General features: G+C 66.3%; 215 protein-coding genes, 4 tRNA genes and 2 pseudogenes (1 of these 221 only partly in view). 104 read left to right on the top strand and 117 right to left on the bottom strand.

The window, feature by feature from the left end:
• A protein-coding gene (gene clpB / locus ACFO0J_RS14735) for an ATP-dependent chaperone ClpB (protein ID WP_376813841.1) crosses the window boundary here: on the bottom strand, positions 1 to 200 show its 5' end (the start). It extends 2,392 nt beyond the left edge of the window; 200 of the gene's 2,592 nt are visible here — the first part of the coding sequence; the start codon lies at positions 198 to 200; its stop codon lies beyond the left edge, outside the window.
• Between the two features lie 318 nt (positions 201 to 518).
• Here clpB and ACFO0J_RS14730 point away from each other — a divergent pair, with 318 nt between their 5' ends.
• The 4 genes from ACFO0J_RS14730 to ACFO0J_RS14715 all read left to right on the top strand — a co-directional run bounded on the left by ACFO0J_RS14730 (position 519) and on the right by ACFO0J_RS14715 (position 3,415).
• Positions 519 to 1,673: a cytochrome P450 gene (locus ACFO0J_RS14730; protein ID WP_376813840.1), complete on the top strand. Its 1,155-nt coding sequence runs from the start codon at positions 519 to 521 to the stop codon at positions 1,671 to 1,673.
• 207 nt (positions 1,674 to 1,880) lie between these two features.
• Positions 1,881 to 2,711 (top strand): class II glutamine amidotransferase, encoded by an 831-nt coding sequence (locus ACFO0J_RS14725; RefSeq protein WP_376813839.1) that lies wholly within the window; start codon positions 1,881 to 1,883, stop codon positions 2,709 to 2,711.
• A gap of 8 nt (positions 2,712 to 2,719) precedes the next feature.
• Entirely contained in the window at positions 2,720 to 2,899 is a 180-nt protein-coding gene (locus ACFO0J_RS14720) for an oxidoreductase-like domain-containing protein (protein ID WP_376813838.1), read from the top strand.
• Between the two features lie 276 nt (positions 2,900 to 3,175).
• Entirely contained in the window at positions 3,176 to 3,415 is a 240-nt protein-coding gene (locus tag ACFO0J_RS14715) for a DUF2249 domain-containing protein (RefSeq protein WP_043681763.1), read from the top strand.
• Between the two features lie 19 nt (positions 3,416 to 3,434).
• Here the strand turns inward: ACFO0J_RS14715 and ACFO0J_RS14710 are convergent, their stop codons facing one another.
• Entirely contained in the window at positions 3,435 to 4,121 is a 687-nt protein-coding gene (locus ACFO0J_RS14710) for a hypothetical protein (protein ID WP_376813837.1), read from the bottom strand.
• A 185-nt stretch (positions 4,122 to 4,306) separates the two neighbouring features.
• On the opposite strand from ACFO0J_RS14710, the gene ACFO0J_RS14705 reads away from it, so the two are divergent.
• From ACFO0J_RS14705 to ACFO0J_RS14645, 13 genes are all read left to right on the top strand, one after another.
• Positions 4,307 to 4,927 (top strand): FMN-binding negative transcriptional regulator, encoded by a 621-nt coding sequence (locus ACFO0J_RS14705; protein ID WP_376814168.1) that lies wholly within the window; start codon positions 4,307 to 4,309, stop codon positions 4,925 to 4,927.
• Positions 4,928 to 5,047: 120 nt separating this feature from the next.
• Positions 5,048 to 5,749, top strand: coding sequence for a GntR family transcriptional regulator (locus ACFO0J_RS14700; RefSeq protein ID WP_376813836.1), 702 nt, complete (start codon positions 5,048 to 5,050; stop codon positions 5,747 to 5,749).
• 222 nt (positions 5,750 to 5,971) lie between these two features.
• Positions 5,972 to 6,721, top strand: a complete 750-nt coding sequence (locus ACFO0J_RS14695; RefSeq protein ID WP_376813835.1) for a GntR family transcriptional regulator — start codon at positions 5,972 to 5,974, stop codon at positions 6,719 to 6,721.
• A 10-nt stretch (positions 6,722 to 6,731) separates the two neighbouring features.
• Positions 6,732 to 7,631 (top strand): dihydrodipicolinate synthase family protein, encoded by a 900-nt coding sequence (locus ACFO0J_RS14690; protein ID WP_376813834.1) that lies wholly within the window; start codon positions 6,732 to 6,734, stop codon positions 7,629 to 7,631.
• 72 nt (positions 7,632 to 7,703) lie between these two features.
• Positions 7,704 to 9,032: an NAD(P)/FAD-dependent oxidoreductase gene (locus ACFO0J_RS14685; protein ID WP_376813833.1), complete on the top strand. Its 1,329-nt coding sequence runs from the start codon at positions 7,704 to 7,706 to the stop codon at positions 9,030 to 9,032.
• 84 nt (positions 9,033 to 9,116) lie between these two features.
• Entirely contained in the window at positions 9,117 to 9,968 is an 852-nt protein-coding gene (locus ACFO0J_RS14680) for a glycine betaine ABC transporter substrate-binding protein (protein WP_376813832.1), read from the top strand.
• 96 nt (positions 9,969 to 10,064) lie between these two features.
• Positions 10,065 to 11,150 (top strand): quaternary amine ABC transporter ATP-binding protein, encoded by a 1,086-nt coding sequence (locus ACFO0J_RS14675; RefSeq protein ID WP_376813831.1) that lies wholly within the window; start codon positions 10,065 to 10,067, stop codon positions 11,148 to 11,150.
• Positions 11,151 to 11,171: 21 nt separating this feature from the next.
• The gene (locus ACFO0J_RS14670; RefSeq protein WP_376813830.1) at positions 11,172 to 12,023 is read left to right on the top strand and encodes an ABC transporter permease; all 852 of its coding nucleotides are present in this window, start codon (positions 11,172 to 11,174) and stop codon (positions 12,021 to 12,023) included.
• On the top strand, positions 12,020 to 12,868 hold the full coding sequence (locus ACFO0J_RS14665; protein ID WP_376813829.1) for an ABC transporter permease: 849 nt from the start codon (positions 12,020 to 12,022) through the stop codon (positions 12,866 to 12,868). The genes ACFO0J_RS14670 and ACFO0J_RS14665 overlap by 4 nt, the downstream gene beginning before the upstream one ends.
• Positions 12,869 to 12,917: 49 nt before the next feature.
• The gene (locus ACFO0J_RS14660; RefSeq protein WP_376813828.1) at positions 12,918 to 14,399 is read left to right on the top strand and encodes an aldehyde dehydrogenase; all 1,482 of its coding nucleotides are present in this window, start codon (positions 12,918 to 12,920) and stop codon (positions 14,397 to 14,399) included.
• A 152-nt stretch (positions 14,400 to 14,551) separates the two neighbouring features.
• The gene (locus ACFO0J_RS14655) at positions 14,552 to 16,333 is read left to right on the top strand and encodes a ribonucleoside triphosphate reductase (protein WP_376813827.1); all 1,782 of its coding nucleotides are present in this window, start codon (positions 14,552 to 14,554) and stop codon (positions 16,331 to 16,333) included.
• Positions 16,334 to 16,368: 35 nt separating this feature from the next.
• The gene (nrdD, locus tag ACFO0J_RS14650; RefSeq protein WP_376813826.1) at positions 16,369 to 16,551 is read left to right on the top strand and encodes an anaerobic ribonucleoside-triphosphate reductase; all 183 of its coding nucleotides are present in this window, start codon (positions 16,369 to 16,371) and stop codon (positions 16,549 to 16,551) included.
• A 6-nt stretch (positions 16,552 to 16,557) separates the two neighbouring features.
• The gene (locus ACFO0J_RS14645; protein ID WP_376813825.1) at positions 16,558 to 17,328 is read left to right on the top strand and encodes an anaerobic ribonucleoside-triphosphate reductase activating protein; all 771 of its coding nucleotides are present in this window, start codon (positions 16,558 to 16,560) and stop codon (positions 17,326 to 17,328) included.
• A gap of 58 nt (positions 17,329 to 17,386) precedes the next feature.
• On the opposite strand, the gene ACFO0J_RS14640 is transcribed toward ACFO0J_RS14645, so the two are convergent.
• The 7 genes from ACFO0J_RS14640 to ACFO0J_RS14610 form a co-directional block, all read right to left on the bottom strand.
• Positions 17,387 to 17,977 carry a sarcosine oxidase subunit gamma gene (locus ACFO0J_RS14640; protein ID WP_376813824.1) on the bottom strand — a complete coding sequence of 197 codons (591 nt, stop codon included), beginning with the start codon at positions 17,975 to 17,977 and terminating at the stop codon, positions 17,387 to 17,389.
• Entirely contained in the window at positions 17,967 to 20,966 is a 3,000-nt protein-coding gene (locus ACFO0J_RS14635) for a sarcosine oxidase subunit alpha family protein (RefSeq protein ID WP_376813823.1), read from the bottom strand. The genes ACFO0J_RS14640 and ACFO0J_RS14635 overlap by 11 nt, the downstream gene beginning before the upstream one ends.
• Positions 20,963 to 21,238: a sarcosine oxidase subunit delta gene (locus tag ACFO0J_RS14630; RefSeq protein WP_376813822.1), complete on the bottom strand. Its 276-nt coding sequence runs from the start codon at positions 21,236 to 21,238 to the stop codon at positions 20,963 to 20,965. The genes ACFO0J_RS14635 and ACFO0J_RS14630 overlap by 4 nt, the downstream gene beginning before the upstream one ends.
• Before the next feature lie 9 nt (positions 21,239 to 21,247).
• Positions 21,248 to 22,495 (bottom strand): sarcosine oxidase subunit beta family protein, encoded by a 1,248-nt coding sequence (locus ACFO0J_RS14625; RefSeq protein WP_376813821.1) that lies wholly within the window; start codon positions 22,493 to 22,495, stop codon positions 21,248 to 21,250.
• A gap of 144 nt (positions 22,496 to 22,639) precedes the next feature.
• Positions 22,640 to 23,524, bottom strand: coding sequence for a hypothetical protein (locus tag ACFO0J_RS14620; RefSeq protein ID WP_376813820.1), 885 nt, complete (start codon positions 23,522 to 23,524; stop codon positions 22,640 to 22,642).
• Complete coding sequence (locus ACFO0J_RS14615) at positions 23,503 to 24,579, bottom strand: type IV toxin-antitoxin system AbiEi family antitoxin (protein WP_376813819.1); 1,077 nt, start codon at positions 24,577 to 24,579, stop codon at positions 23,503 to 23,505. Before ACFO0J_RS14615 ends, ACFO0J_RS14620 begins: the two co-directional genes overlap by 22 nt.
• Positions 24,580 to 24,747: 168 nt before the next feature.
• Complete coding sequence (locus tag ACFO0J_RS14610; RefSeq protein ID WP_376813818.1) at positions 24,748 to 25,800, bottom strand: GlxA family transcriptional regulator; 1,053 nt, start codon at positions 25,798 to 25,800, stop codon at positions 24,748 to 24,750.
• 151 nt (positions 25,801 to 25,951) lie between these two features.
• Here ACFO0J_RS14610 and purU point away from each other — a divergent pair, with 151 nt between their 5' ends.
• Complete coding sequence (purU, locus tag ACFO0J_RS14605; protein ID WP_376813817.1) at positions 25,952 to 26,839, top strand: formyltetrahydrofolate deformylase; 888 nt, start codon at positions 25,952 to 25,954, stop codon at positions 26,837 to 26,839.
• 55 nt (positions 26,840 to 26,894) lie between these two features.
• Here purU and ACFO0J_RS14600 read toward each other — a convergent pair whose 3' ends face one another.
• The 6 genes from ACFO0J_RS14600 to ACFO0J_RS14575 all read right to left on the bottom strand — a co-directional run bounded on the left by ACFO0J_RS14600 (position 26,895) and on the right by ACFO0J_RS14575 (position 34,575).
• Positions 26,895 to 27,662 carry a creatininase gene (locus tag ACFO0J_RS14600; protein ID WP_376813816.1) on the bottom strand — a complete coding sequence of 256 codons (768 nt, stop codon included), beginning with the start codon at positions 27,660 to 27,662 and terminating at the stop codon, positions 26,895 to 26,897.
• Between the two features lie 66 nt (positions 27,663 to 27,728).
• Positions 27,729 to 29,099: a purine-cytosine permease family protein gene (locus ACFO0J_RS14595; protein WP_376813815.1), complete on the bottom strand. Its 1,371-nt coding sequence runs from the start codon at positions 29,097 to 29,099 to the stop codon at positions 27,729 to 27,731.
• Between the two features lie 167 nt (positions 29,100 to 29,266).
• Positions 29,267 to 30,394: an alanine racemase gene (gene alr / locus ACFO0J_RS14590; RefSeq protein WP_376813814.1), complete on the bottom strand. Its 1,128-nt coding sequence runs from the start codon at positions 30,392 to 30,394 to the stop codon at positions 29,267 to 29,269.
• Between the two features lie 15 nt (positions 30,395 to 30,409).
• Positions 30,410 to 31,720, bottom strand: a complete 1,311-nt coding sequence (locus ACFO0J_RS14585) for a D-serine ammonia-lyase (protein ID WP_376813813.1) — start codon at positions 31,718 to 31,720, stop codon at positions 30,410 to 30,412.
• Between the two features lie 136 nt (positions 31,721 to 31,856).
• Positions 31,857 to 33,170 carry an MFS transporter gene (locus ACFO0J_RS14580; protein WP_376813812.1) on the bottom strand — a complete coding sequence of 438 codons (1,314 nt, stop codon included), beginning with the start codon at positions 33,168 to 33,170 and terminating at the stop codon, positions 31,857 to 31,859.
• 148 nt (positions 33,171 to 33,318) lie between these two features.
• Positions 33,319 to 34,575, bottom strand: coding sequence for a M24 family metallopeptidase (locus ACFO0J_RS14575; RefSeq protein WP_465251288.1), 1,257 nt, complete (start codon positions 34,573 to 34,575; stop codon positions 33,319 to 33,321).
• A 216-nt stretch (positions 34,576 to 34,791) separates the two neighbouring features.
• Here ACFO0J_RS14575 and ACFO0J_RS14570 point away from each other — a divergent pair, with 216 nt between their 5' ends.
• The 3 genes from ACFO0J_RS14570 to ACFO0J_RS14560 all read left to right on the top strand — a co-directional run bounded on the left by ACFO0J_RS14570 (position 34,792) and on the right by ACFO0J_RS14560 (position 38,560).
• Positions 34,792 to 35,835: a GlxA family transcriptional regulator gene (locus tag ACFO0J_RS14570; RefSeq protein ID WP_376813811.1), complete on the top strand. Its 1,044-nt coding sequence runs from the start codon at positions 34,792 to 34,794 to the stop codon at positions 35,833 to 35,835.
• 183 nt (positions 35,836 to 36,018) lie between these two features.
• Positions 36,019 to 37,293: a serine hydroxymethyltransferase gene (glyA, locus tag ACFO0J_RS14565; RefSeq protein ID WP_376813810.1), complete on the top strand. Its 1,275-nt coding sequence runs from the start codon at positions 36,019 to 36,021 to the stop codon at positions 37,291 to 37,293.
• A gap of 10 nt (positions 37,294 to 37,303) precedes the next feature.
• Complete coding sequence (locus tag ACFO0J_RS14560) at positions 37,304 to 38,560, top strand: MFS transporter (RefSeq protein ID WP_376813809.1); 1,257 nt, start codon at positions 37,304 to 37,306, stop codon at positions 38,558 to 38,560.
• Here ACFO0J_RS14560 and ubiT read toward each other — a convergent pair.
• The 3 genes from ubiT to ubiU form a co-directional block, all read right to left on the bottom strand.
• Entirely contained in the window at positions 38,549 to 39,070 is a 522-nt protein-coding gene (gene ubiT, locus ACFO0J_RS14555) for a ubiquinone anaerobic biosynthesis accessory factor UbiT (RefSeq protein WP_376813808.1), read from the bottom strand. The genes ACFO0J_RS14560 and ubiT overlap by 12 nt on opposite strands.
• A gap of 38 nt (positions 39,071 to 39,108) precedes the next feature.
• The gene (gene ubiV / locus ACFO0J_RS14550; RefSeq protein ID WP_376813807.1) at positions 39,109 to 40,059 is read right to left on the bottom strand and encodes a ubiquinone anaerobic biosynthesis protein UbiV; all 951 of its coding nucleotides are present in this window, start codon (positions 40,057 to 40,059) and stop codon (positions 39,109 to 39,111) included.
• 80 nt (positions 40,060 to 40,139) lie between these two features.
• Positions 40,140 to 41,195, bottom strand: coding sequence for a ubiquinone anaerobic biosynthesis protein UbiU (gene ubiU, locus ACFO0J_RS14545; protein ID WP_376813806.1), 1,056 nt, complete (start codon positions 41,193 to 41,195; stop codon positions 40,140 to 40,142).
• A 255-nt stretch (positions 41,196 to 41,450) separates the two neighbouring features.
• Between ubiU and ACFO0J_RS14540 the strand changes: the two genes are divergently transcribed.
• A complete protein-coding gene (locus ACFO0J_RS14540) occupies positions 41,451 to 41,678 on the top strand; it encodes a DUF2249 domain-containing protein (RefSeq protein WP_376813805.1) in 228 nt (75 codons plus the stop codon).
• Positions 41,679 to 41,680: 2 nt separating this feature from the next.
• Positions 41,681 to 43,024 (top strand): hypothetical protein, encoded by a 1,344-nt coding sequence (locus ACFO0J_RS14535; protein ID WP_376813804.1) that lies wholly within the window; start codon positions 41,681 to 41,683, stop codon positions 43,022 to 43,024.
• 83 nt (positions 43,025 to 43,107) lie between these two features.
• On the opposite strand, the gene ACFO0J_RS14530 is transcribed toward ACFO0J_RS14535, so the two are convergent.
• Positions 43,108 to 43,767, bottom strand: a complete 660-nt coding sequence (locus ACFO0J_RS14530; RefSeq protein WP_376813803.1) for a Crp/Fnr family transcriptional regulator — start codon at positions 43,765 to 43,767, stop codon at positions 43,108 to 43,110.
• A gap of 69 nt (positions 43,768 to 43,836) precedes the next feature.
• Between ACFO0J_RS14530 and ACFO0J_RS14525 the strand changes: the two genes are divergently transcribed.
• Positions 43,837 to 44,268, top strand: coding sequence for a YbaN family protein (locus tag ACFO0J_RS14525; protein ID WP_376813802.1), 432 nt, complete (start codon positions 43,837 to 43,839; stop codon positions 44,266 to 44,268).
• Here the strand turns inward: ACFO0J_RS14525 and hemN are convergent.
• Positions 44,250 to 45,680 (bottom strand): oxygen-independent coproporphyrinogen III oxidase, encoded by a 1,431-nt coding sequence (gene hemN / locus ACFO0J_RS14520; RefSeq protein ID WP_376813801.1) that lies wholly within the window; start codon positions 45,678 to 45,680, stop codon positions 44,250 to 44,252. The genes ACFO0J_RS14525 and hemN overlap by 19 nt on opposite strands.
• Before the next feature lie 246 nt (positions 45,681 to 45,926).
• Here hemN and ACFO0J_RS14515 point away from each other — a divergent pair, with 246 nt between their 5' ends.
• The 7 genes from ACFO0J_RS14515 (at position 45,927) to ACFO0J_RS14485 (ending at position 52,468) form a co-directional block, all read left to right on the top strand.
• A complete protein-coding gene (locus ACFO0J_RS14515) occupies positions 45,927 to 48,824 on the top strand; it encodes a monovalent cation/H+ antiporter subunit A (protein WP_376814166.1) in 2,898 nt (965 codons plus the stop codon).
• A 2-nt stretch (positions 48,825 to 48,826) separates the two neighbouring features.
• On the top strand, positions 48,827 to 49,168 hold the full coding sequence (locus ACFO0J_RS14510) for a Na+/H+ antiporter subunit C (protein WP_376813800.1): 342 nt from the start codon (positions 48,827 to 48,829) through the stop codon (positions 49,166 to 49,168).
• On the top strand, positions 49,165 to 50,814 hold the full coding sequence (locus ACFO0J_RS14505; RefSeq protein WP_376813799.1) for a monovalent cation/H+ antiporter subunit D: 1,650 nt from the start codon (positions 49,165 to 49,167) through the stop codon (positions 50,812 to 50,814). The genes ACFO0J_RS14510 and ACFO0J_RS14505 overlap by 4 nt, the downstream gene beginning before the upstream one ends.
• Positions 50,811 to 51,299, top strand: coding sequence for a Na+/H+ antiporter subunit E (locus ACFO0J_RS14500; RefSeq protein ID WP_376813798.1), 489 nt, complete (start codon positions 50,811 to 50,813; stop codon positions 51,297 to 51,299). The genes ACFO0J_RS14505 and ACFO0J_RS14500 overlap by 4 nt, the downstream gene beginning before the upstream one ends.
• Positions 51,296 to 51,580, top strand: a complete 285-nt coding sequence (locus ACFO0J_RS14495; RefSeq protein ID WP_376813797.1) for a K+/H+ antiporter subunit F — start codon at positions 51,296 to 51,298, stop codon at positions 51,578 to 51,580. Before ACFO0J_RS14500 ends, ACFO0J_RS14495 begins: the two co-directional genes overlap by 4 nt.
• A complete protein-coding gene (gene mnhG / locus ACFO0J_RS14490) occupies positions 51,577 to 51,927 on the top strand; it encodes a monovalent cation/H(+) antiporter subunit G (protein ID WP_376813796.1) in 351 nt (116 codons plus the stop codon). The genes ACFO0J_RS14495 and mnhG overlap by 4 nt, the downstream gene beginning before the upstream one ends.
• Positions 51,928 to 52,072: 145 nt before the next feature.
• A complete protein-coding gene (locus ACFO0J_RS14485) occupies positions 52,073 to 52,468 on the top strand; it encodes a hypothetical protein (RefSeq protein WP_376813795.1) in 396 nt (131 codons plus the stop codon).
• Between the two features lie 94 nt (positions 52,469 to 52,562).
• Here ACFO0J_RS14485 and ACFO0J_RS14480 read toward each other — a convergent pair whose 3' ends face one another.
• The 6 genes from ACFO0J_RS14480 to ACFO0J_RS14455 all read right to left on the bottom strand — a co-directional run bounded on the left by ACFO0J_RS14480 (position 52,563) and on the right by ACFO0J_RS14455 (position 58,624).
• Positions 52,563 to 54,449, bottom strand: coding sequence for a potassium transporter Kup (locus tag ACFO0J_RS14480; RefSeq protein ID WP_376813794.1), 1,887 nt, complete (start codon positions 54,447 to 54,449; stop codon positions 52,563 to 52,565).
• Between the two features lie 8 nt (positions 54,450 to 54,457).
• Positions 54,458 to 55,519 (bottom strand): sensor histidine kinase, encoded by a 1,062-nt coding sequence (locus tag ACFO0J_RS14475; protein ID WP_376814165.1) that lies wholly within the window; start codon positions 55,517 to 55,519, stop codon positions 54,458 to 54,460.
• A gap of 52 nt (positions 55,520 to 55,571) precedes the next feature.
• On the bottom strand, positions 55,572 to 56,246 hold the full coding sequence (locus tag ACFO0J_RS14470; protein ID WP_376813793.1) for a response regulator: 675 nt from the start codon (positions 56,244 to 56,246) through the stop codon (positions 55,572 to 55,574).
• Positions 56,247 to 56,355: 109 nt separating this feature from the next.
• Complete coding sequence (locus ACFO0J_RS14465) at positions 56,356 to 56,865, bottom strand: ExbD/TolR family protein (protein WP_376813792.1); 510 nt, start codon at positions 56,863 to 56,865, stop codon at positions 56,356 to 56,358.
• A 1-nt stretch (position 56,866) separates the two neighbouring features.
• The gene (locus ACFO0J_RS14460) at positions 56,867 to 57,781 is read right to left on the bottom strand and encodes a MotA/TolQ/ExbB proton channel family protein (protein WP_376814164.1); all 915 of its coding nucleotides are present in this window, start codon (positions 57,779 to 57,781) and stop codon (positions 56,867 to 56,869) included.
• Positions 57,782 to 57,793: 12 nt separating this feature from the next.
• On the bottom strand, positions 57,794 to 58,624 hold the full coding sequence (locus ACFO0J_RS14455; protein ID WP_376813791.1) for an energy transducer TonB: 831 nt from the start codon (positions 58,622 to 58,624) through the stop codon (positions 57,794 to 57,796).
• 109 nt (positions 58,625 to 58,733) lie between these two features.
• Between ACFO0J_RS14455 and ACFO0J_RS14450 the strand changes: the two genes are divergently transcribed.
• Positions 58,734 to 60,524: a uracil-xanthine permease family protein gene (locus ACFO0J_RS14450; RefSeq protein ID WP_376813790.1), complete on the top strand. Its 1,791-nt coding sequence runs from the start codon at positions 58,734 to 58,736 to the stop codon at positions 60,522 to 60,524.
• A gap of 110 nt (positions 60,525 to 60,634) precedes the next feature.
• Here the strand turns inward: ACFO0J_RS14450 and ACFO0J_RS14445 are convergent, their stop codons facing one another.
• The 3 genes from ACFO0J_RS14445 to ACFO0J_RS14435 form a co-directional block, all read right to left on the bottom strand.
• On the bottom strand, positions 60,635 to 61,405 hold the full coding sequence (locus ACFO0J_RS14445) for an SDR family NAD(P)-dependent oxidoreductase (RefSeq protein WP_376813789.1): 771 nt from the start codon (positions 61,403 to 61,405) through the stop codon (positions 60,635 to 60,637).
• A gap of 191 nt (positions 61,406 to 61,596) precedes the next feature.
• A complete protein-coding gene (locus ACFO0J_RS14440; protein WP_376813788.1) occupies positions 61,597 to 61,917 on the bottom strand; it encodes a hypothetical protein in 321 nt (106 codons plus the stop codon).
• Positions 61,918 to 62,145: 228 nt separating this feature from the next.
• A tRNA-Leu gene (locus tag ACFO0J_RS14435) sits at positions 62,146 to 62,230 on the bottom strand.
• A 108-nt stretch (positions 62,231 to 62,338) separates the two neighbouring features.
• Here ACFO0J_RS14435 and rnr point away from each other — a divergent pair.
• From rnr to ACFO0J_RS14365, 14 genes are all read left to right on the top strand, one after another.
• On the top strand, positions 62,339 to 64,777 hold the full coding sequence (rnr, locus tag ACFO0J_RS14430; RefSeq protein WP_376813787.1) for a ribonuclease R: 2,439 nt from the start codon (positions 62,339 to 62,341) through the stop codon (positions 64,775 to 64,777).
• A gap of 76 nt (positions 64,778 to 64,853) precedes the next feature.
• Positions 64,854 to 65,606: a 23S rRNA (guanosine(2251)-2'-O)-methyltransferase RlmB gene (gene rlmB, locus ACFO0J_RS14425; protein WP_376813786.1), complete on the top strand. Its 753-nt coding sequence runs from the start codon at positions 64,854 to 64,856 to the stop codon at positions 65,604 to 65,606.
• A 166-nt stretch (positions 65,607 to 65,772) separates the two neighbouring features.
• The gene (locus ACFO0J_RS14420; protein WP_376813785.1) at positions 65,773 to 67,008 is read left to right on the top strand and encodes a cystathionine gamma-synthase family protein; all 1,236 of its coding nucleotides are present in this window, start codon (positions 65,773 to 65,775) and stop codon (positions 67,006 to 67,008) included.
• 274 nt (positions 67,009 to 67,282) lie between these two features.
• Entirely contained in the window at positions 67,283 to 67,561 is a 279-nt protein-coding gene (locus ACFO0J_RS14415) for an HU family DNA-binding protein (protein WP_376813784.1), read from the top strand.
• Positions 67,562 to 67,663: 102 nt separating this feature from the next.
• Positions 67,664 to 69,472, top strand: coding sequence for a monovalent cation:proton antiporter-2 (CPA2) family protein (locus ACFO0J_RS14410; protein ID WP_376813783.1), 1,809 nt, complete (start codon positions 67,664 to 67,666; stop codon positions 69,470 to 69,472).
• Between the two features lie 127 nt (positions 69,473 to 69,599).
• Positions 69,600 to 69,675: transfer RNA gene (locus ACFO0J_RS14405), tRNA-Val, on the top strand.
• A gap of 109 nt (positions 69,676 to 69,784) precedes the next feature.
• Positions 69,785 to 70,432, top strand: coding sequence for a DsbA family oxidoreductase (locus tag ACFO0J_RS14400; protein WP_376813782.1), 648 nt, complete (start codon positions 69,785 to 69,787; stop codon positions 70,430 to 70,432).
• A gap of 436 nt (positions 70,433 to 70,868) precedes the next feature.
• Positions 70,869 to 71,537 (top strand): dihydrofolate reductase family protein, encoded by a 669-nt coding sequence (locus ACFO0J_RS14395; RefSeq protein WP_376813781.1) that lies wholly within the window; start codon positions 70,869 to 70,871, stop codon positions 71,535 to 71,537.
• Between the two features lie 87 nt (positions 71,538 to 71,624).
• Entirely contained in the window at positions 71,625 to 72,701 is a 1,077-nt protein-coding gene (gene mnmH, locus ACFO0J_RS14390; RefSeq protein WP_376813780.1) for a tRNA 2-selenouridine(34) synthase MnmH, read from the top strand.
• A gap of 33 nt (positions 72,702 to 72,734) precedes the next feature.
• On the top strand, positions 72,735 to 73,790 hold the full coding sequence (gene selD, locus ACFO0J_RS14385) for a selenide, water dikinase SelD (protein ID WP_376813779.1): 1,056 nt from the start codon (positions 72,735 to 72,737) through the stop codon (positions 73,788 to 73,790).
• Positions 73,791 to 73,816: 26 nt separating this feature from the next.
• Positions 73,817 to 75,322, top strand: coding sequence for a helicase HerA-like C-terminal domain-containing protein (locus ACFO0J_RS14380; RefSeq protein ID WP_376813778.1), 1,506 nt, complete (start codon positions 73,817 to 73,819; stop codon positions 75,320 to 75,322).
• Positions 75,323 to 75,325: 3 nt separating this feature from the next.
• A complete protein-coding gene (locus ACFO0J_RS14375; protein ID WP_376813777.1) occupies positions 75,326 to 75,895 on the top strand; it encodes a DNA-3-methyladenine glycosylase I in 570 nt (189 codons plus the stop codon).
• A gap of 6 nt (positions 75,896 to 75,901) precedes the next feature.
• Positions 75,902 to 76,339, top strand: a complete 438-nt coding sequence (locus ACFO0J_RS14370) for a DUF3293 domain-containing protein (RefSeq protein ID WP_376813776.1) — start codon at positions 75,902 to 75,904, stop codon at positions 76,337 to 76,339.
• A 35-nt stretch (positions 76,340 to 76,374) separates the two neighbouring features.
• Positions 76,375 to 78,069, top strand: coding sequence for an FMN-binding glutamate synthase family protein (locus ACFO0J_RS14365; RefSeq protein ID WP_376813775.1), 1,695 nt, complete (start codon positions 76,375 to 76,377; stop codon positions 78,067 to 78,069).
• A 210-nt stretch (positions 78,070 to 78,279) separates the two neighbouring features.
• Here ACFO0J_RS14365 and ACFO0J_RS14360 read toward each other — a convergent pair whose 3' ends face one another.
• Positions 78,280 to 79,842, bottom strand: coding sequence for a GGDEF domain-containing protein (locus tag ACFO0J_RS14360; protein WP_376813774.1), 1,563 nt, complete (start codon positions 79,840 to 79,842; stop codon positions 78,280 to 78,282).
• A 151-nt stretch (positions 79,843 to 79,993) separates the two neighbouring features.
• On the opposite strand from ACFO0J_RS14360, the gene ACFO0J_RS14355 reads away from it, so the two are divergent.
• From ACFO0J_RS14355 to ACFO0J_RS14300, 12 genes are all read left to right on the top strand, one after another.
• Positions 79,994 to 80,070 (top strand) — tRNA-Met (locus tag ACFO0J_RS14355).
• 65 nt (positions 80,071 to 80,135) lie between these two features.
• Positions 80,136 to 80,951, top strand: a complete 816-nt coding sequence (locus ACFO0J_RS14350) for an aminoglycoside adenylyltransferase family protein (protein ID WP_376813773.1) — start codon at positions 80,136 to 80,138, stop codon at positions 80,949 to 80,951.
• A gap of 116 nt (positions 80,952 to 81,067) precedes the next feature.
• On the top strand, positions 81,068 to 81,955 hold the full coding sequence (locus ACFO0J_RS14345; RefSeq protein WP_376813772.1) for a DMT family transporter: 888 nt from the start codon (positions 81,068 to 81,070) through the stop codon (positions 81,953 to 81,955).
• 228 nt (positions 81,956 to 82,183) lie between these two features.
• A complete protein-coding gene (gene kdpA / locus ACFO0J_RS14340; RefSeq protein WP_376813771.1) occupies positions 82,184 to 83,899 on the top strand; it encodes a potassium-transporting ATPase subunit KdpA in 1,716 nt (571 codons plus the stop codon).
• 21 nt (positions 83,900 to 83,920) lie between these two features.
• Positions 83,921 to 85,957 (top strand): potassium-transporting ATPase subunit KdpB, encoded by a 2,037-nt coding sequence (gene kdpB / locus ACFO0J_RS14335; protein ID WP_376814163.1) that lies wholly within the window; start codon positions 83,921 to 83,923, stop codon positions 85,955 to 85,957.
• A gap of 9 nt (positions 85,958 to 85,966) precedes the next feature.
• Entirely contained in the window at positions 85,967 to 86,641 is a 675-nt protein-coding gene (kdpC, locus tag ACFO0J_RS14330) for a potassium-transporting ATPase subunit KdpC (RefSeq protein WP_376813770.1), read from the top strand.
• A gap of 72 nt (positions 86,642 to 86,713) precedes the next feature.
• The gene (locus tag ACFO0J_RS14325) at positions 86,714 to 89,455 is read left to right on the top strand and encodes an ATP-binding protein (protein WP_376813769.1); all 2,742 of its coding nucleotides are present in this window, start codon (positions 86,714 to 86,716) and stop codon (positions 89,453 to 89,455) included.
• Positions 89,439 to 90,152, top strand: coding sequence for a response regulator (locus tag ACFO0J_RS14320; RefSeq protein ID WP_376813768.1), 714 nt, complete (start codon positions 89,439 to 89,441; stop codon positions 90,150 to 90,152). Before ACFO0J_RS14325 ends, ACFO0J_RS14320 begins: the two co-directional genes overlap by 17 nt.
• A gap of 92 nt (positions 90,153 to 90,244) precedes the next feature.
• Positions 90,245 to 90,571, top strand: coding sequence for a BON domain-containing protein (locus ACFO0J_RS14315; RefSeq protein WP_376813767.1), 327 nt, complete (start codon positions 90,245 to 90,247; stop codon positions 90,569 to 90,571).
• 23 nt (positions 90,572 to 90,594) lie between these two features.
• Positions 90,595 to 91,344 carry a hypothetical protein gene (locus ACFO0J_RS14310; RefSeq protein WP_376813766.1) on the top strand — a complete coding sequence of 250 codons (750 nt, stop codon included), beginning with the start codon at positions 90,595 to 90,597 and terminating at the stop codon, positions 91,342 to 91,344.
• Positions 91,345 to 91,518: 174 nt separating this feature from the next.
• A complete protein-coding gene (locus ACFO0J_RS14305) occupies positions 91,519 to 92,979 on the top strand; it encodes a GGDEF domain-containing protein (RefSeq protein WP_376813765.1) in 1,461 nt (486 codons plus the stop codon).
• Positions 92,940 to 94,019, top strand: coding sequence for an ADP-ribosylglycohydrolase family protein (locus tag ACFO0J_RS14300; protein WP_376813764.1), 1,080 nt, complete (start codon positions 92,940 to 92,942; stop codon positions 94,017 to 94,019). The genes ACFO0J_RS14305 and ACFO0J_RS14300 overlap by 40 nt, the downstream gene beginning before the upstream one ends.
• Here ACFO0J_RS14300 and ACFO0J_RS14295 read toward each other — a convergent pair.
• From ACFO0J_RS14295 to ACFO0J_RS14260, 8 genes are all read right to left on the bottom strand, one after another.
• Positions 94,016 to 94,750, bottom strand: a complete 735-nt coding sequence (locus ACFO0J_RS14295; RefSeq protein ID WP_376813763.1) for a hypothetical protein — start codon at positions 94,748 to 94,750, stop codon at positions 94,016 to 94,018. The two genes, ACFO0J_RS14300 and ACFO0J_RS14295, sit on opposite strands and share 4 nt — an antisense overlap.
• Positions 94,750 to 95,682: a 2-hydroxyacid dehydrogenase gene (locus ACFO0J_RS14290; protein WP_376814162.1), complete on the bottom strand. Its 933-nt coding sequence runs from the start codon at positions 95,680 to 95,682 to the stop codon at positions 94,750 to 94,752. The genes ACFO0J_RS14295 and ACFO0J_RS14290 overlap by 1 nt, the downstream gene beginning before the upstream one ends.
• Before the next feature lie 16 nt (positions 95,683 to 95,698).
• A complete protein-coding gene (locus tag ACFO0J_RS14285) occupies positions 95,699 to 96,613 on the bottom strand; it encodes a M14 family metallopeptidase (protein WP_376813762.1) in 915 nt (304 codons plus the stop codon).
• Between the two features lie 95 nt (positions 96,614 to 96,708).
• The gene (locus ACFO0J_RS14280; RefSeq protein WP_376813761.1) at positions 96,709 to 97,395 is read right to left on the bottom strand and encodes a methyltransferase family protein; all 687 of its coding nucleotides are present in this window, start codon (positions 97,393 to 97,395) and stop codon (positions 96,709 to 96,711) included.
• A gap of 52 nt (positions 97,396 to 97,447) precedes the next feature.
• Entirely contained in the window at positions 97,448 to 98,770 is a 1,323-nt protein-coding gene (locus tag ACFO0J_RS14275) for a sensor histidine kinase (RefSeq protein ID WP_376813760.1), read from the bottom strand.
• Positions 98,767 to 99,450 carry a response regulator transcription factor gene (locus ACFO0J_RS14270; RefSeq protein WP_376813759.1) on the bottom strand — a complete coding sequence of 228 codons (684 nt, stop codon included), beginning with the start codon at positions 99,448 to 99,450 and terminating at the stop codon, positions 98,767 to 98,769. The genes ACFO0J_RS14275 and ACFO0J_RS14270 overlap by 4 nt, the downstream gene beginning before the upstream one ends.
• 78 nt (positions 99,451 to 99,528) lie before the next feature.
• Complete coding sequence (locus tag ACFO0J_RS14265; protein ID WP_376813758.1) at positions 99,529 to 100,218, bottom strand: carbonic anhydrase; 690 nt, start codon at positions 100,216 to 100,218, stop codon at positions 99,529 to 99,531.
• 146 nt (positions 100,219 to 100,364) lie between these two features.
• Positions 100,365 to 100,568, bottom strand: coding sequence for a hypothetical protein (locus ACFO0J_RS14260; protein ID WP_376813757.1), 204 nt, complete (start codon positions 100,566 to 100,568; stop codon positions 100,365 to 100,367).
• 213 nt (positions 100,569 to 100,781) lie between these two features.
• Here ACFO0J_RS14260 and ACFO0J_RS14255 point away from each other — a divergent pair.
• The 4 genes and pseudogenes from ACFO0J_RS14255 to ACFO0J_RS14240 form a co-directional block, all read left to right on the top strand.
• A pseudogene (locus ACFO0J_RS14255) lies at positions 100,782 to 102,200 on the top strand (GGDEF domain-containing protein); the annotation flags it as partial.
• Positions 102,201 to 102,332: 132 nt separating this feature from the next.
• A complete protein-coding gene (locus ACFO0J_RS14250; RefSeq protein WP_376814161.1) occupies positions 102,333 to 103,061 on the top strand; it encodes a response regulator transcription factor in 729 nt (242 codons plus the stop codon).
• Positions 103,058 to 104,173, top strand: coding sequence for a FecR domain-containing protein (locus ACFO0J_RS14245; protein WP_376813756.1), 1,116 nt, complete (start codon positions 103,058 to 103,060; stop codon positions 104,171 to 104,173). The genes ACFO0J_RS14250 and ACFO0J_RS14245 overlap by 4 nt, the downstream gene beginning before the upstream one ends.
• 15 nt (positions 104,174 to 104,188) lie before the next feature.
• Positions 104,189 to 106,129, top strand: a complete 1,941-nt coding sequence (locus tag ACFO0J_RS14240) for a CHASE2 domain-containing protein (protein WP_376813755.1) — start codon at positions 104,189 to 104,191, stop codon at positions 106,127 to 106,129.
• Between the two features lie 12 nt (positions 106,130 to 106,141).
• Here the strand turns inward: ACFO0J_RS14240 and ACFO0J_RS14235 are convergent, their stop codons facing one another.
• Positions 106,142 to 106,378, bottom strand: a complete 237-nt coding sequence (locus tag ACFO0J_RS14235) for a hypothetical protein (RefSeq protein WP_376813754.1) — start codon at positions 106,376 to 106,378, stop codon at positions 106,142 to 106,144.
• A 399-nt stretch (positions 106,379 to 106,777) separates the two neighbouring features.
• Between ACFO0J_RS14235 and ACFO0J_RS14230 the strand changes: the two genes are divergently transcribed.
• Positions 106,778 to 107,191: a hypothetical protein gene (locus tag ACFO0J_RS14230; RefSeq protein ID WP_376813753.1), complete on the top strand. Its 414-nt coding sequence runs from the start codon at positions 106,778 to 106,780 to the stop codon at positions 107,189 to 107,191.
• Positions 107,192 to 107,261: 70 nt separating this feature from the next.
• Positions 107,262 to 107,337, top strand: a tRNA-Lys gene (locus tag ACFO0J_RS14225).
• Between the two features lie 126 nt (positions 107,338 to 107,463).
• Here the strand turns inward: ACFO0J_RS14225 and ACFO0J_RS14220 are convergent.
• The gene (locus ACFO0J_RS14220) at positions 107,464 to 108,714 is read right to left on the bottom strand and encodes a benzoate/H(+) symporter BenE family transporter (protein WP_376813752.1); all 1,251 of its coding nucleotides are present in this window, start codon (positions 108,712 to 108,714) and stop codon (positions 107,464 to 107,466) included.
• Positions 108,715 to 108,818: 104 nt separating this feature from the next.
• Between ACFO0J_RS14220 and pdxR the strand changes: the two genes are divergently transcribed.
• The 3 genes from pdxR to ACFO0J_RS14205 all read left to right on the top strand — a co-directional run bounded on the left by pdxR (position 108,819) and on the right by ACFO0J_RS14205 (position 112,137).
• On the top strand, positions 108,819 to 110,300 hold the full coding sequence (gene pdxR / locus ACFO0J_RS14215) for a MocR-like pyridoxine biosynthesis transcription factor PdxR (protein WP_376813751.1): 1,482 nt from the start codon (positions 108,819 to 108,821) through the stop codon (positions 110,298 to 110,300).
• An 89-nt stretch (positions 110,301 to 110,389) separates the two neighbouring features.
• The gene (locus ACFO0J_RS14210) at positions 110,390 to 110,854 is read left to right on the top strand and encodes a hypothetical protein (RefSeq protein WP_376813750.1); all 465 of its coding nucleotides are present in this window, start codon (positions 110,390 to 110,392) and stop codon (positions 110,852 to 110,854) included.
• A 152-nt stretch (positions 110,855 to 111,006) separates the two neighbouring features.
• Positions 111,007 to 112,137: an acyltransferase family protein gene (locus ACFO0J_RS14205; protein ID WP_376813749.1), complete on the top strand. Its 1,131-nt coding sequence runs from the start codon at positions 111,007 to 111,009 to the stop codon at positions 112,135 to 112,137.
• Here the strand turns inward: ACFO0J_RS14205 and ACFO0J_RS14200 are convergent.
• Positions 112,134 to 112,547: a winged helix-turn-helix transcriptional regulator gene (locus ACFO0J_RS14200; RefSeq protein WP_376813748.1), complete on the bottom strand. Its 414-nt coding sequence runs from the start codon at positions 112,545 to 112,547 to the stop codon at positions 112,134 to 112,136. The genes ACFO0J_RS14205 and ACFO0J_RS14200 overlap by 4 nt on opposite strands.
• Positions 112,548 to 112,647: 100 nt before the next feature.
• Between ACFO0J_RS14200 and ACFO0J_RS14195 the strand changes: the two genes are divergently transcribed.
• Positions 112,648 to 113,625, top strand: a complete 978-nt coding sequence (locus tag ACFO0J_RS14195; RefSeq protein ID WP_376813747.1) for a quinone oxidoreductase family protein — start codon at positions 112,648 to 112,650, stop codon at positions 113,623 to 113,625.
• Positions 113,626 to 113,640: 15 nt separating this feature from the next.
• Here the strand turns inward: ACFO0J_RS14195 and purB are convergent, their stop codons facing one another.
• Positions 113,641 to 115,017: an adenylosuccinate lyase gene (gene purB, locus ACFO0J_RS14190; protein ID WP_376813746.1), complete on the bottom strand. Its 1,377-nt coding sequence runs from the start codon at positions 115,015 to 115,017 to the stop codon at positions 113,641 to 113,643.
• Positions 115,018 to 115,179: 162 nt separating this feature from the next.
• Here purB and ACFO0J_RS14185 point away from each other — a divergent pair, with 162 nt between their 5' ends.
• A complete protein-coding gene (locus ACFO0J_RS14185; RefSeq protein WP_376813745.1) occupies positions 115,180 to 115,794 on the top strand; it encodes a glutathione S-transferase in 615 nt (204 codons plus the stop codon).
• A 158-nt stretch (positions 115,795 to 115,952) separates the two neighbouring features.
• On the opposite strand, the gene mnmA is transcribed toward ACFO0J_RS14185, so the two are convergent.
• From mnmA to aroG, 6 genes are read right to left on the bottom strand one after another with little or no spacing between them, the layout of a single operon-like run.
• Positions 115,953 to 117,074 (bottom strand): tRNA 2-thiouridine(34) synthase MnmA, encoded by a 1,122-nt coding sequence (gene mnmA / locus ACFO0J_RS14180; protein WP_376813744.1) that lies wholly within the window; start codon positions 117,072 to 117,074, stop codon positions 115,953 to 115,955.
• On the bottom strand, positions 117,067 to 118,296 hold the full coding sequence (gene glcF, locus ACFO0J_RS14175; protein ID WP_376813743.1) for a glycolate oxidase subunit GlcF: 1,230 nt from the start codon (positions 118,294 to 118,296) through the stop codon (positions 117,067 to 117,069). Before glcF ends, mnmA begins: the two co-directional genes overlap by 8 nt.
• 8 nt (positions 118,297 to 118,304) lie before the next feature.
• On the bottom strand, positions 118,305 to 119,399 hold the full coding sequence (gene glcE, locus ACFO0J_RS14170) for a glycolate oxidase subunit GlcE (protein ID WP_376813742.1): 1,095 nt from the start codon (positions 119,397 to 119,399) through the stop codon (positions 118,305 to 118,307).
• 34 nt (positions 119,400 to 119,433) lie between these two features.
• Positions 119,434 to 120,930, bottom strand: a complete 1,497-nt coding sequence (locus ACFO0J_RS14165) for an FAD-linked oxidase C-terminal domain-containing protein (protein WP_376813741.1) — start codon at positions 120,928 to 120,930, stop codon at positions 119,434 to 119,436.
• A 20-nt stretch (positions 120,931 to 120,950) separates the two neighbouring features.
• A complete protein-coding gene (locus tag ACFO0J_RS14160; protein WP_376813740.1) occupies positions 120,951 to 122,363 on the bottom strand; it encodes an FAD-binding oxidoreductase in 1,413 nt (470 codons plus the stop codon).
• 60 nt (positions 122,364 to 122,423) lie between these two features.
• On the bottom strand, positions 122,424 to 123,515 hold the full coding sequence (gene aroG, locus ACFO0J_RS14155) for a 3-deoxy-7-phosphoheptulonate synthase AroG (RefSeq protein ID WP_376814160.1): 1,092 nt from the start codon (positions 123,513 to 123,515) through the stop codon (positions 122,424 to 122,426).
• A gap of 369 nt (positions 123,516 to 123,884) precedes the next feature.
• Here aroG and ehuB point away from each other — a divergent pair, with 369 nt between their 5' ends.
• The 4 genes from ehuB to ehuA all read left to right on the top strand — a co-directional run bounded on the left by ehuB (position 123,885) and on the right by ehuA (position 127,004).
• Complete coding sequence (ehuB, locus tag ACFO0J_RS14150) at positions 123,885 to 124,742, top strand: ectoine/hydroxyectoine ABC transporter substrate-binding protein EhuB (protein WP_376813739.1); 858 nt, start codon at positions 123,885 to 123,887, stop codon at positions 124,740 to 124,742.
• A gap of 12 nt (positions 124,743 to 124,754) precedes the next feature.
• A complete protein-coding gene (gene ehuC / locus ACFO0J_RS14145; protein ID WP_376813738.1) occupies positions 124,755 to 125,426 on the top strand; it encodes an ectoine/hydroxyectoine ABC transporter permease subunit EhuC in 672 nt (223 codons plus the stop codon).
• 2 nt (positions 125,427 to 125,428) lie between these two features.
• The gene (gene ehuD, locus ACFO0J_RS14140) at positions 125,429 to 126,121 is read left to right on the top strand and encodes an ectoine/hydroxyectoine ABC transporter permease subunit EhuD (RefSeq protein ID WP_376813737.1); all 693 of its coding nucleotides are present in this window, start codon (positions 125,429 to 125,431) and stop codon (positions 126,119 to 126,121) included.
• 64 nt (positions 126,122 to 126,185) lie between these two features.
• Positions 126,186 to 127,004, top strand: a complete 819-nt coding sequence (ehuA, locus tag ACFO0J_RS14135; RefSeq protein WP_376813736.1) for an ectoine/hydroxyectoine ABC transporter ATP-binding protein EhuA — start codon at positions 126,186 to 126,188, stop codon at positions 127,002 to 127,004.
• A gap of 44 nt (positions 127,005 to 127,048) precedes the next feature.
• Here the strand turns inward: ehuA and thpD are convergent, their stop codons facing one another.
• The 6 genes and pseudogenes from thpD to ACFO0J_RS14105 all read right to left on the bottom strand — a co-directional run bounded on the left by thpD (position 127,049) and on the right by ACFO0J_RS14105 (position 131,062).
• Positions 127,049 to 127,951 (bottom strand): ectoine hydroxylase, encoded by a 903-nt coding sequence (thpD, locus tag ACFO0J_RS14130; RefSeq protein WP_376813735.1) that lies wholly within the window; start codon positions 127,949 to 127,951, stop codon positions 127,049 to 127,051.
• Between the two features lie 32 nt (positions 127,952 to 127,983).
• Positions 127,984 to 128,388, bottom strand: a complete 405-nt coding sequence (locus ACFO0J_RS14125; protein ID WP_376813734.1) for an ectoine synthase — start codon at positions 128,386 to 128,388, stop codon at positions 127,984 to 127,986.
• A complete protein-coding gene (gene ectB, locus ACFO0J_RS14120; RefSeq protein WP_376814159.1) occupies positions 128,388 to 129,692 on the bottom strand; it encodes a diaminobutyrate--2-oxoglutarate transaminase in 1,305 nt (434 codons plus the stop codon). Before ectB ends, ACFO0J_RS14125 begins: the two co-directional genes overlap by 1 nt.
• A 75-nt stretch (positions 129,693 to 129,767) precedes the next feature.
• Positions 129,768 to 130,262 (bottom strand): annotated as a pseudogene (gene ectA, locus ACFO0J_RS14115) (diaminobutyrate acetyltransferase); the annotation flags it as partial.
• Positions 130,262 to 130,798, bottom strand: a complete 537-nt coding sequence (locus ACFO0J_RS14110; protein WP_376813733.1) for a MarR family winged helix-turn-helix transcriptional regulator — start codon at positions 130,796 to 130,798, stop codon at positions 130,262 to 130,264. The pseudogene ectA and the gene ACFO0J_RS14110, both read right to left, overlap by 1 nt.
• Positions 130,799 to 130,813: 15 nt before the next feature.
• Entirely contained in the window at positions 130,814 to 131,062 is a 249-nt protein-coding gene (locus ACFO0J_RS14105) for a hypothetical protein (RefSeq protein WP_376813732.1), read from the bottom strand.
• A gap of 27 nt (positions 131,063 to 131,089) precedes the next feature.
• Here ACFO0J_RS14105 and ACFO0J_RS14100 point away from each other — a divergent pair, with 27 nt between their 5' ends.
• Together ACFO0J_RS14100 and ACFO0J_RS14095 are read left to right on the top strand one after the other, a co-directional pair.
• Entirely contained in the window at positions 131,090 to 132,472 is a 1,383-nt protein-coding gene (locus ACFO0J_RS14100; protein ID WP_376813731.1) for an aminotransferase, read from the top strand.
• A gap of 51 nt (positions 132,473 to 132,523) precedes the next feature.
• A complete protein-coding gene (locus ACFO0J_RS14095) occupies positions 132,524 to 133,564 on the top strand; it encodes a threonine aldolase family protein (RefSeq protein WP_376813730.1) in 1,041 nt (346 codons plus the stop codon).
• Here the strand turns inward: ACFO0J_RS14095 and ACFO0J_RS14090 are convergent, their stop codons facing one another.
• The 3 genes from ACFO0J_RS14090 to doeA are packed head-to-tail and all read right to left on the bottom strand — an operon-like array spanning position 133,565 to position 136,325.
• Positions 133,565 to 134,053: an Lrp/AsnC family transcriptional regulator gene (locus ACFO0J_RS14090; protein ID WP_376813729.1), complete on the bottom strand. Its 489-nt coding sequence runs from the start codon at positions 134,051 to 134,053 to the stop codon at positions 133,565 to 133,567.
• 4 nt (positions 134,054 to 134,057) lie between these two features.
• On the bottom strand, positions 134,058 to 135,086 hold the full coding sequence (doeB, locus tag ACFO0J_RS14085) for a N(2)-acetyl-L-2,4-diaminobutanoate deacetylase DoeB (RefSeq protein ID WP_376813728.1): 1,029 nt from the start codon (positions 135,084 to 135,086) through the stop codon (positions 134,058 to 134,060).
• Positions 135,087 to 135,104: 18 nt separating this feature from the next.
• On the bottom strand, positions 135,105 to 136,325 hold the full coding sequence (gene doeA / locus ACFO0J_RS14080) for an ectoine hydrolase DoeA (protein WP_376813727.1): 1,221 nt from the start codon (positions 136,323 to 136,325) through the stop codon (positions 135,105 to 135,107).
• Positions 136,326 to 136,731: 406 nt separating this feature from the next.
• Between doeA and ACFO0J_RS14075 the strand changes: the two genes are divergently transcribed.
• Positions 136,732 to 139,011, top strand: a complete 2,280-nt coding sequence (locus ACFO0J_RS14075; RefSeq protein WP_376813726.1) for a putative bifunctional diguanylate cyclase/phosphodiesterase — start codon at positions 136,732 to 136,734, stop codon at positions 139,009 to 139,011.
• Here the strand turns inward: ACFO0J_RS14075 and nirK are convergent.
• Positions 138,960 to 140,345, bottom strand: a complete 1,386-nt coding sequence (gene nirK, locus ACFO0J_RS14070; RefSeq protein WP_376813725.1) for a copper-containing nitrite reductase — start codon at positions 140,343 to 140,345, stop codon at positions 138,960 to 138,962. The two genes, ACFO0J_RS14075 and nirK, sit on opposite strands and share 52 nt — an antisense overlap.
• A 374-nt stretch (positions 140,346 to 140,719) precedes the next feature.
• On the opposite strand from nirK, the gene ACFO0J_RS14065 reads away from it, so the two are divergent.
• Positions 140,720 to 141,397, top strand: coding sequence for a helix-turn-helix domain-containing protein (locus ACFO0J_RS14065; RefSeq protein ID WP_376813724.1), 678 nt, complete (start codon positions 140,720 to 140,722; stop codon positions 141,395 to 141,397).
• A gap of 147 nt (positions 141,398 to 141,544) precedes the next feature.
• On the opposite strand, the gene ACFO0J_RS14060 is transcribed toward ACFO0J_RS14065, so the two are convergent.
• The 10 genes from ACFO0J_RS14060 to aceA form a co-directional block, all read right to left on the bottom strand.
• Positions 141,545 to 141,778, bottom strand: a complete 234-nt coding sequence (locus tag ACFO0J_RS14060; protein ID WP_376814158.1) for a hypothetical protein — start codon at positions 141,776 to 141,778, stop codon at positions 141,545 to 141,547.
• A gap of 49 nt (positions 141,779 to 141,827) precedes the next feature.
• Positions 141,828 to 142,052 carry a hypothetical protein gene (locus tag ACFO0J_RS14055; RefSeq protein ID WP_376813723.1) on the bottom strand — a complete coding sequence of 75 codons (225 nt, stop codon included), beginning with the start codon at positions 142,050 to 142,052 and terminating at the stop codon, positions 141,828 to 141,830.
• A 12-nt stretch (positions 142,053 to 142,064) separates the two neighbouring features.
• A complete protein-coding gene (gene ccoG / locus ACFO0J_RS14050) occupies positions 142,065 to 143,570 on the bottom strand; it encodes a cytochrome c oxidase accessory protein CcoG (RefSeq protein ID WP_376813722.1) in 1,506 nt (501 codons plus the stop codon).
• Between the two features lie 98 nt (positions 143,571 to 143,668).
• Entirely contained in the window at positions 143,669 to 144,571 is a 903-nt protein-coding gene (gene ccoP, locus ACFO0J_RS14045) for a cytochrome-c oxidase, cbb3-type subunit III (RefSeq protein WP_376813721.1), read from the bottom strand.
• Positions 144,564 to 144,740, bottom strand: coding sequence for a cbb3-type cytochrome oxidase subunit 3 (locus ACFO0J_RS14040; RefSeq protein ID WP_376813720.1), 177 nt, complete (start codon positions 144,738 to 144,740; stop codon positions 144,564 to 144,566). Before ACFO0J_RS14040 ends, ccoP begins: the two co-directional genes overlap by 8 nt.
• Before the next feature lies 1 nt (position 144,741).
• A complete protein-coding gene (gene ccoO / locus ACFO0J_RS14035) occupies positions 144,742 to 145,395 on the bottom strand; it encodes a cytochrome-c oxidase, cbb3-type subunit II (protein ID WP_376813719.1) in 654 nt (217 codons plus the stop codon).
• A 10-nt stretch (positions 145,396 to 145,405) separates the two neighbouring features.
• Positions 145,406 to 146,887 carry a cytochrome-c oxidase, cbb3-type subunit I gene (ccoN, locus tag ACFO0J_RS14030; RefSeq protein WP_376813718.1) on the bottom strand — a complete coding sequence of 494 codons (1,482 nt, stop codon included), beginning with the start codon at positions 146,885 to 146,887 and terminating at the stop codon, positions 145,406 to 145,408.
• A gap of 87 nt (positions 146,888 to 146,974) precedes the next feature.
• A complete protein-coding gene (gene ccoS, locus ACFO0J_RS14025; protein WP_376813717.1) occupies positions 146,975 to 147,136 on the bottom strand; it encodes a cbb3-type cytochrome oxidase assembly protein CcoS in 162 nt (53 codons plus the stop codon).
• Positions 147,137 to 147,140: 4 nt separating this feature from the next.
• Positions 147,141 to 148,103: a P-type ATPase actuator domain-containing protein gene (locus tag ACFO0J_RS14020; RefSeq protein WP_376813716.1), complete on the bottom strand. Its 963-nt coding sequence runs from the start codon at positions 148,101 to 148,103 to the stop codon at positions 147,141 to 147,143.
• Between the two features lie 264 nt (positions 148,104 to 148,367).
• Positions 148,368 to 149,687, bottom strand: a complete 1,320-nt coding sequence (gene aceA / locus ACFO0J_RS14015) for an isocitrate lyase (protein ID WP_376813715.1) — start codon at positions 149,685 to 149,687, stop codon at positions 148,368 to 148,370.
• A gap of 361 nt (positions 149,688 to 150,048) precedes the next feature.
• Between aceA and queF the strand changes: the two genes are divergently transcribed.
• A complete protein-coding gene (gene queF / locus ACFO0J_RS14010) occupies positions 150,049 to 150,879 on the top strand; it encodes an NADPH-dependent 7-cyano-7-deazaguanine reductase QueF (protein ID WP_376813714.1) in 831 nt (276 codons plus the stop codon).
• A gap of 50 nt (positions 150,880 to 150,929) precedes the next feature.
• Here queF and pgsA read toward each other — a convergent pair whose 3' ends face one another.
• From pgsA to orn, 5 genes are all read right to left on the bottom strand, one after another.
• A complete protein-coding gene (gene pgsA / locus ACFO0J_RS14005; protein ID WP_376813713.1) occupies positions 150,930 to 151,496 on the bottom strand; it encodes a CDP-diacylglycerol--glycerol-3-phosphate 3-phosphatidyltransferase in 567 nt (188 codons plus the stop codon).
• A gap of 18 nt (positions 151,497 to 151,514) precedes the next feature.
• Positions 151,515 to 153,338, bottom strand: coding sequence for an excinuclease ABC subunit UvrC (uvrC, locus tag ACFO0J_RS14000; RefSeq protein ID WP_376813712.1), 1,824 nt, complete (start codon positions 153,336 to 153,338; stop codon positions 151,515 to 151,517).
• Positions 153,301 to 154,377, bottom strand: coding sequence for a beta-N-acetylhexosaminidase (gene nagZ / locus ACFO0J_RS13995; protein WP_376813711.1), 1,077 nt, complete (start codon positions 154,375 to 154,377; stop codon positions 153,301 to 153,303). Before nagZ ends, uvrC begins: the two co-directional genes overlap by 38 nt.
• Positions 154,374 to 154,811 (bottom strand): holo-ACP synthase, encoded by a 438-nt coding sequence (gene acpS / locus ACFO0J_RS13990; RefSeq protein WP_376813710.1) that lies wholly within the window; start codon positions 154,809 to 154,811, stop codon positions 154,374 to 154,376. Before acpS ends, nagZ begins: the two co-directional genes overlap by 4 nt.
• A gap of 75 nt (positions 154,812 to 154,886) precedes the next feature.
• Positions 154,887 to 155,432 (bottom strand): oligoribonuclease, encoded by a 546-nt coding sequence (gene orn, locus ACFO0J_RS13985; protein WP_376813709.1) that lies wholly within the window; start codon positions 155,430 to 155,432, stop codon positions 154,887 to 154,889.
• Positions 155,433 to 155,487: 55 nt separating this feature from the next.
• Between orn and ACFO0J_RS13980 the strand changes: the two genes are divergently transcribed.
• From ACFO0J_RS13980 to ACFO0J_RS13950, 7 genes are all read left to right on the top strand, one after another.
• Complete coding sequence (locus ACFO0J_RS13980; RefSeq protein WP_376813708.1) at positions 155,488 to 156,732, top strand: M48 family metallopeptidase; 1,245 nt, start codon at positions 155,488 to 155,490, stop codon at positions 156,730 to 156,732.
• A complete protein-coding gene (rsgA, locus tag ACFO0J_RS13975; protein ID WP_376813707.1) occupies positions 156,725 to 157,624 on the top strand; it encodes a ribosome small subunit-dependent GTPase A in 900 nt (299 codons plus the stop codon). The genes ACFO0J_RS13980 and rsgA overlap by 8 nt, the downstream gene beginning before the upstream one ends.
• A 1-nt stretch (position 157,625) precedes the next feature.
• On the top strand, positions 157,626 to 158,531 hold the full coding sequence (locus ACFO0J_RS13970) for an RNA polymerase sigma-70 factor (protein ID WP_376813706.1): 906 nt from the start codon (positions 157,626 to 157,628) through the stop codon (positions 158,529 to 158,531).
• 116 nt (positions 158,532 to 158,647) lie between these two features.
• Entirely contained in the window at positions 158,648 to 159,109 is a 462-nt protein-coding gene (locus tag ACFO0J_RS13965; protein ID WP_376813705.1) for a carboxymuconolactone decarboxylase family protein, read from the top strand.
• Positions 159,110 to 159,179: 70 nt separating this feature from the next.
• Positions 159,180 to 159,935 (top strand): SDR family oxidoreductase, encoded by a 756-nt coding sequence (locus tag ACFO0J_RS13960; RefSeq protein ID WP_376813704.1) that lies wholly within the window; start codon positions 159,180 to 159,182, stop codon positions 159,933 to 159,935.
• An 11-nt stretch (positions 159,936 to 159,946) separates the two neighbouring features.
• Complete coding sequence (locus ACFO0J_RS13955; RefSeq protein ID WP_376813703.1) at positions 159,947 to 160,699, top strand: SDR family NAD(P)-dependent oxidoreductase; 753 nt, start codon at positions 159,947 to 159,949, stop codon at positions 160,697 to 160,699.
• A 33-nt stretch (positions 160,700 to 160,732) separates the two neighbouring features.
• Positions 160,733 to 161,143: a cupin domain-containing protein gene (locus tag ACFO0J_RS13950; protein ID WP_376813702.1), complete on the top strand. Its 411-nt coding sequence runs from the start codon at positions 160,733 to 160,735 to the stop codon at positions 161,141 to 161,143.
• Here the strand turns inward: ACFO0J_RS13950 and ACFO0J_RS13945 are convergent.
• The 3 genes from ACFO0J_RS13945 to ACFO0J_RS13935 all read right to left on the bottom strand — a co-directional run bounded on the left by ACFO0J_RS13945 (position 161,103) and on the right by ACFO0J_RS13935 (position 162,740).
• Complete coding sequence (locus tag ACFO0J_RS13945; RefSeq protein WP_376813701.1) at positions 161,103 to 161,900, bottom strand: CoA pyrophosphatase; 798 nt, start codon at positions 161,898 to 161,900, stop codon at positions 161,103 to 161,105. The two genes, ACFO0J_RS13950 and ACFO0J_RS13945, sit on opposite strands and share 41 nt — an antisense overlap.
• Before the next feature lie 127 nt (positions 161,901 to 162,027).
• Positions 162,028 to 162,399 carry a 50S ribosomal protein L19 gene (rplS, locus tag ACFO0J_RS13940; RefSeq protein ID WP_376813700.1) on the bottom strand — a complete coding sequence of 124 codons (372 nt, stop codon included), beginning with the start codon at positions 162,397 to 162,399 and terminating at the stop codon, positions 162,028 to 162,030.
• 80 nt (positions 162,400 to 162,479) lie between these two features.
• Positions 162,480 to 162,740 carry a hypothetical protein gene (locus ACFO0J_RS13935; protein ID WP_376813699.1) on the bottom strand — a complete coding sequence of 87 codons (261 nt, stop codon included), beginning with the start codon at positions 162,738 to 162,740 and terminating at the stop codon, positions 162,480 to 162,482.
• Between the two features lie 340 nt (positions 162,741 to 163,080).
• Between ACFO0J_RS13935 and ACFO0J_RS13930 the strand changes: the two genes are divergently transcribed.
• Positions 163,081 to 163,716 (top strand): VOC family protein, encoded by a 636-nt coding sequence (locus tag ACFO0J_RS13930; protein WP_376813698.1) that lies wholly within the window; start codon positions 163,081 to 163,083, stop codon positions 163,714 to 163,716.
• A 78-nt stretch (positions 163,717 to 163,794) separates the two neighbouring features.
• Here ACFO0J_RS13930 and argE read toward each other — a convergent pair whose 3' ends face one another.
• The 6 genes from argE to ACFO0J_RS13900 all read right to left on the bottom strand — a co-directional run bounded on the left by argE (position 163,795) and on the right by ACFO0J_RS13900 (position 170,673).
• The gene (gene argE, locus ACFO0J_RS13925) at positions 163,795 to 164,955 is read right to left on the bottom strand and encodes an acetylornithine deacetylase (protein WP_376813697.1); all 1,161 of its coding nucleotides are present in this window, start codon (positions 164,953 to 164,955) and stop codon (positions 163,795 to 163,797) included.
• Positions 164,956 to 165,246: 291 nt separating this feature from the next.
• Positions 165,247 to 165,888, bottom strand: coding sequence for a peroxiredoxin (locus ACFO0J_RS13920; RefSeq protein WP_376813696.1), 642 nt, complete (start codon positions 165,886 to 165,888; stop codon positions 165,247 to 165,249).
• 135 nt (positions 165,889 to 166,023) lie between these two features.
• On the bottom strand, positions 166,024 to 167,838 hold the full coding sequence (locus tag ACFO0J_RS13915) for an acyl-CoA dehydrogenase (RefSeq protein ID WP_376813695.1): 1,815 nt from the start codon (positions 167,836 to 167,838) through the stop codon (positions 166,024 to 166,026).
• 159 nt (positions 167,839 to 167,997) lie between these two features.
• The gene (locus ACFO0J_RS13910) at positions 167,998 to 168,927 is read right to left on the bottom strand and encodes an electron transfer flavoprotein subunit alpha/FixB family protein (protein WP_376813694.1); all 930 of its coding nucleotides are present in this window, start codon (positions 168,925 to 168,927) and stop codon (positions 167,998 to 168,000) included.
• Positions 168,928 to 169,677, bottom strand: a complete 750-nt coding sequence (locus ACFO0J_RS13905; RefSeq protein ID WP_376813693.1) for an electron transfer flavoprotein subunit beta/FixA family protein — start codon at positions 169,675 to 169,677, stop codon at positions 168,928 to 168,930.
• A gap of 72 nt (positions 169,678 to 169,749) precedes the next feature.
• Entirely contained in the window at positions 169,750 to 170,673 is a 924-nt protein-coding gene (locus tag ACFO0J_RS13900; RefSeq protein ID WP_376813692.1) for a histone deacetylase family protein, read from the bottom strand.
• A 10-nt stretch (positions 170,674 to 170,683) separates the two neighbouring features.
• Here ACFO0J_RS13900 and mltB point away from each other — a divergent pair, with 10 nt between their 5' ends.
• Positions 170,684 to 171,877 carry a lytic murein transglycosylase B gene (mltB, locus tag ACFO0J_RS13895; RefSeq protein WP_376813691.1) on the top strand — a complete coding sequence of 398 codons (1,194 nt, stop codon included), beginning with the start codon at positions 170,684 to 170,686 and terminating at the stop codon, positions 171,875 to 171,877.
• A 56-nt stretch (positions 171,878 to 171,933) separates the two neighbouring features.
• Here the strand turns inward: mltB and cysM are convergent, their stop codons facing one another.
• The 14 genes from cysM to gyrA form a co-directional block, all read right to left on the bottom strand.
• A complete protein-coding gene (cysM, locus tag ACFO0J_RS13890; RefSeq protein WP_376813690.1) occupies positions 171,934 to 172,839 on the bottom strand; it encodes a cysteine synthase CysM in 906 nt (301 codons plus the stop codon).
• A 108-nt stretch (positions 172,840 to 172,947) separates the two neighbouring features.
• Complete coding sequence (locus tag ACFO0J_RS13885; RefSeq protein WP_376813689.1) at positions 172,948 to 173,451, bottom strand: ComEA family DNA-binding protein; 504 nt, start codon at positions 173,449 to 173,451, stop codon at positions 172,948 to 172,950.
• Between the two features lie 94 nt (positions 173,452 to 173,545).
• The gene (rfaD, locus tag ACFO0J_RS13880; RefSeq protein WP_376813688.1) at positions 173,546 to 174,550 is read right to left on the bottom strand and encodes an ADP-glyceromanno-heptose 6-epimerase; all 1,005 of its coding nucleotides are present in this window, start codon (positions 174,548 to 174,550) and stop codon (positions 173,546 to 173,548) included.
• Positions 174,547 to 175,482, bottom strand: a complete 936-nt coding sequence (rfaE1, locus tag ACFO0J_RS13875; RefSeq protein WP_376813687.1) for a D-glycero-beta-D-manno-heptose-7-phosphate kinase — start codon at positions 175,480 to 175,482, stop codon at positions 174,547 to 174,549. Before rfaE1 ends, rfaD begins: the two co-directional genes overlap by 4 nt.
• The gene (gene lapB, locus ACFO0J_RS13870; protein ID WP_376813686.1) at positions 175,479 to 176,717 is read right to left on the bottom strand and encodes a lipopolysaccharide assembly protein LapB; all 1,239 of its coding nucleotides are present in this window, start codon (positions 176,715 to 176,717) and stop codon (positions 175,479 to 175,481) included. Before lapB ends, rfaE1 begins: the two co-directional genes overlap by 4 nt.
• A 16-nt stretch (positions 176,718 to 176,733) precedes the next feature.
• On the bottom strand, positions 176,734 to 177,057 hold the full coding sequence (locus tag ACFO0J_RS13865) for a LapA family protein (RefSeq protein ID WP_376813685.1): 324 nt from the start codon (positions 177,055 to 177,057) through the stop codon (positions 176,734 to 176,736).
• Between the two features lie 226 nt (positions 177,058 to 177,283).
• Positions 177,284 to 177,628, bottom strand: coding sequence for an integration host factor subunit beta (locus ACFO0J_RS13860; RefSeq protein WP_376814157.1), 345 nt, complete (start codon positions 177,626 to 177,628; stop codon positions 177,284 to 177,286).
• Between the two features lie 8 nt (positions 177,629 to 177,636).
• Positions 177,637 to 179,349: a 30S ribosomal protein S1 gene (gene rpsA / locus ACFO0J_RS13855; RefSeq protein ID WP_376813684.1), complete on the bottom strand. Its 1,713-nt coding sequence runs from the start codon at positions 179,347 to 179,349 to the stop codon at positions 177,637 to 177,639.
• 107 nt (positions 179,350 to 179,456) lie between these two features.
• On the bottom strand, positions 179,457 to 181,484 hold the full coding sequence (locus ACFO0J_RS13850; protein WP_376813683.1) for a bifunctional 3-phosphoshikimate 1-carboxyvinyltransferase/cytidylate kinase: 2,028 nt from the start codon (positions 181,482 to 181,484) through the stop codon (positions 179,457 to 179,459).
• Positions 181,484 to 182,425 (bottom strand): prephenate dehydrogenase, encoded by a 942-nt coding sequence (locus tag ACFO0J_RS13845; RefSeq protein WP_376813682.1) that lies wholly within the window; start codon positions 182,423 to 182,425, stop codon positions 181,484 to 181,486. Before ACFO0J_RS13845 ends, ACFO0J_RS13850 begins: the two co-directional genes overlap by 1 nt.
• Positions 182,422 to 183,534, bottom strand: coding sequence for a histidinol-phosphate transaminase (gene hisC, locus ACFO0J_RS13840; RefSeq protein ID WP_376813681.1), 1,113 nt, complete (start codon positions 183,532 to 183,534; stop codon positions 182,422 to 182,424). The genes ACFO0J_RS13845 and hisC overlap by 4 nt, the downstream gene beginning before the upstream one ends.
• Positions 183,535 to 183,544: 10 nt before the next feature.
• Positions 183,545 to 184,633, bottom strand: coding sequence for a prephenate dehydratase (gene pheA, locus ACFO0J_RS13835; RefSeq protein ID WP_376813680.1), 1,089 nt, complete (start codon positions 184,631 to 184,633; stop codon positions 183,545 to 183,547).
• Complete coding sequence (gene serC / locus ACFO0J_RS13830) at positions 184,623 to 185,756, bottom strand: 3-phosphoserine/phosphohydroxythreonine transaminase (protein ID WP_376813679.1); 1,134 nt, start codon at positions 185,754 to 185,756, stop codon at positions 184,623 to 184,625. The genes pheA and serC overlap by 11 nt, the downstream gene beginning before the upstream one ends.
• Entirely contained in the window at positions 185,753 to 188,446 is a 2,694-nt protein-coding gene (gene gyrA / locus ACFO0J_RS13825) for a DNA gyrase subunit A (RefSeq protein ID WP_376813678.1), read from the bottom strand. The genes serC and gyrA overlap by 4 nt, the downstream gene beginning before the upstream one ends.
• A 383-nt stretch (positions 188,447 to 188,829) precedes the next feature.
• On the opposite strand from gyrA, the gene ompA reads away from it, so the two are divergent.
• The 4 genes from ompA to ACFO0J_RS13805 all read left to right on the top strand — a co-directional run bounded on the left by ompA (position 188,830) and on the right by ACFO0J_RS13805 (position 191,887).
• A complete protein-coding gene (ompA, locus tag ACFO0J_RS13820; RefSeq protein ID WP_376813677.1) occupies positions 188,830 to 189,396 on the top strand; it encodes an outer membrane protein OmpA in 567 nt (188 codons plus the stop codon).
• 106 nt (positions 189,397 to 189,502) lie between these two features.
• Entirely contained in the window at positions 189,503 to 190,210 is a 708-nt protein-coding gene (gene ubiG, locus ACFO0J_RS13815) for a bifunctional 2-polyprenyl-6-hydroxyphenol methylase/3-demethylubiquinol 3-O-methyltransferase UbiG (RefSeq protein ID WP_376813676.1), read from the top strand.
• 2 nt (positions 190,211 to 190,212) lie between these two features.
• Positions 190,213 to 190,884 carry an HAD family hydrolase gene (locus tag ACFO0J_RS13810; protein ID WP_376813675.1) on the top strand — a complete coding sequence of 224 codons (672 nt, stop codon included), beginning with the start codon at positions 190,213 to 190,215 and terminating at the stop codon, positions 190,882 to 190,884.
• Between the two features lie 13 nt (positions 190,885 to 190,897).
• Complete coding sequence (locus ACFO0J_RS13805) at positions 190,898 to 191,887, top strand: diaminopimelate dehydrogenase (protein WP_376813674.1); 990 nt, start codon at positions 190,898 to 190,900, stop codon at positions 191,885 to 191,887.
• Between the two features lie 28 nt (positions 191,888 to 191,915).
• Here ACFO0J_RS13805 and ACFO0J_RS13800 read toward each other — a convergent pair whose 3' ends face one another.
• The gene (locus ACFO0J_RS13800) at positions 191,916 to 192,764 is read right to left on the bottom strand and encodes an aldo/keto reductase (RefSeq protein WP_376813673.1); all 849 of its coding nucleotides are present in this window, start codon (positions 192,762 to 192,764) and stop codon (positions 191,916 to 191,918) included.
• A gap of 183 nt (positions 192,765 to 192,947) precedes the next feature.
• Between ACFO0J_RS13800 and ACFO0J_RS13795 the strand changes: the two genes are divergently transcribed.
• Genes ACFO0J_RS13795 through ACFO0J_RS13785 form a run of 3 tightly spaced genes read left to right on the top strand, consistent with a single transcriptional unit; the run spans position 192,948 to position 196,763 of the window.
• The gene (locus ACFO0J_RS13795; protein ID WP_376813672.1) at positions 192,948 to 193,964 is read left to right on the top strand and encodes an ABC transporter substrate-binding protein; all 1,017 of its coding nucleotides are present in this window, start codon (positions 192,948 to 192,950) and stop codon (positions 193,962 to 193,964) included.
• A 13-nt stretch (positions 193,965 to 193,977) separates the two neighbouring features.
• Positions 193,978 to 195,063 carry an ABC transporter ATP-binding protein gene (locus ACFO0J_RS13790; protein WP_376813671.1) on the top strand — a complete coding sequence of 362 codons (1,086 nt, stop codon included), beginning with the start codon at positions 193,978 to 193,980 and terminating at the stop codon, positions 195,061 to 195,063.
• 11 nt (positions 195,064 to 195,074) lie between these two features.
• Positions 195,075 to 196,763 (top strand): ABC transporter permease, encoded by a 1,689-nt coding sequence (locus ACFO0J_RS13785; RefSeq protein ID WP_376813670.1) that lies wholly within the window; start codon positions 195,075 to 195,077, stop codon positions 196,761 to 196,763.
• A 55-nt stretch (positions 196,764 to 196,818) separates the two neighbouring features.
• Here ACFO0J_RS13785 and ypfH read toward each other — a convergent pair whose 3' ends face one another.
• Entirely contained in the window at positions 196,819 to 197,565 is a 747-nt protein-coding gene (ypfH, locus tag ACFO0J_RS13780) for an esterase (protein ID WP_376813669.1), read from the bottom strand.
• 12 nt (positions 197,566 to 197,577) lie between these two features.
• Complete coding sequence (locus tag ACFO0J_RS13775; RefSeq protein ID WP_376813668.1) at positions 197,578 to 198,144, bottom strand: DUF924 family protein; 567 nt, start codon at positions 198,142 to 198,144, stop codon at positions 197,578 to 197,580.
• Between the two features lie 99 nt (positions 198,145 to 198,243).
• Here ACFO0J_RS13775 and ACFO0J_RS13770 point away from each other — a divergent pair, with 99 nt between their 5' ends.
• Complete coding sequence (locus tag ACFO0J_RS13770) at positions 198,244 to 198,960, top strand: ABC transporter substrate-binding protein (protein WP_376813667.1); 717 nt, start codon at positions 198,244 to 198,246, stop codon at positions 198,958 to 198,960.
• Positions 198,961 to 198,974: 14 nt separating this feature from the next.
• On the opposite strand, the gene ACFO0J_RS13765 is transcribed toward ACFO0J_RS13770, so the two are convergent.
• Positions 198,975 to 199,898 carry a DMT family transporter gene (locus ACFO0J_RS13765; RefSeq protein WP_376813666.1) on the bottom strand — a complete coding sequence of 308 codons (924 nt, stop codon included), beginning with the start codon at positions 199,896 to 199,898 and terminating at the stop codon, positions 198,975 to 198,977.
• Positions 199,899 to 200,034: 136 nt separating this feature from the next.
• Between ACFO0J_RS13765 and ACFO0J_RS13760 the strand changes: the two genes are divergently transcribed.
• Entirely contained in the window at positions 200,035 to 200,376 is a 342-nt protein-coding gene (locus ACFO0J_RS13760) for a carboxymuconolactone decarboxylase family protein (RefSeq protein WP_376813665.1), read from the top strand.
• Positions 200,377 to 200,448: 72 nt separating this feature from the next.
• Positions 200,449 to 201,162, top strand: a complete 714-nt coding sequence (locus tag ACFO0J_RS13755) for an RNA polymerase sigma factor (RefSeq protein ID WP_376813664.1) — start codon at positions 200,449 to 200,451, stop codon at positions 201,160 to 201,162.
• Here ACFO0J_RS13755 and ACFO0J_RS13750 read toward each other — a convergent pair.
• The 4 genes from ACFO0J_RS13750 to ACFO0J_RS13735 form a co-directional block, all read right to left on the bottom strand.
• On the bottom strand, positions 201,134 to 201,655 hold the full coding sequence (locus ACFO0J_RS13750) for a cupredoxin domain-containing protein (protein ID WP_376813663.1): 522 nt from the start codon (positions 201,653 to 201,655) through the stop codon (positions 201,134 to 201,136). The genes ACFO0J_RS13755 and ACFO0J_RS13750 overlap by 29 nt on opposite strands.
• On the bottom strand, positions 201,652 to 202,086 hold the full coding sequence (locus tag ACFO0J_RS13745) for a DUF5602 domain-containing protein (protein WP_376813662.1): 435 nt from the start codon (positions 202,084 to 202,086) through the stop codon (positions 201,652 to 201,654). The genes ACFO0J_RS13750 and ACFO0J_RS13745 overlap by 4 nt, the downstream gene beginning before the upstream one ends.
• 99 nt (positions 202,087 to 202,185) lie before the next feature.
• Positions 202,186 to 202,551, bottom strand: a complete 366-nt coding sequence (locus tag ACFO0J_RS13740; RefSeq protein WP_376813661.1) for a ribbon-helix-helix domain-containing protein — start codon at positions 202,549 to 202,551, stop codon at positions 202,186 to 202,188.
• 146 nt (positions 202,552 to 202,697) lie between these two features.
• Positions 202,698 to 203,276: a DJ-1/PfpI family protein gene (locus ACFO0J_RS13735; protein WP_376813660.1), complete on the bottom strand. Its 579-nt coding sequence runs from the start codon at positions 203,274 to 203,276 to the stop codon at positions 202,698 to 202,700.
• 218 nt (positions 203,277 to 203,494) lie between these two features.
• Between ACFO0J_RS13735 and ACFO0J_RS13730 the strand changes: the two genes are divergently transcribed.
• The 4 genes from ACFO0J_RS13730 to ACFO0J_RS13715 all read left to right on the top strand — a co-directional run bounded on the left by ACFO0J_RS13730 (position 203,495) and on the right by ACFO0J_RS13715 (position 206,078).
• Positions 203,495 to 204,565 carry an alkene reductase gene (locus tag ACFO0J_RS13730; protein WP_376813659.1) on the top strand — a complete coding sequence of 357 codons (1,071 nt, stop codon included), beginning with the start codon at positions 203,495 to 203,497 and terminating at the stop codon, positions 204,563 to 204,565.
• A gap of 228 nt (positions 204,566 to 204,793) precedes the next feature.
• Positions 204,794 to 205,114 (top strand): DMT family transporter, encoded by a 321-nt coding sequence (locus tag ACFO0J_RS13725; RefSeq protein WP_376813658.1) that lies wholly within the window; start codon positions 204,794 to 204,796, stop codon positions 205,112 to 205,114.
• Positions 205,115 to 205,159: 45 nt separating this feature from the next.
• Positions 205,160 to 205,546, top strand: a complete 387-nt coding sequence (locus ACFO0J_RS13720; protein WP_376813657.1) for a DMT family transporter — start codon at positions 205,160 to 205,162, stop codon at positions 205,544 to 205,546.
• Positions 205,547 to 205,664: 118 nt separating this feature from the next.
• Positions 205,665 to 206,078: a MarR family winged helix-turn-helix transcriptional regulator gene (locus ACFO0J_RS13715; protein WP_376813656.1), complete on the top strand. Its 414-nt coding sequence runs from the start codon at positions 205,665 to 205,667 to the stop codon at positions 206,076 to 206,078.
• Between the two features lie 14 nt (positions 206,079 to 206,092).
• On the opposite strand, the gene ACFO0J_RS13710 is transcribed toward ACFO0J_RS13715, so the two are convergent.
• The gene (locus ACFO0J_RS13710) at positions 206,093 to 206,353 is read right to left on the bottom strand and encodes a DUF2798 domain-containing protein (RefSeq protein WP_376813655.1); all 261 of its coding nucleotides are present in this window, start codon (positions 206,351 to 206,353) and stop codon (positions 206,093 to 206,095) included.
• Positions 206,354 to 206,463: 110 nt separating this feature from the next.
• On the opposite strand from ACFO0J_RS13710, the gene ACFO0J_RS13705 reads away from it, so the two are divergent.
• The gene (locus tag ACFO0J_RS13705) at positions 206,464 to 207,381 is read left to right on the top strand and encodes a LysR family transcriptional regulator (protein ID WP_376813654.1); all 918 of its coding nucleotides are present in this window, start codon (positions 206,464 to 206,466) and stop codon (positions 207,379 to 207,381) included.
• An 8-nt stretch (positions 207,382 to 207,389) separates the two neighbouring features.
• Here the strand turns inward: ACFO0J_RS13705 and ACFO0J_RS13700 are convergent, their stop codons facing one another.
• Complete coding sequence (locus tag ACFO0J_RS13700; RefSeq protein ID WP_376813653.1) at positions 207,390 to 208,010, bottom strand: TetR/AcrR family transcriptional regulator; 621 nt, start codon at positions 208,008 to 208,010, stop codon at positions 207,390 to 207,392.
• A gap of 190 nt (positions 208,011 to 208,200) precedes the next feature.
• Between ACFO0J_RS13700 and ACFO0J_RS13695 the strand changes: the two genes are divergently transcribed.
• Complete coding sequence (locus ACFO0J_RS13695; RefSeq protein ID WP_376814156.1) at positions 208,201 to 209,454, top strand: MFS transporter; 1,254 nt, start codon at positions 208,201 to 208,203, stop codon at positions 209,452 to 209,454.
• A gap of 33 nt (positions 209,455 to 209,487) precedes the next feature.
• Here ACFO0J_RS13695 and ACFO0J_RS13690 read toward each other — a convergent pair whose 3' ends face one another.
• Genes ACFO0J_RS13690 through ACFO0J_RS13660 form a run of 7 tightly spaced genes read right to left on the bottom strand, consistent with a single transcriptional unit; the run spans position 209,488 to position 217,208 of the window.
• Positions 209,488 to 210,774, bottom strand: coding sequence for a TRAP transporter large permease (locus tag ACFO0J_RS13690; RefSeq protein ID WP_376813652.1), 1,287 nt, complete (start codon positions 210,772 to 210,774; stop codon positions 209,488 to 209,490).
• Positions 210,775 to 210,784: 10 nt separating this feature from the next.
• Positions 210,785 to 211,252, bottom strand: a complete 468-nt coding sequence (locus tag ACFO0J_RS13685) for a TRAP transporter small permease (RefSeq protein WP_376813651.1) — start codon at positions 211,250 to 211,252, stop codon at positions 210,785 to 210,787.
• Between the two features lie 23 nt (positions 211,253 to 211,275).
• A complete protein-coding gene (locus ACFO0J_RS13680) occupies positions 211,276 to 212,265 on the bottom strand; it encodes a TRAP transporter substrate-binding protein (RefSeq protein ID WP_376813650.1) in 990 nt (329 codons plus the stop codon).
• A 49-nt stretch (positions 212,266 to 212,314) separates the two neighbouring features.
• Positions 212,315 to 213,400, bottom strand: coding sequence for a glycerol dehydrogenase (locus ACFO0J_RS13675; RefSeq protein WP_376813649.1), 1,086 nt, complete (start codon positions 213,398 to 213,400; stop codon positions 212,315 to 212,317).
• A 3-nt stretch (positions 213,401 to 213,403) separates the two neighbouring features.
• Entirely contained in the window at positions 213,404 to 214,918 is a 1,515-nt protein-coding gene (gene xylB, locus ACFO0J_RS13670; RefSeq protein WP_376813648.1) for a xylulokinase, read from the bottom strand.
• 22 nt (positions 214,919 to 214,940) lie between these two features.
• Positions 214,941 to 215,708, bottom strand: coding sequence for an SDR family NAD(P)-dependent oxidoreductase (locus ACFO0J_RS13665; protein WP_376813647.1), 768 nt, complete (start codon positions 215,706 to 215,708; stop codon positions 214,941 to 214,943).
• Positions 215,709 to 215,759: 51 nt separating this feature from the next.
• Positions 215,760 to 217,208: an FAD-binding oxidoreductase gene (locus tag ACFO0J_RS13660; protein ID WP_376813646.1), complete on the bottom strand. Its 1,449-nt coding sequence runs from the start codon at positions 217,206 to 217,208 to the stop codon at positions 215,760 to 215,762.
• 153 nt (positions 217,209 to 217,361) lie between these two features.
• Here ACFO0J_RS13660 and ACFO0J_RS13655 point away from each other — a divergent pair, with 153 nt between their 5' ends.
• Entirely contained in the window at positions 217,362 to 218,237 is an 876-nt protein-coding gene (locus ACFO0J_RS13655; RefSeq protein WP_376813645.1) for a LysR family transcriptional regulator, read from the top strand.
• Between the two features lie 184 nt (positions 218,238 to 218,421).
• On the opposite strand, the gene aqpZ is transcribed toward ACFO0J_RS13655, so the two are convergent.
• From aqpZ to ACFO0J_RS13635, 4 genes are all read right to left on the bottom strand, one after another.
• Complete coding sequence (aqpZ, locus tag ACFO0J_RS13650) at positions 218,422 to 219,120, bottom strand: aquaporin Z (RefSeq protein WP_376813644.1); 699 nt, start codon at positions 219,118 to 219,120, stop codon at positions 218,422 to 218,424.
• A 203-nt stretch (positions 219,121 to 219,323) separates the two neighbouring features.
• A complete protein-coding gene (locus tag ACFO0J_RS13645; RefSeq protein ID WP_376813643.1) occupies positions 219,324 to 219,779 on the bottom strand; it encodes a hypothetical protein in 456 nt (151 codons plus the stop codon).
• A 51-nt stretch (positions 219,780 to 219,830) separates the two neighbouring features.
• Positions 219,831 to 220,583: a glucosamine-6-phosphate deaminase gene (locus ACFO0J_RS13640; RefSeq protein ID WP_376813642.1), complete on the bottom strand. Its 753-nt coding sequence runs from the start codon at positions 220,581 to 220,583 to the stop codon at positions 219,831 to 219,833.
• 382 nt (positions 220,584 to 220,965) lie between these two features.
• Positions 220,966 to 221,367 carry a GFA family protein gene (locus ACFO0J_RS13635; protein WP_376814155.1) on the bottom strand — a complete coding sequence of 134 codons (402 nt, stop codon included), beginning with the start codon at positions 221,365 to 221,367 and terminating at the stop codon, positions 220,966 to 220,968.
• Positions 221,368 to 221,997: the final 630 nt, after the last annotated feature.

Below are 221,997 nucleotides of genomic sequence, written 5' to 3'. Positions count from 1 at the left end.
TGGCGGTCCAGTTCGGCCTGCAGGCGCGGCACGGCCACGCCCGCGCGGGCCAGCAGGCTGGCCGCGCCGCTGTCCGCATCGGCCAGCAAGGCCGACAACAGGTGGGCGTTTTCAATATAGGGGTGGTCGTGGCGCACCGCGAGGCTCTGGGCATCGGCGAGCGCCTGCTGGAACTTCGTCGTCAGTTTGTCGAATCGCATGAGTGGGTCCCTTGAATGGGAGGGGGCGTCGCGCCCCGATGCCAGATAGATAAGGGCGGAAGGTGGATTTTCAAGCGTTTGTCAAATGCCGCGGACGCAAACGCCAGACCCGCCCTCCAACGCGCCACGATCGCTTTCTCATGGACTGTAGCGACACGTCCGCCACGGGATACGGTCCACGGCTCCGATTGAGAAAAATCAAAGTCTTACCAGATAAATCCGCCGGCGGACGATCAGCCGTCGCGTCCCGGGCTTACCCTTGTCACACCCCCTGACGGCCCCGATTCGGGCCGCTTTCGCCTTGCCCGAAGGACAGCCATGAACGCACATCAGGACTGGGACCCCCGCGCCCCTGAAGTCCTTGCCGACCCGATTGCCGCCTATGACCGCATGCGCCGCCGCTGCCCGGTGGCGCACAGCGACTACCTGCATCATTCCGTGTTCCGCCACGCCGACGTCACGCGGATTCTGCTGGACCACAAGACCTTCAGCAGCCAGGCGTCCCGCCACGTGTCCGTGCCCAACAGCATGGACCCTCCCGAGCACACCGCGTATCGCCGGCTGATCGAGCCCTACTTCGGCCCCGACCGGATGGCGGCCTTCGAGCCGGTCTGCCGCCGTCTCTGCGCGGACCTGATCGCCGCCCTGCCGCGCGACGCGGACGTCGAGATCATGTTCGGCCTGGCGCACCCCTTCGCCCTGCGCATGCAGTGCGCCTTCCTGGGCTGGCCCGACAGCTTGCACGAGCCGCTGCGGCAGTGGATCCATCAAAAGAACGTCGCCACGCTGTCCGGCGACGCTCACGCGATCGCGGCCGTGGCCACCGAGTTCGACCAGACCATCCGCGCCCTGCTGAAAGTCCGCCGCGACGCCGGCGACCAGGCGCCGGACGACATCACCACAAGCCTGCTGCGCGAGACCGTGGACGGCCGCCCGCTGGCTGAAGACGAAATCGTCAGCATTCTGCGCAACTGGACCGTCGGCGAACTGGGCACCATGGCGTCCAGCATCGGCATCATCGCCCACTATCTGGCGACCCACCCCGAACTGCAGGACCGCCTGCGACGCCATCCGGAACAGGTCCGGCCCGCCAACGACGAGATCCTGCGCATCCACGCCCCGCTGATCGCCAACCGCCGCGCCGCCACCTGTCCGGTGCGCCTGGGCGGCACGCAAATCCAGGCCGGCGAACGGCTCACGCTGATCTGGGCCTCGGCCAACCGCGACGAGACCGTCTTCGGCGACCCGGACGAATTCCGCCTGGACCGGGATCCGTCCCTGAACCTGCTGTACGGAGCCGGCATTCACGTCTGTCCCGGCGCGCCTTTGGCGCGGCTGGAGATCGAAGCCATGATCCAGGCCCTGCTGGCAGGCACGCGCGCCCTGGAACCCGTTGCCGGACAGCCGCCCATGCCGGCCATCTACCCGGCCAGCGGCTACCGTCAGGCGATGCTGCGCTTGCGCCGCACCTGAGGCGTGAAGAGTCCCGGCGCCCCCGGCAGCAAGCAGCCAAAGGCTGCGCAGCGTGGGGGCGCAATTTCGTGGCGAAGAAAGGACACTGCATAAGCTCATCGCGCAATCTCATACCAAGCAGCGGTTATATCCCTGCCGGCAAGATTACAATTCAAGCATGAACCATTCGGGGTGCTCCACCCCGTGCTTGACGGGAATCTGCCAGCCATGTGTCAGTTATTGGGCATGAATTGCGCCACGCCCACGGACATCACGTTTTCCTTCACGGGATTCGCCGCGCGCGGCGGCGGCACCGACCACCACGCCGACGGCTTCGGCATCGCCTTCTACGAAAATCGCGGATCGCGCTGCTTTCTGGACAATGCGCCCTGCTGTCAATCGCCGGTCGCCGACCTGATCAAGCGCTATCCGATCAAATCGCGCAACGTCATCGCCCACATCCGCAAGGCCACTCAAGGCGCGCTGGAACTGGAAAACTGCCACCCCTTCGTGCGTGAGCTATGGGGCCGGCACTGGCTGTTCGCCCACAACGGCGACCTGAAGACGTTCGCCCCCGATCTGCGCAGCGGCTACATGCCGATCGGCCAGACCGACAGCGAACGGGCCTTCTGCGTCATGATGGACGGACTGCGCGCCCGCTTCGGCACCCGCGAGCCGGACGACGCCGAATTGTTCACCGCCGTGGCCGGCATGACGGCCGAACTCACCCGCTACGGGGTGTTCAATTTCCTGATTTCCAACGGCCGCTGCATGCTGGCGCACTGCTCCACGAATCTGTATTACATCGTGCGCGCCTGGCCCTTCCAGGTGGCGCATCTGGTGGACACCGACATGTCGGTGGACTTTTCCCAGACCAATGCGCGCGGCGACTGCGTCTCGGTCATCACGACCAAGCCGCTGACCGACAACGAGACCTGGACCGCCTTCCAGCCGGGCGAACTGATGATGTTCGTCGACGGCAGGCCCCAGTCCAACCGGATCATCGACATCCCCGAGGACGTCCGGCTCAGCAACCAGGCCAACCTGGCCTGCGTCTGACGCCCGTGATGAGCCTCCCGAACGTCCCCGCCGACGATCCCCGCCCCGAGGAACCCGTCGAACCCGACCTCAACGAATGCTGCGGCAACGGCTGCGAGCCCTGCGTGTTCGACACCTACGCCGAAGAGCGTCGCGCCTGGCAGCAGGCGGTCAAGGCATGGGAAGAACGCCACCGGGAATCCGGTTGAAACCTAGGGAACCTCTGAACAAGTCCTCGCGTCGCGTACATCTGCAGACTCGGGCGGTCTGCGGCGTTGCTCATCCTCGCCATAGCTACGGCTATGGCTGCGGTTCGCGCCTTGCATTCCATCCCGATCCGCAGCGTCCGCTTTCCGCTCGACTTATTCAGAGGTTCCCTTGTTGCGCATAGGGTTCCCGCCGGTTTTTCCGGGGCGCGTTCCTATAATCGGAAGCTCGATCCACCTTTCCAGGAATGACGCACCGTGGCCTCCGACGCTATCCCGATGTTCGCAGAAAACACCTACCCTCTCGATGCGCGCGGCATCGCCAAACGCTTCCGCCACGCCGCCATCTTCGGCGCCCTGTCGGCGCTGCAGCCGGGCGAGACCATGCGTTTCTGCAACGACCACGATCCCCTGCCGCTGCTGCAGCAACTGAAGAATCACTTCGGCGAAAACATCCAGTTCGAATACCTGGCGCGCAACCCGGGCGAAATCGTCATCGATTTCCACATCGTGCCCTGAACCGGGGCCTCGCGGCCCCTTACTTCGCGCGCAGCCCCTGCAATAACTGGCCCAGTTCCGGCGGCAACTGGGTCGGCGGCGCCGGCAGGTCCAGGCGCCCCGGCGCAGGCGGCGTGGTCCCCAGTTGCTGCACGCGAAACTGCGTGTCGTAAGCCAGCAGGCCCAGGCCTTTTTCCTCCAGCGCATCCAGCACTTGCCGCGCGCCGTCCGGCGACTGGCCGGCGGCGGCCTGCAGCAGCAGGGCCATCCGGCCGAGGGCGCGCGTCAGTTCCCGCACCTCGGGCTGCTTGCCCAGGACACCCTGCCCGGTGCGCGCGCGCCCCTGGATGTCCTGGTAGGACACCGTATAGACGGCCCCCGCACGGCCGGCGATCGTCTCGCGCGCGCCGGTCGGCTCGATCCGCGTCAGGGAGCGGATCATGTCCGGCCCGACCTGGATCGTGCCGCCGCCCAGCAAGCGGGCCACGGCGCTGCCGTCCATGACCAGCGGCCGGCCCCCGGCCAGCATGACGGAATACAGCTTGTCGTCGCGCATCAGCAGATAGCCCTGGGAGAAACCGGACACATCGACCCGCGCATTCGCGCCGTCAAAGGCTACCGTCAGGGTCCGATCCCCCGCCTGCACGGTCGCCACACCCGCCGCCAGGGCGCAAGCGGGGACGATGCCGACCCAGGCCGCCAGCAGCCCTCCGATCCAAGGCCTCATGTTTCCGATCTCCATGGAATCTGTACGAATGGCTCACACGATAGCGGGTTTGCCCCCTGCCGAACAAGCGCGGACGCAGCCTATGTGTGTCAGGATCTTGCCCTTTTGGCCGCAGCGGATGAAGATGGCTGTCATACATGCGCAGCACGCCTTTTTCCGACAGACCCGACAGTCCCGATCCGACCATGTACCTGCCCGACCATTTCGCCGAAGCCCGGCCCGAAGCACTCACCCGCATCATCCGCGAACACCCTCTGGGCGTGCTGATCACGCACGACGCCGACGGGCTGGACGCCAACCACATCCCGTTCGAATTCGACCCCGACGCCGGCGCGCACGGCCTGCTCACGGCGCACGTGGCCCGCGCAAACCCGCTCTGGCAGCGGTGTGCCTCCGGCAGCCCGGTGCTGGTCGTGTTCCGGGGCGCCGAAAGCTACATTTCACCGAATTGGTATCCCAGCAAGCACGAGGCCCATCGCCAGGTGCCGACCTGGAACTACGAAGTCGTGCATGCGCACGGCCTGCTCACCGTGCGCGACGAAGAACGCTTCGTGCGCGGCATGGTCGGTCGGCTGACGCGCCGCCACGAAGCCGGCGAACCCCGCCCCTGGAAGATGTCGGATTCCACGCCCGAGTTCATCAACGACATGCTGAGCAAGATCGTGGGCATCGAGATCGCCGTCACCTCGCTGGCCGGCAAGCGCAAACTCAGCCAGAACAAAGAGGCCCGCGACCGCCTGGGGGCCGCCGACGCGCTGGACGCGCGCGGGCATGCCGAGCTGGCGCAGCGCATGCGCGAGCCATGACACCCGCCCGCGCCGTGCCCGGACGGGAGTCCGGCTTACAATTGACGCCCGACATTGATTGAACTCATCCGGACACGCGCGCCGGCGGCCCTCGCCGCCCCTCGCCGCCGGATACCCGAGATGACCCAGGCGAAATCCGCAAAGAGCGCCAAGGCGCAACTGTTCGAAGACCTCAAGCACCAGATCCTGACGATGGAACTGGGTCCGGACGAGGATCTGGACGAGGTGGCGCTGTGCGAACGCTACGGCCTTTCGCGCACTCCCGTGCGCGAGGTCTTCCGTCGCCTGAGCGGCGAGGGATACGTGGACATCCGCGAAAACCGCAGCCCCCGCGTCTCGCCGATGAATCACTCGACACTGCGGCACTTCTTCCTGGTGGCGCCGATGATCTACGCGGCCGTGGGCCGGCTGGCGGTGCGGCATTTCACCGCCAGTCAACTGGCCGACCTGAGGGATACCCAGGCGCAGCTTCGCCAGGCATCCCTGGACGGCGACATCCAGGCCATGGTCTTGAAGAACAACCGCTTCCATGAAATCATGGGCGAGATGTCCGGCAACGTGTACCTGCAGACCAGCCTGAACCGCCTGCTGATCGATCACGCCCGCATCGGCCGCACCTTTTACCAGCCGCACGACCAGGACACGTCCCGGCGACGCCAGGACTCCATCGACCACCACGACCAGTTCATCGACGCGCTCGTCGCGCGCGACGAGGAGGCCGTCGTGCGGCTGTCCTACGAGCACATGGAGCTCTCGCGCGAGCACATGGAACTGTTCATCATGCCGCCGGGGCTGAAACCGGAACCGCCGCAGTCGCTCTGATCCCTCTTCCGGTCTGACCCTTCGAGCCTGATCCATCCGGCCTCGGCCGGATCGGGCCGCCCCCCTTCGCCTCGACACCGCCTCCGCCGCCCCTGACCGGGCGCTCGCGGCCGCGTTGCCGCGCCTTCAAAAGCGCCCTCGAAAAATGTATTTCCAAAAAATCCATTTCTCACTATAATAAAATACAAATTGAATACAATATAAATACATACGAGACAAACCATGGGCAATACCACGCTCAGGGGTTCGAAATCCTCGGCGGCGCCAGGAAAAAGCCACCACAAATCCAGGCTCTACGAAGATCTCAAGCACCAGATCCTCACCTTGCAGCTCGGTCCGGACGAAGACCTGGACGAGCCCGGGCTGTGCGCACGCTACGGCCTGTCCCGCACGCCGGTGCGCGAGGTCTTCCGCCGCTTGAGCGGCGAGGGATACGTGGACATCCGCGAGCATCGCGGCGCGCGCGTCGCGCCGATGAACCACTCGACGCTGCGGCACTTCTTCCTGGCGGCGCCGATGGTCTACGCCGCGATCGGCCGCCTGGCGGTCCATCACTTCACCCCCGGCCAGCTCGCCCGGCTCAGGGATACCCAGGCCCAATTCCGGCAGGCCTGCGCGGCGGGCGACGTGGCCGCCACAGTGCTGTGCAACAACCAGTTCCACGCCATCATCGGCGAGATGTCCGGGAATATTTACCTGCAGGCGGGGCTGAGCCGCCTGCTGGTCGACCACGCCCGCATCGGCCATACGTTCTACCAGTCGCACGGCGCCCGCCAGTCCAGGCGCCAGGAACTGGCCCTCTCGCAACACGACCAGTTCATCGATGCCATCGCGGCCCGCGACGAAGCAGCCATCGTCCGGATCACCTTCGCGCATTGGGAACTGTCGCGCCGGAACATGGAAATGTTCATCACGCTCACCGGGCTCATCCCGGATATGCCGCACGAAGGTGCGGAAACCCTGTCCATCTAGGAGTCATCGCATGTTCGAAGGCATTTACACCCCCGTCATCACCCCCCACGAAGCCGACGGCAGCATCGACAAGACCGCGTTCGCCGAACTGATCGAATCCCTGATCGACGCCGGCGTGCACGGTCTCGTCGTCGCCGGATCGACCGGCGAATACTATGCGCAGACCCCGCAGGAACGGATCGACCTGGCCGCCTGCGCCAGGCAGGTCATCGGCACCCGCGTGCCGCTGGTGGTCGGCACGGGCGCCACGCGCACCGAGGAATCCATCGAATACGCCCAGGCGGCCCGGTCGATCGGCGCGGATGCGATCCTGGTGGGCTCGCCCCCCTACGCCCTGCCCCTGGAATCGGAAAACGCCGACCACGCGCTGGCCATCGACCGGGCCGCCGGCCTGCCCATCATGCTCTACAACTATCCGGGCCGCATGGGCGTGCACATGGGCCGAGACTACCTGAGCCGCGTCGTCAGCCAGTCGAAAAACATCAAGGCGATCAAGGAAAGCTCGGGCGACATCAACCGCATCCACCTGCTGGCCCGGGAATTCCCGCAGATCGAGATGTCCTGCGGCTGGGACGACCAAGCGCTGGAATTCTTCGCCTGGGGCGCGCAGAGCTGGGTCTGCGCGGGATCCAACTTCCTGGCGCGCGAACACGTGGCCTTGTACCAGGCCTGCGCCCTGGAAAACGACTTCGACAAGGGCCGCAAGATCATGGGAGCCATGATGCCCTTCATGAACTTCCTGGATGCGGGCAAGTTCGTGCAGTCGATCAAATACGGCTGCGAGCTGAACGGCCTGGCGGCCGGGCCGGCGCGCGCGCCGCTCCAGGCGCTGGACGAAGCAGACAAGGCCCGTTTCAAGGCCATCGTCGCCGAGCTCAAGCGCACCATCGCCGCCATCACCGGAGCCTGACATGAGGGCCACACGCCTGATCAGGCCGGCAGCATCGGACACGATCCAATCCCTCTCATGGGACGCCATGCAATGAGCCAGACCTCGATCCGCCAACCGGTTGAAACCGGCCTGTCGGGCTGGGCCGCCCTGGCCCCCCGTCGATTCCCCGTGCGCACCCTCGAAAGCCGACAGTCCGCCGACTGGCTGATCATCGGCGCGGGCTTCGGCGGCCTGTCGGCCGCGCGGCGGTTGCGCCAATTGCGCCCCGAGGACAGGATCGTCGTGCTCGACGCCCAGGAGATCGCCATCGGCGCCTCCGGGCGCAATTCCGGCTTCATGATCGACGTGCCCCACAACCTGACGTCCGGCAATTATTCCGTCGGCGGCGCGGAGTCCAGCCTGCTGGAAATCCGCCAGAACCGCATGGCCATCGATTTTGCCGCCGGCGTGGCGCAGGAATACGGCATGCCGGTCACGACCTTCGATCCCTCGGGCAAGATCAACGCCGCCGCCACGGAACGCGGGCTGAAACTGAACCGCGCCTTCGCCGACTCGTTGCGACAGATCGGCGAACCCAGCGAGACCCTGGACGCCGCCCAGATGCGCGAGATCACCGGCACCGGCTACTACCTGGGGGGCGTCCACACCCCGGGCGCGGTCCTCATCCAGCCGGCTGATTACATCCGCCGGCTGGCCGAGGGCCTGGCCGGCGAGATCGACCTGTTCGAGCATTCGCCCGTGCTGTCGCTGACCCGCAAAGGCCCGGTCTGGGAAGCGGTCTCGACCCGGGGCGGCGTCCAGGCCCCCCGCGTCATCCTGGCCGTGAACGGCCACATCGAGAGCTTCGGCCATTTCCGGCACCGCCTGATTCACGTCTACACCTACGCATCCATGACGGCTGCCTTCCCGGCCGACGCCGCCGGCGCCGAACGCTGGGCCCTGCTGCCCGCCGACCCCATGGGGGCGACGCTGCGCAAGATCACCCAGGACGGACAGTCGCGCATCGTGGTCCGGACGCACTTCACCTACAACCCGGACATCCGGGTCTCCGGACAGCAGGTCGCGGGCATTGCCGCCCGGCAGCGGCGCTCCTTCGACGAACGATTCCCCGCACTGAAACACATCCCCATGGAATTCAGTTGGGCAGGCGCGCTGTGCCTGAGCACGAACCACGCGCCCGCCTTCGGGGAAGTCGAGCCCGGGCTTTATTCCGCCTGCTGCGAGAACGGACTGGGCACGGTCAAGAGCACCCTGGCCGGCATGATGGCCGCGGAACAGGCCGCCGGCACGGACAGCGAAGCCTTGCGGCAGTTCCGGCAGCAACCGCCGCCGTCCCGCCTGCCGCCGCAGCCGATCGCCTGGCTGGGCATCCATTCCGTCATCCGATGGCACCAATTGCGTGCCGGCCGGGAGGGTTGACCCCCCGCCGACGCAAGCACCCGGGCCGGGACCGGCCCGGGCACCGAAGCAAACCAAGCACCACCCTAGATCAGGAGACACCACATGAAACTGTTCAACAAACTGCTCTGCGCCGCCGTCATGACCGGCGCCATGGCTTCTTCCGCCTATGCCGCCAAAGGCACCATCACCATGGGCAGCATGTCCTGGGAGGATCTGACCCCCATCACCTACGTCGCCAAGAACATCCTGGAAAAGGCCGGCTACGAGGTCAAGGTGACCGAATTCTCCGAAATCGGCATCGCCTACGCGGCGCTGGTCAAAGGCGACGTGCAGTTCATGGCCTCGCAGATCGACTACGCGGCCCAGGACTACTGGAACCGCAACAAGAACCGGCTGGAAAAGCTGTCCCCCGTGTCCTACGGGCTGTACCAGGCGGTCGCCGTGCCCAAATACGTGACGATCGACTCCATGGAGCAGCTCAACGAGAACGCCGACAAGTTCGGCGACAAGATCGTCGGCATCGAGCCCGGCTCCGGGCTGATGCGCGACGCCGCCTCGGCCGTCAAAGCCTATGACCTGAAGCTCAAGCTGATCGACGGCAGCACGGCCGGCATGACCGCCGCCTTGAAGTCCGCCGTGGATCGCAAGGAGTGGATCGCCGTGACCTTGTGGGAGCCGACCTGGATGATGGTCAAGTACGACATGAAGTTCCTGAAGGATCCCAAGAACGTCTTCCCCGGCCCCCAGGCCTACTACTGGATCGGCAAGAAGGGTTACGCCGAAGCCAATCCCGAAGTGCGTGAAATCCTGGCAGGCATCTACCTGCCCCTGAGCGCCATCGGCGACATCAACGTCGGCATGAACGACGGCCAGACCGTGCAGCAAGCCAGCGAGGCCTGGATCGCCAAGAACGCCGACCTCGTCAAGCGCTGGGAAAACATCAAGAAGTACTGATCCCTCCCCGGACTCCGGCGGCGCACCGCCAGGCCGGAGTCCGGTCAAGACGAAGAAACCACCTGCGCACACGCTGCGCAACCGGAGGAGCTCCGCATGACCACAAGCACCATCCAGTCCGAAGAAATCCTGGTCGACTGCCAGCAAGTCTGGAAAATATTCGGCGAACAGGCGCCAGCGGCGATGCAAGCCATCACCCGCCAGGGCCTGTCCAAACGCGACGTCCTGCAAAAATTCGGCTGCACGGTCGGCGTATCGGGCGTCAGCCTCCAAGTCAAGCGCGGCGAGATCTTCTGCATCATGGGCTTGTCCGGCAGCGGAAAATCGACCCTGATCCGCCTGCTGAACCGGCTCATCACCCCCACCAAGGGCCGGGTCCTGGTCAAAGGCAAGGACCTGGCCGCCCTGGATGCCGCCGGATTGCGCGACATGCGCGCGCACCACATCGGCATGGTGTTCCAGAGCGTCGCCCTGCTGCCCCAGCGCACCGTGCTGGAAAACACCGCCTTCGGCCTGGAAGTCCAGGGTGTGCCCAAGGAAAAGCGCAACAAGACAGCGGCGGAAGCCCTGGAAAAAGTCGGCTTGTCCGACTGGCAAAACCACTACCCCGACGAACTGTCCGGCGGCATGCAGCAGCGCGTCGGCCTGGCGCGCGCCATTGCCTCCGATCCCGAGATCATCCTGATGGACGAGCCGTTCAGCGCGCTCGACCCCTTGATCCGGCGGCAGTTGCAGGATGAATTCCGCACGCTGACCAAGCAGTTGGGCAAATCGGCCGCCTTCATCACGCACGACCTGGAAGAAGCCATCCGCATCGGCGACCGTATCGCCATCATGAAGGACGGCATCCTCATCCAGGTCGGCACCGCCGAGGAAATCGTCCGCAACCCGGCCGACGACTACGTGGCGGAATTCGTGGCCGGCATCTCGCGGCTGCATCTCGTCAAGGCCCGCTCCATCATGCGCCCGGTCGCCGAGTTCCGCGCCGCGTACCCGGAAATCGCCATCGAGGATCTGCCGCGCGCCGCATCCGGGACCGACATCGCCGAACTGATCACGCTGTCCACCCGCAAGGACCTGGACGCGGTGGCCATCATGGGCGACGGCGGCCCCATCGGCATCGTCTCGCCCCGCGATCTGCTCAACGGCATCCAGGGCAATGACCGGCCCGCCGCGCGCTGACCGGCCCCAGGAGCGCATCTCATGAACGATACCGATCTGATCTCCGCGTTCGACGCCTGGATGGAGGACGCGCTGGCCCGTCTGACGGACAACTCCAGCCAGGTTTTCACCGCCATTCAAAGCGGCCTGGAGGGCTTCAACAGCGCCATTCTGTGGGTCTTGAACCTGGCGCCGTTCTACATCGTGGCCGTGGTCATCGGCCTGCTGGGCTGGCGGCTCGTCGGCCGGCGCTTCGGGGTGCTGTCCGCCGTCGCCCTGGTGATCTGCCAGATGATGAATCTGTGGCCCGAAACCACCGCCACCCTGGCGCTGGTGATCGCCGCCACCTTGCTGGCGCTACTGCTGGCGATCCCCATGGGCATCCTGAGCGGCTATGTCCGCGGGATGAGCCACGTTGCCGAACCCCTGCTGGATCTGCTGCAGACCCTGCCCCCGTACATCTATCTGCTGCCCGGGATTGCCTTGCTGGGCTACGGCCCGGCCACCGCGCTGGTCGCCACCCTGATCGTGGCCTTTCCCCCGGCCTTCCGCCTGGCGGCGCTCGGCATGCGGATGGCGCCCGTCGAATACCTCGAACTGGGCATGGCCACCGGCATGACGCGCTGGCAGATGTTCACCAAGATCCGGCTGCCGTTCGCCCTGCCCAGCATCATGGCCGGCATCAACCAGAGCCTGATGATGGCCTTCGGCATGGTCGTCATCGCCGGCATTGTCGGTTCCGGCGGCCTGGGCCAGAGCATCTACGACGCGATCCGCAAGCTCGACATCGCCAAGTCCATCGACGCGGCACTGGCCATCGTCATCCTGACCATGATCCTGGACCGGCTCAGTCAAAGCGCCGGCGCCTCCAGCCCCAAAGGGAGAAAAGCATGAGTTCGATCCTGCCGACCTTCTCGCCCGGCGCCTGGCTGACCCCGGCGGTGGACTGGCTGAACGTCCATTGGCACCCCTTGTTCGCCTTCATCAGCGACGTCATCCAGCTCGTGCTGAACGGCCTGACCGCGCTCCTGATGATCCTGCCGCCGTGGGCGCTGATCCTCGTCAGCACCGCGCTGGTCCTGAAGCTGCTGGGCCTGCGCCCCGCCGTCATCACGGCCCTGACGCAGGGATTCTGCTGGGGGGTGGGCCTGTGGCCCGAAGCCATCCAGACGATCACGCTCGTCACGGTCGCCGTGGTCCTGTCCGTGGCCATCGCCTTTCCGCTGGGCGTGCTGGCGGCCCGCCGCCCGGTCCTGGAAGCCATGCTGCGCCCCATCCTGGACATCATGCAGACCGTGCCGCCCTGGGTGTATCTGATCCCGGCCGTGATCCTGTTCAGCCTGGGCAGCGTCCCGGCCATCATCGCCACCATCGTCTACGGCATCCCGCCGATGCTGCGCCTGACCACGCTGGCCTTCAAGCAGATCCCGCACGACCTGCAGGAATTGGGGCAGGCGCTGGGCGCGCCGCCGCGCACCGTGCTGCTGAAGATCGAAATCCCGGCCGCCATGCCCACGCTGCTGGTCGGCCTGAACCAATGCATCCTGTTGTCGCTGGCGATGGTGGTCCTGGCCGGCCTGGTCGGATCGGGCGGCCTGGGCGCGGAAGTCACCCGCGGCCTGACGCGCATGGAAATGGGCCTGGGGCTGCGCGCCGGCCTGGCCATCGTCGCGGTGGCGCTGCTGCTGGACCGGCTGTCCAAGGCGGCGTTGGGCGGCAAGGAAAAAGCCCGCCCATGACGCGCCTCACCTCTCCACGTCCCACTGTCCATCCATCACGCGAGTTCCCATGTCCGACTTTCTCACTCCGGCCGAATACCACCGCATCGCAGCAGGACTGAAACTGCCGCAACACGCCTTCATCGACGGCGAGTTCCGCCCGGCGCTCTCGGGCCGGACCTTCGCCACCACCAATCCCGCCACCGGCGCACCGTTGACGGAGATTGCCGCCTGCAGCGCCGAAGATGTCGACCTGGCCGTCGCCGCCGCGCGCACCGCCTTCGAGGACGGCCGCTGGTCGCGCATCCACCCCCGCGAACGCAAGGAAACCCTGCTGCGCCTGGCGCATCTGATGGAAACGCACGCCCGCGAACTGGCCGTGCTGGAAAGCATCGACAGCGGCAAGACCATCTTCGACTGCGAAACCGTGGACGTGCCGGAAACCATCCACGTGCTCAAATGGCACGCCGAATTGATCGACAAGATCTACGACCAGGTCGCCCCCGCCTCGGACAGCCACATCGCCCTGGTGGTGCGCGAGCCCGTCGGCGTCGTCGGCCTGGTGCTGCCCTGGAACTTTCCGCTGCTGATGATGGCCTGGAAAATCGGCCCCGCCCTGGCCTCCGGTTGCTCGGTCGTCATGAAGCCCGCCGGAGAAACCACCCTGACGGCGCTGCGCGTGGCCGAACTGGCGGTCCAGGCCGGGCTGCCGGCCGGGGTGCTGAACATCGTCACCGGTTCCGGCGCCGAAGTGGGCGAACCCCTGGGCAAACATCCCGACGTGGACATGGTCAGCTTCACCGGTTCGACGGCGACCGGGCGGCGCTTCCTGAATTATTCCTCCGCCAGCAACCTCAAGGAAGTGGTGCTGGAACTGGGCGGCAAGAACCCCTGCGTCGTGCTGGACGACGCCGAAGACCTGGACACCGTGGCGGCGCACGTCGTCAACGGCGCATTCTGGAACATGGGCGAAAACTGCTCGGCCGCATCCCGGCTGATCGTGCAGCGCGGCATCAAGGATCGCCTGCTCGAACGGGTCAAGGCCGAGGCTGCGAACTGGCTCGTGGGCGACCCGCTGGATCCCGCCGTGCGCGTCGGCGCTCTGGTGTCCAAGGCGCACTTCCAGAAAGTCAGTGCGTACCTGGAAGCGGCCCGGGCGGAAACAGTCCTGATGGGCGGCAAGATCGTGTCCGAAGGCTTCGTCGAACCCACCATCGTCGACACCCGGCGCGACTCGACACTGGCCGTCGAGGAAATCTTCGGCCCCATCCTGAGCGTGATCACCGTCGACAGCTTCGAGGAAGCCATCGCGGTCGCCAACGACACCGACTATGGCCTGGCCGCCTCGATCTTCTCGGCCCACGGCAAGCAGGCGATCCGGGGCGCCCGGATGCTGCGCGCCGGCACCGTCACCGTCAACAGCTTCGGCGAGGGCGACATCTCGACGCCGTTCGGCGGCTACAAGCAGTCGGGCTTCGGCGGGCGCGACAACTCCATCCACGCGCACGACCAATACACGCAACTCAAAACCATCTGGATCGATCTGTCGTAACGCCGCATCGTGCGCAGGCCTCGTGCGAAGGGCCGCGCACGCGCCTGTTCTTGACCTCCATCAAGGCTATCCAAAAAAGTCTCCGTTCGGCTTGATACCACCATATATTGTGTTTACGATTCATAAATACACAATATATAGAGATCACCAGGATGACTTCCAGCCAGCCCCAGACCTCGGCCGCCGCCCCGGCCGAGCGCCCCGTCCCGCACGTGGACGTGATCCGCTCCATCGACGAATACCTGCGCCGCCAGGACTGGCGCGTCAACGCCAACGCCAACCAGGGCTACTCGCTGGGCGGCCTGATCCTGAACACCTCGGGCAAGATGATCGCCAATTACTGGCTCAGCCACGTCTACCCCGAAACCATCGGCCAGGCGCACCGCCAGGGCGACCTGCACATCCACGATCTGGACATGCTGTCGGGCTACTGCGCCGGCTGGTCGCTGCGCACCCTGCTGACCGAAGGCCTGAACGGCGTGCCCGGCAAGATCGAATCCGGCCCCCCGCGCCACATGGGCAGCGCCGTGGGCCAGATCGTCAATTTCCTGGGCACGCTGCAAAACGAGTGGGCCGGCGCCCAGGCGTTCAGCTCTTTCGACACCTATATGGCGCCCTTCGTCCGCAAGGACGCCCTGTCCTACGCGGACGTCCGCCAGTGCATCCAGGAACTGATCTTCAATCTGAACGTGCCCTCGCGCTGGGGCACGCAGACGCCATTCACCAACCTGACCTTCGACTGGGTCTGCCCGGAAGACCTGCGCACGCAGATTCCGGTCATCGGCGGCCAGGAAATGCCCTTCGCCTATGGCGACCTGCAGGCCGAGATGGACATGATCAACCGCGCCTACATCGAGGTCATGATGGCCGGGGACGCGCGCGGTCGCGCCTTTACCTTTCCCATCCCCACCTACAACATCACGCCCGACTTCGACTGGCACAGCCCCAACGCCGAACTGCTGTTCGAAATGACCGCCAAATACGGTCTGCCCTACTTCCAGAATTTCATCAATTCGGAACTGCAGCCGAACATGATCCGGTCCATGTGCTGCCGCCTGCAACTGGATCTGCGCGAACTGCTCAAGCGCGGCAACGGCCTGTTCGGCTCGGCCGAGCAGACCGGTTCGCTGGGCGTGGTGACGATCAACTGCGCACGGCTGGGCTATCTGCACGCCGGCGACGAAGCCGGCCTGTTCGCCCGCCTGGACGAACTGCTGGCCCTGGGCCGCGATAGCCTGGAAACCAAGCGCCGCGTCATCCAGCAGCACATGGACGACGGCCTGTTCCCGTACACGCGCCGCTACCTGGGCACCCTGCGCAACCACTTCTCGACGCTGGGGGTCAACGGCATCAATGAAATGATCCGCAACTTCACGGCGGATGAACACGATCTGACGCACCCCTGGGGCCACGATTTCGCCGTGCGCCTGCTGGACCACGTGCGCGCCCGCATGGTCGAGTTCCAGGAAGCCACCGGCCACCTGTACAACCTGGAAGCCACCCCGGCCGAAGGCACGACCTACCGCTTCGCCAAGGAAGACCGCGCCCGCTGGCCCGACATTCTGCAGGCCGGCACGGACGACATGCCCTACTACACAAACTCGTCCCAACTGCCGGTGGGCTTCACCGACGACCCCTTCGAGGCGCTGGAGCGCCAGGACGAACTGCAGCGCAAATACACCGGCGGCACCGTGCTGCACCTGTACATGACCGAACCGCTGTCCTCGGCCGACGCCTGCCGCGAGCTGGTGCGCCGCACGCTGGGCCGCTTCTCGCTGCCCTACATCACGGTCACCCCGACGTTTTCCATCTGCCCCAGGCACGGCTACCTGCCGGGCAAGCACGAATTCTGCCCGCAGTGCGACGACGAGCTGATCGCCCGCAAACAGCGGGCAGCCATCACCGAGGCGGCCGCGCACGAAGCGGCGGCCTGAACGCTTTTTCCACCCACCCTGAACAGGAGCATCCTATGCAAACCACCTCCATCACCCTGAACGACGCCGAACGCCAGCCCTGCGAAATCTGGACCCGCGTCATGGGCTATCACCGTCCCATGTCGTCCTTCAACATCGGCAAGAAAGGCGAATTCCACGAGCGCCGCTACTTCGTCGAACGGCGCGTCGGCCAGGCGCCTGCCCGCCCGGCCGCGTAAAGCCCGATGCACGCCGCCACCGCGTCCCACGCCCCAACGGCCGCCGCCGTCCCGCGCATCACGCCGGGACGCGCGCCCGCCCGTCTGAAAGTCGGCGGGCTGGTGCCCTTCACGGCCACGGACTACCCCGGCCTGCTGGCCGCCGTCGTCTTCGTGCAGGGCTGCCCCTGGCGCTGCGGCTATTGCCATAACCCGCACCTGCAGCCGCGCACGGCCGACAGCCCGCTGGACTGGCAGGAGGTCATGGCGTTTCTGCGCCGCCGCGTCGGGCTGATCGACGGCGTGGTGTTCAGCGGCGGCGAACCCGCCATGGACCCCGGCCTGGGCAGCGCGATCCGTCAGGTCCGCGCCCTGGGCTATCGCATCGGCCTGCACACCGGCGGCACCCACCCGCGCCGCCTGGCGCAGGTGCTGCCGGACGTCGACTGGGTAGGGCTGGACATCAAGGCCGGGTTCGACCAGTACGAACGGGTCACCCAGGTCGCCGGCAGCGGCGCCCCGGCCCGCGCCAGCCTGCAGGCGGTGCTGGACAGCGGTGTCGATTTCGAATGCCGCACCACCGCCCATCCCGACCTGATCGATGCGGACGGCCTGCTGGCCTTGGGCCGCGAGCTGGCCGACCTGGGAGTGCGGCGCTACGCAGTGCAGGTCTTTCGACCGCAGGGCTGCGCGGACGCCACCCTGAACACCCGAGGCCCGCTGCGCGACTGGCCGGGCATGGCCGTGCGGGAGGCCCTGACCGATTTATTCGAACGCTTCGAATTGCGGCGCGATTGATGGCCGCACCAGGCATCAGGGAGTCCGCAGGAGACTCCCTGACGTCCAGGCTCACCCATCACTGCATGGCGTCCATCAGCAGGCGCACGGTGGCGTCGGCAAAACTGCGCCGCACGATCAGTTCCCAGCCATCCCCTTGTTCGTCCAGCGGGCGCAACAGCACGCTCGCCTTGAAGAAGTGGGACTGGGCGCACTGACCCCGCTTCAAGACGCCGGGGTGCAGGTCCAGCGGACATCCCGCGTTCAGCACATCGCGCGTCCCGGGGCCGTGCAACTGCACCACCGAATAGCCGCTGGTCTGGTCCGTGACCGCAAACCAATGGCCCGCCAAGGCGCTTTCCACCCGTGCGGCCAGGTCGACGGGACCGTCGGGCAGCGCCCGCAGCAGCCACTCATCGGGCCCCAGCCACAAGGCCATCGCATCGCGGCCCCGGGACACGGTATTGGGCGCCAGCGGCAACTCCAGTCCCAGACCCGCGCGCAAGGCATCCCGCACCGCGTCCGACCCGGGATCGAGACGCAGATTGGCCAGGCCGACCAGCGGCTGTTCGTTCAAGAGCACCCGTCCGGCGGCACGATGCTGCAGCGGCCGGCCCTCACCGGCCTGCAAGCCGACCAGCGGGCTCTGTTGTTGGATTTCACTCGACATTTTGACGGGTTCCTTCGGGGTCATAGAACACGGGGCTGCAGACGCGCGCCGGCATGAAGCGGCCGTCGGCCGTGGCGACGGTGACGGTCTGTCCCATCCGCTCCTGGCCGCCCTTCAGCAAGGCCAGCGCGATCGAGCGCCCCAGAATCGGGCTCATGTAGCTGGAAGTCACGTGGCCGAACATCGGCGCGATGGCCGCCTGCGTCGGCCCCTGCAGAATCTGGCCGCCCTCGGGCAGGACGCAGGCCGGGTCTTCCGCCAGCAGGCCGACGAACTGCTTGCGCCCGGCGCTGCGCGTGTCGCTGCGCATGAGCGAGCGCTTGCCCAGGCAGTCCTTGGTCTTGGCGATCATCCCGCCCATGCCCAGGTCCACCGGACTGACGGAACCATCGGTATCCTGGCCGACGATGATGAAACCCTTTTCACCGCGCAGCACGTGCATGGTCTCGGTGCCGTACGGCGTGATGCCGTAGGGTTCACCGGCCCGCATCAACTGTTCGACGACCGCGCGGCCGCTATTGGCGGGCATATAGATTTCGTACGACAGTTCGCCCGAGAAGCTGACCCGCAGCACACGGGCGAACACGCCGCCGATGGTGCCTTCCTTGAAACTCATGAACGGGAAGGCCTCATTGTCGAAATCGATGTCCCGGCACACGGCGCGCAGCACCTTGCGGGCATGCGGCCCGGCGATGGTGGCGACGGCGTACTGGTCGGTCACCGAGGTCAGATAGACCTTCAGGTCCGGCCATTCCGTCTGCAGCCAGCGCTCCATCCAGCTCATGATGCGCGCGGCGCCGCTGGTGGTGGTGGTCAGCAGGAAGTGATCGTCGGCCAGCCGGATGCTGACACCGTCGTCCATGACCATGCCGTTTTCGTCCAGCAGCAAGCCGTAGCGGCAGCGGCCGGGCTGCAGCTTGGTCCAGGAATTGACGTACAGGCGGTTCAGGAACTCCGCCGCATCGGGACCGCGCACGTCGATCTTGCCCAGGGTGCTGTAGTCCAGGATGCCGACGGCGTTGCGCACGGCCAGGCATTCGCGCCGCACAGCGGCGTGCATGTCCTCGCCCGGCTTCGGATAGTAATGGGCGCGTTTCCAGTTGCCCACGTCCTCGAACAGCGCGCCTTGCTCGACGTTCCAGTCATGCAGGCAGGTCTTGCGGATCGGATCGAAATGATCGCCCAGTTCGCGCCCGGCCAGGGCGCCGAAACTGACCGGCGTGTAGTTGGGACGATAGGTGGTGGTGCCGGTTTCCGGGATGCTTTGATTCAGCGCCTCGGCCAGCACCGCCATGCCGTTGATATTGCCCAGCTTGCCCTGATCGGTGCCGAAGCCCATTGCCGTATAGCGCTTGACGTGCTCGACGGAATGGTAGCCCTCGCGCACCGCCAGCAGGATGTCGGACACCGACACGTCGTTCTGGTAATCGATGAACTGCTTGGGGCCGCGGCTGGCCTGGCGGTCCTTGCCCACCGACCACAAGGGCAGCAAAGGCGACGCCTGCACGGGACGCGCCGACCAGGCCGGCGCCTCGACCGTCCGGGCCGATGCGATTCCCTGCACAGCGGCCAGGCCGGCCCGCACGCCGCCGTCCAGCGCGGCTTGCAGGCTGAAATCCCCGTTGGCCGCACCGGCGCTGCCCTGCGGCTGGGCCGGCGCGTCGGGCACGAAGCAGGCCCGCTCGCCGCACCAGCGCGGCTTGCCGCGCGATTGCGCGTACAGGTGCACCACCGGATTCCAACCGCCGGACATCGCCAGCAGGTCGCAGGGCAGCGACTCCACGCCGTCAGGCAGCTTCGCCCCCAGGCCGCGCAGCCGCACGCCGGCGACGTGCTTGCCGCCATGCGCCTCGGCGACGACGGCCTGATGGATCACCCGGATGCCCGACTGCGCCGCTTCGCGCGGCAAAGAGCCGTCGCTCATCACGCGCGGATCGACGACCGTGACATCGACGCCCTGGCGCTTGAGGCCGATCGCGCATTGATAGGCGCTGTCATTGTTGGTGAACACCACGGCGCGGCGGCCGGGCAGCACGGCGTAGCGATGCAGATAGGTGGACACGGCGCCGGCCAGCATGATGCCGGGGATGTCGTTGTTGCCGAACACCAGCGGGCGCTCGTGGGCGCCGGTGGCCAGCACGACGTGACGCGCGCGGATCTTCCAGATGCGCTCACGCGTGCCGGCGCGCTGCCGGATCGGCAGGTGATCGTGCAGGCGCTCGCAGGCGGTCACCAGATTGTGGTCCTGGTATCCGAAGGCCGTCGTGCGCATCAGGATCCGCACGTCCGGCAGCGCGGACAGCTCGGCCATCCGTTCAGCCACCCAGTCGAGCGCCGGTCGGCCGTCGATGATCTCATCGGCCGCCAGCAGGCTGCCGCCGGCCTCGGCGCCATTGTCCGTCAGCATGACGCGCGCCCCGGCGCGCGCGGCCGCGCAGGCGGCGGCCAGACCGGCCGGCCCCGCCCCGACGACCAGCACGTCGCAATGGGCATAGCGTTTCTCGTAGCGGTCCGGGTCCAGCGCCTCGGGCACCGAGCCCAGGCCGGCGGCGTCGCGGATGCGTTCCTCGTACTTGCCCCACCAGCTCCGCGGCCACATGAAGGTCTTGTAGTAGAAACCAGCCGGGATGAAGCGCGCGAAACGCTGCATGATGGCCATGCGGTCATGCTCGATGTCGGGCTTGGCGTTCACGCTGGTGGCCCGCAGCCCGTCATAAAGCTCGACTTCGGTGGCGCGCGCATTCGGGATCGTGTAGGGGCCGCTTTCAAGCTGCACCAGCGCGTTCGGCTCCTCGACGCCGGCGGTCAGGATGCCGCGCGGGCGGTGATACTTGAAACTGCGCGCGACGAAATGCACCCCATTGGCCAGCAGGGCCGAGGCCAGGGTGTCCCCCTCGAAGCCCGCATACGCCTTGCCGTTGAAGGTGAAATTCACCGGAACGCCACGGCGCACGCGCCCCCCCTGGGGCAGACGGCAGGACTGGCTCATGTTGTCTCCTTGTGCGGGCCAAAGGTTTCGTAACGCTGGATTTCATAGGTGCGCGTATCGCGCTCCGCCATGAACCAGCGCCGGCAGCCGTGGGCATGCAGCCACTGTTCCTTGAACACGCCGAAGGTGTTGCGGCGCATGAACACATAGTCGCCCCACTCCCGGTCATCCATCGATTCACTGGCCGTCGGCCGGACGATGCCGGCTTCGCCGCCATAGCTGAATTCGGTCTCGGCGCGATCTCCGCACCAGGGGCATTTGATCTGCAGCATGATGTCTCCTTAGTGGGCGACCGCGGCGGCGCCGTGCTCGTCGATCAGATGGCCGCTGTAGAAACGGTCGATGGAAAAGGCCTTGTTCAGGGCGTGCGGCTCGTCATGGGCCACGGTGTGGGCGAACACCCAGCCCGAGCCCGGCGTCGCCTTGAAACCGCCCGTGCCCCAGCCGCAGTTGAAATACAGGCCTTTGACGTCGGTCTTGCTGATGATCGGGCAGGCATCGGGCGAAACGTCGACGATGCCTCCCCACTGGCGGTTCATGCGCACGCGGCTGAGCGACGGGAACATCTCGACGATGGCCTGCAAGGTGTGCTCGATGCTGTGGAAGCTGCCGCGCTGGCCATAGCCCAGGTACTGGTCGATGCCGGCGCCGATCACCAGGTCGCCCTTGTCGGACTGGCTGATGTAGGCGTGCACGGCATTGGACATGATGACGGTGTGGATGCAGGGTTTGACCGGCTCGGACACCAGGGCCTGCAAAGGGTGGCTTTCGATGGGCAGGCGCACGCCGGCCATGTCGGCCAGCACACTGGAATGCCCCGCCACCACCACCGCCACCTTCTTCGCTTTGATGAAGCCCTTGCCGGTCTCCACGCCCTCGACCGCGCCGTCCTTGCGGCGGATGTTGGTGACGGGACAGTTCTGGATGATGTGCACGCCCAGCCGATCGGCGGCGCGGGCGAAGCCCCAGGCCACGGCGTCGTGACGCGCCACGCCGCCGCGCCGCTGGAACGAGCCGCCCAGCACGGGATAGCGGCTGTCCAGATTGATGTTGGGCACGATTTCCTTGACCTGGGCCGGGGTCAGCCACTCGCCGTCCACGCCGTTGTAGCGGTTGGCATTGATGCGCCGCTGGGTGTCTCGCACCTCTTGCAGATTGTGCGCCAGGTTCATCACCCCGCGCTGGCTGAACATCACGTTGTAGTTCAGGTCCTGGGACAGGCCTTCCCAGAGCTGCATCGCTTTTTCATAGAGCTGCGCGGACTCGTCCCAGAGATAGTTGGAACGCACGATGGTCGTATTGCGGGCCGTATTGCCGCCGCCCAGCCAGCCCTTTTCCAGGACGGCGACGTTGCGGATCCCGTGAACCTTGGCCAGGTAGTACGCAGTCGCCAGCCCGTGGCCGCCCGCGCCGACGATGACGACGTCGTATTCTTTTCTGGGCTCGGGGCTGTGCCAGGCTTTGCCCCAGTTTTCGTGATAGCTCAGCCCGTTGCGAAACAGGCTGAAAATCGAGTAGCGGTTGCTCATGGTCTCCTCGCTTGGATGTCTCCGCCCCCCATGCAGGCGGGTCGCATGGAGAGCAGTACATCAAAAGCGCAGGGAGCCAGCTAGAATTTTTCCGCCATACCGTTGGAAGAATCCGGCGAAGTGAGGAAAGCCCTGATCAATGAGTCATCGCAGGCCCAGGGCGCGCAACCAAGCATCCACCTGCCCAAACGCATCCATTTGCCACTGTTCCGGAGTGCGCCCGCCCAACACCTGTGTGTCCTCAACAAAGCGACGCACGCAGGTCGGTCCAAAACCGTCCAGGGTATCGAACTTGTCCGCGATGTACTGGTAGCCCGTCATCCCGCTGGCATGCTCCAGCAGCGGCCTGCAATCCTCAGCCAACACGTGCGGCCCACCGGGATAGTTCCGGACACAGTAGTAGATGTCATAAGCGTCCTTCTGCTTATAACGGCCCTCGATGGCGAACCCCTTCATGGCCAGCAGCGCGGGAATCGAGCTGACAGCCACTTCCACCCGGTTGACTCCGCCATGAGGCATGGAACCCGTGATAGCCACCATCTGGTAGAAACGAACGGCCAGATCGGCGCCATCCGCACCTTGCACCGCGAAATCGCTGATCAGCGGTGGCACGTTTTTGACGAGCTCTGCATCCCTGGGCCGCAGGAAATCAATGATCACATCGATAGGAGGACCGCCATCGGTCGCTTTGATCTGGCGTGACAATTGGAAAGGCCGGAGCTGCTCACGTTGCACGTAGCCGTGCCCCAACAGCTCATCGATCAGATTGGCGTATTCGCCATCGCCCAGCGCCGTAGAGTCCAGGTCCAAATCCAGGTCCAGCGTACCGACATGAGGCATGTCTTCGTTGTCACCGAGCAGCAGCCATGGAACAGCGCCTCCCACGACGGCGAATTTGCCTTTGAAGCTCCCCAGGATTTGGCCGATTTCAATCAGAACGGATTTGACGGCTGCGGTGGTGCGATCATCGTAGTCGCTGGCGGACTGCGGTTCGCTCGTGGGGATATTTATAGGGGCCATTGCAAGCATTCTTGCCGAAGATGATCAGCCGCTTCTTGCCCGCGCTCTCCGGCGCGAGCAAGATCCAGATAGGTCTGGACGGGACTGGTACAGCACACGCCGGAGGCAGGCTCCACAGTGTCACGAAATAAACCTGGGTCGTCGAGTACGGTCACGAAGACATTCTCGCCTTTGCCGGCAGGGACGAGTTGTAAGGCCTCGCGTAATTGCTCCAGACCTGCTGCATCGGTATAAAAATACTGAGTGCCAGTGCGCCCGTAGGGCGCCAACCACTGAGCAGCGGAGAACGAGGCCAGCGCGATCCGTCCGGTTCTGGAGGAACAGGGCGGCAATGTACGGATGGCATCCGTCAGCATGGCGCCATGCACAGTCGTGTAGAAACCTTGGCATTGGCCTGCAGGCGGTTCGTAGGCCTTGCGCCATGCATCAAGCAACATATTGGGTTGAGACAGAAACACGCCATCATCGGAAACCTGCGCCCATTCCCGATCCAGCAGAGCGGTACGCACATTGCTCACATGTCCCAGGCTGACGCCCGCCGCCTCTGACAAGTCAGTCACCTTCCATGGGCGCGCCGGTTCTCGCAGCAATTGCCGCAGCACCTGCGCCGACTTGGGTTTGAACAGCGAGCGCAGTGCGCGCCGTTCAGCGGCAGGCTTGCTGGAGAGCTGGCGCGAGATGAAGAATGTGCCAAAGGCCAGACGCGCATTGCCTTCCAGATCCAGATACGCAACTTCGTATTCTCGGCACAGATCTTGAGCCTCAGCAGACAGGTAGGGCGCGACGAGCACCGACGTGACAGGTTCCGACTGACGCGCAGCATAGTCCTTCAACATCAGCAGTGCAGGCCGTATCTGGCGGGGCTGGCCGCCGGATTTCACCCCCGCGACCAGCGTGTACCGGCGTCCCGAAGTGTCGATGTGAGCCAACAGATCAACACCCTGATCTTTTGCAGCCACATGGCGTACTTCCAGATGTTCGATGGCCGGCACTTCCGACAGGATGTGTCGGAGCGCATTGGCGGCTTGCTGCTCGACTTTCACTGGATCGATTAATTTCAACATACGCTGAAAATATCATTTCCAGTGAAAAAGTCAAGGAAATTTCACTGGAAATAATATTTTCAGCACTCACTGAAACTACATGAATGGATGAAATCCATCAAACAGGTGACCGGCTAACTCCTATGTCTTGCAGCCCGAAACCACCTTGCTCGACGAGTGTCATCTGCCTCAGAAAAACTCCCGCCGATCGGGAAAGACCTCGCTGACATAATCCGCCTCACCTGCCTGCACGGGCAGCAGGGCGTCGGGCAATTGCGCGCGGTCGCGCCAGGCGCTGGGCGGCACATGAAAGGACGCGCGGAATTCGCGCCCCAGATGCGAGGCATCCGAAAACCCGCATTCGGACGCGATCGCCGCAATGGTCTTCTTGGTATGCGTCAGCATCCAGGCCGCCAGGCGCAGGCGCATGCCGCGCGCATAGGCCTGCGGGCTGTGCCCGGTGGACTCCTTGAACAGGCGCTCCAGGTGGCGCACCGAAATACCCAGCCTGCCCGCCAATTCGTCCAGGCTGAGGGCTCGCCCGACATGCTGTTCCATCAACAGCACGGCACGCCGCACGGCCGGATGGGTGGTGGGTCGGATGCCCGGCGGCAGGGGCTGGGCCGCGTTGGCCCGGCCCGTGTCCTCGACCTGCAGAATACGCAGTGCTTTTTGCACGATGGACTGATCGATATGGCGGCGCAGGATTTCGGCTGCCACGTCGATGGACGCCCGCCCGCCTGAACACGTGATCCGGCGCCGATCAAAGACATAGAGCCGGTCGGCCACCACCTGCGCGGGGTCCACGGATGGAAATCTTTCCAGGAAGTCCCAGTAATGGAACCAACTGATACAGATCCGGTGGCCTGTCATCACGCCCGCCTGCACCAGCGTGAACACCCCGGTGCACAGCCCCACGACATGCACATCCTTGCTGCCGGCGTCGCGAATGAACTCCAGCACGGCGGAGCTGACTGGAGGGCGCTGCAGCAGCCCGCCCACAACCACAACATAGTCGAAGCGCGCGGGATCGCCCAGCAGTTCGGAGGGCACCACCTGAATGCCGCTGCTGGAGCGCACGGGCGCCGGTGTTTCATCGATGACCTGCCAGGCACACCGCACCGGCCGGCTGTGATCGCCCTCGTCGCTGGCCAGGCGCAGCACGTCCAGCATCCCCGAAAACGCGGTCAAGGTGAAATTCGGCAGCAGGATGAAGCCAAAGCGCACGGGTTCCTTGTCCATCCGGTTTTGTCTTCCTGTACCAGCCGATTCATGTGCCATGACGTTTCCATTCTAGTCAGAGGCGCGACGTGATGGTGTAGTGGCCTCTACAAAAATATAAGAAGCGCCTGCACATCGCACAGCCCATATGAGCACAGGAAGGAATCTCCCCATGCCCCCCTCATCATCCCTCAATCCGCCGCCCGGCGCTGCACCGTTCTGTCTGACGGTATCGTGCCCCAGCCGCGCCGGCCAGGTTGCCGCCATCGTATCCTTCCTGGACCAGCGCCAGGGTTACATCGACGAATTCACTGTCTTCGACGAAAAAGACACCCGGCAGTTCTTCGTGCGCTGCGTCTTCCACACCGAAGGCCCCAAGGCGCTGGACTGCGCCTCCCTCAGCCGGGATTTCGGCGATCTGGCGCAGCGCTTTTCCATGCAATGGGCGATCCACGACCTGTCCGTCCGCCCCAAGGTGCTGATCCTGGTCTCGAAACTGGAGCACTGCCTGGCCGATCTGCTGTTTCGCACCCGCATGGGCGAACTGCCGATGGACATCGCTGCCATTGCCTCCAACCACGACACGCTGCGCGGCCATGCCGAGGCCGCCGGCATCGATTTCCATCATCTGCCCGTCAGCAACGACAACCGCGCGGCCCAAGAAACCGCATTGCTGGACCTGACCCGCAGCACGGGCGCCGAACTGGTCATCCTGGCGCGCTACATGCAGATCCTGCGCCCCGAGACCAGCAAGGCCCTAGCCGGCCGGGCCATCAACATCCACCATTCTTTCCTGCCCGGCTTCAAGGGCGCACGCCCCTACCACCAAGCGTACGAGCGCGGCGTGAAAGTGATCGGCGCCACGGCGCACTTCGTCACCGACGATCTGGACGAAGGCCCCATCATTGCCCAGTCCGTGGAGCCGGTGAACCATACCCAGGCTCCGGACCAGTTGCTGGCCACCGGTCGCAACCTGGAATGCCGCGCTCTGGCCCAGGCCGTGCGGGATTACCTGGAACGCCGGGTCTTCATCAACGGACACAGGACAGTGGTGCTGTAGGGCCGTCCCCGCCCGAACCGGCAAGCTCTAGGGGCCGGTTCGGGCGCGGATTCGCTCAGTCGAAGGCTGTGCGCAACGCATCCCCGATACCCTGTACGCAAACGCTCAAGATCAACTTGCCATGTTCCGCACTGGCACGGCTGGCCGAAGACAGACAGCCCGATTCCGGCGTCCATTCCGGCTTGATCGGAAAGAAGTCATAGGGTGGAAACGTGGCCGGCGGGTGATCCCGGACCTGACTCATGTCCACCAGGTCGGGATGCAGATGCAACATCAAGGATGTCTCGAGCACGCCGCCGTGCTCCACCGCCCACCCAGGAAAATCCCCCTGGTAGATGGTATCGATCGACGCCTGATCAATGAAATCCCAATATGAAAGAATGATGCAGCTGAAATCCCGGATGCCATCCCAACGCAATTCACGCAAGGCCAGATCGACGCCTTCCGCGATGAAGGCCGAATTCTCGTAGTGCCCGTTGACCAGGACCGTCTTACGCACACCATGGCGAGCCAGTTCCTTGAGCACGTCACGGATGGTCTGGGTCACGGTCAGGCCGTCCAGACTCGTGGTGCCGGGCATATGGTTCCCACCCCCGCTTTTCTGCTGCGACTTGTAGCCATACGCAATCGCAGGCGCCACCAGCCCATCGATATTTTGCGCGACGCGCTCGGAGATCGCCGTCGGCAGCAGGACGTCTGGATTCATGCTCATGTGCGGACCGTGCTGTTCCAGCGATCCGACGGGAATCAGGACGGGTACGCCCTGCCTGACCTTCTCCACGTAAGCAGGCCAAGCCAGTTCACCGATATGGACACGACGCATTGTTTACCTCGCTCATGGATTACACATGGGGATGGCCGGCACTGCCGCCCATCCCCCCATCCGGCATCAGATCAGACGAGTACGCCCCATCTTGAAGCCCAGGGTCAGGACCAGATAGCTGGCGGCGGTCACCCCGATCGCAGGGAAGGAAGCCGTCCAGATCGCCGCCGCGCCCGTCATGCCATAGTGCAACAAGTAAAACACCCCGAGCCCCAGAGCCATGGAAATCCAGCCAGACAGATTCCAGTCGCCCAGCCGGCTCTTGGTCGATCCGTCATCATGGCTGCCCGCGAACAAATCCTCGTCCCGGACCTGACGCTTGCGCACAATGAAGTAATCGATCACGACCAGCGTCCACAATGGAATGAAGATCCCGCCGACGATACCGAGGAAGAACTCGAAATACTCGATGAACTTGTCGAACGCCAGCGGCAGAAAGCACATCACGAACTGGAGTATCGCAATGAACAGCAGATAGCGCTTGGGAGAAGCACTGCGGGTTGCGCCCACCAGGCCCATGCCGGCGCCATACAGCACGGTCACGTTCGTGCTGACCGTCGCAAAGAAGACCACCAGAAACGCAACCGTGCCCAGACCCAGCGAAGCGATCGTGGAGCTCGGGTCTGAATTGTTGGGATCGAAAACACCGGTCTCCAGCACGACGCCGATCACACCGATCGCCCCCACGAGCATGAACCAGCCCTGCCCGAGATTCACACCCAGCCAACTGCCGGCCGTCGCCCCGCCGGGGCTCTTGGAAAAGCGGCCAAAATCGCCGATCATCGCCCAGCCCCAGCAAAACCCGAACGCCAGATCAAAATAAAAAGCGGGCGTGTGCTGGGCTTCCGGCAAGGTGAGACTCGCAATCTTGGCATAGTCCCAATGCTGCAGCACCACCACGGTCTCCCATATCCCCAGGACCACCAGCAACACGACTGAAATCCACTCAAGGTATTTGATCGCGCGATGCCCCACGACCACGATCAGCCCCTGGACGACTGCAGTCACCAGGATGCCGAGAATCAAAGGCCCTGTCGAGCCGGCCTGCCCATAGGTCGCCCAACCCCACATCTCGTGGAACACATAAGTCAGAGAAATGGCGGCAATGAAGGTATTGATGCTGGGCCAGCCGATCATGCCGAAAAACTCACCGACTCCGGCCCATCGCGCCCCTTTGACGCCCAGGGCGGGGATTGTGCATGTGACAGTGGACGCGCCATGCTTCCAGGCAATCCACCCAATCATGGCCCAGGGAATCATCATCAAGGGCAGATATACAAACGCATATTGCCAGACAAAGCTCAAGCCGATCGCGGCCGCCATCCCGCCGAAATACCAGGACCCGGTATTCACGCCGGATCCGAACCAGGTCACAACCTGGTCAAAAAAACCATACTCACGCTTTTCATGCGGAATCCTGGCTGTACCGTATTCCATGATGTTGTCGCTCCTCAGGGGGGCCAGCCTCTCGTTATCGTTCGAGAGTGCGGCAGTGGTTGGATGACGGCCTTGTATCAGCACCCGTCAAATCCATCTTAGCGATCGGATGATCACGACCCTTTTTCAAAAGCGACCATTATTTGTCTGACAGCGAACAAGACGCATCACCCGCGCAAGGCCTGCACACGCCTGGGCACGCGATTCGTCAAGCCAGACAACAAATCATTGGCGATGGTGCCGGACGACCAGGCGACCTCATCCACGGCAGGGCCTCCCCGCCCCCACAGAACGACCGACGCGCCGACCTCCGCCTGCGGTACGGGATCCAGGTCCACCGACAGCATGTCCATCGACACGCGGCCCACGAGGCGGGTCCGAACGCCGGCGACGGTCACGGGCGTTCCGGTGATGGCATGGCGCGGATAGCCGTCCGCGTAGCCGCAGGCGACGATACCGATCCGCATGTCGTGATCGGTGCGAAACGCGTGGCCGTAGCCGATCGCCTCGCCGGCCGGCAGGACGTGCGTGCTGATCAGTTCGGAGCCGAGCGTCATCGCAGGCAGCAGGCCCAGGGATTGGGCATCCCGGCCCATATAAGGCGATGCGCCATACAAGCAGATCCCGGGACGGATCCACTGATCCACCGCCGGCACCGACACCGCCAGGCCGGGCGACAGGGCCGCCGCCGAATTGCAGACGCTGACGGGGCCCGGCAGGCCGGCGGTGATCCGCACGAAGCAATCCAGTTGCCTGCGCGTCACGACCAGGTCATCGTCGGCGCGCGCGAAATGCGTCATCTTGCCGACCATCGCCAGCATGCCGGCGGCCCGCAGACGCTGGGCGCGCTCGAACGCGGCCCGGTATTCATCCGGCTGGAATCCCAGCCGGTGCATGCCTGAGTTCAGCATCAGGTGCGCCGCGATGCCCAGCGGCCGGGCATGCGCGACGAGCATCTCCAGTTGGGTCCGGCTATGGACGACCGTATCGATCCGGTAATGCGACAGGGTATCCAGGTCGCCGGGCCTGAAGAAGCCTTCCAGCAACAGGATGGGCCGCCGCCAGCCGAGCTCGCGGCAGCGGACGGCTTCCTGGACATCCAGCAGAGCCAGGCCATCGGCCGCTGCAAAACCGCTCACGGCGGCCTCCAGCCCATGCCCATAGGCATAGGCCTTCACGACAGCCCAGGTCCTGATGCGACGCACGCCACCACCCGAGGCGACCTCGCGGGTCGTCCGGCTCAGGTTGCGCACCAAGGCATCGGTGTGGACCGTGGCGAGGATCGGACGAGTCATGGCGCGCTCTCCGGCTCAGGCCGCCCCGGCCTCGCGCCGCCCCCGGGCGCGAAACGCCTGGCGGATGTCCTCGGGCACCAGCGACCCGCCCGTGCTCCAGATGACATGCGTCGCCCGACCCATCGCATCCGTCAGGCCGCACGCCTGCACATAGGCCCGGCCCTGGGACGTGTCCAGAATCTGCATGGGCCCGCGCAAGCCCGTCGCCGCCGAGGGCTCTACGTAGATACCCTCGAGCGTCTCCAGACGCCAGGCGTCGCCATAGAACATGGCTTCATCCACCGTGAGCACGCCCGACAACAGGCGCGCCATCAGCGGCGCCACCAGGGGCGACGCCAGGCCGACCGCTAGGCCGTCCGCTTCGGTCCGGTTGTCCAGGCCGACGTCGTAGACCGACACGGGGCGACCCAGTCCGCAAGCCAGTTGGACCAGCATGCAGGGCGACGCCGTGGGTTCGACGAAAAAGCCATGTACGTGAGCGCCGAAAAGGCGCTTCAGGCCATAGAGAATGCCGCCGGGAGCCCCACCGACCCCGCAAGGCAGATACACGAACAAGGGATGATCCGCATCGACGCGCCCGCCGGCCGCCTGCAACTGCGCCTGCAATTCGCGGGCGGCGGCCGCGTATCCCAGAAACAAGGCTTCCGACTGCTCGTCGTCCACGAAATGCATCATGGGATCGGCATCCGCGACCGCCCGCCCCGCCGCCACCGCCGCGGCATAGTCGCCCGAATGCTCGACCACCTGGATGCCATGGCGGCGCAGGCGCTGCTTTTTCCATTCCTTGGCGTCCGCCGACATGTGCACGATGGCGCGCAAGCCCAGCCCCGCGCCGATCATGCCGATCGCCAGGCCCAGATTGCCGGTGCTTCCGACAGCCAGCGCATGGCGGCCGAGCACGGCCCGCGCCGCCGGGCCGGCCAGGACGGCACGATCCGTGTCATCACCCAGCAGGCCTTCGTCGAGGCCGATCCGCTCCGCCAATGCCAGAACCTCGTGGAAACCGCCCCGGGCCTTGACCGACCCCGCCACCGGCAACGCATCGTCCCGCTTGAGCAGCCAATCGCCTGCGGCGGCGCCGCAGGCCATGGAATCCCGAAACACCGGAATCGGCGTCAAGGGGGACTGCAGCAATCCGGCCGTGGGTCGCAGTTCGGGGAACACCTGCCGCATCAGGCCGGCGCAGCGCGCAAAGCGCGCCTCGGAGACGGCGGGATCCAGCGGATCGGAATGCGCATCCGCCTGCGCGTCGTAGGCGGGATTCAGCCACAGTAAAGGCCTCCGCTGCGTCAGGCCTGTCGGCAAACCGGAGAAATCAGTCGTCATGACGGGCTCCTTGGGTCACATGGTACGGGCCGAGCGACGAGACATCGTCTCGATGCGCTCAAGCCCTCTCCCGACAGGATGCCACGCCTGAGGCCCGGTGCAGCGTCACAGCCATGACGCGGGCCGGGTCTTCGCGTCAGTCCTGCAGGGGTTCGCCGGAAGTCTCGCGGCTCATGATCATCGCCACCAGCGCGATGCCCGCCGCAACCACCAGATACCAGGCGGGCGCCAGCTTGTCGCCGGTCGCCTGGATCAGCCAGGTGGCGATGAAGGGCGCCGTGCCGCCGAAAATAGCATTGGCCAAGTTGAAGCTGAGCGCAAAGCCGCTGTAGCGCACCCGCGTCGGGAAGATCTCGGACAGGAAGCACGGCAAGGTGCCATCGTTCATGGTCAGCAGCGCGCCAAACGCGACCTGGATCAGGATGATGCCCAGGAACCCGGCGGACGCAAGACCGCTGAACAAAGGAACCGTCAGGCAGATGAAGGCGACCGAGGCCAGAATCAGCATGGTCTTGCGGCCCAGACGATCGGACAGCACGCCCATCAGAAAGATGAAGCCGATGTAGGCGACCAGCGCGATGGTGGTCGCAATGAAGGAATCCGTCTCCCCCACCCCGAGTTCGACCGCCAGATAAGTGGGCATGTAGCTCAGGATGATGTAGAAGCCGACCGCGTTCAGCATGGTCACGCCGATCGAGATCAACAAGGCGCGACGATGCTGCGACAACAACAGACTGACCGGCGCATGCGAGACTTCACGGGATGCTTCCATCTCACGGAACTTGGGCGAATCCTCGAGGTGCACGCGGATGTAGCGGCCGATATAACCCAGCGGCGCGGCCAGCAGGAAAGGTAGCCGCCACCCCCAGGACTGCAGTTGCTCGGGGGTCAGCAGCACATGCATGCCCGCCACCATCAGCGACCCCAGCAGCAGGCCGGACGCCGTGCTGGCGGGCACGATGCTGGCGTACAGGCCGCGCTTGTGGCTGGGCGCGTACTCGACCAGGAAGGCCGAAGCGCCGGCATACTCGCCCGAGGCGGAAAAGCCCTGGATCAGGCGCAGCCCCAGCAACAGCAAAGGCGCCCAGACGCCGATCTGCTGGAAATCCGGCAGCAGCGCGATGGCGAAGGTTGCTCCAGACATGATGATGATCGACAGGGACAAGGCCTGCTTGCGCCCGATCTTGTCGCCGTAATGGCCCCAGAACACGCCGCCGATGGGCCGGATGATGAAGGACAGGGCAAAAACGCCGAAGGTCGCCATCAAACCTGCGGCGGGCGAAACGTCCGGAAAGAAAACGGCCGCGATGACCGTGGCCAGATAGGCATAGGACGCATAGTCGAACCACTCGACGAAGTTGCCGATGAAACCGGCGGCGGCGACCTTGCTGATGACGCGTCGCTCGGCGGCCGCGGGTATTGTCCCCATGCGGACGGTGTCAGAATTCATGATTGTCTCCACGCGTCCGTCCACGGATCGGCTCGACTCAGGCCGATCCGGTCAACGCGCCTCGGTATTTTGATGTGCGACGAAACTCGGGGCCCGCACGATGCCAGCCCGGTCTATGCCAGGGTCAAGCATCGGCAGCCGTGACGCGTTATCCGCGCTTCACGATATTGTGCTCGGGTCCATACGGGAACTTGGTGATGTTCTCGGCGCCTTCGGCCGTCACCACCAGGATGTCGTGCTCGCGGTAGCCGCCCGCGCCGGGCAGGCCCTCGGGCAGCGTCAGCATCGGTTCCATCGAGACCACCATGTTGGGCACCAACACCGTTTCGATGTCCTCGCGCAACTCCAGCCCGGCCTCGCGCCCGTAGTAGTGCGACAGCACCCCGAAGGAATGGCCGTAGCCGAAGGTGCGGTACTTCAGGACGTCATGCCGATGGAATATCTCATTCAGTTCCGCCGCAATGTCGCAGCAGCGGGCGCCCGGACGGATCAGTTTCTGGCCGGCCTCGTGCACTTCCACATTGATCTCCCAGATGCGGCGGTGGGCGTCCGAGCATTCTTCGGCGAACAGCGTGCGTTCCAGCGCCGTGTAGTAGCCGGAAATCATGGGAAAGCAGTTCAGGCTCAGGATGTCGCCGCGCTGGATGCGGCGCGACGTGACCGGGTTGTGGGCGCCATCGGTGTTGAGACCGGATTGGAACCACGTCCAGGTGTCCATCAGTTCGGCATCCGGATAGGTGCGGGCGATCTCGCGCACCATCGCCTGCGTGGACGCCAACGCCACTTCGTGCTCGGGCACACCCACGGCGATGGCGTCGCGGCAGGCGGCCCCGCCAATGTCGGCGATCCGCGCGCCCTGCTTGATCAAGGCGATTTCCTCGTCGGATTTGATCATGCGCAGCCGCATGCAGGCCTTGCCGATGTCCACCAGCTCGCTGCCCGGCAGCGCGGCCCGCAGTTTTTCCAGATTTTCGGCCGTGAGGTGGTCCATTTCGACACCGACGCGCTTACGGCCTTTCAGCAGCGTCTGCACCGCGTGGAAATAATTGTCGCGTTGCCAGTCCGTATAGACGATGTTGTCGCCGAAGCTGCGGCGCGCAGGCTGACCGGCATCGATGTTGGCGCTGATGGTCGTGTGCTTGTCCTGTGTCAGCGCCAGCCCATAAAAGCGGCCGAAATGGCAAAATAGGAAGTCGGCGTAGTAATTGATGTTGTGGTATGAACTGAACAGCGCCCCGTCGATGTCGCTGTCGGCCATGTGCTTGCGCACCGCATCGACGCGCCGCTGCATTTCGGCGTCCGAGAAGGTTGGCTTGACGTGCGGGCCGTTGGAAATCTGCAGCAGGCGGGTTTCACGCATCTGCTGGGCGGCGGTAGCGGCATTGGAAAATTGTAGATTGCTCATGGGGATGTCTCCTGTGATTGGCATCGGCTTTTGAAATGACCTCGCGGTCATCCGTGTTCGTACAAACCATCTTAGAGACCCGACGTCAGGCGCCTTTTTTCAGAAGCGACCTTTAATTGCCTGGAAACGAAGATCCGCGCAGAATGAGACGGATCGATATCAGCAACGGACATAAAGTTTGAAATAAGTCGCATTTTTCAGACGGAGACAAGCAGGATGGATGCCCCTTCGGCCCAGGCCGCCCCGCAGGCGCGCCCGCCAATCTCCTCCCAGCACTACGGCTTTTTGCTGGTCCCCGGATTTACCCTGATCGGTTTCTCGTCTGCGGTGGAACCTTTGCGCATGGCCAATATGGCCATCGATCGCCCGCTGTTCCAATGGTCCACGATCAGCCTGGATGGTGCGCCGGTCCAGGCCAGCAACGGAGTCATCATCCAGGCGGACCACGCGCTGGACCAGGCCCCCGCACTCGATGCCATCTTCGTCTGCGGATCCAACCCGATCCCGCCCCGCATCGAACCGCACTGCCTGAACTGGCTGCGCCTCCGAGCGCGCCAGGGAACCGTCCTGGGCGGCATCTGTACGGGCAGCTACTGGCTGGCGCGGGCGGGCCTGCTGAACGGCTACCGCTGCACCCTGCATTGGGAAGACACGGAACGGCTTCTGACGGACTTTCCGGAGATCATTGTCTCCAAACGCATCTACGAAATCGATCGGGACCGCTACACCTGCAGCGGCGGGATCGCGCCCGTGGACCTGATGGCCGCGCTCATCGATCTGCGGACCGGCAGCCACGAAACCGCCGCCAGGGTCTCCGAACTGATGGTCTGCGAACGGATCCGTTCCACCCAGGACCCCCAGCGGATACCGCTGCGCCAGCAACTGGGCACCAGCCAGCCGAAGCTGACCGAGGTCGTGACGCTGATGGAAAACAACCTCGAAGAACCCATATCCAAAGAAGAACTGGCCCAGTTCATCCAGGTTTCGGTGCGCCAGCTCGAACGCCTGTTCCAGGAGCACCTGAAAAGCACACCCAGCGCCTATTACCTCGAATTGCGGCTACGGAGGGCGCGGCAGTTGTTGCTGGGATCGGAGCAATCCATCATCGACGTGGCAGCCGCCTGCGGTTTCGTGTCAGTGACCCATTTCACTCACCGCTATCGCGACTACTTCGGCACCACGCCCGGCCGCGAACGTCGGATCGTCCAGCCGACGAACGACCCGGCGGCCACCGGCCGACCGTCCGCGCAGGTGCCCTGACCGATCCGCCCCTGGATGCTGAACCACGAAACCCTGGTCGGCATTTGCGTCCCAGCACTATGGCGTGAACATACAAGCCAACCGGCCTGCGTTCCCTAGAATGAGTGATAAGCCAGCCTTGCAAGCCTCGCCGCCGAGGCTCACCCAGGCGCACTCGGTACTCGACTCATCATAGGAGACATCATGTTTTTGGAAAACGAACAGATCGCGGGCTTCGACGACGAACTCTGGGCCGCGATCGAAGCCGAAAATCGGCGCCAGGAGCAGCACATCGAGCTGATCGCGTCCGAGAACTACACCAGCCCGCGCGTCATGCAGGCCCAGGGCACCAAGCTGACCAACAAATACGCCGAAGGCTATCCCGGCAAACGCTACTACGGCGGCTGCGAGCACGTCGACGTGGTGGAGCAGCTTGCCATCGACCGCACCTGCGCGCTGTTCGGCGCGGACTGGGCCAATGTCCAGCCCCATTCCGGCTCCCAGGCCAACGCCGAGGTCTACCTGGCCTTGCTGCAGCCCGGCGACACCCTGCTGGGCATGAGCCTGGCCCACGGCGGCCACCTGACCCACGGCGCCAAGGTCAGCTCGTCAGGCAAGCTCTACCACGCCGTCCAGTACGGCCTGGACGCCCACGACTTGATCGACTACGACGAAGTCGAGCGCCTGGCCGTGGAGCACAAGCCGAAGATGATCGTGGCGGGTTTTTCCGCCTATTCGCAGGTGCTGGATTTTGCGCGCTTTCGCGCGATCGCCGACAAGGTCGGCGCGCTGTTCATGGTGGACATGGCCCACTTCGCCGGTCTGGTGGCGGCGGGCCTGTACCCCAACCCCGTGCCTTACGCCGACGTGGTGACGACCACGACGCACAAGACCCTGCGCGGTCCGCGCGGCGGCCTGATCATGGGCCGCGCCAACCCCGAGATCCAGAAAAAGATCCAGTCGGCCGTGTTTCCCGGAGCCCAGGGCGGCCCGCTGATGCACGTCATCGCGGCCAAGGCCGTGGCCCTGAAAGAGGCCATGCAGCCGGAATTCCGCGCCTACCAGCAGCAGGTGCTGGACAATGCCCAGGCCATGGCCGAAGTCTTTGTCGCCAACGGACTGCGCATCGTCTCGGGCGGCACTTGCGACCACCTGTTCCTGGTGGACCTGTCGGCCAAGGGCATCACCGGCAAGGCCGCCGACGCCGCCCTGGGCGCGGCGCACATCACGGTCAACAAGAACGCCGTGCCCAACGATCCGCAGCCGCCTTTCGTCACCAGCGGCATCCGCATCGGCTCGCCCGCCATCACGACGCGCGGCTTCAAGGTTGAACAGGCACGCCAACTGGCCGGCTGGATCTGCGAAGTGCTGGACGACCCGGACAATCAGGCAACCATTGCCCGCATCCGCGCGCAGGTGATCGAGCTGTGCGCCCGCTTCCCGGTCTACCGTACAGCCCCCGAACCGGTCACGGCATGATGCCGTCGCCATGAGCCCGGCTCCCGTCGACGCCACCAACCCGCACTGCAGCGCCCGCGAACAGGTGCTGTTGTGCCTGGTCTTGTTCGCGGCGTCGTACACGGCGCAGACCGTCTCCCCGGTGATGCTGTTCTACACCCTCGATCTGCACCTGTCGACCACCGACCTGACACTGTTCTTCACGGTCTACGCCGCCGGGCTGATGCTGGCCTTCCTGATCGGCGGGCCCCTTTCGGATCGGCGCGGCCGCAAGGCCATGGTCCTGCCCTCGGCGGTCCTCCTGCTGCTCGCCGTGCTGGCGCTGATGGGGGCCACGGTCTGGGGCAAGCCGATGATTCTTGCGGCGCGATTCATCCAGGGGGTCGCCAGCGGCGCCCTCTTCACCGTCGGCACCGTCTGGCTGCGCGAAATGGCGGGCACCCGCAACGCCGCGCGCGCCTCGATGCTGGCCAGCGGCGTCATGGCCTTCGGCTTCGCCGTCGGTCCCTTCGTCTCAGGCATGCTGGTCCAGTGGCTGCCTTGGCCACGGCTGCTGTCCTTCGCGATCACCCTGGCCATGGTGACGGGTTCCCTGCTGATCCTGCGCGGCTTGCCCGAAACCTTGACCCGCGGACGGACCTCCCGGGTTCAGATCGGCCTGCCGCCGGGGACGGCCGCCGGATTCTTTTGCTATCTCCTACCCTGCGGACTGCTGGTCTACACCTTCACGATGCTGTCGCTGATCGCCTTCCCGATTCAATTGGGCAAAGCAGGATTCGCCCAGATCTACTTCATCCTGGGACTCAGCGCTCTGATCGTACAAGGGTTTGCCGCCTTGGCTACGTTCTGGGCCATGCGGCTGGGACCGGGACGGGCCGGCTGGATCGCCGGTCTGTGCGGCGCGGCCGGCTGCGCCCTGGGCTATCTATCGGTGCAACCTGGCGCCTGGCTCTGGGTGCTTCCGGCTTCGGCCGCCATCGGCCTGGCCAACGGCCTGTCGATGGCCTCGGGCGTGGCGGTGTCGGACCATCTGGCTCCTGCGGGCCAGCGGGGTGCCCTGATCTCAATGTTTTACGTGATCGTCTACCTGGGCTACTCCAGCCCGACGCTGCTGTCGCTGGTCTGGGGAAAACAGACGATGGAACGGGGCGACACGCTGATCACCCTGGGGATTTTTGCCCTGGTCATGACGGCGGCCATCGCCACGTCCGGCCGGCTGGCGATACGAAACTGGCCGGCTGCCTCGCCCGGCGAGGCAGTGACCGAAGCCGCGCCGTCAGACGCGTGAAGAGTATTGCCGACGAGCTCCGGAGGGAATCAAGGCTTCCGCCCGCTGGCGCAGCACCTGAGCAACATCACGCAACACCGCACGCGGCTGGAACACCGCCATATCGATGGAATCCAGGGTGTTCTTGACCATCAGGCCCAGTTCCGTGTCGCCTTCGATCACCAGGCGGCGGCTGAAGAACAGCGTGTCGGGGTCTTCCCGGCGCTGCAGCAGGCAATGGAAATCCCAGGCATCGGCGCGGAAGGTCAGGTCGGGGGCGGCCACCTCGTGCCGGGCCGCCCGGAAGGCGCCGTCGCGCCAGGTGTAGTCGAAACGCAGCCCCGCATCCGCGACGTGGATGCGCAGGGAACGGCCTTCCAGCATGTGCAAGGTATCGGGATGCAGATGGCGGGCCAGCACCAGATTCAGGCCGGTGACGAACAGCACTGAGCCCGGATAGCGGGGCAGGCGCCCGAGCACGCGGGCCAGGGGTTCGGGAATGCGGTAGGCGGGGGTCGCAGGATTTTGCATGATCGGACTCGTGGAAACAGATCGGGGAAACGGAAGCCTCAGGCAGCGCGTGCTTTGACGCCGGGCGTGCGCACATCCGGAGCCTGCGACACGACGACCTGGCCATCCAGCACCATGTCCAGCCCTGCGCGGCCATGCCAGTAGCCGTTGCAAGGACCGGCCGGCATCAACGGCACCAGCCGTTGGTGGGCGTCGTCGGCGGACTCACGCCCGTCGAGCACGGCACGGAAAGCCTCCACGACCTGATCCATATGCTGCGACTGCGGACTGAGCCGCACCACATCCACACCCAGGCCGCGCAGATCGTCCAGCGCATGGATCAGCGTGTAGACCAGCGCCGACTGGGTCTGGATGCCGTTGATCGTCAGAAAGGCCTGGGATTCCTTGGTTTCCAGCAGCAGGCCGTCGGGATGGTCCATGCAGACGTACTGGCAGTTGTCCTTGGGGAAATTGCGGTTGCGGGCCGTGAAGCAGCGGGCGGAAAAAGCCAGCGGCATGCGGCCATAGGCGAAGACCTCCGTCTGCAGGCCGGCGGGCCGATCCTGTTGCAGTTGCGTCAGGCCGGCGCGGCTCATTTCCAGCGGCATGACCCAGCGGGCCGCGCCCTGCGCGGCGATCACGTCCAGGGTGGGCTTGCTGTAGATATTGAGAAACGGCCCTCCTGTGAAGGGCCTGCCCTGCATCCGATACACCGCCCCCATGTCATTGGCCTCGACGCCATAGCGCTCGTTCTCGGTGATCTTGCGCAGGACGTTCAGGTCGGCGCCCGACTCCAGCAGGACCTGGGTGGACAGCACGGGCGTCTTGCCGGCCTCGGCCAGCATGTCGGCGACCTCGATCCAGTCAGGCAGGCGCAATTCGTGGCGGCGCGAACAGACGGTCTCCCCCAGGTAGACGATGTCCACGGGCCAGTCACGCACGGCGGCGTAGAACTCCAGGGTGGCGACGCGGGGCCAGTAGTATTGCAAGGGGCCCAGGGCGATTTTCATGACGGTGTTTCCTTGTACGCAAGCAGCGGAGCGGTCCACGCCACCCGACGGACGGGTCGGGCGCAGCGCCCCGCGCGGGATCATTTCCAGGGCCGGTTGTAGGCGCCCAGCGTGTGCTGCTGGCCTTCGGCGACCTTGTTCAATTCGGCCATCCAGGACGGATGCACCGAATAGCGGGACGGACTGCTGCGGGCCAGGTCGATGGCCTGGCGCCAGACCCGGGTGACCTGGGCGGTATAGGCCGGACTGCGTTGGCGGCCCTCGATCTTGATCGCCCGCACGCCCATGGCCATCAGCCGGGGCAGCAGTTCCAGGGTATTGAGGCTGGTGGGCTCTTCCAGCGCGTAGTAGTTTTCGCCCGCCACGTCGAAGCGGCCCTTGCACAGCGTGGGATAACCGGCGTTCTCGCCATCGTCATAGCGGTCGATCAGCACCCCGTTCAGGCGCGACTCCAGGCCCTGGTCCGTCTGCTGCCAGCGCACGTGCTTGGCCGGCGAACAGACGCCGTGCGTGTTGGGCGATTCGCCCGTGGCGTAGGACGACAGGGCGCAGCGGCCCTCGACCATGACGCACAGGCTGCCGAAGCCAAAGACCTCGATCTCGACCGGCGTGTTCTCGCAGACCTGCTGGACCTGGGCCACCGACAGCACGCGCGGCAGCACGGCGCGCGCCACCCCGAAGCGTTCGTGATAGAAACGGATGGCCTCGTAGTTGGTGGCGGAGCCCTGCACCGACAGGTGCAGGCGCAGATCGGGATGGCGTTCGCAGGCATAGGCCATCAGGCCTGGATCCGCCATGATGACGGCGTCCACGCCGGCTTCGGCTGCGCGGTCCACGGCGTCCCGCCAAAGGATCCAGGCATCAGGCTGCGGATAGGTGTTCAGGGCCAGCAGGACCTTGCGCCGACGGTCGTGGGCGTAGCGGATGCCCTCGGCAATGGCGGCGGCGTCGAAATTCAGGCCGGCGAAATTGCGCGCGTTGGTGGCATCGCGGAAACCCAGATAAACGGCATCGGCGCCCTCGTCGACGGCGGCCTTGAGCGCCGGCAGACTGCCCGCGGGACAGACGAGTTCGAAATCCGACGAGTCGTGGTGAGGCACCACGCCGGGACGTTGAAATTCGGGAAGGGCTGACATCGGAAGCATCCAGGGGATTCGTGGCGGGGCGCACCGCCGGGCCCCGCTTCGGCAACAGTGGGCACTATGCCCTGTCAGGCGGTATCGGACCTTAACCAGGATCAAGAAGCGTGCATCCCGACCTTCGCATAGGGGCTTTCGCACGAAGGGGAAACAGCATCCGGGACACGGTCTTGGCCCACGCCGGCCAGGGGGATCGTGTAAGGTAGCGTCACCGATCCCGCACCTGGATCGCCCCCGTCCCCGGAACTTCCCATGGCGCCTCCCGACCTGACCCTCGACGTACGCTCGCTGCCCGCTCCCGAGCCGCTGGAACACTGCCTGGAAGCCCTGGCCGATCTGGCCCCGGGCCAGCGCCTGCGCATGCTCATCGACCGCGAACCCTATCCGCTGTACGCCATCCTGGAGCGTGACGGCTTCCAGCACGACTGCACTTTCGAGGACCCGCACTTCCAGGTCACGATCTGGTACGACGCAAAGTAGCCATGCAACGCGCCCTGGATTTCGACAAGACGCCCGCTCTGGGCGTGCCCCTGCCCTTCTTTCTGAACGTGCCGTTGTTCGCGCTGCTGGCCGGCCTGCTGGCCGCCTGGACCGGGCCGCAGCCCTTCGTCGCCACGAGCTGGAACGGCCCCGCCCTGGCCCTCACCCACCTGTGGACCCTGGGCATTCTGGGCAGCGCCATGCTGGGCGCCCTGCTGCAGATCCTGGCGGTGGCCTGCAACGTCCCCGTGGGCGCCGCCCGCGCGGTGGCCGGCCTGGCGCACGCGCTGTTGACGGCGGGCACGCTGCTGCTGGCGGCGGGATTCCTGGGCTGGCGGACGGATGCGCTCGTCGGGGCGGCCGTCCTGCTCGGCGCAGCCTTCGCGCTGTACCTGGCAGCCGTGGCGCGGGCGCTCTGGCGCCACCGGCGCCAGGTCTACAAGGGCGCCCGCGAAATCCTCGTCCCGGTACGCGGGGCGCTGATTGCCCTGGCCTGTACCGTGCTGATGGGCCTGACCATGGCGCTGTCCCTGGGCCTGGGGCTGCCCCTGCCCGACTGGCTCGGCCCCCATGTGCTGTGGGGGCTGACCGGCTGGGGCGGTCTGCTGCTGATGGGCATGTCCTTCCAGTTGCTGCCGATCTTCCAGGTCACGGAAATTTACCCCAAGCCGCTCACGCGCTGGCTGCCGCTGCTGATCCCCGGCCTGCTGCTGGCCTGGACGATGCTGAACGCCTCGACCGGCCTGCCCCGGCTGATGCGGGAAACCGTCGAATTGCTGCTGGTCTGCGCCTACGCGCTCTGGGCCTGCGTCACGCTGCATCTGCTGTGGACCCGCAAGCGGCCCGCACCGGAGGCCACCACCCTGTTCTGGTTCACGGGCATGCTCAGCCTGCTGGCCTGCGCACCGCTCTGGATCTGGATGACGCACGGCCACGCCCCCCGCGCCGGAATGGTGCTGGGCGCGGTGATCATCGTCGGCGTGCTGGGTTCGGTGGTCAACGGCATGCTGTACAAGATCGTGCCCTTCCTGCTCTGGAAGCACGCCCAGGACGCGATCGTCGTGCCCGACGGCGACCCGGGCCAGGCCCGCGTCTACCTGAAGATCCTGCCCAAGATGGCCGTCTACATCAATGAGCGCGCCGCCCGGCTGCAATGGATCGCCCACGTCGCCGTGGTCCTGTGCTGGGCGCTGGCTGCCGCCGGCTGGATTCCGGCGGCCAAGGCGGCCGGTCCGCTGCTGATCGTCTCAGCAGCGGGCCTGATCTGGAACATCGGTTGCGCGCTGCGGCTTTATCGCAGGACGCTGGAAAAGATCGCAGTGGCGACTCAGGCTGTTTCGGATTGAGACATCGTTCCACGTCGCGCCTTGCAAGGCGCTCCGATTCGTCAGGCACGTGACAGTCCGCCAGGACTGTCACGTGTCCTGTCTCATCCCTTATAAGCCCTCAACCCATCCGGATCCAGGATCGTATATTCCCGCCCCCGGACGCGGATCAGGCCGCGGCTGCTCAGTTCGCGCAGGATGCGGGAAAAGTGCTCCGGGGTCAGGTTCAGGCGCGAGGCGACGACGGCCTTGCTGATTTCGATGCGGAAGGGCTCGCCTGCCTCGCCGCGCCATTCGCGCAGCAGATAGGTGATCAGGCGCTGGGCGCCGGTGTGCAGCGTGTAGGCCTCGACGTCGCCCATCAGGCCGTGCAGGCGACGGCTCAGGCCGGCCAGCATCTTGCGCGCCATCCCGGGATGGCGGTCCAGTTGATCGAACAAGGCATCGCGCCCCACGTGCAGCAGCAGCGTGTCGCGCAGGGCTTCGGCGGTGACGATGTAGTCCTTGCCCATGAACATCAGGGCCTCGCCAAAGCCGTCGCCCGGGCCGATCAGACGCACGACGCGCTCCACCCCTGCGGTCGAGATAAACACCAGTTTCACCTGGCCGTAGACCACCATGTGAAACCCCACACAAGGGTCGCCCCGGCGGAAAATGATGTCCCCGCGCACGGCGCTGATCTCGCTGGTGCCCCGGGCGATGGGGTCCAGGTCCTGCGGCTGCAGTTCGTTGAACAGCGGCACCTGGGACAACAGGTCGCGCATCCGGGCGTGGCGTGTGCGGTCGTCGCCGCCGCCCCGCGGACGCCACGGATTGATAGAATCCTCCGTACGATGATCCGCGCCCTCTTGACCGTCCTGGGTGTCGTAGCCCTGGCTCTGGGCGTCCTGGGCATCTTCCTGCCCTTGCTGCCCACCACCCCTTTCCTGCTGCTGGCGGCTTTCTGCTTCCTGCGCGGATCCCCGCGCCTGCATGCCTGGTTGATGTCCCATCGCATCCTCGGTCCGTACATCCGCGACTTTCAGGCGGGGCGCGGCATCCCCTTGCGCAGCAAATGCATCGCGCTGGCCTTCATGTGGCCTTCGCTGGCCTTGTCGGCCTGGGTCATGCCGGTGCCCTGGGCGCGCTGGTTCCTGCTGCTCCCGGGCATCGGCGTGACGATCTACCTGTGGCGCCTGCCCACCCGGCCGGCGGACGACGCCGGCACGCACACACAGGAAGACACGCAGGACACAACCGCCCCGGATCAGATCAGCCGGGAATAGGTCGCCACCCGAGGCCGGCGCACGTACTGGTCGAACACCATCGCCAATGCGCGCACGAACACGCGGCCCTTGGGCAGCACCCGCAAACCGCGCGCATCCAGCTCCAGCAGGCCGGCGTCCGCATACGGGCGCAAGCGGACCAGTTCGTCCGGGAAACAGGACTCGAAGGACCGGCCGTGGCGTTCCTTGAACGCATCAAAGTCCAGCGGCATGCTGCACATGACGGTCATGATGACCTCGCGGCGCAAGGCGTCCTCCGGACTGAGGTCGAAGCCCTTGGCCGTGGGCAGCACGCCCCGCTGCAGGCAATCACGATAGGCGTTCAGGGAATGATGATTCTGGATGTAGGCGTCGCCGACCTTGCCGATCGCCGACACGCCAAAGCCCACCAGGTCGCATTCCGCGCGGGTGGTGTAGCCCTGGAAATTGCGGTGCAGGCTCTGGTTCAGGCGTGCCTGATTGAGCTCGTCGTCGGGCTTGGCGAAATGGTCCAGCCCGATATAGACATAGCCGGCCGCCAGCAGGCGGCGCACCGACATCAGGAAGATCCCCAGGCGCGTGTCGGCGCTGGGCAGGTCTTCGGCGTGGATCAGGCGCTGCGCCTTGAAGCGGTCGGGCAGGTGGGCGTAGTTGTACAGGGCGATGCGGTCGGGCGACAGCTCGATCAACTGGTCCAGGGTGCGGCTGAAGCTGTCCAGGGTCTGCCTGGGCAGGCCATAGATCAGGTCGGCGTTGATCGACTGAAAGCCGTTGTCCCGACTGGCCTGCAAGGCCGTGCGCACCATGTCATACGGCTGGATGCGGTTGACCGCCGCCTGCACCAGGGGATCGAAGTCCTGCACGCCGAAGCTGGTGCGATTGAAGCCCAGCCCCGCCAGCATGGCCAGTGACGCGGGCGTGACGGTGCGCGGGTCGATCTCCACGCCCAATTCGGCGTCGGGGGTGAATTCGACGTGGCGGCGGATCCGGTCCATCAGCGCAGTCAGCTCGTCCGCGCTCAGAAAGGTCGGCGTGCCGCCCCCCAGGTGCAGTTGAATCGCACGATTGTGGCGGCCCAGATGCGGGCCGACCCGGTCGATTTCCTGGTACAGGATGTCCAGGTATTCCGCCGAGCGGCTGTGATCCTGGGTGATGATCTTGTTGCAGGCGCAGAAATAGCACAGCGATTCGCAGAACGGCAGGTGCACGTAGACCGACAGGGGCGGCGCCTGCTCGGCCGCCGCCCGTTCCTGCAGGCGCGCGACGTAGGCGTCAGCCGGGTATTCCTGCTGGAAACGGTCGGCCGTCGGATACGAGGTATAGCGCGGACCGGACTGGTCGAAGCGACGGATCAGCGCCTCGGAAATTTCCAGATCGGGAAAGGCAATGGTCTCCGGATCGGCGGCCACGGCAAGTGTTTGGGGGGTCGTCATGCAGTCAAACTCCTGGAACAGCGCCTCGCCGGACACCGGGGACCGGTGCTTCAAGCGGCATTGTTCTAAATTTCAACATAGTGTCCCGCAAAAAGCATCAAATGGACTTGACTCAAGTCAAGTCGCCGTCTTCGCGTATCATTGATACATTCCGTGCACCTCCGCCCGGCCGCGTCCCTCGTGTCCGGTGGCCTGTCCGGCAAGGCCCACGGGCTGCGTGTTTCCGATTTCCGTATCAACCACCCCATGCTTCTGACCCTGATCCTCGCGATCCCGTTTGCCGGCAGCCTGTGCGCCTCGCTGCTGCCCGCGACCGCGCGCCGTGCGGGGGCCTGGCTGGCAGGCGGCAGCGCCCTGGCCTGCCTGATCCTGACGCTGTGGCTCACCCCCGAGGTTGCCGCCGCGGGCGTCATCAAACTCAGCCTGCCCTGGATCCCGACCCTGGGGGTGGACCTGACCTTGCGGATGGACGGCTACGCCTGGCTGTTTGCCGTGATCATCTCGGCGATGGGCGCCCTGATCGCCCTGTACGCCCACTACTATCTGTCAGCCCAGGATCCGGTCCCCCGTTTCTTCACCTTTCTGCTCAGTTTCATGGGCGCCATGCTGGGCGTGGTGCTGGCCGGCAACCTGATCCAGTTGCTGGTGTTCTGGGAACTGACCAGCCTGTCCTCGTTCATGCTGATCGGCTACTGGCACCACCGCATGGATGCCCGCCGCGGCGCGCGCATGGCCTTGCTGGTGACCGGCGCCGGCGGTTTCTGCCTGCTGGCCAGCATGCTCATCATCGGCCATATCGTCGGCAGCTACGATCTGGACGCGGTGCTGGCGGCCGCCACGGCGATCCGCAGCCACCGCTGGTACCCCATTCTGCTGGTGCTGCTGGCCCTGGGCGCCCTGACCAAGAGCGCCCAGTTTCCCTTCCACTTCTGGCTGCCCAACGCCATGGCGGCGCCCACCCCGGTGTCGGCCTACCTGCACTCGGCCACCATGGTGAAGGCGGGCGTCTTCCTGCTGGCGCGCTTCTGGCCGATCTTCTCCGGCACCGACTGGTGGACCTGGATCATCGGCGGCGCGGGCCTGTGCTCACTGCTGCTGGGCGCCTATGCCGCGACCTTCCAGCGCGACATGAAGGGCGTGCTGGCCTATTCCACCATCAGCCACCTGGGCCTGATCACGCTGCTGCTGGGCATGAACAGCCGCCTGGCCCTGGTGGCCGCCGTGTTCCACATCATCAACCACGCCACCTTCAAAGCGTCGCTGTTCATGGCGGCGGGGATCGTCGATCACGAAAGCGGCACCCGCGACCTGACCCGTCTGTCCGGCCTGCGGACGCTGATGCCGCTGACCGCGACGCTGGCCATGGTGTCGGCGGCCGCCATGGCGGGCGTGCCGCTGCTCAACGGCTTCATCTCGAAGGAAATGTTTTTCGCGGAAACCGTCTTCGTCACCGGCCACTGGGCCAGCCGCTGGGGCCTGCCGACCGCCGCCGTGGTGGCCGGCGCCTTCAGCGTGGCGTATTCGCTGCGCTTCATCCTGCAGGTGTTCTTCGGCCCGCCGGCGACCGATCTGCCGCGCACGCCGCACGATCCGCCGCGCGCGATGCTGATCCCCTGCGCGGTGCTGGTGCTGTTCTGCCTGGCCGTGGGCATCCTGCCCGGCCTGATCCTGGAACCCGTCCTGAACATGGTCATGCGGTCCCTGCTGGGCGACCGCGTCCCGGTCTACGACCTGCAGGTCTGGCACGGCCTGAACCTGCCCCTGCTCATGAGCCTGGCCGCCATGGTCGCCGGCATCGGCCTGTACCTGGCGCTGCGCGCGCGCGACCGCCGTACCCCGGGCCAGGTGCCCCTGATCTACCGCCTGGACGGGCGCCAGTCCTTTGAATCCCTGCTCGAGGCCATCGACGCCGGTTCGGCGCGGCTGCTGTCCTGGCTGCAGACCCAGCGGCTGCAGCCCCAGGCGCTGCTGCTGGTGGTGGCCACCGGCGCCGTGGCGCTGCTGCCGCTGCTGCCGGGCGGCTGGTGGCCGCATAAGGCCAGCACCACTCCGGCGCAATGGTCCTTCGGCTTGATGTGGCTGGCGGGCGGCGCCTGCGCCCTGGCTGCGGCCTACCAGGCCAAATACCACCGCGCCGCCTCGTTGATGCTGGCCGGCGCCGCCGGCCTGACCACCTGCGTCACCTTCGCCTGGCTGTCGGCTCCCGACCTGGCGCTGACTCAGCTCACGGTCGAAGTCGTCACCACCGTCCTCATCCTGCTGGGGCTGCGCTGGCTGCCGCCCCGCATCGAGGAATTCCCCGGTCCCACGCCGCAGACGACGCGCTGGCGGCGGCGGCGCGACTTCCTGGTGGCTGCGGCCGCAGGCACCACGATGGCAGTCCTGGCCTACGTCATGATGACGCGGCCCTCGGCGCATGACAGCATCGCCGCCTATTTCGTCCAGCAGGCCTTGCCCCTGGGCGGCGGCGCCAACGTCGTCAACGTGATCCTGGTCGACTTCCGCGCCTTCGACACCTTCGGCGAGATCACGGTGCTGGGGGTCGTGGCGCTCAGCGTCTACGCGCTGCTGCGGCGCTTCCGTCCGCCGGCCGAGACCATCGCCGCGCCGCTGCGCCATCGCAGCGGCGACACGCCGGCCGCCTTCGAAGAACCCGATCTGCAGGCGCCGCTGCCCGAAGGCACGATGCGCGTGCCCGCCGTCCTGGTGCGGCTGCTGCTGCCGGTCTCCACCCTGATCTCGCTGTATTTCCTGCTGCGCGGCCACAACCTGCCGGGCGGCGGCTTCATCGGCGGGCTGATCATGGCCACCGGCATCATCCTGCAATACCTGGTGGGCGGCATTCTGTGGGTCGAGGCCCGCCCCCTGATCCGGCCGCAGGCCTGGATCGCCCTGGGCCTGCTGGTGGCCGGCGCCGCCGCCATGTCGGTGTGGTGGGTCGGCAAGCCCTTGCTCGCCGCCCATGCGCTGGACCTGGCCCTGCCCCTGGTCGGCACCCTGCACCTGTCCAGCGTGCTGCTGTTCGACCTGGGCGTCTACATGCTGGTGGTGGGTGCGACGGTCCTGATGATCATTGCGCTGGCGCACCAGTCCCTGCGCTTCTACCGCAAGCTCACCGAAGCTGCGGACACGGTGGAGGCCTGACCATGGAATGGATACTGGCGCTGGCGATCGGCGTACTCGCAGGTTCGGGGGTCTGGCTGCTGCTGCGGCCGCGCACCTTCCAGTTCATCATGGGGCTGGCGCTGCTCGGTTACGCGGTCAATCTGTTCATCTTCGCCATGGGACGGCTGCGGGTGGACGCCCCGCCGGTCATCGATCCCGCCTGGGTTGACCCGGCGCGCTACGCCGATCCCCTGCCCCAGGCGCTGGTGCTGACCGCCATCGTCATCGGCTTCGCCACCACGGCGCTGTTTCTGGTCGTGCTGCTGGCCTCGCGCGGGATGAGCGACACCGATCACGTGGACGGCGAGGAACATCGCCCATGAACATCTGGCTGCAACACCTGCCGGTCCTGCCGGTCCTGATCCCCCTGCTCGCGGCGGCGCTGATGCTGCTGACCCGCGACAATCAGCGGCAGCTGCGCGTGGCCCTGGGCGCGGTCGCGCTCGGCCTGATGGCGCTGACCGCCCTGATGCTGGTGCGCGCCACCCAGGGCATCGGCGCGCCGCACTGGCCCGACGGCGTCGGCGTCTACCTGCTGGGCAACTGGCCCGCGCCCTTCGGCATCGTGCTGGTGGCCGACCGGCTGGCCGCGCTGATGCTGGGCCTGACGGCGGTGCTGGGCCTGTGCGCCTGGATCTACGCCACGGCCCGCTGGGACCGCGCCGGCAGCCACTTCCATCCCCTGTTCCTGCTGATCATGATGGGCTTGAACGGCGCCTTCCTGGCGGGCGATCTGTTCAATCTGTTCGTCTTCTTCGAAATCCTGCTGACCGCGTCCTACGGCCTGATGCTGCACGGCTCGGGCAAACGCCGGGTCGGCGCCGCCCTGCATTACATCGCCGTCAATCTGATCGCGTCTTTTCTGCTGCTGGTGGCCATCGCCCTGATCTACGGCCTGACCGGCACGCTGAACCTGGCCGACCTATCGGTGCGCGCCCAGACCCTGAGCGGCGCGGACCGGCAATTGTTCGACAGCGCGGCGGCGATCCTGGGAGTCGCCTTCCTGATCAAGGCCGCCGCCTGGCCGCTGAACTTCTGGCTGCCGAACACCTATTCCGAAGCCGCCGCGCCGGTGGCCGCGCTGTTCGCCATCATGACCAAGGTCGGCATCTACGCCCTGCTGCGCATCGGCTCGCTGCTGTTGCCGGCCGGCGCCCCGGCGGCCTTCGGCGGCGCCTGGATGTTCCCGGCCGGGATCGCCACCCTGGCCTTCGGCACCCTGGGCATGCTGGCCAGCACCCAGGCGCGGCGCATCGCCGCCTACGCCATCATCACCTCCTCGGGCACGCTGTTCGCGGCCCTGGGCATGCCCGGCGCCACCCTGACCGGCCCGGCGCTGTACTACCTGCTCAGTTCGGTGCTGGCGCTGGGCGCCCTGTTCCTGTTGCTGGAACTGACCGAGCGCAGCCAGTCCTTTGGCGCCGACATGCTGGCCGTCACCCAGGAAGCCTTCGAGCACGACGACCCGGACGCCGCCGACCTGAGCGGCCAGGCAGTCGGCGTGCCGCTGCCGGCCACCATGACCTTTCTGGGCCTGAGCTTCTTTGCCTGCGCCCTGCTCATCATCGGCCTGCCGCCGCTGTCGGGCTTCGTGGCGAAATTCTCGCTGCTGTCGGCCGCGCTGCGCACCGCGGAATACGGCGCGCCCACATTCAACGTCTGGCTGCTGGTGGCGGCCATGCTGTGCTCCGGCGTGGCCGCCCTGATCGCCCTGGGCCGCTGCGGCGTGCGCCTGTTCTGGATCCCGGAGGACCTGCACATCCCGACGCTGCGCCTGAATGAAGCGATCCCCATCCTGGTGCTGCTGTCGGTCTGCCTCCTGCTGACGGTGCGCGCCGGGTCCGTGATGGCCTACCTGGAAGACACCGCCTGGTATCTGGATCAACCCGGCCGTTACGTCGAAGCGGTGCTGGGCCAGGACCCGCACGTGTTTCCCGCCCCGGCCGCCGGCCACGGAGGCCCGCGATGAAGCGTCTGCTGCACGCCCTGCCGCTGGCCTGCCTGCTGCTGATCCTCTGGCTGGTGCTGAACGACAGCCTGTCGACGGGCCATCTGCTCCTGGGGACGGCCATCGCCCTGACGCTCGCCCTGCTGGCCCCGATCCTGCGCCCGGTGCGCTCACGCCTGTCGCACCCGCTCACGGCCTTGCGCCTGGCCTGGCACGTCGCCGTCGACATCGCCCGCTCGAACCGCGACGTCGGGCGCATCATCCTGCTCGGCGCCCGGGTCGGCGCCCATCCGGGCTTTCTGGACATCCCGCTGCGCATCCGCGACCCGCACGGCCTGGCGGCGCTGGCCTGCATCGTCACTTTCACGCCCGGCACCGTCTGGTCCGGCCACGATCCCGAGCGCAATGTGCTGACCCTGCACGTGCTGGACCTGAGCGACCCCCAGGGCCTGACCCGCATCATCCAGGACCGCTACGAACGCCCTCTGATGGAGATCTTCGAATGAGCGCGACACTACTGTACTGGGCCGGCGGCTTTGCCCTGCTGTGCTTCACCCTGGGGCTGGGCTGCGCCGCCGTGCGCCTGATCCGGGGGCCCGGCGCCGAGGATCGCGTCCTGGCCCTGGACACCCTCTACATCAACGGCATGCTGATCCTGCTGGTGCTGGGCCTGCGCTTCGAAGCCGGGCTGTATTTCGACGTGGCCCTGCTGATCGCGCTGTTCGGCTTCGTCGGTTCGTCCGCCCTGGCCAAGTTCCTGCTGCGCGGCGAGGTGATCGAGCCATGACCGAACTGCCCTTGTGGGCTGCCGTGCCGGTAGCCCTGCTGCTCGTCCTCGCCGGCCTGGTGACGCTGATCGGGTCCCTGGGGCTGCTGCGCCTGCGCAGCTTTGCCGAACGCATGCACGCCCCGACCATGGGCATGACGATGGGCGCCTTCTGCGTCGTCCTGGCGGCCACCGTGATCGCCAGCCTGCTGCAACATCGGCCCATCGTCCACGAATGGCTGATCTGCCTGTTCCTGTTCATGACGGCGCCGGTCACGGCCATCCTGCTGATGCAAAGCGCGCGCCGCCGCCAGCGCAAGCATCCGGACGCTCCAGGCGCCGCGGATGCCCCGGATGGGGCTGAATGATCTGGTTACTATATAGCTAGGGAAAACCCGTACACTGATTCGAAGCCCGTGCGTGCGGCTTCCGCAGCTTCTTTCGCACACCGCCCGCATGGTCCCTGAACCGGGCCGGGAATCGCCCGGGATCCACTCGTAAGGAGTGTTCATCATGCGTCGAATCAATCACATGCCGCTGCGCGCCGCGCTGCTGGCCGCCAGCCTGGGCTATGCCGCCCTGTTCACCCCCGGAGCGCAAGCCGCCGGACCTCAAGCCCAATCCCAATACCAGAAAGACGTGGCGCGCTGCCACAATACCCCGGGCATCGACGTGCAGGCCTGCCTGAAAGAAGCGGGCGCCGCCGCCCAGGCGGCGCGCCAGGACAAGCTGACCCAGCCGTCTCCACAGGTCGAGGCACGCAACCGCGATGAACGCTGCGACAGCCTGCCCACCGACCAGCGCCAGGACTGCACGACGCTGATGGGCGATACCGACGCGCGCACACAAGGCTCGGTCCAGTCCGGCGGCGTATTGCGCGAAACCACGATCACGATCCCCGCGAATTAAAGCCCCCACGCCGCGCAGGCTTCGCCTGCTCGCTGCCCCCCAAGGGGGCGCGTTTTGCCTTGGGGGCGGCCCGGCGGCAAAACTACGCTGAGACCTACAGTTCCATCTGCATGCCCATTTCCACCACGCGGTTGGGCGGAATCTTGTAGAACCGGGTGCTGCGGCTGGCATTGCGCGCCATGAAGGCGAACAGGTGCCGCCGCCAGCTCTGGTGCCACGGCAGGCGGCGCACCACGATCACGGTCTGGCGCGACAGGAAATACGACGTCTGCATGGGCTCCAGGTTCAGGTCCTGGACCTCCAGGCCGATCTGCTCGACGACCTGGGGTACGTTGGGCTCCTGCTTGAACCCCCAGCGCGCCACGGCCTGCCAGGCGCTGCGGCTGACCCGTTCGATCCGCAGTCGTTCGCCGAAAGGCACGTAAGGCACGTCGGCGACCTCGATCGTCAGGAACAGCGCCTGCTCGTGCAGCACTTTGTTGTGTTTCAAATTGTGCAGCAGCGCAGGCGGCACCGTGCCCACGATCATGCTCATGAAGACCGCCGTGCCCGGCACGCGGGTCGGCGGGTAGGCTTCCAGGGATTCCATGAAACCGACCAGCGGCTGATGGTCGCCGGCAAGCGTATCGTGGATCTGCTGGCGCCCCTGCTTCCAGGTCACCATCAGCGTCAACAGGGCGATCCCCACCACCAGCGGCAGCCAGCCGCCTTCGTGCAGCTTGAGCGTGTTGGACGAAAACAGCAGCACGTCGATCACCAGAAACAGGGTGATCAGGACCAGCCAGGCCAGGCGCCGCGCGCCGTGCGTGTTGCGGGGCAGCACGGCAAACGCCAGCAGCGAGGTCATCAGCATCGTGCCCGTGACGGCGAAGCCGTAGGCGTGCGCCAGGCGGTCGGAGGAACCGAAGGCCAGCGTCAGGACCAGCACGGCCGCCAGCAGCAGCCAGTTCACGCGCGGCAGATAGATCTGCCCTTCCTCGCGCGCCGACGTGTGCTGGATCACCATGCGCGGCCAGTAGCCCAGTTGCACCGCCTGGCGCGTCATGGAAAACGCGCCGGAAATCACTGATTGCGAGGCAATCACCGTGGCCAGCGTCGCCAGCGCCACCAGCGGGATCAGGCCCCAGTCTGGAGCCAGCAGAAAGAAGGGGTTGCGGATGGCCTCGGGGTCGCTGAGCAGCAGCGCCCCCTGGCCGAAATAGCACAGGACGAGCGCCGGCAGCACCAGCGAGAACCAGGCGCGGCGGATGACCGAACTGCCGAAGTGCCCCATGTCGGCGTACAGCGCCTCGGCGCCGGTCAGCGCCAGGACCAGCGCGCCCAGCGCCAGAAAGGTTTCCCAGGGCGCGTGGCCGATGAAACGCAGCGCCCAGACCGGATTGACGGCGCGCAGCACCTCGGGCTGGCCGAAAATCCGCCAGGCGCCCAGTCCGCCCAGCACCAGGAACCAGCACAGCATCACCGGCCCGAAGAGCTTGCCCACGGCGCCGGTGCCGCGCGACTGGAACATGAACAGCGCCACCAGCACGACCACCGAGATCGGCACCACCCAGGCGTCCAGCCGGTGCGACACGATGCCGATGCCCTCGACGGCCGACAGGACGGAGATCGCCGGGGTGATCATGCTGTCGCCGTAGAACAGGCTGGCGCCGATCAGCCCCAGCACGGCCAGGCGCCAGCGGTTCGGACCCGAACGCCCGCGCAGGGCCAGTTCCATCAGCGCCAGCGTGCCGCCCTCGCCCCGGTTGTCGGCGCGCAGGATGCAGGTCACGTATTTCAGCGACACCACCAGGATCAGCATCCAGAACAGGATCGACAGCATCCCCAGGATGTGCTCGACGTCGGGCCGGCCCGTGCCCGAGAGCGCGACCTTGATGGTGTACAGCGGGCTGGTGCCGATGTCGCCATAGACCACGCCCAGGGCGCCGATCATCAGGGCCGCCTGCGGACTGCGCGGCGTCGTTTCTTTCTGCATGTTCATTGGATGTGCTATTCGGCCCGCGTAAGACAGGCGCCCCGCCTGGGGCCAGGGAAAACAAGAGTGACCCGGGTGCCGGGAAACGCGGGCCGGCTGGCGACCTTCCACCAGGCGCCGTGCGCGCGCGCGATTTCGCGCACGATCGCCAGCCCCAGGCCGGAACCGCCCTGGCCGGCATCGGCTGCGCGGTAAAAAGCCTCGAAGACGCGGTCCAGATCCTCGGCCTGGATGCCGGCGCCGTCGTCCTCGACGGAAAACGAAGGCGGATTGGCCATGACGCGCAGCACGATGCTGCGCGCACCCCGGCCATAGCGCAGGGCGTTGTCGATCAGATTGCCCAGCAATTCCCCCAGCAGCACCGGATCGCCGTCCACCCAGACCACCGCGTCAGGCGCCACCAGTTGCAGATCGAGAGACTGGTCGCGCGTCCGCGACAGCCATTCTCCACCCGCCTGGCGCATCCATTCGCACAGATCCAGGCGCACGAAGCTGTCCTGGGGCCGGGCCGCGTGTTCGGCGCGCGCCAGGATCAGCAACTGCTGGCCCATGCGGATCATGTGATCGGTCACGGACTTGATGCGCCCGGCCCGCACACGGATGTCTTCGGGCAGGTCCTGGCCGAGCATCAACTCGGACTCGACCTTCAGGCCGGCCAGAGGGGTGCGCAACTGGTGGGCCGCATGGCCGATGAAACGGCGCTGGGCCTGGACCGAATCGTCCAGCCGCACGAGCAGATCATTGAAATGCAGGACCAGGGGCGCGATCTCGCTGGGCAGGCCGGCGGTGTCAAGCGGCTGCAGGTCCTCGATGGAGCGCTGGCGGATGTCGTCGGCCAGCCGGTTGATGGAGGCCAGTTCGGAACGGATGCCGGAAATCAGCACCCAGACGAACAGCACCACCAGCAAGCCCTGGGTCAGCATCATGGTCCAGAACAGATCACGCAGCAGCCAGGGCTGGGGGCGGATCACCCCCGTCATGAACCAGGTGGCCAGCAGATCGATCGCCGCCAGAATGAAAAAGGCCGGCAGCAGCCGGCGCACCAGGCGGCGGGCCAGCGAATCCCGGGGTATCAGGCGCTCGGCCAGGCCCCGCACCCCGCGGCCGGCGCGCGGGCCGGCGGTAGACTCAGGGGGCACGGTCGATGTCGAGCAGGTAGCCGAAACCGCGCACCGTCTGGATGCTGGTCCCGGTGCCGTCGAGCCGCTTGCGCAGGCGGTAGACATAGACTTCGACCGCATTCTCGCTGAAATCGGCATCCCAGGCCGACAGGGAATTGACGATCTGCTGCTTGGTCACCACCCGGCCGGGCCGCGCCATCAGCATTTCCAGCACGGACAGTTCGCGCACGGACAGCGCCAGACGCTTGCCATCCACCCGGATCTGGCGGCCCACGGTGTCAAAGGACAGGGGACCGCATTCCAGGATGGTCTGGGCCTGGCCCGTATGCCGGCGGGCCAATGCCCGCACGCGCGCGGCCAGTTCAGGCAGTTCAAAGGGTTTGGTGACGTAATCGTCGGCGCCGGCGTCCAGGCCGGCGACGCGGTCGTCCAGACCGTCGCGCGCCGTGAGGATCAGCACCGGCACCTGGGAGCCGCCGTCGCGCACGCGGCGCAGGACTTCCAGGCCGGGCAAGCCGGGCAGGTTCAGATCCAGCAGCAGCAGATCGTAGATCTGCCCGGCGAGCGCACCTTCGACGCGATCGCCGGATTGCAGCCAGTCGACGGCATAACCCTGCCCGCCCAGGAATTCCTGCAGGGCGTGGCCGAGGGTGGCGTCGTCTTCAATGACCAGGACTCTCATGACGCTGATTCTAGCCCGAAGCGGTCACGCCGCGTCACCGCTGAAGGGTGTGCGTTACATAGTTGACGATTGCTTGAACGCCACTTGAACGTTGCTTGAACGCGTCCGCTCAGCCGCCGCTTGCGGCGGGCGGCGCAGCCGGGGCCTGGACGGCCGGAGCCGCGCCTTCCGCCGCCGGGTCCGCCTGCGCCGCGCCCGGGGCCGGCTGACCCGGTGTGGTGACGAAGCCCAGGCGCTTCATGCCGGCCTGGCGGGCCGCCCCCATGATCTGCGCCAGCAGCCCATAGCGGGTTTCGACGTCGGCGCGGATGCGGACTTCAGGCTGGGGATCGGCGCCGGCCTCGGCGGCGAAACGGGCGGGCAGTTCGTCCTCGGCGATCGGCTGCTCGTTCCAGAACAGCGCCCCGGACGGATCGATCGCCAGATCGATCACCACCGGTTTCTGCTCTACCGGCTGGGCCGTGACCTGGGGCACGTTGATGCGGATCGAATGGCTGAGCAGCGGCGCCGTGATGATGAAGATCACCAGCAGCACCAGCATCACGTCGATCAGCGGCACCATGTTGATCTCGGACATCGTGGTGCCCGGGCCCTTGGAATCGAAGCTGCCGAATGCCATCTCAGGCTCCCCGGTGGCTGGCCAGGCTGATGGTCCGGCCGTTGCGTTCGTGGCTGCCGTCGGCCACCTGCTGGCCGGTGGTCAGGAAGGTGAACAGGTCGTGTGCGAAAGCGTCCAGTTGCGCCAGATAGACGCGGTTGACACGCACGAAGGCGTTGTAGGCCAGCACGGCGGGGATGGCGACCGCCAGGCCCAGGCCGGTCATGATCAGGGCCTCGCCCACGGGACCGGCGATGCGGTTGATGGTGACGCCGTCGGTCATGCTGATGCTCAGCAGGGCGTGATACACCCCCCACACCGTGCCGAACAGGCCCACGAAAGGCGCGGTCGAGCCCACGGAGGCCAGCACCGTCAGGCCGTTTTCCAGGCGCGCGGTTTCTTCGTCGATGACCTTGCGGATGGTGCGCGTCACGAAGGCGGCCGTGGAACCGCTTTCTTCCAGCTTGAGCGCGCCGTACTTGGTATGGTGCTTCTGGGCGTGGATGGCGTGGCTGGCCAAGTGAGCGAAAGGTTCTTCCGCCCCGTGCGTGGAGATTTCGTTTTCCACCTGCTCCAGCGAACTGGCAGCCCAGAACTCCGCCAGGAATTTGCGCGAACGGCGGCGGATGCGCAGATGCGTCAGCCCCTTGGCCAGGATCAGATACCAGCTCGCCAAGGACATCAGCATCAGGAAGACGAACAGGGACTTGCCCACCGCGTCGCTCTGGCCGATGAAATGCAGCACGCCCTGGCCGCCGGTTTCCACCGCGCCGGAGGTCAGCGCCACCTGGGCGGCCGTCGTGGCTCCGCCGGCGACCGTCGCGGCCGCATCCACAGCGGCCGACGCAACCGGCGCCGCGCTCGCGGCGGCCTGGGCGGCGTCCGGCCCCACGGCCTGGGCCAGCGTCAGCGCCGCGCTCCCGATCAGATCAAGCATCATGTTCCTGTCCTATAAGACGAAATCGAAAGGAATATCCACCAGCGCCTTGTAGGCGATCCCGTTTTCCGTATACGGACGGAATCGCGCCTGACGCATGGCCTCCACGGCCGACTCATCCAGGCGCGCATGCCCGGAAGACGTCCGCACCGACACATTGGCCACCTGGCCCAGCGGAGAAATCAGCACGCGCAGCACCACCCGGCCCTGCTCGCCCCGGCGCTGTGAAACGCGGGGATAGGCCGGGCTGGGCCGCTTGCCCAGATAGTCCACCTGGCCGACCGTGCGAGGCCGTTCGGGGTCCACCGCCTTCGGCTCGCCGCGCGCCTCGGATGCCTGCCGGGCGCCGCCCGCCGTGGCCTCCTGCACGGCGCTGACCTGCGGCGCGGGCTGGGGCTTGGGCGCCGGCTGGGGTTTGGGCTTTGGCTTGGGCTGCGGCTTGGGTTTCGGCTGAGGCTTGGGTTCGGGCTTGGGCTCCGGTTTGGGTTCCGGCGGCGGCTCGGTGATGGATTCGGGTTCGGGTGTCTCGACGACCGGTTCGGGTTCGGGCTCGGGCTCCGGTTCGACCACGGGTTCGGGTTCCGGCTCGATGACCGGTTCTTCGGGCTCCGGTTCCGGCGGCGTTTCCACCGGTGGCTGGGGCGTTGCCGCCGCCACCGGCTCGGGTTCGATCGCCGGCCCCAGTTCCACGAACTGCACGTCCAGCGCCTCGGGCTGGCCCAGGGCGACTTCGACCACCGGGGCCGACAACACCATCGCCAGTACGGCCGCGTGCAGGCCCAGAGCCACGCAGGCGGCGACGATCTTCAACGGAGCAAGACGCGGGGAGGAACCGGGGGACATGAACCAGCGGACGACATCAAGAGAAGGATGCAATCTTAGCATGAATGATAACGGTTCTCAATAAGACCGATGATACACTCTGCAAAATTTTCTCCGGAAACCGCACGCCATGGCTCGTTCGTCCCGCTTGCAACTTCCCCCTCTTCCCCGCTTCAAGCGGCCACCCGAGCTGCTGTATTCAGCGGACGAGCGACCACCGCTGCCCACCCTGGCCGGCCTGGCGTTCCAGCACGTCGCCACCGCGCTGGCGCTGGTCGCCTACGTGCTGGCAGCCGCCCGGATCGGCCGCCTGGACGCCGCGACCACGCAGGCCATGGTCACGGCCAGCATCCTGGGCATGGCGGTCTCGACCTTTCTGCAGTCCTGGGGCGGGCGGCTGGGTTCAGGCATGCTGGTGATCCACATGCCCGACCCGCTGCTGGTCGTCCTGTCCGGCATGCTGGCCGCCCAGTACGGCCTGGGCGGCCTGGTGCTGATCGGGCTGGTCAACGGCCTGGTGGCCCTGGGAACGGGGTCTCTCGTTCCCTATCTGCGCACCATCCTGCCCCCCACCGTCGCCGGCATCATCGTCTGCGTGGCCGGCCTGTCGCTCGTCGAGCCCGCGCTGCGGCACGTCACCGGGCTGGGCGAAGGCGGCCTGGCGGCAAACGGCCTGGACGCGGCCGACATCATGATCGGCGCGGCCACGCTGGCGACGATCATCGGCCTGTCGATCTGGGGCAGCCAGCGCGCCAAGCTGTCCGCCCTGCTGGGCGGCCTGCTGGCCGGCCTGATCGTCTCGGCCCTGACCGGCAAGCTGCACGGCTGGGATGCGCTGGCCGGCGCCCCCCTGTTCGGCCTGCCGCACCCGCCGATGCCTGTATTCAACATCGATGCCGGCATCCTGATCGCCGTCGCCGTGCTGTCGCTCATGACCCAGCTTGACGTCTTCGGCTGCGTGGTGCTGCTGCACAAAATGAACGAGTCCGACTGGCGCCGTCCCAGCATGCGGATGATCAGCGGCGGCATGCGCGCCTGCGGCCTGGGCAACATCGTGAGCGCCTTCCTGGGCGCCCTGCCCAACGCGGCCTCGTCGGCCAACATCGCCCTGGCGCACATCAGCCGCTCCACCTCTCGCTGGATCGGGCTGCTGACCGCCGTGCTGCTGGCGCTGATCGCCTTTCTGCCCCAGGCATCCCTGGCCCTGACCCTGATCCCAACCGCCGTCATCGGCGCCATTGAAATCTATGCCGCCGCCTACCTGATCGTCTCCGGCATCGAACTGATCGCTTCACGCGCCCTGGATTCGCGCGGCATCTTCATGATCGGCCTGTCCTTCGTGCTGGGCATGGGCGTGATCCTGATGCCGGAACTCGCCGCGCATGCGCCCGAGTCCCTGCGCTTCGTGCTCGGCAACGGCATCATTGTCGCCGGCGTGAGCGCCATCGTGCTGAACTCGCTGTTCCGCCTGGGCACCTCGCGCCAGACCGAACAGGCCTTCGAGGACGGCGAAGACGCGGCCGCGCCCATCCAGCAGGTGGTCGATTTCGTCGAAACCCAGGGCGGCGCCTGGAGCGCCCGGCGCGACGTGGTCCGGCGTGCCGCCCAGGCTACCCTGGAAGCCGCCGAGGCCATCCAGGGCAGCGGCGGCGAACGGCGTCTGCGCGGCATCCGGGGCAGCTTCGATGAATACAACCTGGACATCGAACTGCTGCACGAAGGCCCCGAACTGGAACTGGGCGCCCATCCGGGCCAGGCCCCCGCCGATCTGCTGGATATCGACGACACCGCCTTCCAGCACGCGCTGGATCAAGCCTTGTCGGGGCTGTCAGGCGTCATGCTGCGCAGCCTCGCCGACCGCCTGCAATCAGGCCGGCGCAGCGACGGGTTGACGTATCTGCGGCTGCATTTCGACCACTAAACCGGCTGCGCATTCGGCCAGATCGCTTCGTTGGTTCGCCTTGCCGTGCAACAGCACTGTCTGCGGCTTCCCGCCTCGCGCTCTGGCCGAATGCGCAGCCGGTGACGGATTCACTCGTCGCGGGTGACCGTCAACGCGGTAAACGACTGCGAGGTCGGCATCACCTCGATCGCGTTCACATTGACATGCGGCGGCAAAGACGCCACCCACGCCACCGTTTCCGCAATGTCCTCCGGGCGCAGCGGATGGGCGCCGGCGTACATCGCCGCCGTCCGTTCCTGATCGCCCTTGTAGCGGACGAGGGAAAACTCGGTCTCCCCGACCAGCCCCGGCTGCACGTCCGTCACCCGCACGCCCGTGCCCGCCAGGTCCGCGCGCAGATTGCGGCTGAACTGCGCCACGAACGCCTTGGTGGCGCCATAGACATTGCCGCCCGGATAGGGATATTTGCCGGCCACCGAACCGATGTTGATCACCAGCCCGCGCTTGCGGGCCACCATGCCCGGCAAGAAGGCGTGCGTCATCAGAGTCAGGCCAGTGATATTGGTGTCAATCATGGTCTGCCAATTCTGAAAGTCGGCCTCCTGGGCCTTTTCCGTGCCCAGGGCCAGCCCGGCATTGTTGACCAGCACGTCGATGGCGCGCCAGGCCTCGGGCAGTGACTGCTTTACGGCGGCGACGGCTTGCGCGTCCCGCACATCCAACTGGATCGGCAGCAGCGCGTCGCCATGCCGCCGTTGCAATTCCTGCAGAGGCGCCATCCGGCGCGCAGCGGCGATCACCCGATAGCCGTCACGCAGAAAACGTTCGCTGATCGCACGGCCGAAGCCGGCGGAAGCCCCGGTGACGAGGGCGATGGGTTGCTGTGTGGATTGGGTCATAAGTCCTCTGGATGCTCACTCTGCGTGCCGGTCGCGGGACCGGCATCCAAACCTGCGATGGTACTCCTTCGCGCAGGACCTCACCGGCAAGCGCAGAAGTGCGTAAGGCATGATCGGAAACCGCCAAAAGCACAAGACCCGCAAAACCGAATGGCAATGCGGGTCTTGCTTTCCGATGTCGGAAAAACCGGTCAGTCCACCAATGCAGTACCCGACCCCAGCGCCACGAGCCGCAGCGCACTCCTCAGGTTCTCTTTCATGAGCTTGCTCACCGCCTTCGCGGTATCCGCGTCGCGCGGGTTCGCCAGGCACGTCAGCAGCCGCTCGATGTCACCGTCCGTCAACACGACCTGATGCTGGTCCGAGCCGTCTTTGCCGTTCGGAACCCAGGCCGTGATCTGGACGCCCAGCCTGCCCTGGTCGTCTATCTGAGCTTCTGGAGACCCAGGAAACTTCGCGCGCAAGGCCCCTGCTTTCCCTGCTGACGACTCTTCGGTTTTTTTGATCTTCACGGCACCCCCATCATCTTGGATTACACCGGCTGATTCTATGCCTGCTCATCCTGAAAAATCCCTCAAGGAAAACCATGATCGCAAGCTTGCGGTTCGAGTCCTCTCCTGGGCATCGAACACGATCGGAAGCCGAAAAAAGAAAAACCCGCAAGACTTAACGTCTACGCGGGTTTCGCTTTTCGATGCTTGGTAGTGCATCGGACTGATTGGACTTCTCATCAAGAGAAGTGGTGCCCAGGAGAGGACTCGAACCTCCACACCTTGCGGCACATGGACCTGAACCATGCGCGTCTACCAATTCCGCCACCTGGGCACTGCATAACGTGTATGCTATTGTCTTCGCCGATCCGCTGCGTTTTTTAGCACGTCGTTCAGCGAAGACAGAACTATACACGACATTTTTTTTGGATGCAAATAGCCTTTGAAAAAGCGAACCAACAACGACAATAACCGCGACGCTTCCAACCCGCCGGCGAACGGTTCCTCCTTCGATTTCGACCCTAACGTCCCCACCCGCGAACAGGTACTGGACACCCTGCGTAAAGCCGGCAAGCCTCTCTCGCCGGAGGCTCTGGCCGACGCCACACACGCGACGATTCCCCTGTCCACCGGCTTCATCCGCCGCATCAAGGCCATGGAACGCGACGGCCAGGTGCGCTACAACCCCCAGGGAAGGTTGCAAATCTGCAACAACACGCACTTCATCACCGGCATCGTTCAGGGCCATCGGGACGGCTTCGGCTTTCTGATCCCTGACGGGGGCGGCCAGGACCTGTTCCTGTCGCCCCACGAAATGGCCAAGGTCCTGCACGGCGACCGGGTCAAGGTCAAAGAGTCCGGCGAATACCGCGGCCGCCCCGAGGGCGCCATCGTCGAGGTCGTCGAACGGCGTACGCTGAAACTGGTCGGCCGCTTCCTGAAAGAGCGCGGCGCCTTTATCGTCGCGCCCGAAGACCAGCGCATCAAGCACGACATTCTGATCGCGCCGCAGGACACGGCGGGCGCCGAGCCCGGCCAGGTGGTGACGGTGCAGATCCTGCGCCAGCCGGCCAGCCACATCCAGCCCTCGGGCCGCGTCACCGAGGTCCTGGGCGAGATCGACGACCCGGGTATGGAAATCGAGATCGCCGTGCGCAAGTTCGACGTGCCGGTGGAATTCTCCGACGCCACGCGCCGGCAACTGGCCTCGATCCCCGACCACGTGCGCGCGGAAGACTGGGACGGCCGCGTCGACCTGCGCGACGTGCCGTTCATCACCATTGACGGCGAGGATGCGCGCGACTTCGACGACGCGGTGTTCTGCATGCCCGCCGACCTGGGCACGACCAAGCGCGCGCGGCCCGGCTGGCGGCTGCTGGTGGCCATCGCCGACGTCAGCCACTATGTGCGGCCCAATTCGGCGCTGGACGAGGACGCCCTGGACCGGGGCACCAGCGTGTATTTCCCGCGCCGCGTCATCCCCATGCTGCCCGAAGCCCTGTCCAACGGCATCTGCTCGCTGAACCCGGACGTGGACCGCCTGGTGATGGTCTGCGACATGATGATCCCGGCGGGCGGCGCCAAGGCCGGCTCCGTCGCCGCCTATCAGTTCTACGAAGCCGTCATCCATTCCCACGCCCGCACCACCTACACCGACATCTGGGCGGCGCTGCAGCAGCCCACCGGCCCGGCGGCCCAGAACCTGGGCGATCTGCTGCCCCACGTGCAGACGGCCTACGATCTGTTCCAATCCTTCGAGCAGGCCCGTCGCAAGCGCGGCGCGATCGATTTCGACACGGTCGAGACCCGCATCGTCTGCAATCCCCTGGGCCGCATCGAGCGCATCGAACCCTATGCGCGCAACGACGCCCACCGCCTGATCGAGGAATGCATGCTGGCGGCCAACACCTGCGCGGCGGACTTCATCGTGCGCAACAAGGCCCAGGCGCTGTTCCGCGTGCACGACGGCCCGACCCCGGAAAAACTGCAGACGCTGCGTGAATACCTGCGCCTGCTGGGCCTGACGCTGGAAGGCGGCGATGACCCTTCGACCGCCGACTACGCCCGCCTGATCCAGGCCAGCCGGTCGCGGCCGGACTTCGCCGCGATCCAGACGATGTGCCTGCGCTCGATGCAGCAGGCCATCTACAGCCCCGAACAGACGGGCCACTTCGGTTTGGCCTACGAGCACTACGCGCACTTCACCTCGCCCATCCGGCGCTATCCGGACCTGCTGGTGCATCGCGTGATCCGGGGCCTGCTGCGCCAGCGCCGCTACCAGCCGCCGGTGCTGCCGGGCCAGCCCGCCGACCCCGCCCTGCCCGCGAAGATCCGCGAACGCGATGCCTGGGAAGCCCTGGGCGCGCTGCTGTCGGCCCGCGAACGGCGTGCCGACGACGCCTCGCGCGATGTCGAGGCCTGGCTGAAATGCTGGTTCGTGCGCGAGCACGTGGGCGAAGTCTTCAGCGGCCGGATCAGCAGCGTCACCAGCTTCGGCGTATTCGTCACGCTGGACACGCTCTATGTCGAAGGGCTGGTGCACATCTCGGAACTGGGCGGCGACTACTTCCAGTACCACGAGGCCCTGAACGAACTGCGCGGCGAGCGCACCGGCCTGCGCTACCAGTTGGGCGACGCCCTGCAGGTGCAGGTGTCCCGCGTGGACCTGGAAGCCCGGCGCATCGACTTCCGGCCGGTCAAGGGCGAGGACTTCAAGTCGCTGCAGGCCGAGATCGAGGGCGATCCCCGCCCTGCCGCGCGTCCGTATAAAAAAGCCGCCGGCGCCAAGCCCGCCGCCCTGCGCGGCACCACGGCCCGGCAGCGCCGCGCCGAGGCCAAGCGCGCCGCACGCCAGGAAACCCCGCGCAAGCGGCGCTCCTGATCCGGCGCACTACAATTCCAGGCATGGCCCGCCCGATGCGGCGGGCCGATTCATTTACTTCGATAGGCCCTGCCCGATGTCATCCCAACAAATCCTGGCCGGTTTCCACGCCGTGCAGGCGCGTCTGCGCCACGCTCCGGACTCCATCCGCGACGTCTACCTGGACACCTCGCGCCAGGACGCCCGCATGCAGCGCTGCATCGCACAACTGGAGGCCGCGAACGTGCGCTGGCACGCTGCCGACGCCCAGCGCCTGGACGGGCTGGCGCACGGGGTGCGCCACCAGGGCATCGTCGCCCTGGCCCGCCCGCGCCCGCTGGCCGTGGCGGTCGACGAGGTGCTGGACACGCTGGAAGATCGTGGCGAACCGGCCCTGCTGCTGGTGCTCGACGGCGTCACCGATCCGCATAATCTGGGCGCCTGCCTGCGCACGGCCGACGCCGCCGGCGTACACGCCGTCATCGCCCCGAAGGACCGCGCCGTCGGCCTGAACACGACCGTCCAGCGCGTGGCCTGCGGCGCAGCCGACACCGTGCCCTACCTGATGGTCACCAATCTGGCGCGCACCCTGCGCGCCCTGCGCGAGCGTGACGTCTGGCTGGTGGGCACGGACGACGACGCCGCGCACGGGATGCACCAGGTCGATGCGCGCCGCGCCATGGCCTGGGTGATGGGCGCCGAAGGCGAAGGCATGCGCCGCCTGACCCGCGAGACCTGCGACGAGCTCGTGTCCATCCCCATGCGCGGCTCGGTTGAAAGCCTGAACGTCAGCGTCGCCAGCGCGGTCTGCCTGTACGAGACCGTGCGCCAGCGGCTGGCGCCGGCCTGACCAGGCGTCAAAACAAAAAAGCCCCCCACGCTGCGCCTTCGGCTTGCTGCCCCCCGAGGGGGCCATTTTTGCCTTGGGGCGGCCCGGCAGCAAAAAAGCGCATAATGTCCGGGCCGACCCGCCCGGGCCGCGCCCTTTCCCATTCAATCCGACCCACCGCCTCCCCATGTCCGATCAAGGCTTCACCACCCGGCTCGTCCACGCCGACCACCACGCCAAGCTGGAGCACGGCGCCATCCACCAGCCCATCCATCCGTCCACCGAATACGCCTTCGCCGACGCGCGTGAGCTGGCCGCCGTCTTCCAGAACAAGCCCGGCTACACCTACGCCCGCCAGGGCACGCCGACCACGGCCTCGCTGGAAGCCAAAGTCACGGACATGGAACGCGGGCTGGGCACGGTGACCTTCGCCACCGGCATGGCGGCGCTGAACGCCATCTTCTTCGCCCTGCTGCGCCAGGGCGACCACCTGATCGCCAGCAAATACATCTTCGGCAACACCAACAGCCTGCTGATGACGCTGGAAAACTTCGGCGTGGAACTGAGCCTGGTGGACGCGACCGACGCCGCCGAGGTCGAAGCGGCGATCCGGCCCAATACCCGCATGGTCTTCGTCGAAACCATCGCCAACCCCGGCACCCAGATCGCCGACCTGAAAGCGATCGGCGATCTGTGCCAAGCGCGCAAGCTGGTCTACGTGGTCGACAGCACCCTGTCCTCGCCCTACCTGGCGCCGAGCCGGGACTTCGGCGCGTCGCTGGTGATCAATTCCCTGTCCAAGCACATCGGCGGCCACGGCAACGCCCTGGGCGGCGCCGTCACCCAGACCGGGCTGTACGACTGGACCGACTTTCCGCACATCTACGAGCAATACCGCAAAGGCGACCCGCGCGGCTGGGGCCTGCTGCAGATCAAGAAAAAAGGCCTGCGCGACATGGGCGGCACCCTGTCCTCGGACGTGGCCCATCGCATCGCCGCCGGCGCCGAGACCATGGCGCTGCGTATGGACCGCATCTGTTCCAACGCCCTGGCGCTGGCGCGCTTCCTGGAAGCGCACCCGCTGGTCGGCAAAGTCCGCTATCCCGGCCTGCCCGACCACCCCCAGCACGCGCGCGCCACGCAGTGGTTCGGCGGCCGCTACGGCGGCCTGCTGGGCGTCGAACTGCGTGATGACGTGGACGTCTTCGACTGCCTGAACCGCCTGCGTGTCGTGGCCCTGGCCACCCACCTGGGAGACAACCGCACCCTGGTACTGCCCGCCGCCCACACCATCTACTATGAGATGGGTCCAGAGCGCCGCGCCCTGATGGGCATCCCCGACGGTTTCCTGCGCATCTCCGTGGGGATCGAAGACGAAGCCGATCTGATCGGCGATTTCGCCCAGGCGCTCGGGAACCCCTGAACACCGTTCGACGCCGATTCCGGGTTTGGGGTATACCCCTACCCGGTGTTGGGATTTTTAACAAACGTCAGGAAACACGCGGGTTTCCAGTGATTTGTTCTTGACACCCCAGGCCATTCGAAGGCTTAATACGGCTTAGCCTTCGAACCGATCTGAATCCCGCCGCTCTGCGGCCGTGAAAACCGGATCGGCCTGGCTGCGACAGACCATCATCCATCAAACAGTCTGGCGGATCGTCCGCCTGGCCACAATAAACCTCAGGGGTATTTCATCAATGAACAAGACCGAGCTGATCGAGCACATTTCCTCCAAGACCGATCTCTCCAAGGCTGACGTGGGCCGTGCCCTGGAAGCCTTCGTGGGCGCCGTGAAGACCACCCTGAAGAAAAAGGGCTCGGTCACCCTGGTCGGCTTCGGCACTTTCGCCGTGTCCGAACGCGCTGCCCGCACCGGCCGCAACCCGCGCACCGGCGAAGAAATCAAGATCAAGAAGGCCCGCGTGCCGAAGTTCCGTCCGGGCAAGGCCCTGAAGGACGCCGTGAACTCCAAGTAATCCGGCGCTTCACACAAAAAGGCCACCGCATCGTCGGTGGCCTTTTTTGTTCCGGCCGCGCCCGCTGCCCGAGCCGGTCTTCACACTGAAAGGAAGCACACGATGGCAAGCGAAGGGGATGCGAGCCAGCTGATCGGTATGGTCACGCTGCTGGGGGCCGCCGTGGTAGCGGTGCCACTGTTCAAGCGCATCGGCCTGGGATCCGTGCTGGGCTACCTGGCGGCGGGGCTGGCCATCGGGCCCTACGGCCTGGGCCTGGTGGCCGACGCCCGGACCATCCTGCACGTGGCCGAACTCGGGGTGGTGATGTTCCTCTTCATCATCGGGCTGGAAATGAAGCCCTCGCACCTGTGGAATCTGCGCGGGCAGATATTCGGGCTCGGCAGCCTGCAGGTCGCGCTGTGCGCCCTGCTGCTCACCGGGGTGGGCGTCGGGTTCGGCTTTCCCTGGCAGGTGGCGTTCGTCTGCGGCGCGGGCTTCGTGCTGACCTCCACCGCCATCGTCATGCAGGTGCTCGCCGAACGCGGCGACATCCTGGCGCCGCGCGGCCAGCGCATCGTCTCCATCCTGCTGTTCGAGGATCTGCTGATCGTGCCGCTGCTGGCAGTGGTGGCCTTTCTCGCGCCGGCCGACGCCGCGCCGGCGGCCGCGGCGCCGCTGTGGCAGCGCGTCGGCACCGGCCTGCTGTCGCTGGGCGCGCTGGCGGCGGCGGGGCTGTGGCTGCTCAACCCCCTGTTCCGCGTGCTGGCCAAGGCCAAGGCGCGCGAGGTGATGACGGCCGCCGCGCTGCTGGTGGTGCTGGGCGCGGCGCTGCTGATGGAACTGGGCGGCCTGTCCATGGCCATGGGCGCGTTCGTCGCCGGCGTGCTGCTGTCGGAATCGTCCTTCCGCCACCAACTGGAAGCCGACATCGAACCGTTCCGCGGCCTGCTGCTGGGCCTGTTCTTCCTGGGCGTGGGCATGGCGCTCGACCTGGACGTGGTGGCGCGCGACTGGCGGCTCATCGGCCTGGGCGTGATCGCGCTGATGCTGGCGAAAGCGCTCTGCATCTACGGCGTGGCGCGGTTCGCCGGCAGCGGCCGCGCCGACGCCATCGACCGCGCCACCCTGATGGCGCAAGGCGGGGAATTCGCGTTCGTGCTGTTCGCCGAGGCGCTCAGGCTCACGGTCATCAGCCCCGCGATCAACGCCGACATGACGGCGATCATCGTGCTCTCGATGGCCATCACCCCGCTGGTGGTGGCGGTCCGCAAGCGCTACGTGCGCGCCGAGTCCGCATCGCTCGACGGCGTCGAGGCGCCGCAAGACTTGCGGGGCAATGTGCTCATCATCGGCTTCGGCCGTGTGGGGCAGATCGCCAGCCAGGGGCCGCTGGCCCGGGGCGCCGAACTGTCCATCATCGACAATGACCCCGACGTGGTCCGCAATGCCGCGCGCTACGGCTTCAAGGTCTACTTCGGCGACGGCGCCCGCGCCGACGTGCTGCGCGCCGCCGGCGCCCGCCATGCCCAGGTCATCCTGATCTGCGTGGACGACCCGGTCGCCGCCACGCGCATCGTCGAGAACGCGCGGCGCGAATGCCCCCACACCCGGCTGGTCGTGCGCGCCTTCGACCGCGAGCACGCGCTGGAACTCGTCCGGCTCGACGCCGATCACGTGGTGCGCGAAACCTTCGAAGCGGCGCTGCTGATGGGGCGCCATGCGGTCCTGGCCCTGAGCGCCACGGACCAGGAGGCCGACAACCTGGAAGCCGAAGTGCGCGGCCGCGACACCGAACGCTTCGCCCTGGAAACGGCCGGCGGCACCTTCGCCGGGCGCGCGCTGCTGCTGGGCAACATCGAGCGCATCGACCCGCCGCGCCACGACCGGAAGCCGGGTACGCCCGTGCCGCCGGAGAACGGCGGAGGTTGATCGGCGTGCCGGGGCGTGGATGCCGTCAGCCCCGCCGTGCATCGGCGGGGTTTGCCGCCCCCCGCGCGCACCGATATAATGCGCCCCTGCGCCCTGGCGAACCGCCGGGGCCATCAGGCAGGTATCCGGGTGCTTAGCTCAGTTGGTAGAGCGGCGCCTTTACACGGCGTAGGTCGGGGGTTCGAGCCCCTCAGCACCCACCACGGACAGCCATCGCCTTTCAGGCTCACTGTGACGTCAAGCATAACTTTGCCATTTGGAAAGCTTATGCTTTATCTCACGACAGTTGCCATCCATTGACAGGAGCCTCACATGGTCGCCCGCATCAAGATCGATTTCGTCTCCGACGTGTCTTGTCCCTGGTGCGCGGTGGGGTTGGGCTCGCTGGAGCAGGCATTGTCCAGGATCGAGGGCGAAATCGAGGCGGAGCTTCATTTCCAACCCTTCGAGCTGAACCCGGACATGCCGCCCGAAGGGCAGGATACTGTCGAGCGTCTATCGCGCAAGTACGGCATGACGCCGGAACAGGTCCGCCAGAACGGCGAAGCCATCACGGCGCGGGGCCGCGAGATCGGCTTCACCTTCAACATGGACAAACGCACGCGCACGTACAACACCTTCGATGCGCACCGACTGCTGCATTGGGCCGGCCTCGAAGGCCATCAATTGACCTTGAAGCATGCGCTGCTGAAGGCGTACTTCACGGACGGCGAGAATCCCAGCGATCGCGAGACTCTGATCAGGCTGTGCCGCGAGTCGGGGCTGAACCAGGATCGCGCACGCGAGATCCTGGACTCCGGCGAGTATTCGGCGGAAGTACGAGCGCGCGAACGCTTTTACACCCAGCAGGGTATCAACTCCGTCCCTTCCATCATCTTGAATGACCGGCACCTGATCCAGGGCGGCCAGGCTTCCGAGATATTCGAGCAGGCGTTGCGTCAGGTTGCTGATGCCGGATGAATCGGCCCGGAATTCACCATGTAGAGGCCCTGATGGGCAGACTCCGCCGATCTGGCTAGCCCGAGGCGTCTATTGAGAAAATGCGCGTCGATCCGCCTGACGCTGATCAGCAGCGCACCCAGGCATTTGCGCCCCAGCTAATCCCTCCATTTTTGGCGATTTTCAGCAACTCGGAGACCTGTTGAAAAAAACGCCTCTAATCACTGCAACTTTTTTCTTCAACACGATTGGCAGCGTTATGCCTGATTCCGTGACAACCGGCAAAGTTACGCTTTATCGGAAGGAGTTCAGCCTGTCGCGAGATTCTGAAGCACAACGTCCCGAACATTCCTGACGTGCATGAAAGTCAAGACGTTACCTTCAGCTACGTCCCAGAGCAGAGGCAAGTACGTAGAATTGGAAAGTACTTGATCCTTTCGCCTCACGGAGGCGCCTCATGAGAAAGCTTATCGCATCCACCTTCGTCTCACTCGACGGCGTTATGCAGGCGCCGGGCGGACCAGAAGAGGATCCCACCGGCGGTTTCACCTTCGGCGGCTGGACGTTCGACTATTGGGACGAGGTCATGGGCCGCTCCATGCACGGTTTCGACGGCAAGGACCGTGAGCTCGTACTCGGGCGCAGGACTTATGAGATATTCGAGGCGCACTGGCCATACCAGCCGGCCGACGACCCGATTGCGCAGACATTCAATGCGACCCGAAAGCACGTCGCCTCGCGCACGCTGAAGGCGCTGCATTGGAACAACTCAACACTTCTGCGCGGCGATGTGATCTCGGCAGTCGCGGCACTCAAGGCAGAGCCGGGACGGGATCTGCAGATCATTGGCAGCGGCAATCTGATCCAGACGCTGCAGGCCGCGTCGCTGATCGACGAGTACAACATGTGGACCTTCCCCGTCGTGCTCGGGCGCGGCAAGCGGCTGTTCGAAGCCGGCGCGAAGCCCGGTGCGCTGCGGCTTGTCGCTTCGCAAACATCGACGACCGGCGTGGTGATGAGCACCTATGTGCCGGCCGGCGACATCCCGTTGGGTTCGTTCGCGCATATCCAGCCGAGCGCAAAGGAAGTGGAAAGGCGTGCGAAACTGGCACGCGAGGCGGGCTGAGGCGGCGCCTGCAAGCGCCTCAGCCCCTACACACAGAGTGTGCAAGCCCCACAGGCATCCACACTCCGGCGGATTTACAATCCCGCCATGACTCCCACACCGCATTCCCCAGGCTCGCTGCGCTGCGGCCTGGACGCCCTCGGCCAGTTCGATGAAATCATCGACGTGCGCACGCCCGCCGAATACGCAGACGACCACATCCCCGGCGCCCTGAGCGCGCCCGTGCTCAGCAACGAGGAACGCGTCCTGATCGGCACGATGTACGCCCAGGAATCGCCCTTCAAGGCCACGCGCCTGGGCGCCGCGCTGGTCGCGCGCCACATTGCCGAATACCTGGAGACGATCTTCGCCGACCGGCCGCGCACCTGGCGGCCGCTGATCTACTGCTGGCGCGGCGGCAAGCGTTCGGGCTCCATGACCACCTGGTTCAACCTGATCGGCTGGAAAGCGCGCCAACTGGACGGCGGCTACAAGACCTGGCGCCGCCACGTGATCGATGCCCTGGCCGAACGTCCGGCCGGCCTGGACTGCATCGTGCTGACCGGCCCCACCGGGTCGGGCAAGACCCGCCTGCTGCAATCGCTGGGTGCAGCAGGCGCCCAGATCCTGGATCTGGAGGGGCTGGCCCGCCATCGCGGCTCATTGCTGGGCGCGCTGCCGGATCAGCCGCAGCCCAGCCAGCGCGGCTTCGAGTCCGCCCTGCTGCACGCCATCGAGGCCCTGGATCCCGCCCGACCGGTCTTCGTCGAGGCCGAAAGCCGGCGCATCGGCCAGGTCGGCCTGCCCGACGCCCTGCTGAACGCCATGCACGCGGGCCGCTGCGTGCGCGTGCGCGCGGCTCTGCCGCAACGCATCGCCTTTCTGCTGCAGGACTACGCCCATCTGTTCGACACACCCGACGATTTCGGCCAGACGCTGGAACGGCTGATCGGCCTGCACAGCCGCCAGACGGTCCGCGACTGGCAGGCCCTGATCGCCGCCGACCGGCGGGCCGAGCTGTTCCAGGCGCTGGTGGAAAGCCACTACGACCCCGCCTACCGCCGCAGCAGTGATTCTCACTACGCCGATCTGGACCAGGCGGCAGCGTTCGACTATGACCCGACGGCCGACGACGGCCACGCCCAGGCCCGCGCCCTGATCGAACAACTGCGCCTCCCGGCCTGAGCCTCAGTCCCCACCCTACAGGATTCCCGCTCCATGAACGTCCCCGATAACGCCGTCCCCCGCCTGACCTCTCTATCCCACGGAGGCGGCTGCGGCTGCAAGATCGCCCCCGACGTGCTGGCCCGCCTGATGCGCGACGCTCTGCCCGCCGGGCCGTTCCCCGACCTGCTGGTGGGCACGCAATCGTCCGACGATGCAGCCGTCTACCGCATCAACGACGAACAGGCGCTGATCGCGACGACCGACTTCTTCATGCCCATCGTCGACGATCCGCGCGACTTCGGCCGCATCGCCGCGACCAACGCGCTGTCGGACGTGTATGCCATGGGCGGGCGCCCGATTCTGGCCCTGGCCCTGGTCGGCATGCCGATCAATGTGCTGCCGCACGACACCATCGCCGCCATCCTGGCGGGCGGCGCCTCGGTCTGCCAGCAGGCCGGGATTCCCATCGCCGGCGGCCATTCGATCGACTCCGTGGAGCCGATCTACGGCCTGGCCGTCATCGGCCTGGCGCACCCGGACCGCATCAAGCGCAACGACCGCGCCCGCGCAGGCGACGTGCTGATCCTGAGCAAGCCGCTGGGCGTGGGCATCCTGTCGGCCGCCCTGAAAAAAGAACGGCTCGACGCCGAGGGCTACCAGGCCATGATCGACAGCACCACCCAATTGAACACCCCGGGCGCCCGCCTGGCCGAACTCGATGCCGTGCATGCCCTGACCGACGTGACCGGCTTCGGCCTGCTGGGCCATGCCCTGGAAATGTGCCGGGGTTCGGGCCTGCGCGCCGAACTGTCCTACGCCGCCCTGCCCTGGCTGGCGCCCGCGCCGGACCTGGTCCGGGACGGTATCCAGACCGGCGCGTCCGCGCGCAACTGGACCGCCTGCGGCGCCGACGTCACCCTGGACGCCGGCCTGCCCGACGAAGCCCGCGCCCTGCTGACCGACCCGCAGACCTCCGGTGGCCTGCTGGTCGCCTGCGCCCCGGAGGCCGCCGACGAGGTCCTGGCCCTGCTGCGCGCCGACGGCTTCGCGCAAGCCGCCCGCATCGGGCGCCTGGAGGCCGGATCCGCCCATATTCGAGTATCCTGAACCCCGTCCCATTCCCCGGAGTCCCCATGGCCGATCCCTTGATCATCGCCCGCAACGCCGACGTCCAGGCCGTCCTGCTGCCCCAGTTGGCCAACCGCCACGGCTGCATCACCGGCGCCACGGGCACCGGCAAGACCATCACCCTGCAGGTCCTGGCCGAATCGTTCTCCCGCATCGGCACGCCGGTCTTCATGGCGGACGTCAAGGGCGACCTGACCGGGATTTCCCAGGCGGGCGCCGCGTCGCCCAAGCTGGCCCAGCGCCTGGCCGACCTGGGGCTGCCCGAACCCGTCTGGGGCGGCAGTCCGACCACGCTGTGGGACATCTTCGGTGAGCAGGGCCATCCGATCCGCGCCACTGTGTCCGACCTGGGGCCGCTGCTGCTGTCCCGCATGCTGGACCTGAACGACACCCAGGAAGGCGTGCTGACGCTGGCTTTCCGCGTCGCCGACGACGAAGGCCTGCTGCTCCTGGACATGAAGGACCTGCGCTCCATGCTGCAGTTCGTGGCCGACCACGCCGCTGAACTGCGCACCCGCTACGGCCAGGTGTCCTCGGCCTCGATCGGCGCGATCCAGCGCAATCTGCTGCGCCTGGAATCCCAGGGCGCCGAGACCTTCTTCGGCGAACCCATGCTGGACGTCTTCGACTGGATGCGCACCGACGCCCAGGGACGCGGCATGGTCAACATCCTGGCCGCCGACCGCTTGATGCAATCGCCGCGCCTGTACGCCGTCTTCCTGCTGTGGATGCTGGCCGACCTGTACGAACGCCTGCCGGAAGTCGGCGACCTGGACAAGCCCAAGCTCGTGTTCTTCTTCGACGAAGCCCACCTGCTGTTCAAGGACGCCCCCGCCGCCCTGCTGGAAAAGATCGAGCAGGTCGTGCGCCTGATCCGCTCCAAGGGCGTGGGGGTGTATTTCGTCAGCCAGAACCCGACCGACATTCCCGACACCGTGCTGGGCCAGTTGGGCCACCGCGTGCAGCATGCCTTGCGCGCCTACACCCCCCGCGACCAGAAGGCCGTCAAGACCGCCGCGCAGACCATGCGCCCCAATCCGGGGCTGAACATCGAGGCCGCCATCACCGAACTGGCCGTGGGCGAGGCCCTGGTGTCGATGCTGGACCCCAAGGGCCAGCCCACGCCTACGCAGCGCGTCTGGATGCTGGCGCCCGGCAGCCGCATCGGCCCGGCCACCGACGCAGAGCGCCAGGCGCTGCTGGGCGCCTCTCCGCTGGCCGGCAAGTACGACCAGACGGTGGACCGCGAATCCGCCTACGAGATCCTGCTGCAGCGCGCCCAGTCCGGGAACGACGCAGCCAAAGGCGCGGCCGCAGGCAGCGGATCGCCCGCCGCCCAGGACAGCGGCATCACCGGCGTCCTGAACGACTTTCTGTTCGGCTCCACCGGCCCGCGCGGCGGCAAGCGCGACGGCGTGGTGCAGTCGGTCGCCAAGAGCATGGTGCGCAACGCCGCCAATCAACTGGTGCGCGGCCTGCTGGGCTCCCTGGTCGGCGGCAAGCGGCGCTAGGCCATGCCACTCGCCGCGAACCTGGTGCGCTGCCGCTGGTGCACGGACGATCCGCTGTACCAGCGCTACCACGACAGCGAATGGGGTACGCCCTCGCGGGACCCCTGGCATCTGTTCGAGATGCTGATCCTGGAGGGTTTCCAGGCGGGCCTGTCCTGGCTGACGGTGCTGCGCAAGCGCGAAGCCCTGCGCGCCGCCCTGCTGGACTTCGATCCCCATGCCCTGGCCCGGACCGACGAGGCCTGGGTCCAGGACCGCATGCAGGACGCCCGCATCATCCGCAACCGGCTGAAGCTGCGCGCCGCAGGCCGCAACGCGCGGGCCTGGCTGGCGCTGCCCGATCCGGTCGGCCTGGTCTGGTCGGTGGTCGGCGGGCAGCCCGTCATCCATCACTACGCCGCCCCCGAAGACGCGCCCGTGGCCGGTCCCGAGGCCGACGCCCTGAGCCGCCTGCTGAAGCGCCACGGCTTCACTTTCGTCGGTCCGACCATCTGCCAGTCCTATCTGCAGGCCATCGGCTGCCTGATGGATCACACCACGGACTGCCATCGCTACCGGGCGCTGGCAGCCTAGGCGTCCATGACGCTGACCGAAGCCTATCGAGCCGCTCTCTACTGCATCGACACCGATCCGCCGGTCGTCCTGCGCATCGGCCGGCCGCAGCCTGCACTGCGATCTCTCATGCCCTCCGGCGGCGAGGCCGGCGGCCTCTTTCTGACCGCCTGCAATCCGCGCAGCCGCCGCCTGCGCCCCGCGGCCAATGCCCGCCGCCTGCGCGCGCTGCGGCGGGCGGTCGAAGGTCTCGGCTACGCCTGGCGGCCGGGCCGCGGCCTGGACCCGCTGGGTTTGTGGCCCGACGAACCCAGTCTGTGGGTCCCCGGCCTGCCCCTGGACGCAGGCCTGCGGCTGGCGCGCCGCTTCGGGCAGAACGCCCTGGTCCAGTGCGGACCGGACACAGTGGCGCGGCTGGTCTGGACGTCCCGAACGACGCTGCCGCCCGGCGCGCGCATCTGCTAAGGTAAACAGCTCGCCCCATTCCACGGAGCCCCTTCATGCACCCACTCTTCACCCGCCACACCGCCTTTCACGTCATCATCGCGCTCACCGTCGTGTGCGCCTTGCTGGCCTTGTCCTTCAGCGCCGGCTGGTGGCTGCCCTGTCTGCTGTTCCTGGGCCTGAGCCTGCTGGGGGTCTACGATCTGAACCAGACCCGGCACGCCATCCGCCGCAATTACCCGGTGATCGGCAATCTGCGTTTTCTGTTTGAATTCATCCGCCCCGAAGTCCGCCAGTATTTCTTCGAGGACGACACCCTCAAGCTGCCCTTTTCGCGCGTGGACCGGTCCCTGGTCTACCAGCGCGCCAAGCAGCAGATGGACCAGCGCCCCTTCGGCACCCAGGGCGACGTCTACGGCAACGCCTACGAGTGGATCAATCACGCCATGGTCCCGGTCCACGTCCAGGATCACAATTTCCGCACCACGGTCGGCGGACCGGACTGTACCCAGCCCGTGGATCTGTCGGTCTTCAATATTTCCGCCATGAGCTTCGGCGCGCTGTCGGCCAACGCCGTCATGGCCCTGAACAAGGGCGCAGCGCTGGGCCGCTTCGCCCACGACACGGGCGAAGGCGGCGTCAGCCAATACCATCTGCAGCACGGCGGCGATCTGATCTGGAACATCGGCTCAGGCTACTTCGGCTGCCGCAACCAGGACGGCAGCTTTTCCGAAGAACGCTTCGCCGACATGGCCCGGCGGGACAACATCCGCATGATCGAGATCAAGCTGTCCCAGGGCGCCAAACCCGGCCACGGCGGCATCCTGCCGGCGCCCAAGGTCACGCCGGAAATCGCCGCCGCGCGCGGCGTGCCGGTCGGCCAGGACTGCGTCTCCCCGTCCAGCCACAGCGCCTTCCAGACCCCCATCGAACTGATGCATTTCATCGCCCGCCTGCGCGAACTGTCCGGCGGCAAACCGGTCGGCTTCAAGCTGTGCATCGGCCACCCCTGGGAATGGTTCGCCATGGCCAAGGCCATGGTGGCCACCGGCATCACGCCCGACTTCATCGTGGTCGACGGCTCCGAAGGCGGCACGGGCGCGGCTCCCATCGAATTCGTCGACCACGTCGGCACGCCGCTGCGCGAAGGCCTGCGCCTGGTCCACAACACGCTGGTGGGCGTCGGCCTGCGCGAACGCATCCGGCTGGGCGCCTCGGGCAAGGTCATCAGCGCCTTCGACATGGCGCGCCTGATGGCCCTGGGCGCGGACTGGTGCAACAGCGCCCGCGCCTATATGTTCGCCATCGGCTGCATCCAGGCCCAGACCTGCCACACCGGCCGCTGCCCCACCGGCGTCACCACCCAGGACCCCAAGCGCCAGCAGGCCCTGGTGGTCGAGGACAAATCGGTGCGCGTGGCCAACTACCACGGCAATACGCTCAAGGCCCTGGGCGAACTGCTGGGCGCGGCCGGCCTGGCCCATCCCAATCAACTGCGCCCGCACCACATCGCGCGGCGCATCGCCAACGGCGAGGTGCGCGTCCTGTCCGCCCTGTTCCCCGACCTGGAAAAGGGAGAATTGCTGGAAGGCCGGTTCCGCAACACGATCTTCCGCACCGCCTGGCCCATGGCCCAGGCCGAGTCCTTCGAGCCGCTGTACAGCCTGAGCGCAGCCCTGTCAGGCCATGCCGACAAGACGCTGGCGCCCGACGCGCATGCAGGCGCGCAGCCCGGGATGGAACCGGCATGAAGCAGGCCACGCATCGATCTGTCACATCTCCTAGGGAATCCACCTATGGTCTGGCCCCCTGCCCGATCTATACTGAAGCTGCTACCTGATAGGTAGTCCATCACGCCCCAAGGCGTTGACTTTGCACCGCTCCCATGCGGTGCTGCTGCCCACAGCGGCAGCAAGGCCCCGCCAAAAGGCGGGGCCTTCGCATTTCAAGGGACGGCGGCCTCAGAGCGCCGTCGATTCCACACGGTTCCGGCCGCCCTGCTTGGCCCGATACAGGGCTTGATCCGCGGCTTTCAGCGTCGCCTCGACATCGCCTCCGTCCCAGACCGCCACCCCGGCCGACAAGGTCACGGCGGCATCGTCCAGCAGTGGCGCGTTTTCCATGGCGGCCCGCAGGCGCTCGGCGATTCGCAGGGCGTCCGCCAGATCGGTCTGCGGCAGCACCGCCAGGAACTCCTCGCCCCCCAGGCGGAACACGCCATCGTCCTGGCGCGCCTGGCCCTGCATCAGGTCGGCCAGCCCGGCGATCACGCGATCACCCATATCGTGACCGTAGCGGTCATTGATCCGCTTGAAGAAATCGATATCCAAGATCACCACGGCAAACAGCCGACGCTGTGTTTCCAGGGTCTTCAGGACAATTTCCAGTCCGCGCCGATTGCCCAGCTTCGTCAGCGGGTCCGTATGCGCGGCGCTATGGAGCTCACCCATCCGCGTGCGGACCTGCCCGTATCCCGACAGCAGCGCCCCGCGCAAGCGCCGCGCCTCCAGATACCAGCAGTTCACGGCGGCGATCCGCGGCGACATCCCTTCCTGGTAACCGTCCCGGACGATCCGGGACAGTTCGCCCAGAGGCCGGGAAATCCAGCCCGACAGCAGCCACAACATGACGAGCAGCGCCAAAGCCGGCCACACGGCCTGCCGCAACACCCGCAGCATCAGATCGTTCAAGCCTTGCAGCGTAAGATGTACGGGGCGCTGCACCACCACGCCCCAGTCGGCCCCCGGCACGTGGGCATACCCGGCCAACATGTCCACACCGCGGCTGTTGACCACACGCATCTGGCCGGAATCGCCCTTGAGGACGGCCTCGATCACGGGGTTGTGGAGCACAACCGAGCCGATCCGATCGGTCTCCGGGTGGTACAGGAGCCGGCTGCTGGAATCGACCACATAGACATAGGTCCCGTCACGGAAATACTGGTCGCGCGCCAGGCGCTGCAGCGCGCCGTCGGACCGCAAATAGATCGTCGCCGACAGGCGGCCCAGATGACCGCCATCCGCATCAAGCAGCGGTTGCGCAATCACGATGCCCAGATTGCCCAATCCCGTCACGTACGGTGCGCTGATCGTCGGCTCTTTTTCGTTCAGCCGGTCACGCCACTGCGCCAGATCCAGTTGGCGTCCCTTCAGTCCGAGCGACTCCGGCGCGGCCGCCCGGACGACGGCCCCCATATCCATGACTGTCACGGAGTTGAAGCCCAGCTCCAGATGGCGCAGCCGCTCGACCTCGGCCTGCTGCACGGCCGGCGCCATCCCCGAGCGCACGATCCGCTCGGCCGCATAGGACAGATTGCTCTGCGCCCGGGACAGCAGATCGGACGTTGTCCGGGCGAGCTTGGTGGCAAAGGCTTCATTGGCCTCCAGCGTGCTGGCCGTCAGTTGCTGGCGCTGCACCTGATAAGCCCCCGCCATTCCGCCCGCCAGCATCACCGCTGCGCTGAATACAGCCAGCAGCAGAATCAGGTGCCGCAGGGTGATGATGACCGGCCATCGGCTGTGCATCCGCCTGAATCTCCCCCCAGGGTCTGCCCCTGTGCCCATGTCTTCTTGAAGCTTGCACTATACGCCAGAGGGTGCGTCCATCCGCCACATCAGGCGCCGCCGCCCAGGCGACTTGCGTGCAAGGAATTCACCCCCTATAATTGCGTGCTTTGGCGCATTAGCTCAGCTGGTTAGAGCGACGGAATCATAATCCGCAGGTCCCCTGTTCGAATCAGGGATGCGCCACCAAAGAATACGAAGGGCCCGGCGATCACTCGCTGGGCCCTTTTCCATTCTTGGCTACTATGGTCCCCATGATGGATTCCGTTCCGAGCGCCATTGCGCCCCAAGTGGCACGAGCCCGAGCCGTCCTTGAACGGCATCTGGGCGGCCGCATCGTGTCCATCCACCTGTTCGGTTCCGCGGTGGATGACAGGCTTCGTCCCTACAGCGACATTGACCTGCTGGTCACGGTGACCGAGCCGCCCGGCAAAGAGGTTCGACGCGCGTTGATGGCCGATCTATTGGCGGCATCCGCCCCTCCCGGGGCCTCCCCATCCACGCGCGCGCTCGAAGTCACCGTGCTGGCGCTTGAGCACATCGTGCCTTGGCGCTACCCGCCCCGGCGGGAACTCCAATTCGGCGAATGGCTGCGCGACGAAATAGCGGCAGGCTCGCTGGAAGCGCCCGTGCTGGACCACGACCTGGCCGTTCTCCTGACCAAAGTCCGGGCCGGCAGCATCGCGATCGCCGGACCACGTGCGGCATCCCTGTTCGATGCCGTGCCGCGAGCCGATTTGACGCGCGCCCTTGTGGATACTGTCGCGCAATGGAACAAACCGGCGGATTGGACAGGCGACGAGCGAAACATCATTCTCGCGCTCGCCCGCTGCTGGTATACGGCAAGCACCGGCGAAATCGCCTCGAAGCATGCTGCGGCCGCCTGGCTGCTGGAAAGAATTGACCCGCCCTATCGAACAGTGCTGACGAAAGCCAGATCCGCTTACCTGGGCGAGGCGCAAGACGACCTTGCAACGCATGCACCCGAGGTCGAGGCCTTTATTGCGCACGCCCAGTTGGCAGTCAAACGGCTCTGCCTGGCACAGTCTGTACGAGGGCACGACGACTGAATCACGCGCCCGCTTGCCTGCCCTCCCGCAGAACGCGTAACCTACGCCCTTGGCCGGCGCCCTGATCCATCTTCCCTTTCCTCGCCGCCTCGACCTCTCCCTGGCAGCAGCGTTTCATGAGCACGGCAGCAGCATCACAAAGCAACATACGGGCCGGCATCGGCTGTATTCTGGCCGGCATCTTCTGTCTGACCATCAGCGACGGCCTGGCCAAGTGGCTGGGTGCTTTCTATGCGCCGATCCAGATTCTGTTCCTGCGCGCGCTCATCGCCCTGCCCCTGGTCACCGCGCTGGTACTGTTCCTGGGCGGGCACCGGGCGCTGCGCACCCGGCACATCGGCGTGCACCTGCTGCGCGGCGCCCTCAACGTGGCCGCCGCCTCCTTTTTTTACCTTGGCCTGACCAGGCTCCCGCTGGCCGAGAACACCGCCATCGCATTCTGTGCGCCGTTGTTCGTGACGGCCATTTCCGTCGCCTTTCTGGGTGAAAAGGTCTCGAAAGGCGGCTGGCTGGCCATCCTCGCCGGATTTGTCGGCGTCATCGTCATCGTCCGGCCCAGCCCCGGCAATATCCAATGGGCCGCCCTGCTGCCGCTGGCCACCGCCTTCGGCTACGCCATCATGATGGTCAGTGCAAAACGCATCAGCGCCCGCGAAAGCATGTTCACGACAATGTTCTACATCGTCTTCGGACAGTTGGTGTTCGCCGGCCTGCCGCTGGCCTTTTTCTGGACACCGATCGATTGGGCGCATCTGCCCGGCTTCATCGGCATCGCCATCTGCAGCACGGCGGGACTCGGGCTGATCACCCAGGCGTTCCGCATGGCGCCCGCCTCGGTCGTGGCCCCGTTCGACTACTTCGGCCTGATCTCGGCGACATTGCTCGGCTGGTTTTTCTGGAATGAGGTGCCCGACGTCTGGTTCTACGTCGGCGCGCTGACGATCGCCGCCAGCGGCATCTACGTGGCCCTGTCCAACGGACGCCGGAAACAAAGCCCGGCGTGATGTCGCCGGCCGCGCAGAATTTACGCAGAGTTTATGCGCAGGCTCCGTTCCGGCATGGAGAATTTACGGACTTTGGCTGAATACTGGGACATGGCTATTTCGCCTTGCATCCGTGAACCAGGACATGTCTCTCACACACGTTCCGGTGGCCGCCACGTCCGTCACCGCCCAGGCTGATCCCGCACATTCCCCGGCACCAGCCGCACCCGCCGCCCGGGGCCGCGCATCATGACCGAATTCCTTCTGTCCCTGGCGCTGCTCATGGCGCTCGGATGGCCGCTGGGCCGTTATCTGGCGGCCGTCATGCGCGGCGCCCCCCAGCGCGGCGACGCCTTGTTCCGCTGGATCGAACGCCCGGTCTACGCCGCGTTGGGCACGCGCCCGGAGGCCGGCATGACCTGGCGCGGCTACACCGGCGCCTTCCTGCTGAGCAACCTGCTGCTCGGCCTCATCGTCTGGCTCATTTTCATGACTCAGGCCTGGCTGCCGCTCAATCCCGACGGCGTGCCCAATATGCGCTGGGACCTGGCGCTGCACACGATGGTGTCCTTCCTGACGAACACCAATCAGCAGCACTACTCGGGCCAGGCGCAACTCTCGTATCTTTCACAGATGACCGCCATCGTCGGCCTGCAGGTCGTCACGCCCGTGATGGGCCTGGCCGTGGCGGCCGCGACCCTGCGGGGTCTGTTCGGCGGCCGGCGGACCGGGACGCGGGACGCGGACAGCGCGCCTGCCGCGATCGACGTGGGCAACTACTGGGCCGATGTCACCCGGGCCGCGCTGCGGTTCGTGCTCCCGCTGTGCCTGGTGTGGTCGGCGCTGCTGACCTGGCAGGGCGTGCCGGCCACGCTGCGGGACGGCCCCGTGGCGACGCCGCTGGAATCGTCCGCGCAATTCCAGGCGCAAAAGATTCCCCTCGGTCCTGTGGCGCCCATGGTGGCCATCAAACAGCTGGGGAGCAATGGCGGCGGCTGGTACGGCCCGAACAGCGCCACCCCTCTGGAGAACCCGACGCCCCTGGCGAATTTCCTGGAAATGCTCGGGATCGCGCTGATTCCCGTGGCCATCGTGTTCATGGTGGGGCCTTTTACGGGCCGCCGAAAATTCGGCGTCCTGGTGTTCGGCGTCATGCTGACGATGTCGGTGGTCTCGACCGGGTTGACGTTGTGGTCGGAAGGCCACTCCGGCACGACCGCCGACCCGGCGTTGATGGAGGGCAAGGAAGTCCGCCTCGGCCCGGACGCGTCCGCACTGTGGGCGGCCTCGACCACCCAGGTCAACAACGGCTCGGTCAACATGATGCTGGATTCGGCGGCGCCGCTGACCGGCATGGCGGCGATGGTCAACATGCTGATCAACGCCATCTGGGGAGGCGTGGGCTGCGGGATCCAGCAGTTCATCGTGTACCTGCTCCTGAGCGTCTTTCTCGCAGGCCTGATGACCGGCCGGACGCCCGAGCTGTTCGGACGCAAGATCGAAGGGCCGGAGGTCAGGCTCCTGGCCGTGCTGGTGCTGTGGCAACCGCTCGTGATTCTGGGTTTCACCGCCGCGGCCCTGGCGATTCCCGGCCTGGCGGGCAACTCCAATCCCGGCTTTCACGGCATCAGCCAGGTCTTCTACGAGTACGTCTCGGCGTTCGCCAACAACGGGTCGGGCTTCGCGGGACTGGGCAACACCACGGTGTGGTGGAACGTCAGTTGCGCCCTCGTGCTGGCTGCCGGCCGCTTCCCCTCCCTGATCATCCCGCTGGCGATCGCGGCCATGCTGGCCGCCAAGCGCCGTGCGCCCGAAAGCGCCGGCACGCTCCAGGTGGAAACGCCGACGTTCGCGCTGACGATGATCGGCATCGTCCTCATCCTCACGCTGTTGCAGTTCCTGCCCGTGCTGGTCCTGGGTCCCGTCGCCGACCATCTGACGCTGACCGCACTGCTCGCCCGCTGAAGGAAATCCGACATGAATATGATGCACACCACACCAGCCGCGCAGGCCGTGGACGCCGCCGCCGGCGCCGGACCGGCCCTGAAAGCCGCGATCGTCGATTCATTCGTGAAACTGACGCCCCGACATGCCGTCGGCAACCCCGTCATGGCGGTCGTATGGGCGGGCACCCTGCTCACGGCGACGGCCACACTGGCCGGCTGGACGGATGCCGGCTTCGGCTGGACCGTCACCCTGGTCCTCTTCGCCACCGTGCTGTTCGCCAACTTCGCCGAGGCCCTCGCCGAAGCGCGCGGCCGTGGCCAGGCCGCCTCGCTACGCCGCGCCCGCAAGGATCTGGTGGCGCGCCGCATCGATGAAACGGGCGCGGAAACGCGTGTCCCAGCCGCCGAACTGCGCCCCGGGGATCTCGTGGCGGTGGCGGAAGGCCAGTTGATTCCCGCCGACGGCGAGATCATCGAGGGCCTGGCCACCATCAACGAGGCCGCCGTCACCGGCGAGTCCGCCCCCGTGCTGCGCGAGGCGGGCACGGACCGCTCCGGGGTCATCGGCGGCACCCAGGTGCTCTCCGATCACATTCTCGTGCGCGTCACGGCCGAGCCCGGTCATAGTTTCCTGGATCGCATGATCGCGCTGGTCGAAGGCTCCAACCGGCAGAAGACGCCCAATGAGATCGCCTTGGGCATTCTGCTCGCCGTGATGACGTTCACGTTTCTGGTCGTGGTCCTCACCCTGCCCCTCATCGGCGGCTTCGTGGGGATCGAGCCGGGCGTCGTGCTGCTGGTGGCGCTGCTGGTATGCCTGATTCCCACCACGATCGGCGGCCTGCTGCCGGCCATCGGCATCGCGGGCATGAATCGCGCGCTCAAGGCCAATGTGCTGGCCAAGTCCGGCAAGGCTGTGGAGGTGGCGGGCGACGTCAACGTGCTGCTGCTGGACAAGACGGGCACCATCACGCACGGCGACCGGCAGGCGACCGCCTTCCATGCGCTGGCCGGCGTGGACGCGTCGCACCTGCGCCAGGCCGCGCTGCTCGCCTCGCTGGCCGACCCCACCCCCGAAGGGAAATCCATCGTCAGGCTGGCGCGCGACGAGCACGACACATGCAGCGCCCCCGAAGGCGCGCACTTCGTGCCGTTCTCCGCCCAGACACGCATGTCGGGCGTGGATCTGCCCGGCGCGCGCATCATCCGCAAAGGGACCCTCGACGCGATCGCGCAGCACGTCCAGACGCTGGGGGGCGACATCCCCGTCGAACTGCGGACACGCGTGGCGCAAGCGGCCGGCAAAGGGGCCACGCCGCTCGTGGTCAGCGACGGCCGGTACGTGCTGGGCGTCGTCGAACTCTCGGACGTCATCAAGCACGGCATCCAGGAACGCTTCGCCCGCCTGCGCGTGATGGGCGTGAAGACTGTGATGATCACCGGCGACAATCCGCTCACGGCGGCCTACATCGCCGCCGAGGCCGGGGTCGACGACTACATCGCCGAAGCGCGTCCGGAGGACAAGCTCGCCATCATCCGGGCCGAGCAGGCCGAAGGACGCCTCGTGGCGATGGTCGGCGACGGCACCAACGACGCGCCCGCGCTGGCCCAGGCCGACGTGGGGCTGGCCATGAATTCCGGCACGCAGGCGGCCAAGGAGGCCGGCAACATGGTGGATCTGGACTCCGATCCGGCCAAACTGCTCGCCATCATCGAGATCGGCAAGCAGCAGCTCATCACGCGCGGCGTGCTGACGACCTTCTCGCTGGCCAACGACGTCTCCAAGTACTTCGCCATCCTGCCGGCGATCTTCGCTGCGGCGACTCCGCAGATGGCGGGGCTGAACGTCATGCAGCTATCGAGTCCGGCCAGCGCCGTGCTTTCGGCCCTGATCTTCAACGCCCTCATCATTCCGCTGCTCATTCCGCTGGCCCTGCGGGGCGTGCGTTTCAAACCGGCGGGCGCGACCGAACTGCTGCGCAACAACATGCTGATCTACGGCGTAGGCGGCGTGGCGCTGCCGTTCATCGGCATCAAGCTCATCGACATCGCGCTCTCGACCCTGTTCACCGTGTGAGGCCTTCCCATGGCAAGCCCCCAAGCCCCTCTGCAAACACCCTCTCACTTGCAGCCAACGCCCGCCCGCGTGTCAGACCGGGGCGCCCTGCGCGGTGCCATCGGACTGTCCATTCTCACGCTGGCCGGTTTCGGTTTTCTCTATTCGCTCGCCGGCGTCGGCATCGGCCAGGCGCTGTTCCAGGACGCCGCCAACGGCAGCCTGGTCGAGCGCGACGGCCGGATCGTCGGTTCGGCCCTGGTGGCCCAGCCCTTCGTCGGCGACCGGTATTTCCAGCCGCGTCCATCGGCGGCGGACTACAACCCGATGGCGCTCGCCGGCAGCAACCAGGCGCGCACCAATCCCGATCTGCGCAAACGGCTCGAAGACGCGCGCGAGGCCATCGCCCGGCGCGAAGGCGTCGAACCCGCCGCCGTGCCGGACGACCTGTTCACACAATCGGGCAGCGGCGTCGACCCGCACATCACGCCGCAGGCCGCCGTCCTCCAGATCAATCGCATCGCGCGCGCACGCGGCGTCGGGCGCGACGCGATCGCAAGGCTGGTCAAGCGCCACACGCAAGAAAAACAGTGGGGGATCTTCGGCCAGGCGCGCGTGAACGTGCTCGAACTCAATCTGGCGCTGGACGCCCTGGCGCCGCTCCCGTCCGGCGACGCCCGCGGGACGCCGGGTCCGGCCCGCTGAGCGTCCCGGGCCGCGTCCTGGAAACCAGTGCGAAAATAGACGGCGATGAGGCGACTTTGAGGCTGGCCCGCCATGGGAGCTGAACGGAAGGAACAGGCCGATGCCCTGCTCGGCGAGCTCAAGCGCCAGACGGCCGGGCGCCTGACCGTTTTTCTGGGCGCCGCGCCGGGGGTGGGCAAAACCTACGCCATGCTGGCGCGCGCGCGGGAACTCCAGCGCCAGGGAGTCGATATCGTCATCGGCATCGTGGAAACGCATGGACGCGATGAGACCCAGGCCCTGACCGAGGGCCTGCCGCTGATCCCGCGCAAAGAGATGTCCTACCAGGGACGGACGCTGCAAGAGCTGGACCTGGACGCGGTGCTGGCGCGCAAGCCCGCCGTCGCCCTGGTCGACGAACTGGCCCACCGCAATGCGCCGGGAAGCCGCCACGAGCGCCGCTGGCAGGACGTGATGGAACTGCTCGACGCCGGGATCGACGTCTACACCACCGTCAATATCCAGCACCTGGAAAGCCTGAACGACGTGGTGCACCAGATCACGGGCATCCGGGTCAACGAGACCGTGCCCGACGCCCTGTTCGAGCACTTGCGCGATATCCGCCTGGTCGATCTGCCGGCGCGCGAACTGATCGAACGGCTGAAGCAAGGCAAGGTGTACCTGCCCGACCAGGCGGCGCGCGCCTTGCGGGCCTTTTTCTCGCCCTCCAACCTCACGGCGCTGCGCGAACTGGCGATGCAGACCGTGGCCGGGCACGTCGAGGCCGACCTGCGCGAAACGCGCGCGGCCCGGGGCCTGGGGATCCTCGCCATCCAGCGCCACGTGCTGATCGCCATCGACGGCCAGGGCCAATCGGAATATCTGGTGCGGGCCGGCGCGCGCATCGCGGAGCGTCGCAGCGCGCCCTGGTCGGTGGTCACGGTCGACACCGGACGTTCGGCCGGCGCGGCCTTGCACGCCGACGATCAGGCCCGCCGTCCGCAGCCGGTCCACACAACGGTGCGGATGCAGCAACAGCGCCTGCTGGAGATCGACAAGGCATTCGCGCTCGCGCGCGACCTGGGCGGCGAAACGGAGATCCTGCACGATACGGACGTGCCCCAGGCGCTGCTGGACGCCGCCCAGGCGCGCGGCGCCCGTTCCATCGTGATCGGCCGCACGCGCGAACGCCCTTTTGCGCGCGCCTTCAACCGGACGCTGACGCAGCAGTTGCTGCAGCGCGGAGCGCGCTACGAACTCACGATCGTCAGCACACCGCAAGCCCGCAAGCGATCCCGATGGCTTTCCGGCCTTCGGGGCAAGCACCTCCTGCCCCGCGAATCCTTGCTGGTCCTGCTGGCCAGCGCGGGCGCAGCCGGGGTCGCCGCGCTGGCCGAACACGTGCTCGGCCTGCGGGACCTGTCCCTGATCTTTCTCGTGGCGGTGATCCTGGTCGCTTCGCGCACGCGCATGGTGCCCGCCGTCGCCACCGCCGTGCTGTGTTTCCTGGCGTACGACTTCTTTTTCATCGAACCGCGCTTCACGCTCCTGATCGGCGCGCACCGGGGCGTCGCGACGGTCCTGCTGTTTCTCGCGGCGGCACTCATCGCAGGCCGCCTGGCGTCGCGGCTGCGCATGCAGGTGGTGGCGCTGCGCGCGGCCAACACGCACGCGACGGCCATGCAGCAACTGGGGCGCCGGCTCGCCAAGGCGGCCGATCTCGGCCAGGTGATCGCGGCGGGCGCGGCGGTGCTGGAATCGACCTTGCATGCCGAGGCGTGGATACGGATCAACGAGGACGCAGGTCCCGCCGCCGTCACGAACCGCCTGACCGAGAAGGACCGGGTGGCGGCCGACTGGGCGCAGCGCCACGGCCAGGAAAGCGGACGCCACACCGACACCTTGTCCAACTGCGCATGGTGGTTTCTGCCGGTGCGTTCGGACCGGGATACGCTGGGCGTCGTGGGCCTGAAGTTTCCGGCGGACGCAACCAGACCGCCATTCGAGCAGCGGCGCCTGGCCGAAAGCATGGTGGAAGACATCGGGCAGGCGGCCTTGCGCGCGCGCCTGGTGTCCGAACTGGAAGCGGCCCGCGTCGCCGGAGAAACGGAACGGCTGCGCGCCGCGCTGCTGTCTTCCGTGTCGCACGACCTGCGCTCGCCGCTGTCCTCGATGATCGGCGCGGCGGACAGCCTGATGAGCTACGGCGGGGACATGGGGCCCCAGGACCGCAGGACGCTGCTGGAAACTATCCACGTGGAAGGCGAAAGACTGGACCGGTATATCCAGAACCTGCTCGACATGACACGGCTCGGCGACCAGGGGCTGACGCTCAAGCGCGACTGGATCGGCGTCGACGAACTGATCGGCCTGGCCTCCCGCCGACTGCAGCGATACGAGCCGCACGTGCGCATCCGGCACGACATCCCCGCCGATCTGCCGCCGATTCACGCGCACCCGGCGCTCATCGAGCAGGCGCTGTTCAATGTGATGGAAAACGCGGCGAAATTCTCCCCGCCGGGCGAGGCGATTCAGGTCCTGGCCCGGCGAACCGACCAGGGCCGGCTGCGGATCGACGTCTCGGACCCGGGCCCGGGCATCCCCGAGGCCGAGCGCAAACGCATCTTCGATATGTTCTACAGTGTGGAGCGCGGCGATCGGGGCGGACAGGGAACCGGCCTCGGGCTGGCCATCGTCCAGGCCATCATCGGCGCCCACATGGGGAGCGTCGAGGCGCTGCCCGGCCCGGGAAACCGGGGAACCACGATCCGTTTGACCCTGCCCTGGGGCGAAGCCGCGGATCAGGAGGCGGACACACATGACACACCCCGCTGAGCGGGTTCCGGCCGCGCGCATTCTGCTCATCGATGATGAGCCTCAGATCCTCAAATTCGTCGACATCAGCCTGCGCTCGCAGGGGTACGCGACCCTGCTGGCGCGCACCGGCCAGGAAGGGCTGACGCTGCTGGCCAGCAAGGGCGCCGATCTGGTCGTTCTGGACTTGGGCTTGCCGGACAAGGACGGCATCGAAGTCCTGAAGGAACTGCGGCAATGGTCCAGGGTGCCGGTCATCGTGCTGACGGTGCGCTCTGACGAGGGCGGGAAAGTGGCGCTGCTGGACGCGGGCGCCAACGATTATGTGACCAAACCCTTCGGGGTCGAGGAGCTCATGGCGCGCATCCGCGCCTTCCTGAGAACCGCGGGCGTCGGCGAGCAGGAGAGCCCGGTCTACGATGACGGCACGTTGCGGATCGACCTGGGGCGGCGGGAAGTCTTCCTGGACGGACAGTCGGTCACGCTGTCGCGCAAGGAGTTTTCCCTGCTGTCCTTGCTGGCCGGCCAGCCGGGACGGCTGATCACCCAGTCCCAGATCCTGAGACAGGTGTGGGGACCGACGCACGAGGAAGACACCCATTACCTGCGCATCCTGGTCGGCAAGCTGCGCCACAAGCTTGGGGACAATGCGCTGGCCCCTTGCTACATCGTGACCGAGCCGGGGGTCGGCCTGAGATTCATCGCGAAAGAGCGATAGCGATGCCATCGCGCCGCCCATACCCATCGCGCCCGCCTCGTGCTACCTTAATCCCACGCATCGCCATTCCTTCATCCACCAGGACGCGCACCATGAAACCGAACGTCATCCGCCTCATCGCCCTCGCCACCGTGGCCGGCGCCGCTACCGTCATGATTTCGGGCTGCTCCGTGGCCCGCAAGCAGGAAACCGTCGGCCAGTACATCGACGGATCGGCCGTGACGACCGAGGTCAAGGCCAAGCTGGTCAATGACCCCGAGACGTCAGCGGCGAACATCAACGTCAAGACCATTGACGGCGGGGTGGTGCAACTGTCGGGCTTTGCCAAATCCCAGCGCGAGAAGGACCGCGCAGCCGAACTGGCCCGGTCGGTCAAGGGCGTCACCCAGGTGCACAACGGCCTGGTCGTGAAACCCTGAAACCGTGAGACAATGCGGGCGCCATGACTGATGCCCGCTCCGATATCGACGATCCGCTCGCCGCGCTGGCCCCGCCCGGGGTCCAGTCCGAGGCTGCCGACCTGGCCCGGGACGCCTTCACCCGGGCCTTTCGTCATGCGGCGGCGGATGCATCCGCTTTCCCGCTGGATGCGCTGCACACGCAGTGCCTGGACTGGGTCCTCGCCGACCCGGACGCCGAGGCGCGCGCCGTACGGATGGCGCTGCTGCTGGCCGGGCTGGATCAATGGGGCCTGGCGTTCAGCCAGGCCTTCGGCATCCAGGCCATCCCGCCCCTGACTGCGCTGATCGGCGCGCTGCGCACCGGACTGGCCCCGGCGGACGATGCCCGCTTCCAGCAGCAGTTCGAGGGGCTCGATGCCACCGAGACAGCCGCCATCGACTTCAAGGTCGCGCTGCGCCGCCAAATCCATCTGGCCCTGTGGCACGCCATGGGTGCAGGAGACAGTCTGGAGGCGGTCGAACCCGTGATCCAGACGCTGGGCAGCCAGTTGCTGGCGCTGGATGCCGGGATGCCGGAACTGGGCTGGCGCCTGGTCGCAGACACGCTGGCCCATATCCAGATCCGCCTGCTGGAAGACCCCGGCGCCACCGCCCTGGCGCAATCCGGCACGCAATGCCTGTTCGCCTCGCTGCGCCAGGCTTGGCCTAAAGCGCATCACGACCGCATCATGGCGCAGGCCACCCAGGCGGTATTGGCCTGGCAGCAGACTCACCGTCCCCCGGCCGGCTGACCGCCGCCGAAGCGGCCGGCGCCCATCGGGCCAGGGCTTTCCACAAGAGACAGAACGTCGTCTTTCTATTAAATTTCGGGGCGGCCTCCTCTCACCCTGCCCTCGCTCGCTATGTCCCCGGTTTTCCGTCTTCGCACACTCTGCTGTCGGAAGGCCGCCCAGGCCGCTCTGGTCATGGCGGCCGCCTTCTTCGCGTCGGCCCTGGGGCTCTGGACCCAGCCCGCCGGCAGTCTCTCGATCCTGTGGCCGGCCAGCGCGCTGCTGACCGTCCTGCTGACCCGCCATCCCTCCCTGGCCCACCCGTTGTCCTGGGCGGGCGCGTTCTGCGGCCTGGTCCTGGCGAGCCTCCTGCGGACCAGCATGTCCTGGCCGGCCGCCCTGAGCTACGGCGTGATCGATCTGCTGGGCGTGTTCGTCGCCTGGAGCATCCTGTCATCCCACTGGTCGCCCGCACATTTGCGCAGCCCCCAGGCCATCGGCCGATTGCTGCTCGCCTGCGCAGCGGCGGCAGCCACCCACACAGCGATCGCGATCGCCCTCTCCCCCTGGCTGCGCCCCGGCATACCCTGGTCGACGATCGCCCTGAACTGGTTCATCGGCCAGTTGCTCAGCTACAGCGCCTTCCTGCCGCCGATCATGCTCCTGCCCCGGCCGCTCACGCGATGCCGGGACCATCGCCAGTCCTGGGCCTCGCTGCTGCGACGCATGGCCAAAGAGACACGGCTGCTGCCCATCGCCACGCTGGCCGTCAGCCTGTCGCTCTGCTTTCTGCTGGGCGGCCCGGGCGTCGCCGTGTTTCCCATCCCCGCCCTGATGTACTGCGCCCTGACCTACCGCCAGCTCACGACGGCCTGGATCACCCTGCTGACCGCCCTCACCGTGCTGCTGGGCATCTCCCACGGCTGGCTGTCGCTGGGCGAAGTCCAGCACCTGGCAGGCCTTCAGGCCTGGGACATGGTTTCCCTGCGGCTGGGCGTGCTGCTGCTGGTCACCTCGCCCCTGCTGGTCTCCAGCATCCTGGCCGCCCGCGGCGACCTGATCACGGCGCTGAACCTGGCCCTGGACCATGATGCCCTGACACACGCCCTGTCGCGGCCGGCCTTTCTGCGCCGCGCCGCCGAACACCTGGGACGGAGCCCTGCGCCGCCCCAGGGCAATGCCCTGCTGATGCTGGATCTCGATCACTTCAAGCTGTTGAACGATCAGTACGGCCACGCCGCCGGCGATCAGGCCCTGAAGGCCTTCGCGCAGACCGTCCGCACCCTCGTGCGCCCCCATGACCTGTTCGGCCGCCTGGGCGGCGAAGAGTTCGCCGTGTTTCTGCCCAGCACCTCGGAACGGGACTCGCATGACATCGCCGAACGCCTGCGCCTCAGCGTGGAGGCGCTGACCGTGCCTCTGGACAGCGGGCCGCCCGCCCGGATCTCCGTCAGCATCGGCGTGGTGCACGACACGCATGCGCCGCATGCCTCTCTATCCCTGCTTTTGGCGTATGCTGATCAGGCGATGTACCAGGCCAAGCGCGACGGCCGCAACCGGGTGCACATGCACGGCGGCCCCGCCGCCCGGCCACTGGATGCGACGGAGGACCCGACATGCCCCTTACCCTTGAACAACGCGCCCAAGGCGCCCTGATCGGCGCCTACGTCGGCGACGCCCTGGCCCTGGGGCCGCACTGGTACTACGATCTGGACGCCCTGCGGCACGACTACGGCGCCTGGATCGACAGCTACACCGATCCCCGTCCCGATCGCTACCACGCAGGGCTGCGGGCCGGCCAGTCAGGCCAGGCCGGCTTCATCCTGGACCTGCTGAGCGGTTCCCTGAACGCCTGCGGCGGATACGACGAGGCAGACTTTTGCCGCCGCCTGGACGAGGACTTCTTCCCCCTGCTGGACGGCACGCCCCTGAACGGACCGGGCGGCTATACCAGCCAGTCGATCCGCGAGACCTGGCGCCTGCGCGTAGGCCGGGGACAGCCCTGGGGCCGGGTAGCCGGCCTGGCCGACACCACCGAAGCCGCCGAGCGCATCCTGGCCCTGGCCATCCGCTACGCCCGCCGGCCGGCCGACCTGGCGCGCCACTGCGCTGCGAACACGGCGCTGACCCAGTGCGACACGACGGTCATGGCCATGACCGTGGCCTACGGCTGCGTGCTGGGCAGCCTGGTCCGCGGCGAACCGCTGGACGCGGAAACATCAGGCCGGCTGATGACCTTGGTGCGCGATGGCGAACTGCCTTTTCACAGCGTGACTTCCGCCGGGGAAACCACCCCGCCGCCGGGGCCCGAAGCGCCCCGGACCGCCGGCCAGTTCCCCTCGCCGGATGCCTTGCTGACGGTGTCGGGCGCCGTGCGCGCCGCCCGCGATCCAGACATCCGCATCGAACCGGCCTGGAAGGCATCGCTGGTGTATGGCCTGCCCTGCGCGGTCTACCACCAGTTCCCCGCGGCCTACTATCTGGCCGGGCGTTTCCAGGATGATTTCGAATCCGCCGTCCTGCACGCCGTCAATGGCGGCGGCCAGAACCAGGCCCGGGCCATGCTGACCGGCGCCCTGTGCGGCGCCATCGGCGGCATCCAGGCGATCCCCGCCCGCTTCATCGAACCCCTGGAGCACAGCACGCAGCGTATGGACCTGGCGGCCCGGCTGGCGCGGCAGGCGGCCCAGGCTTAGCGCACCGGCAGGAAATTGAAGAACAGCAGGCCCTGCACGTAGTTGATGCCGATGCGCCGCAGGCTTTCGTCCTGCAAGGACGCTTCCAGATCCAGGCGGGCGATGATGCGCCCGAATTCGCGCTCGAAGCTCAGGTTGGCCACGCCGTCGCCCAATTCATTGGACAACAGCAGCGGCCGCCCCTGGGCGTCGCGCCGGCTGGACAGCATCCAGGCGGCGATCTCGACGTTGCGCGCGGCGTTGAAGACGTGCCGGGCCTGGACGGAATCACCGACGTGAAAACGGGTCTGTCCGCCATGCGCGGCGATGATCATGCTGGACAGCCCCAGAACGAACGCCGCCGCCCGGTCCCCGGGATAGCGCGGGTCCATGGCGACCGACAGGACTTCGATGTCCTGCAGACCGTTCAATTCCTCGGGCACCTGGCCCTGTCGGATGCGGGTGCGGCCCTGCTCCAGGGCCGTCTTCAGGTCCGTGAATCCGGCCTTGCGCCATTCCCCGGGATTGCGCCGGTACAGTTTTTCCAGCAGACGATCCAGGCTGTCCAGATTGTCGCGCATCGCCAGGGTCTGCAAGCGATTGATGTCGCTCTGGGCGAACTGGTCGGCGGACATGGACTCGCCCTGCAGCCCGGGATCGGACGGGGCTGCGCAGCCAGCCAGCGCCAACAGGCCGGCCAGCCACCATACGCGCCAGCGGACAGGCTCCGGGAGGCGCGCGCCGGCCGTCATCAGTATTGCCGGTTCCGGTCCACGACGCCGCTGATGGCCTCGCCCCGGTTCAGCGCCTGAATCTTGTCGGCGATCTGACGCACTGTCCGGTCCATCAGGCTGGCGCCCGCGATGTGCGGTGTGACGCGGATGCGCGCGTCCGTCCAGAAAGGATGGCCGGGCGGCAGAGGTTCGCGCTCGAACACGTCCAGAGCCGCCGCCCGCAGGCGGCCGCTGTCCAGGGCGGCCAGCAGATCGGCTTCGACCAGGTGCCCGCCCCGGGCGATATTGATGACCAGGGCGTCGGGCCGCAGTTGATCAAAGGTGCTGCGGCACAGAATGCCGCGCGTGGCGTCGGTCAGCGGCAGCACGTTCACCAGCACGCGCGTGCGCGCCAGGAACGCGGCCAGGCCCGCCTCGCCGCCGTAGGACTCGGCGCCCGGCACGGCGCGGCCGCTGCGCGACCAGACCGCCGTCGGATATTCCAGGGCGGCGCAGGCCTGGGCGACGCGCGCGCCCATGGTGCCCGCCCCCAGGACGCCCACGGTCCAGGCATCGCGGTCGATGTCATCCAGAGGGCGCCAAAGCCCCTCGGCCTGCTGGCGCTCGTAGCGGCCGAAGTCACGCGATTCGCGCAGCAGGTGATAGAGCGTGTATTCCGCCATCTGCACCGCCATGCCGCCGTCTTCCAGGCGCACCAGGGGCAGATCATCCGGCAAGTTCGGCAGGCGCAGCAAGGCATCGACCCCCGCGCCCAGGTTGAACAGGGCGCGCAGCCGAGGTTCACGGGCGAACAAGTCGGCCGGCGGGGCCCACACCACGGCGAAATCCGCCTGGCCCTCGGGCTGGCCGTCGCCCCACAGGCGTACCCGGGCTTCGGGCAGGGCCGCGCGCAGCGCCGCCATCCAGGCCTGAGGGTCGGTTTCGTGTGCCGAGGCGAAGACGATGTCCAAGTCAGTACCCATCTCGTCAATGCTCCAGCGCGTAGTCCAGGGCCGCGCGCACCGCTGCGGCCTGGGCCGCGTTGCATTGGTCCGGCGTGGCCCGTGGGCTGTCGGGGTAGACCTCAGTCGTCGTGCGATAGGGCGCGGCCGTGATGCCGGCGCACAATCCCAGCGACTGCAGGGCGTAGCGGATGACGCCCGGAGCGACCACGGGCGAGCCGATGATCTCGCCCCGCGCGTCGGCGGGCGCGATGTGAGTGACTTCGGCTACAGCGCGGATCACGGCATCCTGGAAGTCCGGCTGGGGAGACTCGGTGTCATCGACCAGGTAGAAGCCGTCGGGAATGCCGCCCGGCGTGAAGGGCCGGCCGTCGCGCGCCGCCAGTGCGGGGCGGAATTCGGACTCGTCGGTGTCGGTGGTCTCGTGCAGGTCGATGTGCACCCGCACGCGGTCCGCAAAAGGCGCCACCAGCGCCATCAGCGCAGCCGATTCCGGCGCGGGGCTGTCAGGCCGGAAAGACCGGTTCGGGTCCAGCGCGCGGGGATTCCAGCGGTGGATGCGCTCGTAGCCCCAGGGGCTGACGCAGGGGACGATCATCAGGTCCAGGCGGCCCGCGTAATCCGCCGCATGCCGGTCGGCGAAGCGCAGCGCGCCGTGGACACCGCTGGTCTCGTAGCCATGCACCCCGCCCGTGACCAAGGCCACCGGACGGTCCGCCGTCCAGTCGCGGCTGCGCAGCGCAAACAGGGGGTAGGTGTCGGGCGCGTAGTCCAGTTCACCATACTGGACGACCTCGAAGCGATCACGCAGGCGATCGATGACCGTCAGGACTTCGCCGGCATAGCTGCGCCGGCGTTGCTGGCGGGCAAGCCAGGCGGCGATTTCGGCATCCCCCCAGGGGACGCCGGGGGTGCCGATCGGATAAAACGGAGGCTGCATGCACCGAACTCCAGGCAAAAAACTGCCTGGAACTTTATCACAGGGGTCCGCGGCGCCGATCCCCCGGATGCGCGGACGTCAGCCCTTCGGCACGCTCAATACAACCACAGATGGACGTGAACCCAGCCGGCGTCCTGCGCGGCCTCGATGGCCTCGAACACGGGGATCGACAGAAAATACGGCAGTGCGTCGCGCACCGTCTTCCAGACGCCCTGGAGATCGACCGTGACATGCTGCGGCGAACGCCAGGCGGCCCAGCGCGGCAGGAACCGCGGCACCCGCGCGCAATAGGCCTCGAAGGGCGCGCCGAAGGCGGCGTGCAGCATCCGCTCTTCCTCGCTCACGATCCAGCGGAACACCCCGAAGGCGGCCAGCGCCAGGACCAGGCCCACCGCCAGGCTGCCGGTCTGCAAGCCGATGCCCAGCACGGCCAGCATGGAAAAGACATACAGCGGATTGCGGCTGACCGAATACGGGCCTTCGGCCACCAGATCGGCGCCCTTGCGCCCGCCCAGGTACAGCATGCAGGCGCAGCGCCCCAACAACGCCAGCACCAGCAGGGCCAGACCCGCCCATTCCAGGCCCTGATGGACCGAGCCCTCATCCGGCCAGGCCGAACCGATCCAGGGCATGGCCAGCACGGCCAGCGTGCCGAGGATGCCCAGGGCACGACGGCGCAGCACCTGGGCATGGGACAAACGCGCCCAGACGGCATCCAGGCTGGACGGGGCTTGAGCGGAGGTCGGGTGAGGGGTGGTGTGAGGGGTAGCGGTCGCAGACATGGCAGCTCCTGGTCGAATAGCGCTCACCATAGTCGCGGGCGCCACGAATCCGCTACGAATCCAGCTGACAATCCGCTGAACACAGATCCAGCCTGAACGTCGTCCCGCTGCCAGGGCCGCCCTGGACCGAATCGACGTCCAACTGCCAGCCCCGCAACTCGCACACACGCCGGGCAATGCCCAGGCCCAGCCCATGGCCGGTCTCGGGGGCGTCCGCGGTCGACAGGTCGGCCCGCCCCGCACGCCATTCGCGCACCTGCGCCAGGCGTTCGGGCGCCATGCCCGGTCCGTCGTCGCGCAGGATCAGGATGCCCGCCTCGTCCAGGCTCACCTGCAGCGTGGCCGGCGCGGCGTGCTCGATCGCATTGCGCAGCAGATTGCGCAGCACGATCAGCAAGGCGTCCGGGTCCAGCCACCGGCCCGCATCCGGCGGGATGCGGTTGTCCAGCACCAGGACACGCGCATCGGCCATGGGTTCCAGGGCGAACCAGGCCTGTTCCAGCGCCTGCGCCAGGCCGACGCAGCGCAGGCGCGCCGGATCGGCGCTGTTCAGGGCCGCCGCACCCGCCAGGCTGCTGGCCGCCGCGTCGACCTGGACCATCATGCGCGTCAGGCGAGCCGCCAGCGGGGTCCCCGGCGCGGCGTCCAGCAACGCCATTTCGCAGTCGGTGCGCAAGGCGGCCAGCGGCGTACGCAGCTCATGGCCCAGATTGGCTGCAAACTGGCGCTCGAACGCCACGGATCGGTCGATCCGGTCCTGGATGCGGTTGAAGGCCTCGATCAATTGCAGCGCTTCGTCGCCCCGGAACGCTTCAGGGGCCGACTCCCCGCCCTCCCAGGCCGAGAGCCGGTCCGACACGGCGTGGATCGGCGCCACCACCCGGCGCGCCAGGCGCCGGGCCAGCAGCCAGGCGCAGACCAGCGCCAAGGCGGCGCCGCCCGCCAGAATCCAGCCGAAGGAGCGGACCCGGTCCTCGTGCGTGGTGGCATCGTAGCGGACATAGAGCAGGCCCTGAGGGACCGTCTCGACCCAGGTATGCCAGGTCCGGCCCGCCTGCTCGAGTTCCCGGCTCCCCGGCCCCGACGCAAACATATCGGCCAAGGGAGGCGGCTGGTCCGCCGGCAGCACCCAGGACTGGATGCGCCCGCCTTCGCTCCAGCGCGGCGGCAGGACGGCCGGCACGCCCAGTCCCGCCTGGAGATCGCCGCGCAAGGCCGCAATCTGGCTCGACAGGACCTCGTCCACCAGATCGTCCTCCATGCGGGCGAAGGTCTCGTAGGCCAGCAGGCTGATGACCAGCAGAAATACGGCAGCGGTGCCGGTGGCGGCCCAGGTCACCCGCCGGGCCAGGGAAGAAGGGCGGACCGGGCTCATGGCATCAATCGCCAGCCCCGGCCGGGCTCGGCCACGATGTCCGGCCCGCCCGCTGCGCGCAAGCGGCGGCGCAGCAGATGCACCTGATCGTGCAAGGCGCGGTCGGACGGCGGCCCATCAGGCCACAAGGCCGCCGTCAGGCGGGCATGGGTCGCCAGGTCGCCCGCCGGGCGCAGCAGCACCGCCAACAACTGCACCGATTTGCGCGGCAAGGCCAGCGGCCGGCCCGCCAGAGTCACCGCTTGCGCCTGCGGGTCGTAGCGCAACTGCCCACACACGATCGCGCCCGGCTCACCGCCCTGCCCCCGCCGCACCAGGACGCGCAGGCGCGCCTCGACCTCGGCCAGGGAAAAGGGTTTGACCAGATAATCCTCCGCCCCCAGCTCAAAGGCCAGGAGCTTGTCCTCGATCCGCTCGCGCGCCGTCAGCACCAGCACGGGCCGCCACAGGCCGGAGTCCCGCCGCATGGCGCGCAGCACGTCCAGGCCGCTCAGGCCGGGCAGGCCCAGATCCAGCACCACGGCATCGAAGACCGCCGTACGCAACAGGGCCAGCGCCCCGTGACCATCGTAGGCCGCGTCCGGCGCCAGGCCCTGGCGTTCCAGGTAGCCGTACAGGTTTTCCGCCAGGGTCGGCTCGTCTTCCACGATCAGAATGCGCGGACCGCCCGCCGCCGTCATGGCCGGCCCCTGTTCATGACTGGACTCTGTTCATGACTGAACCCCGTTCACGACCAGGGCCTGCTCATACGAGACACGCTAGGCCAGAAACTCGACCCGGCCGGTCTCCAGGCGGTAGACGCCGCCGGCGATCCGCAGCTTGCCGGCCTGCACCGCGTCCCGGACGATGGCCGAACGCGCCGCCAGGGCGGCCACACTGTCGCGGACGTTCTGCTCGGTGGCGGCCTTCAGCAGGTCGGCCGCCCCGCCCCGGACCTTTTCCACGGACGGCGCAATGGCCATCGCCAGCGACTGGATCTGGCCCGGATACTGGGCCGACTCGGTGACGGTCTTGACCGCCGCAGAAACCGCGCCGCATTTTTCATGCCCCATCACCAGAATCAGCGGCACGCCCAGGACGGCCACCGCATATTCCAGGCTGCCCAGCATGTCACTGTCGACGAAATTGCCCGCCACCCGCGTGACGAACAGATCGCCCCGGGCGCAGTCGAACGCATATTCGGGCACGACGCGCGAGTCCGCGCAACCCAGCACCGCCGCGTAGGGGTTTTGTCCCCCCGCCAGCGCCGGACGCTCGTCGGCAAAATCATAGCGACGGGCCACACCCGCGACATACCGCGCATTGCCCTCGGTCAGGCGCGCGAGCGCCGCGTCGGGACTCAGTACATTGTCCGGCTTGGGCGGCGCGGCGGCGCGCGCCAGGGCCGCGCCGGCCGGCAACGCGCCACCGGCCGCAACGGCGACGGCCGCCGCCAGGGAAGATCGCAAGAAAGAACGGCGGGAGGGCGTCGCCGCTGCCGCGCAAGAGTTTGAATCGCACATTCCAGGGTCTCCAGCGAAAGGATCTCGGGCGCGATCCGCACTGGCATCGCGCAGCCATGATACCCAGCGCCAGGGTCGCTGGAAAGCAGAATTCAGCGGAATCCCCGCTCGGGGACGCCGGACGCCTCATCGGGGGCGGATTCCGTCTCCAGATACGCCCGATAACGCAGGTATTCCTGCTCCGAGCAGGTCAGCACGTTCCGCCTCAGCCAGAGGTCGATGTCCGCCGCGCCCTGCCCGGTGCCAGGCGTCGGGCGCGCGCCGGACCATTGCCTGCGATCAATCGCCTGATCCATATGCCTCATTCAAGAATTCTTGAAACTTCAAGTGTTGTCTAAACCATACGCATTATTTCACCCAAACCATCCAAAACCCCAATCAAAAATTGCAAATGAGTGGATTTACTTGGAAATTTCCATTTGTTTGAAGCATTTTCCTCGCAATCAGAAGATCAAAAAACGTCAGCAAATGCGGCAAAGCAGCAACACTCTGATAAATTTGACAGTGCCATGCTTACCCATGCTCTTCTGGATATGTCTTTCTTGCGCCGAACGACTGTCAGCGGCTGGCACCTGCTTCAGGTCGCCGCGCTCACGTTCCTGGCCGCCCTGGCGGGTCTGCTGACCCAGCCAGCCGCCGGGCAGGCGGTTCTGTGGCCGGCCAACGCCTTGCTGGTCGGCCTGTTGCTGCGGCGTCCCGACCTGGCCACCCCCGCCGCCTGGCTGGCAGCGGGCGCGGCCCTGGTCCTGGCCGGCATCGCCTGGGGCGAATCCCCGCTCGCAGCCCTGTCATACGGCCTCGTCAACCTGACGGGCACCTTCGTCGGCTGGCGGCTCCTCGCCGCACCCCGCATCCTCTCGAACCTGCGCCAGCCGCTCGCCGTCCTGCGTATCCTGCTCGCCGGCGCCGCAGCGGCCGCCACGCAAGCAGCCGCCGGACTGCTCATCCTCTGGCTGAAGGCGGAGGCGGCCTGGATCCCTGCCCTGATCAACTGGTTGCTCGGCTCCCTGCTCAGCTATTGCATGTTTCTGCCCCCCATCCTGCTGCTGCCCACGACGGGCCTGCTGGATCGCCGCCGCCCCGCGCTGCGCACGCACGGGCGCCCCGGACTCGGCGTCCTGCCGCCGCTCATCTCCCTGGCCCTCGGTTTTGGCCTGTGTTTCCTGATCGGCGGCCCGGGCATCCTGGCCTTTCTGATTCCTCCCCTGCTGCATTGCGCGCTGACCTACCGGCAGCACACCACAGCCTGGCTTGCGCTGCTCGCTGCGCTCACCGTCACACTCGGGACCACCTACGGCTGGATCCCCTTTGGCGCCGACCCGGCGCTGGCCGACGCAGACCTCTGGGACATCGTGTCCCTGAGGCTGGGCGCACTGCTGATGGTAGTCGCCCCCCTGATCATGTCCGGTGCGCTCGCGGCGCGCAGCGACACGATTTCCGCCCTGAATCGCGCGCTGGACCATGACATGCTGACCGAGGCGCTGTCACGGCAGGCCTTCCTGCGCGAGACCCAGGCATGCCTGCGGGATCCGGCCGGCCGCTTGGGCACGGGTCTGCTGATGCTGGACATCGATCACTTCAAGCAATTGAACGACACCTACGGACACGCGGCCGGGGATCAGGTGCTGCGAGCCTTCGCGCATACGATCGGCGCCGCCCTCCGTCCGCACGATCTGTTCGGCCGGCTCGGCGGAGAGGAATTCGGCGTCGCGCTGCCCGATACGACACCCACCGGAGTCGCGGCCATCGCCGAGCGGCTGCGCGCCAACGTGGCCGACACCGCCATGGTTTCCGTCCCGGGCGCGGCGCCCGTCCGCATCACGGTCAGTATCGGCGCCGTGCACGAATCAGCCCACTCTCCAGCCCCCCTCGACGCGCTTTTGTCGTATGCTGATCAAGCGATGTACCGGGCCAAGCGCGGCGGCCGTGACCGCGTGTGCTTTCTGCGCGACGCGACAGCCACAACCACCGACCCACCCCGGGACAATCCCGAGCCCGCGTGCGACGCAGGCCGGTCCACCTGCCCGTCACCGCCTCACTCCTTCGCATTCGAAGTGCCCATGTCCGAACCTACGCCACTCATCGCCCTGCTGGAAGACGACCCCGCGCAATCCGCCTGGTTACAGCAGACCCTGACCGACGCCGGCTTTTCCTGCCAGGCATTTGACGAAGGCGGCGCCCTGCTCGCGGCGTTGCGCGCCCGCGCGCCTTTCGCGCTGCTCCTGCTGGACTGGGAACTGCCCGGCATCAACGGCATGGAAGTCCTGCGCTGGGTCCGCGCCAATTGCAGCGACGCCCTGCCGGCGATTTTCGTCACCAACCGGACCCTGGAAAGCGATCTGGTCGAAGGCCTGAACGCGGGCGCCGACGACTACATCTGCAAGCCCTGCCGGCCCGGCGAACTGCTGGCGCGCATCGGCGCCCAGGTGCGCCGCCACCGCCCCCCTACGAATCCCGACGCGAACTTCACGCTGGGGGATTTCACGGTCGACATGAGCCTGCGGCAGATCCGCCTGCGCGACGAAGCCATCGCCCTCACCCCCAAGGAATTCGAGTTGGCGGCCCTGTTTCTGCGCCATCCCTGGCGCCTGTTCTCGCGCGACGACCTGAGCGCGCTGGTCTGGAACCGGGAAGTCCCCAGCGCCTCGCGCACCCTGGACACCCACCTGTCGAACATCCGCAAGAAGCTGAGCCTCGGACCGACCACGGGCACCCTGCTCTCCGCTTCCTACGCGCTGGGCTATCGGCTCGAACTCCTGCCGTCTCCCGACCAGGCCGCCCGCCCATGAATCGTCTGCGTTCTCTCAGCGCCTTTCCTGACGTGCGCCCTCTGGCGCTGACGCTGCTATCCGCCTGCCTGGCTCTGCCGCCCATCGTCGCGCGCGCCGAACCCATGGGCGCCCAGGGGGATGACTTTCTGTATCGTGTGGAACAACACGACACCCTGGAGCAACTGGCCCGGCGCTACACCCTGCGGACCGAGCACTGGCCCGCGCTGCAGCGCCTGAATCAGATCGATGACCCGCATCGCCTGCCGATCGGCAAGGTGCTGCGCATCCCGCTCTCCCTGATCCCGGAACAGCCGGCGACGGCCACCGCCATCCACGTGACCGGACAGGTCACGGCCGACGGCCGGCCCGTGCGGCCGGGCGACGTCCTGCGCGCAGGCCAGTCGCTGCGCAGCATCGGCGACGGCGCCGCGACCCTGCGGCTGGAAGATCAAAGCCTGCTGACACTGACGCCCGGCGCGACGCTGGAACTCCAGCGCCTGCAATCCTTTCAGGGCACGGGGCTGACCGATACGCAGATTTCGATCGACCGGGGCACACTGGAATCCACCGTGGCGCCCGCCGGCACCGGGGTCGGCCGCTTCGAAGTCCGCACCCCCGCCACCGTGACCGGCGTGCGGGGCACCCGCTTGCGCGTCCACACCGATGCGTCGGGATCACGCCACGAAGTGCTGCAGGGCCGCGCGGCGATCGCCGACCCGACAGGCGCCGAACAATCGCTCGGCCAGGACCGGGGCGCCGCCTATGACGCCCGCGGCGCCCTGCTCGGTACGCAGCCGCTGCTGCCGCCGCCCCAGGGCCTGCAGATGGCAGGCAGCGACGGTCAGCGGCTGAATTTCGACCCCGTCCCCAAAGCGGTCGCCTACACCGTCCGGATCGCCCTGGACGCCGAGGGCGCCCGTCTGGAGTCCAGCCGACGGGTCGCGGGACCCGGCGTGCCGCTGCGCGCGCGCAGCGGCGGCCCGCGCTACGTCTTCGTGCGCGGCATCGACGCGCTCGGCATCGAGGGGCGCGACGCCGCCCTGGCGGTTGATTCATTGCGCGCCGGCCTGACCGCCGGCGACGGCTCCCCGGTGCTGACGGCCGACGGCGCCCCCATCCTGCTGGACTAGCGGCTGTTCACACCCATGGATGCCCGCCACCTGATCGGCATGCGGCGACGTCTCCTGATCGAATGGCTGATCCTGGTGGCTGCGCTGGCGCTGCTGTCCACCGCGCTGACGGTCTGGCAAGACCTGCCCGGCATCCGCGACATCAATCTCCGCGCCTACGACCTGAGCATGCAGGCCGCCCGGCCCCCATCGCCCAGCCCGGACATCGCCATCATCGCCATCGATGACGCCAGCATCGAGGCCCTGGGCTACTGGCCCTGGCGCCGATCGGTTCACGCAGCCCTGCTCGAACGCCTGCACGGCGCGCGGGCCGTGGGGCTGGACCTGATCCTTTCGGACCCCCACCCCACCCACCCGCAGGACGACCTCCTGCTGGCCCAGGCCATCGCCCGGCACGGACGCGTCGTCCTGCCCGACATCCTGAGCCCGGACGGCCGGCAGCGGATCGCGCCGATCCCCGCCCTGGCCCAGGCGGCTGCGGCCCTCGGGCGCATCGACGCACCGCCCGACCCCGACGGCACGCTGCGCGCCATCAAAATACGACGCACTCCCGCAGACGGCGGCCCGCCCCTGGCGCACCTCAGCCTGGCGATCGCCGGCATCGCAGGACAGAAAGCCGCTGCGGCCCGGGCGCTGGCCTTCCCTCCCGACACGGCGGTGCACGTCCAGTTCACCGATCCGGCCGACCGCCATGCGCTCTACCCCTACGCGGCCGTGTTGAACGGCCAGGTGCCCGAGGCCGAGTTCAAGGACCGCATCGTCCTGGTCGGCGCCTGGGCCTCCGGCCTGGGCGACCACCTGTCCACCCCCCTGGGCGGCATGACGGCGGGGGTTGCGATCCTGGCCGATACCGTGCAGAACCTGCAGGACAACCTCTGGATCCGCATCGCGCCGTCCTGGGTCACCGCCCTGGCCGGACTGGGATTGATCCTGCCGGTCTGCCTGGGTCTGGGCGCCCTATCGACACGCCGGGGACTGGCCGGTGCGCTGGCCGCCAGCATCCTCTTCCTGGTCACGGACGTCCTGTTGCTCCAGCAAGCCGGATACTGGCTGCCGCCCGCCGGGATCCTGGCGGCCTTGCTCCTGGCCTATCCCTTGTGGAGCTGGCGCAGCCAGGAAGCCTCCCTGAGCCACATTGACGCCGAGCTTGAACAGCTCCACATTCCGCTGCTGCCCGCCGCCAACGGACTCGACACCGGCGCAGCTTCGGGGCCGGTCGGCCCCGATACGCTGCCCGCGCGGGCCATCCGCCTGCATCAGGCCGTCTCCCGCCTGAAACAGGCCACCCAGGCGCAAAAGGAAACGCTCAGTTTCCTGTCGCACGACATGCGTTCCCCTCAAAGCGCCATCCTGGCCATCCTCGAACTGCGGCGCCAGTCGCCCGAACGATGGGCCGAGGAAGCCGTCCTGGCGCACATCGAGCAGCAGACACGCACCACCCTGAATCTGGTGGACCAGTTCGTCCAGTTGGGACGCGCCGAATCCGCGCCCTTGAACCGGCGCCCCGTCTATCTGGACGACCTGATCCAGGAATGCTGCGATCGCCGCTGGCCCCAGGCCGAGCAGCGCGGGATCGAAGTGCATTTCGAAGCCCGGCACCCGGAAGCCGTGGCCAGCCTCGATCCGGAACTCATGGGCCGGGCCATCGGCAATCTGCTGGACAACGCCCTGCTCTACGGTCCCGCAGACAGCGTCGTCGCATGCACGTTGGAAGCCGACGGGCAGCACTGGCGCATCCACGTTCAGGACGCCGGTCCCGGCATCCCGCCCGAGCAGCTGGAACGCCTGTTCACCCGCTTCCAGCGCCTGCCCGGCGACGCGGACAAACCCGCCGGCAGCGGCCTGGGATTGGCTTTCGTGCAGACTGTGGCGCAACGCCACGGCGGCCGGGCGTCCTGCGTCAGCGCCCCGGGCCGGGGCACCCGGTTCACGATCAGCCTGCCGGCGGCAGACTGAGCGGCCGATCCCCTAGCGGGAGCGCCGCAGTTTTTGCAACGAGGCCCGGTTCAGGTCCTTGGCCTCTTGCTCGGCATAGTCCCGTTCTCCGGGCTCGTAGGAGCCCTCGTACAGGCACCGGCTGCGGTTCCACTGGCAATCGCCGCCTTGGGCCGACTGCCTGGCCGGCGCCCCGCCTCCGAAGCAGCCGGCCATCAGCACAGCGAAACCCAGCGCGACACCACAGCGGATCACAATACGGCCGGACATGTTTCCTCCTTCTGCTACTGGAATATGTCTGCCTTCTTATAACAGGTTCTTGCAGGATGACCGGGACTGCGACGGCGGCATGCCCGGTGATTTTGTCACTGCCTATTTCCGGTCGCACGGGACCGGGGCATTTTTCATGCGAAGCATTTGAAGCTTAAAAAAACAGGCCGCCGCCCGCGTCACGACGGTTGCAACGCATCCGGCTGACTTATCATGTCACATGTCGTTCCGGGCCCCACCGAAACCCCGATGGGCCGGACGGCGCATCACGGCCTCAGCCGAGGTTTCACGTGCATCCGCGTCAGTGTGAACGCCGATGGTTGCAACAGCGTCCAGCCGACTCTATGCCGCAGGCATAACGGGCCCAGACCGCAGTTCCGACCCTTCAGGAGACACACCATGCAGACCGACAGCACCGCAGACCCCGCCTTTTCCACCGCCGGCGTCATCTGGCTCAAGCTCGCGATCCTCTATCTATTGATCGGCATCGTCATCGGCATCGGCATGGGCGCCACCGAAAACTTCGCCCTGCGCCCCGTGCACACCCACCTCAACCTGCTGGGCTGGGCCACCATGGCGCTGGCCGGACTCATCTATTGCATCTTCCCCAAGGCGGGACGCAGCCGCCTGTCCAGAATCCACTTCTGGCTCCAGAACATCGCCCTGCCGGTGATGCTCATCAGCCTCGCCCTGCTGGTGCTCGGCCACCCCGGCGTGATTCCGCTCCTGGCCGTCGCGGAGATCGCCACCGGCCTGAGCATCGTCACCTTTGCGGCCAACATCTTCCTGAACGTGGGGGCGGGACGCCGCTGAACCCGGACCGGGTTTTTGCACAGGCCATAAAAAAGGTGTATAGTTTCGTTCTTCGCAAAATCATTGCGACGGGCTGTTAGCTCAGTTGGTAGAGCAGCGGACTCTTAATCCGTCGGTCGAGTGTTCGAGTCACTCACAGCCCACCAGGATTATCCAGCAAAAAGGCCAGTTCTCCGGAACTGGCCTTTTTGTTTTTGGCGCGCAATCCCTAGCGCCTCGGCAGCCCCCGGGCATTCAAAGACATGGTTCGTACCGGCAGTGACACGGCCGCCTCACTCCTCACTGATACCGGGCTGGACAGCGGCTGGGCCGGCGGCTCGCCCAAACCTGCGCAGCCACGACATTTGACCATTGAGCACGACATAGGACAGCAGCCCGACCGCCAATCCCCAAAAAGCGCCGCCGATTCCCAGCAGGCTGATGTTGGCTGCGGAAGCCAAAAAAGTGATCAGCGTAGCCTCTCGCGTCTTTGGATCGGCCAGTGCATTGGCCAGGCTGCCGCCGATGGTGCCCAGCAGCGCCAGGCCGGCCAGCGTGGTGATGAAAGTCGCGGGGAAAGCCATGAAGACCGCGGCCAGCGTCACCCCGAACACGCCGACCAGGATGTAGCACACGCCCGCGGCAACGCCCGCGATCCATCGCCTGGAAGGATTTTCATGCGCCTCGCGGCCCGTGGCGATGGCGGCGGTGATGGCGGCAATGTTGAAGGCATGTGAGCCGAACGGCGCCATGAGCAACGAGCCCAGCCCCGTGACGGCCACAATGGGATTGGCGCTGGTCTTGAAACCGTCGTTGCGCAGCACCAGCATGCCGGGCATGTACTGGCCGGTCAACGTGATGAGGAACAGCGGCAGCGCCACACTGAGCAGGGCGTTGAACGAGAACGCGGGCATCGTGAACACGGGGGCGGCGAATTTCAGTTCCAGACCCGACAGGTCGACCCGGTGCTGTGCCAGCAAAAAGGCCAGTCCCAGCATCAGGATGCCCACGACCGCATAGCGCGCTGCAATGCGTTTGAGCACCACATAGACCACGATCAGCAAACCGGCCAGCATGGGATCAACGCTCATCCCACCGAACGCCTGGATGCCGAATTGCAGCAGGATGCCCGCGAGCAGTCCGGCTGCGATGCCAGGCGGAATCAGCCGGATGACGCGCTCGAAATACCCCGACAGGCCCAGCGCCACAAAGGCCGCGGCTGAAACCAGGTAGGCGCCCACGGCCTGCGCATAGGGCGTGGTCGCCAGGGCGGTCACCAGGAATGCGGCCGCAGGCGTCGACCAGGCCGTGATGATGGGCTCACGCGTCGCCCAACTCAGCAGCAGGCCCGTCACCCCCACGCCGATCGAAACCGACCACACCCAGGAGGCCGTCAGCTCCGGGCTGAGACCGGCCGCCTTGGCGGCCTGAAACACCAGAATGAAAGTACCACCGTAATTGACGACGACAGAAATCAGGCCGGCGACGATGGGATGGGTGAGATCGCTCCAGCGAAGCGGCGCGTGCGAGTTGGCGGATGACATGTCTTGGTACGGTTCCCAAAAAATACTGCCCCTATGGATACTGAATTTATAGAATTAAAATGGCTCGGTTCTCCCTGCCACTTTTATGTAGGCATACCGACCAATTGTTCAAACACGCTCAACTCGAATCCGTCAAAGCCTGGGTAGGCGATCCTGCGCACGGCGCCTTGCCGCTGCATGTGCGAATCCAGCGGGCCGTGCGGCAACTGATCCTGGACGGCGCGCTGGACGCAGGAAAAGCCTTGCCCGCATCACGTGCGCTGGCTCAGTCGCTGGGGGTCTCGCGCGACACAGTGGAGGCGGCCTACGGCCAGTTGCACGCCGAAGGCTTTATTGAGCGGCGCGTAGGCAGCGGCAGCTTCGTCTCAGAGCAGGTACAGCGCCTTCCGGGGCGCGGCCTGGTGCGACGACCGCCCGTACGCGTGCCCGCGTTGCGCCTGAGCCGGCGCGGCGCCGCCATGTATGCAAGCGGCGGCGTACGGGATTTCCTGACGCCTCGTGCATTTGCGCCCGGCGTACCCGAAACGCGCAACTTTCCACTCCAGACCTGGGAGCGACTGCACCGCCAAGTACTCAAGGAACATGGCACTCAAGTCCTGCCGCACAGTCCGCCCCAGGGTATGGAGCCGCTGCGCCGGGCCATTGCGGACTACGTCAACCTCGAACGCGGGGCTCGTGCCACGCCCGAGCGGGTACTGGTGCTGACCAGTTCGCAGCAGGCATTGACCTTGTGCGCCCACGTGCTGCTCGACGCTGGCGAGCGCATTGCCATCGAAGATCCGATCTACCACGGCGCGCGCAAGGCGTTCGAGGCGGCGGGCCTGCAATGCGTCCCTGTGCCGCTGGATACCGACGGCATGCAGGTGGAACGGCTGCCGGAAACCAAGGCCAAAGCGGCGTTCCTGACTCCTTCGCATCAGTTCCCGAGCGGTACCACACTGACGCTGGAACGGCGCTTGATCGCCATCGAATGGGCACGGCAACATCAAGCGTGGCTCATCGAGGACGACTACGACAGCGAGTTTCACTACGAGGGCAAGCCCACCGCCTGCGTGCAGGGCCTGGACGCGTACGAACGCACCCTCTACGTCGGCACCTTCACCAAATCCCTGTTTCCGGGACTGCGTATCGGCTACATGGTTTTGCCATCCGCGCTGGTCGGCCCCATGACGGTCGCACGCACCTTGCTCGATGGGCACAGCGCTCCCATCCCGCAACTGACCCTGGCACGCTTCATCGAAGGCGGGCACCTGGGTGCGCATGTGCGCACCATGCGCGCTGTCTATGCCGAGCGGCGCGACGCGCTGGCGCGATTGGTGCGCACGCACCTGGGCGATTGGCTGGAGCCTCATGTACCCGCAGGCGGGATGCAGATGCCTTGCATTCTGATCCGCCCCATCCCCGAACGCGCCGCGCTGGATGCCGCGCGCAGGGCGGGCATCGACCTGCTCGGCCTGACGGCGCTGCACGTTTCGCATCGGCATCAGGCTGGCTTCCTGATGGGGTTCGCGGCTCATACGCCGCATGAGCTGGAGCTCGGGGTGAAGAAACTGGCCGCAGTTCTGCGCTCGCTGCGCAGAGAATGAATGCGCCAGCACCTTACCGCTGGCAACGGCCAGTCCGTGCCACACGTGATACCTTGGCACCGGGAACGCTTCCGCTCCCTCGTAAACACATGCCGCTTTTACTGATCCCGCTCCTCATCGGCGCCCTGCTCTTCGGCGCTTTCCGTTTGTATGCAAACGTGGCCGGGCGCTTCGGAGCATGGGCGGGCGCATGCGCCGTCCTGGCGGCCGCAGCGATCCTCGTGGGCCTGGCGGTGTATGCAGTGCATCGCCATCGCCGCTATCACGGCAAAACGGTCGGCGGGCGGCGCGTGCTGGAACTGTCGGGCGACTGGGGGCGGTTGACCCTGGATGCCGGACAAAAGCATGGCCGGCTGGCCCTGGGCGATCAGGAGGCACGCTTCATCTTCGCCGATATCGCGGGGGTTTCGCGCACCCAGGCCCAGGGAGGCCACGGGCTGGTGCTGCAATTGCGGCATGACGCGCGCGGCGAATGGCGGATCCCCATGGCGGACGGCCGTCAGGCCCGGCGCTGGGCGCGGATCCTGGCCCTGGCGGCGGACCAGCGGCTTTGAAGCGCGGCGGACGGCGAGCGCCCTGAAAGACACGCTCAAAAAACGACAAAAACAGCCGGCCCGATGCTCATGCTCTGATAAAGACAGAATCAATCGGCCACAAGTGTCTATGCTAGGCTGGGGAATATAAGGGTATTCCATAGGCCATTTTGATGCGCAATCAGGAAATCATCAAAAGTGTGCAGTATCTCCGGGGCGTGGCGGCCCTCATGGTGGTCTGCTTTCATTTCAGATATTTTTTGAACGACACCTACGCCCAGAAAGATCTGGGCGACGCGCTGTTTGGCAGCGGCGCATTCGGCGTCGATCTGTTTTTCATCATCAGCGGATTCATCATCTGCTATTCGACCCGCAAGCCCGACAGCCCGCATCCTGTCGCGGCGTATGCCCTGAAACGGTTTTTCAGAATCTATCCCCTGCTGCTCTTCAGCCTGCTGGCATTCGTCCTGCTGTTCGGCGCCGATGGATATTCGGTGCTGAAATCCATCATCCCGCTGCAGGCGGACTATTCAGATAAAGGCCCGTTCTTCGGCTACAACCTGCTCAGCCCGGCGTGGACGCTGACGTACGAGATTTCTTTTTATCTGTTGTTCCTGGTCGGTCTGGCGATTTCACAAAAGCACCGCAGGCTGATTACGGCCGGCCTCATCGTCTCGATCTTTCTGCTGTTGCAATGGGCACTGAATCACGCGATCGAATTATCGGCCTATACGGAGTATGACTACCCGTATGGCGGACTCGTGCGGCCGGCGCTGGCGATTTTGTCTTCGCCCATGATTCTGGAATTCGTCTGCGGGATCGCGCTGTATTCCATTTTCATGGCAGCGCCCGACCTGCCCGAAAAAACCAGCATGTTCCTGAAGCCGCTATTACTCGGCACAGCCGCAATTTCCGCCCTGATTTATTTTTCCGGCGATTTCTACGGCCACGGACTGACGCGATGGGGCGCGCCTTCGGTCGCCCTGATTCTGTCGCTGCTGCTCTACGAACGCCTGAACGGCTTGCCTGACGTGCGCTGGCTTTTTTTCCTGGGGAATATTTCCTATGCCCTGTACCTGACGCACATCATCGTGCTCCAGGCGATCAGGACGTACGGCGTGCGCTTCGGGCTGGAGGGCGCACCCGCCTTTGCCTTCGCCGTGTCCCTGTCCCTCGTGGCGGCCACGCTCGTGCATTACCTGGTCGAGGTCCGGGCCATCGACGCCTGCCGCGCCCTGCTGAAACGGCTCAGCACGACACCGCGCCGCGCGCCCCGTCTCGCCCTGGATTACCAGAAATTCTAGGTCCGCTGCGCGTGTGCAGCAGGCGCCGGCCGGGCCTTGGTATGGACCGGCCGAACAATACAGTCCGCCAGCTCATCGATCTGGTCAAGTTCCCTGGCATGCCGTTGCCCCCATTCGCAGAGCGCCAGCATGACGGGCTCCAGGCTCAGGCCGAGTTCAGTCGCGGAATAATCCACCCGGGGCGGCGCCTGAGGAAAGACTTCGCGGTGCACCAGCCCGTGCGCCTCCATCTCGCGGAGCTGCTGAATCAGCACCTTCTGGCTGGCCGACGGCATGAGCCGGGTCAGTTCGGACAGGCGCTTGGGCGTGCCCAGCAAGTGATAGAGGATCACGGCTTTCCACCGGCCCGACAGCGTCCGGATCGCTCGTTCAATGGGCAGGTCGGGCAGTTTCTTGATGATCTGAGCCATGCTGACCAACAGGTGTGTATGAGAGGAAATCGTCTGTAGAGTAGCAGGAATCCCCCTGCATAGAATGGTCTCCGTCATGAATGATGTCAGGAGATGCAGCGTGAAACTGGTGCAGATGAATGCGTTTGGCGGCCCCGAGGTCCTGGAAACGCTGGAAGTCACCCCGCCCGGAATCCAGGCCGACGACGAGATCCTGGTTCGCGTGCGGGCCTCGGGGATCAATTTCTTCGAACTGCTGATGCGGCGCGACCAGTACGCGGTGACGCCGCCGCTGCCCGCCCGGTTCGGCGTGGAAATCGCGGGGACGGCCGAAGCCGCCGGCCCGCAGGCCGGGATCGCAATGGGCAGCCGGGTGGCCGTGCCGCTGTTTGCGATCGGCCGCGATGGCGGATATGCGGAATATGTCGTGGCCAAGGCCGCCGCCGCAGTACCGGTGCCCGAAGGCGTCCCGTTCGATGCCGCGGTAGCGCTGCAGGTCCAGGGACTGACGGCGCTGCACGCCGTGCGGCGGACGGCGCCGGCGGGCAGATCCGTCCTGGTGACGGCAGCCGGCGGCGGGGTGGGCACCCTGCTGATCCAGTTGCTCAAGCAGGCGGGGGCCGGGCGGGTGGTGGCGCTCGCCGGCTCGGAAGCAAAGCGGCAGATGGCGCTGTCGCTGGGAGCTGACCAGGCCGTGAACCACCGGGACGAGGGCTGGTTGGCGCACTGCCGCGCGGCGGGACCTGCCGCCGGTTTCGATCTGATCTACGACTTTGTCGGCGGCGACTGGACTCGGCAGTTCACCAGGCTGCTGGCGCCGGCCGGGGTGCTGCTGTTCGGCGCGCTCGGCCGCTTCACGCTGGCAACATCGGAGGTCAGCGACCTGCTCGACGAGGCGCAGACGATCCAGGGCTTTGCCCTGCTGCCGCTCCTGAAAACCAGCGATGTCGGCCGCGATCTGGCAGCGCTGTTCCAGCGTGTGGTCAGCAAAGACCTGAAGCCGGTGATCGGCGGCCGCTTTCCCCTGGCGCACGCAGCGCGCGCGCACCAACTGCTGGAATCACGCAGCAGTATGGGGAAAGTGGTGCTGGAGCCCTGAGGCGCCCGGACCCGTCTAGACTGCCGCTGCCAGCCTGGCCGCCAGGCCGACGTAGCTGCGCGGCGTCATCGCCAGCAGACGCGCCTTGGGCTCCGCAGGCAGATCCAGGCCGGTGATGAATTCCCGCAGCGCCTGCTCGGTGATGCCCTTGCCGCGCGTCAGCGCCTTGAGTTGCTCGTAGGGCTGCGGCAGGCCGTAGCGGCGCATCACCGTCTGCACGGGCTCGGCCAGGATTTCCCAGCAGGCGTCGATGTCGGCATCGATGGCGGCGGGGTTCAGTTCCAGCTTGCCCAGACCGCGCAGGCAGGCGTCGTAGGCCACCAGGCTGTAGCCCAGCGCCACGCCCAGGTTGCGCAGCACGGTGGAGTCCGTCAGGTCGCGCTGCCAGCGGGAGACCGGCAGCTTTTCCGACAGGTGGCGCAGCATCGCATTGGCCAGGCCCAGATTGCCTTCGGAGTTTTCGAAGTCGATCGGGTTGACCTTGTGCGGCATGGTGGACGAGCCGACCTCGCCGTCCTTCAGGCGCTGCTTGAAGTACCCCAGGGCGATATAGCCCCAGACGTCGCGATTCAAGTCCAGCAGAATGGTGTTGGCGCGGGCGATCGCGTCGAACAGGGCGGCCATCCAGTCGTGCGGTTCGATCTGGATCGAATAGGGATTCTGGGTCAGCCCCAGGCCGCCCAGGACACCGCCGGAGAACGCAGGCCAGTCGATTCCCGGATAGGCCGACAGGTGGGCGTTGTAGTTGCCGGTGGCGCCGTTCATCTTGGCCAGCGGCTGCACGGCGCGGATCGCGTCCAGGGCGCGGTCCAGGCGGGCGACCACGTTGGCGAATTCCTTGCCCATGGTGCTGGGCGTGGCCGGCTGGCCGTGCGTGCGCGACAGCAGGGGCTGATCGGCGTGCTGGTGCGCCAGTTCACGCAGGCGGGCGACGACGGATTCCAGCGCCGGCAGCACGGCCTGCGACCGCGCGCGGCCCAGCATCAGGGCATGCGAGGTGTTGTTGATGTCTTCAGAGGTGCAGGCAAAGTGGATGAATTCCGCCGCACGGGACAGTTCGGCGTCGTCGGCGACCTGTTCCTTGAGCCAGTATTCGACTGCCTTCACGTCGTGATTGGTGGTGCGTTCGATGGCCTTGATGCGGCCCGCATCAGCCTCGGAAAAGTCCTGGACCAAAGCCTGCAGCCGCGCGCGCGCCGCCGCCGGGAAGGCGGGCAGTTCGGGCAGCCCGGCGTCGGACAGGCCGATCAGCCAGGCGATCTCGACTTCGACCCGGTGCGCCATGAAACCGGCTTCGGACAGAAAGGGCCGCAGGGCGTCAGCCTTGGCTGCGTAGCGCCCATCCAGGGGCGACAGCGCGTTCAGCGCGCTGAGAGAGGGATCAATATGCATGGCGGAATTCTAGCGCATCCGCCCGTGCCCGCCTGCGGGCGGGGCGGATAAACCACACCCCGCCCGCAGGGTTTCGTCAAAAAGAGTCAAAACACCCCCGACGGCCCGGAATCCGGGACCGTCCTGCTATACTTTTCGAGCCTTGGACTCTCCTGATTCCCCATGAAATTGATCGGTTCCCTGACCAGCCCCTACGTCCGCAAGGTCCGTATCGTGCTGGCCGAGAAAAAGCTCGACTACGAGCTGATCCTCGATGACCCCTGGGGGCCCGCGACCCACGTCACGGCGCACAATCCCCTGGGCAAGGTGCCCTGTCTGATCATGGACGAGAACGGCGCACTGTTCGATTCGCGCGTCATCGTGGAATACCTGGACACGCTCTCGCCGGTCGGCCGCCTGATCCCGCCGCCGGGGCGCGAGCGCGTGGAAGTCAAGCGCTGGGAAGCCATCGCCGACGGCATCATGGACGCTGCTGCGACCGCCTTCATGGAAACCCACCGCCGGCCCGAAGGCCAGCGCAGCGCCGACTGGGTCGAGCGCCAGCAGCAAAAAATCCGCGCCGGCCTGGGCTATATGGAACCCTTGCTGGGCGAACAGCCCTACTGCATGGGCGTCAACCTGTGCCTGGCCGATATCGCCGTGGGCGCGGCCCTGGGCTATCTGGACCTGCGCTGCCCGGAACTGGACTGGCGCGCCGACCACCCCCACCTGGCCCGCCTGGCCGAAAAACTCGACGCCCGGCCCTCCTTCGCCACGACCAAGCCGCCGGCGGCGTAACCAGCGACGACATGCAAAAATCCCCGCGACGGCCTGGCGCCGCGCGGGGATTTTTGCCGCCGGGCCGCCCCAAGGCAAAAAGCGCCCCCTCGGGGGGCAGCAAGCCGAAGGCGCAGCGTGGGGGCCTTTTTTGCTTCATACACAGCCAACGCCGGACCTTAGATAATGATCCCGCCCCCCAGGCAGACTTCGCCGTCGTACAGCACGGCCGACTGGCCCGGGGTGACGGCCCATTGGGCCTCGGTGAATTGCAGCGCAAAATCCGCGCCCTCCCCCGCTTCCAGGACGCAGGCGGCATCGGCCTGCCGGTAGCGGGTCTTGGCGGCGTAAGCGCCGAGGGCCGGCGGCTCGCCCGCCACCCAACTGGCGTCCTGGGCGTGCAAACGTTCGCTCAAGAGCCACGGATGATCGTGGCCCTGGACGACGTACAGGGTGTTGTTCGCCAGATCCTTGCGGGCCGCGTACCAGGCGTCGGCCGTGCCGTCGTCCCGCTGCGCGCCGCGCACACCGCCGATGCCCAGGCCCTTGCGCTGACCCAGGGTATGAAAGGCCAGCCCCTGATGGCGGCCGATTTCCCGGCCTTCGGGCGTCAGCATCGGCCCCGGCTTGGTCGGCAGATAGCGGTTCAGGAACTCCCGGAACGGCCGCTCGCCAATGAAGCAGATGCCGGTCGAGTCCTTTTTGGCCGCATTGGGCAGGCCGATCTCGCGCGCGATGCGGCGCACCTCGGTCTTGGGCAACTCCCCCAGCGGAAACAGAGTGCGCGACAACTGATCCTGGTTCAGGCGATGCAGGAAATAGCTCTGGTCCTTGGAGCCGTCCAGCGCCTTCAGCAACTGGCTGCGCCGCCCGGCGGGCGTGTCGACACGGCGCACCCGGGCGTAGTGGCCGGTGGCGATATAGTCGGCGCCCAGCCCCATGGCATGATCCAGGAAGGCCTTGAACTTGATTTCCGCGTTGCACAGCACGTCCGGATTGGGGGTGCGGCCGGCGGAATATTCGCGCAGAAACTCCGCGAACACGCGGTCTTTGTATTCGGCGGCGAAATTGACCGCCTCGATGTCCACGCCGACCACGTCGGCGACGCTGGCGGCGTCCAGCCAATCCTGGCGCGACGAGCAGTATTCGCTGTCGTCGTCGTCCTCCCAGTTCTTCATGAACAGGCCGACCACCTCGTAGCCCTGCTGCTTGAGCAGCCAGGCCGACACCGAGGAATCAACCCCGCCCGACATGCCGATGACGACTCGGGCACCCCGTGCGGGTTGATCGGAATCACTCATGCAAAGCCTCGTCTACAGTTTCGATCCAGTGGCGCACCGGCGTGCCGGTGCCGCCCTGGAGATGACAGATACAGCCGATGTTCGAGGACACGATGGTCTCGGGCAGGGTCGCCTCGATCGCCTGCAGCTTGCGCTCGCGCAGGGACTTCGACAGTGCCGGCTGGGTGATCGAATACGTGCCCGCCGAACCGCAGCACAGGTGCGACTCGCCAAAGGACTGCAGATCGAAGCCCAGGTCCGTCAGCAGCCGCTCGGTGACGGTGCGCAGGCCCTGCCAGTGTTGCAGTGTGCAGGGCGGGTGAAAGGCGCTGCGGCCGGGCGTGCGATGCATCTTCGACCGGAGTTCGGCCGCCAGGGGCGCCAGCAATTCCGCCGCGTCCTTGACGTAAGGCATCAGGCGCGCGGCGCGGTCGGCATAGGCCGGATCATGCTTCAGATGATGGGCGTAGTCCTTGATCATGCCGCCGCAGCCCGAGGCATTGACGACCACGGCCTCGACCTCGCCGGACTCCAGCAACGGCAGCCAGGCGTCGATATTGGCGCGCATCTGGTCGCGGCCGGCCTCCTGGGCGTCCAGATGGAAATTGATGGCGCCGCAGCAACCCGATCCGGCGGCGATGCGCGTGCCCACCCCGACCGCATCCAGCACGCGCAGCGTGGCGGCGTCGATGGACGGCATCATGGCGGGCTGGACGCAGTTGGCCAGCATCAGCACCTGGCGCGCATGGCGGCCCGGATCGGCCGGCAGCGGCCCGGCCGGGCGGGCATCGGCGATCTTGGCACGCAGCACGGCCGGCAGGAAGGGCCGCGCCCAGCGTCCCATGCGGTACAAAGCGCCGAACCAGGGCGAGCCCATCAGGCGGCGCAAGCCCCCGCGCAATAGACGTTCGTGCAGCGGGCGGCGCACGCGTTCACTGACGATCTGGCGGCCGATGTCCACCAGGGCGCCGTACTGGACGCCCGAGGGACAGGTCGTTTCGCAATTGCGGCAGGTCAGGCAGCGGTCCAGGTGCTGCTGGGTGACGAAGGTCGGCTCGGCGCCCTCCAGCACCTGCTTGATCTGGTAGATGCGGCCGCGCGGGCTGTCGAGTTCGTCGCCCAGGATCTGGTAGGTCGGACAGGTCGCCAGGCAAAAACCGCAATGCACGCAACGGCGCAGGATTTCATCCGCATCCCGGCCGAGATCGGTATCGCGCGCCCAGTCTGCGAGTTGTGTCTGCATGGTGGTCCTCAGAGTTCCGGGTACAGCCGGTGGGCATTGAATATCCCGGCCGGATCGAATTCGCGCTTCAGCCGCCGGTGGATCTGCATGACCCCGTCAGCCAGGGGATGGAAGGCAGGCACGTCGTCGGGCGCGCCCTCGCGCCGGTACAGACAGGCGGACCCTCCCAGCGTCTGCACCCGGTCGCGCAGCGCCGCCGCGTCATGGGCGCCGGCCAGCCAGCGCAGGCTGCCGCCCCATTCGTGCAGCACGGGCGTCAGGCCCAACGCGGGGGCGTCGGCGGGCAGGACGATGCGCCACAAGGGCCGATGGCGAAAAAATGCATGCGTCTGGTCGCGCAGGCCCAGCCAGAAGGCATCAGCGGCTTCGTCGCACAGCGACTCCCCGCCGATCTCCTCCAGCCCCTGCCGCACGGCGGAGGCATTGCCCGACAGGCGCACCGACAGTTTCCCGCCTACGCCCGAGGCATCGGCCACCCAGGCCGTGGCCGAAATCGGCAGCGGCCGAGAGCGCCAGCGCAGGCACTGATTCAGGGCCGAGATTTCGTCCAGCGCCAGCACGCGTGTGGCCTCGCTGTGCGGCCGGGGCACGACCTTGAGGGAAACTTCCACCAGCGCCCCCAGGACGCCCAGCGACCCCGCCAGCAGGCGCGAGACATCGTAGCCGGCGACGTTCTTCATGACCTCGCCGCCGAAACGCAGCACATTGCCGTCGGCGCTCAGCAGGCGCGTGCCCAGCACGAAATCGGCCAGCGACCCGGCCGCCATGCGGCGGGGTCCGGACAGCCCCGAGGCCACGCAGCCCCCCAGGGTGCCGGCGGCGCCAAAACGCGGCGGTTCGAAGGCCAGCATCTGGTCACGCGACGCCAGCAGCATCTCGATATCCGCCAGCGGCGTGCCGGCCCGGGCCGTCAGCACCAGTTCGGACGGCTCGTAGCTGACCACGCCCTGATAGGCCGACACATCCAGCCAGGACACGGCTTCGCCCGCCGGGAGCGGGCCGCCGTAAAACAAGCGCGTGCCGCCGCCCCGGATCAGGAGCGGGCGTTGCGCGGCGCGCGCAGTCACGACCTGCTCGCAAAGTTCGGATAAGACGAATTCCATGGGCTAGGGCCTGTTCACACTGATCACACGTATTCTAGAACCGGGGGATGTCGGGAAAACGGATGTCGCCCTGGTGGACGTGCATCTTGCCGTATTCCGCACAGCGCACCAGCGTCGGGATCAGCTTGAGCGGATTGAGCAGCCCATAGGGGTCGAAGGCGCGCTTGAGCGCTGAAAAGGCATCCAGCTCGTCGCGGCTGAACTGCGTGCACATCTGGTTGATCTTTTCCAGGCCCACGCCGTGTTCGCCGGTGATGGTGCCGCCTACTTGCACGCACAGTTCCAGAATGGCGGCGCCGAAGGCCTCGGCGCGCTCGACCTCGTCGGGCTGGTTGGCGTCGAACAGAATCAGCGGGTGCAGATTGCCGTCCCCGGCATGGAATACGTTCGCACAGCGCAAGCCGAATTCCTGCTCCATGGCCGCGATGGCCGCCAGGACCTTGCCCAGGTGGCGGCGCGGAATCGTGCCGTCCATGCAGTAATAGTCGGGCGAAATGCGGCCGGCGGCGGGAAAGGCGTTCTTGCGCCCGGCCCAGAATTTCAGGCGTTCCGCTTCGGATGCGGAGGTCTGCAGCCGAGTGGCGCCGGCCTCGCGCAGCAGGGCCTCGATGCGGGCGATTTCCTCAGCCACTTCGTCGGGCGTGCCGTCCGATTCGCACAGCAGGATGGCCTCGGCCTGCAAATCGTAGCCGGCCTGCACGAAAGGCTCGACCATGTGCACCGAACGCTTGTCCATCAGTTCCAGCCCGGCGGGGATGATGCCGCCCGCGATGATGCGCGTGACGCCCTCGCCTGCCTGCTCGACGCTGGGAAAGCTGGCCATGACCACCTGCGCCAGTTGCGGTCGCGGGATCAGCCGCACGGTGACCTCGGTGACCAGGCCCAGCATGCCCTCGGAACCAATGAAGGCCTGCAACAGATTCAGGCCCGGGGCGTCCGGCGCCTCGCCGCCCAGTTCGATGACCTCGCCCTCGACCGTGACCATGCGCACGCGCAGCACGTTGTGCACCGTCAGGCCGTATTTCAGGCAGTGCACGCCGCCCGAGTTCTCCGCCACATTGCCGCCGATGGAACACGCGATCTGGCTGGACGGATCCGGCGCGTAGTACAGGCCATGGGGCGCGGCGGCCTCGGAAATGGCCAGGTTGCGCACGCCCGGGCCGACCACGGCCACACAGGTCTCGGGGTCCAGACGCAGAATGCGGTTGAGCTTGGCCAGGCCCACGACCACGCCCTGGGGATGCGGCGTGGCGCCGCCCGACAGCCCGGTGCCCGCGCCGCGCGGCACCACCGGCACATTGTGCTCGTGGCAGGCCTTGAGGATGGCGATGACCTGGGCTTCGTTTTCGGGCAGCACCACGACAGGCGGCTGTTCGCGGTACAGCGCCAGCCCGTCACATTCGTAGACGCGGGTCTGGTCTGGTCGGGTCAGGATGCAATGCGCCGGCACGTCGCGCGCGATGCGGGCGAGGAAACCGGGGAAATCAGGCACGCTGACGTGCCGTTCATCCGCCGTGCTTGCGATGTCCATGAGGCTCCTTCATGCGCCTGTCAGGCCGCCGGCGGCAGAATCTTGCCGGGGTTCAGCACATTGCGCGGGTCCAGTGCGGCCTTGAGCGCCGCCATCACGTCCAGGGCGTCCTGGCCGTGCTCGTCCCGCATGAAGGCCTGCTTGTGCAGGCCGACCCCGTGCTCACCGGTACAGGTCCCCTGCATGGCGATGGCGCGCGCCACCAGGCGCTGGTTCAACTGCTCGGATTCGGTCCACTCGTCCGGGTTTTCCGGATCGAGCAGCATCAGGACGTGGAAATTGCCGTCGCCCACGTGACCTACGATGGTATAGGGAAAGCTGGCCTGGTCCAGTTCGCGCGCGGTGTCCCCCACGCATTCGGCCAGACGGGAAATCGGCACGCACACGTCAGTGGTGCTGGCGCGGCAGCCGGGGCGCAACTGCAGGCCGGCGAAGTAGGCGTTGTGCCGCGCCGTCCACAGGCGGCTGCGGTCTTCCGGGCGGTCGGCCCATTCAAAATCCTGGCCGCCGTGCTCGCGCGCGATGGCCTGCACCGATTCGGCCTGCTCGCGCACCGAGGCCGGGCTGCCGTGGAATTCGAACAGCAGCAGGGGCGATTCGCGCAGCGTCAGATGGCTGTAGCGGTTGGTGGCCCGCACGGCATGGGCATCCATGAATTCGATCCGCGCCACCGGCACGCCCATCTGGATGACCTCGATCACGCTGCGGACGGCGGTATCCAGGTCGGGAAAATTGCAGATTGCGGCGGACACGGCCTCGGGCTGGGGGTACAGGCGCACGGTGACTTCGACGATGATGCCCAGAGTGCCTTCGCTGCCCACGAACAGGCGGGTCAGGTCGTAGCCTGCCGAGGACTTGCGCGCCCGGCTGGCGGTCTCGATCACCCGTCCGTCGGCCGTGACGACCTTCAGCGACATGACGTTCTCGCGCATGGTGCCGTAGCGCACGGCATTGGTGCCGGAGGCGCGGGTGGCCGCCATGCCGCCCAGGCTGGCGTCGGCGCCCGGATCGATCGGAAAGAACAGGCCCGTTTCCCGCAGGGATTCGTTGAGCTGCTTGCGCGTCACGCCGGCCTGGACCGTGGCCGTGAAGTCCTCGGCGTGCACGGCGACGATCTGGTTCATCCCCGACAGGTCCAGGCAGACCCCGCCCTGGACCGCCAGCAGGTGGCCCTCCAGGGACGAGCCCACACCGTAGGGAATCAGGGCGACGCCGTGATCATGGCAATGGCGCGCCACCCAGGCGACCTCGTCCACGTGCCGGGCGAAGACCACCACGTCGGGCGGCATGGCCGGATACGGGGACTCGTCGCGGCCATGATGCTCGCGCACCGCCTGCGCCGTGGAGCAGCGTTCGCCGAAATGCGCTTGCAGGGCCGCCACGAAGCCCTCCGGCAAAACTCGGGCCTGTTGGACGATATGCAAGGTATCCATATCCGATTCTAGTCTCTCGAAAACGTGTAAGCCTGCGGCACGGCCGGCGACGCGGTCACGTCAGGCGGCGCTGCCGATCGACTCGGAGGAAGTGCGGATCGTCTGACGACGGGCTCGCACGGCCGCAGCCAAACGGTCGAGCACGGCCACCGTCGTGTCCCAGTCCACGCAACCGTCCGTAATGCTTTGACCATACACCAGCGGCTTGCCCGGCACCAGATCCTGGCGCCCGCCCACCAGATGGCTTTCAACCATCACGCCGAACAGGCGCGTGTCGCCGGCTTCGAGCTGGGTGCAGACGTCCTCGATCACCAGAGGCTGGCGGGTGTAGTCCTTGCTGCTGTTGGCGTGGCTGGCGTCCACCATGACGCGCGGGCGCATGCCGGATTTCTCCAGGGCCTCGGCCGCCGCCTGGACGTGTTCAGCCTGGTAATTGGGCGCCTTGCCGCCGCGCAGGATCACGTGGCCGTCCTCGTTGCCCCGCGTGGACACGATGGCGGAATGCCCGCCCTTGGTGACCGACAGGAAGTAGTGCGGCTGCGACGAGGCCTTGATCGCGTCCAGGGCGATGCGCGTGTTGCCGTCGGTGCCGTTCTTGAAGCCCACCGGGCAGGACAGCCCCGAGGCCAGCTCGCGGTGTACCTGGCTTTCAGTGGTGCGCGCCCCGATCGCGCCCCAGGACACCAGATCAGCGATGTACTGCGGCGTGATCATGTCCAGGAATTCGGTGCCGGCCGGCAGCCCCAGGGCGTTGATGTCGATCAGCAGTTCGCGCGCGGTGCGCAGGCCCTGGTTGATGTTGAAGCTGCCGTCCAGGCCCGGATCGTTGATCAGGCCCTTCCAGCCCACCGTGGTGCGGGGCTTCTCGAAATACACCCGCATCACGACCACCAGATCATCGGCCAGGCGCTCGCGCTGCGGCGCCAGACGGCGGGCGTAATCCATGGCCGCTTCGGTGTCGTGGATGGAACACGGGCCGACGACGACGACCAGGCGGTCATCGGCGCCGTACAGCACATTGTGGATGGCATGCCGCGCCTCGTGGACCGTGCGGGAAATATCCGCAGTGCAAGGGAATTCACGCATCACGTGAGCGGGCGGGGCCAGCTCGCGGATTTCTCGGATGCGGGTATCGTCGGTATTGTGTGACACGGTCATGCTCCATTCATGGGCCGGATGCGGGGGCGGCAACAAAAAAGCCGCCTGGCGGGGCCGGCGGCTTTTTCGGGAATGTGTGGTCTACCTTTTTGTACAGCGATTCCCTTCCTCCACCAGCGGTTTTGGAAACGTAAAAAAGTAGAAAAAATAAGGAATCGAGTGCATTAGTCAATCCTAGCACAACGCCCGTCTCTCACGCAAGAAAATTGCTCCGGTGATGCTGGAGGAATTTTCCGCTCATAGTCATGAACAATCCATTACGCATGAATTGATTAGCGTGTTAATTGATTCGTATAAGAATCATTCTATAATCGATCATTCGACTATAGATCATTTCATGCATATAAATTAAGGAGACCGCCCATGAAATCCGTACTCAAACCCTGCTTGCTGGCCGTGGCCGCCACGTGCGCCCTGGGCCTGAGCGCCGCTCACGCAGCGGACCTGGCCGCCATCCAGCAATCGGGCACGCTGCGCGTGGCCGTCGCCAACGAGATTCCCTACGGCTACATGGACCTGAACGGCGAAGCCAAGGGCGCCGGTCCCGACGTCATCAAGCATATCGCCCAGGCCCTCGGCATCAAGAAAATCGCCTGGACCACCACCAACTTCGGCTCCCTCATCCCCGGCCTGCAGGCCGACCGCTACGACGTGGTCGCCGCCGAAATGGCCATCCTGCCCCAGCGCTGCAAGCAGGTGATCTACTCCGAACCCAACAGTTCTTACGGCGAAGGGCTGCTCGTCGCCAAGGGCAACCCTAAAAACATCCACGATTTCGAAAGCTTCGCCACCTCCGGCAACAAGGTCGCCATCATGGCCGGCGCCGACCAGCTCGAAATGATGCAGGCCCTCAAAGTCCCCGCCGCCCAGATCGTCACCCTCTCCAACAACGCCGATGCAATCTCCACCGTCTCCACCGGCCGCGCCGACGCCTACGCCGCCACCAGCCTGACCGTCGGCGAGCTGGCCGCCAAGGGCAAGGGCAAGGTCGAGGCCGCGCACGACTTCAAGGATCCTGTCGTCGACGGTCAACCCGTGCGCAGTTGGGGCGGCTTCGCCTTCGCCCAGGACTCCAAGAACCTGCGCGACGCCGTGAACCAGGAACTGGCCAAGTTCAAGAAGACCGACGACTGGAAGAAAATCCTGCACGGCTACGGCTTCTCCGAGGAAGACACCACCCAGTCCTTCTCCCGCTCCACCGAACAGCTCTGCGCCGGCTAAGCCGCTAGCCTCATGGACTGGCTGTCCTATCTGGACCCCCTGATGGTGGGCGCCGGGGTCACCGCAAGGCTGGCCCTGTATTCCACCATCCTGGGCGCGCTGTTCTCGTTCCTGTTCGGCATCGGCCGCCTCTCCAGCCTGCGCCCGTGCCGCTGGGCCTCGATCGCGATGATCGAGATCTTTCGCGGCACCTCACTGCTGGTGCAACTGTTCTGGCTGTTCTTCGCCCTGCCCGTGCTCGGCCAGGCCCTCGGCATCGACCTGCGCCTGCCCCCCGTGGTGGCCGGCACCCTGGCGCTCAGCCTGAACATCGGCGCCTACGGCGCCGAAGTCGTGCGCGGCGCCATCCAGGCCGTCCCCGGCAATCAGTACGAGGCCGCCCAGGCCCTGGACTTCACGCCACGCCAGACCCTCTGGCGCATCGCCATCCCGCAGGCCGTCCCGGAAATGATGCCCAGCTTCTGCAACCTGGCCGTCCAGAACCTCAAGGACACCGCCCTGGTGTCTCTGATCGGCCTGGGCGACCTGGCCTTCCAGGCCGAGCGCGTGCGCAATTTCACCCAGGACAGCGTCGGGGTCTACACCCTGCTGCTGCTCATGTATTTCGGCATGGCCCTGGTGCTGGCCGCCGCCATGCGCCTGCTCGAGTCCCGCCTCGGGCGCTGGCGCGCGCGAAGGAGCTGACCATGCTGTTCGGCATCGAATGGAACACCGCCAATAACTGGACCTTCGCCTGGTCCATCCTGCCCATCCTGCTGCGCGGCCTGATCGTCACCATCCAGGCCACCCTGCTGGGCTTCGTCGTCGGCGCCGCGCTCGGCCTGGTCCTTGCCGCCCTCAAGAGCGCCCGCCTCAAGCTCATCGCCTGGCCCGCCACCGTCTTCACCGAATTCCTGCGCGATACCCCGCTGCTCGTGCAACTGTTCTTCCTGTACTACGTCCTGCCCGAATACGGCCTGGTCCTGCCCGCCTTCCTCACCGGCGCGCTGGCCCTGGGCGTGCAGTACAGCGCCTACATGTCCGAGGTCTACCGCGCAGGCCTGGAATCCATCTCCCACGGCCAGACCGAGGCCGCACGCGCCCTGGACATCTCGCCCCTGCGCACCTTCGCCGTCATCATCATGCCCCAGGCCATCCCGCGCATCATCCCCGCCCTGGGCAACTACCTGGTCTCCATCATGAAGGACGTCCCCGTCCTGTCCGTGGTCTCGGTCCTGGAAATGCTCAACGTCGCACGCATCATCGGCGATCGCACCTTCAACTACATGGTGCCGCTGACCCTGGTCGGCGCGCTCTACCTGATCCTGACCCTGCTCGCCTCGACCGGCGTGCGCGTCCTCGACGAAAAGCTGCCCAAGCGCGGCATCCCCTTGCGTTGAACTCCGCCGCGGCAAAACGCGCCGCCGCCCTTCCGAACATGAACGAACCCACAGCGATCCGAACATGAACGACACTGATACGATCCATCCCCCCGCCACCGACCCGGCCTCGCCCATCATCACGATGGACCAGGTGGTCAAGCGCTTCGGCGAGGCCACCGTGCTCGATCACCTGGACTTCCAGGTCGCCAAGGGCGAAAAAGTCACCATCATCGGCCCTTCGGGATCGGGCAAGTCCACGGTGCTGCGCATCCTCATGACCCTGGAGACCATCAACGAAGGCATGATCTACGTCGGCGGACAGCCCCTGTGGCACGAGATCCAGAACGGCCAGCCCGTGCCCGCCGGAGAGGCGCACCTGCGCGCCATGCGCAAGCAGATGGGCATGGTGTTCCAACAGTTCAATCTGTTCCCCCACATGACGGTGCTGCGCAACATCACCGAATCGCCCATCCACGTCCTGGGGCTGAGCAAGGACAAGGCCACCCGCCGCGCCCGGAAATACCTCGAACTGGTCGGCATGACCGAACACGCGGAGAAATTCCCCAGCCAGCTGTCCGGCGGACAGCAGCAGCGCGTGGCCATCGCCCGGGCCCTGGCCATGCACCCCAGCATCATGCTGTTCGACGAGCCGACCTCGGCCCTGGACCCGGAACTGGTCGGCGAGGTCCTCACCGTCATCAAGCGACTGTCCGAGGAGCACGACCTGACCATGCTGCTGGTCACCCACGAAATGGAGTTCGCCCGACAGTTCTCCGACCGGGTCTGCTTCTTCGACAAGGGGGTCATCGTCGAGCAAGGCCCGCCGGAGGAAATCTTCACCGAACCCAAGGTCGAACGCACCCGGGAATTCCTGAAAAACGTCGTCCCGGCGCAGCCCTGAGGAACCTCTGAACAAGTCGAGCGGATTCAGAGGTTCCTTAAGACTCAGGCGGGCTGGGCCAGCGGCTCCAGCACGGCGTCGGCCTGGCGCGAAGCAATGTATTCCGGCCGGGGCGACATGCCGTGGAACGGCGCCACCAGGCGGTTTTCCACGCTGTTGTAGACCATGAAGACGTTGCTGCGCGGCCAGGGCGACAGATTGCCGCCCGAACTATGCAGCGTGTTGCAATCGAAGAACACCACCGACCCGGCGGGCGCCGTGACGGCATGCAGCCCGCCCTGTTCGGCCAGCAGGCGCAGGCTGACCGGGTCCGGCACCCCGATTTCCTGGCGTCGCAGCGAGGTCTTGTAGTTTTCCTCGGGCGTCTCGCCCACGCAGGCCACGAACTGGCGGTGCGACCCCGAGATCAGCGTCAGCGGCCCATTGAAGGCGGTATTGTCCGTCAACAGCACCGAGCAGCTCAGGGCGCGCATGGCCGGCATGCCGTCCTCCACGTGCCAGGTCTCGAAATCCGAATGCCAGTAGAACTCTTTGCCGTCGAGCGCGGGCTTCATATTGATCCGCGACTGGTGGATGTAGGCCTCGGAGCCCAGGATCTGGCGCGCCACGTCCAGCAGCCGGGGATCGCGCGGCAGATCGGCCAGCCGACGGCCCAGTTCGTGCACCCGGAAAATTGAACGCAGCGCCGTGCCGCCCGGCTCGCGGATGACTTCCTCGCCCTCGCGCACCGCCGGATCGTGTTCCAGCGCCTGCGCCTCCCGGCGCAAGGCCTCGACCTCGTCGGCGTCGAAGACACCGGTCAGGACCAGGAAGCCGTCACGCTCATAGGCCTGCAATTGCGCCGCGTCCAGTGCGTCGGCATAGCGGCCCTCGTCATACACCACGGGATCGCTGCGCGCAATCAATGCCGCGTCGCGCCCCGTTCTGGAGACATAAAAATCTTTCATTTCAAAACCTTCCCTACTTTCATGCAGTGCGGTCAGGCATGGCCCGTCTCACACAGTTCCAGCGGGTAGACGCCCGAGGCGTCGTGCACCTCGCGCCCGGTGAGCGGCGGATTGAAGACGCAAATCACCCGCAAGGGTTCACGTCCGCCGCGCAGCCAGTGCTCGTCATGCTGATCCAGGGCGTAGACCACCCCCGGCACGAGCGCGAACCGGCGGCCGTCGACGATGGTTTCGATCTCGCCGTCCCCCTCGATGCACCACACGGCTTCCAGGTGGTTCTGATAATGGATGTGCGTTTCCGTCCCCGGCAGGATCACCGTTTCATGAAAGGAAAACCCCATCCCGTCCTTGGACAGCAGCACGCGGCGACTGGTCCAGTTTTCCGTGACGATTTCCTGATCGGTGCCGATCACGTCTTTGACATTGCGTACGATCATCAGTTGCCCCCCGCGACTTTGAGCACCTGCGGCCGGCGGCCCAGACTGGCCAGGACCTCATTGGTGCAGCGTTCGATGATTTCGAGCCCCCGGGTCAGTTGTTCGCGCGGAATCGTCAGCGCGGGCAGGATCTTCAGGACTTCATCGCGCGCGCCGGAGGTTTCCACCACCAGGCCTTCCTGGAAGGCGCGCCGGGCGATCTGGTTGGCTAGGTCATCGCCCACCGGCGTGACCAGCCCCTGGATCAGGCCGCGGCCGCGCACGGTCAGGCCGGCATGGCGGCAGCTATGCGCCAGGTTTTCCAGCCAGTCGCGCACCAGCGCTTCCTTGGCCTCCACCTCTTTGGACAGCACGTCGTCCGCCCAATAGGACTCGAGCGCCTGCGCGGCCGTGACGAAGGCCAGGTTGTTGCCCCGGAACGTGCCGCTGTGCGCGCCCGGTTCCCAGACGTCCAGCTCGCGCCGGAACAGCACCAGGGACATGGGCAGCCCCGAGCCGGACAGGGACTTGGACAAGGTCACGATATCGGGCGAAATGCCTGCGGCCTCAAAACTGAAGAAATCCCGCGTCCGCCCGCAGCCCACCTGGATGTCGTCCACGATCAGCAGCATGTCGTGGCGGCGGCACAGACGCTCCAGTTCGCGCAGCCAGCGCAGCGAAGCGACATTCACGCCACCCTCGCCCTGCACCGTCTCGACGATCACGGCGGCAGGATGATCCAGCCCGCTGCTGGGGTCGTCCAGCATGCGTTCCAGCCAGGCCATGGTATCGACATCCGGACCGAAATAGCCGTCGAAGGGCATGAAGCTGGTGTTGCCCAGCGCCACCCCGGCGGCCTTGCGGAATTTCTGGTTGGAGGTCACAGCCAGCGAACCGCCCGAGACCCCGTGAAACCCGTGGGTAAAGGAAATGACGTTCTGGCGGCCCTTGACCTGGCGCGCCAGTTTCAGGGCGGCCTCGACCGCATTGGTGCCGGTCGGCCCCGTGAACTGCACCTTGTAGTCCAGCCCGCGCGGCTTGAGCACCAGGCGATCCAGCGTCTGCAGGAAATGCTTCTTCGCGCTGGTCGCCATGTCCAGGCCGTGCACCACGCCGTCCGACGCCAGGTACTCGACCATGCGTTCCTGCAGGATCGGATTGTTGTGGCCGTAATTCAGGGTGCCCGCGCCACTGAAGAAATCGATATACGACCGCCCCGCCTCATCGAACAGTTCCGATCCGCGCGCCTTGGCGAAGATCACTGGAAATGACCGGACGTAGCCCCTGACCTCGGACTCCATCTGTTCGAAAATTTTCAAATCCATTGCCATGGTTTCCTCCTTGTTGACGTTCGAGTGGACGACAGCAACTTGACTCACTGCCGACAAGGAAAACGGGCCGATACGCAGCAGCGGTTCCGCTTCGTGCGCCTGAGCTCCAAACAGAGCCGGCTCGAACAGCACCGATTCTTTCAAGGGGGCCCGTACATCGTCCGCCAGCCGCGTGAACAGCCCTCGGGACGCATGATTCCGGGGGCCGACGGTGGTTTCCACCCAGCGCACCCCCTGTAATTCCGGCCGCGCCAGCAACAGGCGCAGCATCCGCCGGCCGACGCCCTGGCCGCGTGTGCGCGGATGGACGGCGACCTGCCAGACGAACAAGACATCTGCTCGGTCGGGCGGGCGGTAGGCGGTCACCATGCCCGCCAGCCCCTGCTCATCCTCGGCCACGATGCAGGTCCGGGAAAAATGCTCCGTCAACAGCAGGTAGAGGTAGACGGAGTTCACATCCAGCGGCGGACATTCGGACACCAAGGCATGCAGCGCCTGGCCATCCGACCGGGACGGCGTTCGAAAACGAAACCGCACGCGCTCCAGTGTGTCGGCCCCGTCCATCAAACCACGAGCCCGGACTCGGGCGCCACCCCCGTGACCGAGACGTCCAGCATCGGGGAAGGCGTATCGGTCGTCGACGGCAATTCGGGATCGGCCTCGATCAGATCGACGACACGTTCCAGCGACAGGGTGATGGTGGCCTGCTCGAGTTCCGGCAGCGCCTTGAGCGAATCCGCCAGCTTCTGCTGCAGCGGCGACGGCGTATCGCGGACCAGCTTGCGGCCGGCTTCGGTCGCGCTGACGAACACGATGCGGCGGTCGGCCCGCCCGCGTTCGCGGACGATCAGGCCTTTGTCCTCCAGCCGGTCGAGGATGCCGACCACCGTGCTGGCGCTGACGTGGACCTCGCGGCTGATGACAGTGGCGGTCATCGGTCCCTTTTCGATGATCGTGCGCAGGCAGACGAGCTGCGGGCCCGTGATGTGGCTGCAGACGGACAACTGGCGCGAGTGCAGCGCGACGGCGCGCGTGATCTTGCGCAATGCCCGCAAGATGCGCAGATCGTAGGCCTGCTGTTTGTCCGTGACGGTATTCATGATGAATCGATGTCCTCAAAAATTGATTTCTGTTGAAATAATAAGCCCATCAACAATTTCAGTCAACAACAGAATCCTGCGGCGCGGCACACCGGACAGGCATCGCAAAATTCTGCAAACCCTGGAAATTACAGATAAAAACCGCTGATCGCGGCGCTCGAAGCGAACAAACGCGCACGCCCGCGCCTTTACAATTTTTTTGCTGCCGGGCCGCCCCAAGGCAAAAACGGCCCCCGGCGATCGACACGCGCCCGGCAGACTCATCACGGATGCTTTTCAAGGAGCCCTCCCATGACGAAAACGACCGAAGAACTGCTGGACATCGACCGTCGCTATTTCATGCATCCCTCGACGCACGCCCACGACCACGAGACGGGCGCGCTGCCGGGGCGCATCATCACCGGCGCCCAGGGCATCCGCATCCGGGATCACCGCAACGAAACCTTCATCGACGGCTTCGCCGGCCTGTACTGCGTCAACATCGGCTACGGCCGCACCGAAGTGGCCGAAGCCCTGTATGAGCAGGCTAAGCGCCTCGCCTACTACCACACCTACGTCGGCCACACGACCGACGCCATCGCCGAACTGTCCGCGCGCATCATCGACTGGGCGCCGGCAGGCATGAAAAAGGTCTATTACGGCCTGTCGGGATCCGACGCCAACGAAACCCAGGTCAAGATCGTCTGGTACTACAACAACATCCTGGGCCGCCCGCACAAAAAGAAACTCATCTCCCGCCGGGGCGGCTACCACGGCTCCAGCATCGCCGCAGGCAGCCTGACGGGCCTGCCCTCGTTCCACGCGCACTTCGATCTGCCGCTGGACCGCATGAAGCACACGACCCGGCCCCACTGGTACCGCGAAGCGCCCGACGGCATGGACGAGGCGGCCTTCTCGGCCTACTGCGCCGAACAGCTCGAGGCGCTCATCCTGGCCGAAGGCCCGGACACGGTGGCCGCCTTCATCGGCGAGCCGGTGCTGGGCACCGGGGGCATCGTCCCGCCGCCGGCCGGCTACTGGGACGCCATCCAGGCCGTGCTCGCCCAATACGACATCCTGCTCATCGCCGACGAGGTCGTCTGCGGCTTCGGCCGGCTGGGCACCCAGATGGGCTCGCAGAAATACGGCATCCAGCCCGACCTGATCACGATCGCCAAGGGCCTGACCAGCGCCTATGCGCCCCTGTCCGGCGTCATCGTCGGCGAGCGGGTCTGGAACGTGATCGCCGAGGGTTCCCGCAAGGAAGGCGCCATGGGCCACGGCTGGACCTATTCGGGCCATCCTCTGTGCGCGGCGGCCGCGATCGCCAACCTGAATATCCTCGAAGCCGAACGCATCCCGGCCAATGCGGCGGCCGTCGGCGCGTATCTCAACCAGCGCCTGCACGCCGAATTCGACCGCCACCCCATGGTCGGCGAAGTGCGCGGTGCGGGCATGCTGGCCGCCCTGGAGTTCATGGCCGACGGCCAGGCGCGCACGCCCTTCGATCCGGCGCTCAAGGTGGGCGCGAAGGTGGCCGCCGCATGCATGTCGCGCCACCTGATCGCGCGCGCCATGCCGGGATACGACGTGCTGGGTTTCGCACCGCCGCTGGTGACCACCCGCGAGGATGTCGATGAAATCGTGCGCATCACCCGGGAGGCCGTCGACGCGGTCGCCGACGAGGTCCTATAAGATTCACCCGATAAGATTCACCCGATCCCTTTCACCCTCCGAAGCCCGGCCATGACGACAAGCCCCCCCTTTCTGCTCGCCAGCGACAACGCCTCGGGCGTCCATCCGGCCGTCCTGCGCCGGCTGCAAGCAGTCAATGCGGCCCACGCGCCCGGCTACGGCTCGGACGAGCACACCCGGCAGGCCGAGCAGGCGTTCCAGGCGCATTTCGGCGACGACGCCTCGATTTTCATGGTCGCCACGGGCACGGCCTGCAACGTGCTGGCCCTGCAGGCCGTGACGCAGTCGATCGACGCCGTCTTCTGCTCGGACATCGCCCACCTGTTCGTGGACGAATGCTCGGCGCCCGAACACGCCATCGGCTGCAAGCTCATCGGGCTGCCCGCCCTCGAGGGCAAGGTCACGCCGGACGCCCTGGAGCGGGCCCTGGCTTTTCAACAGGACCCCTATCACCGCAACCGGGCCAAGGTCCTGTCGCTGTCGCAAGGCACCGAATACGGCACGCTGTACTCGCTGGACGAACTGCGCGCGCTCACGCGGCTGGCCCACGACCGGGGGCTGAAGGTCCACCTGGACGGCGCGCGCCTGGCCAACGCGGCGGCGGCCCTGGGCGCGCCCTTGCGGGCGCTGACGCGCGACGCCGGGATCGACGTCGTGTCGTTCGGCGGCACCAAGAACGGCCTGATGATGGCCGAGGCAGTCATCGTCTTCGATGCCGAACTGGCCGGCCGGATGCCCGCCCTCCGCAAGCAGGGCATGCAATTGGCCTCGAAGCACCGCTTCCTGGCGGCCCAGTATCTGGCTTATTTCGAGGATGATCTCTGGCTGCACAACGCGCGCCACGCCAATCGGATGGCCGCGCGCCTGGCCGCGCGCCTGGCCGCCATCCCCGGCATGGAACTGAGCGCGCCCACGCAGATCAACATGGTCTTCGCCCGCGTGCCGCCGGACTGGGTGGCGCCGCTGCAGCGCCTGTCGCGCTGCAATCTGTGGCTGCCGGACACCTCGGAACTGCGCTTCGTGACCTCGTTCGACACCACCGAAGCCAGCATCGACGCCTTCGCCGACGCGGCCGGCGCGCTGGCGGCGTGATCAGCGGGCGGCCGTCATCTCCGACACCTCGGCCGGCAGAGCGGCCTTTGTCTTGATCATCTTGGTCACGATATAGGTGAAATACCGGTCGATGCCGATGTTTTCTTCGAGCAGCGCGTCGATGAAGCGCTGATAGTGGTCGATGTCGCGCGCCCGCACGTGCATGAAATAATCCACCCCGCCGCCCGTGGCGTAGCACTGCGTGATTTCCGGCAGCTCGGTGACGCGGCGCTCGAAGCGCTGCATGTCGTAGGCGGTGTGGCGGTCCAGGCTGATCTGCACGATCACCTGGCACCCCGGAAAGGCCTTGTTCCAGTCGATGACGGCCCGATAGGCGGAAATCAGGCCGACGCTTTCCAGGCGCCTGACGCGTTCCCAGGTGGGCGACACCGACAGGCAGACGATCCGGGCCAGTTCAGACTTCGTGATGCGCCCGTGATCAGCCAGGGTTTTCAAGATCAACAAGTCATAGCGATCCAGTTTAATCATCCATTCACTTTACCGGATTGAGGCGCGGGCCGATACCCTGGGGGACCTCGCAGGCGACCACGGCGATCGTGTCGCCGCTCTTGACCAGTCCGGGAAAATGACGGGCGGCCAGGACCCCGTCCAGTCCGGCCCGATAGGCCTGGACCGCCCCGCCGGTGCGCGTCCCATCATAGACGCGTGCGATGACGTCCCCCTGCTTGACGGCCTGCCCCAGATCGCGCGTCATTTCCAGCAGACCATCGGCCTCGCAGGTCGTATAGCAGGCTGCGCCGGGCATCTCCAGCAGGACGGACGGCGGCAAGGGCCCGGGCCGGCCGCCGCACACGCCCGCATGCATCAGAAAGCGCTGTACGCCCCGGTCGGCGATCGCCACGCTGGCCGCCGTCGAACTGCCGCCGCCGCCCAATTCGGTGGACACGAACACCTTGCCCAGGGATTCGGCCGCCGTGTCCAGCATGCCCACGCTGTCGAGCTCCAGGATCTTCATGGCATACGGCGCCCCAAATGCCAGCATGGCGGCCTCGCACGCCGCCTGCTGGCGCGGGTCGTCGAGCAGATGGATCGCGGCGAAGGGCAGGAAATCCAGCGTCTTGCCGCCCGAATGGATGTCCAGGACGAAATCGGCCATGGGCAGCAAATAGCGTTCGACGTAATCGGCGATCTTTTCCGTGACCGTCCCCGCCGGGTTGCCCGGAAACAGACGGTTCAGATTGCCGGCGTCGATCGGCGAAGTGCGCCGCCCCGCCGTGAAGGCCGGATAGTTCAGGAACGGGATGATGATCACGCACCCCGTCACCTGTTCGGCCTGCAGGGATCCGGCCAGCTTGGACAGCGCCACCGGACCTTCGTACTCATCCCCGTGATTGCCGCCCGTCAGCAGCACCGTCGGGCCGTGGCCGCGCCGGACCACCGTCAGCGGAATCCGGATCGCCCCCCAGGCCGATGCGTCGCTCGAATGCGGCAGGCTGAGAAAGCCATGCTGGACGCCCTCCCGGGTGAAATCCACGGTCGGAGTGATGAGCGAATCGCGCATGATCAGCCAGGCAGGACGCTAGTCTTTGACGAACAGCTTGCGCGGCGTCCGGCACAAAGGCTCCGCCCCGTCGGAGGTGATCAGGATCGCCTCGGTGATTTCCAGCCCCCAATCCTTTTCCCACAGCGCGGGCATGAAATGAAAGGTCATGCCGGGCATCAGCACCGACCGGTCGCCTGCGCGGAAACTCATGGTGCGCTCGCCCCAGTCGGGGGGATAGCTGGCCCCGATCGAATAGCCGCAGCGGCTGGCTTTATTGAATCCGCCGCGATTCAGGACGTTGAGAAAGGCGTGCGCCACGTCTTCGCAGGTATTGCCCGGGCGCGCCTTGTCGAGCGCGGCGGCGATGCCGTCGACGACGACCCGTTCGGCCCGCAGCAGGTCTTCCGGGGGGCGCCCCAGATACACCGTGCGCGATTGCGGACAGTGGTAGCGCTTGTAGCAGCCCGCGATCTCGAAGAACGTCACCGAGTCCGACGGGATCGGATCGTCCGTCCAGGTCAGGTGGGGCGCCGTCGCGTCCTTGCCCGTGGGCACCATGGGCACGATGGCGGGATAGTCGCCGCCGAAGCCGTCGGCCCCTTCGAGACCGGCCATGTAGATCTGGGCGGCCAGGTAGTTCTTGCGCATGCCGGGCTGGATGATGTCGAAGATGTGTGCGTGCATGCGCTCGACGATGCGGGCGGCGACCCGCATGTATTCGATTTCGCGCGGCGATTTGATGGCCCGCTGCCAATTCACCAGGCCCGTGGCGTCCACCCAGGCCGTCTGGGGCAGGTTGCGCTGCAGCGCCGCGTAGGCGGCCGCGCTGAAATAGTAGTTGTCCATTTCCACGCCGATCCGGCCCTGCCAGGCCGGACGCGCCGCGATGAGTTCGGCGCACAGATAATCCATCGGATGCAGATCGACGGCCTGCACGTAGATATCGGGGTAGCCGACGATATGATCGTCGGACATGTAGACGGTGCGACGGGCGCCGTTGCCGTCCATTTCACGTCCGAACCAGATCGGATCCTGATCCAGGCTGACCAGCAGGCATTGATGGGTATAGAACGACCATCCGTCATAACCGGTCAGCCAGTTCATATTGCTGGGATCGGTCACGATCAGCAGGTCGATGCCCCGAGCATCCATGGCCTGGCGGGTGCGCTGCAGCCGCTGCGCGTATTCCTCGCGGTCGAACGGCAGACGGACGGAGTCTGCCTTGACGTCGTCCAACACCAACGCGTGTGCCTGCATGCCTGTCTCCATCACGGTCGCCACGCAGCCGTTTGCGCGAAGCCCCTGAGCCGGCACGGGAACCGTTCAGCGGCCGAAGCCTGCGCGGCAGCAGCAATGGACAATGCGGTTTTCCGCCAGCCTGTGCGCACATCCTAGCACCTTTTTTCGCTTTTTTATCAAGGGCTTGAAAGTCGAAAAAAACACAAAGCCGGCCCGGGTGTTTTCAGAAAAAACACACAGTCCGCCCCTGCGTGCCGGCCGGCTCTCATTGGCTGAAAAACATCAGATGAGCCCTCGGATTCCGACAGCGGCGCCTCAAAAAATTGACCGAAATCATCAAAATTTCAATATTCAACAAACGGGCATTCATAAAAAGATACATTTCACCTATCGCAGCATTCCGATCACACACTGGAACCGCATCATGCCTGACCACCGGCCTGAAGCCGGCAAAACGCCCCTCTCGCTGTCAAAAACCGGCGGCGCGCTCCCCCCGGCGGAACCCAGGCGGCACTGGGTCGAGACGCTCGGGCTGCATACGCTATGGCGCAAGTCCATCCTCGGGTTCGTCCTGGCCGGCCTGCTGGCCGTCGGCAATCTGCTCGTCGTCCAATCCCTGCTGCAGGACATCCTGCTTCACAGCGTGATCGAACAGGCCGGCTTCACGCAGCGCCACGCCCTGCACGTGGTCTACGGCCTGTTCACGATCGACATCCTGCTGCTGGTGATGGCCGGAGTGATCGTCCTGCGCGGCGTCCTGCGTCCCACTCAAGCCCTGGGACGTCTGGGCGCCGCGCTGGCCGACGGCAATTACGCCATCCGCGCGCACGGCTTTGCCAACGACGAACTGGGCGCGCTGGCGCTCGCGCTGAACCAATCCGCCATCCGCACCGAACAACTGCTCCGGGAACTCGAGGCCGACCGGGACTCACTGAAACGGACCCAGGTGACCCTGCAGCGCGCGGCCCTCGTCTACCACCACACCAGCGAAGCCATGGTCGTGACCGATGCCGATGGCTATGTTCAGGACACCAACCCCGCCTTTACCCGCATCACCGGCTACGAGGAATCCGAGGTCGTCGGCAATCGCATGAATGTCGTCAGCTCCGGAGCGCACCCCGTCACGTTCTATCAGGCCATGTGGCACAGCCTGCAAACCACCGGCCAATGGAAAGGCGACATCGTCAATCGCCGGAAATCCGGCGAGCAGTTCATCGAATACCTGACGATCAATACCACCTTCAACGACGACGGCAGCGTCAACGGCCGCATCGGCCAGTTCTTCGACGTCACTGAAAAAAGGCAAAAAGAAGCGCTGATCTGGCGCAAGGCGCATTTCGACTACCTGACCCAACTGCCCAATCGCCAGCGTTTCTTCGAAGCGCTGCAGAACGGCATCAAGCGCGCACAGCAGTCTGACCAGACCTTCGCCCTGATTTTCCTGGACCTGGACCTGTTCAAAGAAGTCAACGACACCTTCGGCCACGAAATCGGCGACGAAGTCCTGCGCCAGGTCGCCCGGCGCCTGAACAACTGCCTGCGCGAATCCGACAAGGTCGCGCGCCTGGGCGGTGACGAGTTCACCGCCCTGATCCAGGACATCAGGCGGCAGGAAGACATCGACCTGATCTGCGACAAGATCATCCGGTCGCTGTCGCAGCCCTACACGCTTGCTGCCGGCAGGGTGCATATTTCATGCAGCATCGGCGTGGCCCTCTACCCCGACGACGCGACGGATGCCGACACCCTGCTGCATTATGCCGACCTGGCCATGTACCAGGCCAAGCACAGCGGCCGCAATCAATACCGCCGGTTCACGGCTCCCCTGCGGGACAGCGCACAGAAACGGCTCGATCTGCTCAAGGATCTGCAGTCGGCCCTGGAAACCGGGCAATTCGCCCTGCAATACCAGCCGATCGTGGACATGCAGTCGGGGCGCGTGCACAAGACCGAGGCCCTGGTGCGCTGGCATCACCCGGAACGCGGCCTGATCAGCCCGGGGGAATTCATCCCCCTGGCAGAAGACACCGGCCTGATCGTCGCCCTCGGCGACCACGTCTTCCACCAGGCGGCGCGGCAACTCGCCGCCTGGCGCGACACCCTGGGCACCACGATCGACATCAGCGTGAACGTGTCTCCCGTCCAGTTCAAGTCCGACGGGCTGCGCCCCCAGGCCTGGATGGACACGCTGCGCGAACTGGGATTGCCGGGCAGCGCCATCACGCTGGAAATCACCGAGCGGCTGCTCATGGAAATCGACGACCAGACCAGGATCCGGCGGCAGGCCTTCCAGGAGGCCGGCCTCAAGATGGCGCTGGATGATTTCGGGACCGGATATTCCTCCGTGTCGTACCTCAAGAGCTTCGACATCGATTACATCAAGATCGACCAGAGCTTCATCCGGCACCTGGCCCCGGACTCCGAAGACCTGGCCTTGTGCCAGGCCATCATCACCATGGCCCACCACCTGGGCATGCAAGTGATCGCCGAAGGCATCGAATCGCAAGCGCAACACGAACTGCTGCGCGCAGTCGGCTGCGACTATGGCCAGGGGTACTGGTATTCCCGCCCCGTCGACCCGGACCGCTGCGCCGAACTGCTGAAAACGATGCAGTCAGGCGGCACGCTCCTGCCCACCGCCGACAAGCCGGATCAATGCCCGGAGTTCGGATCGACCGGCTCGTCGCTGTGGAAGATCGTGTGATCCGCCTTGCCCTTGACCGTCAGGAAGCCGGCCAGGCCTTTTTCCATCCGCGACAGGGCGTGGTCCACCAGCAGGTAGCGGCCCGGATACTCGGTCTTGAATTCCACCATCGTGGCCCCGCCCGGGGGCACCAGCGTGGTCTGCACGTCGGTCAGGGGCTTGCTGGTCAATGAGGCCTGGTCGTACACGCGGTCAAAGATCTCGCCGATGACGTGGAAGCTGGAGGTCAGGTTCGGACCGCCGACGCCAAAGAAGATCCGCACCGTATCCCCGACCTGGGATTCCATGTTGTAGACCTTGGTCAGCGCATCCATCGAGCCATTGAACATCATGTGCTCGGGGTTTTCCGCCAGCAGTTTTTCCAGCGAGAATTCCTGCAGGCCGCTGCCGCCGTGCGCCTGGGCGGTGTAGAGCTCGCCCTGCATGACGTAGAACTCGCGATCCACCTTGGGCAGGCCGCCTTCGGGCTCGACCAGGATCATGCCGTACATGCCGTTGGTGATGTGCTGGGCCACCATCGGCGTGGCGCAGTGGTAGACGAACAGACCGGGCTGCAGCGCCTTGAACGAGAAAGACTTGGTCTGGCCCGGCGGCACCTGGGTGACGGCAGCGCCGCCGCCCGGCCCGGTGACCGCATGGAAGTCCACGGAGTGGATGTGCGTGCTGTCCTTGGCATTGGTCACGTTGACCGTGACCGAGTCGCCGACCCGCACCCGGATGAACGGCCCCGGCACCTTGTTGTTGAAGGTCCAGAAGCGGTAGGTGCTGTTGTCGCCCAGGCGGCCTTCGACCTCTGTGGTCAGCAGGTCCACCGTGACCTTCTGCGGCGCGCGCTTGCCCACCGGCGTGCCGACGATGGCGGGATCGTGCGCGATCTGCGGCGCCTCGACCTTGGCCTCCTGGGACGGCTCGCCGACGATGATCTTGCCGACCATCCCCGCCGCCTTGTGGCCCGGCAAGGTGCACAGGTATTCGAAGGTGCCGTTCTTGGCTGCGCGGAACACGATGGCCGTGGCCGCGTTCTTGCCCGAGATCTGGTCCGAATGAGCGTTGAAGTCCGGCACCGCGATATCGTGGGTGGCGCCGTCATCATTGATCAGATTGAGCTGCACCACCGCCCCTTCGGGCACCTTGAGGTCCGGGTTGACCTGATCGGCGATCGCACCGCGCTCGCCGATGAACACCAGCTTGCCGCCGGAGATCGACGTGCGCAGCGTGAAGGTCACGTCCGGCTTGTAAGTCACCGATTGGCTGCCGCCATGAGCGGCATGATCGGCGGCCCAGGTCGGGCCGGCCAGGCCAAGGCTGGCCGCGCACATTACAATCCCACTCAACAGTCGTCCGAAGAACCTCATGATTTCCCCTGCTTTTTTGACGGCAAAATATTTTTCAGTTAAATAATGTAGGTTGATAATTTTGATGTCAACTCACTATACGGCACACGCTTTCGCCTCATGAAAAAGTCCCCGCCAAAAAACGACAAACCTCAAGTTACAGCGTCAAATCCCGGGAAAGAATAGTCTAGACGCCAAATGTCCTGATAAAAAACTTATAATCCCCTACGAGCTCGGGGGCCTTTCCCTGCAATGCTTTTTTTCGACAGGTTCTCATTTTGCTGGCTGACCCTCCTTCCTCCGGGACGATCCGCAGGACCAACGCCCCCAGGCGCATTCCGGTGGCGCCCGAGTCAACGCGATGTTCCACCTGCATGCTCAACGCCATCTGCCTGCCGCTGGGCATGACGCGCCAAGATGTGGTCAAGATGGACGAGCTGGTCAAAGAACGCATCCGCTTGCCCAAGGGCGGCACACTGTATCGTCAGGGCGATGCCGCGGAAGCCGTCTACGGTCTGCGTTCCGGATCGCTCAAGACCCAGATCGAGGACGCCAACGGCCAGGTCCAGATCACCGGTTTTCTGCTGCCGGGTGAAGTCCTGGGCCTGGACGGGCTGATGAGCGAGCAGCAGGTGTCCCATGCCATCGCCCTGGAAGACACCGAGGTCTGCATTATCCGGCTGGACGAAATGGACCAGTTGGCGCCCCAGATTCCTTCATTGCAGCGCCAGTTGCGCCGCCTGATGAGCAAGGAAATCGGCCGCTCCCACCAGTTGCTGCTGGCGCTGGGCAGCCTGCGCTCCGAACAGCGCCTGGCGGCCTTTCTGCTGAACCTGTCCCAGCGTCTTCAGGTGCTGGGCTATTCGCCCTACGAATTCATCCTGCGCATGAGCCGCGAAGAAATCGGCAATTTCCTGGGCCTGACCCTGGAAACCGTCAGCCGGCTGTTCTCGCGCTTCGCCCGCGAGGGACTGATCCGGGTCCAGCAGCGCGAAGTCCAGCTCCTGGACATGACCGGCCTGCAGGCCCTGTCAGGCACGGACTGCAACTAAGCCCTTTTTACCGCCGGGCCGCCCCAAGGCAAAACGCGCGCCCTCGGGGATAAGCCCGGACATGGAGCAGTCCCTGCGGACGGCTCCATGCCTGGCGAATCGGAGCGCCTTGCAAGGCGCGAGGTGGAGGGATGCCTCGACCTGTTCTTATTCCACCGGGTCGCCGAATTCGTCCAGTTCGACCCCGCGCGGGGCGATGCGCAGCGTCAGCGCGCTGGACAGGGCGGCCATGACCCAGAAAATGAAGAAGCCTACGGTATACACCGTCATACGGCCGGCCTGCAGGTGCCCCAGGAACATGACATCCAGGGGATCGACCAGTGCGAACACGACCGCGCTCGCGGCCCCTGCCATCAGGAAGGACGGCCACAGGATCCACATCAGATTGCGTGCGTGCAAAGCCTGTCTCCTGTAACGTAAACAGTGAAATTCAACGCGGCGCCGTCGAAGCCGCGGGTGCAGCCACGACCAGACCCTGCCGGGCCCCGCCGTCGATGATAGCCTGATCCCCGTAAGACTGGAATGCCAGCACGATGGTGATCACGCAGCCGACCACCGCCACGGCGGGGCCCAGGATCAGCAGCCAGGGCCAGCGGTGCCGCCACCAGGGGCGGCCTTCAGACAACATGGAGGTGTCCCGAGTCTTCGATGTCATGTGGTTTTCCTCTTAGTTCGGTACGTAGAAGCTGGATTGCTCGATCACCGAGGCCGCTTCGCCGGAATCCCGCGCGCCGGTCGTCACGAACTGGATATCGTACAGCCCCGGTTTGAGTCCGTCAGCCGGCGCCCGCAACACCACCGGCACCAGCCGGTTGGCCGAGCCGTCCACATGGACCCGGGTGTCGCCATGGTCGGCGGTCTGCAGAATCAGGCCGGGCACGCCCGTGGCGTTCAGATCCAGTTCGATCGCGCTTTCAGCCGAATTGATGATCTGCAGCCGGTAGACGTTCTCGATCAGGCCGCCGGCCACCTCGCGCCCCAAGGCGCCCCGATCGCGGATCACGTCCACCCGCAAGGTGGTGCGCGTGGCCAGCGAGAACACGAATGCAATCGCGATGGCCCCCAGCAGGGCCGTATAGGCCAGCACGCGAGGACGCAGCATGCGGCGGCGCACCTGCGGCTGAGTCAGCCGTTGGGTGATGGCATTGCCCGAGGTGTAGCGGATCAGGCCACGCTCGTAGCCCATCTTGTCCATCACCGTGTCGCAGGCATCCACGCAGGCGCCGCAACCGATGCACATGTATTGCAAGCCGTCGCGAATGTCGATGCCGGTCGGGCAGACCTGCACGCACAGGCTGCAGTCCACGCAGTCGCCCATGCCGGCTTCCTTGTGGTCGATCTTGCGCGAGCGCCCGCCGCGCGGTTCGCCGCGCACGTGGTCATAGGTCACGACGAAGGTGTCGTCATCCACCATCACGCTCTGGAAGCGTGCGTAGGGGCACATGTATTTGCAGACGGCTTCGCGCATGAACCCGGCGTTGCCCCAGGTGGCAAAGGCATAGAACAGCATCCAGAACCACTGCCAGGGTCCCAGATTGAAGGCCATCAGGTGCGCGCCCAGTTCGCGGATCGGCGCAAAATAGCCGATGAAGGTGTAGCCCGTCCACAAGGCCAGGACCACCCACAGGAAATGTTTGGTGGCCTTGAGGCGCAATTTGCGGGCCGTCCAGGGCTGCTCGTCCAGGCGGATGCGGGCCAGGCGGTCGCCCTCGACCCTGGTCTCGATCCACATGAACAGTTCGGTATACACCGTTTGCGGACAGGCGTAGCCGCAGAACAGGCGCCCCGCCATGGCCGTGAACAGGAACAGGGCAAAGGCCGACAGCACCAGCAGCACCGCCAGGTAGATCACGTCCTGGGGCCACAGCACCATGCCGAACAGATAGAACTTACGCGCGCCCAGGTCGAACAGCACGGCCTGACGGCCGTTCCATTCGATCCAGGGCAGGCCGTAGAAGATCAGCTGGGTGAGGAACACCATCAGCACGCGGATGCGCGCGAAAGACCCCTGGACCGAGCGGGGGTAGATCTTCGAGCGGACCTCGGCCAGCGCCTTTTCGACCTGGGGCGAGGTGCCTCCCCCTGAACCCTTGCATATCCTGCGCACGGGCTGCCAGGCCGGTGCGTCGCTCGACGGCTGCGCTGCGGCCTGCTGGGGGGGTTCCTTCTGCATGGTGTCCTCTGTGTGTCGATGACTGGTCTGTGTGACAGGCCCTTATGGATGGGAGTCGTCGGTCGGCCGGCCCCAGCAGGCGCCGGCCGGCTGGCAGGCTAACGGTTGGACTGGCCCCAGACCCAGGCCGTCAGCAGACGGATCTGCTCGGGCGTCAGGTTCTGCTTCTGGGCCGGCATCTGATTGTCGCGGCCATTCAGGATGGTCTCGACAATCGTCGCCTCGGAGCTGCCGTACAGCCAGACCTCATCGGTCAGGTTGGGGGCGCCCAGGGCCTGATTGCCCTTGCCGTCGACGCCGTGACACGCCACGCAATAGGTGTCGAAGCCACGCTTGCCGGCGTTGACGCGCAGCGGATCGTGGGCCAGCCCGGACAACGAGCGGACGTACTGGGCGATGGCGGAAGCCTCGTCGGGCTTGATCGCAGCGCTCCAGGGCGGCATCACGCCGTGGCGGCCTTCGGTGATGGTCTGCTGGATCTGCTCCGGCGCGCCGCCGTACAGCCAGTCGCCGTCGGTCAGATTGGGAAAGCCGCGGCTGCCCTTGGCGTCCGAGCCGTGGCACTGGGCGCAGTTGTTCAGGAACAGGCGCTGACCGATGTCCCGGGCCTGATCGTCACGCGCGATGTCCGGAATCGGCATTTCACGGAAACGCTCGTACACGGGCTGGATGCGCGCATTGAGGGCTTCCTGTTCCTGCTGCACCTGCTGGCCGGCCGTGAAGCCCAGCGTGCCCTTCCAACTGCCCAGTCCCGGATACAGCACCAGATAGCCCAGTGCGAAGATGCACAGCAGCAGGTACATGACCGTCCACCAGCGCGGCACCGGATTGTTCAGTTCGGTCAGGTCGCCGTCCCAGACATGGCCGGTGTTCTCGACCTGCTGGACATCGCGCTTGAGCCAGGCGCGCTGCGAAAACAGCAGCCACACACACCAGGCGATCCCGCCCAGCGCGATGACCGCAATGTAGTAACTCCAGAAACTGCTGACGAAATCACTCATTTGATTCCCCGGTATTCTTGTCGTTCTGATATTCCTCGGGCAAGGCGAAAGGCAGCAGCGCCGCCTGCCGATTGGCCTCGGCGCGATGCGTCGACCAGGCCCACCACACGATGCCGGCGAACGTCGCCATCCCCAGCAGCGTCATGATCCCGTTGATGAGGCCGAGCATGTCAGTGCTCCCCGGTCATGACTTGCTGCGCAGCGGCACGACCGCCCACGCCCAGGCCCTGCAGATAGGCCACGATCGCGTCTTCCTCGGTCTTGCCCTTGAGCTGATCGGGGGCCGCGGCGATTTCCTCGTCCGTGTAGGGCACGCCCAGGGTGCGCAGCACCTTCATGCGTTCCTGAACGTCGGCGCCCTCGACCGTGTTCTTCTGCAGCCAGGGATAGGCCGGCATATTGGATTCCTTGACCACGTCGCGCGGATTGCGCAGGTGGATGCGGTGCCATTCGTCGGAATAACGCGCGCCGACGCGGGCCAGGTCCGGCCCCGTGCGCTTGGAACCCCACAGGAAGGGGTGGTCGTAGACCGATTCCGCAGCGATCGAGTACGGGCCATAACGCTGGACCTCGGACTGCAGCGTGCGGATCTGCTGGGAGTGGCAGCCCACGCAGCCTTCGCGGATGTAGACGTCGCGGCCCATCAGGCGCAGCGCCTCGTAGGGCTTGACGCCCTCGACCGCCGTGGTGGTGGAATGCTGGAAGAACAGCGGGATGATCTGCACCAGGCCGGAGAACGACACCACCAGAATGCTGAAGATGATCAGCAGACCGACGTTGCGCTCCAGCATTTCATGGGAGAAGCGTTTTTTGGTACCAGACATGGTCAACTCCTTAGGCCGATGCCGGCACGGCGGATTGAGGGGCGGCGTGGGCGTCTGGGCTTTCCAGAGGCACCACCGGATTGACCCGAGGCTGGCCACGCACCGTCAGCCAGGTGTTCCAGGCCATCAGACCCATGCCCGCCAGGAAGAACAGGCCGCCGATCATGCGGATGGTGTAGAACGGATAGGTGGACTTCACGACCTCGACGAAGCTGTAGGTCAGCATGCCGTCCTCGCCCGTGGCGCGCCACATCAGGCCCTGCATCACACCCGCAATCCACATCGACGCGATGTACAGCACCACGCCCAGCGTCGCCAGCCAAAAGTGCAGATTGATGTAGTCGGGACGCGCCATGCTTTCACGGCCGTACAGGCGCGGGATCAGGTAGTACAGCGAACCGAAGGTGATCATCGCCACCCAGCCCAGGGCACCGGCGTGCACGTGGCCGACCGTCCAGTCGGTATAGTGCGACAGCGCGTTGACCGTGCGGATGGACATCATCGAGCCTTCGAAGGTCGCCATGCCGTAGAAGGACAGCGCCACCACCAGGAACTTCAGGATCGGGTCGGTGCGCAGTTTGTGCCAGGCGCCCGAGACCGTCATGATGCCGTTGATCATCCCCCCCCAGGACGGGGCCAGCAGGATCAGCGAGAACGCCATGCCCAGCGACTGGGTCCAGTCGGGCAGCGAGGTGTACAGCAGGTGGTGCGGACCGGCCCACATATAGGTGAAGGCCAGCGCCCAGAAGTGCACGATCGACAGGCGATAGGAATAGATCGGACGGCCGGCCTGCTTGGGCACGAAGTAGTACATCATGCCCAGGAAGCTGGTGGTCAGGAAGAAGCCCACGGCATTGTGGCCGTACCACCACTGCACCATGGCGTCCTGCACCCCGGCGTAGGCGGAATAGGACTTCCACATCGACACCGGCAGTTCCAGGTTGTTGAAGATGTGCAGGATCGCGATGGTCAGGATGTAGGACCCGAAGAACCAGTTCGCCACGTAGATGTGCTTGACGCGGCGTTTCGCGATGGTGCCGAAGAACACGACGGCGTACGCCACCCAGACCAGCGTGATCAGGATGTCGATGGGCCATTCGAGTTCGGCGTATTCCTTGGTCGAGGTATAGCCCAGCGGCAGGGTGATGACGGCCCCCACCAGCACGGCCTGCCAGCCCCAGAAGGTGAAGGCCGCGAGCTTGTCGGAGAACAGGCGGACCTGACAGGTACGCTGCACCACGTAATAGGACGTGGCGAACAGGGCGCTGCCGCCAAAGGCGAAGATCACCCCGTTGGTGTGCAGCGGCCGCAGGCGACCGTAGCTGAGCCATGGCGTGTTGAAGTTCAACTCCGGCCAGATCAGTTGCGATGCGATCAGCACGCCGACCGCCATCCCGACCACGCCCCAGAAGATCGTGGCGATGGTGAACTGTCTGACGACGCCGTAGTTGAAGGTTTCGGCCGGTGTTCCGGCTGTACCGGTCGTGCCCATAAGCGTTCCCCTCAGAACAAGGTTAAGACATGAATTTTTGAAAAGCAGAATAATCCCTCACCCGCCCCGAAACGGCCTTGACGTAGGTCAAGGGCGCCCGGGATGGGCGCGATCGTCATCGTCCAGGATCGCGGTAGCCGCATCCCGGGTGTCGTCGAACTGACCGGCGAAGATCGCCCACCAGAACGCCACGCCGATCCCCAGGACGAACAGCAGGGAAATCGGCAAAAGCAGAAACAGCGAGTCCATGGTCTCAGCCCGGGACGGCGCCGGCCGGCCGGACGCCCGCCTGCCCGGCCGCGTCGGCCGCCGCGGGCCGCGTCAGGCGCCAGGCATTGGCCGCAACGGCCAGGGACGACAGCAGCATGGTGATGGCGGCCACCCAGGGTTGCACCCAACCGCAGGCCGCCAGAGGCGTCATCAGCAGATGCCAGGCCAGGGACCCGTGAAGATTCTGGCGCGCGATGCGCCGCATGGCGCGATCCAGCGCAGCGGGATCGCGCACCCCGTCTGCGCCCGCGCGCAGCCGCACCGTATGGCGAGCCGCCAGAGCGGCCGGCACCGACATGGACAAGGCGCAGGGGCAGCTCATGACCAGCAGCGCAACCGTCACGGCGACGGCCTGGCCGGGCTGGACCTGCCACCAGTACAGGCCGACCAGGACGGCCAGCAGGATCTGGATGCAGACGAACCAGAACGCCAGACGATCGGCTGAACGCAGCAATTCGGTATCCTGGCCCTCGTGGGGCTGGCCGCTGACGGCCTGGCGGGCACAGGCTTCCAGGAAGCGGGCCGTCAGCAGAAAGGCCACGAACATGGAGACCGAATCGAAATAGACTTCGCCCACGTCGCGCCAGGTGGCGATGACGCTGGGCACGAAGGCGGCGAGGATGCCCAGCGCCACCGGCACGTCCATGCCGATGCGCCGCTGCGACAGGGACCGCCAGGCGCCGCCCCACACCGGCCAGGCGCAGTACAGGACCAGGGGCACGCACAGGATCAGGCTGAGCCAGTTCATCAGGATGATGGCTTGCTCCAGGGACTGCTGGGCGTCGGAAGAACGCGCGCCGTGACGCAGGTAGCCCGGAAAGGCCAGCATCATGACCTGCATCATCACCAGCCAGGCCAGCCCGGTGCGGGCCAACATGTGCCGCCGCTCATGACGCATGGTGTCGGTCATGTTCGGCGGGGGTGTAAAAAGGGAAGGAGCGCGCATAGAGGGAACTATAGCCAGCCTGCCATGCGCGAACCTTGACACAGATCAATAATTGCCGCAAGACCCTGCAGTCAGCAAGGATTTGACGGGCGGTCCGGCAGCAAAAAAACGGGAAGGCCTTAGCCTTCCCGAAAGCACACCGCAGGGGATGAACCCGGACACGAGACAGTCCGCTCCGGACTGATCCGCGCCTGGCGAATCCGGGCGGCTTGCAAGCCGCCCGGCGGGCTCCCTCCCTGCCCCTCTCTCTCTCAAACTGCCCGATCAGGCCGCCTGCGTTTCCTTCGGCTGGTCGAACTGGGCTTCCTCGGTCGAGCCGGCCAGCGCCGTGGTGGACGACTGGCCGCCCTCGATGGTCTGGGTCACGGCGTCGAAATAGCCCACCCCGACCTCGCGCTGGTGCTTGACGGCGGTGAAGCCCTTGTCGGCGGCGGCGAATTCCTTCTGCTGCAGCTCCACGAAAGCGCTCATCTGCGTGCGGGCGTAGCCGTGGGCCAGTTCGAACATGCTGTAGTTCAGGGCGTGGAAGCCGGCCAGCGTGATGAACTGGAACTTGTAGCCCATGGCGCCCAGTTCGCGCTGGAACTTCGCCACCGTGGCGTCGTCCAGGTTCTTCTTCCAGTTGAACGAGGGCGAGCAGTTGTAGGACAGCATCTTGCCCGGGAACTGGCGGTGGATGGCCTCGGCGAACTTGCGTGCGTATTCCAGATTCGGGGTGGAAGTCTCGCACCAGATCAGATCGGCGTAGGGCGCGTAGGCCAGACCGCGGGCGATCGCCTGGTCCAGCCCGGCGCGGGTGCGGTAGAAGCCTTCCACGGTGCGCTCGCCGGTGACGAAGGGCGCGTCGTTCTCGTCGATATTGCTGGTCAGCAGATCGGCGGCCTCGGCGTCGGTGCGCGCCACCAGCAGGGTCGGCACGTTCAGCACGTCGGCGGCCAGACGGGCCGACACCAGCTTGGCCACGGCTTCGCGGGTGGGCACCAGCACCTTGCCGCCCATGTGGCCGCATTTCTTCACCGAAGCCAGCTGGTCTTCGAAGTGCACGCCGGCGGCGCCCGCCTCGATCATGGACTTCATCAGTTCGAAGGCGTTGAGCACACCGCCGAAACCGGCTTCGGCGTCCGCCACGATCGGCGCGAAGTAATCGATATAGCCTTCGTCGCCCGGATTCTTGCCTTCCATCCACTGGATCTGGTCGCAGCGCGTCAGGGAATTGTTGATGCGCTTGACCACGCTGGGCACGGAATTGGCCGGGTACAGCGACTGGTCGGGGTACATTTCACCGGCGATATTGGCATCGCCCGCCACCTGCCAGCCCGACAGGTAGATGGCCTTCAGGCCGGCCTTGACCTGCTGCATGGCCTGGTTGCCGGTCAGCGCGCCCAATGCATTGACGTAGTCTTCCGTGTGCAGCAGATCCCACAGGCGTTCAGCGCCGCGGCGCGCCAGCGTGTGCTCCACCACCACCGAGCCGCGCAGCCGCACCACTTCGTCGGCGCCGTAGCCCCGCTTGATGCCTTGCCAGCGGGCGTCTTCGGCCCAGCTCCGTTGAAGATTGCGCACTTCGGTTTCGCGAGAGGTCATGGTGATGCTCCTGAGAAAGAGATGAAAAGTGGGTGATCGATGAAACATAGTCTACGCCCATGACGCACTGCACACATGACTTATATCTTATATAAGACATAAAATTTTAATCAATAGAATCAAATATATATGATTTATATTCCATGTTATGAAATTATATTTCTGACAATGAAACGATGAAGCTTGCGCCGCAACATTTTCTTTTCACATCATGAAAAGAAAATGCCATGATGTGAAAACTCAGGCCGGGCCCGGTGGGCGCAGCGCACATCGGCGGCGGTAGAATGGGACGCAGCCCCTCACGGGGCCTCGGGCATGTGCCCTCACCCACCGCACACCGGACCGCCCTCCTCGCGACACCATGTATTCCGATTCCCTATCCGCCAGCCCGCTGGGGCGCGCCACGCCGGGTTCGACCCACTACGACCCGACCCTGCTGTTTCCGATCGCCCGCGCCGAAACGCGCGCTGGACTGGATCTGCCCCAGGCGGCCTACGGCGCCGACATCTGGAATGCCTACGAACTGTCCTGGCTGAACGGCAAGGGCAAGCCGGTCGTGGCGATCGGCCGCTTCACGGTACCCGTGGACAGCGCCTGCCTGATTGAATCCAAATCGCTCAAGCTCTATCTGAACAGCTATAACGAAGAACGCTTCGAATATGCGGACATCGTCCGCCAGCGGCTGCACACGGATCTGTCCCGGGCCTGCGGCAAGCCCGTGCACGTCGAGATCCTGTCGGTGCGCCCGGCGTTCGAACTGAGCTGCACGCCGCTGCGCGGCACCTCCATCGACGACCAGGACCTGGCATTCGAAGCCGTCCAGGCCCCCTGCCCCGACGGCCTGGTCCTGTCGGATCCCGCCCCTTTCGTGCGCGAAAACCTGGTGTCTGAACTATTGAAGTCCAATTGTCCGGTCACCGGACAGCCGGACTGGGCCAGCCTGCTGATCCGCTACGCCGGCCCGCGCATCGACCACGCCGGCCTGCTGCGCTACATCGTGTCGCTGCGCCGCCACCAGGAATTCCACGAGCTGTGCGTGGAAAAGATCTACGGGGAAATCATGCAGCGCTGCGCGCCGGAAGAACTGCTGGTCTACGCGCGCTACACCCGGCGCGGCGGGCTGGACATCAACCCCTGGCGGGCGAATTTCCAGCCGACGGACATCGGGCAAGCGCGGACGTTGCGGCAGTAAATGCACCGGGGCCGCATACGGCCCCGGTGAAAATCGCTCAAATCGGTGCGTCAGGCCCGGGCGCGGATTTCCGGCCAGGCTTTCTTCAGGTAGTAGCACATCGACCAGACCGTCAGGATCGCGGCGACCACGATCAGGACTTGGCCGACGATGCGGGTGGGGATGCCCTGCAGGGGCTGCCAGTACAGCAGGCAGGGAATGGCGACCATTTGCGCGGCAGTCTTGAACTTGCCCAGCCAATGAACGGCCACACTGCTGCTGGCGCCGATTTTTGCCATCCATTCGCGCAAGGCGGAAATGGTGATTTCCCGACCGATGATCACCAGGGCGATCAGGGAATCCACGCGACCCAGATACAACAGGATCAACAACGCCGCGCAAACCATCAGCTTGTCGGCCACCGGGTCCAGAAAGGCGCCGAAGGCCGAGGTCTGGTTCCAGCGGCGCGCCAGCCAGCCATCGAGCCAGTCGGTGACGGCGGCGACGATGAAGGCGATGGCCGCCACGCCATCGCGCCAGCCCGCCGCCCAGGCATCCGGGAGATAGAACAGGGCCACGATCAAGGGGATCATGGCGATGCGCAGCCACGTCAGGGCGATGGGAATATTGAACGGCATGATAGGTGTAATACTACCCTACCGCAGCGCATGATAAATGCGTTCGGCCAGCGCCTCGGAAATCCCTTCGACGCTGCGCAGTTCATCGATGCTGGCGTCCACCACGCCGGTGAAGCCGCCGAAGCGCGCCAGCAGGTTCTGGCGCCGCTGCTTGCCCACGCCTTCGATGTCCTCCAGGCGCGAGACGTTGCGCGCCCTGGCCCGCTTGGCGCGCATGCCGGTGATGGCAAAGCGGTGGGCCTCGTCACGGATCTGCGCCACCAGCATCAGGGCGGCGGATTCCACGCCCAGCGCGACTGAAGGCCGGCCATCGACGAAGACCAGGGTTTCCAGGCCGACCTTGCGGTGATCGCCCTTTTTCACGCCGACGATGCGGCTGACGTCCAGGCCCAGTTCGACGAAGACCTGGCGCGCGATCCCGACCTGGCCCTCGCCGCCGTCGATCAGCACCACGTCGGGCATCTCGGCTTCGCCGTCCGCCACGCGCGCGTAGCGACGCGTCAGCGCCTGGCGCATGGCGGCGTAATCGTCGCCCGGCTCGATGCCGGCGATATTGAAGCGCCGGTACAGCGAGGATTGCATGGCGTGATGGCGGTACACCACGCACGACGCCTGGGTGGCCTCGCCCGCCGTGTGGCTGATGTCGAAGCATTCGATGTGCAGGGCCTCGAGCGCCTCGTCGTCCGTGTCCAGGTCCAGTTCCACGGCCAGCGCCCGCGTGCGCGCCTCGCGCGCGCTGGATTCGGACAAGCGCTGCGCCAGCGCCAGCCGCGCATTGCGCTGGGCCTGTTCCAGCCAGGCGCGGCGCGCCCCCTGGGGCCGGGTCAGGATGCGGATGCGGTGACCGTGCTGTTCGGCCAGCAGCGGCGCCAGGTCCGGATCGGACAAGGCGTGCGAACACACCAGCACGGGCGGGGCCGGATTGTCGGCGTAGTGCTGGGCGACGAAGGCGCTGAGCACTTCCTCGGCGGATTCGTCCTGCGCCTGGGTGGGAAACAGGGGCTTGTCGCCCAGGTGCCGTCCGGCGCGCACCATGGCCAGATTGACGCACACGCGCCCGCCCGCCAGTTCCACCGCGATGATGTCGGCGCTGTCGTCGCCCACCTGCTCCATGGTCTGCTGCTGCAGGACTTTGGCCAATGCGCGCATCTGGTCGCGCAGCGCGGCGGCCTGCTCGAAGTCCTGGCGTTCGGCGGCGGCGGTCATGCGCGCTTCGATGTCCTCCAGCACCTCGCCGGCGCGGCCTTCCAGGAAACGGATGGCGCGCTCGACGTCGGCCTGGTAGTCCTCCGGCGAGATCAGGTTCACGCAGGGCGCGGAACAGCGGCCGATCTGATACAGCAGGCAGGGGCGCGTGCGGTGGGCGTAGACACTGTCCTCGCAGGTGCGCAGGCGAAAGACCTTCTGCAGGATCTGGATCGTCTCGCGCACCGCCCAGGAATTGGGATAAGGGCCGAAAAAACGGCCCGGGCCGTGGGTGCTGCCCCGGTAGTACACGATGCGCGGGGCCTTGTGCGCGGTCAGGTGCAGATAGGGATAGGACTTGTCGTCCCGGAACAGGATGTTGTAGCGGGGCTTGAGGCGCTTGATCAGGTTGTTTTCCAGGATCAGGGCCTCGGCCTCGGTGCGCGTGACCGTGATCTCGGTGCGCACCACGCGCGCCAGCATGTGCTCGATGCGCGGGCCGTGGCCGGACTTCTGGAAATACGAACTGACGCGACGCTTCAGGTCGCGCGCCTTGCCGACGTACAGGACTTCGTCCTGGGCATCGATGTGGCGGTAGACCCCCGGCAGGTGCGGCAGATCAGATAGAAAGGTTTTCAGATCGAAGGCTTCGGGCACGGAGATACCTCGGATCGGACAGCAGCCCCGTCCAGTCGGGCGCGGACCGGGACGGCATCAAGCGCCGGATGCGGCGCACGGCCTGCGGGTCCAGGGGGCGATCCGCCAGCGCCGCCAGCAGTTCGTCGGCCAGATCGGGACGGTTGCAGACCAGCACCATGTCGCAGCCTGCCTCCAGGGCGGCCCGGGCCCGGGCGTGGATGTCGCCGGCCACGCTCGCGCCTTCCATGGTGAGGTCATCCGAGAACACCACGCCGTCGTATTCCAACTGGCCGCGCAGAATGTCGGTCACCCAGCGGCGCGAGAATCCGGCCGGCTCGGGCGCCACCTGGGGGTAGATGACATGGGCCGGCATCACGGCCGGCAGCGCCAGGTCGCCCAGCCAGCGGTACGGGGCGGCGTCCGCGTCCAGGATTTCGCCCAGCGGCCGTTCGTCCACGGGAATCGCCAGGTGGGAATCGGCCGCCACGGCGCCGTGTCCGGGGAAATGCTTGCCGCAAGCCGCCATGCCGGCCTGGGACAGGCCCTGGATCAGCGCGCGGGCCAGCAGGGCCACGATCGCCGGATCCTCGTGCAGGGCCCGGTTGCCGATCACCTGGCTGACCCCGTAATCCAGGTCCAGCACAGGCGTGAAGCTGAAGTCCACGCCGCAAGCCCGCAGTTCGCTGGCCAGCACAAAGCCGGTTTCGGTGGCTGCACGCAGGGCTGCCTGGGGATCGCGGTCATACCACTGACCGAAGGCCCGCATCGCCGGCAGCGGGGTGAAACCGTCCGTGCGGAAGCGCTGTACCCGGCCGCCTTCGTGGTCCACGGCGATCAGCAGGGGCTCGTCGCGCGCGTCGTGGATCGCGGCGCACAGCGCGGTCAACTGGGCCCGGTCGGCGAAATTGCGCGCGAACAGGATCACGCCGCCGACCTGGGGGTGGCGCAGTCGGGCGCGCTCGGCGTCGGTCAGTTCCAGCCCGGCCACGTCGACCATGACGGGGCCGGGAGCCTGGGAAGTACGGTCACCGGAAGGCGAATGCTGTGGCGTGGTCATGCAGTGTGTTCCTTGGAATGCGGCGCGGCGGGCAAAGCCTCGATCACGACGAAGGCCGACACGATATCGGTCTCGTCGGTCATGGACACGTGCGCCCGGCCAAAGCGGGTAGCGTACCAGTCGGCCAGCGGGCCGGACAGGCGGATTTCCGGAGCGCCTCCGGGCCGGTTCAGGACCTGCGCCCGCGACCAGGTCATGGGCATATGGATGCCCAGCCCGATCGCCTTGGAGAAGGCTTCCTTGGCCGCGAAGCGGGTCGCCAGGTAAAGAATGCCCCGGCGCGGGTCACGCGCCCGGCGGCGGGCATGCACGAGCTGCTCGTCCGCCCCCAGGATGCGCCGGACGAAACGGTCACCGTGGCGCGCGTAGATGCGTTCGATACGATCCACCCGCAGCAGATCGGTGCCGATGCCGGCAATGGCTCCAGTGGACACAGGAAGACCTCCGAAGAAACGTCGCTGGACATGCCTGCGGCCGGCGCCCGAGGCGCCGCCCCTGCGGCACGGCCGTCACAGCCGGATGAAATGTTCCCGGTAGTGCTTGAGCTCGTTGATCGACTCCTGGATATCAGCCAGGGCCTCGTGCTTGCTGGACTTGACGAAGCTGCGGTAGACCTCGGGCTTCCAGCGCAGGGACAGTTCCTTGAGCGTGCTGACGTCCAGGTTGCGGTAATGGAAGTAGGCCTCGAGCCGGGGCATGTACTTGACCATGAAACGGCGGTCCTGGCCGATGGTGTTGCCGCACATCGGCGACTTGCCGGCCGGCACCAGCGGAGCCAGGAAGGCCAGCAGGGTGTCTTCCACGTCCGATTCGGTCAGGGTCGAGGCCTTGACCTTGTCGATCAGGCCGCTCTTGCCGTGGGTGGACTGGTTCCATTTATCCATGCCGTCGAGCACGGCGTCGGCCTGATGAACCACCAGCACCGGCGCCTGCGCCACCAGGGTCAGGTCGGGTTCGGTGACGACCATGGCGATTTCCAGGACGCGCTCTTTTTCAGGGTCCAGCCCCGACATTTCCATGTCCAGCCAAATCAGGCGCTGATCGTTCGCAGCCATATCCTATAATCCTTTGCTTGCAAAGAGTCGATTTTCGCACATTGGCCAGACCGACATGCTGACCTTCCTGTTTCTCGCCTGCCTGGTGGGCGACCTGCTGCTGCGCTTCTGGCTGGCGCGCCGGCAGATCCGCCATGTGCTGATGCACCGCAACGCCGTGCCCGCCGTCTTCGCCGACCGCATCGGCCTGCACAGCCACCAGCGCGCCGCCGACTACACCGTGGCCCGGGCCCAGTTGTCCATGGTCGAACGCATCGTCGAGGCCGGCGTGCTGCTGGCCCTGACGCTGCTGGGCGGCCTGCAGGTCCTGGACCTGTTGCTGGGCCATTTCATCGAATCCGAACTCTGGCGCCAGATGGCCCTGGTGGGCGCCGTGCTGGCCCTGCTGGGCGCCGTCGGGCTGGTCTTTTCCGCCTGGCGCACTTTCCGCCTGGAGGCCCGCTTCGGCTTCAACCGCATGACGCCCCGCCTGTTCATCTCCGACGCCCTCAAGATGCTGGCCGTCACGCTGGTGCTGGGCGTCCCGTTGCTGGCCGCCATCCTGTGGATCATGGAATCCGCCGGCACCGACTGGGCCTGGTGGGCCTGGGGGGTCTGGGTAGGCTTCAATCTGCTGGTCCTGTGGCTGTACCCCAGCTTCATCGCCCCGTTGTTCAACCGCTTCACCCCGCTGAACGACCCCGAGCTGGACGAACGCATCCACGCCTTGGCCAAGCGCTGCCATTTCGGCCTGGCGGGCCTGTTCGTCATGGACGGCTCACGGCGTTCCGCCCACGGCAACGCCTATTTCACCGGTTTCGGCCGCCACCGCCGCATCGTGTTCTTCGACACCCTGCTGTCGCGCCTGAACACCGACGAGGTCGAGGCCGTCCTCGCCCACGAACTGGGTCACTTCGCCCACCGCCACATCCTGCGTCGCATCATCATCAGCTTCGTGACCGCCGGCGTGCTGCTGCACCTGCTGGCCTGGCTGTCCACCCAGCTCTGGTTCTACACCGGCCTGGGCGTCATCCCGCAACTGGGACGGCCCAACGACGGCCTGGCGCTGGTGCTGTTCATGCTGGCCCTGCCGGTGCTGACATTCTGGTCCACGCCGATCGCCAGCCTGCTGTCGCGGCGCGACGAATTCCAGGCCGACCGCTACGCGGTGCAGCAATGCGGCGCGGCGCCCCTGGCCAGCGCGCTGGTCAAGCTCTACGACGACAACGCCGCCACGCTGACGCCGGATCCGATCCATTCCGCCTGGTACGACAGCCACCCGCCGGCCCCTGTGCGCATCGCGCACCTGCACAATGGCTGAACCCGCTGCGCTGGGCGGCCGCGTCGTCGCCGCCCACGGACGCCACTACGACGTCGAGATCGAGGACGGCAGCCGGCGCCAGTGCTACACGCGGGGCAAAAAGGCCGGTCCGGCCGTGGGCGACCAGGTGCGCGTGCGCCCCGAAGGCCGCCAGGAAGGCGTCATTCTCGACATCCTGCCGCGCCGCAACCTGTTCTATCGTTCCGACGCCCAGCGCAGCAAGCAGTTCGCCGCCAACATCGACCAGTTGCTGCTGGTGCTGGCCCCCGAACCCGAGTTTTCCGACGACCTGATGGGGCGCGCCCTGGTGGCGGCGGCCAGCGCCGCAGTGCCGGCCCTGATCGTGCTGAACAAGGCCGACCTGCCCGGCGCCGCGGCCGCCCGCGCGCGGCTGGCGACCGTGGAATCCCTGGGCACGCCCGTCCTCATGCTGAGCGCCCTGGACACGGATCAGGTCCGGAATCTGCTGGGTCCCCGGCTGCAGGACCGCCTGACGCTGCTGCTGGGCCAAAGCGGCATGGGCAAATCCACCCTGCTCAACGCGCTGGTGCCCGAGGCCCTGGCGGCGACCCAGGCGCATTCCGAAGCCCTGGGCACCGGCCGTCACACCACCACCCGTACGCAGCTCTATCCCCTGCCCGGAGGCGGCGGCCTGATCGACTCGCCCGGTTTCCAGGCCTTCGGCCTGCAGCACTTGAGCGCCCACGACATCGAGCAGGGTTTCCCGGAATTCGCCGAACCGATCGCCGAATGCCGCTTCTACAACTGCACCCACCGCCACGAACCGGGCTGCGGGGTGCTGGCCGCCCTCGAACGCGGCGACATCCGCGCCGAACGCCACGCCCTGTACATGCGCATCCTGGCGGAAAACGAGGCGGCGAGGCGGTATTGACATGAGCGACGCAACCCTCACCTTCGATCATCACCGTCCCCGCCTGCAGCGCATCGCCTACCGCATGCTCGGCTCCTGGGCCGAGGCCGAGGACGTCGTCCAGGACACCTGGCTCAAATGGCATGCGGCGGATCGGGGCGCCCTGGCCAATATCGAAGCCTGGCTGGTCTCCGTCACGACCCGGCTGTCCATCGACCGGCTCCGGGCGGCCAAGGCCCGGCGGGAACATTACATCGGCGCCTGGCTGCCGGAGCCCGACCTGGAGCACCTGGCCGATCCCGCGCCCTCGCCCGAACAGGCGATTGAACGGTCGCACGACGTTTCCTACGCCCTGCTGGCCGTGCTGGAACGGCTCACGCCCGAAGCCCGCGCGGCCTTCCTGCTGCGAGACGTGTTCGATGAGGGCTATGACGAAATCGCCCGGGTGCTGGGCCGGACCGAGGCCGCCTGCCGCCAGTTGGTGCATCGCGCCCGGGCCCGGATCAAGGACGAACGCAAGCCGGCCCCCGTAGACCCCGAAGCCCAGCGCAACCTGCTGCAAGCCTTCGCCCAGGCCGCCTCGACGGGCGACTTCACGGCGCTCAAGTCGGTGCTGGCGGCCGATGCCCAACTGGTCGGCGACGGCGGCGGCAAAGTCGCCAGCTTCGGCGTGCCGCTGCTGGGCGGACAGCGCATCGCGCAGCTCTACCTGGCGACCTGCCTGCGCTTTCGCGACCGGGTGCGCTGCGAGATCGCCCTCGTCGGCCGCCAATGGCGGCTGTTGCGCTTCATCGACGACAAGCTGGAATCGGCGCAATACCTGGAGACCGACGGCGCGCGCATCACCCGCATCCACGCGCAGCGCAATCCCGACAAACTCGCGCGGCTGGCACAGGCCCTGGGCCGCGAGCTGAGCGTCCAGCCCTGATCCACAAACCGGCGCCTCGGCCCCGGATCAGAAAAATTTTTCGGCGAGGCCATCACAAACCGGAAGCGCCGTTCGTCTTGAGTGTGAACCCTTCAACTCTCACTCGAGGTAATTCCATGTCACACCCCCGCCTGAACTGGACGGCCATCGCGCCCAAGACCTACAAGGCCATGGCCGGCGTCAACGCCACGCTCTCCGGCTCCACCCTGGGACCGATCCTGACAGACCTGATCCAGACCCGTGTCTCGCAGATCAACGGCTGCGCCTTCTGCCTGGACATGCACGCGCGCGACCTGCGCAAGCACGGCGAGAGCTGGCAGCGTATCAACAGCCTCTCGACCTGGCGCGAGACCGAGCTGTACAACGCCCGTGAACGGGCGGCGCTGAACTGGGCGGAGACCATGACCCGCCTGGCCGACCGGCACGACCCCGACCGGGACGCCGCCTTCGAGGCGCTGCGGGCCGAGTTCGACGATCAGGAAATCGTGGAGTTGTGCTGGGGGATCGCCGCGATCAACGCCTGGAACCGGATGGCCATCGGCATGAGCGCGCCCATCCCCGCGCAAGCGATCGACTGAAAGCGGTCCTCTCTCTTCGATTCCCGGGAGGGCGCGCCCTCCTCGTTTCATTCCCATGCAAGGAACCCTGATGAACATCGTCATTATCGGCGGCACCGGCCTCATCGGCCGCAAGCTCACGGCGCGCCTGGAACAGGCGGGCCACACCGTGCTGGCAGCCGCCCCATCCACGGGCGTGAACTCGGTGACCGGCGAAGGCCTGGACCGGGCGCTGACGGGCGCCGAAGTCCTGATCGACGTCACCAACGCCCCCTCCTTCGAGGAAAGCGCCGTGATGACGTTCTTCCGCGCCTCCACCGCCAACCTGCTGCGCGCGAGCCGGACCGCCGGCATCCGCCACTACGTCGCGCTGTCCGTGGTCGGATCCGAACGCCTGCCCAACAGCGGCTACTTCCGCGCCAAGATCGCCCAGGAAGCCCTGATCGCGGACGGCGGGCTCCCCCACACGATCGTCCGGGCGACGCAGTTCTTCGAATTCCTGGACGCCATCGCCCAGTCCTTCTCGCGGGACGGCGCCATCCGCGCGCCCGCCGCTCTGCTGCAGCCAATGGCCGCGGACGACGTCGCCGCGGCGCTCGCCCGGATCGCCTCCGAATCGCCCCTGAACGGCATGCGCGAAGTCGCCGGCCCCGCACCGTTCCGCCTGACCGACCTGCTGCGCAAGACGCGCCCGGCACAGGCCGCGCCGGAGATCGTCCAGGACGACGACGCGCCGTATTTCGGCGACCGGATCGACGACACGACCCTGATGCCCGGCGCGCAAGCCAGGCTCGGGACCCTGTCCCTGGAAACCTGGCTGTCGGCCCAGGCCGCGCCGGTCCGCTGATGGAGGGCGCCATGCAGGCAGGCTCGCCGCGAATCGCGCTCATCACCGGCGGCGGCGCCGGCATCGGCCTGGCGACGGCCAAGGCCTTTGCCGCCGCAGGCACCCGCGCCGTCATCACCGGACGCAACGAGGCCCGTCTGGCCGCCGCCGCCCGGCAGACGCCAGGCATCGACTACATCGTCGCGGACGCGGCCAGCGAGGCGGACGCGGAACACACCGTCGCCACCACCGTCCAGCGCTGGGGCCGACTGGACGTCCTGGTCAACAATGCCGGCGCCGGCGCCATCCTGCCGCTGGCCCAGGCCGGCGCCGACCGCATCGCCGCGATTTTCGCCACCAACGTCATCGGTCCCTCGTTGCTCGCGCGCGCCGCCCTGCCCCACCTGAGGGCGGCCGCCGGCGCCATCGTCAACGTGTCCAGCACCTTCGGCCACAAGGCCGCCGCCGGGCTCTCGCACTACGCCGCCAGCAAGGCGGCCCTGGAGCACATGACGCGCTGCTGGGCGCTGGAATTCGCGGCGGATGGCATCCGCGTCAATGCGGTCGCCGCCGGGCCGACCGAAACCCGTTTCCTCGAAGACCGGATGCGGCTGACCCCCGAACAGATCGAGGCGGTGAAGGCCGACGAGCGCGCCAGGATCCCCCTGGGCCGGCGCGGCGAGCCCGAGGACGTCGCGCCCTGGATCGTGTCGCTGACCATGCCCGGATCCGCCTGGATCACCGGCCAGGTCCTGCGTGTCGACGGCGGCCTGGTCATTGCCTGAACCCGCATCCACTCCATCACAAGGAACACAGCCATGTCCCATCCGAAGACGCTCGCGGCGCTGCTCTGCCTGGCCTGCGCCGCATCCGCGGCCGAACCGTCCTCCGCGCCCCCGCCCGGACCAATCGTCACCCAGGTCCTGCGACAGGATCTGCCCGACATGCCGGGCAAGGAAGCGCTGATGCTGCTCGTCGAATACCCGCCCGGCGGCGTCGATCCCGTCCACCGGCACGACGCCCACGGCCTGATCTACGTGCTGGAAGGGGAAATCGTGATGGGCGTCCGCAGCGGGCCGGAGACGGTCCTGCGCCCCGGCCAGGCCTTTCACGAAGGGCCGGACGATGTCCACACCGTCGGCCGCAACGCCAGCGCCACCCAGCCCGCCAGGTTTCTGGCGGTGCTGATCAAGGACGAGGGAAAGCCGCCTGTCCTGCCGGCCCGCTAGCGGACTGATCGTCCAGGACGCCGGCGGCGGCCGGGACCGCGAGGCCCTGCGCCGCAGCCAGAAAGTGATAAAAGTTGCGGATCAGGATCGCCGTGGCGCCCCAGATGAAGTGGGATTCCCAGGGAATCGCGAAATAGCATCGGCCATGGCCCAGGGACGATTCCATCCGGTGCAGCACGTGCCGGCCCGGGTCCAGCAGGACCGCCAGGGGCACCTCGAAGACCTCGGCGACCTCGGCCTCGTCGGCCTGGATGTGGAAACCGGGCAACAGTTCGCCCACCACGGGGGTCATCAGAAAGCCGGTGGTGGTCAGCAGCGTCGGCTGCGTGCCGATCAAGTGGACGAAACGCCGCTCGACGCCGATTTCCTCTCGCGTTTCGCGCAGGGCCGCCGCCACCGGCCCGTTGTCGGAGGATTCGATGCGCCCGCCCGGAAAACTGATCTGGCCTGCATGATGATGCAGATGCGCGGCGCGGCGTGTGAACAGGACATGCAAGCCGGCCTCGCGCTGGACGAGCGGCATCAGAACGGCCGCCTGCCGGGCCTGGGCGTAGGACGGGCCCCCGGGGGCGAAAGCCTGGGCGAACAAGGGCTCGACCTGCCAGTCGACCGGTCGCTGGAACGCCTCGCGGATGTAGTCCAGCCGCAGACATTCCGGCGGCAGCGCCGGCAAGGGCACGCTGGGCAGGACAGGCTGGACCTGAGGATCAAAACTCGCGGTACGGCGACTGCCCGGCTCCGGCATCCGATACGACATGAAATCCCGATGGTGAAATCCCGGTGCGGCTCGAACACGCCGGGACAATTTTGCCTTGGGGGTGGCCCGACGGCAAAAACAAAGGGCACCCGAACGGGTGCCCTTGGACTGATGCGCGATGCCGTGATCAGACGGCCTTGCGAACCAGCTTTTCCTTGATGCGAGCGGCCTTACCCGTCAGGTTGCGCAGATAGTACAGCTTAGCACGACGGACGTCGCCACGGCGCTTGACTTCGATCGAGGCGATCTGCGGCGAATACAGCTGGAAGGTCCGTTCGACGGCTTCGCCCGACGAGATCTTGCGCACGGTGAAGGCGGAATTCAGACCGCGATTGCGACGCGCGATGACCACGCCTTCGTAGGCCTGGGCGCGCTTGCGCGTGCCTTCGACCACGTTGACGCTCACGATGACGGTGTCACCGGGGCCGAATGCGGGGATGGTGCGGCCTTCGGTCAGGCGCGCGATTTCTTCTTGTTCGAGGGTTTCGATCAGGTTCAAGATGGGCTCCAAGGCATCATGGGCACCGGGCATGAATGTATTGGGATTGCCGGGCCAGAGGATGCAAACCAGGGATTATATCAGAACCCGGCCGCCACACCCAGCCACATCATGCCCGGAATCATGGCGGCCCAGGTCAGGACCATGAGGACGTCGCCCGCCAGCACCGCCAGGCGGCGCCAACCGATCCGCAGGCCGGTGCGCGGCCGATGCACCGAGGCCGCCGCCTGGCGTGCCGGCGCCGCCCGCCCCCAACGCGTGGAGCGCCCGGCGGGACGGCCGCCCCACGAGCCGCCCGACACCCAGGGCCCCTGAAGCACAGCCGAAGTATTCGACCGCACGGGCCGTGCCGAAGCCCCCCGCCCCGGCCCGCCGCGCCCGGCCGCACCCGCGCCCGTCCAAGCCCATGTCCCGTTCCAAGCCATCGATCCAGCCATGTCGAATCTCCCAGGTGCGCCCGGTGCCAAAAGCGCCGTTGCTGTTGTTTTATACAGTGCTCATGGATACTGTACAAAGAAACAGTGTTTGGCGCAAGAGAAAAAATTCGATATGTTCGAGCAGACGCTTGCTGGCCGGACGTCGAAGCCGGGCTGCGGCGGCCTGATCGATTCCCCGGGCCGCCGCAGGCATCATCCTGAACGGCGGTAAAGCCAGCCTGTTTCTCTCCCTGGAGCACACCCCATGCCACGTACCTTTCTCGACCACCTCGCGATCACCGCTTTCTCGCTGGAATCCGGCACGGCATTCGTTGCCGACGCGCTCGGTGTGTCGCCGCAGGCCGGCGGTGAACACCCGCGCATGGGGACTCACAACCAGTTGCTGCGCCTGGGCGATACCCTGTACCTGGAGGTGATCGCCCCCAATCCGGCGGCGCCGGCGCCCGGACGACCGCGCTGGTTCGGGCTGGATACGCTGGGCGCCGGATCATCCCCGGCGCTGTCCGCCTGGGTGGCGCGCAGCACCGATATCCAGGCCACGGCGGCCGCTGCCGCAGAGCCGCTGGGCCCGGTCGAGTCCATGAGCCGGGGCGCGCTCGACTGGCTGATCACCATTCCCGCCGATGGCTCGGTCCCGCTGGACGGCGTCGCCCCTGCCCTCATCGAATGGCGCGCCGATGCGCACCCGGCTTCGCGGATGGAAGATCGGGGATGCGCCCTGGCCCTGCTCGAACTCTTTCACCCCGACCCGGACCGCGTTTCGCGCCTGCTGTCGTCGCTGGAACTGGACGCTCCGGTGTCCGTGCGCCGGGCCGGACCCGGCGCCGCGGCGCGCCTGGTTGCGCACATCGACACGCCGCACGGGCGCCGGACCTTGTAAGACCGCAGAGGGTCCGCCCCCCCCCGGGCCGACCGCGCACCGGCCCCACGCGATCCCCCGGATGCGCGCGAGCAGGCCTTAATCGACCAGTGACCCAGCCAGCTTGCGCAGGAAATCCTCGCAGGCCGTCAATTGGGCGATGTCGATGTATTCGTCGGCCCGATGCGCCTGTTCGATATGGCCGGGACCGCAGACCACCGCAGGGATGCCGGCGTTCTGGAACTGCCCGCCCTCGGTGCCGTAACTGACTTTGCTCGTCCCCTTGTCACCAGTCAACGCGCGCACCAGCCGGGTGATCGCTTCGCGTTCGGACGCTTCCAGCGCGAGGACCGCCACCGGCATCGCCTCGATCTCGACGCGCGCGGCGTCATGGTCCCGGCGCATCCGGGGCAGCAATTCGGTCTGGATGTACGCCTCGACCCGGCGCTGGATACCGTCCGGCGACATGCCGGGCAGGTTGCGGAACTCGTAGCTGAATTCGCACGCATCCGGGATGGTGTTCACCGCGATCCCGCCGGCAATCAGATTGGTGCTCAAGGTCGTGAACGGCACGTCGTAGCATTCGTCGTACGGCCCCTGGGATTTGAACTGATCCGCCAGATCCCGCAAATGGCAGATCAGGCGGGCGGCATGTTCGATCGCATTGCATCCCCGAGTGGTCAGCGAGGAATGCGCCGCTTTGCCGTGCACCCGGCAGCGGTACAGGTTCATGCCCTTGTGCGCCACCACCACGCGCATGCCGGTGGGCTCGCCCACCACGCAGCCTTCGGGACGCACGCCACGCTGCTTGAGCGCCGCCAGCATCACGGGCGCGCCCAGACAGCCGACCTCCTCATCGTAGGAAAAAGCCAGATGCAAGGGCTTGGTCCGCCTCAAGGACAGGAAATGCGGCACGAGGGCGAGCGAGGCCGCAATAAAGCCCTTCATGTCGGCCGTGCCCCGGCCATACAGCTTGCCGTCCTTTTCAGTGAGCGAAAAGGGATCCGAACCCCAATCCTGCCCATCCACCGGCACGACGTCGGTGTGCCCGGACAGGACGATCCCGCCTTGCGTAGCGCCGTCGTGGGCGGGCAGCGTGGCGAACAGATTGGCCTTCCCGCCCTCCGGCGCATAGCTCAGCTCGGACGTGACGCCCTGCGCGGCCAGCGCGTCTCGGACCGTCTCGATCAGCGCGAGATTGGAATTGCGGCTGGTCGTGTCAAAGGCCACCAGCCGCCGCAGCCATTCGCGTGTGCTCATGTTTTCCATGGATAGTATGGTACCCCCCACGCCGCGCCTTCGGCTTGCATCCACCTCGCGGCTTGCAAGCCGCTTGGATTCGCCAGGCACGAAACAGTCCACCGGGACTGTCCCGTGTCCGGGCTCATCCCCCCCCAAGGAGGGTGCTTTTTGCCTTGGGGCGGCCCGGCGGCAAAAAGTAATCCGCCCGCCCCGTACAAAGAAAACCCCGGCAACCGGATCAAGTCCAGTTGTCGGGGCCCGGCCGGCCCGCAGAGCGGGACCGGCATGCCTCACATCCGATCGGAAAGATCAGAGATCCGGCTGCGGCGTGGTGCGCAGATAGGGACGGATCTCGGTGTAGCCCTTGGGGAATTTTTCCTTCAGGACGGCCGGATCCTTGATCGACGGAGCGATGATGACGTCTTCGCCCTGCTTCCAGTTCACCGGCGTGGCGACGCTGTAGTTGTCGGTCAGTTGCAGGGAGTCCAGGGCGCGCAGGATTTCATCGAAGTTGCGGCCCGTGCTGGCCGGATAGGTCAGGATCAGGCGGATCTTCTTGTTCGGGTCGATGACGAAGACCGAGCGCACCGTGGCGGTGGTGCTGGCGTTCGGGTGGATCATGTCGTACAGGGTCGCAACCTTGCGGTCCTCGTCGGCCAGGATCGGGTACTGGACGTCGGTCTTCTGGGTGTCGTTGATGTCCTTGATCCAGTCGATGTGCGACTGCTTGCCGTCGACGGACACGGCGATCACCTTGGCGCCGCGCTTGGCGAACTCACCCGACAGAATGGCGGTATAACCCAGCTCGGTGGTGCAGACCGGCGTGAAATCGGCCGGGTGGGAGAACAGGACGCCCCAGCCATTGCCCAGGAATTCATGAAACTTGATCTTGCCCAGGGAAGAGTCCTGTTCAAAATCGGGGGCGACATCGCCCAGACGCAGAGTGGTCATCAATAGCTCCTGTTCCAAGTGTCTGCCGCCCGGACGATCCGGGCGGCGAATCCGGTGAGGAAACCGCAGAGGTTTCCCTGACACCTAAGATTCTTGCAGAATATAAACGGCTATTGAAATACCAAATAGTTATGTTTATATCTGCGCTTGACGCACATAACGATCGGCCAGCCCGCCGTCCCGGATCGCCGACTCCAGCGCCAGCGCGCGCGGCAGCACGTGCGCGGCATACTGCACCGCCGTGGCGATCTTGTTCGGGTGGAACGCGTCGGTCGACCCCTCGCCGATGGCGACGGCCGCCACCAGCGCGGAACGCCCCAGTTGCCAGCCCGCGTGCGCGGTGCCGGCCAGCATCAGGCACGGCACGCTGCCGGTGAACACGCCCCGGATGTCCTCGCGGATGTGCTCCAGCACAAAAGCCAGCGCCGACTCATAGGCTCCGGCCGCCGTCTCCAGCCGCTCGCCGATCATGCCCAGGGCCTCGGCATGCACACCGCTTGCCGCCCGCAAAGCCGCCGCCGTGCTGCGCATCCCGGCGATCTGTTCGCGCGCCACGGCGCCGCCGTCACGCACCAGCTTGCGGCCGATGAAATCGTTGGCCTGGATCGCCGTGGTGCCTTCGTAGATGGGCAGGATGCGGGCGTCGCGGTAGTACTGGGCGGCGCCGGTTTCCTCGATGAAGCCCATGCCGCCGTGCACTTGCACGCCCAGCGAAGCGACCTCGACGGAGGATTCCGTGGAGAACGCCTTGACGATGGGCACGAAGTATTCGTACGCGGTCTTGCAGCGGGCGCGCTCGGCCTCGTCGCTCAGATGAGCGGCCTTGTCCCGATAGCCGGCCGCGACGTAAGCCACGGCGCGCGCGCCCTCGGTCAGGCCGCGCATGATGCCCAGCATGCGCGCCACGTCGGGGTGGCGGGCGATGGGCACCGGGCCGGCGGAACCTTCCAGGGCGTTGCCCTGGATGCGTTCGGCCGCGTAGGCCGTGGCGTGCTGCAGCGCGCGCTCGGACAGCGCCACACCCTGCAGGCCGACCGCGTAGCGCGCCGCATTCATCATGATGAACATGTATTCCAGGCCGCGGTTTTCTTCGCCGATCAGGTAGCCGACCGCACCGCCCTCGCCCGCTTCGCCCTCGCCCGAGCCATACAGCAGCACCGCCGTGGGGCTGCCGTGGATGCCCAGCTTGTGTTCCAGCGAAGCGCACACCACGTCATTGCGGACGCCCAGGGCGCCGTCGTCACCCACCAGGAACTTGGGCACGATGAACAGGGAAATGCCCTTGACGCCCTTGGGCGCGTCCGGCGTGCGCGCCAGCACCAGGTGGATGATGTTTTCCGCCATGTCGTGATCCCCATACGTGATGAAGATCTTCTGGCCCGTGATGCGGTAACTGCCGTCGTCCTGACGCACGGCCCGGGACTTGAGCAGCGCCAGGTCGGAGCCCGCCTGCGGCTCGGTCAGATTCATGGTTCCGGTCCAGCGGCCTTCCAGCAGGGGCGGGATGAAACGGGCCTTCTGCGCATCCGAACCCACCATGGACAGGGCTTCGATCACGCCGTCGGTCAACAAGGGGCACAGGGAAAAGGCCAGGTTGCCGGCGTTGATGCTTTCCGTCACCGGCGCGGAGACCAGCTTGGGCAGGCCCTGGCCGCCGTATTCAGCCTCGTGCGGCAGGCCTTGCCAGCCGCCCTGCGCGAAGGCCTGGAACGCCGCTTTGAAGCCGGGCGTGGTCTGCACGCCCTGCTCGCTCCAGCGGGCCGGTTCGGTGTCGCCCGCGCGGTTCAGCGGCGCGACTTCCTGTTCGACGAAACGCGCGTTTTCCTCGAGCACGGCATCGACAAGGTCTTCGGAGACTTCTTCAAAGCCCGGCAAGGCCAGCACGCCCTTCAGGTCGGCCAGCTCGCGCAGAATGAAACGGATATCCTGGGTAGGAACCTGGTATGTCATCGCAATTCCTGTGGTGCGCGGGGGCAAGAGCCCCCACGCTGCGCAGGCTTTCGCCTGCTTGCTGCCCCCCGAGGGGGCGCTTTTTGCCTTGGGGCGGCCCGGCGGCAAAAGGGCCCCCCCGCTGCGCAGGCTTTCGCCTGCTTGCATCCATCGAGCGGCTTAGAGCGCCTGGACCAGTTCAGGCACGGCCTGGAACAGGTCGGCCACCAGACCATAATCGGCCACGCCGAAGATCGGCGCCTCGGCGTCCTTGTTGATCGCCACGATCACCTTCGAGTCCTTCATCCCCGCCAGGTGCTGGATCGCCCCCGAGATCCCGATCGCCACGTACAGTTGCGGCGCCACGATCTTGCCGGTCTGACCGACCTGCCAGTCGTTGGGCGCGTAGCCCGCGTCCACCGCCGCGCGCGAAGCGCCCAGCGCCGCGCCCAGCTTGTCGGCCAGCGGGTCCAGGATCTTGAAGTTCTCGGCGCTGCCCATGCCGCGCCCGCCCGACACCACCACCGTGGCAGCGGTCAGTTCCGGCCGGTCGCTCTTGGCCAGCTCTCGGCCGACGAACTGCGACTTGCCCGAATCGGCCACCGCGTCGACCGTCTCGACCGCCGCCGAACCGCCCGTGGCGGCTGCCGGATCGAAGGCCGTGGTGCGCACGGTGAGGACCTTGGTCGCGTCGGCGGACTGCACCGTCGCCAGCGCATTGCCGGCGTAGATCGGCCGCACGAAGGTGTCGGCCGATTCCACGGCCACGATGTCGGAGATCTGCGCCACGTCCAGCTTGGCCGCCACGCGCGGAGCGACGTTCTTGCCCGAGGCCGTGGCCGCAAACAGAATGTGGCTGTGGCCGCCGGCCGCCGCCAGCACTTGCGCGGCCAGGTTCTCGGCCAGGCCCTCGGCCAGCGAGGCGCCGTCCGCCAGCAGGACCTTGCTCACGCCCGCGACCTGGGCCGCCTGATCGGCCACGGCGCGCGCGCCGGAACCCGCCACCAGCACGTGCACGTCGCCGCCGATCGCCGCAGCCGCCGCCACCGCATTGCGGGTCGCCGCGCCCAGTTGGGCGTTGTCATGTTCAGCAATGACCAGAATGCTCATTTACACCACCTTCGCTTCGTTCTTGAGTTTGTCCACCAGAGCGGCCACGTCGGCCACGATGACGCCGGCCGAGCGGCTGGCCGGCTCGACGACCTTCACGGTCTTCAGGCGCGGCGCCACGTCCACGCCCAGGGCGTCGGGCGCGACGGTATCCAGTTGCTTTTTCTTCGCCTTCATGATGTTGGGCAGCGTCACGTAGCGCGGCTCGTTCAGGCGCAGGTCCGTCGTGATGATGGCCGGCAGCGCTAGGCTGAGCGTCTCCAGGCCGCCGTCGACTTCGCGGGTGACCTGCACGCGCTCGCCCTGCACCTCGACCTTGCTGGCGTTGGTGGCCTGCGGCCAGTCCAGCAGCGCGGCCAGCATCTGGCCGGTCTGGTTGGCGTCGTCATCGATCGCCTGCTTGCCCAGAATGATCAGGCCGGGCTGTTCCTGGTCGGCCAGCGCCTTGAGCAGCTTGGCCACGGCCAGCGGCTGCAGTTCGGCGTCGGTCTGGACCAGAATGCCCCGATCCGCGCCGATCGCCATGGCCGTGCGCAGCGTTTCCTGGCATTGCGCCACCCCGCACGACACCGCCACGATTTCAGCCGCAGCGCCCTGCTCCTTCAGGCGCACGGCTTCTTCGACGGCGATTTCGTCGAACGGATTCATGGACATCTTGACATTGGCGATGTCCACGCCAGTGTGATCGGATTTGACGCGCACCTTGACGTTGTAGTCAACCACGCGCTTGACCGGTACCAGGACCTTCATCGAGCATACTCCAGAATGAAAAGAAAACAGGATGGCCGCATCCGACGACGAATCGCGTCACGCACGGCCCCATCAGTAACCGCCCAGCGCCCGCACATGCGCCACCGCGCTGCGTCCCAGGGCTGACAGGTCGTAACCGCCTTCGAGAAAGCTGACGATCCGTCCCTGGGCGGATTCGGCCGCGATCTCGACCAGACGTTCGGTGATCCAGGCGTAGTCCGCCTCGACCAGTTTAAGGCTGCCCATATCGTCCTCGCGATGGGCGTCGAACCCCGCCGACACCAGGATCAATTCGGGCCGAAAAGCGCGCAAGGCAGGCAACCAGCGCACGGACGCAATATCGCGGATCACGTCGCCGCCGGAATAGGCATCGACCGGGACGTTGATCATGTTCGGCCCCGGATTTTCCTGGCGGGTGCCGGGGAACAGCGGGTATTGGTAGAAACTGCACATCAGGACCCGGTCTTCGTCCAGGAAGGCTTCTTCGGTGCCGTTGCCGTGGTGGACGTCGAAATCCACGATGGCGACGCGCGACAGGCCGTAGTGATCCAGGGCGTAGCGGGCCGCAATGGCGACGTTATTGAAAAAACAGAACCCCAAGGCCTGAGCGGGACGCGCGTGGTGGCCCGGCGGACGGATGGCGCAGAACGCCGTCTGCGCATGGCCTGCCAGGATCTCGTCCAGGGCCGTCAGGCCGGCGCCGGCCGCCGCCCAGGCCGCCGGCAGCGTGTCCGGATTCATGATCGTGTCGGGGTCCACCGGAAAATAGCCGGCCGCCGGCGCGTGCTGGCGCAGGAACGCCAGATATTCCGGTGTGTGCACCCGCAGCACGTCCTCGGACCCGGCGGGGCGCGCAATGCGGTGAGACAGGAAATCCATCAGGCCGCTGGCGGCCAGTTGATCGGCCACCGCATCCAGGCGTTGAGGGGATTCGGGGTGCCAGGCCCCCATCTCATGCAGTCGGCAGGCTGGATGGGTAATATAGAGTGTCTCCATAAGGGCGATTATGTTCAGACCAACCCGTATTTTGCAAGTTGCCGTAGCGTCGCTTTTTATATCCGGCTGCGCCAGCAGCCACAGCGGTTCCAAACCACCCGCCGCTTCCCTGTCAGAGACGACAAATCAAACAATCGTTTCAAACAATCGTATTAATTCTAGCAGAACACCCAACCCCGGCAAACCCGTGCAAACCCGGGGAGATTTCCTCGGCGCCGATGGCAAGCTGCTGCCCGAAGTCCAGGCGTTCGCCCGGGAGACCGCCCGGACCTACGCCCTGCCCCTGGGCGGCGTCGAGGCCCTGCTGGCCGAGGCGCACTACAACGCGACCGCCGCGCGGCTGATGACGCCGCCCACGCGCACGGGCCGCATCCGCCGCGCCTGGACCAGCTACCGTCAGCGCCACGTCGATCCGATCCGCATCCGCGCGGGCACGTCGTTCTGGCAGGAACACCGGGCGGCGATCGACCGGGCCAGCGCCCGCACCGGCGTGCCGCCCTCGATCATCGTCGCCATCATCGGCATCGAAACCGTCTATGGCCGCTACACCGGCGATCACCGGGTGCTGGACACGCTGACCACGCTGGGATTCCGTTATCCCGACCCGAACCGGCCGGAACGCCAGGCGATGTTCCGCGAGCAACTCGCCGACCTGATCGTGCTGGACCACCGGGGCGCGCTGGACGCGCGGATCGTGGAGGGCTCGTTCGCGGGCGCCATGGGGCTGCCGCAGTTCATGCCGGGCAGCCTGATGCGCTATGCGGTGGACGGTGACGGCGACGGCCGCATCGACCTGCTGAACAATACCGATGACGCCATCGCCTCGGTGGCGGCGTTCCTGCAGGCCCACGGCTGGGTGCGCGACGTGCCGGTCTTCGCGCCCGTGTCGCTGCCCGCCGGCGCCGCGCGGCTGGCCCAGGACAGCTTGAAACCGGAAAGCGACTGGGCGGCGCTCAAGGCGGCCGGCGCCCAGGCCCTGGCAGGCGGCGGGTCCGCCTGGCAGGCCCAGCCGCTGGGGGTGATCGACCTGCGCGACGAAATCCGCAACACCCACGATGTGCGCACCGCCACGCCCAATTTCTTTGCCATCACCCAGTACAACCGCAGCTATTTCTATGCGGCGTCGGTGGCCGACCTGGCGCACGAGATCGCCGACCGGATCGGCTATGGGGATCCGAATCGGCTGGACCGACCGGGCAACTAGCGCCCGGCCTCTCTATGACGGGAGTATCGAAGTCCGGCAGCCGATCAGTGAATCAATCAGTTGAACACCCCGGACGACAGGTAGCGGTCGCCCCGGTCGCAGACGATGAAGACGATGGTGGCGTCGCGCACCGTGGCGGCGACGCGCAGTGCGGCCACGGCCGCGCCGGCCGAGGAAATCCCGCCGAAGATGCCTTCTTCGGCGGCCAGGCGCCGGGCCATGGTTTCCGCCTGATCCTGGGTGATGGGCTCGAAGGCGTCGATGGCGGCCGGATCGTAGATGCTGGGCTGGTAGGCTTCCGGCCACTTGCGGATGCCGGGGATGTGGGCGCCTTCGGCCGGCTGGGCGCCGATGATGCGCACGGCCGGATTGCGTTCGCGCAGGTACGCTCCCACCCCCATGATGGTGCCGGTCGTGCCCATGGCGCTGACGAAGTGCGTGACCCCGCCCCCGGTCTGCTCCCAGATTTCCGGACCGGTGGTTTCGTAATGGGCGCGGGGATTGTCGGCGTTGGAAAACTGGTCCAGGACCTTGCCCTTGCCTTCGGATTGCATCTGCAGCGCCAGGTCGCGGGCGTATTCCATGCCCCCGCCCTGGGCAGGCGTCAGGATGAGTTCGGCCCCGTAGGCCGTCATTGCGGCGCAGCGTTCCTGGGTCGAATTGTCCGGCATGATCAGGATCATGCGGTAGCCGCGCACGGCGGCCGCCATGGCCAGGGCGATCCCGGTGTTGCCGCTGGTCGCCTCGATCAAGGTGTCGCCGGGACGGATGTCGCCGCGCGCCTCGGCCTGGCGGATCATGCTGAACGCCGCACGGTCCTTGACGGAACCCGCCGGGTTGTTGCCTTCGAGCTTGGCCAGGATCACGTTGCCGCGCGCCGCGCCGACATCGCCCGGCAGGCGTTGCAAGCGCACCAGAGGCGTGGAACCGATGATGTCTTCGATGGTGGGGTAGGTTTTCATGGACGAAATCATACACCCGCCCACCCGCCGGTCCCGGCGCGTTTCCGGGCCGGAATATGCTTATGAAAAGACGGCATATCGGGTGGCGTCGCGCGCCCGGCCGTGCGCTCAGCGCCGCGCAGCGGCCGCAGGCTTGACCGGCGTGGCCGGGTTGCCGGCGCCGGCCGCACCTGCGACGGCCCGCGCCTCGGCCCCCTGCCCCGACACGCGCGTCCCGCCGCCGTCGATGGTCAGGCCCGCCGACTGCAGGGACTGGGCCCGGCGCGGACCGATGCCGCGCACCCGGTCCGACAGGTCGGTGAACGACAGATAGCGCCCGCCCCGCTCGCGCTCGTCGAGGATGACCTGGGCGGTCTTGGGACCGATGCCGCGGATGCCCCGCAACTGATCCAGAGTGGCCGTATTCAAGTCCACGGCGCCCACCGCGCCGGCCCAGGTCAGGGCGGCGATGCCGGCCGCCGTCAGCAGGTGCGACAGATGCCGCGTAGACCGCCGCCCGGCCCGTGAGGCAGGCCCCCGGAGCGGCGCGCGGGATGCGGCAACGCAGCGGGGGGCGACGCCGGACGGTACGGCGGGCGGCCGACCGGCCGTTTCGTGCAGAAAGGGATTCATGACCGACTCCTGTGGTGTGAGGGTCTGGCCATGATGCCCCGGGCGGGCCGGAAATGGAGGGGGTCTTGATCCGGAATGTCCGTCCGGGAAAGTCTCAATCGACCGTCAGTTTTCCGGATTCCAGCAGCCGGTTGACGTAGGCGTTCACCCCCGTCTGCACGTCGCTGAACACGCCCGTGTAGCCGGCGGCGCGCAACTGGCTCAGGTCGGCCTGGGTATGGCTTTGATAGCGGCCTTTCAGGTCGTCCGGGAACGGGATGTAGCGCAGATGCCCGCCCGCGGCCAGTTCCGGCAGCGACAGGGCCAGTTGCCCCTGGTGCACGCGCAGGCTGTTGACCACGGTCTGGGCCACGTCGTTGAAGGGCTGGGCGCGCCCGGTGCCGCAATTGAAGATGCCGGAGACTTCCGGGTGATCCAGGAAATGCAGATTGACCTTGACCACGTCATCGATGAAGATGAAATCGCGCTGCTGGCCGCCGTCCGGATAACCGTCCCAGCCGCCGAACAGCCGCACGTGGCCTTCGCTCGCATACTGGTTCATGTTGTGGAAGGCGACCGAGGCCATGCGGCCCTTGTGCTGTTCGCGCGGACCGTAGACGTTGAAATAGCGCAGGCCCACCACCTGGGCCGTCAGGCGGTCCATGCGCCGGCGCAGCACCTGGTCGAACAGCAGCTTGGAATAACCGTAGACGTTCAGCGGCGATTCGCAGGCCGGGGCCTCGACGTAATTCGGACCCGCCCCGTACACGGCGGCCGACGAGGCGTAGATGAAGGGGACTTCGCGGGCCTGGCAGTATTCGAACAATTCCAGCGTGACGCGGTAATTGTTGTCCATCATGAAACGGCCGTCGCGCTCGGTCGTGTCCGAGCAGGCGCCCTGATGGAACACGGCATCGGGACGCGGCAGTTCGCCCGCCAGGACGCGGCGGCGGAACTCGTCCTTGTGCTGGTAGTCGGCGATGTCCAGATCGATCAGATTGCGGAACTTGTCGCCGTCGGTCAGGTCGTCGACCGCCAGGATGTCGGTGACGCCGCGCGCGTTCAGGCCGCGGACCAGGTTGCTGCCGATGAAGCCGGCCGCGCCGGTGACCACGATCATGATGTCAATTCCTCTGCGGTGACGATGGAGGTGCCCAGCTTGCCGACGACGATGCCGCCGGCGCGGTTGGCCCACGCCATGGACTCGAACCAGTCCAGGCCGGCGGCCCGGGCGACGGCCAGCGTGGCCAGCACGGTGTCGCCTGCGCCGGACACGTCGAAGACTTCGTGCGCCTGGGCGTCCACGTGCTGGCGGCCCTGGGCGGTATACAGGGTCATGCCCTGTTCGGAACGGGTGATCAGCAGGGCCTCGAGATCGAGCTCCTGGCGCAGCACCTGGGCGCGGCGCGTCAGGTCGTCTTCGGAATCCCAGCGGCCGACGGCGTCCTGCATTTCACTGCGGTTGGGCGTGACCAGGGTGGCGCCCTGGTAGCGCGGATAGCGATGGCCCTTGGGGTCGACCAGCACCGGAATGCCGCGTGCGCGCGCCGCCCGGATCATGGATTCGACCCGGGACAAGGCGCCCTTGGCGTAATCCGACAGCACCAGCAGATCGTAATCCGCCAGGATGTCCGTCAGGCCGGCGTCCAGCGCATCCAGCGCGCCCGCGCCCGGGCCTTGCTCGAAATCGACCCGCAGCAGTTGCTGCTGGCGCCCCAGCACGCGCATCTTCAGCGTCGTATCCATCCCGTCGGGGTCCTCGACCAGATGGTCGCGCACACCGGCCTCGCGCGTCATGGCGCGCACGCGGACACCCGCCTCGTCGGCGCCGATCACGCCCAGCAGCCCCACCTGGGCGCCCAGGGCGACGATGTTGCGGGCCACGTTCGCCGCCCCGCCCAGGCGGTCTTCCCGGCGGGCGACCCGCACCACGGGGACGGGCGCCTCGGGCGAGATGCGGTCGACTTCGCCGAACCAGTAGCGGTCCAGCATGATGTCGCCGGCAACGAGGATCCGGGCGGCAGCCGCCGCCCGGGCCGGAAATGACGTCATCGAATTTCCTCCAGGCGGCGGGGCCGGTAGGTTTCCCAGGTATTGCAGCCCGGGCATTGCCAGTAGTAGCGGCGCGCCTCGAAACCGCAGTGCTCGCAGGCATAGCGGTCCAGGCGCTGGGTGTGTTTGTGGATCATGCTGCGCAGCAGGCCCAGATCGGCCCCCGGCACCAGGGATTGGTCCGGCATCGCCTCGCCGCCCTGGGCAGCCTCCGGGCCCGAGGCCCCTTGGGCCAGTTCGACTTCGAGCAGGCGATCCAGGCCCAGCAGCGAGGGATGGGCGCGCAGCGCCTGGCGGGCGAAGGCCCAGGCCGGGACGGCGCCTTCCGAGGCGCGCAAGGCGCGGAAGATCACGTTGAACAGATCGAGCGTCGGCAAGCGCACATACTGGTCGCGCAGCAGCGACAGGCCTTCGGCGGCGCGCCCCAGGGCGGCGTGGCAATCCAGCAGCGGCTGGGCGACCAGGCCGGAGAATTCGGGCGCCGTGGTCAGCACGTCCTGGAGCTGGGCGCGCTGGGATTCCAGGTCGCCGCGCAGGGCCGCCCAGCGGGCGCGCAGCATGCGCACGCGGGTCTCGGAGGCCGGGGTGGCGCCGTTCTGGCGCGCAGCGTTCTCGGCCGCATCCAGGGCCTGGGCGGCGGCGTCGAAGTCCGGCGTCTTGGATTCCATCAGCGCCTGGGCGCGCTCGCAGTGGTAGTGCGCCAGTTGCGGAACGGGTTCGTCGGTGCGGCCGCGCAACTGCTGGACTGCGTCGATGGCCTTGCCCCAGTCGTGCTCGGATTCGTGGATGCGGACCAGGGCGCGCAAGGCTTCCAGCACGTGGCGGGTCTGCAGCACCGCCAGGAAGCCCTGCTCGGCGCGGTCCAGCATGCCGGCCTTGAGAAAGTCCTGGGCCAGGGCCAACTGGGCGTTTTCGCGGTCCGGCAGCGGCAGATCCCCGCGCGAGAGCAGGCTCTGGTGCACGCGGATGGCGCGTTCGATCTCGCCTCGGCGGCGGAACAGGCTGCCCAGGGCGAAATGCAGTTCGGTGGTTTCCGGATCGAGCTTGGCGACCTCGACGAAGGCGTCGATGGCGCGGTCGGGCTGCTCGTTGAGCAGGAAGTTCAGGCCTTTGAAGTAGGAATCGGGCAGCGCCCGGGTTTCCGACAGCATCTGGCGGAAGTCAAAACGCGCCGCCAGCCAGCCCAGGCCGAACAGCACCGGAACGATGATCAGCCACCAGGGCTCGAAATCCACGACCCGCCCCCGGAATCTACAGGGGCGCCAGCGGCGCGACGGTTTCGGGGATCACCGGGGCGGACGCGGCCTGGGGATGATCCAGGGCATCCTGGGCGCGGGCAAGTTCGCGGCGCAGGCGGTTGATCTCGCGGCGGCGGCGCAACATGCCCGTGGCCGCCATGAGCAGGCCGAAGGCCACCCCCAGGACGAAGGCCGCCAGCATCACGACGATCAGCGGCACCTGGCTGAACACATGGTCGGCGAACAGGCCGACATCCACCGGTGCGGTGTTTTTCAGGGCGAAAAGCAGCACGATGATAAAGATCACCAACCGCAGAATCCAGACCAGGTAGCGCATGCGACAAGCTCCTCGGGATAACCTATCCATTGTAAAGGAAAGAGCCCCCACGCTGCGCAGGCCGCCCACCTCGCAGCGAGTACGCTGCTCGGATTCGTCAGGCTCGAAATAGTCCGCAGGGGACTATTCCGTGTCCTGACTCATCCCGGCGGTCAAAGGAAAACGGGCGGCGCCTCTTGCGAAGCGCCGCCCGTCGTTCGGCCGCGATGGCGCGGCACGGCCTGCATTACATCATGCGGGCCTGGTACAGATCGGCGACGGTGGCGGGTTCGTCGGCGTCGCCGCCGTCGGGACCCTGGTCCACGCGTTCACGCAGTTCCTTGCCGGGTTTGAAGTGCGGCACCAGCTTGGCCGGCACGTGCACTTTTTCACCGGATTTCGGATTGCGGCCCACACGCGGCTGACGCCGCGAGAGGGAAAAGCTGCCGAAGCCGCGGATTTCGATGCGCTGGCCTTGGGCCAGCGCATCGGCCATCGCGTCCAGGACCGTCTTGACCGCAAAGTCCATGTCACGGGCCGCCAACTGCGGATAGCGGCCCGCCAACACGGCGATGAGTTCGGACTTGGTCAGGCCAGGCATTACTCGTCGCGCTGCTGGTCGAGCTTGGCCTTCAGCAGGGCGCCCAGGTTGGTGGTGCCCGAGGAGGCGCTGGCTTCGGTCATGCGCTGGATGGTTTCAGCCGTTTCGGCGTTGTCGCGAGCCTTGATCGACAATTGGATCGAACGCGCCTTGCGGTCGATGTTGATGATCATGGTTTCGACCTGGTCGCCGGCGTGCAGAACCGTCGTGGCGTCCTCGACGCGGCCGGCGGAGATTTCCGAGGCGCGCAGGTAGCCTTCGACGTCCACGGACAGCGTCACGACGGCGCCCTTGGGTTCGACGGACTTCACGGTGCCCGACAGGACGGCGCCCTTGTCGTAGGTGGCCACGAAGTTGTTGAACGGATCGCCTTCGAGCTGCTTGACGCCCAGGGAGATGCGCTCCTTGTCGGTGTCGATGCCCAGCACCACGGCGTCGATCTCGTCGCCCTTCTTGAAGTTGCGCACGGCTTCTTCGCCGGTCTCGGACCAGGAGATGTCGGACAGGTGCACCAGGCCGTCGATGCCGCCGGGCAGGCCGACGAACACGCCGAAGTCGGTGATCGACTTGATGGCGCCGTGGACCTTGTCGCCACGCTTGAAGTTCGAGGCGAAATCTTCCCAGGGATTCGGGCGGCACTGCTTCATGCCCAGCGAGATGCGGCGACGGTCTTCGTCGATTTCCAGGACCATGACTTCGACTTCTTCGCCCAGGGTCACGACCTTGCGCGGATCGACGTTCTTGTTGGTCCAGTCCATTTCGGAGACGTGCACCAGACCTTCGATACCGGCTTCGACTTCAACGAACGCACCGTAGTCGGTCAGGTTGGTGACCTTGCCGAACAGGCGGGTGCTTTGCGGGTAGCGGCGGCCCAGGCCGATCCAGGGATCTTCGCCCAGTTGCTTGACGCCCAGCGAAACGCGGGACTTTTCCTGGTCGAACTTGAGGACCTTGGCTTCGATTTCCTGACCCACCTGCAGCACTTCGGACGGGTGGCGGACACGGCGCCAGGCCATGTCGGTGATGTGCAGCAGGCCGTCGATGCCGCCCAGGTCCACGAACGCACCGTAGTCGGTGATGTTCTTGACGATACCCTTGACGATGGCGCCTTCGTGCAGCGTTTCGAGCAGCTTTTCGCGCTCTTCACCCATGCTGGCTTCGAGCACGGCGCGGCGCGACAGCACGACGTTGTTGCGCTTGCGGTCGAGCTTGATGACCTTGAATTCGAGGGTCTTGCCTTCGTACGGCGTGGTGTCCTTGACGGGACGCAGGTCGACCAGCGAGCCCGGCAGGAAGGCGCGGATGCCGTTGGTCATGACCGTCAGGCCGCCCTTGACCTTGCCGGTGATGGTGCCGTTGACCAGTTCGCCGGATTCCAGGGCCTGTTCCAGTTGCAGCCAGGCCGACAGGCGCTTGGCGCGGTCACGCGACAGGATGGTGTCGCCGTAGCCGTTTTCCAGGGAATCGATGGCGACGGAAACGAAGTCGCCGTCTTCCACTTCCAGGTCGCCCTGGTCGTTCAGGAATTCTTCCAGGGGGATGTAGGCTTCGGACTTGAGGCCGGCATTGACCACGACGAAATTGTGGTCGACGCGCACGACTTCGGCGGAGATGACCTCGCCGGAGCGCATGTTCTGATCTTTGATGCTGGCGGCAAACAGATCGGCAAAGCTTTCGCCGCCCAGGGCGGCTTCAGTGGTAAGGGTGGACATGAACGATAGATCCATACGCCCCGAGGGGCAATCATGACACGCCAGGCAAAACACCCGGCGGAGTGAAAAAACATCCCGCCCGAAGAAAACGCCGGAAAGGCGCCCCGTCAGGCAGGCCCGCGTGCGGACCAGAGATCCAGCACTTGACGCACTACGTCATCGATCCCCTGATGGGACGAATCCACAGTGACCGCATCCGCCGCCGCAACAAGCGGCGCATGCGCCCGACCCCGGTCTCGTGCATCACGCGCCCGAAGGTCTTTTAAAAGGTCGTCTAGGTTAGCAGAAAAACCCTTGTCCTTCAACTGCTTATGGCGTCGTTGCGCCCGCACCTCGACGCCCGCGTCGAGAAAGATTTTCAGAGGGGCGTCGGGAAAGACCACCGTGCCCATGTCGCGCCCGTCGGCGACCAGGCCCGGCGCCCGGCAAAAATCCTGCTGGCACGCCAGCAGCGCCTCGCGCACGGCCGGCCAAGCGGCCACGCGCGAGGCCAGATTGCCGACCGCTTCCTGGCGGATCTGGCTGCCGACGTCCTCGCCGTCCATGAAGACGGTGCCGTCTTCGAAGCGCACGTCCAGATGCCGCGCCAGCCGGGCCGCCTGGGCTTCGTCGGTGCCGTCGCCGCCCTCGCGCAGCACCGCCAGCGCGGTCAGACGGTAGAGCGCGCCGCTGTCCAGCACATGCCAGCCCAGGGCCTGGGCCACCCGCTGGGCGATGGTGCCCTTGCCCGAGGCGGTCGGACCGTCGATGGTGATGATCGGCGCAGTCCGCGCCGGGCCGCCTTGGCCAGGACGGCCGATGGACAGCAGGCGGCGGAAGTCCGTGAAATAGTCCGGATAGGTCTTGCTGACGCAGCCCGGGTCCAGGATGGTCACGGGCACGGGGCCGAAGACCGCCAGCGAGAAGCACATCGCCATGCGATGGTCATCGTAGGTGCGGATCTCGGCGGCGCGCCAGCCCTCGGCCGGCAAGGGGTGCACGGTCAGGCTGTCGGCGTCGGACTCCACGCGCGCGCCCAGGCGGGCCAGTTCGGCGTGCATGGCGTCGATGCGGTCGGTTTCCTTGACCCGCCAGCTGGCGATGTTGCGCAGCCGGCAAGGGCCGTCGGCGTACAGGGCCAGCACGGCGGCGGTCATGGCGGCGTCGGGGATCAGGTTGAAGTCCCGATCGAAGGCCTTGAGCCGTGCGCCCCGGGCCACGGCCGGTCCGCGCACCACCAGGGCGTCGGCCTCGCGTTCGACCTGCGCGCCCATGGCCTCGACCACCTCGGCAAAGGCCACGTCGCCCTGGATGCTGTTGCCGCCGACGCCTTCGATGCGGATCGGACCGCCCGCGACGGCGCCCAGCCCCAGGAAATACGAGGCGGACGAGGCATCGCCCTCGACCCGGTAACGGCCCGGGGCGCGGTAGCGCGCGTCGGCCGGGATGGTGAAGCGTTCCCAGCCCTCGCAGCGCACGCGCACGCCAAAGCGTTCCATCAGGTTCAGGGTGATCAGGATGTAGGGCTTGGAGATCAGCGGGCCGTCCAGCTCGATGACCACGTCCCGGCCGCTCCGCCGCGCCGCGATCGGCGCGGCCATCAGCAGCGCCGTCAGAAACTGGCTGGACACGGAGCCGCGCACCCGGACGGGCCGGCTCACGTCCAAGGCCCCGCGGCCGATGCGCAAGGGCGGATAGCCCTCCTGCCCTTCATAGGTGATGTCGCAGCCCAGACCGCGCAAGGCCTCGACCAGGTCGCCGATGGGCCGTTCGTGCATGCGCGGCACGCCGGACAGGCGGTAGTCGCCGCCCATCATCGCCAGAGCGGCCGTCAGCGGCCGGAAGGCCGTGCCCGCATTGCCCAGAAACAGGTCGGCTTGTGTGTTCGGCCAGTCCGCCGCGCCGTCCAGGCTGAGCGAATCCTCGCCGGTCTGGCGCAAGCTCAGGCCCAGGGCCTGCAGGGCTGCGCGCATGACCCGCGTGTCGTCGGAATCCAGCAGGCCATCCAGTCCGGTGGCGCCTTCGGCCAGCGCCGCCAGCAGCAGCGCCCGGTTGGAAATGCTCTTGGAACCCGGCAGCGTCACCGAACCGCGCGCATGCACGGCCGGTTCCAGGCGCAGGGAAGGTTCATGCGCGTCGGCGCTGCTCGTGTGCATCACATCTGGCTCCTGCCGCCCCAGAACCGGCGGGCAAGCGCCGCCTGTTCGAGCTGGGCTTCAAGGGCGGCGGCGTCGGGTTCGCCTTCGAGGCTCGTCCGCAGCAGCCGCAGCGCCTGTTCGAAATCGTCCAGTTCGCGCAGCACCGCCGTCCGGTTGGAAAGAAAAATATCGCGCCAGACCTCGGCGGAACCCGCCGCGATCCGGGTGAAGTCGCGGAATCCCGTGCCGGCCAGGTTCAGGCGCGTGTCGGCGTCGTCCGAGCGGACGATGCCGGCCATATAGGCGGCCGCCAGAAAATGCGGCACGTGACTGACGGCGGCCAGCGCCCGGTCGTGGGCTTCGGGCGTCATCAGCGCCACACGCGCGCCGCAGGCCTCCCAGGCCCGGATCAGGCGATGCTGCAGCACGCCCGGCGTCTCGTCGAACGGGGTCAGCACGACCTTGCGGCCGTGATACAGCATGGGATCGGCCGCTTCGGGGCCGGTCATTTCCGAGCCCGCAATGGGATGGCCGGGGATGAACTGCGTGTAGCGATCGCCCAGGATGTCCTGCGCCAGGCGGGCCACGTCGGCCTTGGTGCTGCCGGCGTCGGTGACCAGCGCGTCCGGCCGCAGCACCGGCGCCAGATCCCGCAGAATCGGCGCCATGGCGCCCACCGGCGTGGCCAGAAAGATCAGGTCGGCCTCGGCCGCCGCGTAGGACAGATCGGCGATCTCGTCGATCAGCCCCAGGTCGCGCGCGCGCTGAAGCGAGGCGGGCGTGCGCCCGACCCCCAGCACCCGGCCCACCTGCCCGACCCGGCGCAAGGCGGCCGCGAACGAGCCGCCGATCAACCCCGTGCCGACGACGGCCAGGGTGGGAACGGAGGGTTGCCCCCATGCGGCGCCTTCGGTTTGGGAACGGCCCTGCGGGGGAACGGATTCGCCCGGCTCGCTCATCCCTGCAGCACAGCCTTCAGCGCATCGAGCAGGCGGGCGTTTTCTTCCGGCAGGCCGATGCTGACCCGCAGGTGCTCGGGCAGGCCGTCGCCCGCCACGGGCCGCACGATGATGCCCCGGCGCAGGAGTTCGACGTTGATGCGCGCGGCATCCCCCACGCGCACCAGCACGAAATTCGTGTGGCTGGGCACGAAATCCAGCCCCAGGGCGGTGAAGCCGTCCTGCAACTGCGTCCGGCCCGCCCGGTTCAGGGCGTAGGTCCGGTCCAGGAAGCCGGTGTCGGCCAGGGCGACGCGCGCGGCGAGCTGGGCCAGGACGTTGACGTTGAAGGGCTGACGCACCCGGTTCAGCAGATCGGTCAGCGCCGGCTGCGCCAGGGCGTAGCCGACCCGCAGCCCGGCCAGGCCATAGGCCTTGGAGAAGGTGCGCGTGACGATCAGATTGGGGAATTCGCGCACCCACTGCGTGCTGTCCGCGCGCTCTTCGGGGTCCAGGTATTCGTCGTAGGCCTCGTCCAGCAGCACGGCGACGCGGTCCCCGTGCCGTGCCCGGACGGCCTCCAGGAAGGCGTGCACGCGCGGACCGGACAGATGGGTGCCGGTGGGATTGTTCGGGTTGGCGATGAACACCAGCCGCGTGTCGTCGGCGATCGCCGCCAGCATGGCGTCCAGATCATGGCCGTAGTCGCGCGCCGGCACCATCAGATGGCGGGCGCCGCGGGCCTGGGTGCTGAGCCGATAGACCACGAAGGCATGCTGCGCGTAGACGGCCGAAGTGCCTTCGTCCAGCAGCGCCAGGGAAGCCAGTTCCAGCAGGTCGTTGGAACCGTTGCCCAGGGTGACCCAGTTCGCCGGCACCTGGTGGCGTGCCGCGAGCGCCGCTTTCAGGTCGAAACCATTGGCATCCGGGTAGCGGCCGTGCAGCGCCCCGGCCGCCTCGGCGAGCGCCGCACGCACACGGTCGGAGCAGCCCAGCGGGTTCTCGTTGGAGGCCAGCTTGATGATGCCGTCCGGGTCCAGCCCGAATTCACGGGCGAGTTCCTCGATCGGCTTGCCGGCCTGATAGGGAGCAATGGCCCGGATGTGGTCGGGTGCCTGGATATCTGTCATGGAGCGGGCCTTATTGCCGGGGATAGGACCCCAGCACCTTGAAGAAGGCGACCTGCTGGCGCAGTTCGGCCAGCGCCTGGGCCACGGGCTCGTCGTCCCGATGGCCCAGCAGATCGACGTAGAAATAGTATTCCCACTGGCCCGTGCGGGCGGGCCGCGACTCGAAGCGCGTCATGGACACGCCGTGCCGGGACAGCGGCGCCAGCATGTCGTAGACGGCGCCCGCGCGGTTGGGCACGGCCAGCACCAGGCTGGTCTTGTCGCGGCCGGTGGGACCGGAATCACGCGGGCCGACAGCCACGAAGCGGGTCTGGTTCTGGGGATCGTCCTGAATCCCGCTGGCCACGGCGCTCAGCCCCCAGGCCGCAGCGGCCGCGTCCCCGGCGATCGCCGCACAGGCGGGGTCTTCGGAAGCCATGCGCGCCGCCTGGGCGTTGCTGGCCACGGGCAGGCGTTCCAGCCCCGGATGGTTGCGGCTGAGCCAGGCCTGGCACTGGGCCAGGGCCTGGGGGTGCCCCAGCACCCGGGTGACGCCTTCCAGCCCGCCGGTCAGGGTGAGCAGGTTGTGATGGATGCGGATGGTGCGTTCGCCCAGCACTTTCAGCGAGGCATTCAGCAGCAGGTCCAGGCTGCGGTTGACGGCGCCTTCGGTGGAGTTTTCCACCGGCACCATGCCGACGTCGGCCTGCCCGGCCTCGACGGCGCGGAAGACCTCGTCAAAGGACTCGCAGCGCAGGCCGGTGATGGCATGGCCGAAATGCTCGTAGGACGCCTGCTCCGAGAACGAGCCCTGCGGCCCCAGGAAGGCGACGGTCAGCACGCTTTCCAGGCCGCGACAGGTGGAGATGATCTGGCGCCAGACGGCGGCAACGGCTTCTTCGGGGACCGGCCCGGCGTTTTCCGCCTGCAAACGGCGGATGATCAAGGCCTCGCGCTCGGGCTTGAGGATCGGCCCGGTCGCGTCGAACGCCTTTTTGACCTCGCCGACCTCCAGGGCCGCGCTGGCGCGTTGATTGAGCAGGTCCAGGATCTGCGTGTCCAGCGCGTCGATGCGCTCGCGCAGCGGCTCCAGCCGGGACAGCAGGGTGTCATCCGCCATGGCGGGCCTCGAAATCCTTCAGGAAACCGATCAGCGCCTGCACCCCTTCCAGGGGCATGGCGTTATACAGGGATGCCCGCATGCCGCCCACGGCCTTGTGGCCCTTCAGGGCCAGCAGCCCGGCGGCTTCGGATTCGGCCAGGAACATCGCGTTCAGCGATTCATCCCGCAGGAAGAACGGGACGTTCATGCGCGAACGACAGGCCGGCGCGATGCGGTTTTCGTACAGATCGGAGCCGTCCAGGTAGTCGTACAGCGCGCGCGACTTGACGTCGCTGGCGGCGTCCATCGCCGCCACCCCGCCCTGGCGCAGCAGCCACTTGAAGACCAGACCCGCCACATAGATGGCGTAGGTCGGCGGCGTATTGAACATGGACTGGGCGCCGGCCACGTTGGCGTAGTCGAACACCGAGGGGCAATGCGGCAGCGCGTGACCCAGCAGGTCTTTGCGCACGAAGGTCAGCGTCACCCCGGCCGGGCCGGCGTTCTTCTGCGCCCCGCCGTAGACCATGCCCAGCCGCGAGAAATCGATGGGCCGGGTCAGGATATTGGACGACATGTCAGCCACCAGCGGCACGTCAGGCGCCCCCAGCGCCGCCATATCGGGCATGACGGCCTGCTCGACCCCGCCGATGGTTTCGTTGGCGCACAGATGCAGGTAGGCCGCATCGCGGCGGACCCGCCATTCGGCCTGATCCGGCAGCCAGCACCAGGCGCCGAACGTGCGGCCGTCGATGACGGTTCCGGCTTCGGCCGTGGCGGCGACGGCGATGTCGCCGTAGCGCGCGGCTTCTTTGAAGGACTTGCCCGCCCAGTGGCCGCTGAGCACATAGTCCGCCCGGCCCAGACCGGCGCGGCCGATCAGGTTCAGCGGCACGATGGCGTTCTGCGCCGAAGCGCCGCCCTGCATGAACAGCACCTCGAAGTCATCCGGCACGGCCAGCAGGGTGCGCAGGTCGGCCTCGGCCTCGTCGCGGATGCGGCTGTAATGCTTGCCGCGATGGCTCATTTCCATGACCGAGGTGCCGCTGCCGTTCCAGTCGCACATCTCGGCGGCGGCCTGTTGCAGGACTTCGAGCGGCAGGGTCGAAGGCCCTGCGGCAAAATTCCAGGGGCGGCTCATGCCTGATCCTCGTCAGTGTTCGATGCGTCCGGCGCGTCGGCGGCGGGGCCGTCGGCAGCCGGCGCGGCGCCGCCTTCCGGCGATTCCGGACCGGCGTCGACTTCGGCTTCATCCTCGTCGGCGTCGCTTTCGGCCACGCGGCGCACGCCGGACAGCAGGCTGCCCTCGTCCACGTTGATCAGCGTGACCCCCTGGGTGGCGCGGCCCATCTCGCGGATCTCGGAGACCCGCGTGCGCACCAGCACCCCGCCGTTGGTGATCAGCATGATTTCGTCCTCGGGGCGCACCAGCACGGCGCTGACGACCTTGCCGTTGCGCGCCGAGGTCTGGATGGCGATCATGCCCTTGGTGCCGCGTCCGTGGCGCGTGTACTCGACGATGGAGGTGCGCTTGCCGTAGCCGTTTTCGGTGGCCGTCAGCACGCTCTGGGTTTCGTCTTCGGCCACCAGCAGGGCGATCACGGTCTGGCCGTCTTCCAGCGACATGCCGCGCACGCCGCGCGCCGTGCGGCCCATCGGGCGCACGTCGTTCTCGTCAAAGCGCACGGCCTTGCCGGCGTCGGAGAACAGCATCACGTCGTGCTGGCCGTCGGTCAGTTCGGCGCCGATCAGGAAGTCGCCGTCATCCAGGCCGACGGCAATGATGCCGGCCTTGCGGGGATTGGAGAAGTCCGACAGCGGGGTCTTCTTGACCGTCCCGCGCGAGGTGGCCATGAAGACGTAGTGATCTTCGCTGAAAGCCTTGACCGACAGCACCACAGTGATGGTCTCGCCGTCGACCAGCGGGAACATATTGACGATGGGACGGCCGCGCGAGTTGCGCGAACCCTGGGGCACTTCCCAGACCTTGAGCCAGTAGACTCGGCCCCGGTCGGAGAAGCACAGCAGGTAGTCGTGCGTATTGGCGATGAAGAGCTGGTCGATCCAGTCGTCTTCCTTCATTGCCGTCGCCTGCTTGCCGCGCCCGCCGCGCTTCTGCGAGCGGTATTCGGACAAGGGCTGGCTCTTGATGTAGCCGCTGCGCGACAGCGTCACCACCATGTCCATGGGGGTGATCAGGTCTTCGGTTTCCAGTTCCGTGGCGTTGTATTCGATGTCCGAACGGCGCCGGTCGTTGTTGGCATTGGAGAATTCGGCGCGGACCGCCTGCAATTCGTCGCCGATGATCGCGGTGACCCGTTCCGGACGTGCCAGGATGTCCAGCAGGTCGGCGATGGTGTCCATGATCTCGCGGTATTCGCCGACGATCTTGTCCTGCTCCAGGCCGGTCAGGCGCTGCAGGCGCATGTTCAGGATTTCCTGGGCCTGGACTTCGGACAGGCGGTACTGGCCGTCGGCCTGCACGCCGAAATGCGCGTCCAGGCCTTCCGGACGGTAGGCGGCGCGACCGCCCGAGGCGATGTTGGAGTCGGCGCGGTCCAGCATTTCACGCACCAGGGACGAATCCCAGCTGCGGTCCATCAAAGCCTGGCGAGCCACCGGCGGGGTGGGCGCGGCCTTGATGATGGCGATGAAGTCATCGATATTGGCCAGGGCCACCGCCAGGCCTTCCAGCACGTGGCCGCGTTCGCGAGCCTTGCGCAATTGGAAGATCGTCCGGCGGGTGACGACCTCGCGGCGGTGCTGCAGGAAGTACTGCACCATCTGCTTCAGGTTCAGCAGGCGCGGCTGGCCGTCGACCAGCGCCACCATGTTCATGCCGAAGGTTTCCTGCAGCTGCGTATTCTTATAGAGGTTGTTCAGAACGACCTCGGGGACCTCGCCGCGCTTGAGTTCGATGACCAGGCGCATGCCGTCCTTGTCCGACTCGTCGCGGATGTCGGAAATGCCCTCGATCTTCTTTTCGTTGACCAGTTCGGCGATGCGTTCCTGCAGGGACTTCTTGTTGACCTGATAAGGAATGGCATCGACGACGATGGCCTGGCGATTGCCGCGTTCCATGTCCTCGAAGTGGACCTTGGCGCGCATGATCACCCGTCCACGCCCGGTGCGATAGCCTTCGCGCACGCCGGCCATGCCGTAGATGATGCCGCCCGTGGGGAAATCCGGCGCGGGGATGCGCTCGATCAGCTCGTCGATGGTGCAGTCGGGATTGCGCAGGCAGTACAGGCAGCCCTCGACGACCTCGGACAGGTTGTGCGGCGGAATGTTGGTCGCCATGCCCACCGCGATCCCGGCGCTGCCGTTGACCAGCAGGTTGGGCAGGCGCGAGGGCAACAGCAGGGGTTCCTGTTCGCTGCCGTCGTAGTTGGGGCCGAAGTCCACGGTTTCCTGGTCGATGTCGGCCAGCAGTTCATGGGCGATCTTCGACAGGCGGACTTCGGTGTACCGCATGGCCGCCGCGTTGTCGCCGTCGATCGAGCCGAAGTTGCCCTGGCCGTCCACCAGCATATAGCGCAGCGAGAAATCCTGGGCCATGCGCACGATGGTGTCGTACACCGCCGAGTCGCCGTGCGGGTGATATTTACCGATCACGTCCCCGACGATACGCGCGGACTTCTTATAGGCGCGGTTCCAGTCGTTGTTCAGTTCGTGCATGGCGAACAGGACCCGCCGGTGCACGGGCTTGAGCCCGTCGCGCACGTCCGGCAGGGCGCGCCCCACGATCACGCTCATTGCGTAATCCAGGTAGCTGCGCCGCATTTCGTCTTCGAGCGAAATGGGCAGCGTCTCTTTGGCGAAAGAATCCATGGCGTATCCGAAAAACCTACAGGCTTGAATGACTGGACCGGCTCCCCGGCCAATCAGGGATTCTATCATTCGCTCCAGGGCTCCGGCCGGACGGCCCATAGGATGATGCCGGCGCCCGCAAACCGCGTTCGACCCATTGGATGTTGCGAAAAGCCTACACCCAGCCACATCCATTCACGTAAATAGCCCCCAGAGGGCGCACGAAAGGATTTGTGCTTAACCCGGCGGGGGAAATGCCTTAAGATTTCGCCTAACACGCATGAAACCCAGCGCAACTCAGAGCACACCAACTCTACATTGCTATACTGGTAGCGTTCTTTCGAAAATTGCGGCGGGGGTTCGCTGCGGTCACTTTCAAGCATCATGCTCAAACGAGGAGAAACATGAACAAACCCTCCAAAATCGCCATTGGACTTGCCATCGCTGCCATGTCCGTCGTCGGCACTGCTTCGGCCTCCGACAACTGGACCGGCGTGGACGGTACCGTCTGGAAGAACGTCAGCGGCGAATGCTGGCGTGATGCGTTCTGGACGCCGGCCACCGCTGCTGAAGCCTGCGGCAAGCCCGTCGCCGAAGCGCCTGTCGTCGCCCCGACCGCCAGCAAGGTCGTCCTGAACGCCGACACCTTCTTCGACTTTGACAAGGCCACCCTGAAGCCCGAAGGCAAGCAGGTTCTGGATCAAGTCGCCCAGCAAGCGGGTTCGGTCAACCTGGAAACGGTCATCGCCACCGGCCACACCGACTCCATCGGCACCGAAGCCTACAACCAGAAGCTGTCCGAGCGCCGCGCCAACACGGTCAAGCAATACCTGATCAGCAAGGGCGTGCCTGCCGACCGTATCTACGCCGAAGGCAAGGGCGAACTGCAACCCGTCGCGTCCAACAAGACCCGCGAAGGCCGTGCGCAGAACCGTCGCGTGGAAATCGAAATCGTCGGTACCCGCAAGTAATTCTGCAGACCGCACGACGCTGCCGCGCCTCGCGCGCGGCAGCTACAATAGGGCTCCGTTTCGACGGAGCCCTATTCATTTCTGCAGTCCTCTGGAGCCGTCCCCCATGCACGCAGCCAACGCCAACCCGGCGGAACTCGACAAATTCAGCGCCTTCGCCTCCGGTTGGTGGGACCCCCAGGGCGACCTGAAAACCCTGCACGACATCAACCCCCTGCGCCTGGACTGGATACGCACCCAGGCCGGCCCGCTGGACGGCCTGCGCACGCTGGACGTCGGCTGCGGCGGCGGTCTGCTGGCCGAGGCCATGGCGGCCGAAGGCGCCCAGGTCACGGGCATCGACCTGGCCAAGCAGGCCCTGCAGATCGCACGCCTGCACGGCCACGAATCAGGGGTTCAGGTCCAGTACGAATGCGTCAGCGCCGAAGACTACGCGCAGCAACAGGCCGGCCAATTCGATCTCGTCACCTGCATGGAACTGCTGGAACACGTGCCTGACCCGGCTTCGGTCGTAGCCGCCTGCGCCCGCCTGGTCCGCCCGGGCGGCCTGGTGTGCTTTTCCACCCTGAACCGCAATCCGAAATCCTTCCTGCTGGCCATCGTGGCGGCGGAATACGTGATGCGCATGGTGCCCCGGGGCACGCACAGCTACGAACAATTCATCACCCCCAGCGAACTGGCCGCCGCCGCGCGCGGCGCGGGGCTGGAAGTCACCCGCCTGACCGGCATGGGCTACCAGCCGCTGACCCAGCGCTACAGCCTGACGCAGGACACCGGCGTCAACTACCTGATGGCCGCGCGCCGGCCGGCATGACCATGACGCGCCCTCTCGTCCTGTTCGATTTCGACGGCACCCTGGCCGACACCGCGCCGGATCTGGCCGCCGCCGCCAACCGGCAGCGCGGCTACCGGGGCCTGCCTCCCCTGCCCTACGAGGCCTTGCGTCCGTACGCCTCGCACGGCGCGCGCGGCCTGCTCAAGGCCGCGCTGGACCTGGACGCCGGAACCAAGGCCTACGAACCCGTCCGGCAGCAATTCCTGCGCGACTACGCCGAAAACATGCTGGTGCACACCCGCTTGTTTCCCGGCATCCCGGCCCTGCTGGACCGGCTGGGCGACCAGGCCTGCGGCTGGGGCATCGTGACCAACAAGGTCGAAGCCCTGGCCCTGCCCATCGTGCGCCACCTGGGCCTGCAAGACCGCTGTCTGGTGACGGTGGGCGGCGACACCACGCCCCACACCAAGCCGCACCCGGAACCGCTGCTGCATGCCGCCCGGCAGGCCGGCTTCGCGCCCGAAAACTGCATCTACATCGGCGACGACGAACGTGATGTGGCGGCCGGCCGGGCGGCCGGCATGGCCACCGTGGCCGCCGCCTACGGCTACTGCTCGGACGATCCGGCCCAATGGGGCGCCGACGCCATCGCCCACACCCCCGAAGACCTCTGGCCCATCATCGAGCGCTGGGCCGCGGGCACGCTCAACTAAACAAAGGAATTCCATGGCTTCACACACGATCCGCGTCGGTATCGCCGGCTACGGCAACCTGGGACGCGGCGCCCTGGCCGCGCTGGCCCGCTGCCCCGACATGCGCCTGGCCGGGGTCTTCACGCGCCGCGATCCGGCCTCGCTGCGCCTGCCTGATGCGTCAGTGCCGGTGTTTTCCCTGGACGACGCTCAGGCGCACCGCGACGCCATCGATGTCATGATCCTGTGCGGCGGCTCCAAGGACGACCTGCCCGCCCAAGGCCCCGAGCTGGCCCAATGGTTCACGACGGTGGACAGCTACGACACCCACGCCCGCATCCCCCAATATTTCGAAGCCGTGGACGCCGCCGCCCGCGCGCACGACACACTGTCCATCATCGCGGTGGGCTGGGATCCGGGCCTGTTTTCCATCAACCGCCTGATGGGCGAGGCCATCCTGCCGGACGGCGCCACCTACACCTTCTGGGGCAAGGGCCTGAGCCAGGGACACTCGGACGCCATCCGGCGCGTGCCGGGCGTGCGTGCCGGGGTGCAATACACGATCCCGATCCCGGCCGCGGTCGAGCGCGTCCGTTCAGGCGAACAGCCGACGCTCTCGACCCGCGAAAAACACCAGCGCGAATGCCATGTGGTGCTGGAGCCGGGCGCCGACGCCCGCGCGGTCGAACAGGCCATCGTCACCATGCCCGACTATTTCGCGGACTACGACACCACGGTGCACTTCATCGACGAAGCCACCCTGGCCCGCGAACACGCCGGCATGCCGCACGGCGGCTTCGTGATCCGCAGCGGCCAGACGGGCGCCGCCGAGCACCAGACGATGGAGTTTTCCCTGAAACTCGACAGCAACCCGTCGTTCACGTCCAGCGTGCTGGTCGCCTACGCGCGCGCCGCCTGGCGGATGAAATCCGCCGGAGAGACCGGCGCCCGTACTGTGTTCGACGTGGCCCCCGGCCTGCTGTCGCCCCAGTCCCCCGAGGCGCTGCGCAAGGCCCTGCTGTAGGCCGCCCCGGGCATTCGCCCGGGACGTCTCAGATCATCGGCAGAAAGGACGGCTGCGGCCCCTGCGGAAAAGCCGCATCCAGCCGCGCGATCTCGGCCGCCGACAACTGCAGTTCGCCCGCGCCGGCATTATCGCCGGCATGCGCCGGACTCGATGCCTTGGGGATGGCGAACAGCCCGTCTTGGCGGGTCAGAAAGGCCAGCGCCACCTGACGGGCCGTGGCGTCGTGCGCCCGGGCGACCTCGGCCAGCACGAGGCCGCCCGGGGTGTCCTCGTCCGGGAACGCGTCGTGCCCGAACGGGCTGTAGGCCACCACGGCCACGTCGTGCTCACGGCACCAGGGGATGACGGCATGCTCGATGGCCCGCTCCTCCAGGTGATACAGCACCTGATTGCAGGCCAGCTTGCCGGGGCCCAGGACGTCCCAGGCTTCTTCCAGGTCATCCACGTCGAAATTGCTGACCCCGTAGGCGCGGATTTTGCCGGCGGCCTGCAGATCCTCGAAAGCGCGGAAGGTTTCTTCCAGAGGCACCGAGCCGCGCCAGTGCAAGAGATACACGTCCAGGCGGTCAGTGCCCAGGGCCTTCAGGGAACGTTCGCAGGCCTGGACCGCCGCCCGCCGCCCGGCGTTCGAGGGCAGGACCTTGGATACCAGAAACACCTCGTCGCGCCGGCCCCGGATGGCTTCACCCACCAGCGACTCGGCCGCACCCGAACCGTACATTTCGGCCGTATCGATGTGCGTCATGCCCAGATCCAGGCCGTGCTGCAAGGCAGCGACCGCCCCAGCCCGGCTGACCGCCTGATCGATGGTCCAACTGCCCTGCCCCAGGACCGAAACCTGCCGGCCCGTGGCGCCGAATGCGCGCGTTTTCATGGCGTCTCCTGCTTGTATGATGCATGCTGCAATCCAATCATTGTACGTATGCGGCCGCCGCCGGGGCCTCCAAGGCCTGCGCACCGGGCCCGGACACCGCGCCTGCCTGCGCCCACGCTTGCCTGCGCCCGCTGCGCACACTACCATCCCAAAAACACCAACAACATCATTCAGGGATCAACTATGAAGACGCCTTCCTTCGACCGCAGAGATTTCCTGAAACTGGCCGGCGCCGCCGCGCTGCCCGGCCTGCCAGGCTGGGCGCATGCGGCCGACGCGGCCGCTCAAGCCGAAGGCAAGGCCACGTTCTTCGCCAACATCACCTCGGTACAGCCCATCATGGACGCCTTCCACAAGGCGACCGGCATCCAGGGCGAATACTCGCGGATTTCCAGCTCCAAGTTCATCCCCACCCTGCTGACCGAAGCCGCCGCCGGCAAGCTGACGGCGGACGTGGTGCAGGCTCCCCTGCCGATGCTGGAAATCCTGAAGGAACAAGGGATCCTCGCGCCCTACCGGTCCCCGGCGGCCCAGGGCTACCCGGACTGGGCCGCCAAAGACGATCACATCACCCTGTTCGGGGTGGAATACGTGTCCTATCTGTACAACACCCAGTACGTCCAGGCTGCCGACGCGCCCAGGACCTACCAGGATCTGGCCGACCCGAAATGGCGCGGCCAGATCGTCATGGCCAACCCGGCCAACCACGCCTCGACCATTTCCTGGCTGCTCGGCCTGAAGGAACAGGTCTTTGCCTCCGAAGACGAGTGGCTGCAGTTCATCAAGGCGCTGGCAGCCAACAAGCCCATGTTCGTGGCTTCGTTCGGCCCGACGCCCGCGCCCATCGAAAGCGGCGAGAAACGCATCGCCATTTCCATGCCCAAGTACATCGTCACCAAGGCTCCCGCGCCGCTGGCCTGGGGGCCCTTGTCCGGCCCGCTGCTGGGTTCGGCCCGCGCCATCGCCGTCACGGCCAAGGCGCCGCGTCCGGCGGCCGCACGCGCCTTCATCGACTACTGGCTGGGCCGGGAAGCCATGTCGCTGCTGGCCAAGGACGTCGGCGAATACGTGCTGGCCCCGGGCGTGCATCCCCCGATCCCCGGCATCGATCAGGTCCAGGTCAAACCCGTGCGCGATCTGTCCGACGCCGAACTGCAGCGCTGGGGACGCGAATTCGGCACCCTGTTCGGCGCCCGCTGATTCCAGGCCGTTCATGGAAATCCGCATCGAAGGTCTGTGCAAGACCTACCAGTCCGAGGGCCGCACCGTGGCGGCCCTGGATCATGTCGACCTGACCATCCCGGCCAACGAAATCTTTACCCTGCTGGGCCCCAGCGGCTGCGGCAAGACGACGCTGCTGCGCTGCATTGTCGGCCTGGAAACGCCGGACGCCGGCGAGATCCGCATCGGCGACGACATCGTCTGGTCGGCCGAACGCCGCATCGCCGTGCCCACCGAAAAACGCGGCCTGGGCATGGTGTTCCAGACCTATGCCATCTGGCCGCACATGTCGGTCTTCGACAATATCGCCTATCCGCTGCAGGTGCGCGGCACGCCCCGGGCGCAGATCCGCGAAAAAGTCGCCCGGGCGCTGGAATTCGTCCAGTTGCGCGGCGTCGAGCGCCAGCCCGCCACCCGCCTGTCCGGCGGCCAGCAGCAGCGCGTGGCCCTGGCCCGCGCCCTGGTGGCCGAGCCGCGCGTGATCCTGTTCGATGAGCCCCTGTCCAACCTGGACGCCAAGCTGCGCGAGGAAACCCGCAAGCTGCTGCGCCAGTTCCTGGGCGAACTGGGCATCACCGCGATCTACGTCACCCACGACCGGGTCGAAGCCCTGGCCTTGTCGCACACCATCGCCGTGATGCAATCCGGGCGCGTGATCGAAACCGGCACTCCGCAGCACATGTATTTCGATGCGCAACACCGCTACGTGGCGGACTTCATCGGCCGCGCCAACCAGTTCCCGGCCATCGTCCGCCAGCGGGAAAACGACTACACCCTGGCGCGCTGCGGCCTGGGCACGATCCACTGCCAGGCGCGCGACCTGCCGGAAGGCGCCGAGGCCACGCTGTGCATCCGCCCCGAATTCATCCGCATCACGCGCCATGAGGTCGGGCCGGGCTTCAACGTCATCGAGGGCACGATCGAATCCATGGATTTCGTCGGCGAAGTCTACGAAGCCGAAATCCGCGTCAACGACGAACGGCTGCTGGCGCGCATCGACCCGGACGTCAAGGCGACGCCCGGCGAGCGCGTCGAGATCCGCCTGGATCCGGCCCACTGCCTGCTGCTGAGCGCCTGAGACCGCGCCCTATGTCCGCCCCCTCTCAGTCACGCGCCCTGAGCTGGACCCTGATCGTCCTGGTCGGCTTTCTGACCCTGTGCCCGGTCCTGATGCTGCTGCTGGGCAGCCTGTCCCAGGGCTTGACCGCCTTCGGCCAGTTCACCGTGTCGAAATACGTCCGCGCCTACACCGACCCGTACCTGTGGGACGTAACCTTCAATACGGCGGTGTTCGTGCTGGGCTCGTCGCTGCTGGCGACCCTGCTGGCCCTGTTCCTGGCCTACCTGAACACCCGCACCGACATCCCCGCCAAGCCCCTGTTCACGGTGCTGTCCATCGTCCCGATGATGATCCCGCACCTGCTGTTCTCGGCCAGTTGGGCGCTGCTGCTGAACCCCAGCAACGGCCTGCTCAACCAGGCGCTGCAGGGGCTGTTCGGTCTGGAATCGGCGCCGTTCGACATTTATTCGCTGTGGGGCATGACCCTGGTCGAAGGGCTGCTGAACATGCCCATCGCCTACCTGATCATCGCCCCGGCCATGGCGGCCTTCGATCCCTCGCTGGAAGAGGCCGCGCGCGTCTCGGGCTCCAGCCTGGCGCGTACCCTGCTGCGGATCACCCTGCCGGTGCTGCGGCCCGCCATCCTTGCGGCCCTGGTCCTGGGCATCGTCCGCAGCCTGGCATCCTACGCCGTGCCCCGGGTCCTGGGCACGCCCGGCCGCGTGGACGTGCTGGCCACCTACCTGTACGACATGATCTCCACCGGCTTCGCGCCGGACTACGGCCAGGCCGCCGCCGTCGGCATGAGCGTGCTGTCGGCGTCCATCGCCCTGATCGTGCTCTACCGCGCCCTGACCGCCGAGGGCGGGAAATACGTCACCGTCTCGGCACGCGGTTTCCGGCCCGGCCTGATCGAACTCGGCGCCGCGCGGCGACCGCTGGGCCTGGTCGTCGGCCTGATCTGCCTGCTGATGGTCGTGCTGCCGGTGCTGGTGCTGCTGTACACCTCGCTGGTGCCCTATGTCATGCAGCCCGGCGCGCAGGCTTTCGCCGCCATGGACCTGCGCCACTGGATCGCCGTCTTCCACGAACCCGGCGCGCTGCAGGCGCTGCGCAACAGCCTGTTCCTGGCCGTCGCGGGGGCCACGCTGGGCGTGGCGCTGTCCCTGGGCGTGGCCTATGTCGTGGTCAAGACGCGCGGCCCGCTGGCGACGCTGCTGGAGACGCTCAGCTTTCTGTCGTTCTCTTTTCCCGGCATCGTCATCGGCATCGGCTTCATGTGGTTTTTCGTGCAGACCCCGCTGTATTCCACGCTGACCGCCCTGCTGCTGGCCTATATCGCGGCCTACCTGCCCTACGGGGTGCGGCCCCTGGCCAGCGCCTTCGTGCAGATCCACAGCCACCTGGAGGAATCCTCGCTGGTCTGCGGGGCCGGCCGCCTGACCACGCTGCGGCGCATCGTGATCCCGCTGCTGATCCCGGGGATCGTATCCGCCTGGATCCTGATGGCGACCATGTTTCTGCGCGAACTGACCGTGTCCGTGGTGCTGTCGCGCCCCGGCACGGAGGTCCTGGCGATCCAGATCCTGGGCTACGCCGACGACGGCCTCTGGGGCAAGCTGTCCGCCCTGGGCCTGTTCATGATCGTACTGTCCACGGTGCTGGTGCTGTGCGCCCAGGCGGCGGGCAGCGCGTTCCGGCGGCGGCAGGGCTTGTAAAACAGGCGCGGGCGGCGCGAGGCGCGCAGGCGTTTCGCGCCGCCCGCGCAGCCGCCTAGTGCAAGGTCCCGCCGCCCTCTGCATCCCCGTCGGACGCCGTGCCGCTGTCAGCGTCGTATTCATCGACCTGGACGTCCGGCGCCCCCATCACCGCTTCCCAACTGCGCCGGGGCAGATAGTTCTGCAGGCGCACGATCGCCTGACGGATCAGGGCGTCGTGCAGTTCATGGCCTACGTTCGCTGCCATGTCCAGGGTCGCATCGCCGCCCAGTTCGGCCAGATGGCCATGGACCTGCTGCGCCTGATCCACGGGGGCGACGCGGTCCGCCGCGCCGTGCAGCAGATGCAGGGTGGTCTGGGCGGGCGCGACCTGCGGCAGCGTGGCGAAGCGGGTGGAAAACAGCAAGGCCCGACCGGCCAATCCCCTATCAGCGCAGACGGCCTCCAGCGCCACGGCCGCACCTTCGGAAAACCCCATCAGGGCAGTCTGCTGACCGCGCAGGTCGTGGCTGCGCTGCCAGGCCCGGACCTCGCCCGCCAGGGCAATCCCCGCCTCGGTCACCAGGCCGACATAGGCTTCGGCATCCGGGTCCGACCGGGTGATCCAGCGACGGGCCAGGCCCTCGCCGAACGGGCCGTAGGGTTGGACGATCAGCGCCTGGGGAAAAGCCTGGCGGATCGCCGCCACCAGATGCAGCACCTGGTCCGGCGCGGCCGATTCGCCGTGCAGCACGACGAAGAGCTGCGCGGGTGCGCCGGAGGACGGTTCGATGATCAGGGGTTCGGGACGGGGATCGGTCATAGGAAGCGAACTTTACCCTGCGAATCCACCAGCGTCCAGGAACTGTTGTTCTTCAGGCGTGGTGTCGCGCCCGAGCGCGCCGTTGCGGTGCGGGAAGCGGCCGAAACGCTGGACGATGTCGCGGTGTTCGATCGCCCAGGACAGGGAATCCGGCAGCGCGCGCGTGTACAGGGCGACGGACTCCTCCTGCACGGGCAGGCTCTCGGCATGCATGAAGGGCAGGCACATGAAATTGCGCAGATCCGGCTCGATCCGGTCCAGAAAGACCAGCGCACGACGCGCATAGGCCAGGGCCAGGCCGTCGGTGGCGAACATGTGGCCGGTGCCCCGGAACCCATTGCGGGGATACTGGTCCAGCAGCAGGATCAAAGCCAGGGCCGATTCGGGCTGATCCAGCCAGCCCTCCAGCTCACCGCGCGCGGCGGCAAAGTGGGCGTCCCGGAAGCGCTCGCGGAATTCGTCGTCGAAGGCGGCGTCCTTGGAAAACCAGTGGCGGGGGCCCGCTTCGCGCCAGAAAGACAGGACGGCACGGGCCGTATCAGCGGAAACGGGAGCGGTCGGGGCGGTGGCTGGGGACATGAGCGTTCCGTAAGGTCATGGAATGCCCTTACGGTACACCGATCCTTCTACAATCGCAGCACCGACGCCTCACCTCCCGCCGTCTTCCCGGAGTCCGCCATGTCCCTGTCCGACGATTTCGCCCCCACCGGCGCGCTGCGCGCCTCCATCAATCTGGGCAATCCCCTGCTGGCCCATCGCAACGCCGATACCGACGCGATCTCGGGCGTCTCCGTAGACCTGGCCGGAGAATTGGCGCGAGAACTTGGCGTGCCGCTGGAGCTGGTGGTGTTCGACAAGGCGGCCCAATCGGTGGCTGCCGTCACCGGCCAGACCGCCGACATCGGCTTTTTCGCCATCGATCCCAAGCGCGGCGAAGGCATCGCCTTCACCGCCCCCTACGTCCTCATCGAAGGCGCCTATCTGGTGCGCGAGGATTCCCCGTTGAGGGACAACGCCGAGGTCGACCAGTCCGGCCATCGCGTCGTGGTCGGCCAGGGCAGCGCCTACGACCTGTACCTCAGCCGCCACCTGACGCAGGCCGCCATCGTGCGGGCGGAAAATTCCCAGCGCGTGGTGGACGAGTTTCTGGCCGGCGGCCAGGAGGTCGCCGCCGGGGTGCGCCAGCAGTTGCAGGCCGACGCGGACCGGGTCGGCGGCGTGCGCCTGCTGCCGGGCCGCTTCATGGTGATCGAGCAGGCCATGGGCCTGCCGAAATCGCGGCCGGCGCAGGCCGCCGCTGCGCTGGCCGACTTCGTGGCACGCTGCAAGGCGTCCGGCTTCGTGGCCCGGGCGCTGGAACGTCACGGCATCCGCGGCGCCTCGGTCGCGCCGTAGCTAAAGCACGAACCTCAAGTCCGCTGCATCCGCCACTGGCGGTACCAGCCGTAGCCGCTCAGCAGCACGACTCCCGATATCACCAACAGCGTCCCGCCCAGGAAACCCGCGCCCACCGGCTCGCCCAGCAGCCAGGCGCCCAGGATCAGGCCGAACAGCGGCGTCAGAAAGGAAAACACGCCCAGGCGGGACGCCAGATACTTGCGCAGCAGCCAGAACCAGACCAGATAGCTGAGGAAGGAGACGAACACTGCCTGGAAAGCCAGGCTGGTCCAGACCAGCGGCGTCATGCGGAATTCCGTCTGCCCGAGCAGGATCGAGCCCGCCAGCAGCCACACCGCGCCCACCGCCAGTTGATAGATCAGGGTCTGGCTGGCCGGCAGCGCGGCCATCCGCGTCACCCGCACCACCACCGTGGTGGCGCCCCAGGCGGCCCCGCCCAGCAAGGCCAGCAAATCGCCCCACAACATGGCGGCGTTCGCCGCCTGGGCCCCCTCGTCACGCCACAGAAACGCCATTGCGATCCCGCCGAAAGCCAGGCCCACGCCCAGCCATTGCACGGCGGCCAGGCGCTCGTCGGGCAGCTTCCAGTGCAGCCCCAGCGCCGCGAAAATCGGCGCCGTGTACAACATCACCACGGCATGGCCGGCCGACGTATGGCGCAACCCTTCGCCCAGCAACAGGAACTCCAGGGCATACAGGGACCCGGCCAGCAGCCCCGGCCGCCAGACATCCAGAATGCCGTCCAGGCGCTGGCCGCGCCAGGCCATGAACAGGAGCACCAGCACGGTCGCGACCATGCTGCGCACCGCCATCTGGAATATGGGCGAGAAATCCAGGGCAGTGGCCTTGAGCGCGATCTGCTGCATGGCCCAAAGCAGGCACAGCACCAGCATCAGGCCCGAAGCCAGGCCATCCATCGGCCGGCGGGATTCCATAGGGTTCACTCTAAAAATAAACTGCTATTGTAGGCCTGCGCAGTTTCGAGCCCCTGCCCCCACCGGGGGTTTTCCGGCCGCCGCCCGCGGCGCGGGTCTATGATGATTCTCACCATCGTCCCAGGAGGCCCGCGCCATGGATTCCCCCCTCTATCCTCACCCCACTGCCGCGTTGGCCAAGCGGCGCGCCGAACTCGCACCCGATGCCCTGTCCGCATTCAAGGCCTTCAGCAAGGCCGTGTTCGCCCCCGGCGCGCTGGACGCGAAAACCAAGCAACTGATCGCCGTGGCCGTGGCCCACGTCACCCAGTGCCCCTACTGCATCAAGGGCCACACCGAAGGCGCGGCGCGCGCAGGCGCGTCCGACGCGGAAATCATGGAGGCGATCTGGGTGGCGGCCGAAATGCGGGCGGGCGGCGCCTATGCCCATTCGGCCCTGGCCCTGCAGACCCTGGACGATCTGCACGGACATCCCTGAGGGAACCTCTGGACTGAAACGTTTTCCCGCCAAGCCGCATCTAAGGTCAACGGTATTCTTTCAGGAGTTCACGTGGACATCCAGCTCCAGCCCGATCCGGCGGCTGCGGACGACCTCGCCCTGATCGGGCACGCGGCAAACGGCGACCTGGCGGCCTTCGAGGCCCTGATGCGCCGCCACAATCAGCAGCTCTACCGAGCCGCGCGCAGCATCCTGCACGACGAAGCCGAGGCCGAGGACGCCGTCCAGGAAGCCTGGTGGAAGGCCTACGGCCATCTGCGCAATTTCCGCGCCGAGGCCCGGCCCGCCACCTGGCTGACGCGCATCGCCATCAACGAAGCCCTGATGCGGCAGCGGCGAAACAGATCGCGCGAAACCCTCATCCAATCTGCATACCAGGTTCCGCACGAACAGGACACCATGCCGACGCACGACCCCGACACCGCCGCGCCCGCCTCCGCAGGCCCCGACCAGATGGCCTGGCGCGCCGAACTGCGGCGCCGGCTGGAACGGCACATCGACGCCCTGCCGGATCTCTACCGCACGGTCTTCATGCTGCGCGCCGTGGATGAGATGCCGGCCGCCGAGGTCGCGGCCGTCCTGGGCCTGCCCGAGGCTACCGTGCGCGTGCGCTTCATGCGCGCCCGCCGCCTGCTGCAGGAAGCCATGCGGCCGGACTTCGACCCGCACGCCGTGGGCGCGTTCTCGTTCGCGGGTGAGCGGTGCGACCGAATTGTGGCGGGTGTGATGGCCAGGGTCAATCGACCCGCCCCGCCTTCAAAATGACCGCCACCTCGGGAAAACCCGCCACGGCGGCCGCGGGCAGTTGCGCATCCGTGTCGGCATAGGGGCGGGCGTCCGACGCGTCGCCCACCACGATCCGCCCGACCATCCCTGCATGCTCGTGCGGCAGGCAGAAATAGTCGTACACGCCCGGCGTGTCGAACACCACGGTATAGGACTGCCCCGGCAGCAGATAGTCCGAATTCCACGGCTTCGCACCCGTCGGCATGCGCAGCGGCTTGCCGTTGGCCGGATGATAGGCCGTCGCGGTATGGACATTGCCGGTATCCCGGTTGACCCAGCGGACCGCCTGGCCCGGCCGGATCAGCAGGCCCCGGGGCCGGAACCAGACCTCGGATCCGGTCGGTGTGCCGGACATGCCGATCTCCACGGCGTCAGCGGCCGACGCCGGCCGCAGCAGGACGGCCGCCAGCAGCAGGCCGCCGCCGGCGCCCAGCAACAGCCGGCGGCGCGGGTCGTACGCGACCGCGCTCATTTCGCCACGCGGCTTTCCTGCGCGGCCGGCACGTTCCACAGCACGATGTGGATGTGCGGCTCCGCCACGCCGGGATGCCCTGCGTTGTACATGATGTCGACGTGATCCACCTTGACCCCGGCCGGCACCTTCAGGTCATTCAAGTGCATGTTCGGCTTCATCAACGACAGCGGGATCATGTAGGTGGTGTTCACCAGGCGGCCCTCATGGTCGTATCCCAGGAACGGCCCGGCCGGCAGCGTGGCGGGATCGACGAACAACTGCCCCATGCCGGGAATGAAGTCGGGCAGCTTCACCAGCGAACTGACCGCCTTGTAGGGCGCGGCAGGCGGCGCTTTCTGCGCCGACGGTCCGGCCGCCTGAGCGACGGACGCGCCGAAGCAAAGCACCACGGCGGCCGCGGCCGCCGTCAGAAAGGAACGTGTGGACATGTGGATCTCCCGATCGACGCGGCGGAAATCGCCGTGTTTCACGCCATTGGATGCGCGGTCCGGGAGATTCGTTTCGGCTGCGGAACGTCAGGGGGCGGATCAGGCCGCCGCGTCCTCGCACATCAGTTCCGGCAGGCCCTGCAGGACGGCGCGTGCGTCCAGCGAGCGCAAGGGGACGCCCGCGTCCGCCGGGATGCGGCCATCGACCTGCAGCATCTGGTAGCGCAGGCAGCAGACGCGCAGAAAAGAGGAAAAATTACCGGTCTCGCCCCGATGATCCAGCAGTTCGTCGTACAGGCGCTCGATCAACTGGGTCACCCGCATGCCGTCGCGCCGGGCGATGTCTTCCAGCACCTGCCAGAACAGATGTTCCAGGCGCACACTGGTCGCCACGCCATGCAGGCGCAGGGAACGGGATTCACTATCGTAGGACCGGGGATTGGCCCGGATGAAGATTTCGCACATGGCGCAGGCTCCGGAACGGGCGCGGGACCCTGTGACTGTAGAGACGCTCGCCCGGGCCGCGCAAGAGGGAAATCCCCGACACCCCGGGCGGCAGGGCGCGCACGCTGCGCGGCCGTCCCGCGGACTGGCGCACGCCCCGAGCAGCATCAATGCTGGATGCGCGTGCCCAACACCGCCAGGAACTGGGCGATCCAGGCCGGGTGCGCAGGCCAGGCCGGCGCGGTCACCAGATTGCCGTCCGTGTGTGCCTGATCGATCGCGATGTCGGCATACTTGCCGCCCGCCAGGCGGACTTCGGCCGCGCAGGCCGGATACGCGGAGCAGGTGCGGCCCTGCAGCACACCGGCCGCCGCCAGCAGTTGCGCCCCGTGGCAGATCGCCGCAATGGGTTTGGCGGCGGCGTTGAATTGCTGCACGATGACCAGGACACGCTCGTCCATGCGCAGGTATTCGGGGGCGCGCCCGCCGGGGACCACCAGCCCGTCGTAGGCCGCCGAGTCCACTGCGTCGAAATCCCGGTTCAGCGTGAAGCGATGCCCGGGTTTTTCGCTGTAGGTCTGGGCGCCGTCAAAATCGTGGATCGCCGTAGCCACCCATTCGCCGGCTTTCTTCCCTGGACACACCGCATCGACCTGGTGGCCGACCGCCAGCAAGGCCTGGAACGGCACCATGACTTCGTAATCCTCGACATAGTCGCCCACCAGCATCAACAATTTCTTGGCCATCGTTCGTCTCCTGTGTCAGGTGATTCCCGGGCATGCCTCGGGAATGGATATCGGGCACCGGATCTCACGTCCGGATGCCGCATCTGTCCATTGTGGACCTCGAAGCCACCACCCGGGTGGTATTCCCATACCGCCTGGCGGCCACACAGCGTCCCTTGGAAACCAGGCGACCCGACCCCATGTGTGGCTTATTGGCCTTGCACACCCGGAGCGCCCCCATGCCCACGCTATTCGACCCCCTCCAGCTCGGCGACCTGTCGCTGCCCAACCGCATCATCATGGCGCCCTTGACCCGTTGCCGGGCCGAACCCGGGCGCGTCCCCGGCGACCTGATCGTCGAATACTATCGTCAGCGCGCCGGCGCCGGCCTGATCATCAGCGAAGCCACGGCCGTCACGCCGATGGGCGTCGGGTACCCGGACACCCCGGGCATCTGGTCCGACGACCAGGTCGAAGGCTGGAAGAAAGTCACCGCCGCCGTGCACGAGGCGGGCGGACGCATCATCCTGCAGCTCTGGCACGTCGGCCGCATTTCCGATCCCCTGTACCTGGACGGCGCGCTGCCGGTCGCGCCCAGCGCCATTCAGCCCGCCGGCACCGTCAGCCTGGTGCGCCCCAAAAAGGCCTACGTCACACCCCGCGCCCTGGACACCGCGGAAATCCCCGGCATCGTCGATGCCTACCGGCAAGGCGCGGCAAACGCCCGGGCGGCGGGCTTTGACGGAGTGGAGATCCACGCCGCCAACGGCTACCTGATCGACCAGTTCCTGCAAAGCAGCACCAACCTGCGCACCGATGCCTACGGCGGCCCGGTCGAAAACCGCGCCCGCCTGCTGCTGGAGATCACCGACGCGATCCTGGAAACCTGGGCGCCCGGGCGCGTCGGCGTCCACCTGTCGCCTCGAGGCGATGCCCATGACATGGGCGACGCACATCCACGCGAGACCTTTGGCTATGTGGCCGACGCCCTGGGCCGGCGCGGCATCGCCTTCCTGTGCCTGCGCGAACGCGAAGGCGAGGACAGCCTGGCGCCGATGATGCGCGAGAAATTCCCGGGCCAGTTCATCGCCAACGAGGCTCTGGACCAGGAGCGTGCCGCCGGCTGGCTGGCGCAGGGGCGCGCCGACGCGGCCGCTTTCGGCCGGCTGTTCATCGCCAACCCCGATCTGCCCGCCCGCTTCGCCCAGGACGCGCCGCTGAACACGCCCCGGCCCGAGACCTTCTATGCCTCGGGTCCGGAAGGCTATACCGACTATCCGGCGCTGGAAGGCTGCGGGGCGGCTGCCTGAGACACGGCGCATGGCCGGTCGTCATGACCGGCCAACATGACACGGGTCGGGCACGGCTCGTCAGCACCCGGGGTGCGGCCAAGCGCCGCCTCCCGGGCGCTGCCTGAGATACACAGAGCGCCACTTACATGCATATGCAAATACATTGACAGGTGTTTTTCCATCTAATAATATGCATGTGCATGCATTGAAATACATCCGACTCAGCTCAACTCAAGGAACCCCATCATGCACTGGCTCTATCTCGGCATCGCCGTCATTTTTGAAATCGCAGTCGCCATTTCCGCCGGCAAGGCGAACGGATTCACCCATCCCGGGTGGACGCTGGCCACGCTCGCCAGCGGCGCCATCGGCACCTTCTTCCTCAGTCTCGCCCTGCTGACCTTCGACGTGGGCGTGGGCTACGCCATCTGGACATCCATCTCGGGGGTCGGGGTGGTCATCCTGGGCGCCCTGTTCTTCGGACAGCGTCTGAACGGGGCCAAGGCGCTGGGCATCCTGCTCGTCATCGGCGGCGTCATCGGCCTGCGCCTGAGCGGCGCGGCGTAGACCCCATTCGCCCTCTCACCCCATCTTTCAAACGAGGTACTCGATATGTCCACGAATCACACCCATCAGAACAAAAGCCGCGCCTGGACCATGCTGCTGCTGGCCGGCGCTTTCGAAATCGGCTACGCGCTCAGCGTGGCGGGCAGCCACGCCTTCACCCGGCTGAACTGGTCCATCGCCGCCGGGGTATTTTTCCTGCTGACGCTGTACGCGCTCAGCGTCGCCCTGAAAACCATCGACGTGGGCATTGGCTACGCGGCCTGGGCCGGCATGGGCTCGGTCGGCGCCACCGTCTTCGGCAGCGTGCTGCTGGACCAGCCCCTGCCCCTGGTCCGGGCGCTCTGGCTGGCGGTCATCATCGCCGGCGTCGTCTGGTTGAAACTGGCCGACAGCGCCCAACTGCAGGCGGCCAGGGGCCAGGCCCCGGCTTGACGGTCCGCGTCCTGGCCGCATGCCGTCCGCGGCGCATGCGGCCAGGGGGCCATTTGCATGGGCATGCATATGCGAAAATGGATGATCCAGCGACCGAACGCCCAGAAGGAGCATACCGGTGAAGTCCACACACAGCGAAGCCTGGCTCGGGCTGATCCAGATCGCAGCCCAGGTCGAAGCGGACCTGGGCAAAATGCTGCAGGCGCGGCACGGCCTCGGCCTATCGGAATACCGCGCCCTGGAAATCCTGTCCCGGTCCCCCGACACAGAACTGCGCATGCAGGAACTGGCCACGCATCTGCGCCTGAACCAGAGCTCGGTGTCCCGCATGGCTGAACGCCTGGAACGCGCGAACCTCACCATCCGCGACCTGTGCCCGGACGACAAGCGCGGGGTGTACGCGGTCCTGACCGACCAGGGTCGCGCCCGCCTCGAAGCCGCACGGCCCGACTATGAACAGGCGCTGGCCGCGGCGCTCAAGGCGCACGGCGGTGAGAAACTGCTGCCGACGCGAGGCCGGAACACGGGCTGAAACGCCCGGTCCCGTCAATCCCGCCCCCTGGGCATGGGCAGCCACAGCGCCACCCGCTGGCTGAGCCGCTGCACCGACGGCCCGAACAACAGCACGATAGTGAACGCCGCCGGCCAGGCCGCAGCAAAGGCATGCCCCCAATGCCGCAAATAGGCTGCATTCAGGCCGAGGTTCAGCCAGACCACGAACGCGGTCATCAGCAAGGACATCCAGAGGGACATCAGCGCGGCAAAGACGAGACGGAGGCGTTGGGGGGAAGATTGGAGGGAAGACATGGCAAAGCTCCTGGGTTGGTATGGAGCACAGTATGAAATCCACCGATAACAGGAACCAGACCGGATCTATCAATCTATAATTTCGATAATCGGAATCATGAATTGACCCCATGCTGGATGCACTGGCCCTGTTCGTCACCATTGTCGAGTCCGGCAGCCTGAGCGCCGCCGCCGAGCGCCTCGACCTGCCCGCCGCCACGGTCACCCGTCGCCTCCAGGCGCTGGAACGCGAACTGGGCTGCCGCCTGCTGCACCGCAGCGCCCGCCGGCTGCAGCCGACGGCCGAAGGCCTGCAGTACTACGAGCAATGCCGGCCTCTGATCCATGCCCTGGGTCAGGCCACCCGCTCGCTGGACGACAATCTGCGCCAGATCGCAGGACACATCCGCGTGCTGGCGCCGGTGAATCTCGCCAGCGGTCCGCTCACCCCCGCCTGGGTCGGATTTTTGCAACAGCATCCCCAGGTCAGTCTGGAATTCCAGCTCAGCAACACCTTGCAGGATCTGGTCGGCAGTGGCGCCGATCTGGCCATCCGGGTCGGCGAACAGGCGGATTCCTTGCTGACCCACAAACGCCTCGGACAGATCGGCGTGCGTCTGGTCGCCGCGCCCGCCTATCTGGCCCGGCGCGGCACCCCCGCATCGGCAAGCGATCTGGCTGCGCATGACACGGTCATCTCCATGCCGCTCCAGGAATGGCCCCTGCGTGACCCTGCCACCGGAGTCGAACTGATCGTGCGGCCCACCGCACGCCTGCGGACCAATGAAATGCGGCTTGCCGTCGCTGCGGCCGAGGCCGGCCAGGGCATTCTGCTCTGCCCCGCCACGCTCATCCTCGACAGCATCGCGCGCGGCACCCTGACGAGTCTGCTCGACGACTGGATGCCCGCACCCAGGCCCCTGTTCGCGGTCTGGCCGCAGCAGCGCTATCTGCCCGCCCGAGTGCGCGCGCTGGTGGATCATTTACAGACATTCGTCGAGACCGCGCCGATCTTCGGCGACGGCGCTCATCCCGCGAACCGAGCCTGAGATCCGCCCTATTTCAGGCTGGCGTCGATCAGCAGCGCCGCCGCATCCGTCAGGTGCTGCACCGGCCCGGCCGCGCCGAGCATCTGGCTGGACACATAGGCGCCTTCCAGCAGCAGTTGCAGGCCGTCGCCCAGGACCTCGGGGTCGCGCGCGCCCATGCGGCGCGCCAGGTCGGTCAGGCGCTCGCGCACTTTCTGCTTGTTGGCCACCGACACCAGCCGGGCCGGATGATCGGGTTCGGGATATTCGACGCACGCGTTGGTCAGGCCGCAGCCCCGGTAGCCCGGCAGACCGGTGCGTTCGGTCAAACCCGTGAAATACGCCAGGATCTGCGCGCGCGGATCATCCGGATAAGCCTCGGCCGTTGCATCGAACCGACGCCAGAATTCCAGTTCGTAGTCCCGCAGATAGGTCGCGGCCAGTTCGTCTTTCGAGGCGAAGCTGCGGTAGAGACTGGGCTTGGTGACGCCCGCCTCGGCCACGATGGCGTCCACCCCCACCGCCCGGATCCCCTGATGGTAGAACAGATCCCGCGCGCTGCTGCGGATGCGGTCGGCCGCACGCGGCGGCGCGGCCTGCAGGTCGTGCCCGGGATATTCCGATCCGGGATGCTGCCGCGTCTTTGTCATGAGGCTGCTCCTGAAGCCGAATCGAATGCCGCGTATGCCGCGCATCCGGATCGAGAGGCTGAAGATTCGTACATTCCACTTGACGATGTTACTGACCAGTACGTATTATAGGCTCTTTAGAACGTACCGGTCAGTAACATTCATCATGCCCTCCCCCGCACGTCCTGTCCGCACCGCCCTCGTGTCCCGCATGGGCCAGCGTTATGCCTTCGTGGTGGTCGGCGTCATCTTCTTCTGCCTGCTGTTCTCGGCCGGATTGCGCGCCACGCCCAGCGTGCTGCTGGATCCGTTGCAGGCATCCTTCGGCTGGAGCCGGGCGACCATCTCGCTGGCGGCCGCCATCGGCATCTTCTTCTACGGCATGGTGGGGCCTTTCGCCGCCGCTGCCATGGACCATTTCGGCCTGCGCCGCGTGCTGCTGACGGCGCTGTTCGTCATGGCGGCCTCGTCCGCCGCCAGCGCCTACATGACCCAGACCTGGCACCTGATCGCCTTGTGGGGCGTGTTCTCGGGCATCGGCTCGGGCGCCGTGGCCACGGTGCTGGGCGCCACCATCGCCAACCGCTGGTTTCTCAAGCACCGGGGTCTGGCCATGGGCATCCTCACCGCCAGCACCGCCACCGGCAACCTGGTCTTTCTGCCCCTGCTGGCGGCCCTGGCCTCGTCCGGCGACTGGACGCGCGCGGTCTGGATCGTGGCTGCCGCCATGGTGGTGATGGTGCCGCTGGTCTGGCGGCTGGTGCCCGACAGTCCCGACAGCGTGGGCCTGTTGCCCTACGGCGCCGACCGGGACGACCCGCCCCTCCCCGTCGCGCCGCGCACCGGCCTGATCGCCGCCACCTTCGGCGCCCTGGGGCGCGCCAGCCGCACCCGCGCCTTCTGGTTCCTGTTCGCCACCTTCTGGGTCTGCGGCTTCACCACCAACGGTCTGGTGGGCACACACCTGATCGCCATGTGCGGCGACCACGGCATCGCCGCCGTCCAGGCGGCAGGCCTGCTGGCCTTGATGGGCGTGTTCGATCTGGTCGGCACCACGGCGTCGGGCTGGCTCACCGACCGCTACGATCCGCGCAAGCTGCTCTTTGTCTACTACGGCCTGCGCGGCGTGTCGCTGATGATGCTGCCCTATACGGATTTTTCGCTCTACAGCCTTTCTATCTTCGCCATTTTCTATGGTCTGGACTGGATTGCCACCGTGCCGCCCACGCTGCGCCTGGCCACCGATATTTTCGGCGACCGCGACGCCCCGGTGGTATTCGGCTGGATCGTCGCCGGCCACCAGATCGGCGCCGCCACGGCGGCCTGGATGGGCGGTTTCGTCCGCGAGGTGTCCGGCAGCTATCTGATGGCCTTCGTGCTCTCGGGCGCCACGGGCATCGCCGCCGCCGTGATCGCGCTGATGATCAAGCGACGGCCCATGGCGGGCGTGCCTGCGGCGGCTTAGTCGCCCGGCAGGCGCATCGCCGCCACCGCGACCTCATCCCAGCATCATGCGCGGCAAGAAGGTCACCAAGGGCGGGAACAGGATGGCCAACAGAACGACGAACAGATACACCCCGACGAAGATACCCATGTAGCCCAGGCAGCGCCCCGGGGTCACCCCTGCCAGACCGCAGGTGATGTTCAGCAAGACCCCCACCGGCGGCGTAGCCCCCCCGATCTGCATGATGATGGCCAGGATGACGCCAAAAAAGATCGGGTCAAAGCCATAGCCAATGGCCAGCGTATGCAGCAAAGGGCCAAAAATCGTGGCAATCGCCAGCACTTCCATGACGGTGCCCAGCAGCAATACAAATCCGATCACCAAAGCCAGATAGACATAAGAACTGGTGGTAAAAGACTGAATCCACGCCCCCACCACTTCGGGTACGTTCTGCCAAGCCAGCAACCATCCGAAGATCGCCGCAAAGGCGATGATGGCCATGACCATCACGGTGACGCCGGCAGACGCGATCAGAACCTGGGGCAGATCCCGGATCTTGAAGCCGCGGTAGTAGAAACGGCCCACCAGAAATGCATAGACGACAGCGATCGACCCTGCCTCGGTGGCCGTGAAGATCCCTCCGGCAATACCGCCGATGATGATCAGCGGCATGGCCAACGCCGGGAGCGCCTCGCGCGTGGCCTTTTTGATGGCGACACCACCAGCAAAGCGTTCGCGCACAATATTTGGCTGGCGTTTCGGTGACGTCAGGAAATAGACCGCCACCATCAGCCCCAGGGCGATCAAGTACCCCGGGATGAACGCACCCAGAAACAGGGCGCCGATGGACACATTGACGATAGAGCCGTACAGGATCAGCAGAATGCTGGGCGGCACGATCGGCGCCAGACAGCCCGCACTGGCCTGCAAGGACGCCACAAACGTAGGCTTGTAGCCCTTGTCGATCATCGACGGCACCAGCACCGAGCCAATGGCCGTCGTGTCAGCCACGGCGGAACCGGACACATTGGCAAAAATCAGGCTGGCAAAGACGCCGGTTTGTCCCAAGCCCCCGCGCACATGCCCGATCAACGCCTGGGCGAACCCGACCAGGCGGCTGGTCAAACCGCCATGGTTCATCAATTCACCCGCCAACACGAAAAGCGGTATCGCCAGCAAGGCAAAACTGTCCGCCGCATTCGCGGCACGCTGCGCAAAGATCAGAACCGGCACATCGGTCATCAACAGCATGGCCAGCACCGACAGCCCGATCGAAAAGGCAATCGGAATGCCGATCGTCAAAAACAGGAACAACAGAAGCAGCATGTAAATCGCTTCCATTCCGACCCCCTCAGTTTGCGTCCTGACCGGACAAGCGGCGCTTGATGCGCAACACGTACTCGATCAGCATGAGCGCAGACCCCACCGGTACAGCCGCATAAATCCAGGATTTGGAGATGCCCAGCGCAGGTGTGATTTGCGACTGGGCCATCTGCATCAACAGCAGCCCCCCATACAGCAGGGCGCCAAACAGCACCATGCAGGCCAGATCGATCAGATTCAGCATCCAAATACGCACCTGGCCCCGATAACGGCTCAGGAGCATCTCGACACACACATGCTGGCCCCGTACCAGGGAACTGACCATGCCGACATAGACCAGCCAGACCAGGCTGTAACGGGCGACCTCATCCGCCCACGGCAAGGAGTATTCCAGGATATAGCGGCTGACCACGCCCATGAAAGTGGCCAGCACGATCGCCAGAAAGCAAATGATGACGACGATCTCGCTAAACAGTGGATGCCAACGCTTGTGCATCGAATGTCTCCAGCCAATGGTGCTTATTTACCCAGTTCTTGGCGAACCTTGACCACATAATCGTAGATTTTGCGCTCTTTGGCGTATTCATCCACCATCGGCCCGAAGAGCGCGTTCAGCTCGCCCTGATCCAGCTCGACGACCTTGACGCCATGCTTTTCCTCCAGCACCTTGCGTGCCGCCAGTTCCGCATCCAGACCCGTCATCGGCCGGAACCAGATGCCGGCTTCCTTGGCGGCTTCCTGGAAGATCGCCCGATCCTTTTCCGGGAGCTTCTGGAAGAATTTTTCGCTGGCTTCCCACACGGCGGATTGATACATGTGGCGCGTCACGACAGCCCGGTTCTCGACCTCATAGAACTTCATGGCAAGCATGCCAGGGTCTTCCTGTTCGTGACCATCGACCACATGCGTCTGCACCGCCGTATAGATTTCATTGAAACCCATCGGGGCGGCGTTGAAACCCATGGTCGTCAGCACCTTCAGGTACAGGGGCGAGTTGGGCGAACGCAGCTTGATCCCCTTGAGGTCAGCCACGGTCTTGACGTCTTTATCCTTGAGGAACACGTTGCGGTGCGCCTGATCCACCCACCACAGGACCCGCACACCCGTGCTGTCGAGAATCTTCTGGGCCAGATCCTCTCCAATCGGCCCATTCATGACTTTGTGCACCTCGTCAAAGTTCGACAGCAGCCCCGGCAGACCGATGATTTCGGTTTCCTTGACGTAGTTGGGCAAAATCGCGGAATAGCCGAACATCATGTCGAGCATGCCGGCCTGCATCTGCTCGAACATCTCGGATTCACTGCCCAAGGTGCTGTTGTAGTACATCTTGAACTGATAGGCATCGCCGGTTTTCGCCCGGACGATTTCCTCGAACTTCTTGATGTACGAGTTCATGTAGAACTCTTCGGATTGAATGCTGCCGACACGCACCGTCGTCGCCGCGCTCACGACGGAGGCGCTAAAAGAGACGGCCAGGGCCGTCGCGCAAACTGTTAGCCATTTTTTCATGGGATGTCTCCTTGGTTGATTCTATTTATCGTTGATGCAGCCACCTGAATCAGCTATTTGATTGGTGGGTCTCCAGAATGGCGGCTGCCAGCCGCCCCTGATCCAGCGGGAACGTGAATGCGCCGATATACGGTGCGCGTTCCCATGTGATGCGGGCAATCGTGTCCGCCGCTTCTGCGGGGTCGCCCTGAAAACCCAATGCAGTCAAGGACCGTGGCAAACCGACACGTTCATAAAACGCCACCAGGTCCGCCATGAAATCGGCAGACTTGCCTTCAAGCAGCAACTGCACCAGCAAACCAAACGCCACCTGCTCGCCATGCAAGGCGCCGGCCGACCCCGGGACCGCCGACAAACCGCGCGTCAGCGAATGCGAGATCGAAAGCCCGGCATTTTCGAACGCCAGGCCCGATAACAGAATGGTGGCTTCTACCGTCCGCTCAAAGGCATCATCGGCTTGCTTGCGCCGGACCGCGTTCAAAGCGCTTTCGGCATCTTGCCGCACGATGTCATAACAAAGATTGGCGACGGCCTGCGCCAGCAGCGGCGCCTGGGCATCATAAAAATTGTTCCGGCGGCTGCCAATGCACTGCTCGGCCTCAAATTTCTTGGATAGCGCATCACCGATCCCGGACACGAAAAACCGCTCGGGCGCCTTGACCAGCACATCGGTATCGACAAGGACCAAATCCGGGTTGGTCGGCATGCGCAGCACGGCATCGACCGCATGCTCTTGTGTATAGAGCACCACCAGACGGCTGGTGGGAGAGTCATTCGATGCGATCGTCGGCACGATGAAGATGGGCTTGCCGCATTGGATCCGGACGCCTTTGGCGCTATCGATGGTCTTGCCGCCCCCCACGCCCACGATAAGATCCGCACCGGCCGTGGCCGCCAGGCCGGACAGCCGTTCGATCTCCGCGCGAGTGCATTCACCGGCAAAGGCCACGCAGGTCGTGTCTGCGGCCAGATCACCCAAGCCTCGCATCAGTGCGGGCTGCAGCACATTCAGGATCCCAGTGTCCACGATGACAAAAGGACGCCGCGCCCCCAAGGCAGCCGCGCACGCCCCCAATTGAGCGAGCGCGCCCGGTCCCTGGACATACTGATGCGGGGATCCGAAGGTTTTCAACATGACTTACTCCCCGGCCAGGGCGGACAAGCGATGGTTGACGGTAAACAGCGCCCGGGCCGCATCCCTGTAGATGGCGTGCAGTTCCTGATAGTGTCGATGCCGCTCTGCGTCCGGCTCGTGCCGCGCCACAATGGACACGGTCTGTGCCGCCGCCGTCGGCAGGTCTGGAAATGCTCCCACCCCAACGGCCGCAATCAAGGCCGCACCAAACGAGGCATCCGTGGTGCGCGGCACCACAATCGAAATCCCCAGCACATCGGCGACGATCTGCCGCCAGGTCGCGCTGCGGGAACCGCCGCCGATGATGCGCGCCTCCTCCATGACATGGCCTTGTTCCGCCAGGGCCAGCAAGACGTCGCGCAAAGAAAAGGCGATCCCTTCGTACAAAGCGCGCACAAAATGCTGACGCTCATGGGCAAACGTGATGCCGAGGAAATCCCCGCGCAACAGCGGATCCCAATACGGCGTCCGCTCTCCCTGCAGATAGGGATGGAACAGCAGACCGTCCGCCCCCGCAGGGACGCCTGCGGCCTCTTGGTCCATCACGGCAAAGGCTTCTGCGCCCGACATGCCGTTGCCGCTGAAGAACGTATCCCGCAGCCAGCGATGCGCCGAGGCGCAAGAGTTGGTCGCGCCGATGGCGTACCAATCCCCCGGCACGCAGAAAGGGTAGTGAATGACGGACGGACGATCTCCGGGAGCCTCGCTGACGACGGTGAGGGTGGCCGCCGTGGCCAGCTTGACCGCGCCCGTACCCGGCGCCACAGCCCCGGCGCCGAAGGTCTCGATGGAGGTGTCCGACGTACCGCAGACGACCGGCGTCCCCGCCGCCAGGCCACACGCGCGTGCCGCTTCCGGCGTGATCCGGCCGACCACATCCGTCACCGCAACCAGGGGGGGCAGAATCGTTTCGTCCAGGCCGATCATCTCGCACAGCCTGACAGACCATTCGAGGCGGCGCGTGTCGTACAACAAAGTGCCTGCGGCCTCGGTGTGATCGGTTTCCCAGGTCCCGGTCAATTGCGCCCTGAGCCAATCCTTGGCCACATACAGACGTCGGGTCCTGGCCAGGGCATCCGGTTCATGGCGCGCCAGCCAAAGCAATTGCGGCTGGGTCCAGGTCGGGGCGGGTTTGTTGCGCGCGATGTCGAAGATCTCGTCGCCGTACTGTTGCGTCAGTTCCGCCGCCTCTTTGCGGCTGCGGGTATCGCTCCACAGAATGGCGGGCCGGATGACCTCGCCCTGCGCGTCCACCAGCACCGGCGTATGCGCGCCCGCGCTCAAGGCGACGGAGGCGATCTGGTCCGCCCGGATATTGCCCTGCGCCAGCGCTTGTTTGGCCGTGGAGCACAACGCCGTCCACCAATCCTGGGGATTTTGTTCGCTCCAGCCGGGGTGCGGGTTGCGCGTCGTTAGCTCGGCGCTGGCCGAGCCTGCGACGGTCCCATGCGAATCGATCACCATCGTCGTCAGGCTGCCTGCGCCGATATCGATCCCAACGAAATACTGTTGTGTCATGACTATCCGATCCGATTCAGAATCAACCCCAATAGAAATCGCGGCGCCCGCCGTCCATGCAGATCAGTTCGCCATTGATGAACCCGGCCTGCCCGGAGCACAGGAATGAGACCAGGGCAGCCACTTCGTCCGGCCGGCACAGGCGGCCCACCGGATTCTGCGATTCCAGGCGATGGATCATGTCGGGCGAGAACTGCACGATCAGTTCCGTGGCGACATAGCCGGGGGCAATGGCATTGACCGTGATCCCGGCGCCGCCCACCTCCTTGGCCATGGTCTGGGTCAACCCCACGATGCCGGCCTTTGCCGCCGAGTAATGGGCCACCCCAGGGCGACCGCCCCCGGTGAAATTCATGGAAGACGTATTGATGATGCGGCCAAAACCATTAGCGCGCATAGGTTTGACCGCCGCACGCGACCACAGGAAGGTGCTGTCCAGATGCACATGCAGCATGCGCTGCCAGGCATCGAAGGGCAGTTCCTCGACCGGGGCGGCAGGCCTGACACCGATGCCCGCATTGTTCACCAAGATGTCCACGCGACCAAACGTGGCCACAGCCCGCGCGACAGTCTCATCGGCCACGACCGGATCGGTGGCGTCGCCCGACCATCCTTCCGCCTGGATGCCCTCAGAGGCCAACTGCTCCGCCGCCTGTGCCACCGCATCGGCATTCAGATCGTTGAGCACGACCGTCGCGCCCTCGGCGCCCAGGGCGCGCGCATGCGCCAGGCCGAGGCCTTGGGCGCCGCCTGTGATGATCGCCACCCGATTGGAAAGTCCTAGATCCATGACACCTCACCTACCTGCTTGTTTTGGGCCCGGCGCCCAGGGCCATTTGAATCACGCGCCCGTGCTCAGCCCCAGCTTGCCAGGGCACAAGATGCCTTGTGGATCCAGACCGGTCTTGATGCCTTGCAACAGGCTCATACCCGCCGGCCCGAATTGGCGCGCCATGTGCGGCGCCAGACGCATGCCTACGCCATGGTGATCGTTCATGACACCACCCGCCACCAGAGAGGCCTCAACCGCAGCCGCTACGATCCGGTCATGCAGATCCACGGCCTCGTCCAGCGTATCGGGGCCTTTCGGGACGATGACCCTGGAGTAGATCATGGCGCCCCACTCATACCAGTGAGACAGGTGCGTCTTGACCGTCAGGCCCCACTTCGGCTCGATTGAATGCTCGATCGCCTGCGTCACGCCGGTATAGAGCGCCTCGATGCAACGGAAGTCGGCGACGGCATCCATCGTCATCCAGATTTGGGGCAATTGCGGGACGTGCGGCGGGTGCGACATGTCATAGCGGTTGGCCCACCACTCAGCACCGACGCGAGACTCCAGCATGCGGCCGCCATGCGACCGGCAGATCTCATCACAGATACGGCTTTCGACCTCGACCAGGGCCTCGTGCTGACCCTCGATCATCAGCACCATGGTTTCCCCATCGATGCCGGCCTTGGCCATTTTTTCCAGACTGAGCACCGCCGACTTGACGTCATACAGGCGGATCACGGCGGGCCGCAGGCCGGTCGTCACGATCTCGCGCCCAGCGGCGATACCTGCTGCCAGATCCGGGAAACGATAGGCACTGAAACGGCGGGCCTTGGCCTGACGCTGCAACTTCACGCGAGCGGCGGTCACGATCCCCAGCGTGCCCTCGCTACCGATGAACAACTGTCCCAGTTCCGGCCCGACACCATGTCGGGGCACAGACGGCAGTTGGACCACGCTGCCGTCGGGCATGACCACTTCCAGCGACAACACATGGTCCTGGATATTGCCATAGCGGGAGGACAGCACACCCGAACCGCGCGCCGCAATGGCTCCACCGACCGACGCCCATTCCGCAGAAGCCGGATCATGGGTGAAAGTGAGGCCTTGCTTGTTCAATTCAGTGTCGAAGACTTTGACGTTCATCCCGCACTCGACGGTGCAGGTCAAGGACTGTTCGTCGATCTCGCGCACCCGATTCAGGCCGTTCAGGTCCAGCAGCAGCCCGCCCAGGTTCGCATTGGCTGCGCCCTGCACACCGGAGCCCCCCCCTAACGGGGTGACCGAGATGCCTTCACGCGACGCCAGCCGCATGATGTCCGACACCTGTTCGACTGTGTGCGGTGCAACGACCAACTGCGGCTGATTCAGAGGCTTGCCGTGATGCGCATGCACCAGCGTCAGCCAACTCTTATCGCCCGGATAACGCTGTTGAGCCTGCGCTCCGCTCCAGACCTTGTCCGCCCCCACGATCCGAGCCAGCTCGGAGGCCATGGAATCGATGGCAGCCTGGGACATGCCCTGGTTCCGCCGATACGCATCATGCACTTGACTGCCCACACTCTTCTCCCTAGATACGGACTTAGAACTGAATCCTTGACTGATTTTAGGGAAACCATAAAATAAACAAAAGTTGAATATTCTGATAAATTAATTCATAAAAACTGAATCATGAGAGAGCTCAATCTGGACCAGCTCAGAACCCTGGTCACCATCGTCGAACACGGGTCTTTCATCGCCGCAGCACGCATCCTGCACCTGGCCCCGCCGACGGTCAGCCTGCATATCAACGAACTGGAAGAGCGCCTGGGCATCCCGCTGCTGCTGCGCAAACGCAAGAAGGTGGAGCCCACGGGGGCCGGGGCGGCCCTGATCGACCGGGCGCAATGGCTGCTGAACCAAAGCAATGCGCTACGCGAACACATGCAACTACATGCCGCCGGCAAAACCGGCCGGGTCCGGGTCAGCGCTGCGACGCCGGTGATCGCCTATCTGCTGCCCAAGGCGCTGGAACGCCTGGCGCAAAAACATCCGGGGATCGAAGTCGAACTGGCCGTACTCAACTCCCGCGAAGCGATGGATCGCGTCGCCAAAGGCTTGCTGGACATCGCCGCCGTCGCCCTCCCCCAAAGCCCCATGCCCGAAGTCCAGGTGCTCCCCTGGCGAAAAGATCCGGTGGTCGCGCTCATCCCGGCCCACTGGGAACACCCCAAGCAGGCCTCTGCGGCCTGGCTGGCCACCAAGCCCCTGATCCTCAACGACGACACCACGCAGCTCGCCCGGATCACAACCGAATGGTTTGCTGCCGCCAATCTGCGGCCACCGGCCAAAATCCGGGTCAATTACAACGACTCAGCCAAGAGCCTGGTCGGCGCGGGCTACGGCGCCACCCTGCTCTCATACGAAACCCTGCATCCTCAAATAGATCAACGCATCAAGGTGCTGCCCCTGAATCCGCCACTCTGGCGCCCCATGGGCATCGCCAGCCGCAGCGGGCCGCTGGAAATCGCCGTCCGGCACGTGCTGGAAGAACTGAAGCGGATTTGAAGGTGCCCCGGAAACTGCAGCGATTGAAAAGAACGTGGTTCAGACCATTGCCCGACAGCGCAGCTAGGCTGCAAACACCTGCGCAAACCGGCGGAATTCGTTTATTCCGTCCTGACGACAGCCTTTACACACTCGAAAAAAAACCGCCCGAATCCGAGCGGTTGCAAAAGCACTACGAAGATTCTCAGTCGTCCTGGGCCAGCAAGGCGCGATAGATCAGCGCGCCGATCACGCCGCCCGCAATCGGCGCCAGCCAGAACAGCCAGAGCTGATCCACCGCCCAACTCCCCTGAAACAGGGCCACGCCGGTCGATCGCGCGGGATTGACGGACGTATTGGTCACCGGGATGCCGACCAGGTGGATCAGCGTCAAGGACAGGCCGATCGCCACCCCCGCCAGACCCGACGGTGACCGCTTGTGCGTGGCGCCCATGATGATGAACAGAAAGAAGCCGGTCAGCACGACCTCGGCCACCAGCGCCGCCGTCAGCGAATAGCCGCCGGGCGAATGCTCGCCATAGCCGTTCGACGCAAAACCCGCCGTCACGTCAAAACCGGCCTTGCCGCTTGCGATCAGATAAAGCACTGCGGCGGCGGCGATGGCGCCCGACACCTGGGCGACGACGTAGGGAATCAATTCACGCGCGGGGAAACGCCTGCCCGCCACCAGGCCAAACGTCACGGCGGGATTGATGTGGCAACCTGAAATATGCCCGATTGCATAGCACATGGTCAGCAGCGTCAGGCCGAAGGCCAGCGCGACACCGGCAAAACCAATCCCCAGTTCAGGAAACGCGGCCGCCAGCACCGCACTGCCGCAGCCGCCGAACACCAGCCAGAACGTACCGAACAATTCGGCGGCGCATCGCTTCGTCAGGGTCATTGCATCGGCTCGATTGAAGTTTGAATGAAATCGAGTCTATCAACGCAATAGGGTGAAAACCACGTCGGCAAAGCAAACAATCGTCAATCCCGAGCAAGAATTTTCATACCTTGACGTTTCAGGCTTCCGTCGCTCCCGCTTTGCCGATTCCGCGAGCCGGGGTCAGCCGTGCGCGACCAGATGGCGGACCAGACGGTCAACGATCAATCCAGAGGAATCTCGCCGTCGAGTTTTGCGAGCAGTGTGTTAGTGGGGTGACGCAGCAGGCGCACGACGGTGCTGTCGCCAAAACGGCCGAAGGCTTCCGGGGAAATCTCGGCATCCACAGGAATCCGGGTGCGTTGCCCGGTGCTGTTGTAGCTGTCGACCTGAACCCATAATCGCACTGGCACTTTCCCGGAAGCCGTGGGCTCGCCCGTCGATTGCACGGACTTGACCACGGCGCGCACCGGCACCCATGGCGCGGAGGTGTCGTGCAAGCCGCGCTTCCGGATGCGGCTGCCATACCAGCCCAGCAACGCGATGCCGCCAAACAGGAACAGCACAAACACCAGCCCCACCCACGTTGGATAGTGTTGCTGCATCCATGCGAAACCGTAGATCAGCAGTCCGAGCATCGCGAAAAAAACGAGGATGCGCAGCAGTCTGGGCAATCTCATGGTACGTCTCCCGGAAGGTCGATCACACAGGCCGGATGCCCAGCCGGCAACTCACACGACGCACTGCCGACTCACCTCGTCCGGCAGCAGGCTCGCAGCGGCTTCATCGAGGATCATGGTGGTCTGCGGGTGCCTTTTCAAAATCGTGAAGGGAATTTCCTCGGTCACATCCCGCCGATACCATTCGGCCACGATCTCCGCCTTGGACTCGCCGGTGGCCACCAGCAGGATCTCCCGCGCAGCCATGATCTCGACCAGCCCCAGGGTCATGGCCGACTCCGGGACCACAGCGCCCGCCGCAAAAAAACGGCGGTTGTCGATCCGGGTCTGCTCGGCCAGCTTCACCACATGGCACGGACGATCGAAGGCGGTCCCGGGTTCGTTGAAGCCGATATGCCCATTGCCGCCCACACCCAGCAACTGCAGGTCGATCCCCCCGTAACCTTGCAATTTTGCGGCATACGCTTGGCAATGAGCGACCGAATCCCGGGCCAGCCCATTCAGCAGATGCAATCGCGATGCATCGAATGCCAAATGCCGGAACAAGTGTTCCCGCATATAGACCGAATAGCTTTTGGGATGATCCGCGCTCAATCCGACGTACTCATCCAGATTGAAGGACGTCAGTCGGGAGACATCCAGGCCGGACTGGCGCGCCTGGTCGATAAAGCGTGCATAAATCGGCTCCATCGTCCCGCCCGTCGCCAGGCCAAGGACGGCCTCGGGCTTGGATCGGATCTTGGCGATGAGCGCCTCGCTGACGTATTCCGCGACAGCGGACGGATCGGAGAAGATCTGGATCATAGATGAGACTGGCCTTTGCTTGGCATCCTGACACGAGACTGAAAGTATGCCGGACAAAAGGCGCCAATCCTAGCACTGGAGCGTGGTACGCCGCGTTGAATTCCGTCAGAAATCGAGAATGCGGACGTGCAGTGGGGCTGCGGCCTGGTTCAGCAATTCCCTTTCTTGGCTTGTCCCGGAGGGCAGAACCCCCCATTCCCGTGACTCGGGGCCGGATCGACAACCACAGCCCCGCGCGGCGTATAAACCGCACAGGCCGAAAGCAGGGAGAGCATTGCACACACCAACAGTATCCTTTTCATGCCAGCCTCTTTTAGAGCGTAGCAATTTTGCCCTAAGCCGCCGCAAAAGGGGTTACGGAGCGTGACTGATCAGCAGACACTTACGGCGTATGTGGTCCCGGGTACTGCGGGAGGTGATCTTCAATCTCTTCCCACGGCGCCTTCTCGGCAACGTACCGGTGCTCTCTCGCCCGCTTGGTGAACGAGGTATCCAATGACCCCAACCGGATGCCCAGCAGCTCCGGGTGACCGGATCGAAAAGCATAGATGGGCGAACCGCAGTTTGTACAGAAGGCTCGGAACATCCCGGGCGACGATTCGAACTCTTTCAGCGTCTCGGTACCCGACCGGAGATGAAAGTTCTCTCGTTGTACGGGTGCGTTGGCTGCGTGACTGGAACCGCTGGCTTTACGGCAACTCACACAATGGCAATAACCGAACTCACCCGGCTCCTGGCTGATCTCGTAGCGAATGCTCCTGCAGAGGCAACTACCTTCGTACATGACGCATGCTCCAGAAAGGATGTGAAGAGTCCATTCCATGATAGCAATCGTTGGTTCTGTCGGGTTGACCGCTGAGTCAGTCGCCCCCCCGGCTGGCGACCAACCCAGGCTGCCTGCCGGTTTGCTTCAGCAGGACTTAGCCATTCCAGTTCTCGAACAACCGGCGCTGAAACAGCGCTTTGTGCTTCGCCTTGTCGCCCACGTAACGGGCGGCATGACCGCACCCCATACACGAGCACATCTGCCGGGTACGCGCAGCGATCCCAACGGCGCGAGGCGACCGATCGCCGGCCGTCCAGTAGTGAGCAACCTTGCATTTGACACGTCGCGCATGATGAACGCGCTCGGCCTTTGTCCTCATGCCACCTCCAATCCCAATAGTTGAAGGCAACAAAGCCCGCGAACCTTTCGGTGGGCGGGCTACGTTGACTGGCGGGAGGGTGGGATTCATACATCAGCCTGAAAATCGCATGGATGAACGATATATGAAAGTGCCTTCCTGGCAATACCCCCAGAAATACCCCCATTCATGCAACGCTGCGGGTCAGTGCAGAGGGTCTCTGAATCGCCCCGGAACCTCTAGACACCCACGTGCCTCATAATGAGGCGATGAGGAGTTGTCATGAGCAC

It is taken from the genome of Castellaniella hirudinis (assembly GCF_042651965.1).
GTDB lineage: Bacteria > Pseudomonadota > Gammaproteobacteria > Burkholderiales > Burkholderiaceae_B > Castellaniella > Castellaniella hirudinis.
The sequence above is the reverse complement of the archived record's forward strand: the minus strand, read 5'-3'. Positions and strand labels throughout refer to the sequence as shown.

What these genes read in the sequence shown, in the direction of transcription:
- kdpB (WP_376814163.1), top strand. Translation starts at nt 83,921, where the DNA reads ATGCACACCACACCAGCCGCGCAGGCCGTGGACGCCGCCGCCGGCGCC.
- rfaE1 (WP_376813687.1), bottom strand. Translation starts at nt 175,482, where the DNA reads ATGACGTCATTTCCGGCCCGGGCGGCGGCTGCCGCCCGGATCCTCGTT.
- ACFO0J_RS14535 (WP_376813804.1), top strand. Translation starts at nt 41,681, where the DNA reads ATGCAACGCGCCCTGGATTTCGACAAGACGCCCGCTCTGGGCGTGCCC.
- ACFO0J_RS13775 (WP_376813668.1), bottom strand. Translation starts at nt 198,144, where the DNA reads ATGTCCCCAGCCACCGCCCCGACCGCTCCCGTTTCCGCTGATACGGCC.
- ACFO0J_RS13960 (WP_376813704.1), top strand. Translation starts at nt 159,180, where the DNA reads ATGAACATCGTCATTATCGGCGGCACCGGCCTCATCGGCCGCAAGCTC.
- ACFO0J_RS13980 (WP_376813708.1), top strand. Translation starts at nt 155,488, where the DNA reads ATGCTGACCTTCCTGTTTCTCGCCTGCCTGGTGGGCGACCTGCTGCTG.
- ACFO0J_RS13850 (WP_376813683.1), bottom strand. Translation starts at nt 181,484, where the DNA reads ATGCACACGAGCAGCGCCGACGCGCATGAACCTTCCCTGCGCCTGGAA.
- ACFO0J_RS14645 (WP_376813825.1), top strand. Translation starts at nt 16,558, where the DNA reads ATGCACGCCGCCACCGCGTCCCACGCCCCAACGGCCGCCGCCGTCCCG.
- ACFO0J_RS13640 (WP_376813642.1), bottom strand. Translation starts at nt 220,583, where the DNA reads ATGATCCAGATCTTCTCCGATCCGTCCGCTGTCGCGGAATACGTCAGC.
- ACFO0J_RS14635 (WP_376813823.1), bottom strand. Translation starts at nt 20,966, where the DNA reads ATGAGCCAGTCCTGCCGTCTGCCCCAGGGGGGGCGCGTGCGCCGTGGC.
- ACFO0J_RS14570 (WP_376813811.1), top strand. Translation starts at nt 34,792, where the DNA reads ATGGATGCCCCTTCGGCCCAGGCCGCCCCGCAGGCGCGCCCGCCAATC.
- ACFO0J_RS14585 (WP_376813813.1), bottom strand. Translation starts at nt 31,720, where the DNA reads ATGACGACTGATTTCTCCGGTTTGCCGACAGGCCTGACGCAGCGGAGG.
- purB (WP_376813746.1), bottom strand. Translation starts at nt 115,017, where the DNA reads ATGCATATTGATCCCTCTCTCAGCGCGCTGAACGCGCTGTCGCCCCTG.
- ACFO0J_RS14125 (WP_376813734.1), bottom strand. Translation starts at nt 128,388, where the DNA reads ATGATCGTACGCAATGTCAAAGACGTGATCGGCACCGATCAGGAAATC.
- ACFO0J_RS14350 (WP_376813773.1), top strand. Translation starts at nt 80,136, where the DNA reads ATGATGGATTCCGTTCCGAGCGCCATTGCGCCCCAAGTGGCACGAGCC.
- ACFO0J_RS13970 (WP_376813706.1), top strand. Translation starts at nt 157,626, where the DNA reads ATGAGCGACGCAACCCTCACCTTCGATCATCACCGTCCCCGCCTGCAG.
- ehuB (WP_376813739.1), top strand. Translation starts at nt 123,885, where the DNA reads ATGAAATCCGTACTCAAACCCTGCTTGCTGGCCGTGGCCGCCACGTGC.
- ACFO0J_RS13910 (WP_376813694.1), bottom strand. Translation starts at nt 168,927, where the DNA reads ATGAGCATTCTGGTCATTGCTGAACATGACAACGCCCAACTGGGCGCG.
- ACFO0J_RS13785 (WP_376813670.1), top strand. Translation starts at nt 195,075, where the DNA reads ATGTCCGCCCCCTCTCAGTCACGCGCCCTGAGCTGGACCCTGATCGTC.
- ACFO0J_RS14420 (WP_376813785.1), top strand. Translation starts at nt 65,773, where the DNA reads ATGTCCGATCAAGGCTTCACCACCCGGCTCGTCCACGCCGACCACCAC.
- xylB (WP_376813648.1), bottom strand. Translation starts at nt 214,918, where the DNA reads ATGACACAACAGTATTTCGTTGGGATCGATATCGGCGCAGGCAGCCTG.
- ACFO0J_RS14595 (WP_376813815.1), bottom strand. Translation starts at nt 29,099, where the DNA reads ATGGAATACGGTACAGCCAGGATTCCGCATGAAAAGCGTGAGTATGGT.
- ehuA (WP_376813736.1), top strand. Translation starts at nt 126,186, where the DNA reads ATGAACGACACTGATACGATCCATCCCCCCGCCACCGACCCGGCCTCG.
- rpsA (WP_376813684.1), bottom strand. Translation starts at nt 179,349, where the DNA reads ATGTCCACCCTTACCACTGAAGCCGCCCTGGGCGGCGAAAGCTTTGCC.
- ACFO0J_RS14710 (WP_376813837.1), bottom strand. Translation starts at nt 4,121, where the DNA reads ATGAGGCCTTGGATCGGAGGGCTGCTGGCGGCCTGGGTCGGCATCGTC.
- mltB (WP_376813691.1), top strand. Translation starts at nt 170,684, where the DNA reads ATGTTCAGACCAACCCGTATTTTGCAAGTTGCCGTAGCGTCGCTTTTT.
- ACFO0J_RS14450 (WP_376813790.1), top strand. Translation starts at nt 58,734, where the DNA reads ATGGCTCGTTCGTCCCGCTTGCAACTTCCCCCTCTTCCCCGCTTCAAG.
- ACFO0J_RS13760 (WP_376813665.1), top strand. Translation starts at nt 200,035, where the DNA reads ATGGATTCCCCCCTCTATCCTCACCCCACTGCCGCGTTGGCCAAGCGG.
- ACFO0J_RS14580 (WP_376813812.1), bottom strand. Translation starts at nt 33,170, where the DNA reads ATGAATTCTGACACCGTCCGCATGGGGACAATACCCGCGGCCGCCGAG.
- ACFO0J_RS14625 (WP_376813821.1), bottom strand. Translation starts at nt 22,495, where the DNA reads ATGAGCAACCGCTACTCGATTTTCAGCCTGTTTCGCAACGGGCTGAGC.
- hisC (WP_376813681.1), bottom strand. Translation starts at nt 183,534, where the DNA reads ATGACAGATATCCAGGCACCCGACCACATCCGGGCCATTGCTCCCTAT.
- ACFO0J_RS13950 (WP_376813702.1), top strand. Translation starts at nt 160,733, where the DNA reads ATGTCCCATCCGAAGACGCTCGCGGCGCTGCTCTGCCTGGCCTGCGCC.
- ccoP (WP_376813721.1), bottom strand. Translation starts at nt 144,571, where the DNA reads ATGAGTGATTTCGTCAGCAGTTTCTGGAGTTACTACATTGCGGTCATC.
- ACFO0J_RS14515 (WP_376814166.1), top strand. Translation starts at nt 45,927, where the DNA reads ATGCTTCTGACCCTGATCCTCGCGATCCCGTTTGCCGGCAGCCTGTGC.
- ACFO0J_RS14455 (WP_376813791.1), bottom strand. Translation starts at nt 58,624, where the DNA reads ATGTCCCCCGGTTCCTCCCCGCGTCTTGCTCCGTTGAAGATCGTCGCC.
- ACFO0J_RS14460 (WP_376814164.1), bottom strand. Translation starts at nt 57,781, where the DNA reads ATGCTTGATCTGATCGGGAGCGCGGCGCTGACGCTGGCCCAGGCCGTG.
- rlmB (WP_376813786.1), top strand. Translation starts at nt 64,854, where the DNA reads ATGTCATCCCAACAAATCCTGGCCGGTTTCCACGCCGTGCAGGCGCGT.
- ACFO0J_RS14160 (WP_376813740.1), bottom strand. Translation starts at nt 122,363, where the DNA reads ATGGATACCTTGCATATCGTCCAACAGGCCCGAGTTTTGCCGGAGGGC.
- ACFO0J_RS14600 (WP_376813816.1), bottom strand. Translation starts at nt 27,662, where the DNA reads ATGCGTCGTGTCCATATCGGTGAACTGGCTTGGCCTGCTTACGTGGAG.
- ACFO0J_RS14320 (WP_376813768.1), top strand. Translation starts at nt 89,439, where the DNA reads ATGACACACCCCGCTGAGCGGGTTCCGGCCGCGCGCATTCTGCTCATC.
- ACFO0J_RS14700 (WP_376813836.1), top strand. Translation starts at nt 5,048, where the DNA reads ATGACCCAGGCGAAATCCGCAAAGAGCGCCAAGGCGCAACTGTTCGAA.
- ACFO0J_RS14240 (WP_376813755.1), top strand. Translation starts at nt 104,189, where the DNA reads ATGGATGCCCGCCACCTGATCGGCATGCGGCGACGTCTCCTGATCGAA.
- ACFO0J_RS14470 (WP_376813793.1), bottom strand. Translation starts at nt 56,246, where the DNA reads ATGAGAGTCCTGGTCATTGAAGACGACGCCACCCTCGGCCACGCCCTG.
- ACFO0J_RS14655 (WP_376813827.1), top strand. Translation starts at nt 14,552, where the DNA reads ATGACTTCCAGCCAGCCCCAGACCTCGGCCGCCGCCCCGGCCGAGCGC.
- ACFO0J_RS14100 (WP_376813731.1), top strand. Translation starts at nt 131,090, where the DNA reads ATGACGAAAACGACCGAAGAACTGCTGGACATCGACCGTCGCTATTTC.
- ACFO0J_RS14090 (WP_376813729.1), bottom strand. Translation starts at nt 134,053, where the DNA reads ATGATTAAACTGGATCGCTATGACTTGTTGATCTTGAAAACCCTGGCT.
- purU (WP_376813817.1), top strand. Translation starts at nt 25,952, where the DNA reads ATGCCCCCCTCATCATCCCTCAATCCGCCGCCCGGCGCTGCACCGTTC.
- ACFO0J_RS14275 (WP_376813760.1), bottom strand. Translation starts at nt 98,770, where the DNA reads ATGAGCCCGGTCCGCCCTTCTTCCCTGGCCCGGCGGGTGACCTGGGCC.
- ACFO0J_RS13885 (WP_376813689.1), bottom strand. Translation starts at nt 173,451, where the DNA reads ATGAATCCCTTTCTGCACGAAACGGCCGGTCGGCCGCCCGCCGTACCG.
- ACFO0J_RS14360 (WP_376813774.1), bottom strand. Translation starts at nt 79,842, where the DNA reads ATGCACAGCCGATGGCCGGTCATCATCACCCTGCGGCACCTGATTCTG.
- ACFO0J_RS14695 (WP_376813835.1), top strand. Translation starts at nt 5,972, where the DNA reads ATGGGCAATACCACGCTCAGGGGTTCGAAATCCTCGGCGGCGCCAGGA.
- ACFO0J_RS13930 (WP_376813698.1), top strand. Translation starts at nt 163,081, where the DNA reads ATGCCACGTACCTTTCTCGACCACCTCGCGATCACCGCTTTCTCGCTG.
- ACFO0J_RS14165 (WP_376813741.1), bottom strand. Translation starts at nt 120,930, where the DNA reads ATGGACATCGCAAGCACGGCGGATGAACGGCACGTCAGCGTGCCTGAT.
- ACFO0J_RS14310 (WP_376813766.1), top strand. Translation starts at nt 90,595, where the DNA reads ATGACTGATGCCCGCTCCGATATCGACGATCCGCTCGCCGCGCTGGCC.
- ACFO0J_RS14400 (WP_376813782.1), top strand. Translation starts at nt 69,785, where the DNA reads ATGGTCGCCCGCATCAAGATCGATTTCGTCTCCGACGTGTCTTGTCCC.
- thpD (WP_376813735.1), bottom strand. Translation starts at nt 127,951, where the DNA reads ATGAAAGATTTTTATGTCTCCAGAACGGGGCGCGACGCGGCATTGATT.
- ACFO0J_RS14530 (WP_376813803.1), bottom strand. Translation starts at nt 43,767, where the DNA reads ATGCGCGACCTGTTGTCCCAGGTGCCGCTGTTCAACGAACTGCAGCCG.
- ubiV (WP_376813807.1), bottom strand. Translation starts at nt 40,059, where the DNA reads ATGAAAATCGCCCTGGGCCCCTTGCAATACTACTGGCCCCGCGTCGCC.
- ACFO0J_RS14325 (WP_376813769.1), top strand. Translation starts at nt 86,714, where the DNA reads ATGGGAGCTGAACGGAAGGAACAGGCCGATGCCCTGCTCGGCGAGCTC.
- rsgA (WP_376813707.1), top strand. Translation starts at nt 156,725, where the DNA reads ATGGCTGAACCCGCTGCGCTGGGCGGCCGCGTCGTCGCCGCCCACGGA.
- ACFO0J_RS13920 (WP_376813696.1), bottom strand. Translation starts at nt 165,888, where the DNA reads ATGACCACTCTGCGTCTGGGCGATGTCGCCCCCGATTTTGAACAGGAC.
- ACFO0J_RS14730 (WP_376813840.1), top strand. Translation starts at nt 519, where the DNA reads ATGAACGCACATCAGGACTGGGACCCCCGCGCCCCTGAAGTCCTTGCC.
- ACFO0J_RS13965 (WP_376813705.1), top strand. Translation starts at nt 158,648, where the DNA reads ATGTCACACCCCCGCCTGAACTGGACGGCCATCGCGCCCAAGACCTAC.
- ACFO0J_RS14260 (WP_376813757.1), bottom strand. Translation starts at nt 100,568, where the DNA reads ATGGATCAGGCGATTGATCGCAGGCAATGGTCCGGCGCGCGCCCGACG.
- pheA (WP_376813680.1), bottom strand. Translation starts at nt 184,633, where the DNA reads ATGGCGGATGACACCCTGCTGTCCCGGCTGGAGCCGCTGCGCGAGCGC.
- glyA (WP_376813810.1), top strand. Translation starts at nt 36,019, where the DNA reads ATGTTTTTGGAAAACGAACAGATCGCGGGCTTCGACGACGAACTCTGG.
- ACFO0J_RS14415 (WP_376813784.1), top strand. Translation starts at nt 67,283, where the DNA reads ATGAACAAGACCGAGCTGATCGAGCACATTTCCTCCAAGACCGATCTC.
- ACFO0J_RS13865 (WP_376813685.1), bottom strand. Translation starts at nt 177,057, where the DNA reads ATGCGCTACCTGGTCTGGATTCTGCGGTTGGTGATCTTTATCATCGTG.
- ACFO0J_RS13680 (WP_376813650.1), bottom strand. Translation starts at nt 212,265, where the DNA reads ATGAAAAAATGGCTAACAGTTTGCGCGACGGCCCTGGCCGTCTCTTTT.
- rfaD (WP_376813688.1), bottom strand. Translation starts at nt 174,550, where the DNA reads ATGATCGTGGTCACCGGCGCGGCCGGCTTCATCGGCAGCAACCTGGTC.
- ACFO0J_RS13750 (WP_376813663.1), bottom strand. Translation starts at nt 201,655, where the DNA reads ATGAGCGCGGTCGCGTACGACCCGCGCCGCCGGCTGTTGCTGGGCGCC.
- ACFO0J_RS14300 (WP_376813764.1), top strand. Translation starts at nt 92,940, where the DNA reads ATGCCCCTTACCCTTGAACAACGCGCCCAAGGCGCCCTGATCGGCGCC.
- ACFO0J_RS13705 (WP_376813654.1), top strand. Translation starts at nt 206,464, where the DNA reads ATGCTGGATGCACTGGCCCTGTTCGTCACCATTGTCGAGTCCGGCAGC.
- ccoN (WP_376813718.1), bottom strand. Translation starts at nt 146,887, where the DNA reads ATGGGCACGACCGGTACAGCCGGAACACCGGCCGAAACCTTCAACTAC.
- mnmA (WP_376813744.1), bottom strand. Translation starts at nt 117,074, where the DNA reads ATGAGTGATTCCGATCAACCCGCACGGGGTGCCCGAGTCGTCATCGGC.
- kdpC (WP_376813770.1), top strand. Translation starts at nt 85,967, where the DNA reads ATGGCAAGCCCCCAAGCCCCTCTGCAAACACCCTCTCACTTGCAGCCA.
- ACFO0J_RS13900 (WP_376813692.1), bottom strand. Translation starts at nt 170,673, where the DNA reads ATGGAGACACTCTATATTACCCATCCAGCCTGCCGACTGCATGAGATG.
- ACFO0J_RS14620 (WP_376813820.1), bottom strand. Translation starts at nt 23,524, where the DNA reads ATGCTTGCAATGGCCCCTATAAATATCCCCACGAGCGAACCGCAGTCC.
- ACFO0J_RS13700 (WP_376813653.1), bottom strand. Translation starts at nt 208,010, where the DNA reads ATGACAAAGACGCGGCAGCATCCCGGATCGGAATATCCCGGGCACGAC.
- ACFO0J_RS14690 (WP_376813834.1), top strand. Translation starts at nt 6,732, where the DNA reads ATGTTCGAAGGCATTTACACCCCCGTCATCACCCCCCACGAAGCCGAC.
- ACFO0J_RS13955 (WP_376813703.1), top strand. Translation starts at nt 159,947, where the DNA reads ATGCAGGCAGGCTCGCCGCGAATCGCGCTCATCACCGGCGGCGGCGCC.
- queF (WP_376813714.1), top strand. Translation starts at nt 150,049, where the DNA reads ATGTATTCCGATTCCCTATCCGCCAGCCCGCTGGGGCGCGCCACGCCG.
- ACFO0J_RS14615 (WP_376813819.1), bottom strand. Translation starts at nt 24,579, where the DNA reads ATGTTGAAATTAATCGATCCAGTGAAAGTCGAGCAGCAAGCCGCCAAT.
- ehuC (WP_376813738.1), top strand. Translation starts at nt 124,755, where the DNA reads ATGGACTGGCTGTCCTATCTGGACCCCCTGATGGTGGGCGCCGGGGTC.
- ACFO0J_RS13720 (WP_376813657.1), top strand. Translation starts at nt 205,160, where the DNA reads ATGTCCACGAATCACACCCATCAGAACAAAAGCCGCGCCTGGACCATG.
- ACFO0J_RS14495 (WP_376813797.1), top strand. Translation starts at nt 51,296, where the DNA reads ATGAGCGCGACACTACTGTACTGGGCCGGCGGCTTTGCCCTGCTGTGC.
- ACFO0J_RS14480 (WP_376813794.1), bottom strand. Translation starts at nt 54,449, where the DNA reads ATGAACATGCAGAAAGAAACGACGCCGCGCAGTCCGCAGGCGGCCCTG.
- ACFO0J_RS14105 (WP_376813732.1), bottom strand. Translation starts at nt 131,062, where the DNA reads ATGAGTCTGCCGGGCGCGTGTCGATCGCCGGGGGCCGTTTTTGCCTTG.
- hemN (WP_376813801.1), bottom strand. Translation starts at nt 45,680, where the DNA reads ATGACGACCCCCCAAACACTTGCCGTGGCCGCCGATCCGGAGACCATT.
- ACFO0J_RS13765 (WP_376813666.1), bottom strand. Translation starts at nt 199,898, where the DNA reads ATGGAATCCCGCCGGCCGATGGATGGCCTGGCTTCGGGCCTGATGCTG.
- ACFO0J_RS14205 (WP_376813749.1), top strand. Translation starts at nt 111,007, where the DNA reads ATGCGCAATCAGGAAATCATCAAAAGTGTGCAGTATCTCCGGGGCGTG.
- ACFO0J_RS13635 (WP_376814155.1), bottom strand. Translation starts at nt 221,367, where the DNA reads ATGTACGAAGGTAGTTGCCTCTGCAGGAGCATTCGCTACGAGATCAGC.
- nrdD (WP_376813826.1), top strand. Translation starts at nt 16,369, where the DNA reads ATGCAAACCACCTCCATCACCCTGAACGACGCCGAACGCCAGCCCTGC.
- ACFO0J_RS13685 (WP_376813651.1), bottom strand. Translation starts at nt 211,252, where the DNA reads ATGCACAAGCGTTGGCATCCACTGTTTAGCGAGATCGTCGTCATCATT.
- ACFO0J_RS13730 (WP_376813659.1), top strand. Translation starts at nt 203,495, where the DNA reads ATGCCCACGCTATTCGACCCCCTCCAGCTCGGCGACCTGTCGCTGCCC.
- ACFO0J_RS13770 (WP_376813667.1), top strand. Translation starts at nt 198,244, where the DNA reads ATGTCCCTGTCCGACGATTTCGCCCCCACCGGCGCGCTGCGCGCCTCC.
- ACFO0J_RS14680 (WP_376813832.1), top strand. Translation starts at nt 9,117, where the DNA reads ATGAAACTGTTCAACAAACTGCTCTGCGCCGCCGTCATGACCGGCGCC.
- ACFO0J_RS14235 (WP_376813754.1), bottom strand. Translation starts at nt 106,378, where the DNA reads ATGTCCGGCCGTATTGTGATCCGCTGTGGTGTCGCGCTGGGTTTCGCT.
- ACFO0J_RS14075 (WP_376813726.1), top strand. Translation starts at nt 136,732, where the DNA reads ATGCCTGACCACCGGCCTGAAGCCGGCAAAACGCCCCTCTCGCTGTCA.
- ACFO0J_RS14270 (WP_376813759.1), bottom strand. Translation starts at nt 99,450, where the DNA reads ATGACGGCGGCGGGCGGTCCGCGCATTCTGATCGTGGAAGACGAGCCG.
- ACFO0J_RS14670 (WP_376813830.1), top strand. Translation starts at nt 11,172, where the DNA reads ATGAACGATACCGATCTGATCTCCGCGTTCGACGCCTGGATGGAGGAC.
- ectB (WP_376814159.1), bottom strand. Translation starts at nt 129,692, where the DNA reads ATGGATTTGAAAATTTTCGAACAGATGGAGTCCGAGGTCAGGGGCTAC.
- ACFO0J_RS14610 (WP_376813818.1), bottom strand. Translation starts at nt 25,800, where the DNA reads ATGGACAAGGAACCCGTGCGCTTTGGCTTCATCCTGCTGCCGAATTTC.
- ACFO0J_RS13805 (WP_376813674.1), top strand. Translation starts at nt 190,898, where the DNA reads ATGGCTTCACACACGATCCGCGTCGGTATCGCCGGCTACGGCAACCTG.
- doeA (WP_376813727.1), bottom strand. Translation starts at nt 136,325, where the DNA reads ATGCAGGCACACGCGTTGGTGTTGGACGACGTCAAGGCAGACTCCGTC.
- ACFO0J_RS13735 (WP_376813660.1), bottom strand. Translation starts at nt 203,276, where the DNA reads ATGGCCAAGAAATTGTTGATGCTGGTGGGCGACTATGTCGAGGATTAC.
- ACFO0J_RS13915 (WP_376813695.1), bottom strand. Translation starts at nt 167,838, where the DNA reads ATGACATACCAGGTTCCTACCCAGGATATCCGTTTCATTCTGCGCGAG.
- ACFO0J_RS14485 (WP_376813795.1), top strand. Translation starts at nt 52,073, where the DNA reads ATGCGTCGAATCAATCACATGCCGCTGCGCGCCGCGCTGCTGGCCGCC.
- gyrA (WP_376813678.1), bottom strand. Translation starts at nt 188,446, where the DNA reads ATGGATTCTTTCGCCAAAGAGACGCTGCCCATTTCGCTCGAAGACGAA.
- ACFO0J_RS14685 (WP_376813833.1), top strand. Translation starts at nt 7,704, where the DNA reads ATGAGCCAGACCTCGATCCGCCAACCGGTTGAAACCGGCCTGTCGGGC.
- ACFO0J_RS14630 (WP_376813822.1), bottom strand. Translation starts at nt 21,238, where the DNA reads ATGCTGCAGATCAAATGCCCCTGGTGCGGAGATCGCGCCGAGACCGAA.
- kdpA (WP_376813771.1), top strand. Translation starts at nt 82,184, where the DNA reads ATGACCGAATTCCTTCTGTCCCTGGCGCTGCTCATGGCGCTCGGATGG.
- ubiG (WP_376813676.1), top strand. Translation starts at nt 189,503, where the DNA reads ATGCACGCAGCCAACGCCAACCCGGCGGAACTCGACAAATTCAGCGCC.
- mnhG (WP_376813796.1), top strand. Translation starts at nt 51,577, where the DNA reads ATGACCGAACTGCCCTTGTGGGCTGCCGTGCCGGTAGCCCTGCTGCTC.
- ACFO0J_RS13675 (WP_376813649.1), bottom strand. Translation starts at nt 213,400, where the DNA reads ATGTTGAAAACCTTCGGATCCCCGCATCAGTATGTCCAGGGACCGGGC.
- ACFO0J_RS14725 (WP_376813839.1), top strand. Translation starts at nt 1,881, where the DNA reads ATGTGTCAGTTATTGGGCATGAATTGCGCCACGCCCACGGACATCACG.
- ACFO0J_RS14540 (WP_376813805.1), top strand. Translation starts at nt 41,451, where the DNA reads ATGGCGCCTCCCGACCTGACCCTCGACGTACGCTCGCTGCCCGCTCCC.
- ACFO0J_RS14200 (WP_376813748.1), bottom strand. Translation starts at nt 112,547, where the DNA reads ATGGCTCAGATCATCAAGAAACTGCCCGACCTGCCCATTGAACGAGCG.
- ypfH (WP_376813669.1), bottom strand. Translation starts at nt 197,565, where the DNA reads ATGACCGATCCCCGTCCCGAACCCCTGATCATCGAACCGTCCTCCGGC.
- ACFO0J_RS14095 (WP_376813730.1), top strand. Translation starts at nt 132,524, where the DNA reads ATGACGACAAGCCCCCCCTTTCTGCTCGCCAGCGACAACGCCTCGGGC.
- ccoS (WP_376813717.1), bottom strand. Translation starts at nt 147,136, where the DNA reads ATGGACTCGCTGTTTCTGCTTTTGCCGATTTCCCTGCTGTTCGTCCTG.
- ACFO0J_RS14065 (WP_376813724.1), top strand. Translation starts at nt 140,720, where the DNA reads ATGCTCAACGCCATCTGCCTGCCGCTGGGCATGACGCGCCAAGATGTG.
- ubiU (WP_376813806.1), bottom strand. Translation starts at nt 41,195, where the DNA reads ATGTCAGCCCTTCCCGAATTTCAACGTCCCGGCGTGGTGCCTCACCAC.
- ACFO0J_RS14705 (WP_376814168.1), top strand. Translation starts at nt 4,307, where the DNA reads ATGTACCTGCCCGACCATTTCGCCGAAGCCCGGCCCGAAGCACTCACC.
- serC (WP_376813679.1), bottom strand. Translation starts at nt 185,756, where the DNA reads ATGAGCCGCCCCTGGAATTTTGCCGCAGGGCCTTCGACCCTGCCGCTC.
- ACFO0J_RS14250 (WP_376814161.1), top strand. Translation starts at nt 102,333, where the DNA reads ATGTCCGAACCTACGCCACTCATCGCCCTGCTGGAAGACGACCCCGCG.
- ACFO0J_RS14575 (WP_465251288.1), bottom strand. Translation starts at nt 34,575, where the DNA reads ATGAGCAATCTACAATTTTCCAATGCCGCTACCGCCGCCCAGCAGATG.
- ACFO0J_RS14370 (WP_376813776.1), top strand. Translation starts at nt 75,902, where the DNA reads ATGACGCTGACCGAAGCCTATCGAGCCGCTCTCTACTGCATCGACACC.
- ACFO0J_RS14375 (WP_376813777.1), top strand. Translation starts at nt 75,326, where the DNA reads ATGCCACTCGCCGCGAACCTGGTGCGCTGCCGCTGGTGCACGGACGAT.
- ACFO0J_RS14505 (WP_376813799.1), top strand. Translation starts at nt 49,165, where the DNA reads ATGAACATCTGGCTGCAACACCTGCCGGTCCTGCCGGTCCTGATCCCC.
- ACFO0J_RS13795 (WP_376813672.1), top strand. Translation starts at nt 192,948, where the DNA reads ATGAAGACGCCTTCCTTCGACCGCAGAGATTTCCTGAAACTGGCCGGC.
- ACFO0J_RS14640 (WP_376813824.1), bottom strand. Translation starts at nt 17,977, where the DNA reads ATGTCGAGTGAAATCCAACAACAGAGCCCGCTGGTCGGCTTGCAGGCC.
- pgsA (WP_376813713.1), bottom strand. Translation starts at nt 151,496, where the DNA reads ATGCCGTTCAATATTCCCATCGCCCTGACGTGGCTGCGCATCGCCATG.
- ACFO0J_RS13745 (WP_376813662.1), bottom strand. Translation starts at nt 202,086, where the DNA reads ATGTCCACACGTTCCTTTCTGACGGCGGCCGCGGCCGCCGTGGTGCTT.
- ubiT (WP_376813808.1), bottom strand. Translation starts at nt 39,070, where the DNA reads ATGCAAAATCCTGCGACCCCCGCCTACCGCATTCCCGAACCCCTGGCC.
- ACFO0J_RS13810 (WP_376813675.1), top strand. Translation starts at nt 190,213, where the DNA reads ATGACGCGCCCTCTCGTCCTGTTCGATTTCGACGGCACCCTGGCCGAC.
- ACFO0J_RS14305 (WP_376813765.1), top strand. Translation starts at nt 91,519, where the DNA reads ATGGCGGCCGCCTTCTTCGCGTCGGCCCTGGGGCTCTGGACCCAGCCC.
- ccoO (WP_376813719.1), bottom strand. Translation starts at nt 145,395, where the DNA reads ATGTCTGGTACCAAAAAACGCTTCTCCCATGAAATGCTGGAGCGCAAC.
- ACFO0J_RS14280 (WP_376813761.1), bottom strand. Translation starts at nt 97,395, where the DNA reads ATGTCTGCGACCGCTACCCCTCACACCACCCCTCACCCGACCTCCGCT.
- ACFO0J_RS13695 (WP_376814156.1), top strand. Translation starts at nt 208,201, where the DNA reads ATGGGCCAGCGTTATGCCTTCGTGGTGGTCGGCGTCATCTTCTTCTGC.
- argE (WP_376813697.1), bottom strand. Translation starts at nt 164,955, where the DNA reads ATGAGCACACGCGAATGGCTGCGGCGGCTGGTGGCCTTTGACACGACC.
- ACFO0J_RS14410 (WP_376813783.1), top strand. Translation starts at nt 67,664, where the DNA reads ATGGCAAGCGAAGGGGATGCGAGCCAGCTGATCGGTATGGTCACGCTG.
- ACFO0J_RS14060 (WP_376814158.1), bottom strand. Translation starts at nt 141,778, where the DNA reads ATGTGGATCCTGTGGCCGTCCTTCCTGATGGCAGGGGCCGCGAGCGCG.
- ACFO0J_RS14510 (WP_376813800.1), top strand. Translation starts at nt 48,827, where the DNA reads ATGGAATGGATACTGGCGCTGGCGATCGGCGTACTCGCAGGTTCGGGG.
- glcE (WP_376813742.1), bottom strand. Translation starts at nt 119,399, where the DNA reads ATGGAATTCGTCTTATCCGAACTTTGCGAGCAGGTCGTGACTGCGCGC.
- ACFO0J_RS14245 (WP_376813756.1), top strand. Translation starts at nt 103,058, where the DNA reads ATGAATCGTCTGCGTTCTCTCAGCGCCTTTCCTGACGTGCGCCCTCTG.
- ACFO0J_RS14020 (WP_376813716.1), bottom strand. Translation starts at nt 148,103, where the DNA reads ATGCGCGCTCCTTCCCTTTTTACACCCCCGCCGAACATGACCGACACC.
- ACFO0J_RS14315 (WP_376813767.1), top strand. Translation starts at nt 90,245, where the DNA reads ATGAAACCGAACGTCATCCGCCTCATCGCCCTCGCCACCGTGGCCGGC.
- ACFO0J_RS14110 (WP_376813733.1), bottom strand. Translation starts at nt 130,798, where the DNA reads ATGAATACCGTCACGGACAAACAGCAGGCCTACGATCTGCGCATCTTG.
- ACFO0J_RS14500 (WP_376813798.1), top strand. Translation starts at nt 50,811, where the DNA reads ATGAAGCGTCTGCTGCACGCCCTGCCGCTGGCCTGCCTGCTGCTGATC.
- ACFO0J_RS14380 (WP_376813778.1), top strand. Translation starts at nt 73,817, where the DNA reads ATGGCCGATCCCTTGATCATCGCCCGCAACGCCGACGTCCAGGCCGTC.
- ACFO0J_RS13905 (WP_376813693.1), bottom strand. Translation starts at nt 169,677, where the DNA reads ATGAAGGTCCTGGTACCGGTCAAGCGCGTGGTTGACTACAACGTCAAG.
- ACFO0J_RS14525 (WP_376813802.1), top strand. Translation starts at nt 43,837, where the DNA reads ATGATCCGCGCCCTCTTGACCGTCCTGGGTGTCGTAGCCCTGGCTCTG.
- aceA (WP_376813715.1), bottom strand. Translation starts at nt 149,687, where the DNA reads ATGACCTCTCGCGAAACCGAAGTGCGCAATCTTCAACGGAGCTGGGCC.
- ACFO0J_RS14665 (WP_376813829.1), top strand. Translation starts at nt 12,020, where the DNA reads ATGAGTTCGATCCTGCCGACCTTCTCGCCCGGCGCCTGGCTGACCCCG.
- ACFO0J_RS13690 (WP_376813652.1), bottom strand. Translation starts at nt 210,774, where the DNA reads ATGGAAGCGATTTACATGCTGCTTCTGTTGTTCCTGTTTTTGACGATC.
- ACFO0J_RS14560 (WP_376813809.1), top strand. Translation starts at nt 37,304, where the DNA reads ATGAGCCCGGCTCCCGTCGACGCCACCAACCCGCACTGCAGCGCCCGC.
- ACFO0J_RS13665 (WP_376813647.1), bottom strand. Translation starts at nt 215,708, where the DNA reads ATGGATCTAGGACTTTCCAATCGGGTGGCGATCATCACAGGCGGCGCC.
- ACFO0J_RS14285 (WP_376813762.1), bottom strand. Translation starts at nt 96,613, where the DNA reads ATGCAGCCTCCGTTTTATCCGATCGGCACCCCCGGCGTCCCCTGGGGG.
- ACFO0J_RS14295 (WP_376813763.1), bottom strand. Translation starts at nt 94,750, where the DNA reads ATGACGGCCGGCGCGCGCCTCCCGGAGCCTGTCCGCTGGCGCGTATGG.
- ACFO0J_RS14365 (WP_376813775.1), top strand. Translation starts at nt 76,375, where the DNA reads ATGCACCCACTCTTCACCCGCCACACCGCCTTTCACGTCATCATCGCG.
- orn (WP_376813709.1), bottom strand. Translation starts at nt 155,432, where the DNA reads ATGGCTGCGAACGATCAGCGCCTGATTTGGCTGGACATGGAAATGTCG.
- selD (WP_376813779.1), top strand. Translation starts at nt 72,735, where the DNA reads ATGAACGTCCCCGATAACGCCGTCCCCCGCCTGACCTCTCTATCCCAC.
- cysM (WP_376813690.1), bottom strand. Translation starts at nt 172,839, where the DNA reads ATGAAAACCTACCCCACCATCGAAGACATCATCGGTTCCACGCCTCTG.
- ACFO0J_RS13845 (WP_376813682.1), bottom strand. Translation starts at nt 182,425, where the DNA reads ATGAGCGAGCCGGGCGAATCCGTTCCCCCGCAGGGCCGTTCCCAAACC.
- ompA (WP_376813677.1), top strand. Translation starts at nt 188,830, where the DNA reads ATGAACAAACCCTCCAAAATCGCCATTGGACTTGCCATCGCTGCCATG.
- mnmH (WP_376813780.1), top strand. Translation starts at nt 71,625, where the DNA reads ATGACTCCCACACCGCATTCCCCAGGCTCGCTGCGCTGCGGCCTGGAC.
- ACFO0J_RS14465 (WP_376813792.1), bottom strand. Translation starts at nt 56,865, where the DNA reads ATGGCATTCGGCAGCTTCGATTCCAAGGGCCCGGGCACCACGATGTCC.
- ACFO0J_RS14230 (WP_376813753.1), top strand. Translation starts at nt 106,778, where the DNA reads ATGCAGACCGACAGCACCGCAGACCCCGCCTTTTCCACCGCCGGCGTC.
- ACFO0J_RS14445 (WP_376813789.1), bottom strand. Translation starts at nt 61,405, where the DNA reads ATGACCCAATCCACACAGCAACCCATCGCCCTCGTCACCGGGGCTTCC.
- alr (WP_376813814.1), bottom strand. Translation starts at nt 30,394, where the DNA reads ATGACTCGTCCGATCCTCGCCACGGTCCACACCGATGCCTTGGTGCGC.
- ACFO0J_RS13800 (WP_376813673.1), bottom strand. Translation starts at nt 192,764, where the DNA reads ATGAAAACGCGCGCATTCGGCGCCACGGGCCGGCAGGTTTCGGTCCTG.
- ehuD (WP_376813737.1), top strand. Translation starts at nt 125,429, where the DNA reads ATGCTGTTCGGCATCGAATGGAACACCGCCAATAACTGGACCTTCGCC.
- ACFO0J_RS14055 (WP_376813723.1), bottom strand. Translation starts at nt 142,052, where the DNA reads ATGACATCGAAGACTCGGGACACCTCCATGTTGTCTGAAGGCCGCCCC.
- ACFO0J_RS14185 (WP_376813745.1), top strand. Translation starts at nt 115,180, where the DNA reads ATGAAATTGATCGGTTCCCTGACCAGCCCCTACGTCCGCAAGGTCCGT.
- ACFO0J_RS14660 (WP_376813828.1), top strand. Translation starts at nt 12,918, where the DNA reads ATGTCCGACTTTCTCACTCCGGCCGAATACCACCGCATCGCAGCAGGA.
- ACFO0J_RS13710 (WP_376813655.1), bottom strand. Translation starts at nt 206,353, where the DNA reads ATGTCTTCCCTCCAATCTTCCCCCCAACGCCTCCGTCTCGTCTTTGCC.
- ACFO0J_RS14345 (WP_376813772.1), top strand. Translation starts at nt 81,068, where the DNA reads ATGAGCACGGCAGCAGCATCACAAAGCAACATACGGGCCGGCATCGGC.
- nagZ (WP_376813711.1), bottom strand. Translation starts at nt 154,377, where the DNA reads ATGACCACGCCACAGCATTCGCCTTCCGGTGACCGTACTTCCCAGGCT.
- ACFO0J_RS13945 (WP_376813701.1), bottom strand. Translation starts at nt 161,900, where the DNA reads ATGTCGTATCGGATGCCGGAGCCGGGCAGTCGCCGTACCGCGAGTTTT.
- ACFO0J_RS13725 (WP_376813658.1), top strand. Translation starts at nt 204,794, where the DNA reads ATGCACTGGCTCTATCTCGGCATCGCCGTCATTTTTGAAATCGCAGTC.
- ACFO0J_RS13655 (WP_376813645.1), top strand. Translation starts at nt 217,362, where the DNA reads ATGAGAGAGCTCAATCTGGACCAGCTCAGAACCCTGGTCACCATCGTC.
- ccoG (WP_376813722.1), bottom strand. Translation starts at nt 143,570, where the DNA reads ATGCAGAAGGAACCCCCCCAGCAGGCCGCAGCGCAGCCGTCGAGCGAC.
- ACFO0J_RS14720 (WP_376813838.1), top strand. Translation starts at nt 2,720, where the DNA reads ATGAGCCTCCCGAACGTCCCCGCCGACGATCCCCGCCCCGAGGAACCC.
- ACFO0J_RS14395 (WP_376813781.1), top strand. Translation starts at nt 70,869, where the DNA reads ATGAGAAAGCTTATCGCATCCACCTTCGTCTCACTCGACGGCGTTATG.
- ACFO0J_RS14675 (WP_376813831.1), top strand. Translation starts at nt 10,065, where the DNA reads ATGACCACAAGCACCATCCAGTCCGAAGAAATCCTGGTCGACTGCCAG.
- ACFO0J_RS14040 (WP_376813720.1), bottom strand. Translation starts at nt 144,740, where the DNA reads ATGCTCGGCCTCATCAACGGGATCATGACGCTGCTGGGGATGGCGACG.
- ACFO0J_RS13740 (WP_376813661.1), bottom strand. Translation starts at nt 202,551, where the DNA reads ATGTGCGAAATCTTCATCCGGGCCAATCCCCGGTCCTACGATAGTGAA.
- ACFO0J_RS14715 (WP_043681763.1), top strand. Translation starts at nt 3,176, where the DNA reads ATGTTCGCAGAAAACACCTACCCTCTCGATGCGCGCGGCATCGCCAAA.
- glcF (WP_376813743.1), bottom strand. Translation starts at nt 118,296, where the DNA reads ATGCAGACACAACTCGCAGACTGGGCGCGCGATACCGATCTCGGCCGG.
- ACFO0J_RS13660 (WP_376813646.1), bottom strand. Translation starts at nt 217,208, where the DNA reads ATGTCCCAGGCTGCCATCGATTCCATGGCCTCCGAGCTGGCTCGGATC.
- ACFO0J_RS14220 (WP_376813752.1), bottom strand. Translation starts at nt 108,714, where the DNA reads ATGTCATCCGCCAACTCGCACGCGCCGCTTCGCTGGAGCGATCTCACC.
- ACFO0J_RS14210 (WP_376813750.1), top strand. Translation starts at nt 110,390, where the DNA reads ATGCCGCTTTTACTGATCCCGCTCCTCATCGGCGCCCTGCTCTTCGGC.
- ACFO0J_RS13790 (WP_376813671.1), top strand. Translation starts at nt 193,978, where the DNA reads ATGGAAATCCGCATCGAAGGTCTGTGCAAGACCTACCAGTCCGAGGGC.
- aqpZ (WP_376813644.1), bottom strand. Translation starts at nt 219,120, where the DNA reads ATGACCCTGACGAAGCGATGCGCCGCCGAATTGTTCGGTACGTTCTGG.
- doeB (WP_376813728.1), bottom strand. Translation starts at nt 135,086, where the DNA reads ATGCGCGATTCGCTCATCACTCCGACCGTGGATTTCACCCGGGAGGGC.
- ACFO0J_RS13645 (WP_376813643.1), bottom strand. Translation starts at nt 219,779, where the DNA reads ATGAGATTGCCCAGACTGCTGCGCATCCTCGTTTTTTTCGCGATGCTC.